This window comes from Halomonas huangheensis, from assembly GCF_001431725.1.
In the GTDB taxonomy this organism is placed as follows: domain Bacteria; phylum Pseudomonadota; class Gammaproteobacteria; order Pseudomonadales; family Halomonadaceae; genus Halomonas; species Halomonas huangheensis.
Window position 1 is genome coordinate 1 of sequence record NZ_CP013106.1, and the last position, 228,896, is coordinate 228,896.

213 protein-coding genes, 1 other RNA gene and 2 pseudogenes (1 of these 216 running past the window's edge) are annotated in these 228,896 nt (G+C 58.9%); 103 read left to right on the forward strand and 113 right to left on the reverse strand.

Features of this window, described 5'->3' with window-relative positions; translation table 11 throughout:
• The first annotated feature begins 228 nt into the window (after positions 1-228).
• The 4 genes from dnaA to gyrB all read left to right on the forward strand — a co-directional run bounded on the left by dnaA (position 229) and on the right by gyrB (position 6,529).
• Entirely contained in the window at positions 229-1,701 is a 1,473-nt protein-coding gene (dnaA, locus tag AR456_RS00005) for a chromosomal replication initiator protein DnaA (protein ID WP_021819523.1), read from the forward strand.
• 74 nt (positions 1,702-1,775) lie between these two features.
• Positions 1,776-2,879, forward strand: a complete 1,104-nt coding sequence (gene dnaN / locus AR456_RS00010; RefSeq protein WP_021819524.1) for a DNA polymerase III subunit beta — start codon at positions 1,776-1,778, stop codon at positions 2,877-2,879.
• Positions 2,880-2,981: 102 nt separating this feature from the next.
• Positions 2,982-4,097 (forward strand): DNA replication/repair protein RecF, encoded by a 1,116-nt coding sequence (gene recF, locus AR456_RS00015; protein WP_021819525.1) that lies wholly within the window; start codon positions 2,982-2,984, stop codon positions 4,095-4,097.
• An 11-nt stretch (positions 4,098-4,108) separates the two neighbouring features.
• The gene (gene gyrB, locus AR456_RS00020; protein ID WP_021819526.1) at positions 4,109-6,529 is read left to right on the forward strand and encodes a DNA topoisomerase (ATP-hydrolyzing) subunit B; all 2,421 of its coding nucleotides are present in this window, start codon (positions 4,109-4,111) and stop codon (positions 6,527-6,529) included.
• Between the two features lie 247 nt (positions 6,530-6,776).
• On the opposite strand, the gene gmhB is transcribed toward gyrB, so the two are convergent.
• Together gmhB and AR456_RS21195 are read right to left on the reverse strand one after the other, a co-directional pair.
• A complete protein-coding gene (gene gmhB / locus AR456_RS00025; protein ID WP_021819527.1) occupies positions 6,777-7,382 on the reverse strand; it encodes a D-glycero-beta-D-manno-heptose 1,7-bisphosphate 7-phosphatase in 606 nt (201 codons plus the stop codon).
• Between the two features lie 198 nt (positions 7,383-7,580).
• Positions 7,581-8,483: a LysR family transcriptional regulator gene (locus AR456_RS21195; protein WP_021819528.1), complete on the reverse strand. Its 903-nt coding sequence runs from the start codon at positions 8,481-8,483 to the stop codon at positions 7,581-7,583.
• Between the two features lie 149 nt (positions 8,484-8,632).
• Here AR456_RS21195 and AR456_RS00035 point away from each other — a divergent pair, with 149 nt between their 5' ends.
• Positions 8,633-9,709, forward strand: coding sequence for a zinc-dependent alcohol dehydrogenase family protein (locus tag AR456_RS00035; RefSeq protein ID WP_021819529.1), 1,077 nt, complete (start codon positions 8,633-8,635; stop codon positions 9,707-9,709).
• Positions 9,710-9,861: 152 nt separating this feature from the next.
• Here AR456_RS00035 and glyS read toward each other — a convergent pair whose 3' ends face one another.
• Positions 9,862-11,922, reverse strand: a complete 2,061-nt coding sequence (gene glyS, locus AR456_RS00040; RefSeq protein ID WP_021819530.1) for a glycine--tRNA ligase subunit beta — start codon at positions 11,920-11,922, stop codon at positions 9,862-9,864.
• Between the two features lie 2 nt (positions 11,923-11,924).
• The gene (gene glyQ / locus AR456_RS00045; RefSeq protein WP_021819531.1) at positions 11,925-12,914 is read right to left on the reverse strand and encodes a glycine--tRNA ligase subunit alpha; all 990 of its coding nucleotides are present in this window, start codon (positions 12,912-12,914) and stop codon (positions 11,925-11,927) included.
• Between the two features lie 249 nt (positions 12,915-13,163).
• Between glyQ and rfaD the strand changes: the two genes are divergently transcribed.
• The 4 genes from rfaD to AR456_RS00065 all read left to right on the forward strand — a co-directional run bounded on the left by rfaD (position 13,164) and on the right by AR456_RS00065 (position 16,653).
• Positions 13,164-14,135, forward strand: coding sequence for an ADP-glyceromanno-heptose 6-epimerase (rfaD, locus tag AR456_RS00050; RefSeq protein ID WP_031208192.1), 972 nt, complete (start codon positions 13,164-13,166; stop codon positions 14,133-14,135).
• Positions 14,128-15,174, forward strand: coding sequence for a lipopolysaccharide heptosyltransferase II (waaF, locus tag AR456_RS00055; RefSeq protein WP_021819533.1), 1,047 nt, complete (start codon positions 14,128-14,130; stop codon positions 15,172-15,174). Before rfaD ends, waaF begins: the two co-directional genes overlap by 8 nt.
• A 67-nt stretch (positions 15,175-15,241) precedes the next feature.
• Positions 15,242-15,931 (forward strand): helix-turn-helix transcriptional regulator, encoded by a 690-nt coding sequence (locus AR456_RS00060; protein ID WP_021819534.1) that lies wholly within the window; start codon positions 15,242-15,244, stop codon positions 15,929-15,931.
• 89 nt (positions 15,932-16,020) lie between these two features.
• Positions 16,021-16,653, forward strand: a complete 633-nt coding sequence (locus AR456_RS00065; protein ID WP_021819535.1) for a glutathione S-transferase family protein — start codon at positions 16,021-16,023, stop codon at positions 16,651-16,653.
• 85 nt (positions 16,654-16,738) lie between these two features.
• Here the strand turns inward: AR456_RS00065 and AR456_RS00070 are convergent, their stop codons facing one another.
• From AR456_RS00070 to AR456_RS00085, 4 genes are all read right to left on the reverse strand, one after another.
• On the reverse strand, positions 16,739-19,762 hold the full coding sequence (locus AR456_RS00070; RefSeq protein ID WP_081694673.1) for an autotransporter outer membrane beta-barrel domain-containing protein: 3,024 nt from the start codon (positions 19,760-19,762) through the stop codon (positions 16,739-16,741).
• A gap of 420 nt (positions 19,763-20,182) precedes the next feature.
• Positions 20,183-21,841 (reverse strand): sulfatase-like hydrolase/transferase, encoded by a 1,659-nt coding sequence (locus AR456_RS00075; protein ID WP_021819537.1) that lies wholly within the window; start codon positions 21,839-21,841, stop codon positions 20,183-20,185.
• A 102-nt stretch (positions 21,842-21,943) separates the two neighbouring features.
• Entirely contained in the window at positions 21,944-22,720 is a 777-nt protein-coding gene (locus AR456_RS00080; protein WP_021819538.1) for a glycosyltransferase family 2 protein, read from the reverse strand.
• Positions 22,717-23,820, reverse strand: a complete 1,104-nt coding sequence (locus AR456_RS00085; protein WP_031208202.1) for a glycosyltransferase family 9 protein — start codon at positions 23,818-23,820, stop codon at positions 22,717-22,719. The genes AR456_RS00080 and AR456_RS00085 overlap by 4 nt, the downstream gene beginning before the upstream one ends.
• A gap of 74 nt (positions 23,821-23,894) precedes the next feature.
• Between AR456_RS00085 and AR456_RS00090 the strand changes: the two genes are divergently transcribed.
• Positions 23,895-25,046 (forward strand): glycosyltransferase family 4 protein, encoded by a 1,152-nt coding sequence (locus AR456_RS00090; protein ID WP_021819540.1) that lies wholly within the window; start codon positions 23,895-23,897, stop codon positions 25,044-25,046.
• 24 nt (positions 25,047-25,070) lie between these two features.
• Here the strand turns inward: AR456_RS00090 and AR456_RS00095 are convergent, their stop codons facing one another.
• Positions 25,071-25,817, reverse strand: coding sequence for a 3-deoxy-D-manno-octulosonic acid kinase (locus tag AR456_RS00095; protein ID WP_021819541.1), 747 nt, complete (start codon positions 25,815-25,817; stop codon positions 25,071-25,073).
• Between AR456_RS00095 and AR456_RS00100 the strand changes: the two genes are divergently transcribed.
• From AR456_RS00100 to waaA, 3 genes are read left to right on the forward strand one after another with little or no spacing between them, the layout of a single operon-like run.
• Positions 25,816-26,919 carry a glycosyltransferase family 9 protein gene (locus AR456_RS00100; protein ID WP_021819542.1) on the forward strand — a complete coding sequence of 368 codons (1,104 nt, stop codon included), beginning with the start codon at positions 25,816-25,818 and terminating at the stop codon, positions 26,917-26,919. The genes AR456_RS00095 and AR456_RS00100 overlap by 2 nt on opposite strands.
• Positions 26,909-28,339 carry a bifunctional D-glycero-beta-D-manno-heptose-7-phosphate kinase/D-glycero-beta-D-manno-heptose 1-phosphate adenylyltransferase HldE gene (gene hldE / locus AR456_RS00105; protein ID WP_021819543.1) on the forward strand — a complete coding sequence of 477 codons (1,431 nt, stop codon included), beginning with the start codon at positions 26,909-26,911 and terminating at the stop codon, positions 28,337-28,339. The genes AR456_RS00100 and hldE overlap by 11 nt, the downstream gene beginning before the upstream one ends.
• Positions 28,339-29,664: a lipid IV(A) 3-deoxy-D-manno-octulosonic acid transferase gene (gene waaA, locus AR456_RS00110; RefSeq protein WP_021819544.1), complete on the forward strand. Its 1,326-nt coding sequence runs from the start codon at positions 28,339-28,341 to the stop codon at positions 29,662-29,664. Before hldE ends, waaA begins: the two co-directional genes overlap by 1 nt.
• 56 nt (positions 29,665-29,720) lie before the next feature.
• Here waaA and rpiA read toward each other — a convergent pair whose 3' ends face one another.
• On the reverse strand, positions 29,721-30,395 hold the full coding sequence (gene rpiA / locus AR456_RS00115; protein ID WP_021819545.1) for a ribose-5-phosphate isomerase RpiA: 675 nt from the start codon (positions 30,393-30,395) through the stop codon (positions 29,721-29,723).
• Between the two features lie 229 nt (positions 30,396-30,624).
• On the opposite strand from rpiA, the gene ilvA reads away from it, so the two are divergent.
• Positions 30,625-32,139, forward strand: a complete 1,515-nt coding sequence (gene ilvA, locus AR456_RS00120; protein WP_021819546.1) for a threonine ammonia-lyase, biosynthetic — start codon at positions 30,625-30,627, stop codon at positions 32,137-32,139.
• A 720-nt stretch (positions 32,140-32,859) separates the two neighbouring features.
• On the opposite strand, the gene AR456_RS00125 is transcribed toward ilvA, so the two are convergent.
• From AR456_RS00125 to AR456_RS00130, 3 genes are all read right to left on the reverse strand, one after another.
• A complete protein-coding gene (locus AR456_RS00125; RefSeq protein WP_021819548.1) occupies positions 32,860-33,588 on the reverse strand; it encodes a 5-formyltetrahydrofolate cyclo-ligase in 729 nt (242 codons plus the stop codon).
• A 5-nt stretch (positions 33,589-33,593) separates the two neighbouring features.
• Positions 33,594-33,779, reverse strand: a non-coding RNA gene (ssrS, locus tag AR456_RS20750) — 6S RNA.
• A gap of 82 nt (positions 33,780-33,861) precedes the next feature.
• Positions 33,862-34,164 carry a cell division protein ZapA gene (locus tag AR456_RS00130; RefSeq protein WP_021819549.1) on the reverse strand — a complete coding sequence of 101 codons (303 nt, stop codon included), beginning with the start codon at positions 34,162-34,164 and terminating at the stop codon, positions 33,862-33,864.
• A gap of 243 nt (positions 34,165-34,407) precedes the next feature.
• On the opposite strand from AR456_RS00130, the gene AR456_RS00135 reads away from it, so the two are divergent.
• The 4 genes from AR456_RS00135 (at position 34,408) to AR456_RS00150 (ending at position 38,049) form a co-directional block, all read left to right on the forward strand.
• Entirely contained in the window at positions 34,408-34,992 is a 585-nt protein-coding gene (locus AR456_RS00135) for a UPF0149 family protein (RefSeq protein ID WP_021819550.1), read from the forward strand.
• Between the two features lie 127 nt (positions 34,993-35,119).
• A complete protein-coding gene (gene ubiH / locus AR456_RS00140) occupies positions 35,120-36,418 on the forward strand; it encodes a 2-octaprenyl-6-methoxyphenyl hydroxylase (protein WP_021819551.1) in 1,299 nt (432 codons plus the stop codon).
• A gap of 64 nt (positions 36,419-36,482) precedes the next feature.
• The gene (locus tag AR456_RS00145) at positions 36,483-36,770 is read left to right on the forward strand and encodes a YciI family protein (protein ID WP_021819552.1); all 288 of its coding nucleotides are present in this window, start codon (positions 36,483-36,485) and stop codon (positions 36,768-36,770) included.
• A gap of 13 nt (positions 36,771-36,783) precedes the next feature.
• On the forward strand, positions 36,784-38,049 hold the full coding sequence (locus tag AR456_RS00150; RefSeq protein ID WP_021819553.1) for a UbiH/UbiF/VisC/COQ6 family ubiquinone biosynthesis hydroxylase: 1,266 nt from the start codon (positions 36,784-36,786) through the stop codon (positions 38,047-38,049).
• An 86-nt stretch (positions 38,050-38,135) separates the two neighbouring features.
• Here the strand turns inward: AR456_RS00150 and AR456_RS00155 are convergent, their stop codons facing one another.
• The 3 genes from AR456_RS00155 to gpmI all read right to left on the reverse strand — a co-directional run bounded on the left by AR456_RS00155 (position 38,136) and on the right by gpmI (position 42,403).
• On the reverse strand, positions 38,136-39,365 hold the full coding sequence (locus AR456_RS00155; RefSeq protein ID WP_155829297.1) for a S41 family peptidase: 1,230 nt from the start codon (positions 39,363-39,365) through the stop codon (positions 38,136-38,138).
• 216 nt (positions 39,366-39,581) lie between these two features.
• Entirely contained in the window at positions 39,582-40,835 is a 1,254-nt protein-coding gene (locus tag AR456_RS00160) for a murein hydrolase activator EnvC family protein (RefSeq protein WP_236995526.1), read from the reverse strand.
• Entirely contained in the window at positions 40,832-42,403 is a 1,572-nt protein-coding gene (gpmI, locus tag AR456_RS00165; protein WP_021819556.1) for a 2,3-bisphosphoglycerate-independent phosphoglycerate mutase, read from the reverse strand. Before gpmI ends, AR456_RS00160 begins: the two co-directional genes overlap by 4 nt.
• A 388-nt stretch (positions 42,404-42,791) precedes the next feature.
• Here gpmI and AR456_RS00170 point away from each other — a divergent pair, with 388 nt between their 5' ends.
• From AR456_RS00170 to AR456_RS00180, 3 genes are all read left to right on the forward strand, one after another.
• Positions 42,792-43,214 (forward strand): rhodanese-like domain-containing protein, encoded by a 423-nt coding sequence (locus AR456_RS00170; protein ID WP_031208215.1) that lies wholly within the window; start codon positions 42,792-42,794, stop codon positions 43,212-43,214.
• Between the two features lie 156 nt (positions 43,215-43,370).
• Positions 43,371-43,883 (forward strand): protein-export chaperone SecB, encoded by a 513-nt coding sequence (gene secB, locus AR456_RS00175; protein ID WP_021819558.1) that lies wholly within the window; start codon positions 43,371-43,373, stop codon positions 43,881-43,883.
• Positions 43,883-44,626, forward strand: a complete 744-nt coding sequence (locus AR456_RS00180; protein ID WP_021819559.1) for a 16S rRNA (uracil(1498)-N(3))-methyltransferase — start codon at positions 43,883-43,885, stop codon at positions 44,624-44,626. Before secB ends, AR456_RS00180 begins: the two co-directional genes overlap by 1 nt.
• Positions 44,627-44,670: 44 nt before the next feature.
• Here AR456_RS00180 and ehuA read toward each other — a convergent pair whose 3' ends face one another.
• The 6 genes from ehuA to AR456_RS00210 form a co-directional block, all read right to left on the reverse strand.
• Positions 44,671-45,447: an ectoine/hydroxyectoine ABC transporter ATP-binding protein EhuA gene (gene ehuA, locus AR456_RS00185; RefSeq protein WP_021819560.1), complete on the reverse strand. Its 777-nt coding sequence runs from the start codon at positions 45,445-45,447 to the stop codon at positions 44,671-44,673.
• Positions 45,448-45,518: 71 nt separating this feature from the next.
• Positions 45,519-46,214 carry a GntR family transcriptional regulator gene (locus tag AR456_RS00190; protein ID WP_021819561.1) on the reverse strand — a complete coding sequence of 232 codons (696 nt, stop codon included), beginning with the start codon at positions 46,212-46,214 and terminating at the stop codon, positions 45,519-45,521.
• A gap of 65 nt (positions 46,215-46,279) precedes the next feature.
• A complete protein-coding gene (ehuD, locus tag AR456_RS00195) occupies positions 46,280-46,960 on the reverse strand; it encodes an ectoine/hydroxyectoine ABC transporter permease subunit EhuD (RefSeq protein ID WP_021819562.1) in 681 nt (226 codons plus the stop codon).
• Positions 46,961-46,964: 4 nt separating this feature from the next.
• Positions 46,965-47,708, reverse strand: coding sequence for an ectoine/hydroxyectoine ABC transporter permease subunit EhuC (gene ehuC, locus AR456_RS00200; RefSeq protein WP_021819563.1), 744 nt, complete (start codon positions 47,706-47,708; stop codon positions 46,965-46,967).
• A gap of 32 nt (positions 47,709-47,740) precedes the next feature.
• Positions 47,741-48,613, reverse strand: coding sequence for an ectoine/hydroxyectoine ABC transporter substrate-binding protein EhuB (ehuB, locus tag AR456_RS00205; RefSeq protein ID WP_021819564.1), 873 nt, complete (start codon positions 48,611-48,613; stop codon positions 47,741-47,743).
• Positions 48,614-48,698: 85 nt separating this feature from the next.
• Entirely contained in the window at positions 48,699-50,303 is a 1,605-nt protein-coding gene (locus AR456_RS00210) for a sulfatase family protein (protein WP_021819565.1), read from the reverse strand.
• A 559-nt stretch (positions 50,304-50,862) separates the two neighbouring features.
• Between AR456_RS00210 and AR456_RS00215 the strand changes: the two genes are divergently transcribed.
• Entirely contained in the window at positions 50,863-51,228 is a 366-nt protein-coding gene (locus AR456_RS00215; RefSeq protein WP_021819567.1) for a hypothetical protein, read from the forward strand.
• Between the two features lie 11 nt (positions 51,229-51,239).
• The gene (locus tag AR456_RS00220) at positions 51,240-53,294 is read left to right on the forward strand and encodes a pyrroloquinoline quinone-dependent dehydrogenase (RefSeq protein ID WP_021819568.1); all 2,055 of its coding nucleotides are present in this window, start codon (positions 51,240-51,242) and stop codon (positions 53,292-53,294) included.
• Between the two features lie 154 nt (positions 53,295-53,448).
• Here AR456_RS00220 and AR456_RS00225 read toward each other — a convergent pair whose 3' ends face one another.
• Positions 53,449-54,180 (reverse strand): FadR/GntR family transcriptional regulator, encoded by a 732-nt coding sequence (locus tag AR456_RS00225; RefSeq protein WP_021819569.1) that lies wholly within the window; start codon positions 54,178-54,180, stop codon positions 53,449-53,451.
• A 300-nt stretch (positions 54,181-54,480) separates the two neighbouring features.
• On the opposite strand from AR456_RS00225, the gene AR456_RS00230 reads away from it, so the two are divergent.
• From AR456_RS00230 to ruvX, 19 genes are all read left to right on the forward strand, one after another.
• Positions 54,481-55,458, forward strand: coding sequence for a TRAP transporter substrate-binding protein (locus tag AR456_RS00230; RefSeq protein WP_021819570.1), 978 nt, complete (start codon positions 54,481-54,483; stop codon positions 55,456-55,458).
• A gap of 89 nt (positions 55,459-55,547) precedes the next feature.
• Positions 55,548-56,114: a TRAP transporter small permease gene (locus tag AR456_RS00235; RefSeq protein WP_021819571.1), complete on the forward strand. Its 567-nt coding sequence runs from the start codon at positions 55,548-55,550 to the stop codon at positions 56,112-56,114.
• Positions 56,111-57,394 carry a TRAP transporter large permease gene (locus AR456_RS00240; RefSeq protein ID WP_021819572.1) on the forward strand — a complete coding sequence of 428 codons (1,284 nt, stop codon included), beginning with the start codon at positions 56,111-56,113 and terminating at the stop codon, positions 57,392-57,394. The genes AR456_RS00235 and AR456_RS00240 overlap by 4 nt, the downstream gene beginning before the upstream one ends.
• Positions 57,395-57,509: 115 nt before the next feature.
• Entirely contained in the window at positions 57,510-58,505 is a 996-nt protein-coding gene (locus tag AR456_RS00245) for a 4-hydroxythreonine-4-phosphate dehydrogenase PdxA (RefSeq protein WP_021819573.1), read from the forward strand.
• A 35-nt stretch (positions 58,506-58,540) separates the two neighbouring features.
• Positions 58,541-59,713: an L-rhamnonate dehydratase gene (locus tag AR456_RS00250; protein WP_021819574.1), complete on the forward strand. Its 1,173-nt coding sequence runs from the start codon at positions 58,541-58,543 to the stop codon at positions 59,711-59,713.
• A gap of 7 nt (positions 59,714-59,720) precedes the next feature.
• On the forward strand, positions 59,721-60,719 hold the full coding sequence (gene araD1, locus AR456_RS00255; protein WP_031208225.1) for an AraD1 family protein: 999 nt from the start codon (positions 59,721-59,723) through the stop codon (positions 60,717-60,719).
• A gap of 110 nt (positions 60,720-60,829) precedes the next feature.
• Entirely contained in the window at positions 60,830-61,849 is a 1,020-nt protein-coding gene (locus tag AR456_RS00260; RefSeq protein WP_202903950.1) for a TRAP transporter substrate-binding protein, read from the forward strand.
• A 7-nt stretch (positions 61,850-61,856) separates the two neighbouring features.
• A complete protein-coding gene (locus AR456_RS00265) occupies positions 61,857-62,855 on the forward strand; it encodes an amidohydrolase family protein (protein WP_021819577.1) in 999 nt (332 codons plus the stop codon).
• 103 nt (positions 62,856-62,958) lie between these two features.
• A complete protein-coding gene (locus AR456_RS00270) occupies positions 62,959-63,954 on the forward strand; it encodes a TRAP transporter substrate-binding protein (protein WP_021819578.1) in 996 nt (331 codons plus the stop codon).
• A gap of 26 nt (positions 63,955-63,980) precedes the next feature.
• Complete coding sequence (locus tag AR456_RS21530; RefSeq protein WP_021819579.1) at positions 63,981-64,532, forward strand: TRAP transporter small permease; 552 nt, start codon at positions 63,981-63,983, stop codon at positions 64,530-64,532.
• Positions 64,529-65,809 carry a TRAP transporter large permease subunit gene (locus tag AR456_RS00280; RefSeq protein ID WP_021819580.1) on the forward strand — a complete coding sequence of 427 codons (1,281 nt, stop codon included), beginning with the start codon at positions 64,529-64,531 and terminating at the stop codon, positions 65,807-65,809. Before AR456_RS21530 ends, AR456_RS00280 begins: the two co-directional genes overlap by 4 nt.
• Positions 65,810-65,819: 10 nt before the next feature.
• Positions 65,820-66,743, forward strand: a complete 924-nt coding sequence (locus AR456_RS00285) for an amidohydrolase family protein (protein WP_021819581.1) — start codon at positions 65,820-65,822, stop codon at positions 66,741-66,743.
• 47 nt (positions 66,744-66,790) lie between these two features.
• On the forward strand, positions 66,791-68,368 hold the full coding sequence (locus AR456_RS00290) for an aldehyde dehydrogenase (NADP(+)) (RefSeq protein ID WP_056932984.1): 1,578 nt from the start codon (positions 66,791-66,793) through the stop codon (positions 68,366-68,368).
• Between the two features lie 102 nt (positions 68,369-68,470).
• On the forward strand, positions 68,471-69,226 hold the full coding sequence (locus AR456_RS00295) for a GNAT family N-acetyltransferase (protein ID WP_021816959.1): 756 nt from the start codon (positions 68,471-68,473) through the stop codon (positions 69,224-69,226).
• 78 nt (positions 69,227-69,304) lie between these two features.
• Positions 69,305-69,634, forward strand: a complete 330-nt coding sequence (locus tag AR456_RS00300) for a gamma-glutamylcyclotransferase family protein (RefSeq protein ID WP_021816960.1) — start codon at positions 69,305-69,307, stop codon at positions 69,632-69,634.
• A gap of 265 nt (positions 69,635-69,899) precedes the next feature.
• Positions 69,900-70,664, forward strand: a complete 765-nt coding sequence (locus AR456_RS00305; protein WP_021816961.1) for a CvfB family protein — start codon at positions 69,900-69,902, stop codon at positions 70,662-70,664.
• A 153-nt stretch (positions 70,665-70,817) separates the two neighbouring features.
• The gene (gshB, locus tag AR456_RS00310; protein ID WP_031206796.1) at positions 70,818-71,780 is read left to right on the forward strand and encodes a glutathione synthase; all 963 of its coding nucleotides are present in this window, start codon (positions 70,818-70,820) and stop codon (positions 71,778-71,780) included.
• A 101-nt stretch (positions 71,781-71,881) separates the two neighbouring features.
• Positions 71,882-72,439, forward strand: a complete 558-nt coding sequence (locus AR456_RS00315; protein ID WP_031206797.1) for a YqgE/AlgH family protein — start codon at positions 71,882-71,884, stop codon at positions 72,437-72,439.
• A 2-nt stretch (positions 72,440-72,441) separates the two neighbouring features.
• Entirely contained in the window at positions 72,442-72,888 is a 447-nt protein-coding gene (gene ruvX, locus AR456_RS00320) for a Holliday junction resolvase RuvX (RefSeq protein ID WP_021816964.1), read from the forward strand.
• 91 nt (positions 72,889-72,979) lie between these two features.
• Here ruvX and AR456_RS00325 read toward each other — a convergent pair whose 3' ends face one another.
• Both AR456_RS00325 and AR456_RS00330 read right to left on the reverse strand, forming a co-directional pair.
• Positions 72,980-74,302 carry an APC family permease gene (locus tag AR456_RS00325; protein ID WP_021816965.1) on the reverse strand — a complete coding sequence of 441 codons (1,323 nt, stop codon included), beginning with the start codon at positions 74,300-74,302 and terminating at the stop codon, positions 72,980-72,982.
• Positions 74,303-74,416: 114 nt separating this feature from the next.
• Positions 74,417-75,241 (reverse strand): carbon-nitrogen hydrolase family protein, encoded by an 825-nt coding sequence (locus AR456_RS00330; RefSeq protein WP_021816966.1) that lies wholly within the window; start codon positions 75,239-75,241, stop codon positions 74,417-74,419.
• Between the two features lie 126 nt (positions 75,242-75,367).
• Here AR456_RS00330 and AR456_RS00335 point away from each other — a divergent pair, with 126 nt between their 5' ends.
• A complete protein-coding gene (locus AR456_RS00335) occupies positions 75,368-76,174 on the forward strand; it encodes a helix-turn-helix transcriptional regulator (protein ID WP_021816967.1) in 807 nt (268 codons plus the stop codon).
• Positions 76,175-76,340: 166 nt separating this feature from the next.
• Here AR456_RS00335 and AR456_RS00340 read toward each other — a convergent pair whose 3' ends face one another.
• From AR456_RS00340 to AR456_RS00350, 3 genes are all read right to left on the reverse strand, one after another.
• Positions 76,341-77,672: a TRAP transporter large permease gene (locus AR456_RS00340; protein ID WP_021816968.1), complete on the reverse strand. Its 1,332-nt coding sequence runs from the start codon at positions 77,670-77,672 to the stop codon at positions 76,341-76,343.
• Entirely contained in the window at positions 77,669-78,145 is a 477-nt protein-coding gene (locus AR456_RS00345; protein ID WP_021816969.1) for a TRAP transporter small permease, read from the reverse strand. The genes AR456_RS00340 and AR456_RS00345 overlap by 4 nt, the downstream gene beginning before the upstream one ends.
• Before the next feature lie 91 nt (positions 78,146-78,236).
• Positions 78,237-79,238, reverse strand: a complete 1,002-nt coding sequence (locus tag AR456_RS00350; RefSeq protein WP_021816970.1) for a DctP family TRAP transporter solute-binding subunit — start codon at positions 79,236-79,238, stop codon at positions 78,237-78,239.
• Between the two features lie 410 nt (positions 79,239-79,648).
• On the opposite strand from AR456_RS00350, the gene AR456_RS00355 reads away from it, so the two are divergent.
• Complete coding sequence (locus AR456_RS00355) at positions 79,649-80,656, forward strand: DctP family TRAP transporter solute-binding subunit (protein WP_021816971.1); 1,008 nt, start codon at positions 79,649-79,651, stop codon at positions 80,654-80,656.
• A gap of 106 nt (positions 80,657-80,762) precedes the next feature.
• Positions 80,763-81,566 carry an SDR family NAD(P)-dependent oxidoreductase gene (locus AR456_RS00360; protein ID WP_021816972.1) on the forward strand — a complete coding sequence of 268 codons (804 nt, stop codon included), beginning with the start codon at positions 80,763-80,765 and terminating at the stop codon, positions 81,564-81,566.
• A gap of 27 nt (positions 81,567-81,593) precedes the next feature.
• Here the strand turns inward: AR456_RS00360 and AR456_RS00365 are convergent, their stop codons facing one another.
• Entirely contained in the window at positions 81,594-82,373 is a 780-nt protein-coding gene (locus AR456_RS00365) for an IclR family transcriptional regulator (RefSeq protein WP_021816973.1), read from the reverse strand.
• Between the two features lie 142 nt (positions 82,374-82,515).
• Between AR456_RS00365 and AR456_RS00370 the strand changes: the two genes are divergently transcribed.
• Genes AR456_RS00370 through AR456_RS00390 form a run of 5 tightly spaced genes read left to right on the forward strand, consistent with a single transcriptional unit; the run spans position 82,516 to position 87,022 of the window.
• Positions 82,516-83,685, forward strand: a complete 1,170-nt coding sequence (locus AR456_RS00370; protein WP_021816974.1) for an acetyl-CoA acetyltransferase — start codon at positions 82,516-82,518, stop codon at positions 83,683-83,685.
• Complete coding sequence (locus tag AR456_RS00375) at positions 83,682-85,295, forward strand: acyl-CoA synthetase (RefSeq protein ID WP_021816975.1); 1,614 nt, start codon at positions 83,682-83,684, stop codon at positions 85,293-85,295. Before AR456_RS00370 ends, AR456_RS00375 begins: the two co-directional genes overlap by 4 nt.
• Positions 85,292-85,837 carry a PPC domain-containing DNA-binding protein gene (locus AR456_RS00380; RefSeq protein WP_021816976.1) on the forward strand — a complete coding sequence of 182 codons (546 nt, stop codon included), beginning with the start codon at positions 85,292-85,294 and terminating at the stop codon, positions 85,835-85,837. The genes AR456_RS00375 and AR456_RS00380 overlap by 4 nt, the downstream gene beginning before the upstream one ends.
• 1 nt (position 85,838) lies before the next feature.
• Positions 85,839-86,270, forward strand: a complete 432-nt coding sequence (locus AR456_RS00385; protein WP_021816977.1) for a PCC domain-containing protein — start codon at positions 85,839-85,841, stop codon at positions 86,268-86,270.
• A gap of 2 nt (positions 86,271-86,272) precedes the next feature.
• On the forward strand, positions 86,273-87,022 hold the full coding sequence (locus tag AR456_RS00390) for an SDR family NAD(P)-dependent oxidoreductase (RefSeq protein WP_021816978.1): 750 nt from the start codon (positions 86,273-86,275) through the stop codon (positions 87,020-87,022).
• A 125-nt stretch (positions 87,023-87,147) separates the two neighbouring features.
• On the opposite strand, the gene pyrB is transcribed toward AR456_RS00390, so the two are convergent.
• On the reverse strand, positions 87,148-88,176 hold the full coding sequence (gene pyrB, locus AR456_RS00395; protein WP_155829101.1) for an aspartate carbamoyltransferase: 1,029 nt from the start codon (positions 88,174-88,176) through the stop codon (positions 87,148-87,150).
• Between the two features lie 98 nt (positions 88,177-88,274).
• Positions 88,275-89,732, reverse strand: coding sequence for an aminotransferase-like domain-containing protein (locus AR456_RS00400; RefSeq protein ID WP_021816980.1), 1,458 nt, complete (start codon positions 89,730-89,732; stop codon positions 88,275-88,277).
• Between the two features lie 276 nt (positions 89,733-90,008).
• Between AR456_RS00400 and AR456_RS21765 the strand changes: the two genes are divergently transcribed.
• The 4 genes from AR456_RS21765 (at position 90,009) to AR456_RS00420 (ending at position 92,324) form a co-directional block, all read left to right on the forward strand.
• Positions 90,009-90,236 (forward strand): DUF1127 domain-containing protein, encoded by a 228-nt coding sequence (locus AR456_RS21765; RefSeq protein WP_056932985.1) that lies wholly within the window; start codon positions 90,009-90,011, stop codon positions 90,234-90,236.
• An 82-nt stretch (positions 90,237-90,318) separates the two neighbouring features.
• Complete coding sequence (locus tag AR456_RS00410) at positions 90,319-91,206, forward strand: PhzF family phenazine biosynthesis protein (protein WP_021816981.1); 888 nt, start codon at positions 90,319-90,321, stop codon at positions 91,204-91,206.
• A gap of 7 nt (positions 91,207-91,213) precedes the next feature.
• A complete protein-coding gene (locus AR456_RS00415; protein ID WP_021816982.1) occupies positions 91,214-91,633 on the forward strand; it encodes a hypothetical protein in 420 nt (139 codons plus the stop codon).
• A 106-nt stretch (positions 91,634-91,739) separates the two neighbouring features.
• Complete coding sequence (locus AR456_RS00420) at positions 91,740-92,324, forward strand: DUF6151 family protein (RefSeq protein WP_021816983.1); 585 nt, start codon at positions 91,740-91,742, stop codon at positions 92,322-92,324.
• Positions 92,325-92,362: 38 nt separating this feature from the next.
• On the opposite strand, the gene AR456_RS00425 is transcribed toward AR456_RS00420, so the two are convergent.
• The 4 genes from AR456_RS00425 to hmgA form a co-directional block, all read right to left on the reverse strand.
• On the reverse strand, positions 92,363-93,574 hold the full coding sequence (locus tag AR456_RS00425; protein WP_021816984.1) for a multidrug effflux MFS transporter: 1,212 nt from the start codon (positions 93,572-93,574) through the stop codon (positions 92,363-92,365).
• A gap of 108 nt (positions 93,575-93,682) precedes the next feature.
• On the reverse strand, positions 93,683-94,321 hold the full coding sequence (maiA, locus tag AR456_RS00430; RefSeq protein WP_021816985.1) for a maleylacetoacetate isomerase: 639 nt from the start codon (positions 94,319-94,321) through the stop codon (positions 93,683-93,685).
• A gap of 16 nt (positions 94,322-94,337) precedes the next feature.
• Positions 94,338-95,405 (reverse strand): fumarylacetoacetate hydrolase family protein, encoded by a 1,068-nt coding sequence (locus tag AR456_RS00435; protein ID WP_021816986.1) that lies wholly within the window; start codon positions 95,403-95,405, stop codon positions 94,338-94,340.
• 51 nt (positions 95,406-95,456) lie between these two features.
• Positions 95,457-96,764: a homogentisate 1,2-dioxygenase gene (gene hmgA, locus AR456_RS00440; RefSeq protein ID WP_021816987.1), complete on the reverse strand. Its 1,308-nt coding sequence runs from the start codon at positions 96,762-96,764 to the stop codon at positions 95,457-95,459.
• Positions 96,765-97,230: 466 nt separating this feature from the next.
• Between hmgA and AR456_RS00445 the strand changes: the two genes are divergently transcribed.
• On the forward strand, positions 97,231-97,767 hold the full coding sequence (locus AR456_RS00445) for a MarR family winged helix-turn-helix transcriptional regulator (RefSeq protein WP_021816988.1): 537 nt from the start codon (positions 97,231-97,233) through the stop codon (positions 97,765-97,767).
• 8 nt (positions 97,768-97,775) lie between these two features.
• Here the strand turns inward: AR456_RS00445 and AR456_RS00450 are convergent, their stop codons facing one another.
• The 7 genes from AR456_RS00450 to serA all read right to left on the reverse strand — a co-directional run bounded on the left by AR456_RS00450 (position 97,776) and on the right by serA (position 105,937).
• Positions 97,776-98,150, reverse strand: a complete 375-nt coding sequence (locus tag AR456_RS00450) for a Rieske (2Fe-2S) protein (protein WP_021816989.1) — start codon at positions 98,148-98,150, stop codon at positions 97,776-97,778.
• A gap of 15 nt (positions 98,151-98,165) precedes the next feature.
• On the reverse strand, positions 98,166-99,002 hold the full coding sequence (locus AR456_RS00455; RefSeq protein WP_021816990.1) for an IclR family transcriptional regulator: 837 nt from the start codon (positions 99,000-99,002) through the stop codon (positions 98,166-98,168).
• Between the two features lie 201 nt (positions 99,003-99,203).
• A complete protein-coding gene (locus AR456_RS00460; RefSeq protein WP_021816991.1) occupies positions 99,204-100,016 on the reverse strand; it encodes an enoyl-CoA hydratase in 813 nt (270 codons plus the stop codon).
• 159 nt (positions 100,017-100,175) lie between these two features.
• Positions 100,176-101,525 (reverse strand): uracil-xanthine permease family protein, encoded by a 1,350-nt coding sequence (locus tag AR456_RS00465; protein WP_021816992.1) that lies wholly within the window; start codon positions 101,523-101,525, stop codon positions 100,176-100,178.
• A 163-nt stretch (positions 101,526-101,688) separates the two neighbouring features.
• On the reverse strand, positions 101,689-103,062 hold the full coding sequence (locus AR456_RS00470; protein ID WP_021816993.1) for an 8-oxoguanine deaminase: 1,374 nt from the start codon (positions 103,060-103,062) through the stop codon (positions 101,689-101,691).
• A gap of 417 nt (positions 103,063-103,479) precedes the next feature.
• A complete protein-coding gene (locus AR456_RS00480; protein ID WP_021816995.1) occupies positions 103,480-104,406 on the reverse strand; it encodes a DMT family transporter in 927 nt (308 codons plus the stop codon).
• Positions 104,407-104,686: 280 nt separating this feature from the next.
• Positions 104,687-105,937 carry a phosphoglycerate dehydrogenase gene (gene serA / locus AR456_RS00485; RefSeq protein WP_021816996.1) on the reverse strand — a complete coding sequence of 417 codons (1,251 nt, stop codon included), beginning with the start codon at positions 105,935-105,937 and terminating at the stop codon, positions 104,687-104,689.
• Positions 105,938-106,444: 507 nt separating this feature from the next.
• Between serA and AR456_RS00490 the strand changes: the two genes are divergently transcribed.
• Genes AR456_RS00490 through dxs form a run of 3 tightly spaced genes read left to right on the forward strand, consistent with a single transcriptional unit; the run spans position 106,445 to position 109,517 of the window.
• Positions 106,445-106,726 carry an exodeoxyribonuclease VII small subunit gene (locus tag AR456_RS00490; RefSeq protein ID WP_031206809.1) on the forward strand — a complete coding sequence of 94 codons (282 nt, stop codon included), beginning with the start codon at positions 106,445-106,447 and terminating at the stop codon, positions 106,724-106,726.
• The gene (ispA, locus tag AR456_RS00495; protein ID WP_021816998.1) at positions 106,713-107,600 is read left to right on the forward strand and encodes a (2E,6E)-farnesyl diphosphate synthase; all 888 of its coding nucleotides are present in this window, start codon (positions 106,713-106,715) and stop codon (positions 107,598-107,600) included. Before AR456_RS00490 ends, ispA begins: the two co-directional genes overlap by 14 nt.
• Positions 107,601-107,615: 15 nt before the next feature.
• A complete protein-coding gene (dxs, locus tag AR456_RS00500; protein WP_021816999.1) occupies positions 107,616-109,517 on the forward strand; it encodes a 1-deoxy-D-xylulose-5-phosphate synthase in 1,902 nt (633 codons plus the stop codon).
• Positions 109,518-109,618: 101 nt separating this feature from the next.
• On the opposite strand, the gene AR456_RS00505 is transcribed toward dxs, so the two are convergent.
• Positions 109,619-111,814, reverse strand: a complete 2,196-nt coding sequence (locus AR456_RS00505; RefSeq protein WP_021817000.1) for an esterase-like activity of phytase family protein — start codon at positions 111,812-111,814, stop codon at positions 109,619-109,621.
• Positions 111,815-112,013: 199 nt separating this feature from the next.
• Here AR456_RS00505 and djlA point away from each other — a divergent pair, with 199 nt between their 5' ends.
• Positions 112,014-112,784, forward strand: coding sequence for a co-chaperone DjlA (djlA, locus tag AR456_RS00510; protein ID WP_021817001.1), 771 nt, complete (start codon positions 112,014-112,016; stop codon positions 112,782-112,784).
• 6 nt (positions 112,785-112,790) lie between these two features.
• Here djlA and AR456_RS00515 read toward each other — a convergent pair whose 3' ends face one another.
• Positions 112,791-113,768, reverse strand: a complete 978-nt coding sequence (locus AR456_RS00515; RefSeq protein WP_021817002.1) for a LysR family transcriptional regulator — start codon at positions 113,766-113,768, stop codon at positions 112,791-112,793.
• 138 nt (positions 113,769-113,906) lie between these two features.
• Between AR456_RS00515 and AR456_RS00520 the strand changes: the two genes are divergently transcribed.
• Both AR456_RS00520 and AR456_RS00525 read left to right on the forward strand, forming a co-directional pair.
• Entirely contained in the window at positions 113,907-114,938 is a 1,032-nt protein-coding gene (locus AR456_RS00520) for an aldo/keto reductase (RefSeq protein ID WP_021817003.1), read from the forward strand.
• Positions 114,939-115,244: 306 nt separating this feature from the next.
• Positions 115,245-116,792, forward strand: a complete 1,548-nt coding sequence (locus AR456_RS00525) for a Na+/H+ antiporter NhaC family protein (RefSeq protein WP_021817004.1) — start codon at positions 115,245-115,247, stop codon at positions 116,790-116,792.
• A gap of 129 nt (positions 116,793-116,921) precedes the next feature.
• On the opposite strand, the gene ribA is transcribed toward AR456_RS00525, so the two are convergent.
• On the reverse strand, positions 116,922-117,557 hold the full coding sequence (ribA, locus tag AR456_RS00530) for a GTP cyclohydrolase II (protein ID WP_021817005.1): 636 nt from the start codon (positions 117,555-117,557) through the stop codon (positions 116,922-116,924).
• A gap of 131 nt (positions 117,558-117,688) precedes the next feature.
• Between ribA and hemE the strand changes: the two genes are divergently transcribed.
• Together hemE and AR456_RS00540 are read left to right on the forward strand one after the other, a co-directional pair.
• Complete coding sequence (gene hemE / locus AR456_RS00535) at positions 117,689-118,765, forward strand: uroporphyrinogen decarboxylase (protein WP_021817006.1); 1,077 nt, start codon at positions 117,689-117,691, stop codon at positions 118,763-118,765.
• Between the two features lie 11 nt (positions 118,766-118,776).
• The gene (locus tag AR456_RS00540) at positions 118,777-119,151 is read left to right on the forward strand and encodes a VanZ family protein (RefSeq protein WP_035587633.1); all 375 of its coding nucleotides are present in this window, start codon (positions 118,777-118,779) and stop codon (positions 119,149-119,151) included.
• 62 nt (positions 119,152-119,213) lie between these two features.
• On the opposite strand, the gene AR456_RS00545 is transcribed toward AR456_RS00540, so the two are convergent.
• Positions 119,214-119,723, reverse strand: coding sequence for a hypothetical protein (locus tag AR456_RS00545; protein WP_021817008.1), 510 nt, complete (start codon positions 119,721-119,723; stop codon positions 119,214-119,216).
• A 260-nt stretch (positions 119,724-119,983) separates the two neighbouring features.
• Between AR456_RS00545 and AR456_RS00550 the strand changes: the two genes are divergently transcribed.
• Positions 119,984-120,409 carry a host attachment protein gene (locus AR456_RS00550; protein WP_021817009.1) on the forward strand — a complete coding sequence of 142 codons (426 nt, stop codon included), beginning with the start codon at positions 119,984-119,986 and terminating at the stop codon, positions 120,407-120,409.
• Between the two features lie 95 nt (positions 120,410-120,504).
• On the opposite strand, the gene AR456_RS00555 is transcribed toward AR456_RS00550, so the two are convergent.
• Positions 120,505-121,431, reverse strand: coding sequence for a LysR family transcriptional regulator (locus AR456_RS00555; protein WP_021817010.1), 927 nt, complete (start codon positions 121,429-121,431; stop codon positions 120,505-120,507).
• Positions 121,432-121,605: 174 nt separating this feature from the next.
• On the opposite strand from AR456_RS00555, the gene AR456_RS00560 reads away from it, so the two are divergent.
• The gene (locus AR456_RS00560) at positions 121,606-122,382 is read left to right on the forward strand and encodes a ferredoxin--NADP reductase (protein ID WP_021817011.1); all 777 of its coding nucleotides are present in this window, start codon (positions 121,606-121,608) and stop codon (positions 122,380-122,382) included.
• A gap of 131 nt (positions 122,383-122,513) precedes the next feature.
• Here AR456_RS00560 and AR456_RS00565 read toward each other — a convergent pair whose 3' ends face one another.
• A complete protein-coding gene (locus AR456_RS00565; RefSeq protein ID WP_021817012.1) occupies positions 122,514-122,918 on the reverse strand; it encodes a VOC family protein in 405 nt (134 codons plus the stop codon).
• A gap of 102 nt (positions 122,919-123,020) precedes the next feature.
• Between AR456_RS00565 and AR456_RS00570 the strand changes: the two genes are divergently transcribed.
• Entirely contained in the window at positions 123,021-123,326 is a 306-nt protein-coding gene (locus AR456_RS00570) for a putative quinol monooxygenase (RefSeq protein WP_021817013.1), read from the forward strand.
• A gap of 93 nt (positions 123,327-123,419) precedes the next feature.
• Positions 123,420-123,632, forward strand: a complete 213-nt coding sequence (locus AR456_RS00575) for a DUF3820 family protein (RefSeq protein ID WP_021817014.1) — start codon at positions 123,420-123,422, stop codon at positions 123,630-123,632.
• Between the two features lie 95 nt (positions 123,633-123,727).
• On the opposite strand, the gene glnK is transcribed toward AR456_RS00575, so the two are convergent.
• On the reverse strand, positions 123,728-124,066 hold the full coding sequence (glnK, locus tag AR456_RS00580; protein ID WP_021817015.1) for a P-II family nitrogen regulator: 339 nt from the start codon (positions 124,064-124,066) through the stop codon (positions 123,728-123,730).
• 172 nt (positions 124,067-124,238) lie between these two features.
• On the opposite strand from glnK, the gene AR456_RS21665 reads away from it, so the two are divergent.
• Positions 124,239-124,364: a hypothetical protein gene (locus tag AR456_RS21665; RefSeq protein WP_021817016.1), complete on the forward strand. Its 126-nt coding sequence runs from the start codon at positions 124,239-124,241 to the stop codon at positions 124,362-124,364.
• 119 nt (positions 124,365-124,483) lie between these two features.
• Here the strand turns inward: AR456_RS21665 and AR456_RS00585 are convergent, their stop codons facing one another.
• Positions 124,484-125,734: an ammonium transporter gene (locus tag AR456_RS00585; RefSeq protein WP_021817017.1), complete on the reverse strand. Its 1,251-nt coding sequence runs from the start codon at positions 125,732-125,734 to the stop codon at positions 124,484-124,486.
• An 80-nt stretch (positions 125,735-125,814) separates the two neighbouring features.
• Positions 125,815-126,153, reverse strand: coding sequence for a P-II family nitrogen regulator (locus AR456_RS00590; RefSeq protein ID WP_021817018.1), 339 nt, complete (start codon positions 126,151-126,153; stop codon positions 125,815-125,817).
• A gap of 320 nt (positions 126,154-126,473) precedes the next feature.
• Here AR456_RS00590 and AR456_RS00595 point away from each other — a divergent pair, with 320 nt between their 5' ends.
• Entirely contained in the window at positions 126,474-126,815 is a 342-nt protein-coding gene (locus tag AR456_RS00595; protein WP_021817019.1) for an accessory factor UbiK family protein, read from the forward strand.
• Positions 126,816-126,923: 108 nt separating this feature from the next.
• Positions 126,924-128,429, forward strand: coding sequence for a YifB family Mg chelatase-like AAA ATPase (locus tag AR456_RS00600; RefSeq protein ID WP_056932986.1), 1,506 nt, complete (start codon positions 126,924-126,926; stop codon positions 128,427-128,429).
• 252 nt (positions 128,430-128,681) lie between these two features.
• On the opposite strand, the pseudogene AR456_RS20755 reads toward AR456_RS00600, so the two are convergent.
• Positions 128,682-129,711: pseudogene (locus AR456_RS20755) on the reverse strand (IS630 family transposase).
• A gap of 626 nt (positions 129,712-130,337) precedes the next feature.
• Here AR456_RS20755 and AR456_RS00620 point away from each other — a divergent pair.
• From AR456_RS00620 to AR456_RS00660, 9 genes are all read left to right on the forward strand, one after another.
• Complete coding sequence (locus AR456_RS00620; RefSeq protein ID WP_021821115.1) at positions 130,338-130,733, forward strand: allophanate hydrolase-related protein; 396 nt, start codon at positions 130,338-130,340, stop codon at positions 130,731-130,733.
• Positions 130,734-130,862: 129 nt separating this feature from the next.
• Positions 130,863-132,293, forward strand: coding sequence for a dihydropyrimidinase (hydA, locus tag AR456_RS00625; RefSeq protein ID WP_021821114.1), 1,431 nt, complete (start codon positions 130,863-130,865; stop codon positions 132,291-132,293).
• Between the two features lie 292 nt (positions 132,294-132,585).
• Complete coding sequence (locus AR456_RS00630; RefSeq protein ID WP_021821113.1) at positions 132,586-133,557, forward strand: TRAP transporter substrate-binding protein; 972 nt, start codon at positions 132,586-132,588, stop codon at positions 133,555-133,557.
• Between the two features lie 77 nt (positions 133,558-133,634).
• Positions 133,635-134,159 (forward strand): TRAP transporter small permease, encoded by a 525-nt coding sequence (locus AR456_RS00635; RefSeq protein ID WP_021821112.1) that lies wholly within the window; start codon positions 133,635-133,637, stop codon positions 134,157-134,159.
• The gene (locus AR456_RS00640) at positions 134,156-135,436 is read left to right on the forward strand and encodes a TRAP transporter large permease (protein ID WP_021821111.1); all 1,281 of its coding nucleotides are present in this window, start codon (positions 134,156-134,158) and stop codon (positions 135,434-135,436) included. The genes AR456_RS00635 and AR456_RS00640 overlap by 4 nt, the downstream gene beginning before the upstream one ends.
• Before the next feature lie 14 nt (positions 135,437-135,450).
• Positions 135,451-136,329: a 4-hydroxy-tetrahydrodipicolinate synthase gene (gene dapA, locus AR456_RS00645; RefSeq protein ID WP_021821110.1), complete on the forward strand. Its 879-nt coding sequence runs from the start codon at positions 135,451-135,453 to the stop codon at positions 136,327-136,329.
• A 49-nt stretch (positions 136,330-136,378) separates the two neighbouring features.
• Positions 136,379-139,333, forward strand: a complete 2,955-nt coding sequence (locus tag AR456_RS00650; RefSeq protein WP_236995558.1) for an FAD-dependent oxidoreductase — start codon at positions 136,379-136,381, stop codon at positions 139,331-139,333.
• Entirely contained in the window at positions 139,326-140,240 is a 915-nt protein-coding gene (locus AR456_RS00655) for a DMT family transporter (protein WP_051995813.1), read from the forward strand. Before AR456_RS00650 ends, AR456_RS00655 begins: the two co-directional genes overlap by 8 nt.
• A 75-nt stretch (positions 140,241-140,315) precedes the next feature.
• Positions 140,316-140,984, forward strand: a complete 669-nt coding sequence (locus AR456_RS00660; RefSeq protein WP_021821107.1) for a GntR family transcriptional regulator — start codon at positions 140,316-140,318, stop codon at positions 140,982-140,984.
• Positions 140,985-141,358: 374 nt separating this feature from the next.
• Here AR456_RS00660 and AR456_RS00665 read toward each other — a convergent pair whose 3' ends face one another.
• The 12 genes from AR456_RS00665 to AR456_RS00720 form a co-directional block, all read right to left on the reverse strand.
• On the reverse strand, positions 141,359-141,829 hold the full coding sequence (locus AR456_RS00665; RefSeq protein ID WP_021821106.1) for a MaoC family dehydratase: 471 nt from the start codon (positions 141,827-141,829) through the stop codon (positions 141,359-141,361).
• Positions 141,826-142,674, reverse strand: a complete 849-nt coding sequence (locus tag AR456_RS00670) for an HpcH/HpaI aldolase/citrate lyase family protein (protein ID WP_021821105.1) — start codon at positions 142,672-142,674, stop codon at positions 141,826-141,828. The genes AR456_RS00665 and AR456_RS00670 overlap by 4 nt, the downstream gene beginning before the upstream one ends.
• Positions 142,674-143,141, reverse strand: a complete 468-nt coding sequence (locus AR456_RS00675) for a MaoC family dehydratase (RefSeq protein ID WP_021821104.1) — start codon at positions 143,139-143,141, stop codon at positions 142,674-142,676. The genes AR456_RS00670 and AR456_RS00675 overlap by 1 nt, the downstream gene beginning before the upstream one ends.
• 1 nt (position 143,142) lies before the next feature.
• Entirely contained in the window at positions 143,143-144,444 is a 1,302-nt protein-coding gene (locus tag AR456_RS00680; protein ID WP_056932987.1) for a CaiB/BaiF CoA transferase family protein, read from the reverse strand.
• Positions 144,407-145,441 (reverse strand): TRAP transporter substrate-binding protein, encoded by a 1,035-nt coding sequence (locus AR456_RS00685; RefSeq protein WP_021821102.1) that lies wholly within the window; start codon positions 145,439-145,441, stop codon positions 144,407-144,409. The genes AR456_RS00680 and AR456_RS00685 overlap by 38 nt, the downstream gene beginning before the upstream one ends.
• Before the next feature lie 42 nt (positions 145,442-145,483).
• The gene (locus AR456_RS00690; RefSeq protein WP_021821101.1) at positions 145,484-145,882 is read right to left on the reverse strand and encodes a cupin domain-containing protein; all 399 of its coding nucleotides are present in this window, start codon (positions 145,880-145,882) and stop codon (positions 145,484-145,486) included.
• 15 nt (positions 145,883-145,897) lie between these two features.
• Positions 145,898-147,187, reverse strand: coding sequence for a TRAP transporter large permease (locus AR456_RS00695; protein ID WP_021821100.1), 1,290 nt, complete (start codon positions 147,185-147,187; stop codon positions 145,898-145,900).
• Positions 147,184-147,720, reverse strand: a complete 537-nt coding sequence (locus tag AR456_RS00700; protein ID WP_021821099.1) for a TRAP transporter small permease subunit — start codon at positions 147,718-147,720, stop codon at positions 147,184-147,186. Before AR456_RS00700 ends, AR456_RS00695 begins: the two co-directional genes overlap by 4 nt.
• Positions 147,717-148,472, reverse strand: a complete 756-nt coding sequence (locus AR456_RS00705) for an IclR family transcriptional regulator (RefSeq protein WP_021821098.1) — start codon at positions 148,470-148,472, stop codon at positions 147,717-147,719. The genes AR456_RS00700 and AR456_RS00705 overlap by 4 nt, the downstream gene beginning before the upstream one ends.
• Positions 148,473-148,860: 388 nt before the next feature.
• The gene (locus AR456_RS00710) at positions 148,861-150,198 is read right to left on the reverse strand and encodes a Na+/H+ antiporter family protein (RefSeq protein WP_031207952.1); all 1,338 of its coding nucleotides are present in this window, start codon (positions 150,196-150,198) and stop codon (positions 148,861-148,863) included.
• A gap of 279 nt (positions 150,199-150,477) precedes the next feature.
• The gene (locus AR456_RS00715; protein WP_021819199.1) at positions 150,478-151,626 is read right to left on the reverse strand and encodes a winged helix-turn-helix domain-containing protein; all 1,149 of its coding nucleotides are present in this window, start codon (positions 151,624-151,626) and stop codon (positions 150,478-150,480) included.
• A gap of 220 nt (positions 151,627-151,846) precedes the next feature.
• Positions 151,847-153,049 (reverse strand): ROK family protein, encoded by a 1,203-nt coding sequence (locus AR456_RS00720; protein WP_021819198.1) that lies wholly within the window; start codon positions 153,047-153,049, stop codon positions 151,847-151,849.
• 270 nt (positions 153,050-153,319) lie between these two features.
• Between AR456_RS00720 and AR456_RS00725 the strand changes: the two genes are divergently transcribed.
• The gene (locus AR456_RS00725) at positions 153,320-154,090 is read left to right on the forward strand and encodes an SDR family NAD(P)-dependent oxidoreductase (RefSeq protein WP_021819197.1); all 771 of its coding nucleotides are present in this window, start codon (positions 153,320-153,322) and stop codon (positions 154,088-154,090) included.
• Positions 154,091-154,325: 235 nt separating this feature from the next.
• Positions 154,326-155,732: a sugar porter family MFS transporter gene (locus tag AR456_RS00730; RefSeq protein WP_021819196.1), complete on the forward strand. Its 1,407-nt coding sequence runs from the start codon at positions 154,326-154,328 to the stop codon at positions 155,730-155,732.
• 48 nt (positions 155,733-155,780) lie between these two features.
• On the opposite strand, the gene AR456_RS00735 is transcribed toward AR456_RS00730, so the two are convergent.
• From AR456_RS00735 to AR456_RS00760, 6 genes are all read right to left on the reverse strand, one after another.
• Positions 155,781-156,740: a D-ribose ABC transporter substrate-binding protein gene (locus tag AR456_RS00735; protein ID WP_021819195.1), complete on the reverse strand. Its 960-nt coding sequence runs from the start codon at positions 156,738-156,740 to the stop codon at positions 155,781-155,783.
• Between the two features lie 71 nt (positions 156,741-156,811).
• Positions 156,812-157,957: an ABC transporter permease gene (locus AR456_RS00740; protein WP_021819194.1), complete on the reverse strand. Its 1,146-nt coding sequence runs from the start codon at positions 157,955-157,957 to the stop codon at positions 156,812-156,814.
• Between the two features lie 64 nt (positions 157,958-158,021).
• Positions 158,022-159,608, reverse strand: a complete 1,587-nt coding sequence (locus AR456_RS00745) for a sugar ABC transporter ATP-binding protein (RefSeq protein WP_021819193.1) — start codon at positions 159,606-159,608, stop codon at positions 158,022-158,024.
• Positions 159,609-159,691: 83 nt separating this feature from the next.
• Entirely contained in the window at positions 159,692-160,351 is a 660-nt protein-coding gene (locus tag AR456_RS00750; RefSeq protein ID WP_021819192.1) for a DUF2291 family protein, read from the reverse strand.
• 429 nt (positions 160,352-160,780) lie between these two features.
• The gene (locus AR456_RS00755; protein ID WP_021819191.1) at positions 160,781-161,239 is read right to left on the reverse strand and encodes a hypothetical protein; all 459 of its coding nucleotides are present in this window, start codon (positions 161,237-161,239) and stop codon (positions 160,781-160,783) included.
• Between the two features lie 56 nt (positions 161,240-161,295).
• On the reverse strand, positions 161,296-162,309 hold the full coding sequence (locus tag AR456_RS00760; RefSeq protein WP_021819190.1) for an alpha/beta hydrolase: 1,014 nt from the start codon (positions 162,307-162,309) through the stop codon (positions 161,296-161,298).
• Positions 162,310-162,537: 228 nt separating this feature from the next.
• Between AR456_RS00760 and AR456_RS00765 the strand changes: the two genes are divergently transcribed.
• Both AR456_RS00765 and AR456_RS00770 read left to right on the forward strand, forming a co-directional pair.
• Complete coding sequence (locus AR456_RS00765; protein ID WP_021819189.1) at positions 162,538-164,730, forward strand: malate synthase G; 2,193 nt, start codon at positions 162,538-162,540, stop codon at positions 164,728-164,730.
• A gap of 152 nt (positions 164,731-164,882) precedes the next feature.
• Positions 164,883-165,296 carry a PaaI family thioesterase gene (locus AR456_RS00770; protein WP_021819188.1) on the forward strand — a complete coding sequence of 138 codons (414 nt, stop codon included), beginning with the start codon at positions 164,883-164,885 and terminating at the stop codon, positions 165,294-165,296.
• Between the two features lie 16 nt (positions 165,297-165,312).
• Here the strand turns inward: AR456_RS00770 and AR456_RS00775 are convergent, their stop codons facing one another.
• Entirely contained in the window at positions 165,313-165,702 is a 390-nt protein-coding gene (locus AR456_RS00775; RefSeq protein ID WP_021819187.1) for a DUF423 domain-containing protein, read from the reverse strand.
• A gap of 105 nt (positions 165,703-165,807) precedes the next feature.
• Here AR456_RS00775 and thiS point away from each other — a divergent pair, with 105 nt between their 5' ends.
• The 3 genes from thiS (at position 165,808) to trmB (ending at position 167,820) form a co-directional block, all read left to right on the forward strand.
• Positions 165,808-166,008: a sulfur carrier protein ThiS gene (gene thiS, locus AR456_RS00780; RefSeq protein WP_021819186.1), complete on the forward strand. Its 201-nt coding sequence runs from the start codon at positions 165,808-165,810 to the stop codon at positions 166,006-166,008.
• Between the two features lie 139 nt (positions 166,009-166,147).
• Positions 166,148-166,945, forward strand: a complete 798-nt coding sequence (locus AR456_RS00785) for a thiazole synthase (RefSeq protein ID WP_021819185.1) — start codon at positions 166,148-166,150, stop codon at positions 166,943-166,945.
• 116 nt (positions 166,946-167,061) lie between these two features.
• Entirely contained in the window at positions 167,062-167,820 is a 759-nt protein-coding gene (trmB, locus tag AR456_RS21535) for a tRNA (guanosine(46)-N7)-methyltransferase TrmB (RefSeq protein WP_021819184.1), read from the forward strand.
• Between the two features lie 628 nt (positions 167,821-168,448).
• Here the strand turns inward: trmB and AR456_RS21850 are convergent.
• Positions 168,449-168,916, reverse strand: a pseudogene (locus AR456_RS21850) (EamA family transporter); the annotation flags it as partial.
• Between the two features lie 120 nt (positions 168,917-169,036).
• On the opposite strand from AR456_RS21850, the gene AR456_RS00795 reads away from it, so the two are divergent.
• A complete protein-coding gene (locus AR456_RS00795; RefSeq protein ID WP_021819182.1) occupies positions 169,037-169,960 on the forward strand; it encodes a LysR family transcriptional regulator in 924 nt (307 codons plus the stop codon).
• Positions 169,961-170,521: 561 nt separating this feature from the next.
• On the opposite strand, the gene AR456_RS00800 is transcribed toward AR456_RS00795, so the two are convergent.
• Positions 170,522-171,436, reverse strand: a complete 915-nt coding sequence (locus tag AR456_RS00800; protein WP_021819181.1) for an AEC family transporter — start codon at positions 171,434-171,436, stop codon at positions 170,522-170,524.
• Positions 171,437-171,607: 171 nt separating this feature from the next.
• Between AR456_RS00800 and AR456_RS00805 the strand changes: the two genes are divergently transcribed.
• Together AR456_RS00805 and AR456_RS00810 are read left to right on the forward strand one after the other, a co-directional pair.
• Positions 171,608-172,126, forward strand: a complete 519-nt coding sequence (locus AR456_RS00805; RefSeq protein ID WP_021819180.1) for a hypothetical protein — start codon at positions 171,608-171,610, stop codon at positions 172,124-172,126.
• Complete coding sequence (locus AR456_RS00810) at positions 172,123-172,710, forward strand: SCO family protein (RefSeq protein WP_021819179.1); 588 nt, start codon at positions 172,123-172,125, stop codon at positions 172,708-172,710. The genes AR456_RS00805 and AR456_RS00810 overlap by 4 nt, the downstream gene beginning before the upstream one ends.
• A gap of 33 nt (positions 172,711-172,743) precedes the next feature.
• Here AR456_RS00810 and AR456_RS00815 read toward each other — a convergent pair whose 3' ends face one another.
• From AR456_RS00815 to AR456_RS00845, 7 genes are all read right to left on the reverse strand, one after another.
• Positions 172,744-173,772 carry an alpha/beta hydrolase-fold protein gene (locus tag AR456_RS00815; protein ID WP_417935332.1) on the reverse strand — a complete coding sequence of 343 codons (1,029 nt, stop codon included), beginning with the start codon at positions 173,770-173,772 and terminating at the stop codon, positions 172,744-172,746.
• Positions 173,773-173,821: 49 nt separating this feature from the next.
• A complete protein-coding gene (locus AR456_RS00820) occupies positions 173,822-174,601 on the reverse strand; it encodes an FKBP-type peptidyl-prolyl cis-trans isomerase (protein ID WP_021819177.1) in 780 nt (259 codons plus the stop codon).
• A gap of 250 nt (positions 174,602-174,851) precedes the next feature.
• Positions 174,852-175,295, reverse strand: coding sequence for a universal stress protein (locus tag AR456_RS00825; protein ID WP_021819176.1), 444 nt, complete (start codon positions 175,293-175,295; stop codon positions 174,852-174,854).
• A 30-nt stretch (positions 175,296-175,325) separates the two neighbouring features.
• Positions 175,326-176,609 carry a TRAP transporter large permease gene (locus AR456_RS00830; protein WP_031207935.1) on the reverse strand — a complete coding sequence of 428 codons (1,284 nt, stop codon included), beginning with the start codon at positions 176,607-176,609 and terminating at the stop codon, positions 175,326-175,328.
• A gap of 32 nt (positions 176,610-176,641) precedes the next feature.
• A complete protein-coding gene (locus tag AR456_RS00835) occupies positions 176,642-177,220 on the reverse strand; it encodes a TRAP transporter small permease (protein WP_021819174.1) in 579 nt (192 codons plus the stop codon).
• Between the two features lie 247 nt (positions 177,221-177,467).
• Entirely contained in the window at positions 177,468-178,484 is a 1,017-nt protein-coding gene (locus AR456_RS00840; protein WP_021819172.1) for a TRAP transporter substrate-binding protein, read from the reverse strand.
• Between the two features lie 151 nt (positions 178,485-178,635).
• Positions 178,636-179,151: a TIGR02444 family protein gene (locus AR456_RS00845; RefSeq protein WP_021819171.1), complete on the reverse strand. Its 516-nt coding sequence runs from the start codon at positions 179,149-179,151 to the stop codon at positions 178,636-178,638.
• 106 nt (positions 179,152-179,257) lie between these two features.
• Between AR456_RS00845 and AR456_RS00850 the strand changes: the two genes are divergently transcribed.
• Complete coding sequence (locus tag AR456_RS00850; RefSeq protein WP_021819170.1) at positions 179,258-181,213, forward strand: ATP-binding cassette domain-containing protein; 1,956 nt, start codon at positions 179,258-179,260, stop codon at positions 181,211-181,213.
• On the opposite strand, the gene AR456_RS00855 is transcribed toward AR456_RS00850, so the two are convergent.
• From AR456_RS00855 to thiD, 4 genes are all read right to left on the reverse strand, one after another.
• Entirely contained in the window at positions 181,202-182,599 is a 1,398-nt protein-coding gene (locus AR456_RS00855) for a uracil-xanthine permease family protein (RefSeq protein ID WP_021819169.1), read from the reverse strand. The two genes, AR456_RS00850 and AR456_RS00855, sit on opposite strands and share 12 nt — an antisense overlap.
• A gap of 127 nt (positions 182,600-182,726) precedes the next feature.
• The gene (gene dtd / locus AR456_RS00860) at positions 182,727-183,164 is read right to left on the reverse strand and encodes a D-aminoacyl-tRNA deacylase (protein ID WP_021819168.1); all 438 of its coding nucleotides are present in this window, start codon (positions 183,162-183,164) and stop codon (positions 182,727-182,729) included.
• 126 nt (positions 183,165-183,290) lie between these two features.
• Positions 183,291-184,136 carry a universal stress protein gene (locus AR456_RS00865; RefSeq protein WP_021819167.1) on the reverse strand — a complete coding sequence of 282 codons (846 nt, stop codon included), beginning with the start codon at positions 184,134-184,136 and terminating at the stop codon, positions 183,291-183,293.
• A gap of 160 nt (positions 184,137-184,296) precedes the next feature.
• Entirely contained in the window at positions 184,297-185,127 is an 831-nt protein-coding gene (gene thiD / locus AR456_RS00870; protein ID WP_021819166.1) for a bifunctional hydroxymethylpyrimidine kinase/phosphomethylpyrimidine kinase, read from the reverse strand.
• 68 nt (positions 185,128-185,195) lie between these two features.
• Between thiD and AR456_RS00875 the strand changes: the two genes are divergently transcribed.
• A complete protein-coding gene (locus AR456_RS00875; RefSeq protein WP_031207931.1) occupies positions 185,196-185,630 on the forward strand; it encodes a YqaA family protein in 435 nt (144 codons plus the stop codon).
• A gap of 54 nt (positions 185,631-185,684) precedes the next feature.
• Here the strand turns inward: AR456_RS00875 and AR456_RS00880 are convergent, their stop codons facing one another.
• The 6 genes from AR456_RS00880 to AR456_RS00905 form a co-directional block, all read right to left on the reverse strand.
• Positions 185,685-186,797, reverse strand: coding sequence for a TRAP transporter substrate-binding protein (locus AR456_RS00880; protein WP_021819164.1), 1,113 nt, complete (start codon positions 186,795-186,797; stop codon positions 185,685-185,687).
• Positions 186,798-187,186: 389 nt separating this feature from the next.
• Positions 187,187-188,590: a TRAP transporter large permease gene (locus AR456_RS00885; RefSeq protein WP_021819163.1), complete on the reverse strand. Its 1,404-nt coding sequence runs from the start codon at positions 188,588-188,590 to the stop codon at positions 187,187-187,189.
• Positions 188,590-189,150, reverse strand: coding sequence for a TRAP transporter small permease subunit (locus tag AR456_RS00890; protein WP_021819162.1), 561 nt, complete (start codon positions 189,148-189,150; stop codon positions 188,590-188,592). Before AR456_RS00890 ends, AR456_RS00885 begins: the two co-directional genes overlap by 1 nt.
• A 283-nt stretch (positions 189,151-189,433) precedes the next feature.
• Positions 189,434-190,246 (reverse strand): endonuclease/exonuclease/phosphatase family protein, encoded by an 813-nt coding sequence (locus AR456_RS00895; protein WP_021819161.1) that lies wholly within the window; start codon positions 190,244-190,246, stop codon positions 189,434-189,436.
• Between the two features lie 2 nt (positions 190,247-190,248).
• Complete coding sequence (locus AR456_RS00900) at positions 190,249-190,896, reverse strand: thiol:disulfide interchange protein DsbA/DsbL (protein ID WP_021819160.1); 648 nt, start codon at positions 190,894-190,896, stop codon at positions 190,249-190,251.
• Between the two features lie 231 nt (positions 190,897-191,127).
• Positions 191,128-191,748 (reverse strand): c-type cytochrome, encoded by a 621-nt coding sequence (locus AR456_RS00905; protein ID WP_021819159.1) that lies wholly within the window; start codon positions 191,746-191,748, stop codon positions 191,128-191,130.
• Between the two features lie 319 nt (positions 191,749-192,067).
• Here AR456_RS00905 and yihA point away from each other — a divergent pair, with 319 nt between their 5' ends.
• The gene (gene yihA / locus AR456_RS00910) at positions 192,068-192,682 is read left to right on the forward strand and encodes a ribosome biogenesis GTP-binding protein YihA/YsxC (RefSeq protein ID WP_021819158.1); all 615 of its coding nucleotides are present in this window, start codon (positions 192,068-192,070) and stop codon (positions 192,680-192,682) included.
• Positions 192,683-192,691: 9 nt separating this feature from the next.
• Here yihA and AR456_RS00915 read toward each other — a convergent pair whose 3' ends face one another.
• From AR456_RS00915 to argH, 7 genes are read right to left on the reverse strand one after another with little or no spacing between them, the layout of a single operon-like run.
• Positions 192,692-193,438: an HAD family hydrolase gene (locus AR456_RS00915; protein WP_021819157.1), complete on the reverse strand. Its 747-nt coding sequence runs from the start codon at positions 193,436-193,438 to the stop codon at positions 192,692-192,694.
• A 15-nt stretch (positions 193,439-193,453) separates the two neighbouring features.
• Complete coding sequence (locus AR456_RS00920) at positions 193,454-194,386, reverse strand: tyrosine recombinase XerC (protein ID WP_021819156.1); 933 nt, start codon at positions 194,384-194,386, stop codon at positions 193,454-193,456.
• Positions 194,379-195,098, reverse strand: a complete 720-nt coding sequence (locus AR456_RS00925; protein ID WP_021819155.1) for a DUF484 family protein — start codon at positions 195,096-195,098, stop codon at positions 194,379-194,381. Before AR456_RS00925 ends, AR456_RS00920 begins: the two co-directional genes overlap by 8 nt.
• A 34-nt stretch (positions 195,099-195,132) precedes the next feature.
• The gene (gene dapF / locus AR456_RS00930; protein ID WP_021819154.1) at positions 195,133-195,966 is read right to left on the reverse strand and encodes a diaminopimelate epimerase; all 834 of its coding nucleotides are present in this window, start codon (positions 195,964-195,966) and stop codon (positions 195,133-195,135) included.
• Positions 195,966-197,234 carry a diaminopimelate decarboxylase gene (gene lysA, locus AR456_RS00935; RefSeq protein ID WP_021819153.1) on the reverse strand — a complete coding sequence of 423 codons (1,269 nt, stop codon included), beginning with the start codon at positions 197,232-197,234 and terminating at the stop codon, positions 195,966-195,968. The genes dapF and lysA overlap by 1 nt, the downstream gene beginning before the upstream one ends.
• Positions 197,235-197,236: 2 nt before the next feature.
• Positions 197,237-197,452, reverse strand: coding sequence for an LPS translocon maturation chaperone LptM (lptM, locus tag AR456_RS00940; RefSeq protein ID WP_021819152.1), 216 nt, complete (start codon positions 197,450-197,452; stop codon positions 197,237-197,239).
• Positions 197,452-198,858, reverse strand: a complete 1,407-nt coding sequence (argH, locus tag AR456_RS00945; RefSeq protein WP_021819151.1) for an argininosuccinate lyase — start codon at positions 198,856-198,858, stop codon at positions 197,452-197,454. Before argH ends, lptM begins: the two co-directional genes overlap by 1 nt.
• Before the next feature lie 320 nt (positions 198,859-199,178).
• On the opposite strand from argH, the gene hemC reads away from it, so the two are divergent.
• The 4 genes from hemC to AR456_RS00970 are packed head-to-tail and all read left to right on the forward strand — an operon-like array spanning position 199,179 to position 203,800.
• The gene (gene hemC, locus AR456_RS00950; RefSeq protein WP_031207921.1) at positions 199,179-200,111 is read left to right on the forward strand and encodes a hydroxymethylbilane synthase; all 933 of its coding nucleotides are present in this window, start codon (positions 199,179-199,181) and stop codon (positions 200,109-200,111) included.
• Between the two features lie 50 nt (positions 200,112-200,161).
• On the forward strand, positions 200,162-200,947 hold the full coding sequence (locus AR456_RS00955) for a uroporphyrinogen-III synthase (RefSeq protein ID WP_021819149.1): 786 nt from the start codon (positions 200,162-200,164) through the stop codon (positions 200,945-200,947).
• 25 nt (positions 200,948-200,972) lie between these two features.
• Positions 200,973-202,577 (forward strand): uroporphyrinogen-III C-methyltransferase, encoded by a 1,605-nt coding sequence (locus tag AR456_RS20765; protein WP_031207919.1) that lies wholly within the window; start codon positions 200,973-200,975, stop codon positions 202,575-202,577.
• Positions 202,574-203,800: a heme biosynthesis HemY N-terminal domain-containing protein gene (locus AR456_RS00970; protein ID WP_021819146.1), complete on the forward strand. Its 1,227-nt coding sequence runs from the start codon at positions 202,574-202,576 to the stop codon at positions 203,798-203,800. The genes AR456_RS20765 and AR456_RS00970 overlap by 4 nt, the downstream gene beginning before the upstream one ends.
• A 263-nt stretch (positions 203,801-204,063) precedes the next feature.
• Here the strand turns inward: AR456_RS00970 and AR456_RS00975 are convergent, their stop codons facing one another.
• Positions 204,064-206,442 (reverse strand): mechanosensitive ion channel domain-containing protein, encoded by a 2,379-nt coding sequence (locus AR456_RS00975; RefSeq protein WP_417935322.1) that lies wholly within the window; start codon positions 206,440-206,442, stop codon positions 204,064-204,066.
• Between the two features lie 297 nt (positions 206,443-206,739).
• On the opposite strand from AR456_RS00975, the gene AR456_RS00980 reads away from it, so the two are divergent.
• Entirely contained in the window at positions 206,740-207,108 is a 369-nt protein-coding gene (locus AR456_RS00980) for a fluoride efflux transporter FluC (RefSeq protein ID WP_021819144.1), read from the forward strand.
• A complete protein-coding gene (locus AR456_RS00985) occupies positions 207,105-207,503 on the forward strand; it encodes a fluoride efflux transporter FluC (protein WP_021819143.1) in 399 nt (132 codons plus the stop codon). The genes AR456_RS00980 and AR456_RS00985 overlap by 4 nt, the downstream gene beginning before the upstream one ends.
• A 57-nt stretch (positions 207,504-207,560) precedes the next feature.
• Here the strand turns inward: AR456_RS00985 and pgi are convergent, their stop codons facing one another.
• Both pgi and AR456_RS00995 read right to left on the reverse strand, forming a co-directional pair.
• A complete protein-coding gene (gene pgi, locus AR456_RS00990) occupies positions 207,561-209,204 on the reverse strand; it encodes a glucose-6-phosphate isomerase (RefSeq protein WP_031207914.1) in 1,644 nt (547 codons plus the stop codon).
• A gap of 29 nt (positions 209,205-209,233) precedes the next feature.
• On the reverse strand, positions 209,234-209,710 hold the full coding sequence (locus tag AR456_RS00995) for a methylglyoxal synthase (protein WP_021819141.1): 477 nt from the start codon (positions 209,708-209,710) through the stop codon (positions 209,234-209,236).
• 369 nt (positions 209,711-210,079) lie between these two features.
• On the opposite strand from AR456_RS00995, the gene gap reads away from it, so the two are divergent.
• Together gap and AR456_RS01005 are read left to right on the forward strand one after the other, a co-directional pair.
• The gene (gap, locus tag AR456_RS01000) at positions 210,080-211,081 is read left to right on the forward strand and encodes a type I glyceraldehyde-3-phosphate dehydrogenase (protein ID WP_021819140.1); all 1,002 of its coding nucleotides are present in this window, start codon (positions 210,080-210,082) and stop codon (positions 211,079-211,081) included.
• Positions 211,082-211,203: 122 nt separating this feature from the next.
• Complete coding sequence (locus AR456_RS01005) at positions 211,204-211,947, forward strand: sulfite exporter TauE/SafE family protein (RefSeq protein WP_021819139.1); 744 nt, start codon at positions 211,204-211,206, stop codon at positions 211,945-211,947.
• Between the two features lie 104 nt (positions 211,948-212,051).
• Here the strand turns inward: AR456_RS01005 and AR456_RS01010 are convergent, their stop codons facing one another.
• Both AR456_RS01010 and AR456_RS01015 read right to left on the reverse strand, forming a co-directional pair.
• The gene (locus AR456_RS01010; RefSeq protein ID WP_021819138.1) at positions 212,052-212,528 is read right to left on the reverse strand and encodes a VOC family protein; all 477 of its coding nucleotides are present in this window, start codon (positions 212,526-212,528) and stop codon (positions 212,052-212,054) included.
• Positions 212,529-212,676: 148 nt separating this feature from the next.
• On the reverse strand, positions 212,677-213,354 hold the full coding sequence (locus AR456_RS01015) for an FMN-dependent NADH-azoreductase (RefSeq protein ID WP_031207912.1): 678 nt from the start codon (positions 213,352-213,354) through the stop codon (positions 212,677-212,679).
• A gap of 295 nt (positions 213,355-213,649) precedes the next feature.
• Here AR456_RS01015 and AR456_RS01020 point away from each other — a divergent pair, with 295 nt between their 5' ends.
• The 3 genes from AR456_RS01020 to AR456_RS01030 all read left to right on the forward strand — a co-directional run bounded on the left by AR456_RS01020 (position 213,650) and on the right by AR456_RS01030 (position 218,386).
• Positions 213,650-215,260 (forward strand): arylsulfatase, encoded by a 1,611-nt coding sequence (locus AR456_RS01020; RefSeq protein WP_021819136.1) that lies wholly within the window; start codon positions 213,650-213,652, stop codon positions 215,258-215,260.
• A 234-nt stretch (positions 215,261-215,494) separates the two neighbouring features.
• A complete protein-coding gene (locus AR456_RS01025; protein WP_021819135.1) occupies positions 215,495-216,460 on the forward strand; it encodes a TAXI family TRAP transporter solute-binding subunit in 966 nt (321 codons plus the stop codon).
• A gap of 87 nt (positions 216,461-216,547) precedes the next feature.
• Positions 216,548-218,386: a TRAP transporter permease gene (locus AR456_RS01030; protein ID WP_031207911.1), complete on the forward strand. Its 1,839-nt coding sequence runs from the start codon at positions 216,548-216,550 to the stop codon at positions 218,384-218,386.
• Positions 218,387-218,407: 21 nt separating this feature from the next.
• Here AR456_RS01030 and AR456_RS01035 read toward each other — a convergent pair whose 3' ends face one another.
• The 11 genes from AR456_RS01035 to AR456_RS01085 form a co-directional block, all read right to left on the reverse strand.
• Positions 218,408-219,025, reverse strand: a complete 618-nt coding sequence (locus AR456_RS01035) for a hypothetical protein (protein WP_021819133.1) — start codon at positions 219,023-219,025, stop codon at positions 218,408-218,410.
• Between the two features lie 2 nt (positions 219,026-219,027).
• Positions 219,028-219,828, reverse strand: coding sequence for a M15 family metallopeptidase (locus tag AR456_RS01040; RefSeq protein WP_021819132.1), 801 nt, complete (start codon positions 219,826-219,828; stop codon positions 219,028-219,030).
• A gap of 5 nt (positions 219,829-219,833) precedes the next feature.
• Positions 219,834-221,111 (reverse strand): TRAP transporter large permease, encoded by a 1,278-nt coding sequence (locus AR456_RS01045; protein ID WP_021819131.1) that lies wholly within the window; start codon positions 221,109-221,111, stop codon positions 219,834-219,836.
• On the reverse strand, positions 221,108-221,665 hold the full coding sequence (locus tag AR456_RS01050) for a TRAP transporter small permease (RefSeq protein WP_021819130.1): 558 nt from the start codon (positions 221,663-221,665) through the stop codon (positions 221,108-221,110). Before AR456_RS01050 ends, AR456_RS01045 begins: the two co-directional genes overlap by 4 nt.
• Before the next feature lie 65 nt (positions 221,666-221,730).
• Positions 221,731-222,768 (reverse strand): TRAP transporter substrate-binding protein, encoded by a 1,038-nt coding sequence (locus AR456_RS01055; protein ID WP_021819129.1) that lies wholly within the window; start codon positions 222,766-222,768, stop codon positions 221,731-221,733.
• Positions 222,769-223,128: 360 nt separating this feature from the next.
• Entirely contained in the window at positions 223,129-224,268 is a 1,140-nt protein-coding gene (locus AR456_RS01060) for a metal ABC transporter permease (protein WP_021819128.1), read from the reverse strand.
• Complete coding sequence (locus tag AR456_RS01065; RefSeq protein ID WP_021819127.1) at positions 224,265-225,443, reverse strand: metal ABC transporter permease; 1,179 nt, start codon at positions 225,441-225,443, stop codon at positions 224,265-224,267. The genes AR456_RS01060 and AR456_RS01065 overlap by 4 nt, the downstream gene beginning before the upstream one ends.
• A complete protein-coding gene (locus AR456_RS01070; RefSeq protein WP_021819126.1) occupies positions 225,440-226,246 on the reverse strand; it encodes a metal ABC transporter ATP-binding protein in 807 nt (268 codons plus the stop codon). The genes AR456_RS01065 and AR456_RS01070 overlap by 4 nt, the downstream gene beginning before the upstream one ends.
• 78 nt (positions 226,247-226,324) lie before the next feature.
• Positions 226,325-227,329: a metal ABC transporter solute-binding protein, Zn/Mn family gene (locus AR456_RS01075; RefSeq protein ID WP_021819125.1), complete on the reverse strand. Its 1,005-nt coding sequence runs from the start codon at positions 227,327-227,329 to the stop codon at positions 226,325-226,327.
• Between the two features lie 176 nt (positions 227,330-227,505).
• A complete protein-coding gene (mntR, locus tag AR456_RS01080) occupies positions 227,506-227,958 on the reverse strand; it encodes a manganese-binding transcriptional regulator MntR (protein WP_021819124.1) in 453 nt (150 codons plus the stop codon).
• A 377-nt stretch (positions 227,959-228,335) separates the two neighbouring features.
• A protein-coding gene (locus tag AR456_RS01085) for a hypothetical protein (RefSeq protein ID WP_021819123.1) crosses the window boundary here: on the reverse strand, positions 228,336-228,896 show its 3' portion. The gene runs 240 nt beyond the window's last position; only the last 561 of its 801 coding nucleotides appear in the window; the start codon falls outside the window, past its right edge — the gene reads right to left on this strand; the stop codon is at positions 228,336-228,338.

Genomic DNA, 228,896 nt, shown 5'->3' on the forward strand with positions numbered 1-228,896 from the left:
CATAAAAGTGTGGGAAAAACGTTGAACACAGGTGGGAGGACGGTTGATGAGCTGTGCGGAAAGCGCATCATTATCCACAGGCCTGAAATCATCCTTGGTTTGTCCCCAGTCGTTGTGGGTAGTTTCCGACTGGTTTTCCACAGTACTCAGACAGCCCTTCTGTCGTGTGGATAACTCGTCTCTGGGGCGATACAATATGCGGTCGCTCTTCCAATCAAGGTAGCTCGTGTGTCGCTCGCTCTTTGGCAACAATGTCTGGAAACCCTTCAGGATGAACTGAGTTCGCAACAGTTCAACACCTGGATCCGACCGCTTCAGGCGGAAGAGGAGGCCAATCAGCTGCGGCTGTTGGCGCCAAACCGGTTTGTGCGTGACTGGGTCAACGACAAGTACGCCAAGCGTATCAGTGAGCTGATGCGTGAGCTTGCGCCTGCCAAACCGCCCAAGGTTCTGCTGGTGGTAGGCAGTCGGCGTGCTGCGGCCCCAGCCCCTCAGACTCGTGATCTCGGAAACCCCGTGTCGGCTGCACCGACGCGGGCTCCTGCTGTGCGCACGCCTCCCCGAGGGGATGTGGCGGATGAGCGCGAGATTGATCGCCTGCGTGAGGAAGGAGAAGGCCCTGTACCCACTCGTCCGCCCAGTGGCGAGCGTCAGGTGCAGGTGGAGGGCAGTCTCAAGCACTCCAGTGGTCTCAATCCCAATTTTACCTTCGAAACTTTCGTCGAAGGTAAGTCAAACCAGTTGGCACGTGCTGCATCTCGCCAGGTGTCGGAAAACCCCGGTGGAGCCTACAATCCTCTGTTCCTCTATGGTGGTGTGGGCCTCGGTAAGACCCACCTGATGCATGCTGTGGGTAATGCGTTGGCCGGGCGCCGAGAGAACGCGAGGGTGGTGTATCTGCACTCCGAGCGTTTTGTAGCCGATATGGTCAAGGCGTTACAGCTCAATGCCATCAATGACTTCAAGCGCTTCTACCGTAGTGTTGATGCGCTTTTGATCGATGACATTCAGTTCTTTGCTGGCAAGGAGCGCTCCCAGGAGGAGTTCTTCCACACCTTCAATGCCTTGCTTGAAGGGGGCCAGCAGATGATTCTGACCTCGGATCGTTACCCTAAGGAAATCAGTGGTGTCGAGGAGCGTCTCAAGTCGCGCTTCGGTTGGGGACTGACAGTTGCCATTGAGCCTCCCGAGCTGGAGACACGTGTCGCGATCCTTATGAAGAAGGCCGACCAGGCCAGGGTCGACCTGCCGCATGATGCAGCTTTCTTCATCGCCCAGAAGATTCGCTCCAATGTGCGTGAATTGGAAGGTGCCCTGAAAAAGGTGATTGCTGACTCGCACTTCATGGGCAAGCCGATCACACAGGACTTCATCCGCGAGTCACTCAAGGACCTGTTGGCCTTGCAGGATAAGCAGGTGGGGGTGGATAACATTCAGCGTACCGTGGCGGAGTACTACAAGATCAAGTTGGCGGATCTGCTTTCCAAGCGCCGCTCTCGCTCTGTAGCACGTCCCCGTCAGGTCGCCATGGCGTTGGCCAAGGAACTGACCAATCACAGTCTTCCGGAGATCGGTGATGCCTTCGGTGGGCGTGACCATACCACCGTGCTGCATGCTTGCCGCAAGGTTCAGTCATTGCAGGAAGAAAGTGCCGATATTCGTGAAGACTACAAGAATCTGTTGCGGCTGTTGACCAGCTGATCAGGATCCCAAACGATACACCACAGTTGGGGTCATTAGTTTCAACCCCTTCCAGGACAAGAAGTGGAGCCGTCATGAAATTTTCCATCTCCAGAGAAGCACTGCTGCGCCCACTTACGCTGGTCGCTGGCGTCGTGGAGCGCCGCCAGACCTTGCCGGTGCTCTCCAATGTTTTGATCAAGGTCGAGCAGGACGAGGTCGCGCTGACCGGTACTGATCTGGAGGTCGAGCTCGTTGGCAGGACTGTGGCCAGCGACGTCGAGGAGACAGGAGCCATCACCGTCCCGGCGCGCAAGTTGATGGATATCTGCAAATCGCTGCCGGATCAGTCGGAGATTCAGCTGTCATTGGAAGAGGGGCGAGCTGTGCTGCGCAGTGGACGCTCGCGCTTCACGCTGTCGACCTTACCGGTCGCCGAGTTCCCCAATATCGAGGATGGTCAGAAGAGCGTCGAGCTGGCTTTGCCGCGTGGTACGCTCAAGCACCTTATCGATGCTACTTCCTTTGCCATGGCCCAGCAGGACGTGCGCTACTACCTCAACGGTTTGCTGTTGGAGTTTGCCCCCAACCTGGTGCGTTCGGTGGCTACCGATGGCCACCGCCTCGCGGTGTGCTCACGTCCGGTCGAGATTCAGGTAGAGGCATCGCAGAAGCTGATCGTGCCGCGCAAGGGGGTGTTGGAACTGGTGCGCCTGCTGGATGATTCCGAGGAACCTGTCAGCCTGACACTGGGTTCGACGCACCTGCGTGCTCATACCGGTGACTTTACCTTTACCTCCAAGCTGGTCGACGGAAAGTTCCCCGACTATGAGCGCGTAGTGCCGCGTGGCGGTGACAAGGTTTTCCTTGCTGAGCGTTCCGAGCTGCGTCAGGTCCTGTCGCGTACCGCCATCCTCTCCAATGAGAAGTATCGTGGTGTGCGCCTGCACCTCGAGGAAGGCAACCTCAAGGTCATGGCCAACAACCCTGAGCAGGAGGAAGCGGAGGAGAATATTGCCATCGAATACAGCGGTGCCGCGATGGAAATCGGCTTCAACGTCGGCTACCTGATCGATGTACTCAACGCGGTGGACGAGGATCGAGTGCAGATGACCCTTGGCGATCCCAACAGCAGTGCGCTGATGGAAGAGCCGGGTGGTGGTGATGCGCTCTATGTTGTCATGCCGATGCGCCTGTAACATGACAGCCAATTTTCCTCGCTGCGATTGAGGTTTGGGTTATTGGGGCAGGGATATCGGGGCCAGAGTTATCGGAGCCAAGGTTATCAAGACGAAAACTATATGCCGATCGAGCGCCTAGTATTCCAGGGCCTGCGTAATTTGCAGGCCCTTGATGTTTCTCCAGGGCCACGAATCAATTTGATCTCTGGTGCCAACGGCAGCGGCAAGACCAGTCTGCTTGAGGGTATCCATATCCTCGGCATGGGGCGTTCCTTTCGGGCCCGGCGCTTGCCCCAGGTGATTACTCACGATGCTGATGCAGTGACGCTCCACGGTCGTCTATCGACGGACCCTCCCACCACTATTGGTATCCGTCGTCAGCGGGATCACAGCGACCTGCTGATGAAGGTCTCCGGTGAAAAGGTGGAGCGGATTGCGGACCTTGTAGAGACGCTACCAATGCAGCTGATCAATCCCGATGCCTTTCGTCTGCTTGAAGGGCCGCCGGCGGGTCGTCGTGAGTTTCTCGATTGGGGTGTGTTTCACGTGAAACATGACTTCATTGGCGCCTGGCAGCGTTTCAGGCGTGCGCTGAAACATCGGAATGCATTGCTCAGACATGGTAGAATGGACGATGCCTCATTGAACGTCTGGGAGCATGAATTGGCTCAATGGGGTAATCGGCTCGACGAGCTGAGGGCTGAGTGGGTGGAAGCCTTTCTGCCGGTATTTGAGGAAACTCTGGAGGGATTGATCTCCATGCCGGGGTTGCGGTTGCGTTACTCGCGAGGCTGGGACCGCCAACGTGAGCTGGCAGACGTTTTGCATCAGGCGCGTGATACGGATCGTCAGATGGGATTCACCCAACAGGGCCCACAAAGGGCGGATCTAGGCATTCGCTTGAACAAACGGCCAGCAGTGGAAGTGCTTTCACGAGGACAGCAGAAGCTCGTCGTGAGCGCATTGAAGCTGGCACAGGGACGATTGCTGGAACGCACCACGGGGCGAACCTGCCTCTACCTGATCGATGACCTTCCAGCGGAGTTGGACCGCACACATCGCGCGGTATTCTGCCAATGGCTGGAAAGGATGCAGTGCCAGGCCTTTATCACCAGCGTGGATCACGAAGTGCTGGCCAACCTGTGGCAAGACACGACTCCGGTGGCAATGTTTCACGTGAAACATGATGCCGAAGGAGCAGGACAGCTGCAGGCAATAGACAGACAGACGTCATGACGGAGCGGTCAATGAGCGAACAGGCTTACGACTCAACGAGCATCAAGGTACTGAAAGGCCTGGATGCCGTACGCAAGCGGCCCGGGATGTATATCGGCGACACCGATGACGGTACTGGCCTGCATCATATGGTCTTCGAACTGGTGGATAACTCCATCGACGAAGCCCTGGCCGGACACTGCAGCGAGATCAAGGTGATCATTCACCCTGATGAGTCGATTACCGTCAGTGATAACGGTCGTGGCATTCCCACCGATATTCATGAAGAAGAGGGTGTTTCGGCAGCCGAAGTTATCATGACGGTGCTGCACGCCGGGGGTAAGTTCGATGACAACTCCTACAAGGTATCAGGTGGCCTGCACGGCGTAGGTGTTTCGGTGGTCAACGCGCTGTCTGAGGAGCTCAAGCTGACCATCTGGCGTGCTGGCCAGGTGCACGAGCAGATCTATCGTCATGGTGAGCCCCAGGCTCCGTTGTCTGTGGTTGGTCAAACCGAACAGACCGGGTCTCGAGTCCATTTCCGTCCTTCGACGGAGACTTTTGCCAACATCGAGTTTCACTACGACATTCTCGCCAAGCGTCTACGCGAGCTGTCGTTCCTCAACTCAGGTGTGGCCATTCGTCTTTTCGATGAGCGAAGTGGCAAGGAAGAACTGTTCCACTATGACGGCGGTTTGAAGGCCTTCGTCGACCATTTGAACACCAACAAGACGGTGCTCAACCCGGTTTTTCACTTCAACGCTGAGCGTGAAGACGGTGTGGCGGTGGAAGTCGCCATGCAGTGGAACGATACCTTCTCCGAGAACATCTTCTGCTACACCAACAACATCCCCCAGCGTGACGGTGGTACACACCTGGCGGGCTTCCGTGCTGCGCTGACGCGTACTCTCAATAATTACATTGAGACAGAAGGATTGTTGAAGAAGACCAAGGTTGCCACCTCGGGTGATGACGCCCGTGAAGGTTTGACGGCGATCATCTCGGTCAAGGTACCTGATCCCAAGTTCTCCTCGCAGACCAAGGACAAGCTTGTTTCCTCAGAGGTAAAAACCGCTGTAGAACAGGAGCTTGGCAGGCTTTTTGCCGAGTATCTGGTCGAGAAGCCCAATGAGGCGAAGTCGATCGTCAACAAGATGCTCGATGCTGCACGTGCCCGTGAAGCGGCGCGCAAGGCGCGTGATATGACGCGTCGTAAAGGTGCCCTCGACATCGCCGGCCTGCCGGGTAAATTGGCGGACTGCCAGGAGAAGGATCCCAGCCTTTCCGAACTCTACCTGGTGGAGGGTGATTCGGCCGGTGGTAGTGCCAAGCAGGGCCGTGATCGTCGCACCCAGGCGATTCTGCCGCTCAAGGGCAAGATTCTCAACGTCGAGAAGGCGCGCTTCGACAAGATGCTGTCTTCTGCAGAGGTTGGTACGCTGATTACCGCACTAGGCTGTGGTATCGGTCGCGAGGAGTTCAATCCTGACAAGTTGCGTTACCACTCGATCATCATCATGACTGATGCCGATGTTGACGGTTCGCATATTCGTACGCTGTTGTTGACCTTCTTCTTCCGTCAGATGTCGGTACTGATCGAGCGTGGTCATGTGTTCATTGCTCAGCCTCCGCTGTACAAGATCAAGCGTGGTAAGCAGGAAAGCTATCTCAAGGATGAGCAGGCAATGACCGACTATTTGACCACTACCGCGCTGGATGGTGCGCGTTTGTGTGTCAATGCTGATGCTCCGGGGATCAGTGGTGCGCAGCTCGAAAGTCTCGTCAAGCAGTACCGTGATGTAGAGAGGCGCATTGATCGTCTGTCGCGCGTTTATCCGAACGAAGTGCTGCGTAAAATCGTGCATGCTGCTGGGCTTGATGGTGAAGCAAGCCTCAAGGACCGTGGCACCATGCAGCAATGGATTGAATACCTGCAGAAGGCAATGGACGATCTGGTCGCCTACGAGGGCGGTCCGCGCTACACCTTCTCGCTGCAGGAAGATAGCGAGCGGGGTTTCTTCCTGCCCGCTGTCACCCTGATAGCTCACGGTGTCACTACTGATTACGTCTGGGGTCTGGATTTCTTCACCAGCGCCGATTATCGGGCGATGGCAGCGCTCGGTGAAACGCTGGAAGGGCTGCTGGAAGAGGGCGCGTATATCGCGCGTGGCGAACGTCAGAAGCCGATCAGCACCTTCTATGAAGCCTTGGATTGGCTAATGACCGAAGCGCAGCGTGGTTTGTCGATCCAGCGCTACAAGGGGCTGGGCGAGATGAATCCGGACCAGTTGTGGGAAACCACCATGGACCCTAATACACGCCGCATGCTGCGTGTCACCATCGAAGATGCGGTGGCTGCCGATATGATGTTCAACACCTTGATGGGTGATGAAGTCGAGCCGCGCCGTGACTTTATCGAGCGTAATGCTCTGGTGGCCAACCTCGACGTGTAATGCGTGATTCAGAGAGGATGTTTCACGTGGAACATTTCTCCTGACGGCAAAAAATCCCGATCAGTGCATATGATGCTGGTCGGGATTTTTTTTGGTTGGTGGCTCGTTTGAGAAGTTCCACGCGCCCGGTTGTTGTGCTTTCTGTCTGTATGGCTGTGTTTTGCTGTGCTGCTACATTCATGTCGGGGCGTGCGTGCCAATGATGATGTTCCACGTGAAACATCGGCGCGCTTTTGTGTGACTGTTGTCAGGCCCCACTGTCCTTGTCACTGCCCTCGTCAGCTATCGACATGCCTGTCTTCAGCAGCCAATCGACAAAGGCGATTAGGTCATCGAAAACACGGGTAGGGTTATCGTCGGCATTCAGTTCAGGATATTCAGCAAGCGTTCTTTCGCCCTTTCCGGTGCGAACCAGCGCGAGGTGGCAGCCCACGGCATCACCTGCCTGCAGGTCGCGAAGGCTATCGCCGACCATCCAGCTTCCTGCCAGACTCGGCATACCCAGCGCCTCACCGACCTGTTTCAGCAATCCCGGCAATGGCTTGCGGCAATCGCAGTTGTCCTCTGATACATGCGGGCACCAGGCAATATGATCGATATGACCACCGGCAGCTTCGACTAGACTCGACATGCGCTCATGCATAGCAGCTAGAGTGGCTTCGTCATAGAATCCACGGCCGATACCGGATTGGTTGGTGGCCACGGCGACCTTCCATCCGGCTTGACTCAGTCGAGCCATGGCCGTAATCGAAGCAGGGTAGGGAATCCATTCCTGCAGAGACTTTACGTACTCATCGGAGTCCTGATTGATCACGCCATCGCGATCAAGAATAACGAGTTTGATTGGGGGCATGATGACATCGTGGTTGGTGGATGATGACCGCAGTCTGATGTTCCAAAGTGCTATGGCTCTTATGGATATATCTCACTCGGTTTGGAATACCAGGTTTCGGGGCGCACGGAAAGTTTAGGGTGATGTTCCACGTGAAACAATCCTGCCACATGTCGAAGCAGCTGTTGGACCCAGCTGCGTTTGATCGTGAGCACGCCTTCAGGCATCAGGGAGTCGCTCCGCGAGGAAGTCGATCAGCGCCTTGACGCGGGCCGGCACCTCCCGAGAGGGCGTTACGGCATGCACGCCGATATCCGGTAGCGACCAGTCACACAACACCTCACAGAGTCGGCCGTCGGCGAGAGCGTCATGAATGATCGAGCGTGCTGTCTGCACAATCCCCAAGCCACCTTCCGCTGCCATGGTCAACGCCAGACCATAGTCGGCTCGTAGGTTGCCATCGACAGCAATCGACAGGCGTTCGCCATTGCGCTGCAGGTGCCAACGTTGAGGACCGCGAAAGTGAGTGTAATGCAGGCAGTTGTGATGCAGCAGATCCGTGGGATGGACCGGCGTGCCATGCTTGTCCAGATAATTTGCGGACGCCACGAGTACACGACTATCGGTGGCGATGCGTCGAGCGACCAGGCGTGAGTCTTCCAACTGACCTATGCGCACCGCGAGGTCGAGCCCTTCGCCGGGAATGTCATTGAAGTTGTCGTCGAAAATAGCTTCCAGACGAACCTGCGGATGACGCAGCAGAAACTCGGCCAGGTGGGGCGCAATATATAAACGACCATAGTTGACCGGGAATACTGCGCGGATGTTTCCGCGTATCTGCTGGTTACCTTCGCCTAGTCGATCTCCCGCCATCGCTATGGCATCGAGAGCTGGCAGTATCTCGCTGAGGTACTGGCTGCCTTCAGTCGTCAGCGCGACAAGACGAGTCGAGCGATGTAGCAACCGTACGCCAAGGCGTTGCTCTAGATTGTCGATGCGTCGGCTGACGGCTCCGGTCGAGAGGTGCAACTGACGCGCAGCCTGACTGAGAGATCGTAATCGCGCCACTTCCGCGAGCGTGACCATGTCGTCGAGGGTAATGCCATGGACGGGGTAGCGCATAACAGCTCCGACAAGTCGGGGAGTGATGCATTGTTGCGCCTGACACAACACTGTGTCGAGGGACTTTCGATAGTGGTACGCCGGCGCTAGCGAGATCATGTCTCCAGAAACTCCGCGGATAACCACTCTTCTGGAGGAGAAGCAAACCCATGAACGAGCAACGTACCTGGGCCTATGAGTCTCGCACATCGGGCCTTGATGGAATACGTCGGGTGATGAGGCCGCGTCGCGCGCTGGCGGCCGACGAAGTTCGCGTCAAGGTCGCGGCGGCAGCCATCAACTATCGTGACTATGCGCTGGCCATCGGGGACTATCTGCCACAGATGCCTCGCCCCTATGTGCCACTATCGGAGGGAGCAGGAGTGGTCACGGAGGTTGGTAGGGACACATCTCGACTTAAGCTCGGTGACCGAGTACTGGGGCATTACACCAGCGCCTGGTTGGATGGTGCCTTCGAGCCATCCTTCCATGACAGCAAGGTTGGTGGTCCGCTGGATGGTTGGTTGGCGGAAGAGGTCATCATGCCGGCCAACGCACTGCTGCCGGTGCCGGAGGGCTGGAGCTTTGAGCAGGCGGCCAGCCTGGCGATTTCCGGGGTGACGGCGTGGCATGCTTTGGGTGACATTTCCGCCCTTCAGGACAGGTTCGTGCTGATCGAAGGCAGCGGCAATGTATCGTTGATGGCACTGCAGCTGGCGGCTCAGGCCGGTGCTCGGCCCATTGTGCTGACGTCGCGACAGCACTTGGCGTCCGAGCTGCAGCAATGTGGAGCTGAAGCCGTGATCGGGCCAGGTGATACCGCTACGCGGCTGGAAAGGATCATGTGGTTTACCGGGGGAAGGGGCGTCGATCTGGCGGTGGAGGTCGCCGGAGGCGATACCCTGATGTCATTGGTGTTGCCGGCGATGGCCACAGGTGGTCGGGTCGCGGTTGTTGGCTTCCTCGATGACAGCCATGTGCATGGTGATCTGGTTGGTCCCTTGTTGAAGGGACTGTTGCGTCTGGAAGGTATCAGCGTGGGGAGCCGACGTCATTTCGAGGAGCTGCTGGCATTTATGCGAGCTCACCAGATGCGGCCGAGCATTGCTGAGTCCTTTGCTCCCGAGGATATCCAGCAGGCGCTGGTGCATCGTCCACAGGCGTTGGGCAAGGTCGTGGTGGTGATGGATGAGCAAGGTGAGGCGCGAAGGTTTCACGTGAAACATCAGCCGGACATTCATCGCTGATGCCAGCTTGTCAGCAAGTAGGAACGACAAGGGCCGATCCAATGGATCGGCCCTTGTCTCTCTTGCGCGAAGCACTGAGCGCGTCTACGTACTGGCTGCTGCTCAGTTCCCTATTGCAGCCATGCACGCAGCCACGCGACTGCCGCACACCCTTACAGCTCGGCAATATCCGCGACTTCGAGGAACAATGCCTGCAGGCTGGCCAGTAGCGCCAGACGATTGTTGCGCACGGCGGCATCATCGGCCATGACCATTACCTGATCAAAGAAAGCATCTACGGGAGTACGCAGGCTGGCGAGAACGTCCAGAGCGTCGCTGTAACGCACGTTGTCGAATAATGGCGCCACCTGTTGCTGGCAGTCCATTACCGCACTGTACAGCGCCTTCTCGGCGTCCTCTGACAGCAAACCAGCATCCACCTGGGTGCTGCCGTCATGCTCCTGCTTGGCGAGGATATTGGAGACACGCTTGTTGGCGGCGGCCAGTGCGGCGGCTTCTTCACGGTTGCTGAAGGTGTGTACGGCGCGTAGTCGACGAGCGAAGTCCAGCGGTTTGGTGACCGGGCGTGTACGTACTGCCAGATACACCTCGGCGCTGATCCCTTCATCCTGAGCCCAGGCACGGAAGCGGTCCAACATGTAGTTGAGCACTTCCTCGACCAGACCTTCCGTCTTGGGGAGGTTGGAATGCTGAGCGATGGCCAGCTCCAGCAGCTCACGTAGATCGAGATCCAGCTCGCCCTTGATCAGGATATTCAGCACGCCGATGGAGGCGCGACGCAGGGCGAAGGGATCACGGGTACCACTGGGACGTTGGCCGATACCGAAGATACCGGTCAGGGTATCGAGGCGGTCGGCGAGGGCCAGTGCCTGGCCGGTGGCGGTCGCGGGAATCGCATCGCCGGCGAAGCGGGGCAGATACTGCTCCTCCAGCGCCAGGGCAACCTCGGGGTCTTCGCCATCATGCTCGGCGTAGTAACGGCCCATGATGCCCTGCAGCTCGGGGAATTCGAGGACCATTTCGGTGACCAGGTCGCACTTGGCCAGTGACACGGCACGGCGCGCCCGGCTCTCGTCGCTGCCGTTCTGCTGGGCGATATGCGCGGCGATGGCAGCACTGCGCGTGGCCTTGTCGGCAAGCGTGCCCAACTGCTTCTGGAACACTACGTTACCGAGGCCATCAATGCGATCAGCGAGTTTGTGCTTGCGGTCGGTCTCGTAGAAGAAGGCCGCATCGGCGAGGCGTGGACGAATCACCTTCTCGTTACCGGCGATGACCTGCTCCGGCTCGCGGCTGTCGATATTGGAGATGGTGATGAAGGCCGGCTTGAGCTTGCCGTGCCCGTCCAGCAGGTGGAAGTACTTCTGGTTGGCCTTCATCGACGACACCAGACACTCCGCCGGGACTTCGAGGAAGCGCTCATCGAAGCTGCCGGTCAGTGCCACCGGCCATTCGACCAGGCCGCTGACTTCCTTGAGCAGGTCTTCGTCGATCACCGCTTCGGCTTCCATCAGTTCGGCTTCGGCCAGCACCTGCTCACGGATACGCTCGCGACGCTTGTCTCGATCGGCGATAACCCAGGCGTCTTCCAGTGCGGCGAGATAGTCGTCGGCATGGGCCAGATTGATGGCTGCGGGGGCGTGGAAGCGGTGGCCGCGTGTTTCACGGCCGGCCTGCAGGCCCAGCAGTTCCGTCGCCACGACCTGATCGCCGTACAGCACCACCAGCCAGTGAACCGGGCGCGAGAACTCGATGCGCGACGCACCCCAGCGCATGTTCTTCGGCACCGGCAGCGCGGCGACGGAGCGCTTGATGATCTCGGGCAGCAGCGCGGCGCTGGCTTCACCCTGTTGCTGTTCGCGGTAGCCGAGCCAGGTGCCCTTGTCGGTTTCCAGGTGGATCAGCTGATCGACGCTGACACCACAGGAACGCGCAAAGCCCTCGGCGGCTTTGGTCGGCTGGCCATCCTTGAAGGCTGCCGCCAGGGCCGGGCCGCGCTTCTCGACTTCGCGATCCGGCTGCTTGTCGGCCAGCGCCTCGACACGTACCGCCAGGCGGCGGGGAGAGGCGTAGGCGATGATATTGCCGAAGTCGACGCCAGTGTCGTTCAGGCCGCGGCGTATACCGTCAGCAAAGGCATCGGACAGGGCATCGAGGGCGCTCGGCGGAAGTTCTTCGACGCCGAGTTCGACCAGTAGCGTGTTGACTGCCATGCTTATGCGTCTCCCTGTTCTGCAATGGATCGGTCGGCAACGGCTTCATCGGCCAGAAGTTCCTGGCGCAGGGCTTCGGGGGCCAGCGGGAAGCCGGCAGCCTTGCGCGAATCGTAATAGGCGTGGGCCACGTCTCGGGCCATGGTGCGTACGCGCAGGATGTAGCGCTGGCGTTCGGTCACCGAAATGGCGTGACGGGCATCGAGCAGGTTGAAGGTGTGAGACGCCTTGAGCACCTGTTCATAGGCGGGCAACGGCAGCCTGGCTTCCAGCAGCTTGATGCACTCACTTTCCTGGTGGTCGAAGTTGCGGAACAGTGCCTCGACATCGGCATACTCGAAGTTGTAGGTCGACTGTTCGCGCTCGTTCTGTAGATAGACATCACCGTAGGTCACGCGCGTGCCATCCGGGGCGATGGTCCATACCAGATCATAGACGCTGTCGACGTCCTGCAGGTACATGGCGATACGCTCGAGACCATAGGTCAGCTCGCCGGTCACCGGGAAGCACTCGATACCACCTGCCTGCTGGAAATAGGTGAACTGCGTCACCTCCATGCCATTGAGCCAGACTTCCCAACCCAATCCCCAGGCGCCGAGGGTAGGGGACTCCCAGTTGTCCTCGACGAAGCGGATATCATGCACCAGCGGATCGATACCGAGACGCTCCAGAGAGCCCAGATACAGTTCCTGCAGATTGGCAGGGGATGGCTTCATTACCACCTGGAACTGGTAGTAATGCTGCAGGCGGTTGGGGTTCTCACCGTAGCGGCCATCGGTGGGGCGGCGAGAGGGCTGCACGTAGGCAGAGTTCCAGGATTCCGGTCCGATGGAACGCAGGAAAGTCGCCGGATGAAAGGTACCGGCACCGACTTCCATATCCAGCGGCTGCATGATGACGCAGCCATGTTCGGCCCAGTACTGTTGCAGGGCGAGGATCAGCCCTTGAAAGGTTGTCACGCCTGGTGTCGACGGGTTTGCTGACTGAGTCATGTGGAGAAGCACCGTTGGCCATGAATTCACGAGCCGTCAAGTATACAATCACAGGCAATTCGGTTATAGGCGCACGGTGATGATCACCGCGGATTGAGTGAATTGTCACTCGATTGGCCGGTCATACCCGATGTACGCAATATGAGGACATGCTCCTGCCGCAAGCGCTTTGCTGGCTCCAACTGACTGATGCAGCGAGTCGAGGAGCTGATATCCGTGGCGGAGGTGTCTCATGATCAGGGGGTTTCCATGATTGTAGTAACAGGCGGTGCCGGCTTCATCGGCTCGAATCTGGTCAAGGCACTCAACGAGCGTGGCCGCACGGACGTGTTGGTGGTCGACGACATGACGGACGGTACCAAGTTCGTCAATCTCGCCGACCTGACCCTGGGTGATTACATGGACAAGGACGAGTTCCTTGCCCGCGTGAAGGCTCACATGCGTGGTGAACTGAACCAGCTGCCCCCCATCGAGGCGATCTTCCACGAAGGCGCCTGCTCGGATACCACCGAGTGGGATGGCAAGTTCATGCTCGAGAACAACTTCAGCTACTCGAAGGAACTGCTGCACTTCTGCGAGCAACAGGGAATTCCGTTCCTGTATGCGTCTTCGGCCGCGACCTATGGCGGCAGCGAAGTGTTTGTCGAGTCCCCGGAGCACGAGAAGCCGCTCAATGTGTATGGCTACTCCAAGCTGTTGTTCGACCAGTATGTGCGTTCGCGTCAGGACAGCTTCGAGATTCAGGTGGCGGGGTTCCGCTACTTCAATGTCTATGGGCCGCGAGAGCAGCACAAGGGCAAGATGGCCAGTGTCGCCTACCACAACCACACCCAGGTCGGTGCCGGTGAGAACCTGCGTCTGTTCGGTGCCTGGGATGGCTACGAGGCGGGCATGCAGAGCCGTGATTTCGTCTATGTCGGCGACGTCGTCAACGTCAACCTGTGGTTCCTCGATAACCCCGAGGCCAGCGGTATCTTCAACCTTGGCACCGGCCGCGCCGAGCCGTTCAAGACCATCGGCGAAACGGTAATTGATTATTACGCGGCTCATCGTGGAGTACAGGGCCGCATCGACTACATCGATTTTCCCGATGAGCTCAAGGGCCGTTACCAGAGCTACACCCGTGCCGATATCTCGCATCTGCGTGAGGTCGGCTACGACAAGGAATTCCGTACGGTCTCCGAGGGTGTACGCGAGTATCTGGAGTGGCTGAATGGCTGAGGCCACTGCCCCCGCCGCAGATGCGCTCCTCTATACCGGACAACGCCTGTTGGTGGTTGGCCCGAGCTGGGTGGGTGACATGGTCATGGCCCAGAGCCTGTTCAAGGCACTCAAGCGGGGTGGTGCGGTCAGTATCGCGGTGGTGGCACCTGCCTGGTCGCGGCCGATCATCGAGCGCATGGAAGAGGTTGATGAGGTCATTGAGCTGGCGACCGGTCATGGCGAGTTTGGTATGGCCGCGCGTCGCCGGTTGGGCCGTTCGCTGAATGGCCGCTACGATCACGCCATCATCCTGCCACGCTCCTGGAAGTCGGCGTTGGTGCCGTTCTTCGCTGGAGTACCCAGGCGGGTCGGTTTTACTGGCGAGCAGCGCTATGTGCTGCTCACCGAGCGTCGCAGGCTGGATCGCTCGGTGCTCGATCAGACTGTCAAACGCTTCGTGTCGCTGGGGGCTTCCCGGACGGAAGCCGAGTCAGGCGAGTTCGAGATTCCGCGCCCCGAGCTGCGCCGGGATCCTGACAATCTGGCGCGCTTGCTCGAGACTCACTCGCTTGGAGCGCGCCCGGCGATTGGCATGATGCCGGGAGCCGAATACGGTCCAGCCAAGCAGTGGCCATTGCCCTATTTCCATCGGCTGGCGGCAATGTTGATTGAGCAGGGCTTTGAGGTTCGTGTGTTCGGTGGACCCAAGGATCACTCGGCGGGGGAGGAAATCGTCACTGGTCTGTCGCATGCCTATAACCTCTGTGGTGAGACGCGGCTCGAGGATGCCGTGGATCTGCTTGGTGATTGTCAGCAGGTAGTGAGCAACGACTCGGGGTTGATGCATGTCGCTGCCGCCGTGGGTACCCGGATCCAGGCCATTTACGGTTCCTCCAGCCCGTCCTACACGCCGCCGCTGACCGACAACGCCCAGATACACTATCTGGCGCTGGTCTGTTCTCCCTGTTTCGAGCGCACTTGCCCACTGGGGCATACCAACTGCCTCAAGTTGATTTCTCCCGAAAACATACTCGCGGCGATTGTCGATAGTCGCTGATTTTCCTCTCCAGTCTCTGGTTCCCACCTGCCGAGCATACGATCAGACGTTCAGAGGGCTATCGGTCATGTCTCGTACCACGCGGCTGTTTATCCTGATGCAGACCCTTCGCCGTCATCGCTTTCCTGTCAGTGGACAGGCGCTGGCGGCTGAGCTGGGCATCTCGCTACGTACCTTGTATCGCGATATTGCTGAGCTCAAGGCACTGGGGGCGGATATCGACGGTGAGACCGGGGTTGGCTATATCCTCAAGCCGGGCTTGCTGCTGCCACCGCTGATGTTCTCCGAGAGCGAACTCGATGCCCTGGCGCTGGGGCTTAAGTGGGTCGAGCAGCGGGCCGATGGTGAGTTGGCAGGCTCGGCCAGCGATGTGCTGGCCAAGGTGGCTGCCGTGGTACCGGGCGAGTTGCGTCTGCGCATGGATGACTCGGCGCTGCTGGTGGGGGCGGGGGCCAGTCTGCCCGTCACGGTTGATCTGAGTCTGCTGCACCGGGCGGTGCGCGAGGAGCGCAAGCTGCGTATCGAGTACCAGGATGTCGGGGGCAACGCCACAAGCAGAACCCTGTGGCCCTGTGTGATCGCCTTCTTCGAATCGGTGTGTGTGGTCGCGGCCTGGTGCGAGCTGCGCGAAGACTTCCGCCACTTCAGAGTCGACCGTATCGTCTCTGCCGAGATACTCGATGAGCACTACCCGCAGCGTCGCCATACGTTGCACAAGGCGTGGCGTCATACGCTGAGTCAGCGCCGCGACTGCTGACAGAAACTGACAGCAGGTCGCACTATCCTGATTGGGTAGCTGGGCATGTCGTCCAGCCAAGCGCCCCTACCCAAGCCAGGAGAAGTCAGATGGAAAAGCCGCTGGTGTTCTATACCAACCCCCTGTCACGCGGCGGTATCGTGCATTGGATGCTGGAAGAACTGGGTGTCGCCTATACCACCGAAATCATCGCCTATGGGGATGAGATGAAGTCGGCGGACTATCTGGCCATCAACCCCATGGGCAAGGTACCGGCCATTCGTCACGGTGACGTGGTGGTCACCGAAGCCGCTGCAATCTGCGCGTACCTGGCCGACGCCTTTCCCGAAGCGGGATTGGCTCCGCCGTTGGCCGAGCGCGGTGACTATTATCGCTGGCTGTTCTTTGCAGCAGGGCCGGTAGAGCTGGCCATCGCCTTGCGCAATATCGACTATCAACCGACCCGGGAACAGCAGGTCTCTTTCGGGCACGGCTCCTGGGAGCATGTGATTGAAGCACTGGTCAGCGCAGTGAAGGATAAGTCGTATATTGCCGGTCAGCGCTTCTCTGCGGCGGATGTCTATGTCGGATCGCACCTGCGCTGGGGCATGAGCTTCGGAACCCTGGAGAAACGTCCAGAGTTTGAAGCCTATTGCAAAGGGCTGGAGCAGCGCCCGGCACTGCAGAAGGTCATGGCTCTGACGCAGAAGGCCATGGAGGAGAGCGGCTGGTCCGCCGACTGAGACTGGCGAAACGAAACCCCGGACCGGTTCTGGTCCGGGGATGTTTCACGTGGAACATTGCTGTCGCTCAGCAGCGCAGGCCGAATCAGAACCGCCACTCGAGGTTGGCTGTAACGCTGTTGTCGGCGTAGTTGTCTGACCACAGGCCGCCATAGTCGAGAGACAGTGTCGTCGCCTTGTTGACGGCGACATCGGTGCCCAACTTGATGACCGCGGCATCGCGCGAGCCGGGAACGCTATCGACCATGAACACCGTGCCGCCGGTGGAGAAGTTCAGGTCGGCGTGGCGTTCGAGGCTGTCGTATTGGTGTTGCCAACCCAGCTCACCGCGCAAGGCCACAGAAGTGGTTTCACCGGCTTGCCAGCGGGTCGCCGCACGCAGACCCAGCGTCGAGAGCGTGGCGTCATTGTCGCTATCGCCCTCGAGTGCCGCCGCTCCGCCATTCTCATGGATCTCATCGCTGTGGTAATCGATCCAGGCCAGGTTGGCGAAAGGTTCAAGTTCCAGAGCTCCGGCATCGACAGCATAGCCCGCTTCGGCGAAGAGTTGGGTGGTATTGGCATCGTACTTGTCGTGTGCTTTGTCATGCTGAGCGCCGTAGTTGATCGAACGCGAGGTTTCGATACGGTGCCAGCTGTAGCCTGCGCCCGCGCGCAGCGCGAGGGCATTCAGTTGTTGGCTGGCATACAAGCCGAGATGGTAGTTGTCACTTTCGGCACTGGCTGCGCGGTCGGAATCGAGATCGGTGCTGGTATAACCAGCGACGACACCCAAGTGGGCGTGCTGACCAATGATCCCATCCCAACCCAGCAGGAAACCCTGGCTGTCGCTATCGAAGCCAGCAGCGTTGCCATCAGCTGAAGCATCCTGCCAGATGCCCAATACCTGGCCCCAGGCGTTGCCGCGAGTCTTGATGGCTGTTGCCGTACCGAAGCCCTGGGCCTGCCGTAGGCGGCCGTTCATGGCATCACGCAGATAACGGCTGTCGTTGATCAGTGCTGAGGCGGTATCGGCATGAATCTGACCGGATAGCGCGTCGAAGGCCTGGCGGGCCTGTTGAGGGGAACTTGAGGCGAGAAGACTTTCATGGATCGCGTTACCCGCGCCGAGAGACTCGGCGGCGGCAGCCACAGATGCCTGGTTGTCGGTCTCGGCGATGTCGGCAAAGGCCGTATCGCTGCGACCCACGCTCAGGGTGACACTATTCGGTGTGTAGCCCAGCTGAGTACCATAGAACAGATAGTTGGGCTGCACGTTGTCGAACTCACCGCTGACACCCTGGCTGGCGCTGAGAATGGTGTAGTGCTGGCCCAGCAGACTCTCGACTTCCTGCTCGGTCAGCAGGTTGCTGCGGTTCTCCAGCGAGACCTGAACCTCGCCGCCATCGAGTGTTGCAGCCCCACTGGCGTCGATCAGATCGCTGCGACCGTCGGTAGCCACTTCCACGGCATAGACCGCGCCGGGAGCAAAGTGGACATCACCGTCGACCTGGGTGGTGCCGATGGAGTTGCCGGGCGCGATGGTAGCGCCGGAGTTGGCACGTAAGCCACCGATAGTACCTGACCCAGCGAGCATCGCGCCGTCTTCGACACTCACTGCCGAGTTGCCGTGGAAGCCATTGATGACCAGCGTGCCTCCGGCAATGCGGGTATCGCCCGCGAAGCTGTTGTTGCCGGTCAGCTCGAGTATGCCGCTGCCATCCTTGGCGAAGCGACCGTTGCCGCTGATGTCATTGCCCCAGCTGTCGAAGGCATTGAAGCCGCCCTGTGAGGCATCCATGGTGACCGTGACGTCGTCATCGAAGGCGCCATAGCCATCCGCCGCCGCATACAGATTAAGACGTGCCCAGCCGCTACCGTTGTCCAACGCATGACCGGATTTGATCTCGGTGGTTGCCAGCACCTCGCGTCGCTGCTCGGCATCGAGATAAGGGAAGCGGGTTGCCAATAGTACCTCGGCGCCTTCCGGGACCACCGGGGCCAGGTCCGTCGGCCCGATGGGGGCGAGGCCATAGGTCAGGCTGTACTCATAGGCGGCCTTGAGACGCGTGGCTTCCTCGTCACTCGGTGCATCGCCGGCAGCGCATTCGGCGATGCTGGTGCCGCAGCCTGCTTCGAGCAGCTCACGCAGGTCACCCTGAGCATCGGTAAACAGCGCCTGGAAGTCTTCGCTGGTGGTAATGGGGGTACCGAATAGGCTGGTCGTTGGTTGGCCCAGATAGGCCGGATTATTGTTGAGGATCTGCGCCAGAGTATAGGTGCTCATGATCCGTGCACCGATCACATCCAGCGGGTGGTGAACGCCGAGCGTGACGCGGCTATTGCCGTATTCCGCGCCGCGTAGCAGAAACTCCTGAAAGCGCTCAGGCACCATCTGCGCGAACAGCGAGGTGGCGGTATAGCCGAAAGCGGTATGACCGCTGGGAAAGGCGGCGTTGTCTTTTACCGTGGGCAGAATGTCCGTGGCGCTATCGGTTTCAATGCCGAAGAAGTCCGGTGCGGTAAAGGACTGGATTCTGTCCGGAGCTACTTGCACCGGACGTGAATTACCGACACTGTTGCGATTCTCTTCGCTGGGTTGAAACACCAGGTCGTAGATATTGAACTCACCGTCCTCCGGCAGCGTGATGCCTGTGGCCTGTTCGGAGGGGTCGCCGTGGACACTACCATTGGCAAAGAAATTCTTGGCGAAGCCGGATTCGTGCATGGTGATGGCATTGGCCTGACTGAACAGCTCCTCGAAGCGCGGCGAGAAGGTCGTCGCGGTATAGGTTGTCGGGTCAATACTGTTGTTGGCGGTATAGATATCGTTCATCCGCGTACCGAGAGCATTGGAGACCAACAGCCCATTGCTGATCGAGCCCACCAGGCCGGCAATGGTGTTGTCCTTGATCGCGCGTTCGCGTTGTGTAGCGGAGGCGTTGTTGTTGATGCCGATGCCGGTTTCCAGCTCATCGATCAGCAGTTGGCGTCCTGCTTCACTGTTATTGAGCTGGCTGAATCCCAGCAGCAGCTGTGTGGCATCGATAGTGGTTGCTTGCTGGGCGCTGACCGCTCCAGAAGATGATAACGCGGCAATAATCATTGCCGTTCTTGTTGATGCTTTCATGACAATTATTGGCCTCGACCAGGCGTTACGGGGCGAGAATTTCAGCAGATACCCTTGCGATGAATTCCGTCCCTTTTTTTCTAGATTATTCGTAATGCCTTGTTGTTAGGGTTTTTGTGGAGGCCTATCCTAGCTGTTTCAGTATGACAGTCTGATTTCAATGACCATGAAAATGGCATTCTTTGTGCTTTTAGCTACATAGATATGGCTGCCATCATCTTTTGATATGGGTGTGTGTAACGGCTCTATCTTCTGAAGAATCATGCCGAATAATTGTGTAGCGATTCGGACAGCAGTGATCTGGGAAGGCGAGGCACAGAAAGACTGAAAGAGGAGGCGGTGGAAGGGATAGGGGAAGATACTGAGCTCAAGCGAGCTGCGTGCGCACGGCTTCCGGGGTAGCCGGAAACCGTGGTCGGATCAAGGTTGTTCCGGTGCCGTAGGAACCGCGGGGGGCTCCGCGGGTTGGCCGTCGTTGTGGATCTGCGGGGCCAGACCTTGCCACAGGCGTTCCTGGAGAGCGGTTTCCTCGCGCATGTAGCGGTTGACCTCTTCCATTCCGTGGCGCTGCAACAGAGTCGGTTCCCCAGACAGCAGCGATACGCCCAGTCCGGCACGGTGCCAGTCGATGGTGAAACCCATGGCCTCGAGCAGAGTCGGTAGGGTGTCCATGGTGGTGGCAGAGCGGTGGATTCGTCGTGGCGTCAGCCCATTACCCATCATCATCAGTGTGTTGGTGCGTTCACTGGCGTTCAGAGCATCCCACTCGGACACGCGCATGGTCAGGTGATCGCTGGCAATCACCACCAGGGTATTCTCCAGAAGCCCCTTGCGCTCGAGGCGCTCGATCAGATTGCGAGTCAACCAGGCCGAGCACCTCACCGAATAGAGGATGTCGACACCATCGTATTCGCCGAAGTGATCGAGACAGGATTGTGATGGATAGCCCACCGGAGCGTGAGCCGAGAGGTTGAGAGCGACCATCGCCCAGGGGCCGGGTTTGCTGTCGAGCTTCTGTACTTCCGTGGCAACCATGCGATACAGGCTGTCGTCGTAGAGTCCCCAGCTATTGAGATAGTCCGGGTCTTCAAGGCGTGGTGAGAGTTCTTCCCGACCAAGCGCACGGTCGAAACCATGGTCACGATAGAACAGGCCCTTGCCGGCAAACTGGGTACTGGCACCACCCATGAAGGTCAGGCGATAGCCTTCGTCATTGAGCAGGTCTCCGAGGCAACGTACACCAGGCACGACATGATGCAGCGGTTCGAACTGACGGTCGTGCAGTAACCCTGCGGGCATCAGCGGGGTACCACACTGGCTGGCAATCATACCGGCCGTGGTCCAGCCGGTATTGTCGATCTGACGAACATTGTCGAATACCACGGCGCGAGGTTCGAGAGCGGCGATATCACCATAGGCATCACCGAAACGCTGCGTATCTCCATAGGTCCGCTCGAGACTTTCCAGGTATAGGACCAGCAGGTTGGGGGGGCGTCTTGGCGCTTCGAGAATGACGGGCTCCACATAGCGGCGTTCCAGCCACGCGCCGGGGTCTGCCACGACTGCTGCGCCACGTTGGCCCATGCTGTAGAACATCGGGTTGCAGGCCAGCAACAGCACTGCGAGATATCGGTCCCAGCGATGCCAGCGCCCGTCACGACGTACCAGCCAGCTATAGGCGAGCAGCACCAGGCCTGTCCCCAGCGTATGAAAGACGGCGGCAACCGTTCTCTCGGTACCGCCATGTTGGGAGATGCCGGCCTGCAGATGGAAGAATACTGCCCCCATGTCGACCTTGCCGAAACTGTTGGCCAGATAGTCGAAGATGCCCCAGAACATCAAGGGGACCAGTGCCCAGGGAATGGCTTTCGAGTGACGGACTCCCGGGTGGTCAACTGACGTCGCTGGTGCACCCCAGCGCCAATACCAGGCGAACAGTAGCCATAGCAGGAGGAGCGGTGGCTGGGTCCAGACGGTCAGACGAGTCGCCATGACCAGACTTTGACCAATAGCCAGTCCGAGGAGAGTAAGCACCGCCCAGCGTAGCCAGGCATGAGGTATCAATTCCAACAATCGCATGGTTGTCTTGCCTGCTGAGCCGCGGACAGTAATCCACGGTCTCCCTCCCTGGAAGCCGAAGCGTGGGGTGGTGGTTTCTGGGTCATTCGCCGACGTTGTCGGTCAGCGATGAGTGTCCGCGTCACGTCCAGCTTGCTCGTTTTCGTACAGTTCGTTCAGCTTTGCATACTTCATGTAAGCATGAAACGCCGTTGTCATGGCCACTGTCATACCGTCCTGTCCCTGCAGCAATCCACCCTTGAGGATCAGCTTGCGGATCAGGGCTGTCAGTGCATGGATTGCTGGCTGCCAGGCGGAAGCGGCCACACCACGTTCTTTCATTGCCCAGGCGTCGCGGGTGGACAGTTGATCGATGCGGGTTATCCAGTGGGACAGATCGCGATAGGTGAAGTGGCTGAGATGTGCCTCTAGATCGACCACTTCCGGGGCCTCGACGGAAGAATGCGCCTTCTTGGGTAGATATCCGGAAGTGGTGCGATTGTAGAGGCGCGTGACAGCATCGGGGTAGAAACCGGCGGCGCGAATCCAGTGGCGACCAGCGAAGTTGCGTCGCCGGAAGCGATAGGCCTTGCGTGGATCATCGAGGGACAGGTCGCGAATGGCGCTGACCGCGTCCTGGTCGAGGCGCTCGTCGGCATCCAGTGCAAGGATCCAGTCATTGCGCGCCTGGGGGACGGCAAATGCCTTCTGTGGGCCGTCGCCGAGATAGGGTTGATGAATGACCCTGGCACCGGCGGCTTCGGCAAGGGCCACGGTATTGTCCGTGCTGCCCGAGTCGACGACGATGATTTCTTCACACACCGGCTGGAGAGAGGCAATTGCCTCCTCGACGTTGTCCTGCTCGTTGAGCGTGATGATGATTCCGGTAATTGCGGTCATGAAGCCTCGCCAGAGCAATCGGGATGGCTGGAAGTCTCGATCATGGTGAGCCGTTCGGCAATCTCGGTTGCCGCAGCGTCAAGGTCGATCGTGGACATGTCGGTTTCTCCAGCCTCAGGCGGAGGATGAAAGGCCAGACGACGGCCTTCGCCATTACAGGTCTGCCAGCGTAAGGGGGTTGCCGAGCGACGTGCGGGATAGAAACCGGCCGTCACCAGGTCGAGACAACCGGCGACATGCAACGGGCCGGTCGAGCCAGCAATGAATATATCGGCGGCGGCCAGGCTGAGCGCAAAGGCGGCCAGCCCCTGTTGTGGTGGTTGACGGAAAGCGCTGGCGCCTTGGTTGACCAGAGTATCGACCAGTGAATCGGCATTCTGTTCCTCACCGGGACCAGCGGTAATTATCCACTGTGGTCGTTGTTGTCCGTGAGCAAGCATGCGGTGATCGATCTCGTCGACCAGTCTGGCATAGGCGCTCAGGCTGAGATTCACCGCAGAGCCACCACTGCCGGGGTGCAGAAAACACCAATGGCGATTCGTTGTCAGAGGTAACTGTTCGGCCAGGCGCTGGCGTTGGGCAGGGCGCTGGGCGGCGCCATCCGGCCAGTATGGCGGCGCCACTGGAGCGGGAGTGAGTCCGAGCTTGTCGATCAGTGTTCCGGCCAGCTCCTGATTGTAGCGATATTCAGGTTTTGCCGAGTGCGAGCGGCGCTGGGCGATACGTTGGTTGTAGAATATCTGGGCCCATTTGGTGGCCGGTGCCATGCGCATTCGGATACCGGCACGCCAACCCAGCCAGCCGATACGCGGGGTAGAAAACAATGTCAGCAGCGCATCGAAACGCTGTTCTCGGAGTCTTCCCAGCAGTTCGCACTGAGCCCGCCGGGGAGCGGCGTCACCAGGATCGACAATCACCGCGTCGACCCAGGGGCAGGCTTCAGCCATCGGCGCGGTATAGCCAGGTACCAGCACGCTGATGTGTGGCTGGGGGGAGGCTGCCTTGAGCATCGCCAGAGCTGGCCAGGCGAGCATGAAGTCGCCTAGCTTGTCATTGCGTACCACTAGAACATGTGGCGCAGAAGAAGTGACTGAAGTCATGGGCAAACATCGTCCGAGCGGCCAGAGCCCCGCATCGTAAAGCACCCGTATCGTAAAACAAGGAGGAGACCCGCTTGAGTCATGGTGTCACGAAACCCAAGGTCATGCAGATCTGCCTGTCGGATGGCTGGGGCGGACTGGAAATGTATCCGTCTCGGATTATACCGGAGCTGACGGCTCAGGGGTGGCAAGTGTACGGACTTGCGCTGGACGGTTCGCGGGTCGCCAGCAGTATGCAGGACGCCGGTATCGAGCCGCTGACCATACGTTCGCGCAGCGCAGCACTGTGGCAGCTGCGGCGGATACTCGGCTTCCTGCGCAAGCACGACATCCGCCTGCTGCATTGCCACAAGTCGAGCGACTTGCGCCTTGCTGCTCTTCTGGCAACGCTGAACTCCAGAATCAAGGTGATCTTTACCGACCATATGGGCGTCACCCGACCCAAGAAGGATCTCTATCATCGCTGGGCCTATGGGCATGTCAGCCGATTGCTGTCGATCAGTGAGGCGACCCGCAAGCGTAATCTCAAGGCCTTTCCGCTGCCTCCCGAGCGTATCCAGCGCCTTTATCTCGGCATCGATCCCCTGGGTCAGGCGCCGCGTCTCGATGCTGGTGAGCGTCGCGCGTTGCGCACCAGTCTCGGCGTTCCACTGGATAGCCTGACCCTGGGGGTTGCAGGACGTTTGACGCCAGGCAAGGGCCAGCGAATATTTCTGCAAGCCTTTGCCGATCTGTTGCGCGAGCACCCCGAACTCAAGGTGCACGCCGTACTAATCGGTGGGTTATCGGCGGCGGAGGGCAGTCGCGAGGAGTATGTTACCGAGTTGCAGCAGTTGGTTGCACAACAGGGCATTGCTGAGCATGTCACCTTTACCGGCTTCCGGCGCGACCTGGCGCGTTTGTTCGAGATTCTCGATGTCGTCTGCGTACCATCTCGCAATGAGGCTTTCGGGCTGACAGTGGTCGAGGCCATGGCCGCCGGCAAGGCCGTGATCGGCTCTGCCAGTGGGGCGATTCCCGAGCTGCTGGATATCCATAGTGGTCGGCTGGCCGATCCCGAGGCGCCTGTGGAGTGGAGCAACGCCATGGCTGAACTGACGGGTGACGCTTCGCTGCGCATCTCTCTGGGCGAGAATGCGCGTGAGCGAGTGTTCACATACTTCCAGATGTCGACGCATATTGCAGCGCTGGTAGATGTCTACCAGGAGGTGCTCGACGTGGGCTGAATGGTGCTGTTATTCAGGGCTGGCTCAGGATGTAAGTGAATGCTTACTATCATTGTGTTCGTTGTCATATCCATGCTTCACGGCTTTCATAGCCGCTGATGCCTGCTCAGGACAGAAGCGCTGGAAGGAGCGTTGCAGACGCTCCAGATTGGATTGACGCCAACGCCCAGGAGAACGCAGTCGGCAACGGTCGAGGTCGATCAGCCATACCGCCTGCTGGTCGTCGATCAGCAGGTTGCGGGCATTGAGATCGACGTGGTCGAGGCCATGATCGTGAAAGCGACGAATCACGCGGCCGACCTCTTCGAGAAGAGGGACATCGAGAGGGGAATGGGTCAAGTGCTCAGCCAGCGCGATGGTTTGTGGTAGGCGCTGAGTGATCAAGGCGGCACGGTAGCTCAGTCCGTTGCGCTCGACACCGGCGAGAATCGGGCGTGGCACGGGAAGTCCGGCGTCATGCAGCGTGGCAGTCAAACGCATCTCGCGGAATGCGCGAGTGCGTTGTAGTCCGGTCCAGGTGTACCGGTCACTGGAAAGGCGCGCGATCAGGCCTCCTCGCCGATAGGGGCGGAGCACCCACTGTTGTTCGCCTACATTGAGAAACAGACTCTGTCCGCGACCGGGGGCCTGGCCCACCACCAGCTCCTGGCGTTGCCAGTATTCAGGGTCGAGCAGGTCCGCGCCGATTTGTGGCACCTGCTCGGCGTCACATAAACTGGTGGCATCGTATAGAATGCCTACCTTTCCGGATTGATACGTTGCCAAACGCATGAAGCATCCTCTGCCCGCTCGTCCCACTCACATTGGTGTGCTGCGGCTATCCGCCCTGGGCGATGTCTGCAATCTGGTGCCCACTGTGCGCGCTTTACAGCGCCAGTGGCCCGATGCCCGTATTACCTGGATCATCGGCAAGGGCGAACACAGTCTACTGGCCGGTCTGTCAGGGGTCGAGTTCGTCGTCTACGACAAGTCCACAGGGCTGGCCGGTATGCGCCAACTATGGCGGCAGCTGGCCGATCAGCGCTTTGATGTTCTGCTGCACATGCAGCAGGCATTGCGTGCCAGCGTATTGTCGCTGGGGCTCAAGGCCGATGTGCGTGTCGGATTCGATCGTCAGCGCGCCAAGGACCGTCAATACTGGTTCACCCAGCGTCAGATCGAACCGCGCCCGCGAGCCCATGTGTTGGAGACGTTCATGGATTTCGCGCGTCTGCTTGGCGTCGAGGACTGTACGCTGGACTGGCAACTGCCGATTCCCGATGCGGCTCGCGATGAAGCCCAGCGGCTGACGCAGGGCGCCGGTTATGTGTTGATCAGTCCCTGTGCCAATCCGCGGTTGCGCAACTTCCGCAACTGGTCGGCTGAGGGCTATGCCGCCGTGGTGGAACATGTCTGGTGCCAATACGGTCTCAAGACGGTGATGACTGGCGGCGGTAGTACCCAGGAACGTGAAATGGGGCAGCGTATTCGTAATCTGTGCCAGAGCGTTGCGGTCATCGATGCGATTGGTGGCACCTCGCTCAAGGGATTGCTGGCGCTGATCGATGGTGCACAGGCGGTAATCGCGCCCGACTCGGGGCCTGTGCACATGGCCAACGCACTGAACACACCGGTGGTTGGCCTGTATGCCACGACCAATCCGGATCGTGCCGCGCCGTATCTATGGCGCGAGCATGTGGTCAATCGTTACCCTGATGCGGTGCGTGAGTATCTGAACGAGGATCCCAGCGATGTTGGTTGGGGGCGACGTGTCCGTCACCCTGACGCCATGTCACTGATCCATGCCGAGGATGTCATCGATATGCTCGATCGCCTGTTGGAGCCCGCCGCCAATCCTTCCGACCTCGAAAGGGAGTCACCCGATGAAGCTTGATCTCACGGCGCTGGAGCGCTCGCGCGTGCTGACAGTGGGCGATGTAATGCTCGACCGCTATTGGCACGGTGGTACCTCGCGTATCTCTCCTGAGGCTCCAGTTCCGGTCGTGCGGGTCGAGGAGTGTGAGGATCGCCCCGGTGGTGCGGCCAACGTCGCGCTGAACATCGCCTCACTCGGCGCTCATGCAGCGCTGGCTGGTCTGGTGGGTGATGACGACAATGCCGACCGCCTCGAACAGCGCCTCGATGAGGTGGGTGTGAGCACTTACTTTCATCGCACGCCCGGTATTCCGACGATCACCAAACTTCGGGTGATGAGTCGCAACCAGCAACTCATTCGTCTCGACTTCGAGGATGGGTTGGACAAGGTCGACACACGCGGTCTCGCACCGCAGTTGGCTGATGCCGTCAGTCAGGCGGACCTTGTGATCCTCTCGGATTACGGCAAGGGTACCCTGGCCAATATCGAATGGGTCATTTCACATATCCGCAGCACCGGCAAGCGTGTGCTGGTCGACCCCAAGGGCTCAGACTTCAGCCGTTACCGCGGTGCCAGCATGATTACGCCGAACCTGGCGGAGTTCGAGACCGTAGTGGGGCCCTGTGGCAGTGATGAAGAGCTGGCGCGTAAGGGTGAAGCGCTACGTGCCGATCTGGAGCTTGAGGCATTGCTCATCACGCGCAGTGAAAAGGGCATGACACTGATCCGTGAAGGCCATGATCCGCTGCATCTGCCGACCCGTGCTCGTGAGGTCTATGATGTGACGGGTGCTGGAGATACCGTGATTGCCGTGTTGGGACTGGCGCTGGCTGCGGGACACGGCTTTGCAGAAGCGATGACGCTGTCCAACCTCGCGGCAGGGCTGGTGGTTGCCAAGCCGGGTACCGCCACACTGTCGATCGCCGAGCTGTATACGGCATTGCATGGCGACAAGCTGGCCGAGTTCGGCATCATCGATGAGTCGCCACTCGCGCTGGCGGTGCGTGCTGCACAGGCGCGAGGCGAGAAAGTGGTGATGACCAACGGTTGTTTTGACATCCTGCACGCCGGACATGTGGCCTATCTGGAGCAAGCGCGCAAACTGGGTGATCGATTGATCGTGGCGGTCAATGATGATGCTTCGATCAGTCGCCTCAAGGGGCCTACACGGCCGATCAACCCGGTACAGCGCCGTATGCAGGTTTTGGCCGGGCTTGGCGCTGTCGACTGGGTCGTGCCCTTCAGCGAGGACACACCGGCACGATTGATCGAGTCGGTGTTGCCTGACGTGCTGGTCAAGGGGGGAGATTATCGCCCTGACGAAATTGCCGGAGGAGAGGCAGTGATCCGTGCTGGAGGTGAGGTGAAGGTATTGGGCTTCGAGGATGGTGTATCCACGACGGCGATGATTTCCACCATTCTTGATCGCGAGAGCTGATGACTGGTCGCCATGCATGGACACGGCATGCCTATTCGGCGGCGCTGACCCTGCTGTCGCCGCTGATCTGGCAGCGAGTGTGGCGTGAGCAGGTGCCGGGCCGCCCACGGGCCGAGCGTCTGGGTTGCCTTGATCTGCCGGAAGATAACAGGCCACGCCTGTGGCTGCATTGTGCCTCGGTTGGCGAGGTGCTGGCGGCACGTCCACTGATTCGCGAATTGCGCCTCAAGTATTCCGATCATGCACTGGTGGTTTCGACCATGACCGCAACAGGCGCGGAGCGAGTGGCTGCATTGATGGACGATGTGCCTGAAGTGGAAGCCGCCGCCCCGCTGAGTCATGTATTTCTGGCGTTGGATTTCCCCGGTGCCGCACGGCGCTTCATCGAGCGCCTGTCGCCGCAGATGGCGATCTTCTTCGAGACCGAGCTGTGGCCCAATCTGCTGCATGCTTGTGCCCGTCGCCGGATTCCGATAGCGGTGGTCAATGGTCGACTGTCGCCACGTGCCTTTCAGGGCTATCGGCGCCTCAATTGGTTGATGCAACAGAGCCTGTCCTGTGTCGATTGGCTCGCCGCCAAATCCGAGCCTGATGCAGCGCGTTTTCGGGAATTGGGCATGAGCTCGGCACACACCAGCGTAGTGGGCTCGATGAAGTTCGATATTTCCGTCGATGATGGGTCACGGCGCATGGGGCGTGAGTTGCATGCGGCGATTGGACACCGCCCGGTATGGGTGGCGGGCTCCACCCATGCAGGCGAAGACCAGCAGGTACTGCAGGCGCACAGGCGCGTTCGTGAGCGCTTTGCCGATGCGCTGCTGGTATTGGTGCCACGCCACCCTCAGCGTTTCGATGAGGTCGCCAGGCTGTGTCAGGACTCAGGGCTGGTAACAGTGCGCCGTTCTCTGGGGCGCACCCCCAGTGCCAGTGCGGAAGTCTATCTCGGCGATACCATTGGCGAGTTACAGATGCTCTATGGCGCTGCGGATGTGGCTTTTGTCGGTGGCAGCCTGGTGCCGATCGGCGGCCATAACCTGCTGGAGCCCGCAGTGATGGGCGTACCGGTGGTGACAGGAGCGGCTCTGGACAACTTCCTGGATGTCGCTGAGGTATTACGCGATGCGGGAGCGCTGGTCGAGGTTGCGGATGGTGATGAACTTGCCGAGAGAGTGACGGCTCTGCTGGAGGATGTGGAGCAGCGCCAGCGTCTGAGCGAGGCAGCTCTGGCCGTTATCGAGACTCATCGTGGGGCGTTGGCGGCGACGCTCGAAGGGTTGCAAGTGCTGTATCCTCCTCATAGTGATGCCGCTCGCTCGAGTGGATAACACTGCCGCGACTGCGGCTGCCTGTGCAGACAACCGCAGTCGCGGCAACAGGCGTATCAGGTCGCCAGGTGGCGGCTGACCCCATCTTCGGCACCCAACAGCAGTACATCGGCGGGACGCGCGGCGAACAGACCGTTGGTGACAACTCCGACGATAGCGTTGAGACGTGCTTCCATGGCCACTGGGTCATCAATCATGAACTCGTAGCAGTCCAGAATCTGGTTGCCGTTGTCGGTCACCACTCCCTGACGGTAGACCGGGTCTGCGCCCAGCTTGACCAGCTCACGGGCGACGTAGGAGCGTGCCATGGGAATGACTTCAATCGGCAGCGGAAAGTCGCCCAGCTGCTCAACCCGCTTCGAGGCGTCGGCAATGCAGATGAAGGTCTTGCAGCAGGCGGCAACGATCTTCTCGCGAGTCAGCGCGGCGCCCCCGCCTTTGATCATGTGTAAGTGAGCGTTCACTTCGTCTGCGCCATCGATATAGACAGGCATAGTGCCGACCTCATTGAGCTCGAAGACATCGATGCCATGGCCCTTGAGGCGCTGTGCACTGGCTTCGCTACTGGCGACTGCACCGCGGAAGTCGCTACGCAGTTCCGCCAGCCGATCGATGAAGAAGTTGGCGGTTGATCCGGTGCCGATACCGATCACGATGTCCTTGCCCAGCATCGGGCGGACCTCTTTGATGGCTGCAGCAGCAACGGCGTCCTTGAGTTCGTCCTGAGTCATGATGAGCTCGCAGTGGAATGGGGGCAGTGGAATAAATCTTCAAACAGCGAACCGCTGTCGCGGTCGCCCATTATAGAGGAAGCAGAGCGGTGTCTTGTAGGAGTCCGCATTTCAGTGCATCGGGCGCATCACGCCGACGTGTCGCTGGACGGCTGGGGCATCTGAATGCTAACAATAGGGGCTTTTGTCGCTTTCCCTTACCTCGTTCCTACCTCGCTGGACGCCTCGAATGCTAGAAGCTACCGTCAAGAAGATTCTCCAGGCCCGGGTCTATGATGCCGCCCGGGAAACGCCGATCTCTCCGGCGCTCATGCTGTCACGCCGCTTCAACAATCAGATTCTGATCAAGCGTGAGGATCTTCAGCCGGTTCACTCCTTCAAGATTCGTGGTGCCTACAACAAGATGGCGCAGCTCAACGACGAACAGAAGAGTCGTGGTGTGATCGCCGCCTCGGCGGGCAATCATGCCCAGGGGTTGGCCATGGCGGCGAGACAGATGGGCGTCAAGGCGATCATCGTCATGCCGCGCATCACGCCTGAGATCAAGGTTGCTGCGGTGCGTGGCTGGGGAGCGAAGGTAGTGCTCAAGGGCGATGCCTTTGCTGCTGCCGCCGAGCATGCCGCCGAGCTGGTCAAGGAGCACGGCTATACCTATATCCCACCGTTTGACGATATCGACGTGGTGGCGGGTCAGGGCACCGTGGCGATGGAGATTCTACGCCAGCACAGTGGCCCGATTGATGCGGTGTTCGTGCCGGTCGGTGGGGGCGGGCTTATTGCCGGCATGGCGGCCTATATCAAGTACTTGCGTCCGGATATCAAGGTAATCGGTGTCGAGTCCGAGGACAGTGCTTGCCTCAAGGCGGCACTGAACGCGGGTAAGCGCGTGACGCTGGATCAGGTTGGAGTGTTTGCTGAAGGGGTGGCGGTAGCTCAGATCGGCAAGGTTCCATTCGATCTGTGTCGAGACCTGATCGATGATGTCATCACCGTCAATACCGACGAGATGTGTGCGGCGGTCAAGGATATCTTCGATGACACCCGTGCGGTGTCGGAAACCTCCGGTGCTCTGTCACTGGCCGGGCTCAAGAAGTATATCCAGCAGACCGGCGTCGAAAACCAGACGCTCATCTGCGTCAATTCCGGTGCCAATACCAACTTCGACCGTCTGCAGCATATCGCCGAGCGCACCGAACTGGGCGAACAGCGCGAGGCGATACTCGCCGTGACCATTCCGGAGCGTCCGGGCAGTTTCAAGAAATTCTGTCGCACCATCGGCAAGCGTATGGTCACCGAGTTCAATTACCGCTACGCCGACGCCGAGAGTGCCCACATCTTTGTCGGTATTCAGGTCAAGCCAGGCGGTGAAGACCGCCAGGCAGTGATCGACAAACTGGTCGAGGCGGGATATCCGGTCGAGGACCTTACCGATAACGAGTTGGCCAAGCTGCACATTCGCCACCTTGGCGGGGGGCGACCTCAGTCACACTTCGAGGAAGAGGTCTATCGCTTCGAATTCCCCGAGCGCCCCGGGGCACTGATGAATTTCCTCACTCACTTGCCGCAGGACTGGAATATCTCACTGTTCCATTACCGCAACCATGGTGCTGCCTATGGCCGTGTGTTGGTCGGCATGCAGTTGCCCAATGGAGATCGCAATCACGTCGAGGAGCACTTCGACGAGATTGGTTACCGGTACTGGAAGGAAAGCGATAATCCCGCTTATCGCTTGTTCATGGCCTAGCGCCAGTTGCTGGTATAGAGCCCAGCTTATCTCGGGATCAGCTCGCCCGCGTTGCCGACGTGTGCGAGCTGCGGGGAAGTAAGCACTCTGTAACGGTGTTGCGCCGTCTTTGCGTGGCGTAAAGTCGTCCTCATCTGAAAGAACTTGCCGACAAAGGCCAGGGAATTTTGCTGAACGTGTTACAAGCTGTAGCATCTTGCCAGTAACGGGCGTATCCTTCGCGTGCGAGTGCTGACTTACTTGGGAACACTTGAGCTAAAGCGGTTCTACGCCGTTTCAGCCTGTCTGCATGTGATGTTTGTCATATAGCAAGTGTGGGCCTATAGTCTGAATCAGTTGTTGCAATGTCATGATATAAATCGACAACCTGAATAGTAAATGTGTGGCCATTAATGGCCATGTAAGGGAGCAAGTAATGAAACGCAAGCCTGATCTTGTTGCGGCACTGGTACTGGTGTTTGGTATCGGCGTTGTGGCGACCGGCTACGCACAAGCTCTGGTGGGCGGCTAGGCTCACCCAGCTTCCTGCAGTGTTGGGAACCGATATGATGCCAGGTGGCATCAGGGGGCTTTGACACTGTGTGGATATCGCTAAATCGATAATAAATGTATTAGCGACAATTTACGAACAGCGTTCTCTAAATCAGCTATTTTATCCGGCCGTCCTATGTGACGGCCGGATTGCGTTTGACTCTCAATATATGATGTCTTGATGCCGCTTCATGATTTGCGGCGCTGGGGTCTTATAACTTGAGTATCACTGACAATGGCATCAAGAGGCACGTCCCAGCTGGCTACCGGGAGTGAATCGACGTGCTGAACCTCATGGGCCAGTCCGATCAGTTTGGGACGTGGCCCACCAGCGTCCCGCTGCGGATGCGTGAAGGCCAGGGTGCGGTCGTAGAATCCGCCTCCCATGCCAATGCGCTGGCCCTGGTCGTCGAAACCCACCAGTGGTAGCAGGATCACATCCAGTGCCCAGGCAGGCCGACGGCGCGCACGGTGAGCACCGAAGCGAGTCGCTGGTTCGGCAATGCCGAAACGGTTGCGAATCATCGGTGTTCGCGCGTCATAGCGTACAAACCACAGGGCGTTATCCGCGAGAGGCCGAAGCACTGGAAGATAGGCGCGGGCATTGCGCTGGCTCAGCCAGGAAAGTAGTGGCACGGGATCGATTTCTCCGTCATTGGGCAGGTAAAGTGCCACATGACGGGCTGAAAGCATCTCGGGGAGGCAGCGTAGCTGTCGACACAACTGCTGACTGGCATGGCGCTGTTCGGCCGAACTGAGCTGGCGTCGACGCTGGCGAAGAAGACGACGCAGCTGTGCGCGAGTCAGGGTGCTATGTTCGGTATCGCTGCACCTGGTGGAACAGGATTGGGTTGCGGTGTGTTCGGATGCCGTATTGACGGTTGTTCCGAGATTGTCTGTTACGCGGATACTGCTCATGACAGGAGTTCCCCAGAATGCCGCTGTCGTTCTGGCCCTTGAACCCAGCGGTTCAAGGTGGGTGGCCGCAGCCAGACCGTCAGGCTTTCCGTCGCACGGACATGCACACGGGCCTGGCTAGCATATGGCCCCCTGGGTACTGCTCATAGGCTCGAGGGACGATAAACGACTGGCGCGCACCCCAGGGAACACCAACATTCTATCAGACCGGAAGGCGGGCCCAAAGACAAACTCACGTGCTTACGTGAAAACCAGGACCTGGGCGCAATTGGCTCAGCTGCGCTGAGGTGCGTCGACCAGGGCCTTCTCCAGACGTTCGCTCAATTCGTTGACACTCTGTTCTCCAGCCAGCTTCTCGTCACGCAGCTCGAGTAGCTCGTTGGCCAGGTTGAGCGCGGCCATGATAGTCACTTTCTCACGGTCGATGATCTTGCCTTGAGAGTGAATGCCTTGCAGCGCACGATCCAGATAGCGTCCTGCGCGCTCCAGCTTGTCCTTCTCCTCTGCCGAGCAGGCAAAGGTATAAGTGCGCTCGAGAAGAGATATTTCTGTCTTGTGACGAGAGGAATCGGTCATGGCTGGCTCCGGGGGACTGCGGAAATATCAATCAACAACGTTGATCAACTTTCCGACGGAAGAGCAGGAACGCAGCGCGAGCGGTTGGCAATGCGTTACCATTCTATACATGAGGAGGCTGACAAACGGTCAGCGCAGCGGTTTGTCATCAACCTCAACGAATGCCAGTCACTATAAGAGAGCCCCGAGCAGGTGGTCAATGTCATTCCCGCCCGCCGTGCTGGGGTTCCAGCGAGATATATCATGTCACTGATCAGCGAACGCCAGGATTTTTCTACCCTTGCCGACGTCTTTCTGCTGCATGGCAGCATGCAATCCCCGGCCTTTCTCGATGGTCGTCTGTGCGCCGGATTGGCGTTGCGTGACCTGAGTGCTGAAGCATGGCTGGGCGAAATCTGCATCAGCCTTGGTGTCGAACAGCCTCGCGATGAAGCGAGTGCCGAGCGCCTTCTGGGCTGGCGCCGTCAGACTCTGGATGCACTGTCCAGCAGCGAGCTGAATTTCGAACCGTTGTTGCCGGATGAGATGTTCTCGCTTGCTGAGCGTGCTCAGGGCCTCAAGGAGTGGACGCTGGGCTTTCTCGAAGTGGTCGAGGATGCGGGAGAGGAGCCGCGCAAGGCCTGGTCATCGGCGTTGCGAGAAGCGGTCGAGGACCTGGCTGGCCTTGCCGCAATGGAAACCGATATTGACGATAGCAGCGAGAACGAGAATGACCTCTTCGCTCTGACGGAACATGCACGGATGGCCGCCATGTTGCTGTATACCGAGCAGCATCCGGGGCGTCCCCAGGTTGAAGAGGTCGATGAGAATCCTGGCCCGGTTCATTGACGTCGGGCTTGTCGAAGCCGAGTGGGTCAGGGCCAGGTGGCAGCTATTGGTAGGGCAGTGTATGCAGAATAACCAATTAGCAAGCTAATTAAATATCGATTACGTAATGGTTTTACAGGATACGATAATGGCTCAGCAGAATGGTGCGACGCCATCGGCAGCAACACCTGAAGCAGCACCGCTAGAAAACGGTGAGGCCACCAATGGTGCGGCTTTTAGCGGAGAGGCCCGTCGCGTAGATGTCGCTATCATTGGCGGTGGGTTGGTGGGTGCCAGTCTCGGTGTGGCCCTGGCTGGAGTGGTCGACACCCATGGCCTGAGTGTAGCCGTTATCGAAGCGGCCGCACTGGGCAAGCACGGCTCACCGGAGAGCTGGCAGCCGAGCTTCGATGCGCGCGCCAGTGCGATTGCCACGGGTTCTGCTGCGCACTTCGAGACACTGGGTGTGTGGTCGGACATGGAGCGTGAGGCCAGTCCGATTTCGTTGATTCATGTCAGCGAGCGCGGGCGCCTTGGGGCGACTCGCCTACGCGCAGAAGAGTTGAGTGTGCCTGCGTTGGGCTACGTAATTCCCAACGCCTGGATGGGGCTGGTGCTGCACCGACATCTGGCGGATCTGCCGCTGGAATGGCACTGCCCAGCAAGCGTCGAACAGATCGTACCGATTGCCGGTGGCCACCGGCTGACCCTCTCCAGCGGTGAGGTGCTCGAAGCGGGGTTGACGGTGCTTGCTGATGGAGGGCGTTCGGGCCTCAAGGAGGCGCTGGGTATCACCAGCGAAGCGACGCCATACGATCAGGTTGCGTTGATCGCCAATATCGCAGTAAGTCGCCCGCATCGGGGCGTCGCTTATGAGCGTTTTACAGCGGAAGGGCCCATGGCACTGTTGCCGCTACCCGGACAGGCCATGGAGTTGGTGTGGACGCATCCAGCAGGTACTGAGCAGCGGCGTCTCGAGTTGTCCGACAAGGCATTTCTCGACGAACTGCAGAGCAGCTTCGGTGATCGTGCAGGAGGCTTTCTCAAGGTGGGCAGCCGTCATGCCTATCCTCTGTCACTGGTGCAGGCGCATGAGACCGTTCGGCCAGGACTGGCTGTGCTCGGCAATGCGGCGCATGCTCTCCACCCGGTCGCTGGTCAGGGCTTCAATCTTGCCCTGCGCAGCGTCATGGACCTGGTAGAGGCGATCGAAAACGGGCTCGATGCTGGGGAGGTGCCAGGCAGCCCTGCGACGATGCACGATTTCGAGACACGTCGTGACCGTGATCGGCGTAACGTGATTCGTTTCAGTGACGGCTTGATCCGGCTGTTCGGGATCGACCAGCCCTGGTTGTCTCATGCCCGCGCGGCTGGGCTGATCGGCCTCAATCTTGCCGGTCCGCTGCGTCGTGCACTGGCCAGGCGCGCCATGGGCAGCGAGCGTTGACCGGGGTACTGTTCGATAAACCTCTTCTGCTCAATAACCCACTTCTGCAAGGCAGGATTTCGTCATGTTTATCATTTCATTGACCTATACGCGGGAACTCAGCGAGGTAGAGGCGCAGATGGCGGCGCATATCGAGTACCTCGATCACTATTATGCCGCTGGTGTCTTTGTTGCATCGGGACGTAAGGTACCTCGTACAGGAGGAGTGATTCTTGCGGTGGCCGAGAGTCTTGAGGCAGTGGAGCAGATCGTGGCCCAGGACCCGTTCTGTATTCACCAGCTGGCCGAGGCCGAGATCATCGAGTTTACTGCCTCGCGGACCTCGCCGGAGTTGACGGCGTTGCTGCCCTGAGCAGGGAGTTCGGATGACCGTGGAGACAGAGCATATGCAGCAGGACGTACTGGGCCATCAGCAGCATGATGTGGTGGTGGTTGGTATCGGTATGGTGGGTGCGACGCTGGCTGTTCTGCTGGGACGTGAAGGCCTGTCGGTAGCGATGGTTGATCCGCGTCCCGATGCGTTGGCGTTGGAGAGTGTCGGCGAAGGTCTACCATCGCCGAGAGTCAGCGCCCTGACCCCGGTTTCCCAGCGCCTGCTTGAAGGCCTGGGTGTCTGGCCCCTGATCAGCGCACGGCGCGCCACACCGTATACGGCTATGCAGGTATGGGATGGCGAAGGCTCGGGCGATATCCGCTTTCGTGCAGACCAGGCGGGAGTGCCGGTGCTCGGGCATATCGTCGAGAACGACGTGGTGCTGGCCGCGCTGGAATCACGATTGGCGCAGATGCCCAATGTCACAAGGTTGTATGGGCAGCGTGTCGCCTCGCTGGGTGATGACCCCGAGTCACCACAGGTAGCGCTCGAGAGTGGTGCACGGCTGAACGCCTCGCTGATTGTTGCCGCCGATGGTGCACGTTCACCATTGCGCGACATGGCCGGTATTGCGATCAGCGAGCGTGATACCGGCCATCATGCACTGGTTACTACGGTCCGCACTGCGCATCCTCATGCCGCTACAGCGCGTCAGGCTTTTCTGGCGACTGGCCCGCTGGCGTTCCTGCCGTTGACGGTAGAGGGCGATAGCCACTACTGCTCGATCGTGTGGTCGACATCGCCGCAGCACGCCGCGCGGCTGACAACACTGGCCCGGGAAGCTGTGGCTGAGGAATTGGCGCAGGCCTTCGACCATCGGCTGGGTAAGGTGGAAGTGCTGGATGACGTCCACGGCTTCCCGCTGAGTCAGCGGCATGCCGAACGCTATTATCTGCCTGGACTGGTGCTGATTGGTGACGCAGCCCATAGCATCCACCCCTTGGCAGGTCAGGGTGTAAATCTTGGCTTGATGGATGCGGCGGTACTTGCCGAAGAACTGCTGCAGGCCCGCCAACGAGGCTGTGAGCCAGGTGAGGAATGGCAATTGGCACGCTACCAACGGAGGCGACGCGGCGACAACGCCTCGATGCTGGCACTGATGGACGGATTTCGTCTGTTGTTCGGCGCACGCCATCCAGCGCTGACATTGGCACGTAACCTCGGTCTTTCCGGCGTCAACCGCCTCAGCCCGCTAAAGCGTCTGATCATGCAGCAGGCAACTGGGCAGCGGGGGCACCTACCTCACTCCTGCCGGTGAGTTGCTGGCTGGCTCTGACCACCAAAGCAAACGGCCCGAGTCCTGTGACTCGGGCCGTTCATGTTGCTGGGTAGGTCGGGACGGGTCTAGCGTTGTCCGATAACGTTCAGTGCCTTGAGCAGATTAAGCGCTTCACCCAATTGATAGTCATCGGTGAGGCGTTCGCTGCGAGAATCTGCTGCATCCTCGATGTTGTTGCCGAGGTGACCGGAAAGATCGGATTCGCGAACGCGCAGGTTGCTCTGTTCTGCCACTTGCAGGCGTCCTCGGACCACTTCGACATCCGGTTCGATACCTTGAGCCTGGATCGAGCGGCCATTGGGCGTGTAGTAGAGCGCGGTGGTGAGCTTGAGGCCCTCGCCATTGCCCAGCGGCATGATCTGCTGGACGGAGCCCTTGCCAAAGCTCTCGGTACCCATGATCACTGCACGACGCTGGTCCTGGAGCGCGCCGGCAACGATCTCCGCGGCTGAAGCGCTACCACCATTGATCAGCACGACCAGCGGCACATTGGGCTCGGCGGTGCGTGGTGTCGCCGAGAAACTCATCTGGCTATCCGGCAGACGGCCCTCGGTATAAACGATAAGTCCTTGACTGACAAAGGCATCGACTGCATCGACAGCTGCCTGTAGTACGCCGCCGGGGTTATTGCGCAGATCGAGCACCAGGCCGGAAAGTGGTCCATCCTCACGCAACTCGTCCAGTGCATCCACGACCTGGCTGCCGGTACGTGACTGGAACTGGCTGATGCGCAGATAGCCGTAGCCGGGCTCGAGTATTTCGCTCTTGACGCTCTCGGTGCGAATGATTTCTCGTGTCACGGAAATAGTCCGCGGTGAACCCCCTCCGGCGCTGACGACCGTAATCTGAATACTGGTACCGGGTTCGCCGCGCATCAGGTCCACCGCATCCTGCAGATTCATGCGATCCGTCGGGGTATCGTCGATGCGTAGAATGGTATCGCGAGCCTGCAGACCCGCGCGTTCCGCAGGGGTGTCATCAATGGGAGTGATGACCACCAACTGGCCATTCTCCATGCCGACCTCGATGCCGATGCCACCAAATTCGCCCTCGGTGGTCTCACGGAGGTTCTCGTAGGCGTCGCGATCAAGATAGGCGGAGTGTGGGTCGAGCTCGCTGAGCATGCCGCGCATGGCATTCTTGAGCAGCGTGGCGTCATCGACATCCTCGACGTAGCCGCGCTTGATGCGCTCGAAGACCTCGGAGAATGCCTGGATCTCCGCTACGGGTAGATTATCGTCAGCGGTGCTCTGAGCCATGGCTTGACCGGGCAGCGCCATGACAAGGGCAAGCATCAGCACGATAGCTGGGCGTAGCCCGAAGTCACGAGACCGGAGTCTCAAGGGCGACAGCTTTACAGACAACAGGTTGAGACGCAGGAAGCCTGGAATAGCGGCGAAAGGGTGGGTCATGCTGTCTCCGCGGCGCATTGGACAAGACCCACAGCATAGCCCGCAGTTGTGGGCGATGAAAATGGCCGATAGCAGATTGGCTGAATCCAGAGGGTTGCTTCAGCGCCGCGCAATCCAGCTCTGGGGGTTGATGGGTTCTCCACCGCGGCGAACCTCGAAGTAAAGCCCCGGACTCGAGCGGCCACCGCTATCGCCGACGCGGCCTAGTGTCTGGCCGGTCTCGATACGACTGCCGACTCCGGCATCAAATTGCTGCAGATGCGCGTACAGCGTCATCACGTGGTCGCCGTGATCGACGATCAGCAGGTTACCGAAGCCGCGCATCCAGTCGGCGAACACGACTCGTCCGGTGTGTACTGCCTTGACCGCGGTACCTGCAGGGGCCTGAATCAGGATGCCATTGCGATGTACTCCGCGTCCCTGATGAAAGCGCGACAGCATGTTGCCTTGCACTGGCCAGGGGAGATCACCGCGGGTGCGTTCGATATTGGTTGAGGGCAGCGGCTGGTCGAGGTTGGCTATTGCTTCCTGAACCTCTCGCAACACCCGTTCGGCATGGGCGCGGTCCTGGCTGAGCGCCTCGATACGTGAGGCCTCGGTGTCATAGCGTTGGTTCAGGTCTGAGAGTAGCGCCTGACGCTCTTGAGTCTGCTCGGCGAGCTGCTGGCTACGGCCCTGCAGTTCCGAGGCCAGTTCATCGAGGCGTTGTTGGCGGCTATCCAGTTGGCGTCGGTTCTCGGCCAGTTGCCGATCCAGTTCCGCCAGCGTTTCGATACGGGTGTTGCGGGCCTGGGACAGATGATTGAGGTAGGACTGCAGGCGATCCAGGCGTGCTGGATCATCCTGGTTCAACAGTAGTTTGAGCTGCGGTGTGCGACCGAGGCGATAGAGCGCATTGAGCTGGCGGGCCAGCGCGGCCTGTTGGGCTTCGCGTTCTGTCTCCATGGCACTACGGCGCTGTTCAAGCTCAGCAATGTCCTGGCTCAGCTGACGGCGTTCGGTCTGAATCTGATCCAGTTGACGATTGGTGTCGGCCAATTGGCTTTCGACGGCTTTCAGTTCGTCGCTGGCCTCATCGCGAGCATCGTCAGTTGCGGTCAGCGCCTGGTTGGCTCGTTGGATGCGTTTGCCGATCGCATCGAGCTGAGCCCGGGCTTCGCTCTCGCTGGGAGTCGCCTGGGCCTGGTTGATCACCAGCGGAGTCGACACAGATGCCGGCAGGGGGGCTCCTCCCAGCCATAGGCCAAGGCCTAGACTGGCGATCAGCAGGTGGCGAGATACGACGCAGCACCGGCGAGAGGCCGGTGCTGCGAGGCGCAGATCTGATGATGATGTTTGGCTGCAGCGGCTCACGACAGAGTGATCAACACCTCGCCAGTCATATCCTCTGGCACGTCCTGCTGCATCATGGTCAGTAGCGTCGGTGCCAGGTCGCACAGACGACCGTCATCGCGTAGCTGGGCGTCTTGAGCGCCGACATAGATCAGCGGCACCGGGAAGGTGGTATGCGCTGTCTGAGGGTTGCCCGTCACCGGGTGCACCATCTGCTCTGCGTTGCCGTGGTCAGCCGTCACCAGGCAGGAACCGCCAGCGCGTTCGATGGCCTCGACCACCCGGCCGACGCACTTGTCGACGGCTTCGATAGCGGCCTTCGCGGCATTGAAGTCGCCGGTATGCCCGACCATGTCGCCGTTGGCATAGTTGCAGATAATCAGGTCGAAGCTGCCGGCATCGATGGCATCTACCAGCTTGTCGGTCAGCTCGTAGGCGCTCATCTCAGGCTTTTCGTCGTAGGTCTTGACGTCCTGCGGAGAGGGCACCAGTACCCGAGTCTCACCGTCGAATTCCTGTTCTCTGCCACCGGAGAAGAAGAAGGTGACGTGAGCGTATTTCTCGGTTTCGGCGATGCGCAGCTGAGTCAAGCCGCGCTTTTCCATGATCTCACCCAGGGTGTTGGTCAGCTCGACCGGCGGGAAAGCCGAAGGCGCAGGGATATCCGCCGCGTATTGGGTCAGCATCACCATGCCATCGGCGGCAAGTGTCGGGTGGGCCGTGCGCTGGAAACCGTCGAAGTCCTCGAGCACGATGGCACGTGCCAGTTCGCGTGCGCGGTCGGCGCGGAAGTTGAGGAACAGCACAGCATCGCCGTCCTCAACAGTGGTTCCATTGCCGGAGGGGCGTACGCTGGTAGCGGCGACAAATTCATCGCTCTCGCCACGCTCGTAAGCAGCATCGAGGCCCGCTTCGGCAGAGCTGGCGGTATGTTCGCCATGGCCCTCGGTGATCAGGCGGTAGGCCTTCTCCACACGGTCCCAGCGGTTATCACGATCCATGGCGAAGTAACGGCCGATGATCGAGGCGACGTAGCCGTTTTCGGCACCGACCAGCTCGGACAGCTTGGCATTGACTCGCTCGATGGAAGGGCGAGCACTCTTCGGAGCGGTATCGCGGCCGTCGAGAAAGCCGTGCAGATAGATGCGCCTGGCACCGCGACGCGCAGCCATTTCGGCGACCGCCAGCAGGTGGTCCTCATGGCTATGCACGCCACCCGGCGACAGCAGGCCCAGCAGATGTACGGCCTTGCCGGCAGCGACTGCCGCATCGATAGGTGCAGTCAGTACCGCATTGGTATCCAGCTCACCATCCTTGATGGCCTTGGTGATGCGCGTGAAGTCCTGATAGACGATACGGCCAGCGCCGAGATTCATGTGGCCGACTTCTGAATTACCCATCTGGCCGTCGGGCAGGCCAACGTAGCCGCCGTCGGTATGAATCAGAGTATGCGGGCGCTCCAGCCACAGGCGGTCCATGTTCGGGGTATCGGCGGCAGCGATGGCGTTGGCGGTGGAATCCTCGTTGTGGCCATAGCCGTCGAGAATGATCAGCGCCACCGGGCGCGGTGCAGTCGCGGTGTCCGTCATGCGGAATTGCCTCTAGTCGTGGAATGACGCCCGGCACCCTTCTTGCGCTGCCAGGATCTGCCTCGATGTGGCAGTGGTGCTGGTGGCGTGGGATGTTTTCCGGAGGCCATGGGTTAACGCTGGTGCCATGCGCAACGAGCCGCCACCTCCTGTTCAGGATACTGGTTCAGGACACTGGACCAGGGCAGGGGTCGCGAGTCGCTTTTCCTTACGGCATCATATCCCAGGGTGGCGTCAGACGTCATGCCCACACTGTTGTGGAATCGCCACCTTCCTCGACCGACTCCGTTACACGAGACAGGGCGAGGCTCGTGTATACTGGGCGCCCACCGAGTCAGCGATGTTGACCGAGCCCAATTTCAGCACCCGACAAGAGTTAGCCGACCCCATGATCGATCAGCTGTTCGAATTTGTGCAGAATCACCCATTGCTGGTAGCGGCCTTCGCCGCCGTACTGACCGCATGGCTCATCTATGAGCTGCGCAACGCCAATGCCGGAGGAGTGACAACCAGTGAGGCCACTCAACTGGTCAACCGCGAAGAAGCGGTTATCCTCGATATCCGCGACAAGAATGACTTCAAGGCGGGACATATCGCCGGTGCGCGCAATATTCCTCAGAGCAGCCTTGATTCCCGGATGGCGGAGCTCGACAAGTTCAAGTCGGTACCTGTCATCGTTGTGTGCAAGCACGGCCAGAGTTCAGGCGCCGTTCAGGCCAAGCTGAAGAAGGCGGGTTTCGAGCGCACGCTCAAGATGCGTGGCGGCATGACCCAGTGGCAATCTGATAGTCTGCCTATCGTCAAGAAGTGAGGCCAGGCTCGTAGACAAGGTGAGAGCAGACAGGCGAGGGCTGAAAGCGCATGGCGCGTCCTTGATCATGCATGAGCATCATCACTGTAATGCTCTGGCCGTATTTATGCAGTGCTCACGGCAACAAAAATTCACGGGAATACAAGGAATTCTCTCATGGCAGAAGACAACAAAGGCAACGCTGACGCACAGGCGGCAGGTCAGCAGGAAAAGCCGCAGCTGCAGTTCGCTGTGCAGCGCATCTACGTCAAGGATATTTCCTTCGAGGCGCCGAATTCTCCGGCCGTTTTTGCCCAGCAATTCAAGCCCAAGGTCGGCCTCGACATTGATACCAACAGCAGCAAGGTGGCAGACGATCTGTATGAGGTCGTGATCAAGGTCACTGCCCAGGTCACGCATGCTGAAAGCGGCACAACCTGCTTTCTCGCCGAAGTACAGCAGGCTGGCCTGTTCCGTATTTCCGGTATCGAAGGCGACCAGTTGGATCACACTCTGGGTGCGTTCTGCCCCAATGTGTTGTTCCCTTACGCACGCGAGTGCGTCGACAACCTCGTCAACCGGGGTGGTTTCCCGCCGCTGATGCTGGCGCCGGTCAATTTCGAGGCCCTGTACCTGCAGAAGAAGCGCAAGGATGCAGAGTCTGCTGAACAGGCACCGACCGCACACTGATGATGGACGCTGAATTTCAAGGCCCCCGCATCCACGTCGCCGCCGCGCTTGTCGCCGGCGGCGACGTCGTTCTGCCTGAGGGTCCAGCGCGCCATGTGGGCCGCGTGCTGCGTCTCGGACCTGGCGCACCGCTGGTGCTGTTCGATGGTGCCGGGCGAGAGGCTGCCGCTGTGCTCAGCGAGGTCGAGCGCAAGCGGGTCACTGCGAAGATTGTCACCGTGCGTGCTGGTCGCGGTGAATCACCGCTGGCCGTGCATCTGGGTCAGGCGATCTCCAAGGGCGACCGCATGGATTACGCCATCCAGAAGGCGGTCGAGCTCGGAGTATCGACGATAACGCCGCTGTATACCGAGCATGGCGATGTGCGCCTCAAGGGTGATCGTGAAGAGAAGAAGCTCGCCCATTGGCAGGCCGTTGCCGTCAGCGCCTGTGAGCAATGTGGCCGCGCCACGGTTCCCGAGGTTCAAGCACCGCAATCGCTGGATGTTTGGCTCGCCGCACGTGATGAGCCGCTGCGTCTGGTGTTGCACCCCGGCACCCCCGGCGCGCTCGAAAGAGCCGAGTCAGTATCCTCGGCCTGTGTGCTGATCGGCCCCGAAGGTGGGCTGTCGGCGCGTGAAGTGGCGGCTGCCGAGCAATCCGATTTCGCCGCCCTGACCCTCGGACCGCGCATTCTGCGCACCGAAACCGCCCCTGTGGTGGTACTGAGCCTGTTGCAGGCGCGCTTCGGCGACCTGGGCTGAAAGCCGGGTTTTTTGCAACTGTCACCACTATCTCAAATACAGTCTCAACCCGCTTCAAGCACGGCGTGCAGAAACTGTTGAGTGCGTTCCTGTTGTGGTGAGTCGAGCAATTGCCTGGGCGGACCTTGTTCGCAGATTCTACCGCCGTAGAAGAAGCACACCCGATCCGAGAACTCCCTGGCAAAGCCCATCTGGTGAGTCACCATCAGCATCGTTAGATCGTGTTCCCGGCCGATATTACGGATCACCTCCAGTACCTCGCCCACCAGTTCAGGATCGAGCGCCGAGGTGACTTCGTCGAACAGCATGATCTTCGGGCGCATGGCCAGTGCACGAGCGATGGCAACGCGCTGTTGTTGCCCGCCCGACAGGTGGGCCGGGTAGTGGCCTTTCTTCTCCGACAGACCAACCATATCCAGCAACTCAGCAGCGCGAGTCTCGGCTTCAGCGCGCGACATGCCCAATGCGCCGATGGGCGCTTCGATGCAGTTCTGCATGGCGGTCATATGCGGGAAGAGATTGAACGACTGGAAGACCATACCTATGTTGCTGCGAACCTCGCGGATATGGGCGGGCGAGGCGGGCACCAGGCTATCTCCTTGATGCATATGGGTCAGCGGTTCGCCGCCGACCCAGATAACGCCATCGTCAATGTCCTCCAATGTCATCAACATGCGCAGCACGGTGGTCTTGCCGGATCCTGACGGGCCGATGATCGATACCTTCTCGCCCTGGGCGATATCGAGATCGAGAGAATCCAGCACGATATTGTCGCCGTAGCGCTTGGACACCTTGTCGAAACGAATCATGGGGTGGTTCATGTCGCTCTCCCTATCGGTTGCGGCTGATCTTGCATGGCGCTGTGTAGTGCGCTGCATGAAAGGCGCAGTGCTTATTGTTGGTTGGCCTGCTGCTCGGAGGCATGCATATAACGATTCATGGTTCGTTTGATGTTGAGTTGGGCGATAACCCCTACCGATTGCATATCGTCCGCTTCGATGGCCTGCAGGATCATGGCGATCTCTTCTCGGGTGGCTTGTACCACTTCGTTCCAGTCGAGATTAGGCACTTTCATCAGCCAGATTCGAGTGGTCAGGAAGAACAGTCGCTCTAGCGTCTCCTTGAGTGCACGGTTACCGACCAGGGTGGTCATCTCGAGGTAATAATCGATATTCAACTGGGCGAGTCTGCGCAGGTCGGGCTTGTCCATGAGCGCATCGATACTGGCTAACGTCTCGCGTAGCCGCTGGGTGTTTTCCGCTGTCGGTTGTCTGGGTTGCAGGCGGCCGATCAGGGGCGATAGCTCAATGCGTAGTTCATAGACTTCTGCGAGAAAATCAGATGGCAGAGTGGTAACGAAGGTCCCGTTGCCGTGCTGTGTCTCGATCAAGCCTTCAGTCTCCAGTCGAGTCAGAGCCCGACGCACGGGGGTGCGGCTGACGCCGAACTCCTGCGCCAACTCGGCTTCGTTGATACGTGAGCCGGGAGGGAAGTCGAGCATACAGATGCGGCTGCGTATCTCGAGATAGATAAACTCGAGCCGTTCTTCCTTGATCGAGCGCTTTCTGTGGTTGGCTGCTGTATTCATGGCCGTTTGTCGATGCTCATGGTGTTGGGGCATTGCTGCATGGGCGCCGCAGTGCGAAGGCATGGTTATATGGCGCGCTGCTGGAGGGGGCGGTCCTGTATCGACATCCGCCGTTCCAGACTGCGTACCAGTGTTGCCGATATCACGCTACAGACAAGAAAGAACAGTCCGACAATGGTGATCGGCTCGATATAGCGGAAGGTATCTGAGCCGATGAACAGTGATTGCTGCATGATCTCGACGACTGCAACGCTCGACAGCAAAGGTGTTTCCTTGAACAGGGAAATCAAGTAGTTCCCGAACGACGGAATCACCGGTGGGATGGCTTGAGGCAGGATGATCCGCCGGTACATCTGAATGCGTGACATCTGTAAGGCGGTGGCGGCCTCCCATTGCCCACGGGGAACTGAGTTGATCCCCGCGCGGAAGGCTTCTGCACAGTAGGTGCTGTAGTGCATGCCCAGTCCGATGACCCCGGTCATCAAGGCCGGCATGGTAATACCGTACTTGGGCAGGATCAGAAACAGCACGAACAGTTGCACCAGCAATGGTGTGCCGCGAATGACCTCGATGAACCAGGTAGCAGGAACTCTCAGTAGTGCGAAGGGCGACATCTTCGCCAGGGCGAGGATCAGCCCCAACACCATGGCCAGCACGAAGCTGATAAGCGTCGCCTGGAGGGTAATGACGGCCCCCTCGGCGAGCATTGGTAGTGTCGATAGTGCGAAACCCCAATCGAAGACCATGATATCAACCTCCCACTTTTTTCATGCTGATCATGAAAGTACGCTCCAGCCACCGAAACAGAATGCTGATCAACATGGCTAGACCGAAATAGGCAGCCAGCACCATGGAGAAGATGGTTACTGTCTCACCGGTGACCTGGTCAAGCTGGTAGGCCTCGAAGGTCAGATCGGAGATGGTGATGAAGGACACCAGTGAGGTGCCCTTCAATAGCTGAACCATCAGTGTTGCGTAGGGTGGAATCATGACCACCACGGCCTGGGGCATGATCACGCGACGAAAGGCACGGAAGTTCGACAGATTCAGCGCCGTACTGGCTTCCCACTGCCCCTTGGGTACGGCCTTGATGGCGCCGCGCACGATCTCACTGCCATAGGCACCGTAGTTCAGCGAGATGCCGAGAATTCCCACGGTCAGTGGGTCGAGATAGATACCGAAATGGGGAAGCACATAGAACAGCCAGAACAGCTGAACCAGCAGCGAGCTGCCACGGAAGAACTCCGAATAGGTGATGGCGACGCCTTTCAGCAGTGCTGAGCGGGAGGATTTGGCAACACCTGCCATGACGGCAATGATGATCGAGATGATCGCAGAGGCCATGGCAATCAGAACGGTAGTGAAGAAGCCGTCCATCAGTTTGGGAAAGAAGATCGCGAACTGGTCATGTACTGCCAGGGCGGCACCCGCGATACACCCGGCAAACCCCACGGCGAATACGGCTTCGGACCTTCGAGTCAGACGCTCATCCATTGCAGCCTCCACAGAAAAGACTTAGCGAGCTATCAAGGCGCATCCGCACATAGCTGCTCAGTAGTCATCATCGGCGCTTCTTCTTCAGTGAAGCCGAATGGGCGCACCAGCTCGCGGTGCTCGGGCGTACCGATGAATTCCTTGAGAGCGGTATTGAAGGCATCACGGAACTCGCCGTCATCACGATGGAAGGCGAAGGCGCCATGGCCTCGGGTATCGGTGCTGGAGGCCTCGAAAGGTTCCGCCCGTTCCACCTTGGCATCGCCAGCGGAGTCGAGGAGACGCTGGATAGCGAGGCTGGTCATGGCCCAGGCATTGATGCGTCCTGCTTCCACAGCGGCTCTGCCGCTGGGCCCATCAGCAAAAACCGATATCTGGTCATCGCTGATACCGATTTCACGCGCGTACTTGTGGGCCTGGCCGCCACCTACGACACCCAGCTTGAGGCTGGAGTTTTCGACGAAGTCGCTATAGCCATGGATATCCTGCGGGTTATCGGACTTGACGATCATTGCCTGGCCCACCGAGAAGGTTGGCTCACTGAACAACACCTGCTCACAACGGGCAGGGGTGACAAACATGCCTGCGGCAATCATGTCGAAGCGTCGTGCCTGGAGGGCCGGAACCAGGCTGCGAAATGGCATCAGTACCGCTTCGACATTGTCTATGCCCATCCTGGCAAGCACGACCTTGGCAACCTCGGGAGCCTCTCCGGTCAGTTCGCCCTGGGGAGTGGCATAACCGAATGGCGACTCATTGGCAAAGCCGATTCTGACCACGCCAGATTCACGGACCTCATCGAGTGTTGAAGCGGCCCAGCCAGTGCCTGGCAACAGCAGCAGCGTCGCCAGGGCTGTGGCAGCCAAAGTACGAGTCTGGCGGATAATGGATCGAGTGTTATGCATTGTTATTCCTCTATCTCGTATTGCCCTGTCTTGTTATTGCCCCAGTCCGTATATGACGGATGGGTTGATGTCGGGACGTTGTGGATCACGCGCGCATGGTCGGAAATGGCGATCTGTCGCTCATGTTCAGCATCTTGCGTGCCAGCTTTTCCAGCATCAGTGACTTGTGTTGCGCGTAGTCAGGGTGATGCCAAAGGTTCTTCATTTCCCACGGGTCATTTTTCAGGTCGTAGAGCTCCCCCCAACCATCGTTGTTGTAGATGGAGACCCTGAACGACTCATCAACCAGCGTTCTGGCCCTGGGAGGATATTGCTCGCCGAATAGATTGCGCTGGTTCTCTTCTTCAATCAGCACGGATTCATGTATTGCCTGCTGGTTACCCGAGATGGCTCCGAGCAGGCTCTTGCCCTGTATACCGTTGAAGGGTTGCAGTCCGGCCCGCTCCAGCACGGTGGGGACGAAATCCACTGACGATGACACTTTGTCGTAGACGCTCCCCTCGGGTGTCAGTGTGGGGTCCGACCAGATGAATGGGACTTGAGTGACGCCGCGATAGTGCAGTGGCCCTTTGAGCAGCAGGCGGTGATCGCCCATGAAGTCGCCATGGTCACTGGTGTAGATGATGATGGTGTTGTCATCCATGCCCAGCTCTTTCAGGGTGGCGAGTATTCGACCAACACTGTCGTCGATCAGCGCGATCATGCCGTAGGTCAGCGCGATGGCCTGCCGAGCCTCGGCCTCGTTGACGGCGAAGGCGAAGCCGATATCGATGTCGCGCTTGCCCGCATCCAGTAACTCCCTGACATGTCGCACCTGGGGAATCGCATCATCGAGTGGCTGATGAAAGGAGGGGGGAAGCTCGACATCCTCGGGACGATACAGGTCGAAATACTCGCCGGGAGGAGTGAAGGGGTGATGAGGGTCCGGGAATGAACACTGCAGAAAGAACGGCTTGTCGTCATTGCTGGCCGCCAACTGCTTGAGATGATCGATGGTGCGGTCGGCCACATAGGTGCTGCTGTACAGCTCGACCGGCATGCGGGTACGCCAGGCCTCCGGTGCGATGATATCCGCTGGCAGGGCATTTTCCGGCCCGCGTAATGATGTGGGATCCGGGTGTTGCTCCTTCAGCCAGCGACCATAGTGGCCATGGGCGAGGTCGCCATGGTTGATGCACAGGTCGACATGCTCGAAGCCGTAGTAGGGCAGCTTGATCTCATGGGCGGGAATGCTCTCCCAGCGGACCTCCAGTTCCTGATCGTAAGGGCCTTCTGCCGCATGTGGCTTGAAGGCTTCCTCGAGGAACTCGGGCGGTGGAGCAAGATGTGGATTGCGTGGCTCACGCTGCTCGATGGCGGCTTCACTCATCATGCTCTGTAGATGGCATTTGCCGATCAGCGCGGTGCGGTAGCCCGACTCCTTGAGCAACTCGGTCACGGTGGTGGCATCGGTGGACAATGGCATGCCATTACCACGCAGCCGGTGGGAGGATGGCATCCGTCCGGTCATCAGCGTGGCGCGTGCGGGCATGCACAGCGGGCTGGCGGCATGAAAATGCGAAAAACGAGTGCCGCGTGCGGCAATACTATCGATGTGTGGAGTCTTGAGCACTGGGTTGCCCGCGCAGCCCAGATGATCGGCACGCTGTTGGTCGGTGATGATGAAAAGGAAGTTAGGTCGTTTGTTCATTGTTATCCCCATGCTGATGCAGGTGCCTGTCAGGCAGGCCACATGCTTTATGAAGCTAGTACAGGAGTTACCAATTTTCCAGAGAGATATACACATCTATCGTATTGTTGTTGTATTTATGGGAATTTTTTTGCGTAAAAACAATGAGTGTTCTTATTGTCAGGAAGTAGATGAATATAACTTGTGATGTTTTGTCTGCGGCATGACCGATGAAAATCGATGAACTGTTCGGCACCAGTGGGTGTTTTCTCAAAGATGGAAATATGCTTGCAGAGCATGAGTCTCGCCCTCGTTGATAGCGACGATGGGGAAGGGGCGCTGCTGCCATGTCGGGAGGCGTTCTGGACTGATCCGGCTGGAGTTCAATGGATGTCCTGACTACGTTGGGTGTGAGTGGACTGAGACTGTTGCGGGATAGATGCCAGTGTCGCCGGGTACCACGGAAGGCTGATAAACGCTGCGCGACATACTATAATAATCATTAGCGCGCTATCAGACCTGAGTCTAATCAGGTGTGGATGATTCTCACCCCCCGCCTCTCAAGGAGTTCTATATCGTCATGTCGCAACGTCAATCGAATCGGTTGGGCGCTTTGCTGCTCACCATCGCATCGCTTGTGGGGCTGGCTATTGCGTTGTATGCCTGGTTCACACCGCTGACAGGTGTCAACGGCACCTTGGGAGCACTGGTTGCGATTCTCGCCTGCCTTGCTCTTGCCATCATGGCCTTCATCCTGCCGCGCCTGCAGGGCGGCGTGGTACGCAATCTGCTGCGTATTGTGATCCTGCTGGGGCTCATCGGCACCGGCTTTGCCGGTCTGTTGCTCCATCAGTGTTGGATCAGTGCCGCCATGCTGGTTGGTCTGGTAGGGCTGATTCTCGATATCGCTTGCTCTAATCGCACTTCACTTCACGCCCACTCATGAGGAGCCGACTCATGCCAACTCGCCGCCCTATGGCGCAATGCCTCGGCGCGTTCTCTGCGCTTGTGCTGTCCATCTCGTCCGCTCCCTTGCTGGCTCAGGAGTCATCGGCAGCGCAGGATCAGCAGTCTACTCAATCGTCTTCTGAGGAGCAGGCGGCTCAAGGTCAGGAATCATCCGCACAGAACAGCACTCGGTCGCCGATTCCGCTGGTGCCGGAATCGCCGAGCTGGGACAGCTTCCACGGCCAGCTCAATGCCCAGAAGTACAGCTCTCTCGATCAAATCACTGCCGATAACGTCGAGCAGTTGGAAAAGGTCTGGGAAGTGCATACCGGTGACGTCTCGGATGGCTCTGGCGACGTGCCGCCAACTGTCTGGTCTGCGACGCCCATTTTTGCCAACGATACGTTGTACATCGGCACGCCCTTCTATCGTGTGCTGGCGCTCGACCCCGCCACGGGTGAGGAGAAATGGAGCTTCGATACTGACTCGACGCTTGAAGCCTTGACGCAGCCGGCGCTGAAGAGTCGCGGTGTCTCCTATTGGCAGGCCGATGAGCCGGTCGCAGGTGAGTCCTGCCAGAAGATCGTTTACATGGGCACCATGGACGCCCAGCTGTTCGCGCTGGACGCGGATAGCGGCGAGCTGTGCGAAGGCTTTGCCGATGGTGGGGTACTCGATGTCAATCAATGGAACACCACCAATGACCGTTGGCCGCTATCGTTGCTGCAGCCGCCTACGGTGGTCGGTGACCACCTGATTCTCGGCTGGGCTGGCAAGGATTGGGCCTCCGAGCAGGCGCCTCCCGGCACCGTGTTCTCGCTCGATGCGCGCACCGGCGAGCTGGAGTGGACCTTCGATACTCTGCCCGAGTCGCTGCGTCAGAAGAGTGGCACCGCCAACGTCTGGACCCATATGTCGGCGGATGAGGAGCGTGGCCTGGTCTATCTGCCGGTCTCGTCGCCATCACCCAACTATTGGGGTGGCAACCGTACCGAGGAAGCCCCCTACGCGACCTCGACCACGGCACTGGATATCGAGACCGGCGAAGTGGTCTGGTCGCGCCAGTGGGTACATCACGATGTCTGGGACTACGATATCAACGCCGCACCGACGCTGATGGATATCACCGTGGATGGCAAACAGGTTCCGGCACTGATCCAGGCGACCAAGATGGGCTTCCTGTTCGTGGTCAATCGCGAGACCGGGGAAGACGTGTGGCCGATCGAGGAGCGTCCGGTGCCCGGCGGTGACGGAAGTGTCGAGGGTGAAGTCTATGCGCCTACCCAACCATTCCCGACCAGTCCGGCACCATTGCTCGACCAGGCTGAAAAGCCCGAGGTATGGTGGCTGGCCGATGCGGTGAGTTTCGGTCAATGCTCCAGGCTGTGGGATGATCTCGCCTATGAGGGCATGTACACGCCACCATCCACTCAGGGTGCGGGAACGCTGACCTATCCTGATAGCGCGGGCGGTGTGCAATGGGGCGGGGTAGCGTTTGATCCTGTCAGCCAGACGGCGATCGTCAACACCTCGCATATCGTGCAGTACGTGAAGCTCTATAACCGTGAAGACTACGACAAGGCTGATAGTGGCTCGGGTAACGAGAGTGGCTTCTCTCCTCAGGAAGGCGCGCCTTACGGCATGCAGCTGGAAGCGGCGCTCAACTCACTGGGTATGCCCTGCTGGGAGCCGCCTTTTGGTGAAATCGTCGCCCTCGATATGCACACAGGGGACGTGAAGTGGCGTCGTCCGGTGGGTGCCTCACAGCAGTACGGTTTTTTCATGCCCGAGAGCTGGGGATCGCCCACTATTGGTGGCCCTGCAGTAACCGCGGGTGGCGTGGTATTCATTGGTGCTTCGATGGATGCCAAGCTGCGTGCCTACTCGCTGGAAACCGGTGAGCAGCTGTGGTCGGATCAGGCCGAAGCTCCCGCGGTAGCCAACCCGGCGGTGTACGAATACAACGGCCGTCAGTACGTGGCCTTTATCGCCGGTGGTAATTCGATCCTCAAGGAGCAGGTTGGTGATCAGGTTGTGGTCTATGCGCTGCCCGAGTCTGAATGAAGCCTGGATTGAGTGAACCCAGGATTGAGTGAACCCAGGATTGAGTGAACCCTGGATTGATTGAAGCTTTGAAAAAGTGGGCCCGAGTGGCCCACTTTTCTTGCCAGCACGATTTTCGCTTGTACGACCAGCTCTTGCCGTCAGCCTGCGATTTTCAGGGCTGGCCAAGCTTGGCTCTTGTGGTGCGATAGACGCTATCCAGATGGGATAGCATGGCGCGTTCAGCGGCATCCGGATCGCGTCGCCTGAGCGCTTCAACGATATGGCAGTGCTCACGGTAACTACGTTCGATAGCGCCGGGCTCCTGCATGACCTGACGACGAATCTTGAGCCCGAAGTCATAGAGCTCTTCGCAATAGCCCGCGAGGATCTCGTTGTTGGCGTATTCCGAGATCACACGATGGAAACTCTGATCCGAGAGCTGGAAGTGGACCGGGGCATCAAACATGTCAGCCTGAGCCTCGAGTAATTTCTCCAGTTGCTCGATGCCCTTGTCATCGATTTTCATCGCCGCGCGCCGCGCAATCGCGGCCTCGACCACGATGCGACTCTCGAAGACCGAATCGATATCGAAGCGATTGACCTCATGGTTGTCATCCGCGGCATGCAGATGGCGGAAATGATCCAGCGCTTCATCATCGGCGCAGATGCGTGTCTTGGAGCCGTGAGATACGTTGATCAGTCCGTAGCCGCTGACCAGTGAGATCGCTCCCCTGACGGTTTCACGACTGACTCCAAACAGTTGCGCAAGGTCACGCTCACTGGGTAACACATCACCATCGCGAAGCAGTCCATTGGTCACCATATTGACCAGCCTGTCGGCCAGGACGTCCTTCTTCGTCTTGTTCTGCAGGGTCTTTTCGAAGGCAAAGGCCGTAGTATCCATGGGCTGAGGCTTCCTCTACGTAGTGGTCTAAACACTAGACCATTCTGTGATTAACTCCTAGCGTTTAATCATTTTTACTAGACAAAAGTCGCGATTATAACGTTTTTCGTTGACGAGGTCTGTCTTTGGTTCCTAAATTGCAGCATAACTGGTCTGGTTAACCGACCACTAGACCAGTTTGGTATCCAAATGACTCAGTCACAACGATTCAGCAATCTGAGTCAGTCCAGCGAATCAGTGACAACCAGACAACAACGCAACAAACACGCAACAACACAACAAAGCAACGGGAGACACCCGATGAAACGTCACACGCTTGCTCTATCCGCCCTTGCCATGAGCCTTGCAGCCGGCGCAGTTCAGGCCGATGAGATCGTGTTTGCCATTGGCGGACCCCCAAGCAGCTTACAGGGGCAGACTTCTCAACACTTTGCCGATGCGCTGCAGGAACGCTTGGGTGATGCGCATACGGTGGAGTATTACCACAGTGGTCAGATCGGTGATGAGCGCCAATTGCTGCAGAAACTGCGTCTGGGCACCGTACATCTCGCTGGCATTTCCTCGATCATGTCTTCCGTAGCTCCCAGCTTCGCGCTGTTTGACCTGCCGTTCCTGGTCAAGGATCGCGACCACCTGCTGCGTATCGACGAGCAGATCGTCAAGACCGATCTTGCCGAGGTGGCTGAGACTCAAGGTCTGCATCTGGTCTCGACCTGGGAAAACGGCTTCCGTCAGATCACCAACAGCAAGCGCGCCATCAATGTTCCCGAGGATCTCGATGGTCTCAAGATCCGCACACCGCAGAGTGAATGGCGCACCCTGATGTTCAGTACCTGGGGTGCCAACCCTACTCCAATGGCCTTCTCCGAGGTCTTCGTTGGTCTACAGACTGGGGTTATCGATGGTCAGGAGAACCCGCTCTCCAATATCGATGGCGCCAAGTTCCAGGAAGTTCAGGATTACCTCTCGATTTCCAATCACGTCTATTCGCCGATCTGGCTGACCGCCAGCGCTTCTGGCTGGGAGTCACTGCCCGAGGATGTGCAGATCGCCATCGCGGAAGTGGCCGCCGAGACTCAAACGTGGGCATTGGCCAAAGGCAATGAGCTCGACAATGAGTTGGTCACCAGCCTCGAAGAAGAAGGCGGTATGAACGTCAATCACGTCGATCGTGATGCTTTTGTCGCCGCCAGTCAGCCGGTCTATGAAGCCTATGCCGAAGAGGTTGATGGTGGTCAGGAGCTGATCGATCGCGCCATGTCTCTGGCTGAAGAATAAACCGCTGCCTGAACAAGCAGTGACGGGTACACAAGATGGGCGCCACGCGGGTGGCGCCCCCTGTTACGGCCGCAAGTGAGGGTGATCGGATGACGGCTGTTGATCGAACTGTCTATCAAACAAGGCGAGTGGTTGAGCGCCTGCTGGAATTTTTCACTGTTGGTCTGCTGTTGGCGCTGACGGTAATCGTGCTGGTCGCGGTAGGGCTGCGCACCTTCGGTGGCTCGCTGGCGTGGTATGACGAAGTGGCTTCCATCAATCTGGCCTGGTTGAGCTTCTACGGTGCCTGCCTGGCGGCGCTGAAGCGTTCGCACATGGGTTTTCCCGGCATCGTCGCCAAGGCGCCACCGGCCATTCGGACTGCACTGTTCGCATTCTCGGAAGTCATCGTGGTGGGCTTCTTCATCGTCGTCGCCTGGTATGGCTACAAGGTGTTGGATGTCCTCGCATGGGACAACCTGATTGCCTTGCCGTCGATCGGACTCAATGTCACCCAGTCGGTGATTCCGATCAGTGCGGTGTTGTTCATCATCTGTGAACTGCTGAGCCTGCCAATGGCCTGGCAGAAGATGCGCTCCGGCGTCGATAGCGAGGAAGAAGCTATCGAAGAGGCCATTCGCATCGCCGAACAGGATCTCAAGGAGCATCGCTCATGACATTGCTGGTCATTATTGCCGTGTTGTTTGCCCTGGTGCTGATCAATGTACCGATTGCCGTGGCCATCGGTACCGTAGGGGTGGCGGGTGCCTACTTCTATATGGGCGCCGATGCGCTGGTCAATGTGCCACTGACGCTGTTCAACGGCGCGACCAAGTTTCCGCTGATTGCCATCCCCTTGTTCATCTTCGCCGGTGCGCTGATGAATACCTCGGGTATCTCGATTCGTCTGATCAACCTGGTCTCGGCCATGGTCGGCTTTGTTCGCGGTGGCCTGGCGATGGTCAACGTCGGCGTCTCGATGTTTTTCGCCGAGATTTCCGGCTCGGCGGTGGCCGATGTCGCGGCCACCGGTTCAGTGCTGATCCCGGAGATGAAGCGCCGCAACTATGATCCACGCTTTTCTGCGGCGATCACTTCATCTTCGGCATCGCTGGCAATCATCATCCCACCGTCGCTGTCGATGATCCTGTATGGCGCGATTGCCGACACCTCGATCGTCAAGCTGTTCGTCGCCGGTATCATCCCCGGCATTCTCGGCGGCATCGGTCTGGCGATGGCCTGCTACTACTATGCGGTGAAGTACAACCTGCCGCGCGAGGAAGCCTTCTCGCTGAAGCGTCTCGGCAAGGCATTCCGTGAGGCGATGTGGGCGTTGCTGCTGCCGGTGATCATCCTCGGAGGCATCTTCGGAGGCTTCGTCACCGCCACCGAAGGGGCAGGCATCGCAGTGCTCGCGGCGTTAGTCATCGGTGGACTGGTCTACCGTGAGCTGAACGTCAAGATTCTCTACCGCGCCGTCATTGAGGGTGTGATTCAGACCGCCGTAGTGATGCTGTTGGTGGCAACTTCCGCCGTGCTGGGCCTGTTCCTCACCGAGATGCAGCTGCCGCAGCAGTTGGCGCGTGAGATCACTGCCATCACCAGTGACCCGGTCGCGGTACTGGCACTACTCAATATCCTGCTGCTGTTGCTGGGCATGTTCCTGCATGGTGCAGCGGCGATCATTCTGGTGGTACCGATTGTCATGCCGCTGGTCACTCAGATCGGCATCGATCCGATCCACTTCGGCCTGATTCTTACCCTCAACCTGGCGATTGGCCAGCAGACCCCGCCGGTGGCCTCGGTGCTGGCGACCGCCTGCTCGATTGCCAGGACCGATATGTGGGAAGTCACCAAGGTCAACCTGCCGATGATCTTCGTGCTGTTCGTGGTGCTGATGCTGGTGACCTATGTGCCGGCGATCCCGATGAGCATGGTCAATCTGTTTTACGGATAAACGCATAACTCTATCGATAAACGCATAACAGCAGAGAGCCGATGGCGGCTCTCTGTTGAGGCCCGACTGGCCAGACAAAACCCTTACGTAATAGCTGGATATCGAGGAATACAAGATGAGTAACAACAAGCCTGTTATCGCGGTGACCCTGGGCGATCCCGGTGGTATCGGTCCGGAATTGATCGCCAAGCTGTTCGCCGAGAACGAAGTCTTTGCCGACACCCACACCGTACTGATCGGTGATCGCTGGCTGTGGGAGGAAGGCCAGCGTGTGGTCGGCGTCAAGATCGACCTGCCCGAGGTCAACAGCTTCGCCGAAGTGCGTGAGCACGACACCCCAGTGTTCCTCGAGATGGACACCGTGGATCGTGCGAATACTGGCTATGCACTGGCCAACGAGCACGGTGGAGCCTCGGTACTGGCGGTGTTGGCGCGTTGCATCGAGGCCCACAAGGCCGGTGAGGTCGATGGCATCTGCTTCGGTCCGCTCAACAAGTACGCCATGAAGCTCGGCGGCCTCGGTCATGAGGATGAGCTGCATTGGTTCGTCGAGAAGTTGGGCGTGACCACTTTCTTCAGTGAGTTCAATACCCTGGGGACGTTGTGGACCTCGCGCATTTCCTCGCACGTGCCGCTCAAGGAAGCCCATGAGTACGTCACCGAGGAGCGCATCATCTCGGCGGCGACACTGCTTCACGACACCCTGAAGAAGGCTGGCTTCGACGAGCCGCGCGTTGCGGTGGCCGGTTTCAACCCGCATGCCGGTGAGGGTGGTACTTGTGGTCGTGAGGAAATCGACGTCATTGCTCCGGCGGTGGAAAAGTGTCAGGCGCAGGGCTACCCGATCGTCGGGCCATTCCCGGCGGACACGGTGTTCCTCAAGGCCCGCGACGGCGAGTTGGATGCGGTGGTCACCATGTTCCACGACCAGGGCCAGATCGCCATCAAGATGCTTGGTTTCGACCGTGGCGTGACCATCCTCGGCGGCCTGCCGTTGCCGGTCGGTTCCCCTGCCCACGGGACCGCCTTCGACATTGCCGGTGAGAACAAGGCCAACCTGACCCCGACTCGCAATGCTTTCAACCTGGTCAAGGCCATGTGCGCTCACTGAGCCACGGTCGTCGGCAATAGCACAGGAACAATGCAATGAAGATTACCAACGTTCGTACCCGCGTCTTCGAGTGGAAGGGCCATACCGTGGCGCCCCAGGCGCATTTCTGCTCCAACGCCATGGATGAGTTGTGGGACAAGGGCGACTCCATGGGTACCTTCCGTTTTCACGGCTGGACCACGGTGGAAGTCGAGACCGACAGTGGCATCGTTGGGCTGGGCAACGTGGCGCTGGCGCCGCGCATTGCCAAGGCGATCATCGACCAGTACCTGGCACCGCTGGTGATCGGTCACGATCCATTCGACTACGAATACCTGTGGCAGCGCATGTACCGCTCGACTCATGCCTGGGGTCGCAAGGGCATCGGCATGGCGGCGATCTCCGGTGTCGATATCGCCATCTGGGACCTGATGGGCAAGGCGCTGGGCAAACCGGTGTTCAAGCTGCTGGGCGGTCGTACCAAGGAGAAGATTCCCTGCTACGCCTCCAAACTCTACCGCAACGACCTCGACGAGATGCAACGTGAGGCGCAGTCCTATCTGGATCAGGGCTTCAAGGCGATGAAGATGCGCTTTGGCTATGGCCCCAAGGATGGCCCCGCGGGGGTACGCGAGAACCTCAACAGCGTTGCCGCGGTACGCGAGGTCATCGGTGAGGATATCGACCTGATGCTCGAGTGCTACATGGGCTGGAACCTGGAATATGCCAAGCGCATCCTGCCCAAACTGGAGCAGTTCCAGCCGCGTTGGCTGGAGGAACCGGTGCTGGCCGATGACATCGACGGTTACGTCGAGCTCAACAAGCTGACCAGCATCCCGATCTCCGGCGGCGAGCACGAGTTCACCCACTACGGCTTCCGTCAGTTGCTCGAACAGCGTGCCGTCTCGGTAGTGCAGTACGACACCAACCGTGTTGGTGGCATCACTGCAGCGCGCAAGATCAACGCCATAGCCGAATCGTTCAGCGTGCCGGTGATCCCGCATGCCGGACAGATGCACAACTACCATCTGACCATGGCGTCGATGGCCTCGCCGATGTCCGAGTTCTTCCCGGTGCATGACGTCGAGATCGGCAATGAGCTGTTCTACTACCTGTTCAAGGGCGATCCCGAGCCGGTCAATGGCTTCCTCGAGCTCGACGATGATCTGCCGGGGCTGGGACTTGAGCTCAACGAAGACTACTTCGACCAGTTCACGATCATCGAGTGAGGCAATGATGCGACTGATTCAGTATCTGGAAAACGGGCAGCTGTGTGCTGCCCTGGTCGAGAGTGACGACGCGGTGCGCCCGATTCGCATCGATGGCGGTGTCTACGCGCTGGCGAGAATTGCCATCGACAGTGGCCAGACGCTGTCGGCGGTGGTCGAGGTGCGCCTCGATGACGAACTGATCGATTATCAGCCGCTGATCGACGAAGGGCGCTTGCTACCGCCGCTAACTCATCCTGATCCGGCGCACTGCCTGATTACCGGCACCGGCCTGACCCACCTCGGCAGCGCCGATACTCGTTCGGCGATGCATGCCAAGGCCAGCCAGACAGAGGAGTCTGAGCTGACCGACTCGATGCGCATGTTCAAGATGGGCGTCGAAGGCGGTCGTCCCGCCGAAGGTGAGGTGGGCGTGCAGCCCGAATGGTTCTACAAGGGTGATGGCAACTGGGTGGTACCGCCCGAGGCGGCGCTGACGATGCCGGCTTTCGCCGAGGATGGTGGTGAGGAGCCGGAACTGGTTGGCGTGTATCTGGTGGGCGCCGATGGTCGGCCATGGCGTGTCGGTTATGCCGTGGGCAACGAGTTCTCCGACCATGTGGTCGAGCGCCAGAATTACCTATGGCTGGCACACTCCAAGCTGCGCCAGTGCAGCTATGGCCCGGAGCTGTTGATCGGTGAACTGCCCGCGCATCTTGAAGGCACCAGCCGCATCACGCGCAATGGCGAGACTCGCTGGGAAAAACCGTTCCTGACTGGCGAAGACAACATGTCGCACAGCATCGCCAACCTGGAATACCACCACTTCAAATATGCAGGCTTCCGTCGTCCCGGTGATGTGCATGTGCACTTCTTCGGCACCGCGACGCTGAGCTTTGCCGACCACATCCGCGTCGAGCCGGGCGATCGCTTCGAGATCGAACTGCCCGCACTGGGTCGCGCATTACGTAATCCCCTGATCAAGAAGGAAGAGGCAAGCACAGGCGTGGATATCCTCGCGCTCTAGCAGAACCGTGGCGGGCCGCCATGCTCCTGATGGCCGGCAGCTCGCCACATCGGCTCCGCAACTGGATGGTGGCGGAGTTCAGCAGTTTCCCGACATTCGAGGTGACAATAATGACAGCAGCCCTTGATGTAATGCGTTTCTCCCCCCGTTCCCTGTTGTGGGTGACGGCCACCGTGATGGCCTTGAGCAGTCTGCCCCTGACGGCCATGGCAGCCACCACCCTCAACTTCGCTCATACCCACCCGGTGGAAGATGCCCAGCACCTTGCCGCCGAGCACTTCGCCGAGCTGGTCGAGGAGCGCAGCGACGGCGAGTTGAAGATTCGTGTCTTTCCCAGCGGCCAGTTGGGCAGCGACAGCGCCCTGGTAAGCAATGCACGTGGTGGTCAGGTCGATATCGTCCTGACCGGCAACCCCTATTACACCGGTCTGGTCGGTGAGCTCAATGTGCTTGATCTTCCGTTTCTGTTCGATAGTTACGAGCACGCTTATGCGGTGCTCGATGGCGAGGTCGGACAGTCGCTGTTGGACCTACTCGGCGAGCAGGACCTCAAGGGTCTGGCGTTCTGGGAGATCGGCTTTCGCAACCTGACCAACTCGCGGCATACCGTCGAGAGCGCTGCGGATATCGAAGGTCTCAAGTTGCGCACTACGCCCAACCCTGCGCATATCGCGGCTTTCGAGGTGCTGGGTGCCAACCCGATCCCGATGCCGTTCACCGAACTGTTCACGGCCATGGAAACCCGCACCGTGGATGGCCAGGAGAACCCGGTCAGCCTGATTCGCTCGGCCAACTTCTATGAAGTTCAGGATCACTTGTCGCTGACCGCGCATGCCTATACAGCAGCTCCGCTGGTGATGAACAAGGCGAAGTTCGACGGTCTCAGCGCTGAGCAGCAGCAACTCCTGGTGCAGGCCGCCCTCGATGCTGCCCAATTCGAGCGTGAGGAACTGGCCGAGCGTCTGACCGGTGATCTGGCGTTCCTCAAGGAGCAGGGCATGCAGATCGTTGAGGAGCCGGACCGGGCCTCGATGCGCGAGGTCGTCGCCGGGCCGGTACAGGCCAGCTTCACCGAGAAGTACGGCAGCGAGCTGATCAATGCCATCGACGCCGCGCGTCCGGCCGAGTGAGGCAGCTATGCCGATGACCTTCGATGAGATGACCCTCGACCGGCAGCGTCAGCGCTTTCTCGCCAGCGGCGATGATCGTGAGCTGCCGATCATCGATGCCCATCTGCATTTCTGGAATCCAGCCGAGAACGGCCAGCCCTGGTTGTGCGAGGAGCCGATGATCGCCTTTCGCTATGGCGATTACAACGCCATACGTCGCCCCTTCCTGCCGCCGGAATATCGGCGGCTGTGCGGCTCCCACCAGGTGGTGGGCTGCGTATATATGGAAGCGGAATGGGCGCATGGAGAAGCACTGGGCGAGACGTGCTGGATACAGGATCTCAATGAGGGCGAGGGCTGGCCCAACGCCATGATCGCTCAGGCGTGGTTGGATCGTGACGATATCGAACAGCAGCTTGATGCCCTGAGCTGCTGGCCTCTGGTGCGTGGTGTGCGTCACAAGCCCGCCAGCCTGCCGCTGGACCAGTATCACGCCGACCATGCGTTGCCCGGCTCGCTGCGCTGCCCGCATTACCGGCGTGGCTATGCTGCGCTGGCGCGTCACGGGCTGATCTTCGAGCTGCAGGTGCCCTGGTGGCATCTGCACGAACTGGTGCCGTTGCTGGAGCGTTATCCCGAGGTGGCGGTAGTGATCAACCACGCCGGCGTGCCGGGGGACCGGGAGCCACAGACGCTGAAGGGATGGGAAAACAATCTGCGCCAGGTAGCGGCCTTCCCGCAGGTGATGCTCAAGCTGTCCGGTATCGGTCTAGAGGGCCAGCCCTGGCGTATCGAGGACAATCGCCGTGTGGTCCACACCGCCTTCGAGGTGATGGGGCCGGAGCGTTGCATGTTCGCCAGCAACTTCCCGGTCGATAGCCTGGTGACCACCCTCGATGATCTGTTCACCGCCTTCAAACAGCTCAGTGCCGAGCTGACACCCCGGCAACGGCTGGCGGTGTTCTGTGATAACGCCATTCGCTGTTATCGGCTGAGTCCACCACGCAACCACCCCGCAGGACCATAACAACGAGCAGGATCATTACAAGCAGCAAGACCACTAATTACAACAAGACCACTAATTACAAGCAGCAAGACCACTACGTAGAAGAATAAAGGAGTCATGCCCCATGAACGTATTTCGAGTTATTCCAGCCTCTTTGCTCGCCCTGAGCCTTGCCGTGGTCAGTGCCGACACCATGGCGGCGATCACCGCACGTATCGCCACCAGCCTGCCGGACAACCACCCGCAGACGATGGGTGCGGCGAAGTTCGCCGAGCTGCTGACCGAGCGCAGCAATGGCGAAATCAAGGTGCAGTTGTTCGGTAATGGCGTGCTTGGCAATGACGTCAATCTGGCGTCGATGCTGCAAGCCGGCAATCTGGAGTTCAATGTACCGTCCACCGCCACCCTGGCCAGTCTCAACCCGGACTTCAGCGTCATCAGTCTGCCGTTCCAGTTCGAGGACACCGCTCAGGTCGATGCGGTACTCGATGGCCCGGCGGGGCGAACGCTACTCAATAGTCTCAGCGACAAGGGTATTGTCGCCCTGGAATATTGGGATAACGGCTTCCGGCATATCACCAACAGTCGCCGTGCGGTGGAGTCCGCCGATGATGTTGAAGGGCTGAAGATCCGCACCATGCAGAACGAGCTGTATATCGACATGTTCAATGGGCTGGGCGCCAACGCCATTCCGATGCCAGTCAATGAGCTGTTCACTGCACTGGAGACACGCACCGTCGATGGCCAGGAAAATCCGTTCTCGGTGATCGAAAGCAAGCGCTTCTTCGAGGTGCAGTCCTATCTGTCCCAGACCGCGCATGCCTATGACGCTCAGGTGTTGATCGCCTCGAAGCGTTTCCTCGACAGCCTCAGTGAAGAACAGCGCCAACTGGTTGGTGATGTGGCGCGTGAGGCCACGCTGTATCAGCGTGAGCTGAGCCGTGACTTGAACGAAACGCTGCTGGCGCAGTTGGAAGACCAGATGAGCGTCAATGAAGTGTCGCTGGACGAGCGCCAGGTCATGCGCGAGCGGTTGATGCCGGTGATCGAGAAGCATCGCAGCGAGATCAGTGAAGCCACGCTGAATGCCTTCGATGCGGCACTGGCCGAGCGCCACTGAACTCCGTTGCCTGAAGGAGATATTGCATGTCCAGAACACCGCATAGTGCGGCCGAGCTGCAGCAGGGATTGCTGCAGCTGGCGCTGGAACGTCTGTCTCGATTCACCGAGCAGTTGCTGAACCTGCTCATGGTACTGGCACTGGTAGCGATGATCGCGCTGGTATTCACCAATGTGGTGCTGCGCTATGGCTTCAATAGTGGTATTTCGGTCAGCGTTGAGCTGTCGCGCTTCCTGTTTGTCTGGGTCACCTTCATCGGTGCCGTGACCGGTTTGATGCGCCATGAGCACCTTGCAGTATCGACTTTCGCCGACCGCATGCCGAGAGCGGTGCACAAGGTGGTGCAGCGCCTGGTGACTCTGGCGATGCTGGGTTGCTGTCTGATGCTGGTCAAGGGCAGCTATGCTCAGACGCTGCTCAACTGGAGCAACCTGTCGCCGATCAGTGGTATTCCGGTGGGCGTCTTCTATCTTGCCGGGCTGATTGCCGGGGTCCTGATGTCACTGATTCTGCTGTTCCGTCTGCTGACGCCCTCCCACCTGCAGAGAGCGCCTGTCTCCGAGGAGTTGCCGTCATGACCATCGGGCTTTTCCTGACCTCATTGCTGGCCTCCATCGGTCTGAGCCTGCCCATCGCCTTCGCCCTGCTGGTCAGTGCCGTGGTACTGATGCTGCACTTGGGTTTGTTCGATTCGCAGATCCTCGCCCAGAACCTGGTCAACGGTGCCGACAGTTATACGCTACTGGCGATTCCGTTCTTCCTCGTCGCCGGTGAGGTGATGGCGCGCGGTGGTCTGTCGAAGCGCATCGTGATGCTGGCGATGAGCATGGTCGGTCATCGCAAGGGTGGGCTGGGCTTCGTGGCGATCTTTGCTGCCATCGTCATGGCCAGCCTGTCTGGCTCGGCGGTAGCCGATACCGCCGCGCTGGGTTCGATGCTACTGCCGATGATGCGCCAGGCTGGTTATCCTCCGGGGCGCAGTGCCGGTCTGATGGCGGCCGGAGGCATTATCGCGCCGATCATTCCGCCATCGATCCCGCTGATCATCATTGGCGTGGCGGGTAGCATCTCGATCAGCAAACTGTTCCTCGCCGGTATCGTACCGGGACTGATCATGGGTATCACCCTGGTGCTGATGTGGCTGTTCATCACCCGCAAGGAAGATTTGGTGGTGGAGAAGAAGGCCACCGGAGCCGAGCGCCTGACCGCGCTGCGACGCAGCTTCTGGGCCATGTTGCTGCCGGTGATCATTATTGGTGGCATCAAGACCGGGGTGTTCACCCCCACTGAGGCCGGTGTGGTGGCGGCGGTGTACGCCATCGTGATCTCGACGCTGATCTATCGCGAGTTGGACTTGTCTGGGCTGTACGAAGTGCTGGTGCAGGCCGCGCGCAATACGGCGGTGGTGATGTTCCTCGTCGCCGCAGCCAGTGTCGCCTCCTGGTTGATCAGCATTGCCCAGTTGCCGTTGCTGGTCGCAGATATGTTGTCACCGCTGGCGGACAATCCGCGGCTGCTGATGCTGGCGATCATGGCCATCGTGCTGATCGTGGGCATGGTCATGGACCTGACTCCGACCATCCTCGTGCTGACCCCGATTCTAATGCCGATCGTCAAACTCGCCGGTATCGATCCGGTCTACTTCGGCATCATGTTCGTGCTCAACTGCGCGATTGGTCTGATCACACCGCCGGTAGGCAATGTACTCAATGTCATCACCAGTGTCGGCAAACTCAAGTTCGAGAAGGCGGTGGCAGGGGTGATGCCCTTTGTGCTGGCCTACCTGGTGCTGTTGCTGCTGTTCGTGGCTTTCCCGCAGATCATTACTGCGCCGCTGTACTGGCTGGCCAGTTGAGGAATAACACATGAGTGAACCCCAGACGCTGATCGACAGCCACCATCATTTCTGGGCGCTGGATGGCAGCGTGCATTACCCCTGGCTCGAGGACGAGGTGGATGACCATTTCTTCCTCGGCGACTACCAACGCATACGCCAGCCATTTCTGCCGGCAGATATCCGCGCACAGGTACCTGAGGGGTACCGGCTGGCTGGAACCGTGCACTGTGAGGCCGAGTCAGCACGCAGCGCCCCCGAGGTGGAAACTGCATGGCTGGCGCAACTGGCCGAGCAACAGGGACTGCCGATAGCACTGGTCGGCTGGGCGGCATTTGCCGATGTGGCCTGTGAGGTGCAACTCGATCAGCAGATGCGCTCGCCACTGTTTCGTGGTGTGCGCGCCAAGCCGATTACTGCTGGGCGCCCAGATCAGTACTGCAGTACTCTGGGCGTTCGCGGCTCACTGCAGGACCGCAACTGGACCCGTGGCCTGGGCATGCTGGAAGAGCGAGACCTGAGTTGGGACCTGCGGGTGCCGGCCTGGCATCTGGCCGATGCCGCCCGGTTGCTCGAAGGCTATCCGGCGCTGCGTGTGATCCTCAATCACACCGGCTTGCCCTGGGACCGCAGCGACGCTGGGCTGGCTGAGTGGCGCAAGGGCATGCAGGCGCTGGCTGACAACCCGCGCGTGGCGGTCAAGCTTTCGGAACTGGGCAGCCCCATGGCTGCCTGGGACGAGCAGCAGAACATTGCCTTGCTGGCCGAGGCCATCACCATTTTCGGTCCTGAACGCTGCATTTTTGCCAGTAACTTCCCGGTCACCGGACTCAATGCCAGCTATGCCCATTGGCTGGCGATGGTCGAACAGGCCATTGCCGATGCCGCGTCCGAAGCGCGCCAGGCGATTCTGCACGACAACGCCGTTCGTCTTTATCGGCTGGCAACCGGCTGATTGATCATCCACAACCTGCTATTCCACAAAGACAGCGGAGAGATAGCGTGCAACTTGAAGGCAAGCAACTGATTGGCGCCGACGCCGTACTGGCAACCGGCCGCCCCATCCATGCCATCAACCCGGCCACCGGTGAGCAGATGGAGCCGGCGTACCCCGGTGGTTCCAACGCCGAGGTCGAGCGTGCCTGTGAGCTGGCCTGGCAGGCATTCGATGTCTACCGCGAAACTGGCCTCGAACAGCGTGCGGCATTCCTCGAAAGCGTCGCCGATGAGATCGAGGCCATCGGTGATGCACTGATCGAGCGTGCCATGGCCGAATCCGGCCTGCCGCGTGCCCGTCTCGAAGGTGAGCGTGGCCGTACTTGTGGTCAGCTGCGCCTGTTCGCTCGCGTAGTGCGTGATGGCGAATGGCTCGATGTGCGCATCGATCCGGCACTGCCGGAGCGTCAGCCGATGCCACGTGTCGAACTGCGTCAGCGTCATATCGGCCTCGGTCCGGTCGCCGTGTTCGGAGCCAGCAACTTCCCGTTGGCCTTCTCGGTAGCCGGTGGTGATACCGCCTCGGCGCTGGCTGCAGGTTGCCCGGTGGTGATCAAGGCGCATTCCGCCCACCCCGGCACCTCGGAGTTGGTCGGTCGCGCCGTACAGCGCGCGGTGCAAAAGCATGAGCTGCCGGAAGGTGTGTTCTCACTGCTGTTCGGTTCCGGCCGTGAAGTCGGCCAGGCGCTGGTCGCTGATCCGCGCATCAAGGCGGTGGGCTTCACCGGCTCGCGTGCCGGTGGCACTGCATTGATGAAGACGGCCCAGAATCGCCCCGAGCCGATCCCGGTCTATGCCGAGATGAGTTCGATCAACCCGGTGTTCCTGTTGCCCGAGGCGCTCAAGGCACGTGGCGCGGCGTTGGGTGAAGCCTTTATCGGCTCCCTGACCATGGGCGCAGGCCAGTTCTGCACCAATCCTGGCCTGGTGATCGCCATCGAAGGTCCGGAACTGGATGTCTTCGTGGCGGCGGCCGGTGAGACCGTCAAGGGCGCGGCGGCGCAGACCATGCTCACGCCGGGCATCTTCGAGGCCTATGAAAGTGGCGTCAGCGGTTTCAGCGCCAGCGACAAGGCCACTGAGGTGGCCCGTGGCCAGCGTGGCGAAGGCCCCAACCAGTGCCAGGCGGGCCTGTTCACGGCCCGGGCCGCTGACTTCCTCGCTGACGAGGCCCTGCAGGCCGAGATCTTTGGTTCCACCTCGCTGGTGGTGAAGTGCGCCGACCTCGACGAGGTCAAGCGCGTCGCCGAACATCTCGAAGGTCAGCTGACCGCCACGTTGCACATGGACGATGCCGACGTTGATGTCGCTCGCCAACTGCTGCCGATCCTCGAGCGTCGTGCCGGACGCGTGATGGCCAACGGCTGGCCGACCGGTGTCGAGGTGTGCGATGCCATGGTTCATGGTGGCCCGTACCCGGCGACCTCGGATTCCCGTACCACGTCTGTCGGCACCGCCGCGATCCATCGCTTCCTGCGTCCGGTGTGCTACCAGAGCCTGCCTCAGGCGCTGCTGCCGGAAGCCCTGCGCGACGGCAACCCGGCCAGGGTCAGTCGCCTGGTGGATGGCAAACGCGAAGGTTAAGCCCGCGCCGATCGCCTTGCTATAAGGTGTGGCCCCCTTGGGATAAGCTCCAAAGGGGGCTTTTACGTTGTCGTTATCCTTATCATGGGCAGGAAAGGAACAGTGACGGAACACGAAAGCAGGACTCGAGCAGTACTGGACGCAGACCTTGCTGCAGCCTTCGAAGCCACATGGCCAGCAGCCGAATATGCCGATGCCGGAGGCTTTCGCGTGGGCCGTGGCTTGGGCGCGGGTGGTCGTGTCAGCTCGGCACGCGTCGCCGAGGCTTGGCAGGACAGTGATATCGATGCCGCGATTGCGCTGCACGAGCATTGGGAGCAACGTCCGGTGTTTCGAGTGCTGGACAGTGATCGACAACTGATTGCTGTACTCGAGGCGCGTGGTTTCCGGTGTGAGAACCCCACCTTGATCATGGCGATTACTCCTGCGGAACTGCTTGATCGTACCTTGCCGCTGACAGAAACAGAGAGCCGGTCGATCTGGCCGCCATTGGTGGCTCAGCGAGAGATCTGGACGGCGGGTAATATCGGCCCGACGCGCCAGGCGGTAATGGAGCGGGTAGCAGAGCCTCGCACTTCGATTCTCGGCCAACTGGATGACAAGGTGGTGGGGACGGCGTTTGCTGCTATCGATCAGGAAGTGGCCATGGTGCACTGTGTCGAGGTACGGCCTGACTGGCAGCGGCTAGGGCTCGCCAGTGCGATGATGCGGCAGGCGGCGCTCTGGGCTGACGAGCACGGCGCTACACGGTTGGCGCTGGCCGTTAGCCGTGCCAATGACGGAGCCGTGGCAATGTACTGTCGCCTCGGCTTTCGTGATGTCGTGGGATACGGCTACTACGCGCTGCCGGACTGCTGAGTGCAACGTATCCGGATCTTATACTGGCTGGAGAATTGGTTCAGAATGCCGTTTTGACCGTCAGGTTGGAGTCACAGCATGCAACGCCTCTTTATCTATGGAACCCTGGGGCCGGGCCGTCCCAATGAACATGTCATGCAGAAGATCGGTGGCAGTTGGAAAGCGGCAACCCTCAAGGGCCGACTTCTCAAGTCCGGCTGGGGAGCGGCAATGGGTTTTCCCGGGCTGGTGATCGATGAGGACGGCGAAGAGATCCAGGGCCACGTATTCTCCTCTGAAAACCTTTCGAACAACTGGCAGAGCCTCGACAATTTCGAAGGCGCCGAGTACCAACGCGTTCTGACTACGGTAACCCTCGCCAGTGGCGAGCACGTTGATGCCTATGTCTATGCGCTGAGCAACGAATAGCCACCCTGACGTGCAAGTCTTCGCCATCGGGCTCTTGAGCTGGTGGCTGCCTATGCGGCAGTGGACCTGCAGCTATCCAGGCTTCGATAACTGGCGATTTTCCATATTGGCATAAATCGTTGTTTTTATATTTAACTCTGCCTCTTGATCAAGAGGGGGGAGCTGACCAAAGTGACTGCGGCTTATGAGCCTCCAGCTCTCGTCCTGGTTTCCTGCTGGGAGGCTGTCGGTTCATAATGTCCACCTACTCTGTCTGGTGATTCTCATGTCTGATTCCTCCCGTCGTGGCGCACCGCCGTCTCGTGACCGTCGTAACTCAAACGACCGTCGTGCTGGTGGTTCGCGCCCTTCCAATCCCGGCCGTCATGCTGCGCCGAAAGCCAATGTTGGCGAGGTGGCGGATCTGAGTGTGGTTCAGGTGACGGAGATCGGGGCTTTTCTCGATTGGGGTCATCCACGTGATTTGCTGCTGCCGTTGAATGAGCAGCGCCTCAGGCCGGTGGTGGGGCGGCGTGCGCTGGTGATGATCAGCACCGATTACGAAGGGCGCCCGGTGGCATCTCAGCGTCTGGAGCGCTACCTATCGGATACCAGCGATCAACATCGTGCCGGCGATGAGGTGGTGCTGGTGATCAGTGAGACCACCGACCTCGGCGTCAAGGCGGTGGTTGATCATCACTGCTGGGGGCTGCTCTATCATGATGAGTTGAGTCGCCCGGTTCGCCGAGGGCAGCGTTTGACCGGTTACGTGAAGCGCGTGCGTGAGGATGGCCGTCTGGACCTGTCGCTGTTGCCACCGGGTGAAGCGAAACTCGACGTCGTTGGTGAGCAGGTGATGAAGGCACTGCGCGAGGCGGGTGGTTATCTGGCACTCTCGGACAAGAGTCCGGCCCCCGAGATCAAGAGGCGGCTGGGTGTCAGCAAGAATGCCTTCAAGCAGGCGATTGGCCGCCTCTACAAGCGACGCTTGATCGTGATCGAGGATGCGGGGGTTCGTCTCGCACCCAGCAAGGACAGTACAGGCGGATAGCGTTGTGACTGGGGTCGTTTCTGGCTCGTTGGCGCCATGCGGCGTGAATGATTGAATGGCCAGTGTTGAGCCATGCATCGCCTGTTTCCTTGGTGGTGAGGCTGGCCTCGGGCATACTGCTGCACATCCATTATGACTGCGGACGACATTCCGATGAGCAACCGCCCCCTGCGTGTTGGCGTGGTGATGGACTCCATCACCGAGCTGACCTACAAGAAAGATACTAGCCTTGCCATGCTGTGGTCCGCCCAGGATCGCGGCTGGGAACTTACCTATATGGAACAGGAAGACCTGTTCCTCAAGGATGGCCGCGCTTATGCTCGCCAGCGGCCGCTCAAGGTGCATCGCAATCCCGAGCATTGGTTCGACCTTGGTGATGAGCAAAGCCGCCCGCTGGCCGAGCTGGATGTGGTCCTGATGCGCAAGGATCCGCCAGTGGATGGCCACTTTCTCAATGCCGTTCACCTGCTGGCGTTTGCCGAGCGTGAAGGCGTGTTGGTGGTCAACCCGACCCGGGCGCTGTTTGAGTGCAACGAGAAACTGTTCGCTCAGCAGTTCCCGCAGTGCTGCGCACCGACCTTGGTGTCATGCCGCGATGCCGAGATTCGTGCCTTCCAGGCTGAGCATGGCGACGTCATTCTCAAGCCACTGGACGGTATGGGCGGTAGTGGCATCTTCCATATCGGCCCCGAGGGCCGCAATCTGGGCGCGGTGATCGAGACCCTGACCGAACGTGGCCAGCGTCAGATCATGGCCCAGCGCTATCTGCCCGAGATCAAGGACGGTGATACCCGCATCCTGCTGGTCGATGGTGAGCCGGTGCCCTATGGTCTGGCGCGGATCCCCTCCGCGGGTGAAACTCGTGGCAATCTTGCTGCCGGTGGCCGTGGCGTCAGCCGCGAGCTGACGGATCGCGATTACTGGTTGGTCGAGCAGGTGCAGCCGATGATTCGTGACAAGGGCCTGATGTTTGTTGGCCTTGATGTGATCGGTGACTATATCACCGAGATCAATGTCACCAGCCCGACCTGTGTCCGCGAAATCGATGATCAACGTGGCACCGATATCGCTGGTCAGTTGATGGATTCCATCGAGCGACGCCTTGCCAGCCGCTGAGGGTATCGACTGGTGATGGTACAATGTAGGTAATACGCTGGGGCCGTTGACTGGTTCCAGCCATGAACCATTACTGCGTGCCAACACCGCCCGGGAGTCACATGCAAAGTTTGAGAAATCACTTCTTGATGGCGATGCCGCACCTCGAGGACCCGAATTTCGCCGGCACCCTGAGTTATCTGTGTGACCATGATGCCAAGGGCACCATGGGCGTCATCGTCAACAAGCCTACCGATCTGACCCTCGAGGCATTATTCGAGCAACTCGAGATCGAGGCCGTTGACGGTCCCAATCGCCTGGCACCGGTATATTTCGGCGGCCCGGTGCACAAGGACCGCGGCTTTATCCTGCATTACGGGCAAGCCGATGAGTGGGATTCCAGCCTGCAGGTGACGGAAGAGCTGGCGCTGACCACCTCGATGGACATGATGCAGGCACTGGCCCGTGGTGAGGGGCCTGAGCAGTTCATCGTCTGCCTCGGCTGCGCCGGCTGGGAGTCCGGTCAGTTGGAGAATGAACTGATGGACAATGCCTGGCTGACGGTCGAGGGCCGCCCCGCAGTGCTGTTCGATACTCCGCCCGAGCAACGTCTGACTGCCAGTGCCGGTCTGCTGGGGGTGGATCTGAACCTGATGACGCGTGAAGCTGGTCACGGTTGAGTATGAACAGGCAGGGTGAAAGGCTGATTCTGGCCTTCGACTTCGGTACTCGACGTATCGGCGTCTCGGTTGGCAACGAGTTGCTGCGTAGTGCCCGCGAGTTGCCGCCGTTTCCTGCGCGTGATGGCATCCCCGACTGGGATGCCATTACCGCGCTGGTCGACGAGTGGCAGCCGGATCTGTTTATCGTCGGACTGCCCCTCAATATGGACGATAGTGAAAGCGAGATGAGTACCCGCGCGCGCAAGTTCGGCAAGCGGCTGTATGGTCGTTATGGCAAACCCTGCGAGATGTTCGACGAGCGCGGCACTACCCGTGAGGCCAAGAACATTGCCCGCGACCAGGGCCATGGCGGCAACTACCGCAAGGAAAGCGTCGATGGCATTGCCGCGGTGTTGATTCTCGAAGGCTGGTTCGCGCAGCAGGAAGGGCTGTCGGCACGACTGTAGCCTTGTTCCTGTTGACAACAAATCGCCCGGGCATCTGCCCGGGCGATTGCGTATGGAATATCTGTCAGGTGCGAGGCTTGACCTTACAGATTCAGCTTTCCAGGCTTAATTCTGGAGTCGGACGTTGGAAGCCGCGGGTCAGCCACAGAAGCCATAGCAGTCCGCAGGCCAGCCAGATGCTACCCAGTGTGATGGCTCGGGCATCGAGGCTGGCCAGCAGCCACAGGATCGCGGCGAGTCCCAGCAGCGGGGCGATCAGGAAGCGCAGGGTATCGCCGACGCCGCGACGCTGGCCGCGCACATAGTAGTGAGCAATCACTGCAACATTGACCATGGCGAAGGCGAGAAAGGCGCCGAAGTTGATGAAGGAGGCTGCGGACAGTACGTCGAGCTTAAGTGCCAGCAGCGCGACGACGGCACTCAGCAGCAACCCACCTACTGGCGTACCATAGCGCCCCAGACGGCCCAGCAGGCGCTTGGGCAGCACACCATCGCGGCCCATGGCATACAGCAGTCGTGCGCCACTCGCCTGAGCGGCGATGCCCGAGGCGAACTGGCCTACCACCAGACCGATCAGGAAGATCGAGACGAAGATATCACCGCCGATGTTGCGCGCAATTTCGTAGGCGGCGGCATCGGGGTTGGCGAAGTCATATCCTGGTGAGGCCAGTTGCACGAAGTACGATACGATCACGAAGATCAGCCCGCCCAGCAGGGTAATCAACAGGATGGCACGGGGCATGGTGCGTTGCGGGTTGCGGGTCTCCTCGGTCAGGGTTGTCACCGCATCGAAGCCGAGAAACGAATAGCAGGCCACAGCGGCACCGGCCATCAGCAGGGGCAGCGAGCTGGACGCCTGATTGCCGATGAAAGGTGTCAGACTCCACAGCGGCTGGCTGGCATCGCCCAGTACATAGTGCGCGGCCAGCGCCACGAAGGCTGCAATCACCAGTACCTGAACCAACATCATCACGCTGTTGATGGTGCTGGCCAGTCTCAGACCGATGATGTTGATCAGCGTGGTCAAGCCGATGAAGGCGAACAGCCAGGCCCAGACTGGAATCTCCGGGAAGGCCGAATTGAGATAGGCGGCGCCGATCAGCCAGATCACCATTGGCAGGAATAGGTAATCGAGCAGAATGGCCCAGCCGGCAATGAAGCCCAGGCGGTCGTCGATGGCATGACGGACATAGGCGTAGGCCGAGCCTGCGACCGGCAGGGCACTGGCCATGCGTCCATAGCTGTGGGCGGTGAACAGCATGGCGACCAGCGCCGCGAGATAGGCGCCGGATACCGCACCTTCGGTGACTACCGCCAGCACACCGAAGGTGCCGAGAACGATGATCGGGGTCATGTAGGCCAGGCCGAACAGCACAACCTGGCCAAGCGAAAGCATTGGCTTGGGATGGGACATGATATGCCTCGTGATTATTGTTGGTTACCGAGGGCCGGACACCCGTGCACAGGCACCGGGCAGGGCCTCCGGTTCAGGGGAATGGCAGGCTGTGCTGCCGCGATGGCGCCGGGCTCAGGGCGCGTCGTCGGGGAATACCCAGCGTCGTCCGTGGTCGGTGTCGACCGCACGTCCATGCAGGCGCAGCCGCTGATCGGCCAGGTAGTCGTAATCGCGTCGTGCCTGCGGCAGCAGGGTGGGGTCGAGTTCGACGATATGCACGCCATGCTTGCGGTCGGCACGGAACAGGGTATCGCCCGAGGGAGAGAACAGGGCGCTCTCACCGGCAAACTGGAAGCCGACTCCATCACCACAACGGTTGGTCATGGCCAGAAAGGCCTGATTGTCCTGGGCGCGCACCTGGGCGGCACGAGCATGCACCGGACCATAGGGGTCCATATTGCCGTTGGTGACGACCATCAGGTCGACCCCCAGCAGCCCGAGGGCACGTGAGGTTTCGGGGAACTCGATGTCGTAGCAGATCATCAGGCCGATATTGAGACCGCGCCATGGGATAGCACCCATCGACATACCGGGCTTGACCAGGTCCCGTTCGTCCGGCCACAGGTGGGTCTTGCTGTAGCGCAGAGCGAGTCCCTGTTCTGGGGTGATCAGCGCGGTGGTATTGAAGACGCCTTCGCTGGTCTGTTCGAGAAAGCCGATGGCCAGGGCGCAGTCATGCTGACGGCTGGCTTCGATCAAGCGGTGAATCTCTTCGCCATCGGCGTGCAGTGCACGATCCTCGACATGGCCGGGCTCGGCGAAACCAGTCAGGTGGGTTTCAGGAAAGATGATCAGCTCGACCTTGTCACCGTGGGTGGCAATGGTCTCCAGCGTGATCGCCAGGTTGGTGTCGATGTCACCCTCGACGCAGGGCAATTGGGCGAGTGCGATATGCATATGGGCTCCGCAGTCTTCCTGATTATCGATATTGATGGGAAGCTGTATGGTCAGTATCCGTTATTCTGAACGCCTGCCAATTCCATGACAGGGTTACCCCGATAGGGGGCTGGGAGAGTCGAGGTTATGAGCGAAGCATCGCCTCTGGGCGAGACGCAATGGCTGGATATCATGGCCTGGCATCGAGATATGGCCGGTCTTCTGGCGCGTCTGGAGGGGGACGATTTCTGGCTGGCGATGTCGCGTCTGTTGGCCCGACATGTGGCATTCAATACCTGGGTGGTGTTGATCTTCCATCATGATCAGCCACCGACCATTCTCGCCGAGAGCGATGAGGATGATGGCGCCGACGAGTCGCTGTTCCAGGATTATCAGCAGGGGCTCTATCTTCTTGACCCCTTCTATGTGGCGGCGCGCGACAAGGCTTACACAGGGTTGGTGACACTGGATGACGTGGCGCCACAGTGCTTCACCCAGACTGAGTACTATCAGCGCTACTTCAAGCGCAACATCGTGGCCGATGAGGTACAGCTCAACCAGCCGCTCGATGGGCAGCGGACGCTGTGTCTGTCACTGGGCGCTGTCACATCCTTCGATCAGACCGCACTCGGCGTGCTGCAGCTGATTCAGCCGTGGATATGTGAACTGCTGCGGGTGCGCATGCACTTCGAACAACCGGAAGCCGCTCCCGGTGCACATCCCTGGCATCCGCGCAGCGGAGAGGTGCAGGATACGGCCTCCCAGTTCGGTTTGACCGATCGGGAGCGGGAAGTCAGCCAACTGATGCTCGGCGGCAGCTCGACCAAGGAAATTGCCCGCCGCCTGGATATCTCGGTGGAGACCGTGCGGGCCCACAAGAAACACCTGTACGCCAAGCTGAGCATCAACAGCCAGGCCGAGCTGTTCGCCCGCTTCTGGCAGGACAGGGTCTAGCGGGAACCGTCGCTCGGTGCTGCTGTTCAACCCACCAACGGGTGCTGGAGACCATCCACCCACAGCTGACTGGGCCGTACACTGCCCCGGCGCAGGCCGCCGACATCGATCAGTGTCTTGCGTGTCCAGTCGGCGACCGTGTCGCTGTGCTCCGGGGCTACCTGGTCTACAGCATGAACAGCGAAATCGCAGGTACGTAGGTAACCAGCAACAGGCCGAGTAGCGATACGATCAGGAACGGCAGCACACCGAGGGCAATTCTGCCGAGTGGCAGTTGCGTGATATTTGCTGCCACGAACAGATTGATGCCCACCGGTGGCGTGATCAGGCCGATCGACAGGGCCGTCATCAGCGCAACCCCGAACCAGGTGAGATCCAGTCCCAGGCCGGTGACAACCGGCAGAAAGATCGGCAGCGTGATGAACATGATGGTAATCGCATCCATGAACATGCCGGCCAGCAGTAGAATCAGCATGATCACCAGAATGATGACCCAACTGCTGTCGCTTATGCTCAGCAGCACATCGGAGTAACTGCTGACGAGGCCATCCACCACCACGACCCAGCCGAACAGGCTGGCGAAAGCGACCACCAGCATGACCACTGCCGATGCGCTGGCTGACTCGACCACACAGCGGAACAGTGACGTGAGCGTCAGCGTTCGATACACAAGAAAGCCGACCCCCATGGCATAGACGGTGGCGACAATGGCGGCCTCCGTTGGCGTGAACAGCCCGCCATAGATACCGCCCAGAATCACAACGGGCGTCAGCAGTCCCCAGAAGGCCTCCTTGAAGGCATGCTGCAGGCGTTGAACGTAGGGCCGCGAGTAGTCAATGCCGGCGATTGTCTCGAAGCTTGTTTCATCTGCATTGACGGCATTGCTGTCCTTGTCGCTTTGCGGGAAGAACCTGGCGAAAGGCAATGCGCACAGCATGAAGCAGCCAAGAATCAGGCCCGGGACAATCGCCGCAAGAAACAGGTCGGAAATCGATGTTTCAGCAAGGATGCCGTAGATCACCAGGCCGATGGAGGGTGGAATAATCAGCGATAGCGCCGCCCCGGTACAGACCAGGCCCGCAGCAAAGGGGCGCGGATAGCCATCGGCCACCATGCCGCGAATGATAAGTGGACCGATGGCTGCGACCGAAGCCGGACCGGAGCCGCTGACTGCTCCCCAGAATAGGCACACCACTGTCCCCACGAGTCCCATACCACCGGGCAGTGCGCCAACCAGAGTGCGAAAGAAGTGGATCATCTTGCTGGCGATACCCGTGATGCCCATGATATTGCCGGCCAGAATGAAGAACGGAATCGCCAACAGTGAATACTTGGCAATGCCCGATACAATCAGGTCTCCGGCAAGGTCGAGGCCGAAGCCCATCTGGTACATGGCTGCCATCGCCGAGAGTGCCAGGCTGAATGCGACCGGCACTCGCAGGAGCACCAGCCCAAAGAAGATCAGGATCATCAGGGTACCGGAGGAGAGGTCGATCATGATGGCTCTCCGGATTGGCGCAGTTCCATGACGGCGAGTTCCACTTGCCGCACGAGCAGCATGATGAAGCCGACCGGCACGACCAGGGTGTAGATCCACTGCGGTACCTGCAAGGCACTGGATACCACGCCGCTCTGGTACTGATTGACCAGCAGGTTATATGTGAGCCAGGTGCACAGCGCCAGGCTGATGACAATCAGCGCTGTCGAGAGCACCACCATGCCGCGTTTCACCGCGGCTGGCATGCATTCATAAAGTGCGGTGACGGCGAGGTGTTGTCCCTTGCGTGCGGCGATGGCTGCGCCAAATACTGTCAACAACACCATACCGTTGATCACCAGTTCCTGGCTGGAGGCGAGGGAGAACGTAGTGAGATTGCGGACGACAACGTTGATGAATCCCAGCAGCGTCATGCACAGGAATATGACGCCGCAGATGACCTCCTCGAAATGACGCCAGATGTACTTGGTCATGTATCTGTCCTCATGCCAGCTCACTGGCGTAGGTGGGTTCAGTCGATAGGCGCGCGAAGCGAGAGCACTTTTTCAGCAGATGGTGGCTCGATCAATTGGCTAAGCTGTTGGCGCTGTCTTCGAAAGCCTTCACCAGATCTTCGCCGACCTTGCTGGCCCAGCTGTCGTATACGGACTGAGTGGCTTCGCGGAATGCCTGCAATTGCGCATCATCGAGAGTCGAGATCTGCATGCCATTCTCGGCGAGGGTCTCAATGCCGTTTTCAGTCGCCTCGCGAGCGACATCCCTCTGATACTGCATCGCCTGATCGGCCGCGCTCTGGACCATTGACTGGGTGGTGTCGTCCCACGAATCCCAGAGTTGCTTGCTGACGCCGACGAAGATCGGGTCATAGGAGTAATGCCACTCAGTGAGGTAATCCTGAACCTCATAGATACGTTGCGGCACGATGATCGAACCGATGGGGTTTTCCTGGCCATCCACAACGCCCTGCTGCAGCGACGAGAACGTCTCGGTCCACTGGATCTGCTGAGGATTGGCGCCGAGTGCATTGAACACGTCGATGTACATCGGGCCGGCGACACGAACCTTCATGCCCGCCAGATCGTCGGGAGCTTCAACGGGTCTGGCGCTGTTGGTCAGTTCGCGAAACCCGTTCTCCCCCCACGCCAATATCTTGATGCCATGCTCTTCAGCAATCTCCTTCATGCGCTCGCCAGGCGCTCCCTGTATCGCCGTATCAACCTGCTCATAGTTGCTGAACAGGTAAGGCAGCGAGAAGACGGCCATCTCTGGAATCAGTGGTGTGACATTGATGGCGGACGTGATGACGAAGTCGATATTGCCTCGCCCGACCATCTCCGACTGCTTCATCTGGTCGCCGCCGGCGAGCACCGCGTTGGGAAAGATCTTGATCGAGAGTTCGCCATCCGACTGTTCGTCGAGGAGGTCACGAAACCGCTCGGCACCCTGCTGCCAGCTGGTGGTATCCGATGTGTTGTGTGTCAGTCGGTAGGTGTCGGCATAGGCGGCGGTTGATATGGATGTTGCAACGGCCAGAGCAATGGTAGGGATCACTTTCCTGTAGTTCATGGAATTTCTCTTGTTGGTTTGGGAATGCCATGAGTTCCACTAAGTGGAATATTGTTTTCTATTTTTCTGGATTGAGAATGACGTAGCTGATTTCTTCAGACCATAAGACAAAGGTTGTAGTCGGTGGGTTCACTCTGTTCAAAAAAGAGATTTTGGGTTTTATTTAATAAAAAAATTAATAAAATCAATTAATTGATATTAAGATGTTATGTCGAGAGATAATTGATCCATGAGTGTCCCTGTGCCTGGTCGCGCGGCTTTTGGTCCTGAGAAGAGAGCTGGTTTTCGTATTATTATATGGAACGTTTGTCTTTAGTTGTATTGATGGATTACCTCCGGCGCGCCCACACTCGCCCTCGACCCTGGTGCAGGGCCGGGGGTTTCCTCTCCTTTCAGTGATCGAGGTGTATATGAACAACAACAAGCGGGTAGCAGTGGTATTGAGTGTGTTGGCGATGGCCTTCTCTGGCGTGGCGGCGGCAGGCAATTATCGGCTGTCCAGTGAAACCAGCGAGGCCACCAGCCGCACGGTGGGGGCGCAGAAGTTTGCCGAGTTGGTTGAAGAGGCCACGGATGGCGAGGTTTCCGTACGTGTCTTTGCCAATGCCGTGCTGGCGGGTGGTGACCAGCTCAAGCAGGCAGAGATGGTGGGGCGTGGCGACATTGATTTCATCGTCACCTCGGCCATTACTGTATCGCCGCTTGTCCCGGAAATGTCTGTATTTTCGTTGCCTTATCTCTACAGCGGCTATGACGAAGTCGATGCAACTCTGGCTGGTGAGCCGGCCGAACAGGTCGAGGAGATCATGGCCAGTCATGGATTGGTTGTGCTCGGTTGGGGGGAGAGCGGTTTTCGTGAGCTGACCAATAGTGTCAAACCAATAATGTCTCCGGCTGACTTGCGCGGCATGAAGATTCGCGTAGCCGGTCCCATGTTCATCGACATCATGGCAGCGCTTGGCGCCAATCCTCAGCAGATCCAGTGGACCGAGACGTTCTCGTCGCTGCAGCAGGGCGTTGTGGATGGCCAGGAAAATCCCATCGGTTCGATCATCGTGCCGCAGCGCATCTATGAGGTTCAGGATTACCTCACTGCGTGGCACTACTCCTACGATCCCGCATTCCTCGCGGTGAGTCGTCAGCTCTGGGAGTCGTGGGATGCACAGACTCAGAATGAGGTCAGTCGAGCGGCGCAGGAAGCCATGGATTATCAGAAGGAATTGACTCGCCAGCAGACCGCAGATGGCGAAGCCCTGCTGGAAGAAAAGGGCATGCAGATCACCACGCTGAGCGACGAGCAGTTGCAGGCCTTCCGTGATGCCACGCGGGAGCCGTTCGAGAGCTGGGCTCAGAAGGTCGGCATGCCGCTGGTGGAAACCTTTCAGGCGGCCATCGAACAGGTGCGCCAGCAGCCATAGGTCCGCATGACAACGCTGGCAGGTTAGCGGTGAGCTAGCCTGCCGAATTGGTTCTGGACGCAGTCACCCGCCCTACCAGGGTGGATGGATGACAATGAGGTCGACGATGAAACCCTTGATGGAAGGCAAGCGCGTAGTGGTGGTGGGGGCAGGTTCCTGTGGCGAAGGCTGGGGTAATGGCAAGGCAGCCGCAGTGCTGTATGCCCGAGAGGGCGCACAGGTGATTGCCGTGGATCGCGATCTAGAGGCCGCAGAAGAAACCCGACGTTTGATCGTTGAGGAAGGTGGCGCCTGTGAAGTGGTGCAGGCCGATATCACGTGTCGTGCAGATGTCGAGCAGCTGGTTGATGCCGCCATGGATCATTATCGTGGTATCGATGTGCTGCACAACAATGTCGGGATCTCGATTACCGGTGGGCCGGAGGAAACCAGTGAAGAGGATTGGGAGCGTCTGATGCGGGTCAACCTGACAGGGGTATATCTGACCTGCAAACAGGTGCTACCGATAATGCGCGTGCAGGGCGGTGGCAGTATCGTCAATATCTCGTCGGTGGCCGCGGTGCGTTGGATCGGCTTTGGCTACTCGGCCTATACCGCATCCAAGGCAGCCTTGCAGGGGTTTACGGAAAACCTTGCTGCGCAGTACGCGCCACATGGCATTCGTGCCAACTGCATCTTACCGGGTTTGATGGATACGCCGATGATCTATTCGCCATTGACGGCGGCCTATGGGGGCGATGTCGAGCAGATGCGCGAACGCCGCCGTCGGCAGTGTCCGATGGGCTTCATGGGTGATGCCTGGGATATTGCCAATGCGGCGCTCTATCTTGCCTCTGATATGTCGCGCTATGTGACGGGAACCAACCTGATTGTCGATGGCGGCCTGTCGCTGGGTTCCTCGCCAGCATGATGGCGAGGAAGCGAGTCTTGTTGACGATTAACGTAGCTGCTGTGCTGCCCTGATTCGCTTTTCCAGTGCGCGGGCCTCGGCGACCAGTTCTGGTCCCAGTTCCTGCTGCCGCTCCGGCTGCATGCGGTCCTCGATGGCGGCAATGGTCAGGGCGCCGAGTAGGCGGCCCTCGCTGTCGCGTACGGCGGCGCCGATTCCCCATGACCCCTTGATGACCGAGCCACGGTTGATGCCGTAGCCGAGGCTGCGGCATTCCTCGACGCGTGCCCGAAGATTGTCGGGCAGGTCGTTGGGGAAGTGCTGTGCGCACTCGTCTGCATTGGCGGCAATGCACTGTTCCACTTCGTCATCGTCAAGTGCTGCCAGCATGGCGATGCCGCCGCCGCCAATGCCGATCGGTAGGCGCTTACCGGGTTGCAGGACATGGGTCTTGAGGGGGTAGTCGCCATCCTCGCGAACCAGGCAGATGCTGTGCTGCCCACTGCGAATCGAAAAGAAGGCGCTGTCACCGCACTCTCTGGCGATACGCGCCACCGGCTCGGCAACGATGGTGCGCAGACCGTAACGGTGATCGGCGATAACTCCCAGTGCATAGCACTCCGGCCCGAGAAAGTAGCCGTCATTTTCCGATCTGTCGACCATGCCCTCGGCGACCAGGGCCTGTAGCAGGCGATGTGTGGTCGGCTTCGTCAGTCCGGTGTGTTTGGTGATCTGTGCCAGCGTGACGCCTCGGCCCGTGCCGTTGGCGATGGCGCGCAGTACCTGAATGGTGCGCGACACGGACTGGGCTCCCGCAACAGTTGTCATGATGTGGTTTCTCCGTGTTCCATAATATGGCCTACACAATTGGTCTGGGTTGTCAGTTTTAACATTGATAGCGCCATATGCTGCCAATAGAGTGATAATCGTGATAGACAGTTAATTCCATAATATGGAATAAGGAAGATATATGTCAACTCGGAGTCGTATCGTCGGATGGTCTCATCTGGCCTTTGGTAAACGCGAAGAAGCGGGTACTGAGGAGATGATAGGTAAGGTCACCAGTGATGTATTGGCGCATGCCGGTATTGCCGCCAGGGATATCGACGGCATTTACCTGGGAGTCATGAACAATGGCTTCTCGAATCAGGATTTCCAGGCCAGCCTTGTGGCGTTGGCCCAGCCCGAACTGGCGCACACTCCAGCGACGCGCGTGGAAAATGCCTGCGCAACGGGGTCGGCGGCATTGCATGCGGCGATGGATTTCATCGACTCCGGACGAGGCCGTATCGCACTGGTGATCGGTGCGGAAAAGATGACGGCGCTGCCCACCTCCGAGGTGGGTGAGGTGCTGCTGGGGGCCAGCTATCGTCGTGAAGAATCGTCGGACAGCGGCTTTCCCGGCGTGTTTGGCCGGATTGCCGAGCAGTATTTTGAGCGTTATGGCGACTGTCGCGAGGCGCTGGCGATGATTGCCGCCAGAAATCACCGCAATGGCGTCGATAATCCCCTGGCTCATGTGCGCAAGGATCTCGGTATTGATTTCTGCAATACCGTGAGTGAGCGCAACCCGCTGGTTGCCGGTCCACTACGACGTACCGATTGCTCAATGGTGTCTGACGGCGCTGCTGCGCTGTTGCTTGCTGACGCAGAGACAGCGAAAAGCATGGCGAGATCGATAGGCTTTCGGGCGCGCACTCATGTCAACGATATCCTGCCGCTGAGTCGTCGCGATCCACTGGAATTCGCCGGTGCGACGCGTGCCTGGCAGCAGGCTCTCAAGGTGGCGGGGGTCGGTCTGGACGACCTGTCTCTGGTCGAAACACATGATTGTTTCACTATCGCAGAGTTGATCGAGTACGAGGCCATGGGCCTGGCGGCGCGTGGCGAAGGCGCGCGTGTCGTTCGTGAAGGGTGGGGTAACAAGGATGGGCGGTTACCGATCAACCCTTCCGGTGGACTCAAGGCCAAGGGGCATCCGGTGGGAGCCACCGGCGTATCCATGCATGTGATGGCATGCATGCAATTGATGGGAGAGGCCGGGGGAATGCAGGTACCCGGTGCAGAGCTTGCCAGTGTCTTCAATATGGGCGGCGCCGCCGTTGCCAACTACGTCAGCATTCTGGAGCGTAGCCGATGAGCCGGGACATCGAGGCACCAGTGGGAGGTGTCGCACCTGTCAGCCGCAGAGTCATGAACCTTGCGTACTGGCTGACCCAGGCCGCCCGACGTTACAGCGAGCAGCCTGCGCTGGTGATGGGCGATGAGGTTCGTAGCTGGAGCGAGCTGGATCAGCGAGTCAGCGCATTGGCCTATGCCTTGCGTCAGTTGGGGGTCACCAGGGGCGATCGTATCCTGGTGCACTCACGCAATGGCTTCGAGATGGTCGAGACGCAGCTGGCGGCTTTCCGGCTGGGGGCGGTGTGGGCTCCGGTCAATTATCGAATTTCACAGGATGAGGGTGGCTGGCTGTCGGAGCTGACCGGGGCGAGGGTGCTGATTCATTCCGCCGAGTTTTCCGCGCATGCTGCGGCGATGCGTCAGGCCAGCAGATCGCTGTGTCATACCATCAGCATCGGCCCCTGTGACGGTGCGGATGAGGAATACCAGGAGCTGGTCAGCAGGCACCTTGGCCAGACGTGCCGCAATGTCGATGTCGAGCATGATGACCCCTGCTGGTTCTTCTTCACCTCGGGAACCACTGGTAGGCCAAAGGCCGCGGTATTGACCCACGGTCAGATGGGCTTCGTGGTGACCAATCATCTGTGTGACTTGATGCCGGCAACAGATCAGTCCAGCGATGCCAGCCTGGTGATTGCACCACTTTCGCATGGCTCGGGGATTCATTATCTCACCCAGCTGGCGCGTGGCGTCACCACGGTACTCCCGGTTGGCAGCGGGCTGGATGTTGAGGAAGTCTGGGGGCTGGTCGAGCGGTATCGGATTACCAATCTGTTCACTGTTCCGACCATCGTCAAGATGCTGATCGAACATCCTGCGCTGGAGACGGTGGATCATTCGTCGCTGCGTTACATCATCTATGCCGGCGCACCGATGTATCGAACTGACCAGCAGGCAGCCCTCAAGCAATTGGGCAACGTGCTTGTGCAGTACTACGGGCTGGGCGAAGTCACCGGCAATATCACGGTATTGCCACCTGCCATGCACAGCGTTGATGACGAAGCAATGAAGGTCGGCTCCTGCGGCCATGAACGTACCGCAATGCAGGTCTCGATTCAGGATGAGGATGGCCATGAGGTCATGCCGGGCGAAAGCGGCGAGATCTGTGTCTGTGGCCCCGCTGTATTTGCCGGGTACTACGCCAATCCCGAGGCCAACAGCAAGTCATTTCGCAATGGGTGGTTTCGTACCGGGGATCTCGGACATATCGATCCACAGGGGTTTGTTTACCTCACGGGACGTGCTTCGGACATGTTCATTTCCGGTGGCTCCAACGTCTATCCGCGAGAAATCGAGGAAAAGATGCTGACCCATCCTGATATCGAGGAAGTGGCGATTGTCGGCATGCCGGATGAGCGCTGGGGAGAAGTCGGTGTTGCTGCGGTGGTGCTGGCACCTGGGCAGGTATGGGATCTGGAGAACATGCGTGACTGGATGCGCGCGCGGATGACGAGCTACAAGGTGCCGCAACGCTTTCATTGTTTTGATGCGCTGCCACGCTCCAGCTACGGCAAGATCACCAAGAAGATTGTCCGTGAGGCGATCGAGGAGCGGGAGCGTGCAGGATGAAACGAACGTTCGCCAACCCCTGGCCCCGCCCGAGAATGTTGCGCCATGCAGGCCATTTCAACCCATTGCGTATCCACAGCATGCATTACCAGGGCGGACGTCATATCCGCTTGTTGCTGACGCCGGGAAAGAGTCTGTTCGATGCGCTGGTCGAGCCGTTGCGTGAAGCCGGAGTGACCAGTGCCTCAATGACCATTCTCGGTGGCAGGTTTGCCCATCTGGAGTACTGCGTTGCGCCACCCGATCCTTCCGGGCAGGCAGCGATTGCCTATTCCCGCCCGATTGATGCGGGAGAGGCCTTCATGGTTTTCGGCAACGCTACCCTCGGCAAGGACATGCAGCAGCGCCCACTGGTGCACTGCCATGCCACGCTGCGTACCTGTTCCAACGAAGTGAAGGGCGGCCACATCGTGCCGCAGGCTTCGATCATCGGCGAGCAGCCGATCCCTGTATTGGTTACCGCCATTGAAGGGTTCGAGTTGCGTCAGGCATTCGACGATGAAACCAACATTGCTCTGCTCAAGCCTTACAAGGAGTCTTGACATGACATTCAAGGAATCTGCGGCTGCCCCTGTTACCGAAGGGGTTGTTATCGAATCCGGTCGTATGGGGCGCGTGGCCTACGCGCGTATCGCCCCCAATGAAGACCTGGTGCAAGGCGTCGAGAAGATGTGCCTGGCAGAAGGATTTCGCCATGCCTTTGTTCGTGGTGGTCTGGGCAGCTTGATCGATGCCCGGGTCGGCACCCTGGATGGTGGCTTCCAGCAGATTTCTGGACCTGCCGTGGAGATCGTGAGTATCGCCGGAGAGGTTCGCTCGGGGGATGACGGAGTGCCTATGGCCTCTCTGGCAGGGATCGTCGCGGACCCTGATGGCAATGTTTATGGAGGTCCCTTCCTCGCCGGGTGGAATCCCATCTGCATGACCTTCGAGGTCACGCTTGAAGAGTGGCTACCCGACGAGGGAGAGCAGTGAATATGGCAACCGCAGCAGGAGTGATCATTACCGGAGGAGCTTCGGGAATCGGTCTGGCCATTGCTCGGTCGTTGGTCGCAGGCGATATCCCGGTGATGTTGCTGGATGTGTCGACGACCAACCTTGCTCTGGCATGCCGAGAACTGGGGATTGCCGAGCACTATGGCCGTGCTTGCGACATCACTGATGAGCAGGCTGTTGAGCGAGTGATGGCTGAGGTACTGGAGCGCATGGCGATCACTGGGCTGGTCAATTGTGCGGGCATTGGCGAAGACAAACCGGCGGTCGACAGCGATGTGGAGGCCTTGCGGCGCATTCTCGATGTCAATGTGGTCGGTACCTTCATCTGCTCACGTAGCCTCGCACGTCATTGGCAACGCGAGGAGCTGGGCGGCAGCATCATCAATATTTCTTCGGTCTCCGGCCTGTGCGGCAACAAGGGGCGCAGTGCCTACGGTGCTTCCAAGGCGGGGCAGAATGCTCTCACCTATGTCATGGCCAATGAGCTGGGGCCGACGGGAATTCGTGTCAATGCGGTGGCTCCCGGGCCCATCGACACACCGCTGGCCGAGGCCATGCATACACCTGATGTGCGTCGACAATGGCAGGCCAGGGTGCCATTGAAGCGTTATGGTACCCCTGCCGAAGTAGCATCAGCCGTGGTCTTTCTGCTGTCGGAAGAAGCCAGCTTCATCAATGGCCAGGTGCTGGCGGTGGATGGCGGTTTTGTCACGGCGGGGCTGATGGCTTGAAGGAGGTTTTGATGGGGGCGTGGATTGATGGGATGTGGCTTGATGAGTCATAGCCTGATGGGGGCGTAGACGCGGCAGCGAATACCCGGGCCATGCCCGGGTATCGTGAGGCTCACCAGAGAGGGTCAGAACCTGGCGTCATCGACACCCACGGTTTCCGGAACAAACCACTTCACGTCACGCAGGTCCTTGTCGATCTGGTCCTCGACCTTGAGCAGGGTGGCGAAGATCGCCATGCGTACCGGGATGCCGTTGTCGGTCTGACGGAAGATCGCCAGGCGCGGATCACCGTTGAGGTCGACATCGAGATCATTGGCATCCGGGCGACTGTCGCGGGGCAGCGGGTGCATGACGATGGTCGAGTCATTGCAATGCTCGTTGAGGAAGGCGCGGTGCACGGTGAAGTCGCGTGACAGGTTGAAGCCTTCTTCCATCTCGGCGGTAAAACGCTCCTTCTGGATGCGGGTGGTATAGACCACATCGACATCCGAGAAATTTCCGGCGAGATTCTCGCGCACCTCCACGTCCAGCCCCTGCTGGCTGACCCTTTCGATCAACTCGCTGGGCATTTCCAGTCCTGGTGGTGCCACCAGCGTGACGCGCAGGGGCGCGTACAGTGCCAGCAGTTTGATCAACGAGTGCACGGTACGCCCGAACTTGAGGTCGCCGGTCATCAGCACATGAGCGCCCTTGAGCGACTTGCCCTGACGCGCGAATTCCTTGTCGATGGTATAGAAGTCGAGCAGTGCCTGACTGGGGTGCTCTCCGGGTCCATCACCGGCGTTGATTACCGGTACATGAGTGGCGCGGGCAAACTCGGCCACCGAGCCCTTGTCGGGGTGACGCATGACAATGGCGTCGCAATAACCGGCCATGACGCGGCTGGTGTCATACAGCGACTCGCCCTTGGCCATCGATGAGAAGGTGAAACCGGTGGTATCGCAAACGCTGCCGCCAAGACGCGAGAAGGCAGTGTGGAAGCTGACGCGGGTGCGGGTACTGGCTTCGAAAAACAGGTTGCCGAGTACTGCGCCTTCCAGAACCCGGGTTATCTTGCGCCGTTGGGCGATGGGCTCCATCTTCGCGGCGACTCGCATCAGGTGGTCGATATCATCGCGAGACAATGAGTCGATGGAAAGCAGGTGAGACATCACAGCGCCCTCGGCAGAGATAGACGGGCGCTAGTGTACCGCTGTGGTTGCTTTAGATCAGCCCCGATATGCCGGAACCTTCATATCGGTTGTGTCGCGTATCACACAACGGCATCCTCCGGCTGGACCAACTGAGCTTTGGCGCACTCACCAATGGTGGCGATGGCAGCATGTGTGCTGTCGTTCAACAGACTGGCATAGTTCAGCCTCAGGCAGTGGCGGTACTTGCCGCTGGCCGAGAACAGTGGACCGGGTGCGATGCCCAGTTGATGCTCGGCGAGACGTTGGTTGAGCGCAATGCTGTCGAATCCGTCGGGCAACTCCAGCCATAGCATGAAGCCGCCGGATGGCACGCTGACCCTGGTACCCTCGGGAAAGTACTGCTGTATCCAGCCGCGCATCTGGTCGCGTTGCAGACGGTACTGGCGGCGCATGGCGGTAAGGTGGCGAGCATGGTGGCCCCTGGCCATGAACTCGGCGACTGCACTCTGGGCGAGGGTAGAACTGGAGCCAGTGGAAACATACTTCTCGTGCAGGGCCCGGTCTCGGTAGCGGCCGGGAGCCAGCCAGCCCAGGCGTAGCCCCGGTAATAGCGTCTTGGACATGCTGCTGCATAACAGTACGCGCCCCTCGCCATCGAACGCAGCGATACTGTGTGGCCGTGGCGCGGTATAGGCAAGGTCGCCATACACGTCATCCTCGATGATCGCGACGTCGTAACGGCTGGCCATCTCGACGAGCGCCTGTTTGCGTTCGTTGCTCATCGAATAGCCGAGGGGATTGTTGCAGGTCGGCGTGACCATGATCGCCTTTACCGGCCACTGTTCCAGTGCCAATTCGAGAGCACCCAGACTGATGCCGTGCTCGGCATCGGTGGGGATTTCCAGTGCCTTGAGGCCGCGTGCCTCAAGCATCTGCATGGCGCCATAGAAGGCCGGTGAATCCACTGCAACCACATCGCCAGGCTCGGTCAGCAGCCGTAGCGCAATGGCCAACGCTTCCTGGCAGCCGGTGGTGATGATCACGTCATCGACATGGCGCATACATCCGGAGTGGCTCATCAGCAGGGTGATCTGTCGCCGCAGCTCCTCATCCCCGGCGAGGTTGTCGTAGGCAAAGTGACTCATGGAAGCGTCACGCTGCGATTGGCCAAGCAGTCGCTGTAGCGGCAGCAATGTCGCGGCACGCAGGTCCGGCATGCCATTGGCCAATGCATGACGTGACTGATGGGGCGCGGAGCCCATCACCAGTGTCTGGACCTGTTTCCAGCGTGATACATGCACCGGGCGTTGTTCCGGCTGCGATCGTTGCGGCAGAGGTGTGGCGTGCAGAGAGGTATGGGCCGGCGCGGTGACGAAGTACCCGGAACGGGGCCGGGCTTCGATCAGGCCTTCGGCTTCGAGGGCCGCGAAGCACGCCTGGGCGGTGGTCATGCTTACCCCCTGTTCCTGACACCATTGGCGCACCGAAGGTAGCCGATCACCGCAGCGGTAGATGCCCTGGTCGATGCGCTCGACCAGCAGGTCCCGTAACTGCTCGTAGCGTTTGACGCGGGGCACGGCGATGACTCCTCAAAGTGGCATAGCTCTTCAAAGTGGGACAGCTCTTCAAAGTGAGACAGCTCGTCAAAGTAGAACAGCTCGCCGCTGCACAAGCGGTACAGAGGCGTTGTCTGTATCACTGTACCGCATAATTTTTAAGCTTGTGAATCTGTATCGATAAATGATCCAGAGAGATGCTATGCAGAGCGTCCGGTAAGCGAATGAAGCGTCAACATACCCCCGGCGCCACAGTGGAAAGCCAAGCCATTGAATTGCAGTGCGAGGAGGTTAGCCATGCTCTTCCCGAGAAGTCTGCGTAGATACCTGTCGTGGCGCGCCTGGCGCCGGAGCCATTGCTATCGCCGGCAATGGGACCACCTGATGGAGCTGGATGATCATCTGCTACGCGACCTGGGCTTCAATCGACAACAGCTCCAGGCCGGCTGGCGGGTACTGGAGCTCCCCCAGTGCGACGAACGGACTTTGCCTAACAGGACACGCCGCTGTAGCACTGTGGCGTAGAACCGTCATCTCTCTCTATGCTGGAAAGCAGCGCAGCGCAAGATAATTTCAACTGATCGTGTTCAATCACCAGGAGCCCTCCATGCCGTTTGCCCTCTCTCGTTACTATCTGCTCGATGTGTTCGCCGCCAGACCTTTCGCGGGTAACCAGTTGGCGGTGTTTCTCGATGCTGACAGAATTGAGGTCGAGCGGATGCAGGCCATTGCCGCAGAACTGAATCTTGCCGAGACGGTATTCATCGGGCGCAGCAAGGGCGAGAACCGTTTCCCGATGCGTATCTTCACCGCTTCGCGTGAGCTGCCTTTTGCTGGACATCCGACAGTGGGGGCAGCCCATCTGCTGGTGGCTCAGGGGCTGGTGGACAGCAAGACTATCACTGCCGATACACCGCTGGTGCTGGAGGTAGCGGCAGGTCCTCTGGAAATCACCTTTGAGGGTGAGCTGGCGCGCTTTCGAGTCAAGCGACCGGCTGAAGTCGGCACCAGCTCACTGGGTAGAGCCGCCGCTGCAGAGCTTGCGGGACTGGTCGCGGAAGAGATCGCCGGAGACCCAGTGCAGGCATCCTGCGGGCTTCCGTTTCATCTGGTGCCACTGGCCTCGAAAGAGGCGTTATCCCGCGTGACCTTGAATATGTCACAGTGGATGGAGCATATCTCGCCGAGCGGAGTCGAGCAGGTGTACTTCCATGTCGAGGAGCGTGATGCCCTGCATACGCGGATGTTCGCGCGCCATGGTGGTAGTTTTCTGGAGGACTCCGCGACCGGCAGTGCCGCGGCCGCACTGGCCGGTTTCCTCGGTAGTGAGGCGAAGTCACCGCGCAATGAGTGGAGCATTTACCAGGGACAGGACATGGAGCGCCCCAGCGAGATTCATGCGCGTGCTAGCCGCGATGATGCAGGAGCGGTGACGGTGGAAATTGCCGGGCAGGCGGTATTGATCGGCGAGGGCCTGTTTTATCCACAGGAGTGAAGGGGCCATGAATCGATATCTATTGGGTTTCAGCGCGGGTTTTCTTGCTGTGCTCTGTTTCCACCAGCCGGTCGTGGGGCTGCTGCATGCCTATGGGGTGATTCCCTTCGCTCCCTATTCGACACAGTCGGTAGCGCCGCTGGCAGTTCCGGCCTGGTTCTCGGCCAGTTTCTGGGGTGGACTCTGGGGTATGGTCATGATCGCCATCTGTGCCGTACGCAAGGTGGATGTGCTGAGCTGGTGGCAGTCGGGGCTGTTCGGTGGCATTGCGCTGACGCTGGTTGCGATGTTGGTGGTCTTCCCGCTCAAGGGCGGCGGCATCAACCTGGCGATCTTCCCCATCGGCTTGCTGGTCAATGGTGCCTGGGGGCTGGGGATGTGGGTGTTGCTACGTGCCTGGCAGCCGGTCGGTACTCAGGTGACCTGAAGTGACTATCTTCGAGTTCCGGTAACTGTCCTATGAGCTCTGTCGTCTGCTCTATACTGCCGAGCAGGGCTCGCTACCGAGTTCTCGTCATGGAGCGATCGCTGTGATGCATCCTGTTCAGTGCCGATGTGGAACCTTCCGAGCGCGACTCGAAGGCCATGGCCCACATAATCGAGTTATCTGTTATTGCGCCAACTGTCAGGCCTTTGCACGTGCTCTCGACAAGGCTTGCGAGACCCTGGATGCCCAGGGCGGTTCCGAGATCGTGCAGGTCGCGCAATCGCGCTTGCGCTTCGAGCAGGGCGAGGAGCAGCTGGCGGTACTGCGGCTCAGTGAGAGCGGGATGTTGCGCTGGTATGCATCCTGTTGCTCCACTCCGATCGGCAACACCATGCTCAACCCCAGAATGCCGTTCATTGGCCTGGTACATACCTGTCTGGATCCGGCACGCATGGACACGGATTTCGGCACGAAAGTAGCGGTGGTAAACGTGGGGTCGGCATTGGGTGAACCAAAGCCTCGAGCGCGAGGGTTTCTCGGGGTATGTCTGAGGCTGGTACGAATGTTGGCCGGTAGTCTCTTCAGGGGAAGCTGGCGTGGATCACCGCTGTTCGATGAGTCAGGGAAACCGCGGATAACACCGCGGGTTCTGAGCGCAGAAGAATTGGCGAATGCCAAACGTCACCCATAACTCTCATCTTTCGGTTCTTTTTGCTGGTTCCTCTTTTCCTATGCCGTTTCCACCGGGCCTTCGCCCTGCGGTGAAGGACGCCTGACGATCAGGTGAAAACAGGCCAGCGACAGAATACCTGCCAGACCGATGGCGATAGCCATGCTGTGCGAGGTCCCATCGTGGAAGGTGCCGACCAGCCCGCCAGCAATGGCGGCAATGCTCATCTGCACGAAACCGAACAACGCTGAGGCCGAGCCTGCGCACTGCGGGTTGGGCGCCAGCGCGCCGCCCATGGTCTGCGGCATGATGATGCCAAAGCCGACCATGAACAGCATATGCGGAGCGATGACTGCCCACACGGTATGAATTCCGGCGAGTGAGAATGTTGCCATCAAGCTGCCACCGATGGCGGATAGCAAGGTGGCAGTGACCAGCAGGCTGTGTCGAGACAGGCGGCGGCTGAGTCGGGCACTGGCAATGGAGCCGACGAAGAAGCCGCCGACGATCATCGCGAACAGGGCACCGTACTGATTGGGCGTTACGCCGAGGAAGTCGATAAGTACGAAGGACGAGCCTGAAAGGAAGGCGAACAGGCCACAGAAGGCGAAGGAGTTGGTCAGGGTGTAGCCGACGAAGTCACGTTGCCCGATCAACATGCGGCAGGTGCCGAGCAGTGCCGCAGGGTGAATCGACTGGCGCTGATCGCGGGGCAAGGGTTCAGGCAGGATACTGAGCAGTACCAACATCGCAGCGGCGTAGACCGCAAGGCTGACGAATATTGAATACCAGCCGAACCACAGTAGCAGGGCGGCGCCGAACAGCGGTGCCAATGCTGGCGCCAGCGCCATGACACTGGCCATATATGACAGGATACGGCTGGCCTCGAAAGGGCCGTAGATATCGCGTACCGCCGCGCGACCCAGGACCGGCCCCGCCGCACCGCCCAGCGCTTGCAGGAAACGCCCGGCCAACAGCACTTCGACGTTCGGAGCGAAGGCACAGATCATACTGGCGACCAGAAACAGCAGCATGCCGCCCAGCAGTATCGGCTTGCGTCCGTAGCGGTCCGACAGTGGACCGCACAGCAACTGAGCCACGGCGAAGCCGATGAGATACAGCGATAGCGTCAACTGGATCTCATCAGCACCTGTGGCCAGCGATTCGCGCATGGCCGGCATCGCCGGCAGATACATGTCGGTAGCCAGTGGGCCAAGCGCCGTCAGCGCCGCCAGTAACGCCACGGTGGCGCGGGAGGTGGGGTTGAGCATCTACTGTCCTGGAATAGGGGCAAGGAGCAAAGGCTTCCCCAAGGGTGTCGCCTCGTGATCAGGGAAGCCTTTATTTAGCCCGCTTATGATACTGCAGAGAGTGGTACCTCAAACAGCATCGGCTTGTTCACCAGGAGCTGCGCTGGCAAAGGCCTGCAGTGCTCGTGCTCGTTCAGTGATGGCCTGAATGCGTGGATAGTCGCTCAGGTCGCAGTCAAAACGTTGAGCATTGAATACCTGAGGCACCAGGCAGGCATCGGCCAGCGTCGGGGTGTCGCCGTGGCAGAATTTGCCGCTGTAGCCATCGTTGAGCATGACTTCCAGCGAATCGAAACCACTGGCGACCCAATGTCGATACCAGGCCAGCCTGGCGTCGTCAGAGAGTCCCATCTCACCGGTCAGGTGCTTGAGCACCCGCAGGTTGTTGAGTGGGTGCATCTCGCAGGCGATGAGTTGAGCCAGAGCGCGCACGCGGGCGCGCCCTACCGCATCCGAAGGCAGGATCGCCGGGGTCGGATAGCACTCTTCCAGATACTCGCAGATCGCCAGCGATTGGGTGAGCTGGTGACCATCATCGGTTACCAGCGTTGGTACCAATCCTTGCGGATTGCGGGCCAGGTAGGTGTCGCTGCGCTGTTCGCCCTTGACCAGGTTGACCGCTAGCTGATCCAGATCGATTCCCTTGAGATTGGCGACGATGCGCACTCGGTAAGCCGCCGATGAGCGGAAATAGCCGTGTAATTGCATGCAACAGCTCCCGTCCTCACGCCTTGTATTCGACGACCTGCTGATCGATGGCGCCGAAGATGCTGTTGCCGTCGCGGTCGAACATCTCGATGCGCACGCGGTCGCCGAAGCGCATGAACGGTGTCTTGCTGTCACCATGCAGGATCTTCTCGACCATACGTACCTCAGCGAGGCAGCTGTAACCGACACCACCATCGGCGACGGGTTTTCCAGGGCCACCGTTGGCATCAGGGTTGGAGACCGTGCCGGAGCCGATCACCGCACCGGCGCCGAGATAACGGGTGCGAGCCGCATGAGCGACCAACTGCGGGAAGTTGAAGATCATGTCTGGGCCGGATTCCGGCTCGCCGAACTTCTCGCCATTGAGGTGTACGGTCAGCGGTAGATGAACGCGACCATCCTGCCAGGCATCACCCAGCTCATCCGGGGTGATACAGATCGGTGAGAAGCTCGACGCAGGCTTGGCCTGAAAGAAGCCGAAGCCCTTGGCCAGCTCGCCGGGGATCAAACCACGCAGACTGACATCATTGACCAGCATGATCAGCTTGATATGGCCGCTGGCCTGCTCGGGAGAGACTGCCATGGGAACGTCATCGGTGATGACCGCGATCTCGCCCTCGAAATCGATACCGTGCTCCTCGCTGACAGCCTCGATGTCGTCGTAGGGGCCGATGAAACTGTCACCGCCGCCCTGGTACATCAGCGGGTCAGTCCAGAAGGTCTCCGGCATCTCGGCATTACGCGCCTGGCGCACCAACTGCACATGATTGAGATAGGCGGAGCCATCGGCCCAGTGGTAGGTGCGTGGCAGCGGTGAGTGCAGGGCCTGCATGTCGAGGTTGAAGGCATCTTCGAGCTGGCCGTTGTTCAACGCCTGGTAAACCTCATCGAGACGCGGGGCCAACGCGCTCCAGTCTTCTACCACATGTTGCAGGGTGGCGGCGATGTGCGGCACGCGTACCGCGCGAGTGAGGTCGCGAGAGACGACAATCAGCTCTCCGTCACGAGCGTTTTTCGCTGTGGCAACTGTTTCAAGTGAGGCACCTTGTTCAGGGGAGGTGCCTTTCAAGGTAGCAAGCTTCATGAGTGGTCCTTGTCAGGTGGAGTCGTTATGGCTTTTGCAATGAGTGATACTTCACCGCTTATCGGGGCTGAAGTGGGATTTGAGGCCCTGCCAGACATCGACATAGTCTCGCTGACGGAAGTCTGCTGACAGTGCTGTCTCGGTAGGCTGGAAGGCATAGCGGCTCTCGAACATGAAAGCGAGAGTGGCAGCCTGGTATTGGGGCTCCAGTTCAGCTTCGCTGGCCTTTTCGAAGGTATTGGCATCCGGGCCATGCGGTGACATGCAGTTGTGCAGGCTGGCTCCACCGGGCAGAAAGCCCTCTGCCTTGGCGTCGTATTCACCGTGGATCAGGCCCATGAACTCACTCATCAGATTGCGATGGAAGTAGGGCGGGCGGAACGTCTTCTCGGCCACCATCCAGCGCGGCGGGAAGATCACGAAGTCGATATTGGCCATGCCCTCGGTGTCTGACGCAGAGGTCAACACGGTGAAGATCGAGGGGTCAGGATGATCGAAGCTCACGGTGTTGATGGTGTTGAAGTTGGCCAGGTTGTACTTGTAGGGGGCGTAATTACCGTGCCACGCCACCACATCCAGCGGCGAGTGGTCGAGTTGAGTGACCCACAGGCGGCCGGAGAATTTGGCCACCAGTGCAAAGTCACCGGAGATATCCTCGTAGGTGGCCACTGGAGTCTGGAAGTCACGCGGGTTGGCCAGGCCGTTGGCGCCAATCGGGCCGAGGCCCGGCAGTTCAAAGGGGCTGCCGTAGTTTTCGCAGATATAACCACGGGCGGTGTCATGTCCCTCGGCCAGGCGCACCTGGAACTTGATGCCGCGCGGGATCACTGCGATCTCACCGTTTCCAGCTTCGATCTCACCGAACTCGGTGCGCAGGCGCAGGCTGCCGAGCTGCGGCACGATCAGCATCTCGCCGTCGGCGTTGTAGAAGAAGCGCTCGGTCATGTTCTGGTTGAAGGCATAGACGTGCACACCGCAGCCGGTCTGAGTGCCGGCGTCGCCATTGACGGCGACGGTCAGCAGGCCATCAATGAAGTCGGTCGGAGCATCCGGCAGTGGTCGCGGGTCCCAGCGCATCTGGTTAGGGTCGGCGGCAGGCTTGCTCAGCGGGGCTGTAGCAGTGGAGCCCTCGCCTAGAGGAAGGTAGGCACTCTGTGCCACCGAGGGACGGATGCGATATAGCCAGCTACGCAGGTTGTGGCTGCGCGGTGCGGTAAAGGCCGAGCCAGTCAACTGTTCCGCGTACAGGCCATAAGCCACTTGCTGTGGAGAGTTCTGCCCCTCGGGCAATGCTCCGGGCAATGCCTCGGTAGTGAAGTGATTGCGAAAACCGGATTGGTAATCAAGCGATTGCGGCATGGTGAGTCCTCAGGATCGAGTAGCAGTCGGCAACGCTCTGGCAGCTTGAGGCTGCGCCGATAGCTCGTTTCCATGATTGAGAGATAGTGATTGAATAATAGTTTCAAATGAAACTATATGTCCATGAGTCTCTCGCTCTCGGCATCGCCTGGTAAAAGATTTTTACATTTTTATATTTAATAACAATGATTTGTCTTGTTGTTGGACATTGGTAGGAGGGGTGTGGCTTTCTGTTATGTTTCAATTGAATCAAAATGGCGAAAGGCGCATTCGCTGGTTCGATCCTGACCATCAAGGGCTGTAACCATTGGGGGCGACATGGCACCGTCAGTTCACCGTACCGCCGGAGGCAGCGGAGATGCGGCGAGGCGAGAGAAGTAGCCGTGGACGTTGTCGCTGTCAGGGGCACCCGGTATCGTGCTGCCTCTGTCGCTATCACCGCATTCATTGAAGGAGCCTGGCTGAGATGTCTCGGACCGAGCGTGATGTATCGCCTTCCTCCGCCAAGCCGGAGCTGGATCTTCAACAGTTTCTGCCCTATCGGCTCAACTCTCTGGCGGATCGTATCAGTCAGGCGTTGGCGCAGCTCTATGCCGAGCGCTATCAGATCAATATCGCCGAGTGGCGGGTACTTGCCTGGTTGTCACATCTGGACCAGCTATCTGCCAGACAGATCTGCCTGGCCACGCGCATGGATAAGGCACGAGTTTCCCGCGCGGTACAGGCACTGGAAGAGCGGGGACTGATTCAGAGAACGCCATCTGTTCGAGATCAGCGAGTTCATGACCTCTGTCTGACCCCCGATGGGCAGGTGTTGCTGGAGTCGTTGATCCCGGAGGCTCGCCAGTGGGAGGCCGATCTGCTGGCGACGCTCAGCGTCAACGAGTATCGAGATATGATGAACATCATCGGCAAGCTGGAGCGGCAGCTTGATCGCCTCGAACAGGGTGCTGGGCTGGACTCCGGAACAGATATGGACTCACCTCGAACTGAGCGAGGCTGAGCTCAGGCTCAGCCGACTACCAGCCAGCCGCCGTCGTCTTCCTGCACTGGCACAGGGTCGAGTGCTTCGCCCTGGGCCGGGCCGGAAATGCCTTCGCCGTTATCGACGCGGAAGGTGGCCTGATGGCTGGTGCAGATCAGCAGTCCGCCATCTCGGCTGAGGATATTCTCGCCACGTCCATCGAGTGGCAGATACTGGTGAGGGCAGGCGTTGACGTAAGCATGCAACACCCCCTCACCGTCGCGCACCATGACCAGCGGGAAACGCCCATTGGCACTCTCCACACTGACACAGCGGCTCTCGCCACGCCCGATATCAGCGGCTTTCAGAATGCGTGTTCCGGCCGGAGGAGCCGAGCGGTAGCTACGCCATACTTCGCTCATGCAGACAGCTTGACCTCAGGAACGATAATCATCGACGGAGGGGATGCGTCCACCCAACTGGGCGGTAATCGCGTGGGCGGTATCGCGTACCAGCTCGCCCAGTGAGGCAAGTCGGCTGTCCGGGATGCGTGCGACAGGGCCAGAGACCGAGATGGCCGCCAGAGGTGTTCCCAGTTCATTGTGAATGCAGGCCGCAACGCAATGCAGGCCGATGGCGTGCTCCTCACGGTCGCAGGCATAGCCACTGTAGCGAATCTCGGCCATGGCACGGCGCACTTCCGTGGGATTGGTCATGGTGTTGACGGTGACGCCGTCGAGGCCGCGCTCGGCCAGTACCCAGTCAAGTTCGTCCTCGGGCAGCCAGGCAAGCAGTGCCTTGCCGACGCCGGAGGCATGCAGCGGTGCGCGTGAACCCAGACGGGTGATCATACGCATCATCTGTGCTGACTCGCTCTGGGCGAGAAAGACGGCGGTGGCACCATCGCGAACGCCGAGGTTGGCGGTTTCGCCGGTTTCACGAGTCAGGCGGCGCAGGTAGGGGCGGCTGGTGCCCACGAAGTCGCGGGCTTCGAGGAAGCTGTTGCCGATGCGGAAGGTCTTGACGTCGATACGCCATACACCGAGGCTTTCGTCCTGGGTAATGAAGCCTTGGCTCTGCAGCGCTTGCAGCAGACGGTGGGTGGTCGACGGAGCAAGGTCGGACTGTTCGGCAATATCGGATAGCGCGAGGCCGCCAGGGTGGGCGGAAAGGCGCTCGAGAAGATTGAGTCCACGCACCAGTGATTGACTGTGGCCACCACTGGCCTTGCCCGATGCGGGGCGTCCCGCCGTCCTGCGTTTGCCTTCGGTCACCTTTATCTTCTCCCTTGCGTGCACCCTGTGCTCGAATTACTGGGACCCCATCGCTGTTGGCTTGTGGCTGACAGCAGGGATTCACTTTTCAATTTCAATAGCATACCGCTTGAGCGAAAGGCTGTCTCGTTTACGGAAAACGATTCCACATGAACCTGTCAAACAGGTTCTGATCCGATGTTCTGTGGCCTTGCGGTGTGCTCAACGATGCTGCCAGTTCGGCGCTCGCTTGTTGATGAAAGCATCGATTCCTTCGCTGACATCCTCGGCCATCATATTGCTGGCCATGACTTCGCCGGCGAAGGCGTAGGCCTGCCCCAGAGGCAGGGTGCGTTGGCGACTGAGCAATGCCTTGCCGGTGGTCAAGGCAACACGACTCTTGGCGCGCAGGCTATCCAGCAGCGTGGAGAGCTCCTCGTCGAGGCTATTGTCTTCGGCAACGCGGTTGATCAGTCCCCAGTCGAGCGCGGTATTGGCATCGATGAACTCCCCGGTATATAGCATCTCTGCTGCACGCTTTGGTGATACGCTGCGGGTCAGCGCCACGGCGGGAGTCGAGCAGAACAGTCCGACATTGATCCCGGAGACGGCGAAACGTGACGATCGGGCGGCGACGGCCATATCGCAACTGGCGACCAACTGGCAGCCGGCTGCCGTTGCCACACCCTGGACGCGGGCGATGACCGGCACAGGGCACTCCTGAATCTGCTGCATGACACGACTGCAGTGCGCAAACAGCTGTCGGTAGTCGTCCTCATTGCCCAGCTCGCGCATTTCATGCAGGTCGTGCCCAGCGCAGAAGGCCCGGCCTTCGGCGGCGATGACCACTGCATGCAGGTCATGCTCGTCCTGTAGTGATGCCAGCGCATCCTCGAGCGCAGTCAACATCTCGGCGGACAGGGCGTTGTAGTTATCTGGCCGATTGAGGGTCAGTGTCGTAACCCCTCGCTCGTCGTGACGCAGCACCTGGGCAGACGGGGTAGCGTCGCAGGTCGCCAGTTGATGTTGGCTCATATTGGTGAGTCTCCGGCATCTCGATCGTCGCCAGACTAGCTTGCCCCGAGCCATTTGCGGGCACTTGTGCGACCAAAGGGGAATATGTCAGTCGCATATCCAGCCCTGTCATCGTTCGGAAAATGCAACAGCCCGCTCATCGAGCGGGCTGCAATACGTTTAGATATCGTCGCGGAAACTGCGGTCCCGACGAGGCAATACCAGGTTGAGGATGATGGCGAATAGCGCGCCCGGAATCAGGCCCGAATGGATGATCGCCTGAATGTTTTCATTGAGGTTGGCATACAGACCTTCCTGAGCCGGCAGGCCGATGGCCGCAGACAGCGAAACGCCGATGATCACCATATTGCGCTTGTTGAAGTCGATGCTTGCCAGCATCTTGATGCCTGCGCTGGCGATCATGCCGAACATGATCAGCACGGCTCCACCGAGCACCGAGTTGGGAATGCTGTTGATGATGGCCCCCAGCTTGGGCACCAGACCAGCCATGAGCAGGAAGGCGCCGCCGATGGCCACCACGTAACGACTGACGACACCGGTCAACGCCACCATGCCGACGTTCTGGCTGAAGCTGATCTGCGGGAAGGCGTTGAAGATGGCGGCAAAGACACTGGCCAGGCCATCGGCCATCACGCCTCCTGACAGCTCCTTCGCGGTGGGTTCACGGTTCATACCACCGGCGGTGGTGCCGACGATATCGCCGATGGACTCGGCGCAGGTAACGACGGCCAGCAATACTACGGGAATGATTGCCGCGGCGTGGAACTCAAGGCCGATGTGTAGCGGAACCGGCAGCGAGATCCAGCCGGCGGAGGTAATGTTGCCGAAATCGATGTAGCCGAAGCCCATGGCGGTGAAGTAACCCGCGACCAGTCCCAGCAAGGGCGCCATTTCCGACCAGATACCACGGCCGTACTGGTGCAGTGCCAGAGTCACCACGAACACCAGTGCGCCCAGCGCGATATGGTGAGGGGCACCGAAGTCCGAGGCACCGCCACCACCACCGAGGTAGAGAAAGCCGACCGGCATCAGCAGGGTGCCGAGCATGACCACGAAGGTGCCGGTGACCACTGGCGGGAAGAGGAAGCGGAAGATCGGCAGGAACAGCCCGACAATCGCCATGGCGATGCCGCCACAGAGTGCGGCCCCCAGGGCAGCAGGGAGGCCCATGCCGACCGCGATCGGGATCAGCACCGGCACGAAGCCGAAGCTGGTACCCATGACAATCGGTAGACGCGCACCGATGGGCCCCAGGCCCAGCGATTGCACCAGGGTGGCGATGCCGGCCACAAACATCGCCGCCTGAATCATGAAAGCCGTCTGGTCGGCTGGAAGGTCGGCGGCTCCTGCGATGATGATGGGAACGGTCACGTTGCCGACGAACATTGCCAGCACGTGCTGCAGTCCGAGCGGAATCGCTCGACTGAGCGGTGGCATGGCATTTACGTCATGGGTACTGCGTACCCGGCGCGCTTCCTGTTCTTCTGCGGTCGACTCGTTGGTCGGCATGGTAGGGTTCTCCTGTTGTCATTGTCGTTGAACCTGTTGAAACCCCGGAGATCATGCTGAGTGCCGCTTCGGGCATTCCGGAAGCGGCTGCTGCAGACACGATCACCGATTGTATGAGTGTGTAGTGAGTGCTTCTCCCTTCGTCCCGTGAGCGCCGTTGCGGTTAGACAGCCTGGCGTAGCTGACGCGCTGCCGCATCATGGCGCGCCAGTAGTGCCTCAAGGTCGACGCCCAGTGGCTGGCCATCGGCAACACGCCATTGACCGGCAACCATCACGCGATCGGCCCGATGAGCACCGCATAGCAGCAGTGCTGCCAGCGGGTTCTCGGCACCCGAGAAACGCGCTTCGTCGAGACGGAACATCGCCAGATCTGCCTGCTGACCAACCTTGAGCCCACCGATGTCACTGCGACCCAGGCAGCCTGCCGACCCTTGTGTGGCCCAGCGGATCACATCCTGGTGGCGCACCTGGCTTGGTGAGTAGCGCAGTCGTCCAATCAGCATCGCCTGACGCATCTCCTCGGCAAGGTTGGAATGATCGGCGGATGCCGAGCCGTCCACTGCCAGCCCGACGGGACAACCAGCGGCCTCCAACTCGAGGGTGCGACACATGCCCGAGCCCAACACCATGTTGGATGAGGGGCAGTGGGCGATGCCTGTTCCAGCCTGGCCGAGGCGCTTGACCTCATCGTCATTGAAGTGGATGCCATGGGCCAGCCAGGTGCGGTCCGATAGCCAGCCGGTGGCTTCGAGATAGTCCAGCGGTCGCATGCCAAATAGCTTCTGGCAGTAGTTGGTCTCGTCTTCAGTCTCTGCCAGGTGCGTGTGCAGGCGCACATCGCGCTGCTCCGCCAGACGTGCGCTGTCCTGCATCAGTTCGCGGCTGACCGAGAACGGTGAGCAGGGCGCCAGCGCCAGGGTGATCATCGCTCCTTCACCACGTTCGTGATAGGCATCGATCAGGCGCGTGCTCTCGTCGAGAATGGTGGCTTCGTCCTGAACCACGGACTGCGGAGGGAGGCCTCCGTCATCGCGCCCAACACTCATCGAGCCGCGTGTCAGTGCGGCCCGAACCTGGAGTCGCCGCGCAGTCTCTACCTGGATATCGATGGCATGCTGCAGTGCGCCCGAAAAGACGTAATGGTGATCTGCCACCGTGGTGCAGCCGCTCATCAGCAGCTCCACCATGGCCAGCTCACTGGCCAGCGCGAGCTGATCCTCGGTCAGGTTGGCCCAGACGTCATACAGGGTGGTCAGCCAGGGGAACAGTTCCTTGTTGAGCGCCGGTGAGTAGGCGCGAGTCAGGGTCTGATAGAAATGATGGTGAGTGTTCACTAGACCGGGTAGCAGTACATGCTGTGAGGCATCGAAGGTCTGGTCGATGGGCGTTTCCGGAGTAGCGCCACGGGCGACAACCTCGACGATGCGCCCGTCGCGAACGACAATTCCGCCGACGGCGGCGTCATCGCTGACCGCCAGCGGTTGGCGGATCCACAGGCTCTGCTGGTTGTCCGCAGGTGTCTCGGAATGGGTCATGCTGTCCTCCTGGGTGACTTCGCTAGGCGAAGGGTTACCCAAGCATCGCAAGTGCCATGAGGATTGAGCCTCGATGGGATACCTGGTTCAGGTGCCTTCGATCATGGCTGCACATGGCGCGAGATGCGCCATTCTGGTGCCTTGCATGCATCTATGCGCCAATTTGATGCACAATTGTTTGTGTTTATTGTGTACAAAATGGAATTTTCTGAGGGGCAATGTCAAGCGTTTCCGTGCAACAAGACTGATGTTGCGAGGGGGCCGCTGAAAATTATCTGTGCTACCAGTGACTTCCTGACGAAGCTTCGGCTTCTAGTCATATCTGACAGCCGGCAGAAGAACACAACAGCAATGCGGGCCCGCCATCAGACGGTCCCGCGGTCAGTACTGCTGTGTTTTGTGGCGGCACAGTACTGATCAGGTAGGTGGCTCTGTGACGTCTTCTTCTGCCATGGCCATGCGGCGTGCCTTGCGCCGTGTGAGACGATCGCCGAACAGGTAGCATCCCAGCGCGACCAGGATCAGCACGGCACCGATCATCATGGAGGATGATGGCGACTCCTGGTTGAGAAACATGCCCAACGACATTGCCAGCACCGGGGTGATCAGGGTGACCAGCGCTACGGTGGCGGCATGCAGGCGTGACAGGATCAGGTAGTAGCAGAGGAAGCCGATCACCGAACCGAACAATGCCAGATAGACCACGGCCCATAGACCGCGGTGGGTCAGCGGAATCGACAGTGGCTCGCCGCTGGTCAGCCATAGTACGAGGAAGCAGGGCATCGAGAGCGCCAGAGCACCAACGGTCTGGGTCAAGGGGTCAAGACCTGCGGCCACCCGTTGTACGGCGATACCACTGGCGCTGAACAACGTTACCGCCATCAGCATCATCGCCAGAGCAAGTTGCTGTTGGCTGCCCTGGACCCCGAGGCTGTCGAGAAACACCACGCCAAGACCGGCGACGCCCAGTGCGCAACCAAACCAATGCCAGCGCCGAAGACGGGTTGCTCCGGGTAGCGCCTGCAGAATCAAGCCAGAGATCAGTGGTGCCATGCCGAACATTACCGAGAGCATGCCGGACGGTAGGAACTGCGATGCATAGTAGCTGAGTGCCATGGCACCGAAGACACCAGGAACGGCGGCCGCATAGCTGAGCAGAGCACGCCGGTCGAGACGTGGCGTGCGACGCAGCAATAACAGCAGGAAGCCACCTATGATCAGGGCTCCGCCCATGCGTAGCATAACGCTACCGACAGGGGCGCCGCCTTCCGCACTCCATTTGATGGCGAGAGGCGTTGAGGCCCAGACCAGAACAACAATCAGATAGGCCAGTCCGGTTGGCATACCACAGAATCCTTTTCATCTAGAGCCATGGGTAGGCGCCGCACTGTGGAGGCGCCGCAAACAAGTGACGGAACATGCAAGTGACTGGGCATGCAAGTGATTGAGCATGCAAGTGATTGAGCATAGTTGTGCACGAGGTATTTCGATACCCCACAAACCATTGGCCAGAAACGACCACCGCCGCCCCTGACGAGGCGGCGGCAGTATCATGCGGCATGGGCGGGCAGCGGAGCGCAGTCGGTGAACCGATCTGGTTCGTGCGGTCCGTGCCATATCCCGGTCAGTCTGCGTAGTTGGTCTCTGAGTACAGCACTCGTGTACGCAACGTATGGTTGACCTCGCGCAGCGCTTCGAGCGCCTGCGGGCCATAGGCCTTGTCGACATCGATCACCACGTAGCCGACCTTGTTGTTGGTCTGCAGGTACTGGCCGGAGATGTTGATGTCGTTTTCCGACAGTACGCGGTTGATCTCGGACAGCACGCCGGGCACGTTCTCGTGGATATGCAGCAGGCGATGCTTGTCCGGGTGTGCCGGCAAGGCGACTTCCGGGAAGTTGACTGAGGTGACGGTAGAACCGTTGTCGGAAAACGTGACCAGTTTTTCGGACACCTCGACGCCGATGTTCTCCTGAGCCTCGAGCGTCGAGCCACCGACGTGCGGTGTCAGGATCACATTCTCGAGACCACGCAGCGGGCTGACGAATTCTTCAGCATTACCCTTGGGCTCGACCGGGAACACGTCGATGGCGGCGCCGTTCAAACGACCTTCCTTGATGGCCTCGGCAAGCGCTTCGATGACCACCACGCTGCCACGTGCGGCGTTGATCAGAATTGCACCAGGCTTCATCAGCGCAATCTTTTCCTCGTCGATCATCCAACGTGTCGACGGCAGGTCAGGGACGTGCAGGCTGACCACGTCGGAGCGTGCCAACAGTTCCTCCATGCTCGCCACCTGACGGGCGTTACCCATGCCAAGCTTGGTGATCACGTCGTAGTAGATGACGTCGAAGCCAAGTGCCTCGGACAACACCGACAGCTGTGAGCCGATGCTGCCGTAGCCAACGATGCCCAGTGTCTTGCCACGTGCTTCATGGCTGTTCTTCGCGCTCTTCAACCAGCCGCCCTGGTGGGCTCGGGCGTTCTTCTCGGGAATGCCGCGCAGCAGCATGATGGCTTCCGCCAGCACCAGCTCGGCGACCGAGCGAGTGTTGGAATAGGGCGCGTTGAATACCGGGATACCACGCACCAGTGCCGAGGTGAGGTCGACCTGGTTGGTGCCGATGCAGAAACAACCCACGGCAACCAGCTTCTCGGCCGCTTCGAACACGCGCTCAGTGAGCTGAGTACGGGAGCGGATACCGATGAAGTGCACATCGCGAATCTTCTCGACCAGTGACGCTTCGTCAAGGGAGGTCGTTTGATGCTCGATGTTGGTGTAACCGGCATTGAGAAAGTTGTCCACTGCACTCTGGTGGACGCCCTCGAGCAGCAGGATCTTGATCTTGCTCTTGTCCAGGGACGTTTTGGCCATGGTTGAGTCAACCCCTATAGGTAGTAAGCATCAGGCGGTGTCTGAAAAGTGTCTGCGCTCGATCATTGCGGCGTTGAAAACAGACTCCAGGTGCTCAGTTACTGACGTGTCAGCCGCGCGCTGTGATTCTGTTCCTGCCTTGATGGATCATCGCTCGCCGACTTTTCGGGCAGCCTCTGGCTCGGTAGCACATGGTGGCGAAAAGGCGCGAAATCAGGGCACATAGCGTACCACATGTGGCTAAAACCACGTTGAAAATACCTGGTGCTGGACATGAACCGCATGCATGTACGCAGGTCAGGAGCGTCGGCTGACGAAATAGGGCCTCGGTGCGTGTATACTATCGCCCCTTGAAACCGCAGAATGGCAAGCAAAAGCTGCGGTAATGCCAGCGTATCGAGTCCTTGGGCATAGCTGTCTCTAGAGACCCGTCGCGGCATGGATTTTTTGACCAGCTGTTTTCGTGACTGTCTCAGCCATCTCAACGCAGTGCTGAGTGGGGGATGCATGGCAACTCAGGATACCCGTCAGCAGGAAAGTGCCGGCGAGCCTCAGGACTTCGGCTCGACCATGCAACGCCTCGAGACCCTCGTCGAACAGATGGAGTCCGGCGAACTGTCGCTGGAGGACTCCCTGAAGGCCTTCGAGCAGGGAGTCGCCCTCGCGCGCGATGCGCAACGGCGTCTCGATGACGCGGAGCTCAAGGTTCGCCAACTCACCGAGAATGAAGATGGTGGAATGGAACTGACGTCTTTTGGTGCTGCTGCGGAGAATCATGGTGAACGCTGATTTGCTGTTGGCCAGGATGGCGGCAGATCGCGCACGAGTCGATCGCTGCCTCGCTGAGCTGTTCGAGCAACGTAACGTGGCGGACCTACGCCTGGAACAGGCGATGCGTCACGGCCTGCTGGTCGGTGGCAAGCGCCTGCGTCCGGTGCTGGTCTACGCGGCGGGGCGGGCACTGGGAGCTGAAGATGACGCGCTGGACATTCCGGCAGCGGCCATCGAGCTGATCCATGCCTATTCGTTGGTGCATGACGACCTGCCGGCGATGGACGATGACGATCTGCGTCGTGGCCAACCCACGGTGCACAAGGCATTCGATGAGGCCACGGCGATTCTGGCCGGCGACGCTCTGCAGACGTTGGCCTTCGAGGTGCTGGCCAATTCCCGCTCTCCCCGCCTGGCGGCGCTGGTTCGCTGTCTGGCCTGCGCTTCTGGTCGAGATGGCATGGCGGCCGGACAGGCGCTGGATCTAGCAGCGGTAGGGCATGCGCCCTCGCTCGAGGCCCTCGAAACCATGCATCGCCACAAGACAGGAGCGCTGATTCGCGCCGCTGTGCGCCTCGGTGGGTTGGTGGCGGTAGCCGAGGATGATCCACGCCTGGCGGCACTGGACCACTATGCGGCGGCGATGGGGCTGGCCTTCCAGGTGCATGACGATGTGCTTGATGTCACAGGCGATACCGCGATTCTTGGCAAGGCTTCGGGAGCGGATGCCGCTCGCGACAAGCCGACCTATCCTGCTCTGCTGGGCCTGGATGCGGCTCGAGAGCGAGCCAGCTCGTTGATTGACGAAGCGCTGGATGCTCTGTCACCCATTGGTGAGGCTGCCGCTCCTCTGGCTGAGCTTGCCCGCTACATGATCGCACGCGATCACTGACTCCACAGGGCTATCATGAAGTTGTTCGATACTATTCCAACCGAGCGTCCATTCACGCCTCTGCTCGACACACTGGACTCTCCAGCGGCCCTGCATGCCATGTCAACGGAGCAGCTCAAGCGAATTGCAGATGAGTTGCGTGCTTACCTGCTGTACAGCGTCGGTGTCTCCGGTGGCCATTTCGGCGCGGGGCTGGGAGTGGTCGAACTGACCGTGGCGCTGCATCATGCGTTCAACACTCCGTACGATCGGCTGGTGTGGGATGTGGGCCACCAGGCCTATCCGCACAAGATTCTTACCGGGCGTCGCGAGCAGATGACCAGCATTCGTCGCTACGGCGGCCTGGCAGCCTTTCCGCGTCGTACCGAGTCGGAATACGATACCTTCGGTGTCGGCCACTCGAGCACCTCGATCTCAGCGGCGCTGGGCATGGCTCTGGCTGCACGTAGCCAGGGAGAGGAGCGTCGGGTCTGCGCGATTATTGGTGATGGAGCGCTGACCGCCGGGATGGCTTTTGAGGCGCTGGCGCATGCCGGTCACGTCAACGCCAATCTCTTGGTGGTGCTCAACGACAACGAGATGTCGATCTCCGAGAACGTCGGTGGCATGGCCAGCTATCTGGCGCGCATCCTGGTCAGCAAGCCTTATCAGAGCATGCGCGAGAACAGCAAGAAGGTGCTCTCGCACCTGCCGGGTGCATTGGAGCTGGCGCGGCGTACCGAGGAGCACGTCAAGGGCATGGTCAGCCCGGCGACCCTGTTCGAGGAGATGGGCTTCAACTATGTCGGTCCCATCGATGGTCACGACCTTGAGACGCTGAGTCAGGCCCTGCGTAGCATGCGTGATCTGGACGGGCCCCAGTTCCTGCATATCAAGACCTGTAAAGGACGCGGCTTTCTGCCCGCGGAGTCTGACCCGATTGGCTACCATGCCATCACCAAGCTGGAAAAACCCAGCGATCCCGAGACTGCCTCGCAGGGAGCCAAAAAGGCTGCTGCGGTGCCGGGCAAGAAATACTGCAGCGTGTTCGGTGACTGGATCTGCGATATGGCCGCCGTCGATGAGCGCCTGATCGGCATCACTCCGGCGATGCGTGAAGGCTCCGACATGGTGCGCTTTTCCCAGCAGTACGCCGAGCGCTACTACGATGTGGCGATTGCCGAGCAGCACGCGGTAACGCTGGCGGCGGGCATGGCCTGTGAAGAAATGAAGCCGATAGTAGCGATCTATTCGACCTTCCTGCAGCGTGGCTATGATCAATTGATTCATGATGTCGCCGTGCAGGACCTCGATGTGACCTTTGCCATCGACCGTGCGGGATTGGTGGGTGAGGACGGCCCGACCCACCATGGTGCTCTGGATCTGAGCTATCTGCGTTGCGTGCCCGGAATGGTGGTGCTGGCGCCGGCGGACGAGGCTGAGTGCCGGGCGATGCTGAGTGCGGCCTATCATCATCCGGGGCCTGCTGCGGTGCGTTATCCACGTGGTACCGGGCCGGGCGCGGAGATTCCCTCGCACCTCGAAGCATTGCCCATCGGCAAGGCGGAATCGCGTCGCAGCGGCAAGGGGATTGCACTGTTGGCCTTCGGCAGTCTCAATGGCCCCGCCGCTGAGGTGGCTGAACGCCTCGATGCCAGCCATATCAACATGCGCAGTGTAAAACCGTTGGACCGTGATGCCATTCTCGCAGCCGCGCGCGATCACCAGTTGCTGGTAACGCTGGAAGAGAATGTTGTCGCTGGCGGCGCTGGCAGCGGCGTCAATGAGTTGCTCGCCGCGGAAGGTGTGCAGGTGGCGATACTCAACCTTGGATTGCCGGATGTATTCGCCGAACACGGCAAGCCCGTAGAGTTGCTGCGCGACTGCGGGCTGGATGCCGATAGTCTCGAGAGCGCGATTCGTCAGCGTCTTGGCTGAGTGTTACCCGGCTCCATGGCGGGAGCCGGGCAATCATGGCCCTGTTCTCAGGCCCTGTTTTCAGGCCCGGTACTCAGGGCCCGGTACTGGGGACTAGCCGCTCAGGCTTCCGGCAGGGGTATCCGCAACACACGCGTTCTGGCGATGCTGTCGTCAACTCCATCATTGTCGGTAATCACCACCAGCGTATCACCGTCCACCGACATGGCCTCCGGCTTGTCGACGATCACACCTTGGCTTTCGGCCATTGCGGGCAGCAGATCCACCAGTTCTCTGGTCTCCAGCAGCGGAGGGGTACTCTCGGGACCTACGGGCGTGGCGTCCTCGAGTGAAATCGTGACGACACGCTTGAGTGCCGCGCGCTCACCAACCTGATTGTCTCGCTCCAGCAGTGCCAGGCGTCCATCGGGCAGTGGCGTAATTTCGGAGAAGCCGACCCAGCCACCGACCGGGGACAACGGGTCGCTCAGGGCGACACTCAAGAACTGCCAGTCGCCGCTGGTCGGGTCGAGCAGACCTAAGCGTGCACGACCTTCCTCGCCTTCCAGCGCGCGCTGGAAGATAACCGCCAGGCGTTCACCGCCCTGATCCGTCCCCGGTAGCGCGGCAATGCCCTCGAAGCCGAAACGTGTCATGCGCTCGGCGACCACCTCGGGCAGCGTGAAACGCTCGGTGATGTTGCCGTCGGCATCGACACCCAGCACCTGATTGGCCCGCCCCTGCTCGGGATTGCCCTCGCTGACCAGCCAGGCGCCACCGGCGGCTGGGGCAATGCCCTCAAGGTCCAGGTCCCGGGCAGGGCCGTCTGCGTCGCTTACCGGGGTAACGTCGCGAATCCGTGCAGGCATGCTGCTTAGTTCGAGCTGGTACAGACGAGCCTCGGGATAGACGCTGTCGCTGACCAGCAGGGCCTGGCCATTGCTGTCGACCGAGAGGCCAGACAGCGCGCCGAAACCAATCTCCTCGCCGTTATCGTCAGCGCCGATGATCTCTGCCGCTGGTGGGGTTTGCTGCCACTGATAGATATTGACCGTGGAGCGCAGGCCAGCTTCCGGATCATCTTCTTCCGCGGCGACCACGAACAGGTCACGCTGAGGAATGGCCAGCAGCCCCTCCGGGCCGACGCCGGTGCTCAACCATTGCATGAACTGGGGTGCCTGGTTGGTACCCATATCACGGTATACGGCAACCGAGGCCGCACGTTCGAGGCCAACCAGAATAAGCTCGCGCTCCTTCCAGATCTCGATGCCTTCAGGCTCTGCGCCCTTCTTGCCAGCGCGCCCAGCGGGGTAGGCACCATACTCCAGAGCGAACTGTTCCAGAGTGTTGCCGCTGTCCCAGATGACACTGCCATCCGTCGAGAAGATGGTAAAACCGCGTGAACCGCCCTGGTAGTCGCCTTCGTTGGCGGTGACCAGGCGTTGGTTGTCGAGCCAGCCGACGGCATCCGGCTCGCGGGCCAGGCCGTTCAGTTGACCATTGGCTGTGAGGCTGCCTTTCTCGGTCGGAACTTGTTCGAGATCGACGCTACCCGCGGAGAAATGATCGGTGATATCACCGCTGGTGCCGTCGACAATGACGATATGGTTGTTTTCCTGCAGGGTAACGGCGACCTGTCCGGCATCGTTGATATCGACGAATTCTGGTTCTGGATCATCGCCGGCTACTTCCGCCAGCCCGGTCAGATCGATATGACGAGGGGCTTCGCAGTTGGTCGGAGTGCCATCTGCGGCGAGGTCGAACATTACCAGATCGCCTGCTGGGAGCTGTGGAAGCTCTCCATCGTTGTGATCCTCATCGCGCTCATTCTCGATGGCGACGGCCAATAGACTGCCATCGGGGCTGATGGCCACCGAGTCGGGTTGTCCACCCAGGTCACACTGCGCGTTCAGCTGCCGAGAGCTCAGATCAACGACACCGAGAAAGCCGGAAGGCGAGGTATAGCTGCTGCTGGTGTTGACGCCGACCAGCGCGGTGTCGGCGCTGACACTCACCGAGGTCGGTTCCCCTTCCAGCGCCAGAGAGCCGCCAGCGGTTGGCGCAGCAGGGTCGGTGATATCGATGAAGCCCAGGCGTTCTGCCGGGCTATCGGTGTAGATCAGTAGCGTGCCATCGGCACTGGCGGTGATGATTTCTGCCGCTGTTACCGTGGTCTCCGGGTCCAGTTCCGCAGTCAGGTTGTGATGAACCTCAAAGGTGGCTATCTGGCTGAGGCCTTCGGCGTGGCTGGCCAGGCTCAGGCTCAAGCCAGCGGTGGCTATGCCGGTACAGAGCAGGGAGCGATGAAGTCGAGGCATGGAGCAGGTTCCTTGTTGTTACATGCAGGATCACTTTTTTTCGCCCAAGTCTGGGCGACACTGATGACCATTGTGTGAACCCGCATCGCCTCGATAGGTAACGCAGTGCTATCCTGCCGGTTTTCCAGCACCCTGCGTCTGCTTGTGGAACGTGTGCGACCAGGAAACGTGTTTGACCAGGAAATACGGAGAAGTTTGCATGCTGATCATCATTATTGGAGCAGTATTGGGGCTACTGGTGGGCGGTCCGTTGGGAATGTTGATCGGCGGCGGTCTGGGTTGGTGGCTGGCACGTCGCCTGCGGGGAGGTCTTCTGATTGGACGTGGCATCGCCGAGGCGCAGCGTCAGTTCCTCGACTCCACCTTTGCTGTCATGGGGGCTATCTGTCAGGCCGATGGCCAGGTCAGCGGACATGAGCGTCAGGTGCTGGAGCAGTTGCTGGTTCGTTTGCGTCTGTCGGAGAGTGCCAAGGCCAGTGCCCGCGAGTCCTTTGAGCGTGGTCGAGCCAGCGATTTCAATCTAGACGGCGAACTGGCCAGGGTCTCGCACCTGGCCCGAGGGCAGGCTGCGCTGCGACAGGTTTTCCTGCAGGTGCAGTTATCGGCCATTGCCGCCGATGGTGTCCTGCATCCCGCTGAGCACGAGATGATCATGCGCGTCGCCCGTGGGTTGGGTTGCTCACCGGCAGAAATCGAGCAGATTGAAGCCATGCTGCGAGGGGCCTCGCAGGGAGCGGGTACTCAGGAAAGCCGCAGTTCGGTAGATGATGCCTACAAGGTGTTGGGCGTTTCCGCCGAGGTCACCGATGCCGAGCTCAAGCGTGCCTACCGCAAGCTGATGAGCGAGAACCATCCCGACAAGCTGGCCAGTCGTGGCTTGCCGGAGAGCATGCGTGAAGTCGCCGAGCAGCGTACGGTTGAGATCGGCAACGCCTATCAGCGCATCCGCGAAGCGCGTGGACTGGCATGACCTGAGCTACGAGCTACGAGCTACGAGCCGTCTGGCCAGGCGATACGCTTCGTGGTCGTCGCGGCGCCAGGCCAGGCAGATGTCGGTCCCCAGCGCCTGCCAGCGTTCGCTCAGGGGCCGCACATCAACGCCATCGCGGCTGGTGCCGAGGTAACTGGCCGGCATCAGCGCGACGCCTTCTCCCGCAGCAACGGCGGCCAATAGATGATGGTGATCCTCCGGTTCCTCGCTGCGTGGCGGGTGGTAACCGCCTTCGCGAAAGACGCGCTCGCAGTGGTCGAAATAGACAGGATTATCACGTCGGGGAAACCACAGTAGCGTCGTGCTGTTCAGGACTCGGAGGTCTATGACTTCCAGCGCGGCCTGTGGGTGTCCTGAAGGTAGGGCGACCCATAGCGGTTCATGGCCGATACGCGTGGTTTCGATAGCGTCGGGGACTTCGCTCGGCATACCGATGAAGGCCAGCTTCGGGCATGTTTCGCCCTGGCGATCCAGCAGACGGCTCATCAATTCACGCGAAGAGGCTCGAATCAGTTGTATCTCCGCCTGCCGTGGGTGTTCGGCAGACGGGTTTTCGACAGATGGATGTTCGATAGGTTGGTGTTCGAGAAGTTGGTGCTCGAGAAGCCGGCGCTCGAGTTGCTGGCGTGTGGGAAAGGCGCTGGGGTCGAGAGCCGATGTCATGCCGATGGTCAGCCTGCCCGTGGGATTGTCACTGGCTTGACGCGCTTCCTCACAGGCAGCCTCTATTTCAGCGAAGCAAGGGCGCAGCCGATTGGCGAGGCGTCTTCCTGCATCGGTCAAGGTGACCCGCCGAGTAGTGCGTTCGAACAGTGCCACACCGAGTTCGGCTTCCAGAGCCTGGATGCGCCGGGTCAATGGCGGCTGGGAGATATGGAGGCGCGCTGCGGCCTGACGAAAGTTCCCGGTATCGGCAACGCTGAGAAAGCTCTCCAGTCGATCGATACGCAGTCGGTAGCTCATGGTGCTTTCCTGACGATGGGTGAATCCCGGCATTGATACCCTGGGAGTATCAAATTATCGACAATTCTCCAGCAGACGGCCAGCGTTCAACATGGGCTGCGGTTGTTTTCATTCCCCATTCTGCTGGAGTTCCTGCTTATGAGTTCCCTACCTTCACCCACTCAGGTATTCGATCAGCGCCGTATTGGCGAGGCCTTACGCGTGTCGCCGCTGGGGCTGGGCTGCATGGGCATGTCCGAGTTCTATGGTCCCAGTGATGATGCGGAATCCATGCAGCTCATTCAGCAGGCCGTTGATGCTGGAATGACGTTGTTCGATAGCGCCGACACCTATGGTCAGGGCCATAACGAGCAGTTGCTGGGCCGAGCCCTGGCAGGCCGTCGTGAGCAGGCCGTGATTGCCACCAAGTTCGGTATTGTGCGCGATCCCGGTGCCTATGCACGCTCGCTTGATACCCGGCCCGAATATGTACGACAGGCTTGTGACGCTTCCCTCAAGCGGCTTGGAGTCGACTGCATTGATCTCTATTACGCACACCGCCTCAATCCGGATATAGCGGTGGAAGAGACGGTCGGTGCCATGGCCGAGCTGGTCAGAGAAGGCAAGGTGCGCGCGCTGGGACTGTGCGAAGTCTCGGCGACAACGCTTGAGCGTGCCTGTCATGTGCATCCCATTGCCGCGCTGCAAAGTGAGTACTCGCTATGGTCGCGTGGCGTTGAAGACGCGGTATTGCCGGCCTGCCGCCGCCTGGGAGTCACGCTGGTAGCGTACTCCCCGCTGGGACGTGGCTTTCTCAGTGGTGCACTGCAGACTCGCGACGATCTTGATGAACGTGATTTTCGGCGTCAGGCGCCGCGCTTCAGCGAGCAGAACCTGGCCGCCAATCGCGAGTTGATCACGCGCCTGGAAACCATGGCGAAACAGCGCGAGGCAACGCCGGCGCAGTTGGCACTGGCATGGTTACTGGCTCAGGGTGATGACATCGTGCCGATTCCGGGGACTCGACGACTGACTCGCCTCAATGAGAACCTGGCGGCGATTTCGCTTGAGTTGAGTGCCGAGGACCTTGCCCAGCTGTCTGGCTGGTTCCCGCCGGGAGTCGCTCAAGGCGAGCGTTATACCGAGGAAGGTATGAAGGGCATCGAGGTCGAGACGCGTCTGCCGAGCTGATTGGTCATCGGCAGCAGGTGGTGCGCAGAAAGCGCACGACGCCAGGGGATTCTTCCACTAGCCTGGAGATACGAGCGGGTGCGTGGAAAGGCAGTATTTTCGTTGGTTGGCAACCATCGGCGGGGCAAATTGCGCTATTGAGACATTGCAGTTGCCGATTGTGTTGCCAACAAATAGGATGCTGGCCTTTCCATGCGGTGATCGTAGGCATCTCGCGGAGCATTCGACACACGCCTGGTGAGGCTTGTCGGTCCCGAGGGTTACAGCCTGCCGCATGAATACCGACAAGAACCCAGGAGTATCCCGATGTCATTCGGAGTCTTATCCCTGTTGCCACCGTTACTGGCGATTCTGCTGGCACTGGCAACGCGCAACGTTATACCGGCGCTGTTCTGTGGTGTCTGGCTCGGCGCGACCATGCTGGCCGGCTACAATCCGGCGGCAGGTTTCTACAACAGCTTTTCCGACTTCATCGTGCCCAGCATCGGCGATGAGTGGAATGCCACGGTCCTGATCTACTGTGGCCTGTTCGGGGTACTGATCAGCATTCTGCAACGTACTGGCGGGGCACATGCCATCGCTCGGGCGATTTCGCGCAAGGTAGCATCGGCGCGTGGCGCACAGGGCGCGACGCTGGGGCTGGGCATGCTGATCTTCTTCGAGGATTACTTCAACGCCTTGACCGTGGGTAGTGTGATGCGGCCGATCACCGACCGCATGCAGGTCTCGCGGGAAAAGCTCGCCTATATTGTCGATTCCACCTCGGCTCCCATGTGTCTGTTGGGGCCGGTATCGACCTGGGTGGTGTTCGTGATGGGACTGATCGGTACCCAACTGACCACCATGGGGGCCTCGGGCTCGGAATATCTGCTCTATCTGTCGACCATTCCGCTGAACTTCTATGCCTGGCTGGCGCTGGGCATGATCTTCTTCATTGTCATCACCCAGTGGGACTTCGGGCCCATGGCGCGTGCCGAGCGTCGTGCTCGCGAGACCGGCAAACTGATGGAAGATGGTGCCAAGCCGCCGTCAGATACCGAAGCCATGGCGTTGGCTGCGCCTACCGACACCGCGAAGAAGCGCAACATGCTGGTGCCGATCGCGGTGCTGTTGGTGATGATTCCACCGCTGTTCCTGTGGACCGGCGACTATCCCAACAATGATCTGGTGACAGCGGTAGGGAATGCGGATGGTGGCAAGTCGATCCTGATCGCTACCATGGTGGCGGTGATCGTTGGCCTGAGCATGGGGATCGGGCAGCGCCTGTTCGACTTCCGCGAAGCCATGGATATCGTGGTCGAAGGCATCAAGAGCATGACTCTGGTCTACATCATTCTGGCGTTGGCATGGTCAATCGGTAGCGTAACCTCTGAACTGGGAACCGCCGACTACCTGGTGACGCTGACTCAGGCGAATATTCCGGTCAGCCTGGTGCCTGTTCTGCTGTTCCTGATTGCCGCCGTGGTGGCCTTTACCACTGGCACTTCCTACGGCACCTTCGCGATCATGATTCCGATTGCCATGCCGGTAGCCGCGGCGATGGATATGCCGATGGCGCTGGCGATTGCCTCGGTATTGAGTGGTGGCATCTTCGGTGACCACTGCTCGCCGATTTCGGATACCACCATCCTGTCGTCGGCCGGCTCCAGTTGTGATCATATCGACCATGTGCGGACACAGTTGCCCTATGCGCTGACTGCCGGGATTGCGGGGATCGTAGCGTTCTTCGTGGCGGGTATAACGGCAACGGTCTGGGTGGGTGCGCTCAGTGGTGTGGCGACCATGCTGATCATTGCTCTGATCTTGCGCCGGGTCTGGCAACCGGTATCAAAACAGCAGGCTCAGACGAGCTGAGTGCTGAAGTGTCGAAAAGAAAGAATACACTGCAACGAATGTGCTGAAACCATCAGGCCCCGCTTTCGAGCGGGGCCTGATGGTTGGTAAGCAGCGTTCATGAACGCGGTCATGTTCCTGTCTGCTGACTCACGGTTTACGCTCGATATCGATGTCGTCAGCCGGCACGAAGTCAGCCAGTGCAATCATGTGGCCGAGCTTGCCGGCCTTGGTGGCCAGGTAGTGTTCGTTATGCGGATTGAGTCCGGTGGTCAGAGAGACGCGCTCAACAATATCGACACCGGCCTCGCTCAGTGCGTCGACCTTGCGCGGATTGTTGGTCATCAGTCGCAGCCCCTTGACGCCAAGATGATCGAGCATCGGAATGCACAGATCATAGCGGCGCAGGTCGGCGGCAAAGCCAAGGCGCTCGTTGGCTTCGACGGTGTCTGCACCCTGATCCTGGAGATGATAGGCACGGATCTTGTTGAGCAGGCCAATGCCGCGTCCTTCCTGGCGAAGGTACAGAATCACACCGCGGCCTTCCTCGGCAACGCGCTTCATGGCTTCCTGAAGCTGGTAGCCACAGTCACAGCGCATCGAGAACAGGGCGTCTCCGGTGAGACATTCGGAATGCACCCGGCCGAGTACGGGCTGTCCATCGGCGATATCGCCGAGAGTCAGGGCAATATGATCCTTGCCGGTGGCTTCATCTTCGAAGCCATGCATGGTGAAGGTAGCCCAGGGAGTGGGCAAGCGGGAGGCGGCGATGAAACGAATCGTCACGGGGTACCTCAGTGTCAGGACCACGGCAAAGCCGATGGGAGGGCGCTTATTCTACCAGCATACGCTGCTCGCCTCACGACCGTGTGAGGTGAGGTACAATACACTGAGAATTTCGCGAGGATGATGTCCGAATGGAACTGAAAAACGACCGTTTCCTGCGTGCCCTTGCGCGTCAGCCTGTCGACCGCACTCCAGTCTGGATGATGCGTCAGGCTGGCCGCTACCTGCCTGAGTATCGAGAAGTGCGAGGTCAGGCGGGGGATTTCATGAGTCTGTGCCGTGACACTGATCGTGCCTGCGAGGTTACCTTGCAGCCACTGGAGCGTTACGCACTGGATGCTGCGATCCTGTTCTCGGACATTCTGACTATCCCTGATGCCATGGGGCTTGGGCTGTACTTCGAGACTGGAGAAGGCCCGAAGTTTCGCAAGACCGTACGCACCGAAGCGGATGTTGTGGCCTTGAAGGAGCCCGAGGCCGAACGTGACCTGGACTATGTGATGCGTGCCGTGTCGACCATTCGCCGTGAACTGAATGGCCGCGTGCCTCTGATCGGTTTCTCCGGCAGTCCCTGGACGCTGGCTACCTATATGGTGGAAGGTGGTTCGAGCAAGGACTTTCGGCATGTGAAGTCGATGCTTTACGGTGCCCCGGACACCATGCACCAGTTGCTCGACAAGCTGGCCCATTCGGTCACCGATTATCTCAATGCGCAGATTCGTGCCGGAGCACAAGCGGTACAGATCTTCGATACCTGGGGAGGGACGCTCTCGACTCCCGCGTATCGTGAGTTCTCGCTCAGCTATATGGAGCAGATTGTTGCCGGCTTGATTCGTGAACACGATGGGCGTCGCGTGCCGGTGATCCTGTTCACCAAGAACGGTGGGCAGTGGCTCGAGGATATTGCCGAGACTGGTGCCGATGCGGTTGGATTGGACTGGACGACCGAAATGTCCAATGCTCGTGCCCGAGTCGGCCACAAGGTTGCGTTGCAGGGCAACCTCGATCCCAATGTATTGTTTGCCAGCCCGGCGGCGATTCGCGCCGAGGTGGGGCGGATTCTCGATAGCTATGGTGAGGGGCCAGGCCACATCTTCAACCTCGGTCACGGCATCAGTCAGTTCACTGACCCGCGTAGTGTCGATGCGTTTGTCGATGCTCTGCATGAACTGAGCCCGGCGTATCACAGCCAGATCGCGACAGCCTGATGCCGAAGGGCATGACGACAGGAATCCGTACATTACTTGATCGACGGCGAATGTGGAGGTGGTTGGCGATACTGGCGGCACTGATCATCGCCGTTGGCAGTTTGATGCCGGGTTCTGAGCTGCCCGATAGTCTGCCTTCTGACAAGATCAACCATCTGCTGGGCTATGCGGGCCTGGCAGCGCTGATTGCGTTGTCGGGTCGGCGTTATGGGTGGGCGGCTGTGCTGGCGGTAGGATTCGGCGTGGTGATTGAATGGGCGCAGCTTCATGTGCCGGGCCGCAGTGGTGCCGATCTGCCGGATATCGCTGCCAACTCGGTAGGGGCGCTGCTGGGAGTGGGAAGTGTGGCCTGGCTTGCTCGGCGCTGTCGTTCTGATCAGGCTTGAGCTGAGGTGCAGTACAAGGACGGGGCGCATTGCGCCCCGTTTTCGTTGCAGCTCACGACAGGTTACAGGCTGGGTTCGCGGCGCCCCGGGTCGTTGTCGTTGCCGTTGCCGGTGTTGGTGGCATCGACGTTCAGCCCCGGCTCACGTTGACGACGCTGGGCCAGGGTCTCGGCACGACGTTTTACCCGGGCGGTGCCCACCGCCGAATCGTCGTCACTCAGAACCTGCCCCTGAGAAGTCCAGGCTTGCTCATTGTCGTGTACGGCGGGGCGACGCTCAAAGGAGCGTGTGACCACTGCTGATGCGGAGAAGCCGGCACGCTGGTTAGCCAGGTGATGGGGCAGCAGCCACAGCTCAGCGACCAACCGCAGAGCGACCATCACCAGCAACATGATGCCCAGGCCAATGACCAACGGTGGCCAGGCGTCAGCCCAGCTGGTAGCTGTCATCCACGGCGTGCGTGGTATCAGCCACCAAAGTCCCGCAACCATAACGCCCAACTGCAGTACCGCATGGCAGAACAACAGGGTGCCTCGGGAAAGAGGGGCGCTGGGGTAGAAAAACTGGCGCATGGGTAAATGTCCTCCAGGGGTTGGCTGTGCGTGCGCCAACCAATTGCGACTATCCTTGCTGCGCTGACGTTTCCCGTCTTGTGGGAAGCATCTGCGCTTGAGCAGAGTTGCGAATGCTACCGCAAAGGAGGTCGTGATCGTCACTGTCCGTAATGGGCGACGCTATTGTCGCCGGCAACGATCAGTTGACGCCCCGTTGGAGCGTTGCCATGGTGGAGGGGTAGTGCTTCCCGCCATTTCACCTGCTGCGAGGATTGCCGATGACGACCTATATCGTGGTGGCCGACGCGGCCCGCGCTCGTATTTTCACGAGACTGGGACACAAGCTTAGTGAACAGGAAGACCTGGTGCACGCCGAGGGGCGTTTACACGAAGGCGACCTGGTAACCGACAACGGAGGGGATTCGAGCGTTCATTCGTCAGCGTCTCGTTCATCAGGGGGTGACTCGGTAGCCACCGTGCACCATGAGGAGATATTTGCTCGCGAGGTTGCCGGACGTCTGTATCGCGCACGCGTCGATAATCACCTGAAAAAGTTGATTCTGGTCGCGCCACCGGGCTTTCTCGGTCAGTTACGTGACAAGCTTGATGCGCCTACCACCAAACTGGTCATCCACTCATTACCCAAGGATCTCACCAAAGCCAGCAATGAAGAGATCGCTGAAGCTGTTGATGATCTGCGCTGAGAGTCACCGCTGAGCAATGTGATCCGAGCCGGTACTGACTAGTGATGCCGGCTCACTTGTTCTGGTATGTCTTCTTCCCTCATTTTTCCCTGGTGTCAGGGAATATGCGGCAGGTCAATTTCGTCACTGCGCTTGATGCCTTCGGTCATCCTGCGGCATTGGCGGAGAAATTCCCGCATGCCCGCTGCCAGATACTTGTGACGGTGCCAGATGAAGGTGAACTGTCGGCTGAGGTCGAGTTCGGGGGTGGGGATCGGCGTCAGGCTACCGCGTCGGAAGGCATCACGCAGGGCCAGTCGCGACACACAGCCGATACCGAGCCCCGACTCCACCGCACGCTTGATGCCTTCGGTATGCTCCAACTCCAGTAAGGTATTGAAACGGCCTCGTCGGTGGCGAGCGGCTTGCTCCAGCGTCAGCCGTGTCCCGGAACCTTCCTCACGCATGATCCAGGCTTCGCGCAACAGTCGGTCGAGTTCCACCGGCCCCTGATTGGCCAGCGGATGGCGCGGCGAGCAGAACACCACCAGGTCATCCTCGACCCAGGGCTGGGTAATCACTTCCTCTTCCTCGCACTGTCCCTCGATCAAGCCAAGGTCGAGCTCGTGATGGCGGATGCTGTCGATGATCGTACGAGTATTGCGAACCTTCAGACGCACGCGGCTACCGGGATGGCGCTGCATGAAGTCGCTGATCAACAGCGTGGCGAGATAATTGCCGATCGTCAGCGTGGCGCCGACATCCAGGTGCCCGATGCCCTGCTGGCCGCGCAGTAGTTCCTCGACTTCTTCGGCGCGGTCGAGCAATGCCACGGCCTTGGGCAATAACTGGAACCCCAGTGCATTGAGCTTGAGGCGCTTGCCGATGCGGTCAAGCAGCTGGCAATCAAACTGGCGCTCGAGTTCGGCCAGAGCGGTGCTGGCTGCGGACTGTGACAGGGATAGCGAGCGGGCTGCGCGTGACACACTCTCGTGTTGGGCTACAGCCACGAAGACTTCGAGCTGGCGCAGGGTGTAGCGCATGACAGGACTCCCAATGACAGAGGTCCTTGTCAGTCTATATCTATGTTATGGATAAGTCATATCCACACAATTCATTTAACAGATAAATAGCCGGAGCTTAGAATTCTCTGCAAGTCATCATTGTCTTGTTTATTCCTTATGGGAATATGCAGCGCATCTTTTCGAGGAGTCGGCATGAGCAAATTTGCCCTGGAAGAAGTTCTCAGTGTCCACCACTGGAACGATAGCCTGTTCACCTTCCGCACTACCCGCGAGCGTAGCCTGCGGTTCAAGAATGGTCAGTTCGTCATGATCGGTCTGGAAGTGGCCGGCAAGCCGCTGATGCGCGCCTATTCCGTAGCGAGCCCCAACTATGAAGACCATCTCGAGTTCTTCTCGATCAAGGTGCCTGATGGTCCACTGACCTCGCGTCTGCAGCACCTCAAGGTCGGCGACCAGATCATGGTCAGTCGCAAGCCGACCGGTACGCTGGTGTGTGACGACCTGCTGCCGGGTCGTAACCTCTACATGCTGTCTACGGGCACAGGCCTGGCGCCGTTCATGAGCCTGATCCAGGATCCGGAAGTCTACGAGCGCTACGAGAAGGTGGTATTGGTGCATGGCGTGCGTAACGTCAATGAACTGGCCTATGCCGATTTCATCACCAAGGATCTGCCGGCGCACGAGTATCTGGGTGAAGAGATCGCCGAGAAGCTGGTCTACTACCCGACCGTGACCCGTGAAGAATTCCACACCATGGGCCGCCTGACCGACCATATCCGTAGCGGAAAGTTGACGGAAGACAAGGGCCTGCCGCCCATCGATCCCAAGCAGGATCGTGCCATGATCTGCGGCAGCCCGGCGATGCTCGATGATACCAGCGCACTGCTGGACGAGCTGGGCTTCAACATTTCGCCACGCATGGGCGAGCCCGGCGACTATGTCATCGAGCGTGCCTTCGTCGAGAAGTAAGCCGCGCTTGACCAGGCCCTGCCACTGCCGGTAAGGCCGTTGAAACTCACAGCCCCGGGAGCATTACTGCTCCCGGGGCTGTTTCGTTGTCGGCCTGTGCTGAATAGGGGCTGTGCTGAATAAGGGCTGCGTCAGGAAAGGCGCTGTCCCGAGACACTGGGATGGTAGAGCGGCTGTACGCTGTTGCCGTCCGGGTCGAGGCAGTAGAAGCTGCGTCCCCCATCCGCATGATCGTGAGGCTCACGGGTGATGCGAGCACCGGACTCACTCAGCCAGGCATACCATGCATCGACATCCTCGCGCTGATCGACAACAAAACCGAAATGGTCGAGCCGCTGTGGGTCCTTGCCTGTGGCCTGACGAGCGCGACTGAGCGACAGGTTGTCATTGCCGAGGGTCAAGTAGACCAGGTCGTCGTGAGCGCGACGCAGGATCTGCATTCCCAGTAGCTCGACATAGAAGCGCTCACAGGCCTCCAGATCCTGAACTTGCAGGGCGATATGGCGCATGCCATTGAGAGGGGCTGGTCGTGACATCTTGCAGGCTCCCGAAGGGTTGGATAGTGTTGTTGGAAATTATTTCCATAATGCGCGGCGTAACGCTGCGAGGCAACCCCTCTACCCACAGGAATGTCAAACATGTACTGCATCATCGTCAGAACACAGCTCAAGCCCGGCAATCGCGAACGCTTTCTCGGCGCCATGCTCGACAATGCCAGGGCCTCGGTTCGTGATGAGCCGGGATGCCTGGTATTCGATGTCATCGAGGATCGTGATACCCCGGACTGCTTCCATCTCTATGAGATCTACCGTGACGAACAGGCGCTGGCCGAGCATAAGCAGACGCCACACTATCGCGCTTCACGGGAAGTGGTAACGCCGTTGATCGCGGAACAGAGCGTGATTCGAGCGGATGTTCTGGCCTGTAATCCCGAGAGTCGCTGAACATCAGTCGTGATCCCGGCCGGGTAGGCTGTGTACACTGTGCGGTCGACGGGTCAGATCCGCGCCCGGCAATATCGATCACGGGGAGAGCCCATGCATCCTGAGGACCTTGAGAAGTTGGTCACCATGACCATGCCGTTTGGCAAATATGTGGGCACGACAATTGCTGACCTACCCGGCCCCTATCTCAACTGGTTCGCGCGTGAGGGGTTTCCACAAGGGGAGATCGGGCGCCTGCTGGCGCTGATGCATGAAATCGACCACAACGGTTTGAGTGACCTTCTGGAACCCCTGCGCAAGCGCTGACTCTCCCCTGTATATGAAGATCCCCACCAGCCCGAGACTGATGGGGATCTTCATGCTGCTCGTCGCTCGTCGCTCGTCGCTCGTCGCTCGTCGCGTTAGACCGCGTCTTTATCGGTCTCGCCGGTACGGATACGAATAACCTGCTCCAGCGGAGTGACGAAGATCTTGCCATCGCCGATCTTGCCGGTGTTGGCGACCTGAGTGATGGCATCGATCACCTGTTCGACCATGCTGTCGTCCACCGCGACCTCGAGTTTGACCTTGGGCAGGAAGTCGACGACGTACTCTGCACCACGGTACAGCTCGGTGTGGCCCTTCTGACGACCAAAGCCCTTGACCTCGGTGACGGTGATGCCCTGCACACCGATTTCCGAAAGCGACTCACGGACGTCGTCGAGCTTGAATGGCTTGATAATCGCGGTCACCAGTTTCATGGCGTAATCCTCTTGCTGTCCGTGGGGAGAAGATTCGGCACGGTCTGGCCGAGATGGGCGCCAGTTGTGCTCACTTCCTGAATACAGTGTGTGACAAGCATACTCCGGGAGAGGCCGATTGAAAAAGTGCCAGTGTGAGAATGCTTCAGCTATGAGCTATGAGCTATGAGCTATGAGCTATGAGTTACGAGCGGCGAGCCAAGGCAAGGGCAAGGGCAAGGACAAGGACAAGGACAAGGAGTATTCCGCTGCGCCTGGGCTGAGCCTCGGAGCTTTTGTCGGTGAGCCATGGAGATGACATTGAGCAACTCGTGGCCCGTGGCGCGAAGCTCGCTGCCTGAGACCAGCCATAAAAAAGACCCCCGAAGGGGCCAGGTGGAGCACGCCAGCTCACTGGTGTCGCGGGTAACCTTGAGGTTACTTCTTGGCGACGTTGAACTCGGGGTAGGCTTCGAGACCACATTCGGCCAGGTCGACGCCTTCATATTCTTCTTCTTCACTGACGCGGATACCCATGATCGCCTTGATGACCAGCCATACCACCAGGCTGGCAGCGAATACCCAGGCGAAGATGCCAGCGATACCCAGAATCTGTGCACCGAAGGTAGCGTCTGCGTTGTTGATGGGTACCGCCATCACGCCCCAGATGCCGGCTACGCCGTGGGCGGAGATCGCGCCGACCGGATCGTCGAGACGCAGCTTGTCGAGCGTAACGATGGCAATCACTACCAGCACACCACCGAAGGCACCAATCAGGGTCGCGTTGAGCGCGCTGGGTGACAGCGGGTCTGCGGTGATCGACACGAGGCCAGCGATCGCGCCGTTGAGCGCCATGGTCAGATCAGCCTTGCGGAACCACACCTTGGCGAGGATCAGCGCGGCCAGTACACCACCTGCGGCAGCAGCGTTGGTGTTGACCAGTACCTGAGCCATGTTGTTGGCCGAGGAAACATCAGAAATCTTCAGTTCGGAGCCGCCGTTGAAACCGAACCAGCCCAACCACAGGATGAAGGTACCGAGGGTCGCCAGCGGCATATTGGCACCGGGGATGGCATAGATCGCACCGTTCTTGCCGTATTTGCCCCGACGCGGCCCGAGTACCAGCACACCGGCCAGAGCTGCTGCCGCACCTGCCATGTGCACGATGCCAGAGCCTGCGTAATCGGAGAAACCTGCGGCAGACAACCAGCCACCGCCCCAGGTCCAGTAGCCGGACACCGGATAGATCACCGCGGTCATGATCACCGCGAAGGCGAGGAAGGCCCACAGTTTCATGCGTTCGGCGACGGCACCGGAGACGATGGACATCGCGGTGGCAACGAACACGACCTGGAAGAAGAAGTCGGCACGTGCGGAGTAGTAGGGGGCATCTTCGCCACCTGCGAGCACGGCATCTACGCTGTTCTCGCTACCCAGCAGGAAACCGATGCTCGGCAGGAAACCGCCTTCACCCGAGGAGTACATGATGTGGTAGCCGATCAACAGGTACATGGTGCAGGCAACGGCGAACAGCACGATGTTCTTGGTCAGGATCTCGGCGGTGTTCTTGGCACGCACCAGACCTGCTTCGAGCATGGCGAAGCCTGCTGCCATCCACATGACAAGGGCGCCGCAGATCAGAAAGTAGAAAGTGTCGAGCGCGTAACTCAGTTCACTGATATCGACCATGGATTTTCTCTCTTGTATCGAGTCGTGTGTCGGAGCGAAAGGCCTGCGTAGGTAACATGCGTAGGGACTATAAGAGTGCTTCAGACGGCGTCAGCACCGCGCTCTCCGGTGCGGATACGGATGACGTCTTCCAGCGGTGTGACAAAGACCTTGCCATCACCAATCTTGCCGCTGTTGGCAGCGTTGCAGATGGCCTCGAGCACGGTGTCCAGACGGCCTTCGTCGACGGCGACTTCGACTTTCACCTTGGGCAGGAAGTCGACGACGTATTCCGCGCCGCGATACAACTCGGTGTGACCCTTCTGGCGACCGAAGCCCTTGACCTCAGTCACCGTGATTCCCTGAACGCCGTTGTCGGCGAGTGCCTCGCGAACGTCGTCCAGCTTGAACGGTTTGATGATGGCGGTGATCAGTTTCATACCAGAACTCCCTGCTGGAGAAGTTGCGGCCTGTCGCCGCTTTGTGCATTGATAACTCGTTAGTGCGCAAAGTGTGCCAAACTGGTGTTAGTTACTTTAATTCAACGAGTTATCATGTTTTCGGTGGCGGAAGTTCGCAGTTGCACAAAACCCTGTCACGACAGGTGCACTGTTTTGGTTCACCGTATGGTGGTATATGCGCCAATCAAGGGCGGGCTATGCGCTAGCGAAGCTCGACTAACGCGTTCAGTGCATGCGCTGACCGTCAGGCTTGCGTATCCTGTCGTTAGGCACACACTGGTTTTACAAGGAGAGGCATCATGGTCAGTCAGGACCGTATCAGCCGCCTGGCGCAGCAGATTGGCGAGCGCCTGCAGGGCGCGTCTCAGGCACCGGAAGATATCCAGAAAGGCGTGCAGCAAGTCGTGCGCGGCGCCTTTGACCGTCTGGAACTGGTGTCTCGTGAGGATTTCGACATTCTCATGGACGTTCTGCAGCGCACCCGTGCAAGGGTTGAGGCACTGGAGAAGCAGGTGGCGAGTCTCGAAGCCGCTGTTGAAGGGCGTAATTCTTCCAACAATGCGGATGCCAGCACTACACAGGCCGATGCCAGCACCGAGGCAGACACCGGTTCCGAGCACGGCAAGGCTCAGGATCAGTAATCGCAGGCAGGGCAGTCACGGGCAAGTCCGTCACAAGTAAGACAAGACCCAGCGCCAATAGTCGGGTGGTATCGATGCCGGTGTTTTTCATCAGGCGAAGGAGCGCCCATGACTCTGGCGATTGTCACTACCCGGGCCGGGTTGGGGCTGGAAGCCCCGGAAGTTCATGTTGAAGCCCACCTGGCCAATGGCCTGCCGGGTATGACGCTGGTTGGGCTGCCGGAAGCGGCGGTCAAGGAAAGTCGTGAGCGAGTGCGCAGCGCACTGACCACCTCAGGCTTCGAGTTCCCGCTGCGCCGCATCACCCTCAATCTGGCGCCCGCCGATCTGCCCAAGGAAGGCGGGCGTTTTGATCTTCCTATCGCGCTGGGGTTGCTGATCGCCTCCGGTCAGCTGCCTCCAGAATCCCTTGCCGATATCGAATGCGCCGGAGAGCTGGCACTGGATGGCCATCTACGACCGGTCACCGGCATGCTGCCGTTCGCTCTGGCCACGCGTCGTGCCGGGAGGAAGGTGATCGTGCCCGAGGCCAACGCCGCCGAAGCGGCCCTGGCGGGCGGCCTCGAAGTCTTCCCGGCCCGGCACCTGATGGATGTCGTGGCTCATCTTGCGGGTCAGACCTTGATTGCCCCCTACCAGCCGCAGGAGCCTGCACCACCATCGATCGAGATTGCCGATCTGGCTGACGTTCGTGGCCAGCATCAGGCACGCCATGCGCTGGAGGTGGCAGCAGCGGGCGGGCATAACCTGTTGTTTGCTGGCCCGCCGGGTACCGGTAAGACCCTGCTGGCCAGTCGGCTACCCGGAATCCTGCCGCCGCTGGAAGAGGACGAAATACTTGAGGTCGCGGCGATCCGCTCAGTCAGCGGCATGGCGATTGAGCAGGATTGGGGTCAGCGGCCCTTCCGTGCCCCCCACCATACTGCCAGCGCCGTCGCGCTGGTGGGCGGCGGCAGTCGTCCGCGTCCGGGGGAGATATCTCTGGCCCATCACGGAGTGCTGTTTCTGGATGAGCTACCCGAATTCAACCGCCATGTGCTCGAAGTCATGCGCGAGCCGATGGAGTCTGGCGAGATCCATATTTCACGGGCCAATCACGAGCGCTGCTATCCGGCGCGCTTTCAGTTGGTAGCGGCGATGAATCCCTGTCCCTGTGGGCATCTTGGCGATCCGCGCCAGTCCTGTGTCTGCACCGCCAACCAGATCCAGCGCTATCAGTCACGGGTCTCGGGGCCGCTGTTGGATCGTATTGACCTACAGGTCGAGGTACCCGCGCTGCAGGCGAAGCAATTGACCTCCACCGAGAGTGGAGAGAGCTCCCAGGCCGTGCGTGATCGAGTCATGGCCGCCCGTCAGCGTCAGTCGCAACGTGGCGTCATCAATGCTCGCCTCAGCGGCCGTCGGCTCGATGAAGTCTGCGCGCTCAACGCCCCGGACCGTGCCTGGTTGGCCGATACACTTGACCGATTGAAGCTCTCCGCACGCGCCTATCACCGCATACTGCGCGTAGCCCTGACTCTGGCCGACCTCGTCGGCCTGGAGCGCCCCGGCCGTGAACAACTGATCGAGGCGATTGGCTATCGACAGCTGGATAGGTTGTTCAAGGGGCGGTAGTGCTGGGTGCCCTTGGGCGGGGCGAGGAACTGCTTAAAGCCAACTGAAAGCGCTCGAGAATTGATCAAGCTCTGCTTTAGTGGCTTCACGTAGCATAGCGTTCTGCGGTGCTATCCATGTCCATTTCTGTACCAGTATATTTTGCTGCTGCTTATCGGACTTGATATCGAGTACGGTCACGATCTGGTCACCGATCAGTACTGGCAGTGCGAAACAGCTGAACACTCGGTTGGCTTCGTCGCTGATAAGTGCCTATTCAAAATTAATAACGTGATCAGTTCCATAGTCAGCCAAGAGCCGATGCACCTCATCACAGAGTCGGTCAAACGAAAGATATGCCCTAGCGGCAGCCATGTGTACTTCATCTGTCTCCACAGAATTTCAATCAGATTCAGCTCCGGTGAGTACGCGGATAGGTAGACCAGGTGTACACGGTGTGACATCCACTCCACTCTCTTTCGTCTGAACGCCTTGGAGCGATGCATGCTGGCATTGTCGAGCACCACCATGGCGAAGGTATCGAGGGGTTTCTGGGCCACAAACTGGTCAAACGCCTTGATGACCGTCTCGGTGGTCACGGAGTCAGTCACGGTGTGGTAGACCAACTCCCCGGCGCAGCTGAGAAACCCCAGCACATTCAGCCTGCGGCTGTGTGAGTAGGCGGTGACTTCGCAGGGCTTTCTGACAGGACTCCACGCATAGGGCACAGGTGACGATTGTGAGAACCCTGACTCATCAAAATAGTAGAGTTCATGTTCCCCCAGATCTTCTCGCTGATGAAGTGGCTTGGGAGCCCCTGAGTGTTGCGGAAATCAGCATCATCATGTTGTGCCTTGAGAGAGTGCCGAATGCGTTTGAAACTGAAGTTATTTTTTTCAGCACCCGGCGCAGAGTTATCGTACTGTCCTTCTTGCCGCTCTCTTCCTGGAAGCGAGCCTGCAAGGATCGAATCTGCTGAGGTTGCTCCGCAATCAGTTCCTGCAATCGTTGGTGATCTCTCTCATCCAGGAGTGGCGTGCGGCCGTTGCGGGGCTTGTCGACCAACCCATCGAGGCCTGACATTTCCCCACTGCTTAAGCCAGCGAGATACAGCATCGCGGCGAACCTGTAGTATTTCAGTGATTTGGCGGATCGTGTGGCCCTGATCACTCAGCAGAACGGCATGTGCACGCCTGCGTATGGCACGCTTTTCACCGCGATGATAGGCCGATGTCAGTGTCTGTATTTCAGACTCAGAGAGGGGGAAACAAAACGGCGCCTTGCCATGGTTCGTCCGCGTCAGTGGGCCAGGCTGCAATAATGCACGACAATTCAAGGACAAGAACTTAGTACTAATAGTATTGGAACGACGAATACGAGTCGTTTGTCAAATTTCTTTTCCGCCGCGGAAAATTTCAAATTTTTCTTTTGCTTATGAATCAGGTTCTTGTTTTGCTCCACTTTGGCACTTTAATTCTACTCTCTTCCCCAGGTAAATAGGCCATTTCTTCTTTTCAACGAACGGATAATTTCTGACACTGAACACCCTTGACCTACGGCCAGAGGCGTAGCTTCCTGTTTCCCTCAGGAATGAGGGATCGCCACTGTGTTCTTTGCGATATGCGGCTTTTATGCCTAGTGAGAAATAATCATCGGCTGCCTTGCAGAGAGCGTCGAGCGTCAACATCAGACCGCGATAGGTCTGAATTCCAATATTTCCAATGGGCATGAAGTTCATATAAATCGTTGATTTTAAATAAAATATCATGATTTTTGTTGCTGGCTTGACATTGGTATACCACCGGTATATCTTTTCTTTAGATCTGCTGGCATCAGTTTTTATGCTAGCTCGCGGGTCTTTCAATAAGCTAGATAACTGGGTGAAGATATTTAAATAAAATATGTGGTTAGAGATACAGAGGAATAGGTATGTGTAAACCAGAAGAAACGCTGAAAATGTTTGTCAACGGTCAAGCCATGTCCGGCGGAAGTATCAATTTTGCACTTGAAGGCGCAAAGTATCTGGGCAAGGCCAGCACCGCAAAGAAGTATAGATTTTATTCGGTTCGTGATGAATTTCCTGGCCTATGGCCTGTTTCTGAATGTGGAGAAAAAATTCCAGGCGAGCTGTATGAGGTAACTTATCAACAGCTTAGGGAAGAATTATTACCCAATGAACCCGATGAGCTTGAGTTATCTGTTATTGAGCTTGATGACGGCTCAGGTTCGCTGAGTATGAAAATGCGGCAGGAATCAATCGACCTGCCTGGAGTGACTGATATTACAAACAGTCATGGATGGATCGCATACCTTAAATCCAGATAGATCATCCAGCAGCATAGCCGTTAACGGAAATATCGAGAAAATCATAAAGAATAAATAGAAAAAACAATACCAATTTAAGAAATTCTGTGATTTCAAGAACAACGCTGATGCTATTGATGAGGGACGCAAATGGACAGTTTCGATCTGGTGATTCGAAATGGCACTGTAGTGACCGCCTCAGATACTTTCGTTTGCGATATTGGGGTGATCGATGGCCGTATCGCGGCTCTGGGCGAAAAGCTTGGGGCGGGTCGTGAAGAGATAGATGCGACCGATCGTTTCGTACTCCCCGGAGGTGTCGATGCTCACTGCCACCTCGATCAGCCTATGGGTCCCGGAATTTGCATGGCAGACGATTTTGAGTCTGGCACACGCTCTGCTGCTTGTGGAGGAACCACAACGGTAATCCCGTTCGCCGCTCAGGAAAAAGGCAGCAGCCTGAAAGCAGCCGTAGAGGATTATCATCGCCGAGCAGATGGCAAGGCTTGCATCGATTATGCCTTTCATATGATCGTCAGTGACGCCAGCGGAGACATACTGCAGCATGAGCTGCCGCAATTGATCGACGCTGGCTATACCTCGTTCAAGATATATATGACCTATGACGATCTGAAACTGGACGACCGGCAAATTCTGGAAACGCTTACTGTTGCAAGACGGGAAGGCGCCATGACGATGATCCATGCAGAAAACTCCGATTGTATTGCATGGCTCACCGAAGCACTCGAGGCCATGAATCATACGGCGCCTCTCTATCATGCCGAGGCCCGCCCTTCGATTGTCGAACGCGAAGCGACACATCGTGCAATTTCATTGGCTGAACTCGTCGATACACCTGTATTAATTGTTCATGTATCCGGCAACGAGGCGATAGAGCAGATCCGTTGGGCGCAGGGGCGTGGGTTGAGGGTCTATGCCGAAACCTGTCCGCAATACCTGTTTCTGACCGCTGAGGATCTGGACAAGGACGGCTTTGAGGGTGCGAAGTGTGTCTGCAGCCCGCCTCCAAGAGACAAAGCCAATCAAGAGGGAGTATGGAATGGTCTGGAAAGTGGCGTTTTTCAGGTGTTTTCCTCAGACCATGCGCCCTTTTGTTATGATGATAAGGAAGGCAAGAAAGCAGCCGGAGAATCCGCATCCTTCCAATATATCCCCAATGGCATTCCTGGAATCGAAACACGCCTCCCTCTTCTCTATAGCGAAGGTGTTCTGCGGGGACGGATCGACATTACCCGATTTGTTGCATTAACTTCCACGAACCCTGCCCGGATTTATGGTCTCTACCCACGCAAGGGAACTATAGCCATTGGTTCAGATGCTGATATCGTTATCTGGAATCCGATGGCAGAATGGACCGTCCGTAATACAGGCCTTCATCATGACGTCGATTACACGCCATACGAGGGGATGGTGCTGCATGGTCGTCCACAGACCACTATCTCTCGCGGGAAAATCGTATGGGATAATGGTCAATTCCTTGGGGCAGCCGGGCGCGGCATGTTTCTGCGTTGTGAACGCCCCCAACCAGCACGTCCTCGAGGTGAGAATCGAGGATTCTGAAAAGTCACTACAACCATTTTATCGCATGTGGCGAGAATTTGGCACAAGTGATCGAAACAGTAAGTCTCGAGAAGTTTGATGATTGAGCAATCTTAGGCATCAATCACTCATGCCTAAACCCGGGAGTCATGAGCCTCTTTCTCTCTACCCGCTCCCTCTCGATATAGATAAACAGAAACTCATGAAAACAAACTAGATGAAGAAGACTTATGGATTGATGTTGGTATGCCAATGGACTACCACTTTCAGTTGAAATCAACAACAACTAAATCCACTGATGGAGATATCCAATATGAAATCACTACCCATAATTGTCCTCGCAGTTACAGCATCCCTGACATTCTCGGCGGCTTCAGCAAACACAATTACACTTCGCGTAGGTCATTCTGCCAACGCTTCGGAGCCCTATCATCTGGGCCTTCAGCGCTTCGCGGAAATCGTGAGTGAAGAAACCAACGGCGAAGTAGAAGTGGAAATTTTCCCTAACAGCCAATTAGGCAGTGAACGGGAAATGATTGAAGGTTTATATTTGGGAACGATCGACATTACTGTTCCTACAAATGGCGTAGTCACCAATTTTGTTGGCGATCTATCAATTTTTGATCTTCCCTTTCTTTTTGATGATCGTGAGCACATGTACCGTGCGATAGATGGCGAAGTAGGAGAACAGCTTTCCCTAGCTATGCAGGAAAAGGGCATCCGTCTCTTGGGATTCTATGAAGCCGGAATACGCCACATCGTAACGGACTATCCGGTGAATAGTATCGATGATATCCAGGGAAAAAGCATTCGAACGATGAAGATTCCTGCGCATGTTGCATCGTTCAATGCATTTGGTGCAAACGCCACCCCTCTCGCCTACAACGAACTCTACTCCGCTCTTGAAGCAGGTGTAGTAGATGGCGCAGAGGCTGCCTATACCAACTACGAATCTCAGCGCTTTTACGAAGTTGCACCTTACCTTGCCGATGTAAGCTGGACAGCATTGGTGGCGGATCTAATCATGTCTGAAGAGCAGTTTCAGAGCTTTCCCAAGCACATTCAGGACGCTCTTCTGAAAGCGGGTTATGAATCTGCGCAATATGAACGCCAACTCTATGCCGAGAGTGATGCACAGCTCAAGCAGAAAGTCATTGAGCAAGGTGCAACCATCACTGAGCCGGATGTCGACCCTTTCCGGGAGGCTGCGCAGAGTGTCTATGAAGAATTCGCGGATACCGAAGAAGAGCAACATCTTCTGCAGCTGATAAACCAGGCCCGTTGATCTTGTCTCTGTGTGCCATCCGTGGCTCTCGGGTGGCACGAATCTACGTCTCTTTGTCGCTTCAGTGAGGTGCACTGATGAGCTCAGCAACGGTATTTTTTTCCAAACTTCTGCAGGCTATTCGGCTACTGGTCGGGGCCATCGTTATTCTACTGTTCATCTATATGTCCGTTGCCGTACTTGCTCAGGTTGTTGGGCGTTATTTGTTCAGCTATTCGTTTTCCGGTTCTTCGGAGACCGCAACTTTCGCCCAGATATGGATGGTATTCCTTGGAGCCGGTCTGGCCATGAAGCAGAAACTACATGTCGGCGTGGACTTGCTTTACACAGTGGTTCCTCGCCCTTTAAAGCGTTTCATCGCGTTCGTCATTATGGTGGGGGGCGTCTGGTTCCTCTGGACAGCAATTGCGGGTAGTGAGCGCTTGCTCCAGCTCGGACAATTCCAGACTTCTTCTGCTTTAGGCATTCCAATGTGGATCCCCTACATGTCTATACCGGTTGGGATTGGTTACTTCTTGTTCGAATTTCTAGTGGCTTACGTCGGAAAAATCATCCGTCCAGAAGACGTATCCAGCGCTGAGAAAGAGGAGTCGGTATCATGACTATTTTTATTACGCTGTTCTTTCTCATGATTATCCTTGGCGCTCCGATTGTGTTTGCAATGGGCGTCTCCGGGGTGGCCTACATTACGATGGAGGGCATTCCGATCAGCATTGTTTCTCAACGTCTGTTCTCCGGCCTTGACAGCTTTACCATCATGGCAATTCCCTTTTTTGTCTTTGCCGGGTTAATCATGGAGCGTGGTGGAATTGCCCGTCGAATGATTGATTTTGCTACCGCTCTGGTCGGTTGGGTTCGTGGTTCTCTGCTCCATGTGTCTGTTGTAGCAGGTACAGGCCTCGCTGCAATTTCAGGCTCAGGCTCCGCTGACACGGCCGCTACGGCATCTCTGATGCTGCCTGAAATGCGTAACCGACGTTACGACATCGACTTTGCTGCAGGACTGATGGCCGCCGCCGGTTCGCTGGGGCCTGTCATTCCTCCCTCCATCATGATGATTGTCCTCGCCGCAGTAGGCGGGCTGTCTGTGGGAGACGTTTTCATCGCTGGAGTTGTGCCTGGATTGCTGATGGCGATGGGCTTGCTGATTGCAGCTTATATACACGCTAGGGTCCATGGCGGGACCTATTCTCAGGTAAGTCGATTTTCATTTAAACAGCTTGCCCTTACAGCATTTCGCGCAATACCCGCATTTTTAATGCCTATCATTATCGTCGGTGGGATAATTGGAGGCGTATTTACTCCCACAGAAGCAGCTTCAGTAGCGGTAGCAGTTGGCTTAATTGTCGGTTTATTTGTCTACCGGGAACTGAAGTGGAAGGAGCTTCCAACTCTTGTGCTTCGTGCAGCGGCTATCTCAGCCTCTGTGATGATGATTATCGCCGCTTCCAGCATATTCTCATGGTTGATTGCTCGTGAGAATATTCCACAGCAACTTGTAGTATTTCTGCAATCTATCACAGATAACCCGCTGATATTCTTGGCCTTGATCAATGCCACCCTACTGGTAGTCGGAATGTTTCTGGAGAGCATTGCCGCTATTCTCATCTTGGTGCCAGTGCTGATGCCCGTCGTCGAAAGCTATGGACTTGACCCTCTTCATGTAGGTGTAATCATAATAATTAACCTGTCTGTCGGTATGGTTACTCCTCCATATGGCATCACACTTTTTGTAGCCAGTAGCATTGCCGAGAGACCCGTCATAAAAGTGGCATCCAAAGCCATGTTGCCGCTGGCTTTCATGATTGCCGTCCTGCTTATTGCCACCTATGTCCCTTCTCTAGTTACAACACTTCCAGAGCTCGTTAGAAATCAGTAATAAAGGAATAGAATATGTCAAAATTTGAAGGAACTTATACGGTCATGGTCACTCCTTTCCAAGAGGATATGGCTGTCGATGAAATGCGGCTTCGTCAACTGGTTGACACCCAGATTGAGCAAGGAATTCATGGCCTTATTCCACTGGGAAGTACAGGAGAATTTCTATCTTTAACGGATGAGGAACGCCATCAAGTCGCCAAGATCGTGACCGAGAAAGTAGATGGACGTGTACCGGTACTTATTGGTACTACAGCAGAGAGTACGCTGGATGCAATCCGCTATGCCAAGGATGCAGAGGCACTTGGGGCGGATGGCGTCATGATTCTTCCACCGTTCTACAGCAACCCCACTGAAGATGAGATTTTCCACCATTACAGAACCATCGGGGATGCGATTGGACTTCCCATCATGGTTTACAACAATCCGAATGCATCGAATGTCGATATGCTGCCGACAACTATCGCAAGGCTGGCAGAGATCGATAATGTCCAATATGTCAAGGAATCTACGCTGGAAGTCAGCCGCGTGCGAGACATCCTCAGACTGGCCGGGGATCGCATCACCGTTTTCGGTGGCGTTTTGGGTTTTGAATCCTATGTCATGGGAGCAAAAGGCTGGGTTGCTGTCGGATCCAATGTCATGCCAGCTGAGTTTGCCGGCATTTATAATGCTGTCGTTCGGGACAAGAATATTGACAAGGCTCAGGAACTTTATCGACGTATTCTGCCTGTCATTGATCTCGTTTTCGGCCATCGCTACGTATCCGGCACAAAGGCGCTTTTTGATGCAATGGGACAGAGTGTGGGTATACCGCGGCCACCCCGCCTACCCTCGCCACAGGAAGATATTGCGTGGGCCAACAGAGTCGTACGTGAACTTGGCCTGAAATGAGGATAATGCTGTGCCTATGCCAGACCCTACCGTCAAAATTGTTGAGCCGATGATTTCCTTTTCCTTTGAAGGAGAAATTGTCCAGGCCCGATCTGGCCAGTCAATTGCGGCCGCACTCGTGGCAGCAGGGCATCTGGCTCACCGTCACGGCAGGCAGGGGGAAGCACATGGGCACTTCTGTGGCATGGGTGCCTGCCATGAATGCCTTGTATCGGTGAATGGCACTGATGGCTTGCGTGCCTGCATGACACCGGTATCCGAAGGTATGTCGGTTCGTCAGCAGGCTTACCTCGTGAGCCCGCCGCAGAATGCTGCGCCGGTGAGTGACGCAAGCTTGCTGTCTGAAGAAAGAACCTCACTGCCAGAAGAAGCCGTTGATGTGCTGGTGGTCGGAGCTGGGCCCGGAGGACTGTGCGCCGCCCTGACAGCCGCACAGAATGGTGCATCGGTTCTGCTGATCGATGAGCGCCACCATGCCGGTGGTCAATACTTCAAGCAACGGGTCACCATAGATACCACATCACCGGTAGACAGGCAGATGCAGCGGGGTGCCGCTCTGGTGGAGCGCGTACTTGCGGCGGGCGTTGAGTGCCGGGAAAGTACGCAGGTCTGGGGGGCATTTCGTGAATCAGACCAGGGCATCACGATCGGTGCTGAATCGGACGGCGAAGCTTATTTGATACGACCCAGTGCCCTGGTTATTGCGACGGGTGCCACCGAAAAGCCTACCCCTGTACCAGGCTGGACACTGCCGGGGGTCATGACCACCGGCGGTCTACAGACTCTGCTGCGCTCGTATCAGGCCCACCCCCCAGGCCCCATTGTCATCGGCGGCAACGGCCCACTGAATTTTCAGGTCGCCGCTGAACTGATAAAAGCAGGTGCTGAAGTCAGTGCAGTGATCGAGAGCGCGCAACCCACGTCGCTGGAAGGACTGCGTTCGACGTTGGCAGCTTCCATTTCAGCGCCGGAATTGATTGCTCAGGGCCTAGGTTACCTCTGGACGTTACGCAAGGCCCGCGTGCCGGTCTATTACGGCTACCGGATTACCTCTGTGAATGGAAAACACGGCCCGGAATCAGTGACTATCCGCAATCTGCACCCTGCCGCCGGAAAGGAATCCACTACGGTTGAAATCCCCGCCAAGGCGGTTGGCCTGGGTGATGGTTTTCAACCCCAGGCGGAAATCAGTCGATTACTGGGGGTGGAGTACGATGGCGCCAAAGGGCAAACGCCTTGGCTGACTGCCCGACGCAATGACGATGGCAGCAACAATGTTCCCGGCGTATTTGTGGTCGGGGAAGCGGGGGGCTTCGGCGGAGCCCACATTGCAATGGCTCAGGGACATCTGGCCGGGCACTCGGCCGCCCGACATTGCGGCCACAGCTTGTCAGGCCAATCCGGAGACCCACGCGCGAAAAAGACGCTCCAGCGCGCACAAGAAAATCTGGCTCGGCACCGCCGTTTCCAGAACGCCATGTGGCAGGCATTTACCGCCCCCCGCCAGCCTGTGTCAGACATCACGCCCGACACCATTGTGTGCCGCTGCGAATCCGTCACGGCTGGTGAAATCCAGAACCGCTGTAATCCGAGCCTGGATTTCGGGGCCATCAAACGCCAGACGCGAGCCGGGATGGGCCGTTGTCAGGGGCGCTATTGCGCAGCAACCGTACATGCCCTCAAGACATCGGGAAAACAGATAGCCAGTGAATTCGAGATCGCAACTCCACAGAATCCTGTGAAGCCGATTCCAGGGTCCATTATTGCCATTGAACAAGGTGAATGGGGTGGTCACAAGGCGATTGACGTCAGTGAACGGCGCGCTCCGCGTGTTTCCCGCACCAGGAAGAATAGCCAGCGAATTCCTGAGCGCGAAATCGATGTCCTGGTCATTGGCGCTGGCGTGGCAGGTTGTTCCAATGCCTTGTTTCTGGCCTGGAATGGCAAAAGCGTCGCGGTAGTGGATCGAGGCTCCCCAAACGGGGAAGCCTCCGGTGGCAATGCAGGCAGTCTGCATGTGCAACTGTTGTCGTTTGACTATGGCACCAAAGCCGAAGGCGGTGGTGGACCTGCAGCGAAAACCCTTCCGCTGCAGCAAGCCAGCGCCAACCTTTGGGAGGAACTGAGCTCGAGCTTGGGCGACATTGAGTTCAAACGCACGGGTGGCCTGATGGTGGCTGAATCCGAGGCGCAAATGCGTTTTCTGGATGAAAAGGCAGCTCTCGAACGGTCACTCGGCATAGACACGCAGATCATCGATCAGAGCGACGCCAGAGCCCTGGTTCCTGACTTGGCAGACTCTGTGATTGGCGGTGCGTGGTGTGGGGAGGAAGGAAAAATCAGCCCCTTGCTAGGTACTCCTGCATTGGTTGCTGCAGCCGAGAGCGCAGGTGCCCAGTTTTACACTGGCGAGGCCGTGGTGGCCATCCAGAAAGAGTCGGTCGGTTGGAGAGTGTTCACTGACAAAGGGGATTTCCGGTGTGAATCCATTGTCAATGCGGCAGGCGCCTGGGCGAGAGAAGTGGGGCAGTTGGCAGGGATTCCAGTGCCGGTCAAAGGCACCCCACTGCAGATGATTGTCACCGAAGCAGCCAGGCCCATGGTCAATGTACTCCTGGCTCACGCTGATCGGCACCTGACGTTGAAGCAGGCCAACAATGGGAACCTTATCATCGGCGGCGGATGGCCCGCAGGCCTCAGTGAACCCCACCGCTACCAGCGGCCTTTGCTCAATAGCCTCCAGGGGAATCTCTGGGTAGCCCAGAAAGTGCTGCCTCCAGCCGGTGCCTTACGTGTCATTCGGAGTTGGGCGGCGATCAACGTCAACATCGATGGCGCTCCGATACTCGGTGAAGTGCCGGGCCATACTGGCTTCTTCAATGCAGTGACTTCCAATGGCTATACCCTCGGCCCGCTGGTGGGAAAAATCACTACTGACCTGATTTGCCGCGGAAAAACAGACTGGGATATTACACCGTTCTCGTTGGAACGTTTTCATGGGTAGCGCCAGGGACCGGTGTCCTCCCCACAAGGAAGCACCATTACTGGGTATTGCCTGCATGCTAGTCGCGGCTGCCACCTTCGTAGCGATGGACTCCATGGCAAAACAACTCGGCCAGTCCTACTCGCCGGTACAACTGGTCTGGGCGCGATATGGAGTTCACCTGATCGTGATGGTGGTAGGTCTTCTTGCGCTACGTCGATTCGACAGAAGCATTCTGATCAGTCAAGCCCCCTTGGGACAGTTCTTCCGTGGTGTTCTATTGCTGGGTGCAACGATTTTTTCGTACCTCGCTGTGCGAGAGCTGCCGCTCGCGCAGGTCTACGTCATAAATTTCAGTTCACCCGTCATCGTCACCTTGTTGGCTATTCCCCTTTTGGGCGAACCCGTCAATGGCATTCGTATTGCGGCAGTGCTGGCAGGATTTTCTGGTGTCTTTGTTGCCATGCAGCCGGATCTGGTCGCCATGAACCCAGCCATGGCTTTCCCTGTTGGCATGGCATTCTGTTTCGCCATGTACCAATTGGCTACTCGGTATTTCTCTCACCAGGACTCCCCGATCACCTCTCTTCTGTATACAGCTGTCGCCGGGGGCCTACTCTGTTCTCTGGTCGTGCCCTTTTCCTGGACACCCATTCAGGTCAGCGATATGTTGCCGTTTGTTGCCATTGGTACTCTTGGTGCGGTGGGCCATCTTGCCTTGATTCTAGCGATGCGATTTGCCTCGGCGTCTCTGGTATCGCCATTCCTGTACAGTCAGTTACTTTGGGCAACGCTATCAGGGTTTCTTTTTTTCAATGAGCTGCCAACGCTCAACACCTTGGCCGGTGCATTCATGGTGATTGGCTCAGGGATGATTCTGTTATTTTGGGGAAGACAAGATCGAGTGAAGCACGGCAATGGTGAATGATTGCCGCACAATGGTTCGTTTTACCCCTGCTAGCCACTCGCTATCATAGGCGGGAAGAATGAAAGGAGAGTCCATTTGAGCAAGCAATTTGACGTGAGCGATAGTGCTATTCGGGCGCCTGATCAGGGCAGCCTGGCCAAGGTGGCTTATGACGGCATTATGCAGATGGTGCTCTCAAGGCAGCTTCGCGCAGGCGAAATTGTTCAAGAACGTCCATTATCGGCTTATCTTGATATGTCTCGTACCCCTGTTCGCGAAGCGTTGAGGCGCTTGGAGGCTGAAGGATGGATAGTCAGGTTGAATGCTCGCACTATTGCGGTAAAGCGAGTCAGCATTGAAGAGTATGTCTCCGCTCTTCAGATTCGTGAGATTCTGGAACCGGAAACTGCAGCGTTGGCTGCCCGACATGCGGATACTGCTGCGGTCCGTCGTTGGCGTCAGCAGTTGGAACAGCTTACGCAAGAAGATAGCCTGCTAACTAAGTTGCAGTGGGAGTTCGACGAATCGCTACACATCGGCATTGCTCTAGCTTCTCGGAACACGGAGTTGCCACGGATCATCGCCGACCTGCGTAAAACTACTCAGATGTTTGAAAATCAGACGTTGCCAGCAATGCCTTTCCCCGGTTATGAAGATCACATAGCGATCATTGACGCCATAGAAAACCAGGATGAGGTGCTGGCAAGGGAACGCATGAAAAGCCATTTGCAGAAAGTCAAGCAGAATGTGATGAACCAACTATAACCGGTCTTTAAGCATGTTATGCTTGGCAATTTTCTGCTGGATCTGGATGTCAACCAACAATCGCAGCAGTGTGTCAGGTCAACGAAATTCTGCGCAGGTCACCAGCCCATTGTCCCAAGCAGAGCTCAATCCTGCTTCAGGTAATAATCGAGCTTCTCTGCTGGGTGTTGCCAATTGCTCCCTTCACTACTTTAACGCTTTTCAGCATGGTGATGGGCCGAAGTTAACATCTACTGTTTAGCTCCAGGGAGGGCAATGAAGCGTGCCATGCCATGAGTTCATCCGTGTCCGTGAGCTAAATACCGGTAGTACCCGAAAACTTCAGATGGGACATTCAAAGTATCTTTCTGGCTTGAGGAGGCAGTAACTCTTCATTACGGCCTACCCATCATCAGGCGGAGCGGTTCGTAGACCATGACCTTCTGGTTGTGCTGATTGCGCACAGTGTTCCGCGTTCGGACCAAGCCTCGACAGCCGTTGCTCTCCTGCCGTACATCGAGGACCTCGATCTCGACCTCTATCGTGTCGCCAGCCTGCACAGGTCCCTTGATATCGAGTGACGACAGCCCGAGGAACGCGAGTCCCGTCTCCTGCGCAGTGGCGTTAAGCGACAGTGCCTCAGCTACCGAAAAGACCAGTGCACCGGGAGATGGCTCGCCCTTGATGGCGCTGTCGCTCCGCCGGTATTCTGCGTTTGTGAACAGGATCTCGATCATGCCGGCCAAGCCCACGAAGGTGCTGATGTCGGCCGAGCTGATCGTACGTCCGTAAGTCAAGTATCGGGTCCCGGCCGTCAGCTCCTGCCAATAGAAGCCGCATCCCCGGCGTTTCGGTGTATTGCTCATTTCGCCCCTCCGTATTGCTTCGCCAGTTCCAGAATGCGGGCGGCCCGCTTCAGATGTGGCATATCAATCATCTGGCCATCAATGCTGATCGCGCCGACATTGGGATTTTTTTCCAGCTCGGCGGTAATCCGCTCGGCCAAGGCGATCTCCTTTGCTGTCGGCAGGAACGAGCGGTTGATGATTGGCACTTGGTTGGGATGGATCGCCATTTTGCCCGTGAAACCATCGCGGTGGGCGGCATTGCACTCGGCCTTCAGCCCCTCCAAGTCATGTGTCGCCGTCCACACCGTGTCGATCGGCTGGCATCCTGCTCGTGCAGCACCGGCCAGCATCAGGTTTCGGGCCAATGCAAAGGGGCCTGTCAGCGCGCCAGCCTCGTTGCGGGTTGCCGTGCTTCCCAGGTCGGCAGACAGGTCCTCGGCTCCCCAGGCCATGCCGTAAAGGGTTTCTTCGAGTCCGCTGTAGTCCCCGAGCCCGAAGATCGAACCTGCGGTCTCGGTGGCGATCGCCAGGATCGGTGGGCAGCCGTTTCCGGCCATTCGTACCAGTTGCCGAACCGTATCCCCATTTTCAGATTTTGGCAGGACCAGACCATCTGCGCCGCCCGCCAGCGCAACGTCGACGTCATCCTCGCAATGATCGCTGGTTACTGGATTCACGCGCACCCAGACCCTGGATTCACGGTGGAGGGTTGTCAGTGCGTCTGCAACAGCCTTACGTGCCTCCACTTTCTTCTTCGGAGATACGGAGTCCTCAAGGTCCAGGATGATGGCATCGGCTCCGGCGAAGGCGGCCTTCTCCATCATCTCGGGACGATTGCCGGGAACGAAGAGCCAAGAGCGCATCAGGTGGTGGCCTCCGCTTCGGGCCGAGCCCGCAAGAGCGCCGCGCGACGACATGAGGCGACGAGCGTATCATCCTGTTTGTAGGCTCGATGCTCGAACTCGACAATCCCTTGCCCCGGGCGGGACCTGGATGCGCGCGCCGAGACGATCTCTGTCTCTACTCGTAGGCTGTCGCCGTGAAAGACCGGGGCGGGGAACTTCACGTCGGTCATGCCGAGGTTACCGATTGTGGTACCCAGCGTTGTTTCATGGACCGAAATTCCTATCATGATGCCCAAAGTCAGAAGCGAATTGACCAGAGGCTCCCCCCATTCGGTGCCAGCCGCAAAGTGGCGATCAATGTGCAACGGCTGTGGGTTCATCGTCTGCGCGGAAAATAGCATGTTGTCGGCTTCGGTCACTGTTCGCGTGATCGCGTGATGGATGACCTGTCCTTCGTCGAATTCCTCAAGCCATAGCCCAGCCATCTCATGCCTCCTTTAACTTGATGGAACTGCGGACCACACCGCGGGCAACCAAAGCCTGTGTTTCGTGATCCTGGTAGCCCAGCTCCCTCAGAAGCTGCAGGGTGTTCTCGCCCAGCAGGGGGGCCCGTTGATCCAGGGCCATATCGGAGCCGCCAACTCGCACCGGCTGCGGCACGGACCGCACTCGGCCAAGAGTATCGTCCGTCGCATCGAAGAACCCTATCGCCTGAAGGTGCGGGTCGCTGAGTAGATCTTCCAGCGAACTTACCCGTGAATGGGGCACATCAAGTCTTTTGAAGGTCGTCACCCAATCCTCGGTTGTGCGCTCCGGCATCGACTCGGCAAGGATCTCATACATGTCGCCAACGCGGCTGGAGCGCGTGGAGTCATTCTGGAACCACTCCTGCACGAGAACATCTTCACGACTGATTTCAGTGAATGTTCGGCGCCAGTGTGCCTCGGTATAGGGCAGTACGGCGATCCAGCCGTCGGCGCTTCGGAATGGGCGGCGATGCCGGTTGAGCAGTCTCTGATAACCGGGCTTGGCCTCCTCGTCGAAAGAGGCTGCTGCCAAGTGTTCGGTCATCACGAAGGAGCTCATGACCTCGAACATCGGGACCTCGAGTTCGGCGCCGCGGCCGGTTTGAACCTTCCGGTAGAGCGCAGCCGCAATCGCGTTGGCGGCATAGAGCGCGGCGATCTTGTCGGCGATCACGCCGGGCACGTAGGCTGGGTCGGAGCCGGTATAGGTCGGCAAATGTGCAATACCCGAGGCCGCTTGGATTACGTCGTCATAGGCCGGTCGGTCGGCATAGGGGCCATCACTGCCGAAACCGATGGCGGAGCAGTAGATGAGGCCCTGATTGATCTTGTGAAGTGTCTTGGCATCGAGGCCCAAGCGCTCGATCGCCTTCATTCGCATGTTGTGTACAAAGACGTCCGTCTCACCGATCAGGCGGCGCATGATTTCACGGCCTTCATCCGTTTTCAGGTTTACGGCCATGCTCTGCTTGTTGCGGTTACAGTTCACGAACATCGTACTTTCGCCCGTCGCCGAACGGGGCTCTACCTGACGCGCCAGGTCTCCGTTCGGTGCCTCGACCTTGATGACCTCGGCACCAAAGTCGGCCAGCATCTGCCCAGCCATTGGCCCCAGCACGATGGTGGTGAGTTCGACGACGCGAACGCCTTTCAAAAGATCCAGCACACCGACCTCCTTCCCTTGGTAGATAGCGGCACTGTCGCCGCCATCGTTGTTGTTGTGATCAAGTACCTTCTGCGCGCAGGCTCTCGACTTGCTCACGGAAGGCTGACAGGGCTTCGCTACCTTTTTTGCCACGGTTGTCGAGCGTCTCAGCCCAGTCCTGCGCGACGCTTTCGAAGGATGCGTTCAACTCCGCGGATTCCTCCTCGGAGAGGTCGAAGACGGCCGCTCCTTTTTCAGCCAACTCCACCGACAGTGTTTTTTCGGCTTCGTCGAATGCGGAGCAAGCGCTTTCTGTGACGTCTCTTCCGACACGGGTCAGCACTTCCTGGATGTCCTCGGGAAGGTTGTTCCACTTATTCTCGGAAATGGCGTAGGTGATGCCTACGCTGCCGAAGTTAGCGTTCTGAGTGGCCGAGCGAACGACCTGGTCGAGGCCGTAGGAGAAGACCGAAGTGAACGGCAAAAGCGCGCCATCGATTGTTCCCTTGGTCATCGCATCGAAGATCTCTGGCGGGGACATTCGTACAGGGGCGGCACCCACGGATTGCAGCGAGAGTTCCATGGCTCCCGGGTTCGAGCGTATCTTCATTCCGCCGAAGTCCTTGAGCGACGCCACGTCTGCACGCTTGGAAAAAACCGCTTGGTAAGGTGATAGCGCAACGTTGTAGAGAACGCGGACCCCATTGGGCTGGAATTCCAACTCGTCGAGCATGCCACCGGGTTGCACCAGGTTGCGGAAAGCCAATGTGCCTTCACAGGACGAGCGGATCTCACCCGGCAATTCAACGACACCGCCCAACGGCATCTTCTCGGAGACATAGGACGGCACGACGTAGCCGATATCGGCGATGCCCGCTTGGGTGATGGATAGAATGTCCTTGGCTTTGGCCAACTGCTGCGCTGGGTAGTGTTCAAAGGCCACGCGGTCGCCGAGCTCATCCTCCACGCGCGCGATGAATACGTCGGTGGTGTTCTGCGTGATGATATGGTCGGCGGGTAAGCTGTCTGCAATCTTCAGTGTGACTTCCTGGGCCATCGACGGTACGGCCACGACAGCCGCCAAGAGTGCGATAGTAGTAGGGCTGATTTTCATGGTTGCCTCCTCTTGGAATTATTCTTGGAACGGTTGGGTCTTTCAGCACTCGATGCGGGCCCTTTCTCCATAGGGCGGTGCATAACAGATCAAGACGCACACAGGCTTGTCACCGGTGGCAGTGAATGTATGGGCCATATCGGCCGCGAAGAAGCAGCTCTCGCCGGGCCCGATCTCCTGCTCGTAGTCACCTATCGTCACGCGAGCCCGACCCTCCAGCATCCAGCAGAACTGGTCGATGCCAGGATGAAAGTGCGGCGTCGCCCCTTGTCCCGGCTCGATGCGGCCAATAAGGACTTCCATCTGTGTGGCCCCTGTCTCCGGAGAGACGAGCCGGCGGTTCACGGTTCCGGTATGACCACTCGGGCAATAGGGCTCTGCCTTTTCCTCAGTCGGGAAGAAGACTGATGGGTCGAGTGCGGTAGCCTTGGTACGGGTCATGGTGTATCCCCCCCCTCAGTTATTGATGGTTCCGGGCAGCCAAAGCACCAGTTGTGGGAAGGCCACCAGAAGCGCGATGATGATGATATGGGTGAGTACATGGGGTGCGACGCCACGAAAGATTTCGGAAAGTGGCCGTTCCGCGTAACGCGCTACCACGAAGATGTTCATCCCTAACGGCGGCGTTATCATCCCCACTTCCGCCGAGACTACGACGAGCACACCGAACCACACCGGATCAAACCCCAAACTGACGATCGCGGGGGCCATGACCGGCACGGTGAGTATCAAGATGGCAAGCTGGTCCATGAAGCAGCCCAGCACCAGGTAAAACAGAATGATTCCAGTCATCACCACGTAGGGCGAGACTTCCAGTGTGGTGATCCAGTCGACGAACTGTGGCGTTATCTGGCCCAATGTCAGGACGTACCCGAATATGTGGGCCCCGATGATGATCAGGAAAATCATGCAGGTAGCCCGGACCGAGCGAGAGAAGGCACCCCAGGTGCTTGCCCAGGTAAGCTTCCGGAAGACCGCAGCTATCACGAAGGCGCCGAAGGCTCCCAGGCCTGCTGCTTCGGTGGGCGTGGCGATACCCAGGTAGATCGATCCAGTAACGCATGCCAGCAGTACCAGCATCGGGCCAATTTCCCGCAGAGCATAGAGTTTGTCGCGTATTGCCCAAGGCTTCGCCGTCGGAGCAATGGAAGGGTCTCGCGCCATCAGTACGTAGATCGTCGCGATGATGCCTATTGTTACGAGGATGCCTGGGATGACACCACCGATCAGCAGCGAGGCGATATTCACCTCCATGATGATTCCATACAGCACCAAGGCAATCGAAGGCGGTATCAGCATCGCAAGAGTGCCTGATACCGCTACAACGCCCGAGGAGAACTTGGCCTCGTAGCCGGCCTGGCGCATAGCCGGGATCGAAGTGGAGGAAAGAGCCGCTGCGGACGCGGTCGAGGAGCCGGAAATTGCCCCGAAGCCGGCGCCCGCCAGCGCCGTTGCAACCGCGAGACCGCCGGGCAGCCTGCCGACCCATATGGTAATCGCCTTGAACATGCGATCGGCGATGCCACTGACGATGACAAACTCTGCCATCAGGATGAATAGGGGAACAGCAATCAATTCGTAGCTGTTGGTGGTCGAAAGCGGCGTGGTCGCCAGTACCGACAAGGCACTGCTGAAGCCGACCATGCCAACCAAGCCAATCATGCCCGTGAAGGCCAGCGCCAGTCCGACGGGAACACCAATGATCAGCAAGACCAGAAGACCAAGAACAACGACCAGGGATATCATGCGGTGTCTTCCCCATCTTTGGAGTGTTCGGGCTTGGATGGATGTCGCCCCGTGATAGCTGCTTGGATGGCAAGCATGAGGCGGGCGATACAAACCAACACCATGGCTAGCGAGCCGATCGGCACCAGCATATAGCTGAGCCACGCGGGCCAAGGTACGATGCTGGCAATCCGTTCGTCGTTGCTGAAACTTGCCCACGCGCGGTCCCAGGAAACCCAGACCAGTAGCACGAAAATGAACACACCGATCATTGCGCCTACGAGATCAGTCAGGGCACGTGATCGGATAGGTAATTTCAGAACAAGAAGGTCGACCGCCAGGTGCTCGTCGCGCCAATAGGTAGGACCAACACCAAAGAAGAACAACGCGGGGGTCAGATAGAGAGCCACGACATCGTGCGCAAAGAAGAGCGGTTCGCCGAGCCCATAGCGCAGGGAGACATCGGCCACCACCAGCAGCATCAGCGACGCGATCGCCACGACGGCCACCGCTGTAAAAGCCGCATCAATTTTCTGCATGAACGCACGGATCATCTTGAACCTCCGCGTTCGTCGACCTGAGCTCGTATTGCATCAATCGTCCGGCCGAGTGCGGCGGCGATCTCCTCGTGCCGGCCTTCCATGCGATAGTTTGGCCCAGCCACCGACAGTCCGATCTTCTGTCCAGCTACCTCTAACAACATACCGACGCCGGACACCTCGGGTGTGAACTCAGTGGCGTTCAGGAACCAGCCGCGTCGGCGACTTTCCGTAATTGTGCGAAACAGCTCGTCGGGATCGGTGATGGAGTTACTGGCGGCCTTGGAATAGTCCATTGCCTCCAGCTCGGCTTTTAAATCGTTATCCGACAGGGCGGATAGGATCGCCTTTCCCGAGGAAATGGCGTAAACCGGCCGACGCTCACCGGCTTGTGCTGAGTAGCGGACCCCTTTCGTGGATACCTGCGTATCGAGATAAATGACCTCATTACCGTCACGCCTGGCTAACAGCACGGTCTCGCCAGTTTCGGATCGAAGGTCGGCCATATGGTCGCGGACCATGTTCAGAACCGGATCACCATCCATGATGCGCTGGCTGACATCGAACATGCGGCGTGTCGGGTAGAATCCACCGCGTCGCCGGATCTCATACAAGTACCCGTGCTCGCGTAGCGTACTGACCAGATTACTGGTACTCGACATCGGCAGCGATAATGCGGACGACAGCTGGGTCAGTGTTGCCGGGGTCTGCTCTGCCGAGAAGAACTCGAAGAACCGGAGCATGTTTTCTACCTGTCTTACCGACATGCCTACTCCTTCCTTTATTTCCGCGGCCACCCTTCTCAGAGGTAGTGCGAAAGTTCAGCATATTGAATAATTCTTCCTGTACAAGAAATACTCTCCCGTGAGGGAGCTGTCAAGTGTGTGAACCTTGTGAACGAGTCGTGTCCAGCGCTATGAATGAATCCCGGAATTGCTCAGAACTTTCGTCGTACGCGGCCGTTCCGTTAATCAGGCATTGCAACGCCGACAGCATAGGAAACGATATGCCGAGACGAGGATGGCCTGGAGCGCCCCGGCCGTGAACAACTGATCGAGGCGATTGGCTATCGACAGCTGGATAGGTTGTTCAAGGGGCGGTAGTGCTGGGGGGAGGCGAGGGCTGGTGCACGCAAGGCCACCAGCCCGCCTGGCATTACAGCAGCATCGCCGCTGCCCATGCGAACAGCAACATACCGAAGTTGGCATGGGAGAACGTGGGAATCACGCTGTCTCGAATGTGATCGTGTTGATCATCAGCGTTGAGCCCAGCGGTGGCGCCGAGGGTAATCGTGGATGCCGGCGATCCCGCATCGCCAAGCGCGGCCGCGGCGCCCAATAGCGCGATGGTGGCCATCGGCGAAAAACCGAGGCTGAGCGCAAGAGGTACATAGATCGGTGCCAGGATAGGCACGCTGGCAAAGGAGTCACCGAAGCCGATGGTGATGAACAGCCCTATGATCAACATCAGGGCGGCGCCGAGCGCCATGTTGTCACCGATAAGATCGGCGGTGGCGGAGACCAGCGGAGCAATCTCGTCGGTGGCATTGAGTACACCTGAGAATCCCGAAGCGATGGTAATGATCACCGCGATCTGCGCCATCATACGCACCCCCTCGGTGAATACGTCATCCTGCTCGCTCCAGCGAAAGACGCCACTACAGGCGAGAATCATGAAGCCCACCATCGCTCCCACCAGCAATGAGTCGAACGCAAGCTGACAGGCCAGGGCCACAGCCAGTGCGGCCAGTGTCGTCAGCAGCTGGCCGAACTTGAGCTGGTGTGGTGGCTGATCCACGTGCAGGTCTGTCAGCGCCACGGTCTGATAGTCGCGGGGCTTACGGTAGCTGATGAAGACAGCAACCAACATACCCACAAGGATGCCCAGCACCGGCAACAACATGGCTTTTGGCACCATCCCTGCAGTCACTGTCAGAGCGTGGGCTTGACCGACGGCGTTGACATTGGCGAGCAGAATCTCATTCAGGTAGATGGCGCCGAAGCCGGTTGGCAACAGAAGATAACTGGCGCTGATTGAGCAGGCGAGAATACAGGCCACCGCGCGTCGATCGATTCTGAGGCGATTCATCACACCCAGCAGCGGCGGGACAAGAATGGGGATGAAGGCAATATGCACCGGCACCAGATTCTGCGACATCACAGAGGCAGTGATCAGTGTCAGGAACAGCAGCCACTTGATGCCCTTGTTGGTGGCGCCCTCACTGAGGTCGAGACGAGAAGCTATCCGGTGGGCGAGTAGGTCTATCAGGCCGCTGCGAGCGATTGCCACGGCGAAGGCACCTATCATCACGTAGGTGATGCCCACCTGGGCACCGATCAGCAGATTGTCGTTCAAGGCAGAGATGGCATCGTTCATGGGGAGCCCGCTGTGCAGGGCTCCCAGTAGGGCTGAGGCGATGAGGGCGATAGCGACAGGGACTTTCAGCAGACACAGTGTCACCATCAGCACAATGGACAGCACCACTGAATTGATGTGGTAGCCAAAGGCCTGCGTTGCTAGATAAATGGCGATGAACATCCCCATGACCGGGAGCGTGTAACGGCGGATGAAAGGATCGCGGAATGGTGTCGATGCGATGGGGCTGGCGGATGCCATGGATGATCTTTCCTTGTTCTCGTTGCGGGAGCTGTTGTATTTGATACTGCGCCGAGGGCGGGATCAATGCGGTTGTTCTGCATTCGACAGGCGAACCGCAACACCAGCGTTGCTCGAGTGCAAGGTCACGGGGTGTCTCGAATGACGGTCTTCCCTTCAGGCCAGTTGGAAGCGCTCGAAACGTTCCAGTTCCGCTTCGATGGCAGCACGTAGCTCAGCGCTCTGCGGTGCTATCCATGTCCATTTCTGCACCAGTATCTTCTGCTGCTGCCGATCGGTCTTGAGGTCGAGCACGGCCGCGATCTGGTCGCCGATCAGTACCGGCAGGGCGAAGTAGCCAAATACCCGGTTGACGGGAGGTACATAGGCTTCAAAACGGTGCTCGTAGTCGAAGAACAGTTTCAGTCGCTTGCGCTGGATGACCAGCGGATCGAAGGGCGACAGGATATGCACCAGAGGAGCGCCGTCGAGCTGCGTGGGTTGGTCCAGAGTCTCCGGCTCGGCCCAGTGCTGGAATTTGGTATGGGAGCTGGTATGTGAGTCGATATGCACCGGGCGAAGCCGCTTCTGGCGCACTTCGGTATCGATCAGCCTGGCGACCAGCGGTTTCATCGCGGCATGGCCATAACAGATCGAGTCCAGGCTCACGACTCCCTGAGCGCGCAGCGCCCGAGATAGGTAATAGTGGGCCAACTGTCGTTCGGTTGCCGGTCGAGGCAGCTGTTGCCATTCGAAGTGGCGCTTTGTCAGTTCGTAACTCTTGAGCATTCCCTGACGCTCGCTGATCGCCAGGTCTCCTGAGTAGAAACCGTACTTGAGCAGCTTCCGGGAAGGCTTGGTGCTACCCCACAAGTGGTCCTTCTCCACCTTTGGCTCATCAATATCACGAATCGACAGTGCGCCATTGTGGCGAATGCGCTTGAGCAGCGCCGAATATTCATCGCGCTTGACCGTCGCGAAGTGCCGTGAGGGCTGTTTGCGGTGCTGCGTCATCGCCGGCATGAAGTAGCGATAATCGGCAGTGGGCACGTATGACAGCGCATGGGTCCAGTATTCGAAAACGCTTTTGTCGGTGGACTGAGCGTGTTCCAGATCATTGCGACGGTACTCGGGAATGCGGGTATACAAGATGTGATGATGGCTACGCTCGATGACATAAATGGTATCGATCTGCACATAGCCGAGCTGTTCGATTGCGGCGAGTGTCGCGGAGGGGCCGTTGCCGAACGGCGCACGACGGTCGAGGCGTTGCGCGCGCAGCCAGATGGCGCGGGCCTGTTCGGGGGAAATCGCTGATGATGGCATGCTGCAACCAGACTCCTTGGTTGGCCAACACAGGCAGGGTGCTGCCCGTCAGTGGCTTCCGGCGCTCCAACGGGTGCCCTGTAGTGCGCCAGGTGAAGATCGCTTCAGCAGGACAGGGTGGTCCGCCAGCCATGGTAGCGTGAATCGCCGAGTCTGCCATCGCCATTTATGTTTAGAGTCCTTACTTACGATGCCATAACGGCGCAAGCAGCGGCCTTGCTTACAGTAGGTCATTGGCGCCGTGGATGACGCGGGCGAGCACTTGAGCGGCGGCGCCGCGCGCGGCAATGAAGGTGGCATCGTCAATGACGCGCAGGGGCACGTGCCGGGAACCGTCGAGAAGGCGGGTCTGGTTGGCTTTGAAGTAAGCCAGAGCGGGCTCGAGAAACGGGGTGCCGAGGCGCACCAGTGAACCGCCGAGCACGATTTCGGAGGGGTTCTGGGTATGGTGCAGATTGAGCATCAAGATGCCCAGAGCCTCACCAGCACGACGCAGGACGTGTTGAACCTCTGGTTCATGCAGTCGAGGCTGCACTGCGTCGATCAAGTCTTCTTCCTCGGAAATACCGAGAGCGGCGCGAATCGACCAGCCACTGACCAGGGTTTCGGCACAGCCGCGGTTACCGCAGTGACAGTAAAGGCCAGCGGGCTGCAGAATGGTGTGGCCGATCTCGCCGGCGAGCCCGTGGAGTCCTCGTGAGAGCAGTGGCAGGTGGTTGCCTTCGACCATGCCACTGCCGATACCAGTGCCGGCACTGATATATACCAGCGATGCGGGGATGCTGCCGGTGCGGAAGTAGAGCTCACCGAAGGCGGCCGACTTGGCTTCATTTTCCATCACCCATATGCCTTGCTGGCCGGGTAGGTAATCACGAAGCAGGTCGAGGAACCGTACCTCCCGCCAGCCCAGGTTCGGGGCCATGAGCAGTGTGGCATCTTCAGGTGCCACCGGACCGGGCAGGGCGATACCGATTCCCAGCAGTCGGTATGCGCTGAGGACCGGTGACTGCATCAATGACTGCAGGTGTATTGCCAACAGCTCCGCGGTGACCTCGGGAGAGCTGGGTGGCAGTCGCTCATGATGGGATATGAGCACCTGCCCGGAAGGTGTGCAGGCGACCAGGCGCAGGCCGTGGACGCCGACCTCGGCACCAAGCATGGCAAAGCGCTGCTCATTGAGGTGCAGTGCGCGGCCCGGACGCCCACCACTGCTCTTCTGTAACTCACCCTCGCATAACCAGCCCTTCTTCAGTAGTGAATGCACTCCTGCGCCGACCGTCGCCTTGGTCAACTGGGCCTGGGTGGCAATATCCGCGCGCGTCAAACCGGGGGTACGACGAATCAGCTCGAGGATGGTGCTGCGGTTGAGGCGTTTCAGGAAGTGCAGGTCGCCTGATCGGTGCGGCTGATGACTGGTGGACATGGATGATGTGTCGCCCTTCTGTTGTCGGCCGGTGTGTTTCCAGTCGGCGCTAACGCCGGGTCTTCGTACAGCAGGATGTTGGTAATCAAGATGAACAAATAGCCTGGTGGTCTGACAGAACGTGTGCCTGGCACCGGGTCATGTGTCTGGAGTCGATCATACCGGGTTCCGCCGGGCGTTGCTGTACGTATACCAATGTCTCATTGAGAGCTGTCGTTCGGAAGACCAGTCTTCTTGGTTAGTAAATAGAAAAAACTAAGTGAGTAAAGAATGATCAACGACGTGGTGCGTTACCCCAGTCTGGAGCATCGAGTGATCTTCATCACCGGTGGTGGCAGCGGGATCGGTGCGGGACTGACTCGAGCCTTTCATCGCCAGGGGGCCCGGGTGGCTTTTGTCGATATTGACGATGCCGCCAGCCAGGCACTGGTCGACGAATTGAGCGCCGAAAGCGGGAGAGCGCCACATTACTTCCACTGCGACATTCGCGACGTGGCGGCTCTACAGGCAGTAATCGCCGAAGTGGGGAAGTCGCTGGGACCGATACAGACACTGGTCAACAACGCGGCCAACGATGATCGTCACAGTTGGCGAGATATTGATGTCGACTATTGGGATGAGCGCATGTCGCTCAATCTGAGGCCGATGTTCTTCGCGGCACAGGCGGCTGCCCACCAGATGATCGAGGCCGGTGGTGGCTCGATCATCAACTTCGGCTCGGTCAGTGTGCGGATGGCGATCGGCGACCTGTCTGCCTATGTCACGGCCAAGGCCGCAGTGCATGGTCTGACGCGCAGCCTGGCGCGGGATCTGGGGACGCACAATATCCGCGTCAATACTCTGGTGCCGGGGTCGGTGATGACCGAGCGACAGCTCGAGAAGTGGATCAGTCCCGAGGATGAGGCATCGATCCAGCAGCATCAGTGCCTGAAATTGCGGCTGGAAGCGCATCACGTGGCGCCAGTCGCGCTGTTTCTTGCCAGTGCCGACAGCCAGGCGATTTCCGGACAGGAGCTCGCCGTCGACGGCGGCTGGGGCTGAGCGCGTCTCGTCTACATGTTTCAGCTCATTACTCCAATAACACAACAAGAGAGGACGTCATGATCGTATCCAATAGTCCGGCAAGGACTCACTGTTGCCGAGAGCTTGTCCACACTCGCTCGGAGGTCTCTCGTCAGGTTGGTAGAGCGGTGTCAGGTAAGGAGCAGGCTGCTTCGTCAGCGAAGGAAGAGACGTTGGTGGCCAACTGCGAAAACCCTGTTTCAGGAGCCTGGACATGATCGATCGCAATCCGCTCGGCCGCTCCACCTATATCCTTGTCATCTGCTGTATCGCCGCCATTGGAGGCTTCCTGTTCGGTTTTGACAGTGGGGTAATCAACGGCACGGTGGATGGACTGCAGGCTTCATTCGGCTCCGATAGTGTGGGCACGGGCTTCAACGTCGCTTCCATGTTGTTGGGCTGCGCCGTTGGCGCCTTCTTTGCTGGTCGTTTGGCTGACCGCTTTGGCCGGCGCACGCTACTGATCGTGGCGGCGATATTCTTCCTGGTCAGTGCCTGGGGCTCGGGAGTCGCCGGAGGTTCGCTGGAATTCGTCATCTATCGCGTGCTTGGGGGCATGGCGGTAGGCGCCGCCAGTGTAATGACGCCGGCCTATATCAGTGAAGTCGCCCCCTCTGCGTATCGCGGACGCCTGGCGACCATTCAGCAGGTGGCGATCATCGGTGGGTTGTTCATGGCATTCCTGAGCAACTATCTGTTGGCCTATGTCTCCAGCTCGACGGTTGCCGAGCTGTGGTTCGGATTCGCCACCTGGCGTTGGATGTTCTGGATGGAGCTGCTGCCGGCGGCGATATTTCTGCTGGCGCTGCTGTTCATTCCCGAGAGCCCGCGTTATCTGATCAGCAGTGGCCGTGAGGAACAAGCCCGGCGTGTGCTGGGGCTGGTAATGCCGGAGAACGAGGTCGAGGGCAAGCTTGCGGAAATCAATGGCACTCTGACACGCGACCACAAGCCGCGGCTCAGCGATGTAGTCAACGCGGCCACCGGCAAGGTGCACAGCATTGTCTGGGTGGGTATCGGTCTGGCGGTGTTCCAGCAGTTGGTGGGCATCAATGTGGTGTTCTATTACGGGGCGGTGCTGTGGCAGTCGGTCGGCTTCTCGGAAGGTGATGCGCTGCTGATCAATGTAATTTCCGGCGCGGTGAGTATTGGTGCTTGTCTACTGGCCATCGCGCTGATCGACAGAATTGGACGCAAACCCCTACTGTGGGCCGGCTCGGTGGGCATGGCCGTCACTCTGGCGTGTCTGGTGTATGCCTTCTCAACGGCAACACTGGTCGATGGTAGTCTGCGTCTCAGCGATGATATGGGGGGATTCGCGCTGCTGGCCGCCAATGCCTATGTGCTCTGCTTCAATGTCTCCTGGGGGCCAGTAATGTGGGTCATGCTCGGCGAGATGTTCCCCAACCAGATGCGTGGCTCGGGGCTGGCCATCGCAGGGCTGTTCCAGTGGCTGGCCAACTTCGCCATTACCATGACCTTCCCGATCATGCTGGCGTCCATCGGTCTGGCGGGAGCCTACGGTTTCTATGCCATCTGCGCCGTCCTGTCGGCATTCTTCGTGCTGCGTTGTGTCAACGAGACGCGGGGCAAGGAGCTCGAGGAAATGTCCTACGAGTAGATGCAACGACGCAGCCCCGTGATGGGGCTGCGTACCTGCAACCTTCGCTTACTGCTCCAATACAAACGGAGAGGTGTACTGATCGACGTTGTCCTCGGTGATCAGCATGCAGTCGAACAGCTGCTTCTCACTGTCGAGGCCGGTCTCACCGCTCTGGATGTGCTGGTCGGCCAGTTCCACGGCACGTCGTGAGAAGATCGCCACCGGCTGCAGCACGGTATAGGCCATTTCACCGGCCTTGACCGCATCCACCGCGTCCGGCGAGCCATCGAAACCGCCGACCACTACATCGTCGAGGCGTCCCGCTTCCTTGAGTGCGGCAATCGCGCCGAGTGCCATTTCATCATTACCGCTGATGACGCCCGAGATATCCGGGTTGGCCTGCAGCATGCTCTGCATCTTGTTGTAGCCCTGGGTGCGATCCCAGTTGGCGACCTCGGATGCAACGCGGGTCAGGTTGGGGTATTGGCTGAGCACGGTCTCATAACCATTGGAACGAGTGGCCGCGTTGTTGTCGGAAGGTGCACCGAACAGCTCGACGTATTTGACGTCACCGTCGAAGTACTGTGCCCATTGCTGTGCACCCAGTGCTGCGCCTTGAGCATTATTGGAGACCAGTTGCGCTTCGGCGAGTCCCTGCTGGTTGATTTCGGCATTGATGATGAACACCGGGATGCCGGCGTCCACTGCCTTGCGTACCGCGCCGATGGAGCCGTCGGCGTTGGCCGGATCGAGGATGATCGCTTCGGCCTGGTTGGTGATTGCGGTATCGATCTGGTTGCTCTCGGTATTGGTGTCACCATTGTGCGAGGTGACATTGGCTTCGTAGCCCAGTTCCTCGGCGGTTTCGCGTGCCACCTTGCCCTCGGTGAACCAGTAAGGGTTGGAGGTATCGTTGACGATGATCGAGATCAGGCCCTTGTCCTGTGCAGCGGCGCTGCCGGCCAGCAGCGGAAAACTGAGGGCGAGTGCGGCGATAAGCAGGCGTTTTCCCTTGTGGAACATCATGAGTCACCTCGTTGTTATAGGGATGGTTGTCGATGTAGGGCTGTGTCTATGCATGTTGTAATTCATGCTTGTCAGACCGTTTTGGCGGTGGTGGTGCCCAGTGCAGAGCTGTCCTTGTTTGACTCACCCTGTCCTGGAGACATGCGCTCTGGAGGCATGTGTTGTGTAGTCGGAGTGGAGTCCGACGAAGCTCGCTTGCGAGCCCGGTATTGAATGCTGTTGAGCATCACGGCGAGCACGATCACGGTGCCGGTGAACACGGTCTGCCAATAGGCGGAGACGCCGATGATCACCAGACCGTCGGAAAGAAAGCCGATCACGAACGCGCCCAGCAGCGTGCCGCGCACGTTGCCGCGTCCACCGGCCAACGCTGCCCCGCCGATAACGACCCCGGCGATTGCAGTTAATTCGTAGGTGGTGCCGGCGGTGGGGCCCGCCGAAGTGAGCTGTGAGGACAGCACCAGTCCGGCAATTGCCGCACACACACCCGAGAGGACGTAGACGGTGACCTGCACGCGTTTCACCGGGACGCCAGACAGCTCCGCCGCACGTGCGTTGCCGCCGGTAGAGTAGATCCAGCGGCCGAACGGAGTCCGGTTGAGCAGCAGCATGCATAGAATGCCCACCGCGGCGAGAATCAGGACTCCGACCGGGATGCCGAGCAGGCGGTTGAAGCCGAGCCAGTCGAAGCCGGTATTGCCCAGTTCCGCACTGCCGCTGAGGTTATTGAAGGTCAGGCCGTCGGTCAGCAGCAATGCGGCACCGCGGGCGACGTACAGCAGACCAAGGGTGGCCACAAAGGCCGGGACCTTGAAGTACGCAATCAGCACGCCATTGATCAGGCCGACCAGCGCCCCCAGGGCGCAGGTCAGGATCACCACCACCCACACCGGCGGATAGACGATGACACCGGCGGAATCAATCGGCACGCCTTGCATCAATAGGCCAGCGAAGACCCCGGTGAGTCCAAGGGTCGAGCCCACCGACAGATCGATGCCGCCGGTGAGAATCACCAGCAGCATACCGATCGACAGCAGGCCGAAGATCGCCACGTGCGATGACATGGTCAGGAAGTTGCTGGTCGAGAAGTAGACCGGTGACAGCAGCGAGAAGATCACGATGATCGCAATCAGCGCGAAGAACGCGCGTCCTTCGAGCAGTAACCGGGCGATATCGAATCCGCGCCGGGAGGATGTGTCAGGTGTTGGGGTAGACATTATTGTTGCTCCCGAAATGGTTGCTCCCGAAAGAGAGACTGGCTCACAGATACGTCACGGTTCCTCAGGCAGCGGCAGACTCTCCGGAGGCGGCCATGATCTGCTCCTTGGTGACGTTGCTGTCGAATTCGGCGCTGATGCGTCCGCGGCTCATGACAATCACGCGATGCGCGATGCTCAGGCACTCCCCGACCTCGGAGGTGGTGTAGAGTACGGCGAGCCCCTTGCTGGCACCCTCCGCGAGCAGTTTGAAGACTTCGGCCTTGGCGCCGATATCGATGCCACGGCTGGGTTCGTCGAGTAGTACGGCCCGGGGTTGAGTGGCCAGCATCTTGCCGATCACCACCTTCTGTTGATTGCCCCCGGACAGCGAGTCGATGCCGGCGTGACCGCCGTCGGTCTTGATGTGTACGTTGCCGATGGAGTGATCAATCACCTGTTGTTCGCGCTGCCGAGAAGTGAACAGCCCGCGGGTGAAGGTGCCGATGCTGGCCAATGACAGGTTCTGGCCTACTGACATCGTCTGCACCAGACCGTCGCGCTGACGATCCTCGGGCACCAGTACCAGGCCTTGCTCGATGCGTTGAGCGATGGTGGTGCCGACGATCTCTCTGCCCTCGAGCAGGATGCGTCCAGAGCTGATGGGCAGACGGCCGGCAATGGCTTCGAGCAGTTCGGTGCGGCCAGCGCCCATCAGGCCGTAGATACAGACGATTTCACCTGCCTTGATGTCCAGTGACAGCGAGTCGACAGCGATGCGCTCTTGATTGGCTGGGTCAGGGATTACCACCCGGTCCAGTGACAGGGCCACTTCGCCCATCTCATGGCCTTGTGGCGGTGAGCCGAGATCGAAGCCTTCGCCGACCATATGCCGGACGATCCATTGCAGGTCGATGTCCTTGCGCTCGGCGACCGCCGTCATGCTGCCGTCACGCAGCACCACGGCGTGGTCGGTGATCTGCAGCGCCTCTTCGAGATGGTGAGAGATGTAGACGATAGCGACGCCGCGGTTCTTGAGGTCTGCGATGACCCTGAACAGCACCTCAACCTCCGAGGCGCTCAGTGCTGAGGTTGGTTCGTCCATGATCAGGATGCGTGAGCGGGCCGAGAGCGCGCGGGCGATCTCGACGATCTGCTGTTGGCCGAGGCGCAGCTCCTCGACAGGCGTCAGCGGGTCGATCGGCTCGTCGAGCTCTTCCATCAAGGCACGGGTCTGGCGCTCTTCCTCGGCATAGTCGATGCCACCGGGCCCCGCGATCTCGCGACCCATGAAGATGTTGTCGCGCACACTGAGATTGGGCGCGAGGCTCAATTCCTGATGGATGATCGATATTCCCTGGCGCTGGGCGTCGGAGGTCGAGGCGAAACTGACTGCTGTGTCGTCGAGCAGAATTTCACCGGATGAAGGCTGAATGACCCCCGACAGGATCTTCATCAGCGTCGATTTTCCGGCGCCATTCTCGCCAAACAGTGTGGTGACCTGACCGCAGTGGATATCGAAATTGACGCCCTTGAGGGCATGCACATTACCGAATGATTTGGCGACATTGCGCGCCGACAGCACGATATCGCCAACAGTATGATGTACGGCTTGAACACCGAGGTCGAAAGTGTCGGGGCCGGTGCTATCGAGAGAGGTGTTGTTGTTCATGGCCTGCTGCATCCAATTGAAGGGGCGGGCTGTATATAAGCGCTCGACGTTGTTTATAAGAACTCAGTGCTGTGTATATACGCTCAAGGTTGCTGTACGCTGAAACGAACCGGGGTGACCAGCCAGTTGCTCGGGTTGATCAGCTTGAAGACCCCGGTAACCTCGACCTGCTTGCCGCTCAGGTTGGCGGTATCGATATCGGCCAATACCTGCTGTTTCATGGTGTTATTGAGTGCCGCCCCGGCATTCTGATATTCGATCTGGTTGGTGAACTGACCAAACTCGATCTCGCCGGTGGCATCACGCAGATCGGTGCCATTGATCGCCGGACCGGTCTGCATACGCAGGGTCAGTGTCTCGGGTAGCCCCGGCACCCGGACGTCGTAGATGCCCGCCTTGCCTTCGCCGACAGTGCCGCTGAAGGTGACCGGCAGTACTGGCCCGATACCGGCTTCCACACCATGACGCTCGATCGCTGCGGTCTTGTCAGCATTGAGTGCTGCTGCCAGTTCGCTGGCTTCCACGGCATGTTCGATCACATAGCTCTGGACCGCCGGGAACTGTTCCGCGCCGTACTGCTGAGGCGAGAAACCAGCCTGGCGCTGGTCGGCCTCGGAACCGATCTTGATGACTCGGGTGTCGAACACCATGGCGGCGACCAGTACCGCCAGAAAGCCACAGGTGATGATCAGACGGCGGCGTGGTCGTGCATGGGACCGGGAAGCACTGACGGTTGTCGTCATCTTGCGAAGCCTCTTGTTATTGATGGTGCCTGGCGTGAGTGGTCTCTGATGCCCCTGATGGAGGCCTTCATGACCTTTTTCAAACAATTTTTCACGTCACGCAAAAATGTTCAGATGTGCTCCAGTGTAGCTTTCTCATGGCTGATGTCATGTGGTTGAGCGTTAGACTTTAGGCGAGGTGAGGTGAGGGCACAGTCGAGAGCTGGCAACGCGAGAGCACTATCGAGTCGTGTGACACTGAGCTGGAGATGAGTAGTGATGGAAGGACGTGGTGAAAGAAGGTGACTGCGATGTAGCGACTGGAGGAGCGTCCAGCAGGAGATGGCAGTCTGGGGAGAGGGCCGGTGAGCACCGGCCGTTGGTATTCGGGGGCTGGAGTGTGCTGGGGTAGCTGGAGTGCTCTGGGGTAGCTGGAGTGCTCTGGGGTAGCTAGAGTGCGTCGGCGTCAAAGGCGCCATTGATCACCGTTGACCATTGCGCTGCACCATCGCCAGGGCGGCGCAGGCGTAACTCAAGACGGTAGGGCAATAGTTCGCGGTCGGACAATCGCAGGCGTGGCCCATCCGCGATCAGGCGGCTATCGATCAGCCACTGACCCGAATGCTCGGAGGGGGTGTCGCCGGGCTGCCAATCGAGCACCTGGGGGCCGTCCTCGGTGCCCAGCAGACCTCGGGTCAGGCTTTCCTGCAGTTGCGGTTGGTCAATGGTAAAGCTGCCATCGACGGAAGGCGGCGAAAGCAGCAGTACCTGATCACGCAGTGATGTAGCTTCGAGAGGGGGGGATTTGATCACCTCTTCGGCAGCACTCTGACCAAGAGCCAGTAGGGCCTGACGTACAGTCTGTGGCTGCTCGGGACCTATAGCACAGCCCGTTATGGCCAATATCATCAGCAAAGTTGCGGCACGCACCAGCGGCCAGCGGCCTGACCATCTCGATCTGGTATCTAGCGTTGCGATGCTCGGGAATGGGAGCATATTGGTTGTGACCTCGCGTCCACTGCGGCGGTAACCAGTAGCGGGTTGATGAACTGCCGGATCTGTTCGAACAGTTCACGGCGTATTGGCTCGATTTCATTGACCAGATGATGCCGTGCTTCGGAGTGCCGGTGAATAGTGGCGCGGGGAAATTTTCCTTCAAGCACAGCCAGATTCCAGGGACCATCCACGGTCAGGTCTTCATCGCCCTGCAGAATCAGGGTAGGCAATAAGCTGGGTGGCAGCTCCATCAATTGTGGCATCCAGCGGCGCATGGCGGTGACCCAGCCGGTCGGTAAGCGTAGAGGCTGAAGTGGATCCCGCTCGCGCAGGAAGGTGGTGAAGTCAGCATCGTTGGAATTGGGGCGGAAGCGGCGCGGCACACTGGAGACAAAGGGGCCGACGATACTATGAACCCAGGCCGAACGAGCCCAGTTCCAGGGACGAACCAACGGAGCAAGCAGTACCAATCCGCACCAGTGGCCGTCATCGGCGTGGCTCAAGGCATCGGTGGCCAGAATCGAGGCCCCGGTGCTCTGACCAACTCCCAGCCAGGGGCCTTTGGCGAGACCGTCATCACAGAGCCGCTGCTGCAACTGGCGCAGGCATTGGCCGTACTCGGCAAAGTCTTTGATATCGGCACGCTCACCGCTGGATAAGCCGTGTCCGGGCAGATCCCACATGACAACCTGCAGGTTCTCCTCGAGCAATAGTTCCAGCAGGTGCCGATAGAGTCCCATGTGGTCGTAGTAGCCATGAACTATGATGGCTGTACCACGTGGTTGTGGGGGGCTCCATACCTGCGCCCACAGCCGATAAGGCTCCACCTCGATATTTCCGACGTGCAGGGTTGTCTTGTCCTTCAGCAATACCCTGAGGCGATAGTGATCGAGATAGCCGGCCAGCGGAGTGCGGTCGCTGAGCTCTTCGAGCTGAACCAGCGTCATCCCTTCCATCGCCTCAAGGGGAGTGAAATCTGTCATCGCGCTCTCCACCTTGAGTGCCCATGCTAGCGGCACTAAGGATTTGGCACCACTGTTTCGTAATGGTTCGGTCACTAATCATTTGGTCTAGCTCATTAAGATTGTCGACATTCTCGGGTTTACATATGGAATTGTTTTCCACAAAATTGATCGTGAGCAGTCAAACTTCCCCAGTCCGGCCTGCTGATGCCAAGGGGGGCACGGTTGGCCACACGAGGAGTCTCACCCATGACGCAACGTATTACCCGCCATCGCCTACAAGTGGCCGCAGAGCTGGACAAGTTCATCAACGAACAGGCTCTGCCTGGTACTGGGGTCGATGCAGACGCCTTCTGGAAGGGTGTCGACGAGATCTTTCATGAACTGGCACCCGTCAATCGTGAACTGCTGGCAACCCGTGATGCTCTGCAGCTGAAGCTGGATGCCTGGCACAGCGAACATCCGGGGCCGGTGCAGGACATGGCCGCCTATCAAGCTTTCCTCAAGGAAATTGGTTACCTGGTGGACCCGCCGGCCAGTGTTGAGGTCACGACACAGAACGTCGATCGCGAGATCGCGGCACAGGCCGGCCCGCAGTTGGTGGTACCGGTCAACAACCCGCGTTACGCGCTGAACGCTGCCAACGCTCGTTGGGGCAGTCTCTACGACGCACTCTACGGCACAGATGTCATCTCCGAAGAAGATGGCTGCGAGAAGGGTTCCAGCTTCAACCCGAAGCGTGGCGAGAAGGTCATCGCTTACGCGCGCAATGTGCTCGATCAGGCAGTGCCGCTGGCCACCGGTTCGCATCGCGAAGCCGTCAAATACGTGTTGCGCGATGGCCGTCTTGTGGTTTCGCTGGAAGGTGGCCGCGAGACCGGCCTCAAGGAGCCGGGCAAGTTGGTTGGCTATCACGGCGAAGCCTCGGCACCGAGCTCGATCCTGATGTCGCACAACGGCTTGCATCTGGACCTGCAGATTGATGCCAGCCATCCGATCGGCAAGACCGACCCGGCTGGCGTCAAGGACCTGGTGGTCGAAGCCGCGCTTACTTCGATCATGGACTGCGAGGATTCTGTTGCCGCAGTGGATGCCGAGGACAAGGTCGGTGTCTATTCCTGTTGGCTGGGCCTGATGAAAGGCGACCTGAGCAGCGACGTGAGCAAGGGGGGCAAGACCTTCACCCGTCGCCTCAACGATGATCAGCGCTGGACCGCGCCGGATGGTGGTGAAGTGACCCAGCCGGGACGCTCGCTGCTGTTCGTGCGTAACGTCGGCCACCTGATGACCACTCCGGCGGTGCTGGATGCCGATGGCAATGAGCTTCCCGAGGGTATCCTCGATGGCATCGTGACGTCGCTGGTTGCCATGCATGACCTGAAAAAAGGTGCTGATCAGCCGCGTAACTCGCGTACCGGCTCTGTATATATCGTCAAACCGAAGATGCATGGCCCGGAAGAGGTGGCATTCGCCAACACCCTGTTCGGGCGTATCGAAGACCTGCTGGGCCTCGAGCGTGACACCCTGAAAATGGGCATCATGGATGAGGAGCGCCGTACTTCGGTCAACCTCAAGGCCTGCATCAATGAAGCGACTTCTCGTGTGGTGTTCATCAACACCGGCTTCCTCGACCGCACCGGTGACGAGATGCATACCGTCATGCAGGCGGGTGCGATGATCCGCAAGGGCGATATGAAGGGCTCCGCCTGGATTCAGTCCTATGAGAGCAGCAATGTGCTGGTCGGTCTGGCCTGCGGCCTGCGTGGTCGTGCGCAGATTGGTAAGGGCATGTGGGCGATGCCGGACCTGATGGCTGAGATGATCAAGCAGAAGATCGGCCATCCCAAGGCTGGTGCCAACACGGCGTGGGTACCCTCTCCTACCGCTGCGGCGTTGCATGCTCTGCACTACCATCAGATAGATGTTGCGGCAGTCCAGCGTGAGCTGGAGGACCAGGACGAGAGTGCTCTGCGAGGAGAGTTGCTCAAGGGACTGCTGACAGTCCCGGTGGCCGAGTCCATCAACTGGAGTGCAGACGAGCTTCAGCAGGAGTTGGACAACAACTGCCAGGGCATCCTCGGTTATGTCGTACGCTGGGTTGAACAGGGTATCGGTTGTTCCAAGGTGCCGGATATCCACGATGTTGGACTGATGGAAGATCGTGCCACGTTGCGTATCTCCAGCCAGCACATTGCCAACTGGCTGCATCACGGCGTCGTCGATGAAGCCCGCGTACGTGAGACGCTGGAGCGCATGGCGAAGGTGGTGGATGGTCAGAACGAAGGCGATCCCAGCTATACACCGATGAGTGCAGACCTGGCGGGTTCGAGTGCCTTCCAGGCCGCCAGCGACCTGATCTTCAAGGGACGCGAGCAGCCGGCGGGTTACACCGAGCCGCTGCTGCACCACTGGCGCCAGGTACACAAGGCAAGAACTGCCTGAACCACGCTTGTTCGTCGGAAACGAACGTCGTGAGCTCGAAACGCCCCCTCGGCCATCGGCCGAGGGGGCGTTGTTGTGTTCATTGTCCGGTACCTTCGCTATTCTCGACCATCATTCCCATCCACCTGGCACCATATCGCAGAGAGAGCCTTATGACTGTAATGACCCCCGCCGCTATCGAGGATTTTCTCGATGAGGTCTTTCCGCACCGTGCCGGTACCATCGAAGGGGTGGGAGAGATGCGCGCGACCATGAGCCTTGCCGTAGAGGATGAGCATCTGCGTCCGGGGGCCTGTGTGTCGGGGCCGACCATGATGGGGTTGGCGGATGTGTGTCTGTATGTGGCGATTCTCGCCCAGGTGGGGCCTGAGGCGATGGCCGTCACCACCGATCTCAACTGCCACTTTCTGCGACGCGCACGTGGTGACCGGGACCTGATCGCCAACGCGCGAATCATCAAGTTGGGACGGCGCATGGTGGTAGGCGAGGTGCAGCTGTTTTCCGATGGCGATGAAGCGCCGGTGGCGCACGTTACGGCGACCTATGTGATCCCTGACAGCGACTGAACCGCAACAGCAGTGTTCAACGCTGGCGGAAGATACCCCAGGCGAGGCGTAACCAGCCGGCGATCAGGATGGCGCCACCAATCGGTGTAACAATGCCGAAGGCACCGAGGCTGGTATTTGCCAACGCCGCCAGTGCCAACAGGTAGAGAGAACCACTGAACAACAGGGTGCCGAAGCACCATAGCATCAGCGTCTGATGTTGAAAGGGCCTGGCATGTTGTGCTCGCCAGGCGAGCAATGCCATGGCGGCGAAGGTGTGCCAGGCCTGATAGCGTACCCCGGTGATAAAGGCGTTCTCGAAGCGTGGCTCGAGCAGACCCTTCAGCGCATGGGCGGCAAGAGCCCCCAGAATGACTACCAGCGCGCCGGACAGCGCCATCGTCAGCCACCAGCGGCGATCCTGCATGCATCTAACCTCACTGTGAGTGTGGAAAACGCTCCCAACCGTACCCTGTGCGCTGCCAAACCGCTACAATGGAACTCCGCGAAATTCACGATCAACGAGGTGGTCATGCAGATACAGCTCAATGGTGAGTCCCATGCAATTGATCGTGAGCAGAGTGTCGCCGAGCTGGTCGAGTCTCTGGGGCTCGGCGGGCGAAGAATTGCTGTGGAACTCAACGAGGATATTGTGCCTCGCAGTCTGCATGCCGATACCCTGCTCAGCGATGGCGACAGCGTCGAGATCGTTCATGCCATTGGTGGTGGCTAAGCCCCGACATTGTTGAGAAACAACATTGTCTTGAGCGCCATCGACAGACGACGACAAGCGGCTCATCTCCTTTGCGACCGTTTCACTTGAGCCCGTTTCATATGTGACAAGCCAGATTTTCGACAAGCCAGGACAGCCCATGACCGATATCTTCCAGGATAGTCCCTTGCGCGTTGCAGGGCATTCGTTCAATTCCCGTCTGCTGGTTGGTACCGGCAAGTATCGTGACTTCGATGAAACCGGGGAGGCGATCGCTGCCAGCGGTACCGAAGTCGTGACCTTTGCCGTGCGCCGCACCAACCTCGGTCAGGATGCCGGTGCGCCCAATCTACTGGATGTGGTCCCTCCCGATCGTTACACCCTGTTGCCGAATACGGCTGGGTGCTACAACGCGAAGGATGCCGTGCGCACCTGTCGTCTGGCTCGTGAGCTGCTGGATGGTCACAAGTTAGTCAAACTGGAAGTGCTGGGTGATGACAATACGCTCTATCCCAATGTGGTCGAGACGCTCAAGGCGGCCGAGACCCTGGTAGCGGATGGTTTCGATGTCATGGTCTATACCAGCGATGACCCCATCGTGGCGCGAGAGCTGGAAGCCATTGGCTGCTGCGCAGTGATGCCGTTGGGTTCGTTGATCGGCTCAGGGCTGGGTATCCAGAACCCCTGGAACGTGAAACTGATTATCGAACAGGCCCGGGTGCCGGTATTGGTCGACGCTGGCATTGGTACGGCCTCCGAAGCGGCTCTGGCCATGGAACTTGGCTGTGATGGTGTGCTGATGAACTCGGCCATCGCCCATGCTCGTGAGCCGGTACTGATGGCACAGGCCATGAAGTGTGCCGTTGAAGCTGGGCGCCAGGCTTTTCTGGCCGGACGCATGCCTCGACGCGAGCGTGCCGAGGCATCATCGCCTTCCGCTGGACGCATCAACGCCTGATACATGCCAAACATGATGGCCCTGCACCGAGCCGGTGCTTCATGGACACCTGGAGCTGGTTCTTCATGGATATCCACAGCCAGTTCTTCATCATCATTCAGAGATAGTATTGCCGCATGACGGAACCCCAACAGCAGGACGACCCTTCCAACGACTCGCGGGCGACTGGCCCGGAGTCTTCCGACGCGCCTCTTCATCGGCGTGGCATCAAAAGCTATGTCCTGCGCGCTGGGCGTATGACCGTGGCGCAGACTCGCGGCCTCGAGGAAGTCTGGCCGCGCCTGGGGCTGACTCTTGCCGATGGCCGCCAGGACCTGGATGCGTTGTTCGGGCGTTCGGCACCACGTGTCGTCGAGATTGGCTTCGGCATGGGCGCATCGTTGGTCGAGCAGGCCGAAACTCACCCGGATACTGACTTCATTGGTATCGAGGTACATGCGCCGGGCGTCGGCAAACTACTGGACGAGGTCGACAAGCGTGGCCTGAGCAATATTCGTGTCTACCGTGAGGACGCGCTGGCGGTACTGGAGCAATGTTTGCCACCGGCCAGTCTCACCACCTTGCAGCTGTTCTTTCCCGACCCCTGGCCGAAGAAGAAACACCACAAGCGACGTATTGTTCAGCCGGCGTTTGTTGAACTGGTGCGTACTCGTCTCATGGAAGGCGGCAGTTTGCATATGGCCACCGACTGGGAGGCATATGCCGAGTGGATGGCCGAGGTCATGGACGCTGCGCCAGGCTACATCAATGCCGCGGCGGCCGAGACTGCACCCTACGTCCCACGCCCGGACTTTCGTCCGTTGACCAAGTTTGAGGCTCGGGGCGAGCGGCTTGGTCATGGTGTCTGGGACCTGATCTACCGCCGTGCCGATTGAGGCTGTTGCTGATGTGATTCGAGCTGGTGCCGTCTGCATTGGTGTAGCTCGACCCGGTGTAGCTCGACCTGGTGTAGCTCGACCTGGTGTAGCTCGAACTAGCATAGTGCGGTAGCCCCGCACTACGTTGCACCTTCACGCCGGCATACAAGGCCCATAGTGCCCCGGCCAGCGATAGCGTCATGCCTCCCAGTTCGGCGAGACCAGGCTGGTCGGCATACATGACCACGCCCAATGCCAGAGTCACTGCAGGCGTCAGAGTGATCAGCGCAGAAGTGCAGGTGACGCCCAGCCGTGTCAGGCAGGCGACCAGAAATCCATAGCCGCCGTAGGCCGACAGCACCACCAGCCAGACCAGTGCCAGCCCGCTGTCGAGCCGCATCGGTGGCAAGGCTGGCAGCCCCGGTTCGAACATCACCGCAGCCAACCCGAACAGCAATGTCGCGGCACTCAGCTGCAGAGCCAGCCGAGTGACCAGCGACAGAGGCGCAGGATGATGCCTGCTGGTTGCTGCTGGTGGCGTCAGGATACTGCCGACCGATACGGCGACCACCGCGACAACCGGCAAGGCATAGGCCCACCAGCGTGCCGCCCCGGCAGCTTGCATATCACCCATGACCATCGTCATTGCGCCCAGTGTGGCTACCGCCATACCCCACCATTGGGCTCTGCAGCTGCGCTCACGTAGTACCTGTCGAGCCAGTAGGGCTGCAGCCAGCGGTTGAAGTGCCCCGATCAGCGCCGCCAGGTTGGCGCTGACGCCTTCCGCGACAGCCAGCAGCATCGCCAGCAGATATACACCCACTGTCAGGCTGCCGCAGGTCATCTCATGGCGGGCTTGTTGCCAGGTTGGCCGTGCTCCTGGCCTTGTCCAACGCATCGCGACCACCAGCCAGGCGATCGCTGCTGCCAGTGCGAATCTCCAGCTGTAGAAGCCGAGTAGCGGTGTGTTGAGGTCAAGGCTCATGCGGCTACCGATAAAGCCACTGCTCCAGCACACCACCAGACCACAGGCAATGGTCAGGGTCGTGATTCTGCCCAACAGGCGCTGGCGAGTTTCTGCGAGCGGAAGGTGGATGCGCAGTAGTGACAGCATGACGGACTCCGGCAAACAAAGTGCATGAGACTGGAACTGGAGTCTGAACTACTGCTAGCCTTTCGAGAATCGCAACGTTCTGCAGTTAGACTTCAAGAAAATTGAAGGGTGGCATAGCCAATGAGTGAGCGTACTGGAGTGGCGTTGGACCTTGAAGCGTTACGCAGCTTTATGGTGGTGGCGCAATTGGGCAGCTTCGCAGCGGCGGCTGAACACCGTCACCGCACGGTGAGCGCCCTGAGCATGCAGATCAAACGCCTTGAGGAACGCCTGGATTCGAGACTGCTGGTCCGTGGGTCGCGGGGAGTGACGCCGTCACCTGCTGGTGAGTTGTTGCTGGGAGAAGCTCGTGAGCTGTTGCGTCAGCATGATGGCCTGGTGGCACGCTTGACCGGAAAGGGGCTCAGTGGCCGCGTGCGCTTTGGCATGCCCGAAGGTTATGCTCCTCATTTGGTCGAGCAGGTATTGCCGGACTTTGTCGCTGCGCACCCCAATGTGCTGCTTGAGGCGGTGACTGCCCCCAGTGGCGAGTTGGCCAATCGCCTCGAGCGCGGTGAATTATCATTGGCAGTGGCGCTGGATCGGCCTCATAGTCTCGCCGGCGGTACTCCTTTATGGCAGAGCGCGCCTGTCTGGGCAGCCTCACGCGAATTTGTGATTGACCCGATAGCGCCATTACCTCTGGCACTGCATCCCCTGCACTGTCCCTTTCGCTCGCTGGGCATCGAGGCTCTGGAGGAGATGGGACGTGAATGGTCGGCGGTATTCACCAGCACCAGCATTCATACGTTGGAAAAGGCCGTCGAGGTGGGGTTGGCAATCAGTATCCTTGACCGCCAGAGGCTGACACCAGCGATGCGCATGTTGACGCCGGAGGATGGCTTGCCGGCATTGGCCGGAAGTGAGGCGCGGCTGTATTTCAGTCGACGCGTAGGGGCGGCGTCCTGGCCAGCCGTCGAGGCACTGGCGGAGCTATTGAGACAGCGTCTGGAAGGCGTTGGTCCCTGGCCAGCACGTCGCTCTGGTGCAGTCTATCCCCGCTGAATCGAGGAAAGGGTGGGCCTGAAAAGGAAAAAACCGCCCCGAGAGGGGCGGTGTAAGGACCGTGACTAGCAATGAGGAGGAGAAACCAGATCAGTGACTGGCAGCGTCTCTGGTCTGGTACCGACGCCTCATCAACGTCGATGGAGTAACTGTAAATCGTTCTCATTATCTCTGTCAATGCAAACGAGAAACTTTTTTAATTGGATGCGAGCTACGAGCTACGAGCTACGAGCTACGAGCTACGAGCCGCTTGTGACTTCTATTTAACGCCAACATAAAAAGGCCGCCTCTGGTAACAGAGGCGGCGCAAGGACCGTGACTAGCAATGAGGAGGAGAAACCAGATCAGCGACTGGCATTGCCTCTGAAGCTGGCACCGGCGACTCATCAACGCCGATGAACTCAACATAAATCATTCTCATTTACCTCGTCAATGCAAACGAGAAACTTTTTTAATTGAAGGCGACAGGCCTCGAGCCACGAGCGCGCTACGTTCGAGCCTTGATCACCTGAATCCCGGCTTTTGTCCGTGCGCCGAAAAGCGTGCAGCTCATGACAGAGGCTATGCCACCAAACGCATCCATAAAGGCAGGGTGGCCATGGCGACGAGTGTCTGGGCGGTAATCAGGCCGGCCATCAGCTCGGCGTCGCCGCCCAGTTGGCGTGCGAGAATATAGGCGGAAGTCGCTGTTGGCAGTGCGGCGAACAGCAAGGCGACATCGCGGCTGACGGGATCCAACCTCAGTAGCCAGGCGAGTGCAATGACCAGCGCCGGCATCAACGCCAGCTTGATCAGTGATGACACCCATAGCCCGAGGTCGCGACGCAGCAACGCCTGGGGACGCAAGGCGACGCCGACTGCCACCAGACCCAGCGGCAAGGCCGCGCGCCCCAGTAGTTCCAGAGTGCCGGCGCTCCAGCTCGGCAGGCCGATACCCGACAGGTTCAGGCCGATGCCGATCAGGCAGGCGAGGATCAGTGGATTCTGGGCAAGGGCGGTGATCGAACGCCACAGGCCCGAGCGGCCCAGGGTGCCGGCGGCGATGAAGGTAATCACGCAGAGCACATTGACCACCGGGATCATCAACGCCAGTGCAACAGCGGCGGTGGTCGCGCCGAGACTACCATGCAGGGCGGCAGCGCCCGCGACGCCGACGTAGGTGTTGAAGCGAACGGCACCCTGAAACACTGAAGTGAAAGACGCTGCATCAAGGCCAATATGCGGCTTGAGCCACCACAGCAGGGCACTGAAGATCAGCATGGCACCAAGCAGCACGATCGCCACTCGTGCTACCGGTACCTCGGACATGTTTGACTGCGCCAGAGTGGCGATCAGCATCGCTGGAAACAGCAGAAAGTAGATCAGCCGTTCCATGCGTACCCAGAAATCGCCGCCCGGAATACGGCTCATGCCCAGCACTGCTCCGAGCAGGATCAGCAGAAATAGTGGGCCCAATGCCGCAGCAATTCCCTGCATGGTCTCTCCCTATAGATCGCTAGCTGATGTTGACGCGGTTGTCGTTGTTTCGTGAATACGAGTACTCAGCGTTGAATTCGCCACTGACTGCGACAACCGCGCGCAGGGGGGCAGCGCCAATAGCTGATAAGCTTGAGTTATGTCCATTTTCCATGGAGGCCGCTTGTTGTCATGCTATTGCGACGGCCCTTCGGGTCGCGCTCGACGCGTCGGCCTCGTCTTCATCTGTTGATCGTTGTCACGCTGATTACTCTGGTGGTCGCGCTGTGGTATCTGCTGCGCTACCAGTTCAGCGATGAGCACGATGTACGCTGGTATCCGCCGTCCTCCAATATAACCTGTAATCTGCATGAAATGCCGTGCAGTGTGGAGCTCGGTGAACTTGGCCGCATGCAGTTGGCCATTCCGGTCGAAGGGCCGATCAAACCTCTGGTGCCGTTGCCGGTTGAAGTTCGCTTGGATGGCATCGAAGCCGACAAGGTGATGGTGTCCTTTGAAGGAGCTGATATGGATATGGGCACTTATCGATTTCCGCTAGGAGCGGAGTCCGCGCAGCATTTTGTCGGTGAGGGTCAGTTGAGTATCTGTACTCGGGAGTCCATGGATTGGCGTATACGCGTTGTGCTGGATACCGACCAGGGGAAAGTGGGAAGTTGGTTTGATCTCAGTGTGGAACGGAGCCTGCCATGATGACGCGCAAACTCACCATGTCGCTGGCGGTGATCAGTATCCTGGCGATTGCCGTGCTGTTGAGCTGGAAACCATGGCAGGTCTCCGGTGATGTCCCTCAGGTTGGTGGTCCCATCGAACTGTCATCCACCAATGGCAATTTCTCACTGTCCGATCTCGAGGATGACCAGCTGGCTATCGTGTTCTTCGGTTACACCTGGTGTCCGGATGTCTGTCCGATGGCGTTGTCGGTAGTACGTCAGGCGCGTCAGGCGTTGCCGGAAGGTCAGCAGCAACGTGTGGTTCCGGTGTTGATCTCCGTCGACCCCGAGCGCGATACCATTGCTCGACTCAGAGAATATCTGGGGTTTTTCGGTGATGACTTCATTGGTGCTACCGGCAGTCAGGCGCAGCTCGAGGAAATCGGCCAGCGCTATGATGCCATGTGGCGCAAGGTGGACGCAGAGGAGTCGGAATCAGGTTACACCGTGGATCACAGCGCTTCGCTGTATCTGGTCAATTCCGAGGGTGAGGTAATCCAGCGTGTACTGCATTCACCCACTTCCGGGCCGCTCAAGGCGGCACTGGACCAGGCACTGAACTAGATATTGATCCGGGGCTGTCCCGATGTCTGTGTTTCAAGGTGCCGATTGGAGGCGGTCAACCATGGCCATTAGTGCCTGGAGCTGGCGACCGTCACGACTGTCCTGCTGAGGGTCGATTTGCCAGCGGCTTTCACTGAAGCCCCACCAGTCCCAGCAACCCTTCGGGTTGGCCAGACTGGATGCTGCCTGAGGGTAGAGCACCACAAGCTGTTGGGCCTCTGCCTGCTGGTTGAACCCGTTGAGCCGAACGAAGTCGGGTACGGTGCCGGAATCGCTGGCTGGCCCCATCTCGCAGCCATGCAGGACCACCACCAGAGAACAGTCCCCCGTCTCACAGCTTTCAGGCACATACAGATAGCCGGTAGTGGCGAGCCCTCGTGCATCGAACTCGTGCTGATCAAAGCTGATCAACTGGCCACGCTCGGCATCGGCATTCTTCACAGCGGCAGCAGCACTCGGGTACCACCAGTCCAGTGCTTCGCGGGCCAGATTTCGATCACAGGCCAGTAGCCAGGGAGCACCCCCTTCGGTGCAATTGGTGAGTGACTCATCGGCAGTTGCGGCGGCAACCGGCCAGCCGTGTTCAGCGACGTTCTCTACGCTCTTCAATTGTTGCTGGGGGCTATCCAGCCAGTAGTGCCACTGACGGAATTGGGCATCACTGACATCGGAAGAGATGATGCTGTCCTCTGTACCATGCCAGATAAATACGCGTAGCTTGCCACGGTCAGTGGCATTACCAACAAGATCATGTGCGCGATAGGCTTGCCAGCGCTCGTCGAGAGCCTCGAGATCAGGTGCTCCCAAGCGGGTAGACATGCATTGCGTCAGTGCCAGAATCAGCTCTCCACGAGCACAACCCCAAGGGCCACTGGCTACCAGCCCGAGGCTATTGAAGCGTGACGGCCAGGCCACAGCCATCTGGTTGGCCATATAGCCGCCCGACGATATGCCGATAACGGAGGCGTGCTCAGCATCGAGCCCCAGGGCCGGGAGTCTTGAGACATCAGCAGCTTGTGCCATATCTGGAAGTGAAGCTGCAAACGAAACCGCCAGCCCCACAAGGAGGCTGGCGGTTCTGAACGGTAACGCTGACAACGTCAGAGCGTCCTTATTTGTCTTCGTCGGCGGTTTCTTCTGTCGCTTCGGCAGAGGCTTCGTCTGTAGCCTCATCAGCGGCTTCAGCCGCCGGAGTTACGCCCAGCAGTTCAACCTTGAAGACCAGAGTCTCGTTGGGGCCGATCGGGCCCTGACCATAGGTACCGTAGGCCAGCTCCGGCGGAATCACGACTTCCCAGGTATCACCGACGTTCATCATCTTCAGTGCTTCCTGCCAGCCGTCGATCACCTGACCGACTTCAAAGCTGACCGGCTCGCCGCGCTCGTAGGAACTGTCGAATACCGTACCGTCAATCAGCTTACCTTCGTAGTTGACCTCTACGGTGTCACCGGCTGCCGGAGTCTCGCCGTCACCTTCCTCGACCTCACGGTACTGGAGACCGGAATCGGTGGTGGTCACGCCATCCTTCTCGGCGTTTTCGCTGCGGAATTCCTCACCAGTGGTCTTGTTTTCCTCAGCCTTCTGCTGCATTTCTTCCTGGCGCTGCTGCTGTTCTTCCTGACGCTTGGCCATGGCTTCCTGCTGGAACCTGGTCAGGACCTCGGCAATTTCTTCATCGGTCATGTCCATTTCACCGCCGGCGAACACATCTTGAACGGCATCGGTGAACGCGTCGGTGTCCAGATCTTCAACGTCTTGCTGGATACTCTGTCCCAGTGTGACGCCAAGGCTATAGCTCAGCTTGGCCTGGTCGGTTTCCGGTGCAGAGAACGCTAGCGGTGCCGCCCCCAGAAGGGCGATCAAGGAGGCGGATGTCAGCAGTGTCTTCATGGAAATCCTTAACGTTGGCAGAAGTTGCCGTGTTTGAGTGTCGTTGCTATGACTCTATCAGGCTGTGAATGGTTCCGCATCCACCGGAAGGGTAGATGATCTGGGGCAGAAACAGGTGACGAGCCGCTCGAGCCGTTGTTTGTAAGCTACAAGCTGTAAGTGACCCCGCAGCGGTAAGCTTCGAGCCTTGACCCGAAGCCTGGGTTTCTATCCGTGAACTTGCAGGGCGATACTGATCTGCTCGTAGCTTTTAAACCACCAGCGTCGGGCACTCCGCCGAGCCCGCCACTCGCTGAGCGACGCTGCCCAGTAGTAGCCCACCGTCCCCGTTGGTGCCCTGTGCGCCGATCACGATCAGATCACATTCACGTTTGCGGGCGAACCGCACAATGGTGCGCGAGGGACGCCCACCCTTGACGAAGGCCCTGACCTTTTCCGGCGCCATCCCCCACGCAATGGCTTCTGACTTGGCGTGTACCGCGATTTCCGATGCGTACTCCTTGAGCGCGTCGTCAGGCAGGTCCAGTTGTGTTGGCCTTACCATGGATAGTGACGCTTCAAGCAGGCTGTGGTGCTTGAAGACACAGAGGATATAGAGCTCAGCCCCGGTCAGAAGATGCAGGCCTACGGCCTTCTGCAGTGCCTTCAGAGCGCCCTTCGATCCATCTACAGCAACCAGTATTCTATTGAACATGCTAGTGGCCTCCCATGATCCACCTGGCCTTTACCTGAAGGCGATGTCGCGCAGGAACAACGCAATCTGAGGGAACATGATCAGCAGTGCTGCTGCCAGGATCAGCAGCAACACGAAGGGCGGAGTGCCCTTGATCACATCCAGGTAGGGGCGCTTGAAAATAGCGATAGCCGTGAAGATGTCGCAGCCGAAGGGTGGTGTAGCCGAGCCAATGGCAACCTGTAGGGTGATCAGGATACCCACCAGTACTGGATCCAGCCCCGTGGCTTCAATGGCCGGAGCGAAAATCGGAGTCAGAACCAGGATGACCACGATCGGGTCGACGAACATGCAAGCCACAAAGAAGGCCACGCAGATGGCGATCAATACGCCTGTCGGTCCCGCGTCGTTGATCCCGGCGGCTTCCAGCAGTGCCTGAGGAATCTGCGCGAAGGAAATGATCCACGAGAAGCCGTTGCCAACGGCAACCAGAATGAAAACGACGGCGGTAATCAGGCCTGTGGATTTGGCGATGGCATAGATGTCGCTCATCTTCAGTGAGCGGAAGATCATGAACTCGAGCAGGATGGCATACATCACACAAGCTGCAGCGGCTTCCGTAGGGCTGAAGATGCCACCGTAGATGCCACCGACAATGATCACCGGGAAGCCTAGCGGCCACAGCGCCATGCGTACGGCCGAGAAGCGCTCTCCCCAGCTGGCCTTGGGTTCAGTCGGCACGTTGCGCACGGTGGCATAGATCACACAGTAGATGGAGAACATCACCAGTATCATCAGGCCCGGTCCGATACCGGCAATGAACAGCTCTCCGATGGATGTACCGGAGATGACCCCGTAGATGATCATGCCAATGCTTGGCGGAATCAGGAAGGCGATGTCACTGGCATTGATGATCAACGCCAGTGTGAAGGAGTCCGAGTAGCCGGATTTGAGCATCCGAGGGCGCAGTGGCGAGCCAACGGCGACCACCGTGGCTTGAGTGGAGCCCGATACCGCACCGAACAGGGTACAGGATGCTGCGGTGGAGACGGCGAGGCCGCCTTTCACGTGGCCGATGAAGGCCATGACCATATTGATCAATCGCTCTGCCGACTGACCACGGGTCATGATGTCGGCAGCGAGTATAAACATGGGCACAGCGATCAATGACGCGGGACGGATGCCAGCCATCATCTGCTGGATCAGGGTATCCATGTTCCCCATACCGCCGAACATCATGTAGAAGCCAATCACTGCAGCAGAGATCAGCGGGACCATCATCGGAAAGCCCAGCAGAAGCAGGGCGATCATGGTGCATACCATTATTGTTGTCATGGGTGTGTTCCTCCAGGGGCCGTGACAGCGACTCAGACTTCGGACTCAGTGTCCTTGTAGCCGTCTACTACACCCGTAGACAGATAGACGTCATGGGAAGTGAAGTTCTTGACTGCCGTCAGCAGGTATTGAATGCCAGTGATCAAGAAGCCGAGCGGAGCCCAGATGTAGATGATGAAGATCGGGAATCCCAAGGCAGGCAGAACACGCCCCTTGTCGTAGAGATCAAGAATATAGATGACAGAGAAATACAGCAGGAAGAACATCACTGCTGACGTAAACAGCGAGATGATGATCATCAATACCTTGCGTCCTCCCACCGGTAACGCATCGTAGACGGCCGACATGCGGATATGGCGGCCGTGACGGGCGGCATAGCCGATACCGGCGAAGGTGATCATGATGATCAGGATGCGATTGATCTCCCCGGAAAAGAAGATGCTCTCACCAAGCACGAAGCGTCCTATGACATTGGCGATGGTATTGAATGCCATCAGCAGCACACCGAGCGCCAGAATGATTGCTTCTACGCGACTGATGAAGGTGTCGATGCTGCCCAGTGGGCCGGGTAGGCTCGATCGGTAATTCTTTTCGGTTTCTTCTTCGGTCATTTTGGCGCCCTCGTCTTCTGGACAGATTGCCGGGGGACTTGCGCTCCCCAATTGTTGCCCAACATCTTGTTGCAGCGTAACGCCTGAGCGCCGAACATCCGGAATCCTGCATCAACGATGGGTGTACGCTTGAGCTTTCGGGCCTGGCTGCAGTGCTATGCCGGAAGCCGCTATACCCTGGAAACAAGAGGGGGGCAGCGTGGCTGCCCCCCTGGCGTGGCGTTACGTTGGATATGTCGCGGTGAGGTTATTCGCCTTGTACTGCTTCCAGGTCAGCCTTGAACTGGTCAAGCAGTTCCTGACCGGTCTCGCCAGTCATTTCGACGAACTTCTCTTCCACCTGAGGCGCACGTTCCTTGAACGCTTCGATCTGCTCTTCATCCAGACGTGTCACGGTGACGTCATCGGAAGCTTCCTGGATCTTGGCCAGAGATTCCTCGGACAGACCCTTGATATGCTCGATGGTAGTGTCGTAGGCCGCGTCAGTAGCGTCCTGCACTAGTTGCTTGTCCTCGTCGGACAGGCCTTCATAGAAGTCACTGTTGGCCATCATGGCCGTGGTGAACCAGCCGTGACCTGTGAAGGTCAGGTTGGGAGAGACTTCATAGAGACCACCAGACTCGATCCAGAAGATCGGGTTTTCCTGGCCATCGATGATGCCAGTCTGCAGGCCACCATAGACCTCACCCCAGGCCATCGGCGTCGGAGTCGCACCAAAGGCACGATAGGTTTCTGCCAACAGCGGATTGGTCATGGTGCGGATCTTCTTGTTGTCGAAGTCCGCTGGTGAGGTAATCGGTTCGTCGGCCGTTACCACCATTTCGCCTTCCGGATACATCTGCAGCAGTTCCAGACCGTGTTCAGCGTAGAGCTCGGGGAACATCTCATTGATGGCCTTGCTCTCGTCGAAGAACTCGAGCACCGTTTCTTCGTCGGTCGGCAGCAGATAGGGGATGAAGAATATCTGAGCGGAGGGGATCAGTGCGCCGGTGAAACCGGGAGATTGATTGACGAACTGCAGAATTCCATTCTGAGTCTGTTCCATGATGTCATCCGACTCACCCAGCTCACCGAAGCGGTAAACCTGTACGGAGTGGTCAGAGTTATCCTCGACATACTGCTTGAACGCCTGGGCGAATACGTCCTGTACATCGCCTTCGTATTCTTCATGTGCATAGCGCCAGGTGTCAGCCAGGGCGATCGATGACATGCCGAGCATAAGGGCGCCAATACTGGCGGTGGTCAACAGTTTAGTTGCCTTCATTATAAGGGTTCCTCTGCAGTTCTTGTATTGGCGAAATAGGCGAGAATTCTGCACGCATTCCAGCGTTGTTCTTCGCGCGTATCCAATGCCATTGTGCGTAAGCAAAGGGCACAGAGTTTCTCTTGCGCTGTATTTCAGGCTAGCGCGACGCTTACATAGGGTCAAGCTGGCTTTCTATATGTCTAAGTGCGCTAACTTGTGATTTTTTCTGAATTTGGCCCGTTGAATGTAGCACTTTTTCCAGGCGAGGGAGGGGGCGGGGAAGTGGGCTCAGTAACATACTCTTCAGGCTAATTTTCATGAGGATGTGCAGCGTTTCGCGTTCGGCATATAACTCCGCCTGACTGACCTGCGAGCGAACATTGGCGACTCCCTCGGAGGACTGCGCTGCTGGCTTCAGTTGTCGTCTCAAGTCTCTAAGCGGACGAGTCACTGCATGTTGCCATTGCGCGACCTCGGCAGGCAGCGGCCCTGCTTGTGCGGCGTGTTGATATAGCCAGCAGCGCCACAGTAACTCACAGACATCCCAGCCATGCTCGTCCTGCAGGACGAGGCAGTGTTGTTCTACGCCCGGGCGAGAATAGAGACCCACAGCGAACTCCCAGAGCGGGTCGGCCTGCAACTGGTGGCGCAGCAGCGAGATGAATTCGGTAGAATCGGCGTTCAAAACCAGCGTACCCCTAGTCGCACGAAAGAATTGTGCGCCTGAACCGTACGCACGGATATATGTTTCCCAACGACCTCAAGCAAGGTTGAAGCACTATGGAGCCTCGATGATTGCACTGCGCCAGGTGACCCTGCAACGTGGGGCCGAGCCACTGTTTGAAGACGCTGATGTGACGCTACATGCCGGCCACAAGGCAGGTATCGTCGGTCCCAATGGGGCCGGGAAGTCCAGCCTGTTCGGCCTGATCCTTGGCGAGATAGGTGCCGACAAGGGTAGCATCGAGATGAGCGGAGGCCAGCGCATTGCCCATATGGAGCAGGAAGTGGACGCGTTGGAACGCCCCATCATCGATTACGTTCTCGATGGCGATAGTGAGCTGAGACGCACCGAAGCGGCGTTGGCCGAGGCACAGGCAAACCAGGACCACCACCGCGAAGCGGAGCTGCACGGGACCATCGAGGCGCTGGACGGATACAGTGCGCCGGCTCGGGCCGCGCAACTATTGGTCGGACTGGGCTTTGCTCAACAGGACCTCGACAAGCCGCTGTCGGCGTTCTCTGGTGGTTGGCGCATGCGTACCAACCTCGCGCGCACCCTGTTCATGCCCTCGGATGTGCTGCTGCTCGATGAGCCAACCAACCACCTCGATCTCGACGCTCTGTTGTGGCTCGAACAGTGGCTGGTGCGCTACCCGGGCACGTTACTGTTGATCTCCCACGACCGCGACTTCCTCGATGCTGTCTGTGACCATATCGTGCACTTCGATCGCCAGCGTCTGGTGGTGTATCGCGGAAACTACACGACCTTTGAGCGCACCCGTGCCGAGAAACTGGCTCTTCAGCAGGCCCAGGCGGCCAAGCAACAAGCTCGTCGCGAGGAAATCGAGAACTTCGTGGCGCGCTTCCGATACAAGGCCACCAAGGCACGTCAGGCACAGAGTCGCCTGAAGATGCTCGAACGCATGGGCACCATTGCCGTGGCGCATGTCGATTCACCGTTTCACTTTACTCTACCGGCTGCAGACAAGACCTCACATCCGTTGCTGGTCATGGATGAGGCCACTCTGGGATATCACCACGCCGAGAAGGGCGAGCTCGTTCAACTGGAACAAGTGCGCCTGACCATTCTGCCGGGGCAGCGCATCGGTCTACTGGGCCCCAATGGCGCGGGCAAGTCGACACTGATCAAGTCGTTGACTGGCGAGTTACCGTTGCTGGGTGGCAAGCGTGTGGCCGGTGAGCATCTTGCGGTGGGCTATTTTGCCCAGCACCAACTGGAAGGTCTTGATCTGTCATCGACACCTTTCCAGCATGTGCAGCGCCTCTCACCGACTGCTGCCGACAGCGATATACGTCGCTTCCTCGGTGGTTTCGGTTTCCCGGGGGATGATGTCTTCGCTCAGGTCGAACATTTCTCGGGGGGAGAGAAGGCACGCCTGGCGCTGTCACTGGTGGCGTGGCAGAAGCCCAATCTGCTGCTGCTCGATGAGCCGACCAACCACCTGGATCTGGAGATGCGTGAGGCGTTGACCGAGGCATTGGCAGCCTTCGAGGGCACCGTGATCGTGGTATCTCATGATCGCCACCTGCTCAAGGCGACGGTCGACGAGTTCTGGCGTGTTGCTGACCATCGTGTTGAACCTTTCGATGGCGACCTGGAAGACTATCGTGATTGGCTCAAGAGCCGTCTGGAAGCCGAGCGGCGCAACGCGCGTCAGTCGAAGGGCGAACAGTCGAAGAGCGAGCAGACAGAAGCCGTAGCTCCGCGGGAAGACCGCAAGGCCTCAAGGCGTGCCGCTGCGGAGCAGCGCGAGAAGTTGCGCCCGTTGAAGCGTGAACGCGACAAGGCTGAGCAGGCTATGGAGAAGGTGCAGCATCAACTGGCAGGGCTGGAAGAACAGTTGGCCGATGCCGAGCTGTATACCGACTCGGCCCGCAAGCAGGAACTGACCGACTGCCTGGCCCGCCAGGGCGAACTCAATGCGCAATTGGCGGACCTTGAACAGCAGTGGCTGACGGCAGAGGAAGCGCTTGAAGAGTTGACCCAGCAGCTATCGAGCTGACCCAGCAGCCGGTTTGGCCGAGCGCTGTGCATTCTTGCGCTCCATGTGCTCGGCGAGCTGTTCACGCTCACGCTGCTCGTCGGCGAGCCCACGTTTCGGCAACACCAGATTCAGCACCAGTGACGTAATGGCTGCCACCACTACGGGGGAGCCGCCGATTGCCAGTTGGAACATCGGTGGCAGTACCTCGATGGCCTCCGGCGCGGCATAGATGCCAAGGCTCATTGCCAGCGCCAGACTGGCAATGGTCATGTTGCGACCCGACAGTTCGTCGCGTGTCAGTAGCTGGATGCCTGTCATGGTGATCATGCCGAAGACGGTGATGGTAGCGCCGCCGAGTACCGGATAGGGAATAGTGGTCATCAGCGCACCAAACTTGGGTATCAATCCCGCCAGCAGCATGAATACCGCCGCCAGCCCCAGCACGATACGACTGACCACCCGAGTCATGGCGACAATGCCAACATTCTGACTGTAGGAGGATGTTGGCAGGGCACCGAATAGCGCACCCACCAGGGTACAGAGACCGTTACCCAACAGCCCACCGGATAACTCCTTTTCCCCCAGTTCGCGGTTCATACCGCCAATCGTCGTTGCCGATAGGTCGCCGATGGTCTGGACTGAATTGACGATACAGATCACCACCATCGAGACCACCGCGGCTGCCGGAAAGCTCAGTTCAAATGGCATCAGCTTCGGCGAACTGAACCAGGCGGCCTCAGCAACGGGCGTGAAGTCGACCATACCCAGTGCCAGTGACAGCACATAGCCGACCAGAATGCCGCAGACGATCGCCGAGAGTTTCATGAAGCCGCGGGCAAACTGTGAAATCACCAACACCACGCCGAGGGTCGCCAGCGATACCGCCCACTGCAGTGGCTGGCCGAAGTCGGGGTTGTTGACGCCACCGGCCATGTAGCGGATGGCGATGTCATACAGTGACAGACCAATCACCAGCACTACGGTGCCGGCGACGATGGGGGGGAATAAATGACGCAACGGACGTATACCGAGCCCCACCAGTAACATGGCGAGGCCGCCGACCAGCTGTGCGCCGAGAATTCCGCTCAGGCCGTATTGCGCGCCAACCGCGGTAAGTGTTGGCACGTAGGCGAAGCCCACACCAAAGATGGTCGGCAGGCGGGCACCGAAGCGGCCCACACCATATAGCTGGATCAGCGTCGAGATACCGGATGCCAGCAGCGAGATCTGTATCAGCAGCAGAGTCTCGGCTGGTGAGGCGCCCACGGTACCGGCGACAATGATCGGCACCGTTACCGTGCCCATGATCATGGCAAGGATGTGCTGCAGGGATAGCGGAACTGCCTGACGCAGGGGCGGTTGCCCATGGAACTCGAAGACCGAGGTACTGATGGCTGCTTTCATGGATACGATTACCGCTTGTTTTTGTATACATTAGCGATTCTGGTAATAATTTCCACAAACTGCAAGGCAAAGGCATGCAACTTGCCGCAAAATGCGACCAAGGGATAAGAAGAGGCATCAAGGCCGATCAGCTCTCGAGCAGGAAAGTCACCGGGCCATCGTTGATCAATGAAACCTGCATATTGGCACCGAACTCACCACTGGCGACGTTTGACCATTGTTGCTGCGCCTGGTCGAGAAGGTAGTGAAACAGACGCTCGCCATCGGCTGGCGGAGCGGCGCTGGAGAAACTCGGGCGCAAGCCCTTGTGTGTATCGGCAGCGAGAGTGAATTGAGAGACCAGCAGCAGCCCACCTCCAGCCTGCTGTAGATTGAGGTTCATCTTGCCGTCGTCATCACTGAAGACACGGTAATGCAGCAACTTGTGCAACAGGCGTTGAGCTGCTGCTTCATCATCACCCTTCTCGACACCCACCAAGGCCAGCAGTCCGTTATCAATGGCGCCCACGCTACGCTCGTCGACGTCAACACTGGCACGGCGAACACGTTGGATCAGGGCTTTCATCGGTAGGTCCTCAGCGGCGAAAGCGAGCAGGTTAGCACGCGTGAGGACTCGGGTCAGTGCGACCCGACCTGGTCGAGTGAAGGCCTCTCGAATGAATAGAGTGCTGCGTAGACTGCCGTTCGCAAGCTACCAGGCGCGGCAAAGCATGATGTCACAATGCAGCTCGGCCAGCAGGTGACTGGTGATCTGGCTGTGTCGACCGGACTGACTGCGATTACCCAGTGCGAGCAGATCCGGCGGCTGACGGCGCAGATGGGCCATCAATACTTCCAGAGGTTCGCCCTGTTCCAGTACCAGCTCCAGCTCGGGGACCTGATTGAATTCAGCCATCAACTGATCGATATCCTTCTGCAGCTGATGGCGAAGATGTGAAACCTGGTGATCTCTCCAGTTGGCAAAGTCGCTGTCCGATCCCAGTTCACGCTCGCCGGGGATTGACCAGGCGTGCAGCAGTTCGAGGCGTGACTCGGGGAAGCGACTCAGCGCTTCGCGCAATGTACGTCGGCAGGCCAGCGAGAAATCCAGCGGCAGCAGGATGTCGTTCCATTCACTGGAAGGTGGCTGGCAAACGGTCAGCACCGGACAGGGAGCACTGCGTAGTACCCGTGCCAGGGTGGTACCACTTACCAGGTCTGGATGCCCGCGCTTGCGATGGGTGCCGAGGATGATCATGTCCGCTTCGCGTTCGTGGGATTCGCGAATGATTTCGGCGTAGGCAGCCCCCGTCACGACCTGGATCAAATGTGGAGGTTCCGGGAAGGCATAGTCCTCACGCAGGTCTGTCATCATCGTCTGGATATCGGCGACGACTGCCGTCTCGAGGTCGCGCAGCGCACGGCGTGGCAGGTAGGGGTCGAGAACATGCAGAATATCCAGACGTGCGCCTTGCTCGTTGGCCAGGCGAATGGCACGTCCGAAGGCCGCGCGATTCTCGGCGGAAAGATCACAGGCAAACAGCAGGGTGCGCGTCATGGCCCTGTCCTCACATCACCAGCGAATGGACCTTCAGCATGGGTGGCAGTCGCCGATATCGCAAGGACAATGCGGTGGGTGCTATGCCGCAGTGAGGGCAATGGAGCAGGAACCGATCCATACGAGAGCGATGTCATTCACGAACGATACCGCTCTTCGATTACCACCAGGCATGGAAGTGGTGGACTGGGCCACGCCCCTGACCAACTTGCAGACGCTGACTGGCATCCAGCGCGTCATGTAGCCAGCGCTTGGCACTGCTGATGGCTTGTACGATGTCTTCGTGACCGGCCCCGGGGGGTAGGTGGGCCAGTTGTGCAGTAATCGCCGATGACAGCGCGCAACCTGTGCCGTGTAGATTGTCGGTATCGATGCGTGGCGCCGGCAGCCAGTGGTCGCCCTCGGGAGTGGCCAGCAGGTCTGGACACTTGTCGCCCGCCAGATGGCCACCCTTGAGCAGAACATAGGACGCTGATAGGTCTTTGAGCGCTGGCAGCATGGCCTCCATGGCATCCGGTGTCGTCGGGGCTTCCCTGTCGAGCAGTACTGCGGCTTCGGGCAGGTTGGGGGTAATAACGTCCGCGAGAGGAACCAGCACATCACGCACTGCGCTGATACCAGCGGCATCGACCAGAATATCGCCGCTCTTGGCGACCATGACAGGGTCCAGCACGATCCAGCGCGGACGGCGAGCTTCCAGGGCGTCACGCAGCGTTTCGGCCACTTCGCGACTGGATACCATACCAATCTTCACCGCGTCGATACGGACATCGTCCAACAGATTATCGAGCTGTAGCCGAATCGTCGCCGCCGATACCGGATGCACCTCGCGTACCCCACAGGTGTTCTGGGCGATGACGGCGGTGATCACGTTGGTGGCGTAGGTGCCGAGTGCAGAGAGGGTCTTGATATCACCCTGTAGACCCGCTCCCCCTGAAGGGTCAGAGCCGGCGATGGTCAAGGTATGAGGCATGGAGGCGGATGCAGACATGAAGCGGGTCCGGAAAATGAATGAGACAATCAGGCGATATCGATAGCCACAGCATACAGGAGCTCGGCTTGTTGAGCCTATTCATCGTCGCCATGCTCAGCGCGACATTATTGCCGGGAGGCTCCGAAGCATGGCTGGCCACACTCTGGTGTCAGGGTGAACCACTGATCATGTTGTGGGTCGTCGCCACCGCCGGTAATACACTGGGAAGTTTGATAAATGTTGCGTTGGGGCGTTTTGCCCGACAATGGGTCGGACGGCGTTGGTTTCCTGCGACTGAGCGTGGCTTGCAACGTGCCGAACGTTGGTATCAGCGTGGCGGAGAAGCCACTCTGCTGCTGGCCTGGGTGCCGATACTGGGTGATCCGCTGACAGTGTTGGCAGGAATTGCGCGTCTACCCTGGTGGCGGGCCGCGGGTTGGATTGTACTCAGCAAGGGAGGTCGCTATGGCGTACTGCTGTGGGCCGCGGAACGCTGGTTGAGCCCGCACTGCCTTGGCTGAGCGGGCACATTGCTCGGTGGAAAACGGGGCCGCAAGCGGCCCCGCTGTTTTGCGTTACTCAGCGTTGGCGTTATCGAAGCTGACCTCGCCGTCCGGGTTGCGGGCGTTGTAGTATGCCTGCTCGGAAATCGCATGGTAGTTGGTGACTTTCTGCTGGAAGTCGCTGTAGGACTCGTAGATGCGCCCTGCCAACTCGCTGGAATCTGCCAGTTCCTGCACAACATCCGCCGAGATACGCTTGGCTTCGGCGAGGACATCATCCGGTAGTTTACGCAGTTGTACATCATGTTCGTTGATCAGTGTGGCCAGCGCATCATTGTTGCGGGCGGTGTACTCATCGAGCACGTCCTGGTTGACGTCACGTATGGCGCTGCGAAGAATCGCCTGCAGGTCAGCGGGTAGCTCGTTCCAGGCCTCATCGTTGACCATGGCTTCGAACATCACCGTTGGTTCGTGCCAGCCGGGGTAATAGTAATACTCCGCTGCCTGATGCAGGCCGAAGGCCAGGTCATTGTAGGGGCCGATCCATTCGGTGGCGTCGATCGCTCCTGATTGCAGGGACGTAAAGATTTCGCCGCCAGGCATGTTGACGATGGCGACGCCCATCTGACTCATCACCTCACCGCCGAGCCCCGGCATACGCATCTTCAGGCCCTGAAGGTCATCCACCGAGTTGATCTCGCGGTTGTACCAGCCGCCCATCTGCACGCCGGATGCCCCTGCGGCCATGACTTCCACACCAAATTCATCGTACAACTCGTTCCACAGCTCCAGGCCGCCACCATAGTGCAGCCAGGCATTCATTTCCTGAGCATTCATGCCGAAGGGAACGGCGGCAAAGAACTGAGCTGCTGGCGCCTTACCTTTCCAGTAGTAGGAAGCCGAATGGCCAATCTGGGCGGTTCCTTCCGAAACCGCATCGAATACCTCGAAACCTGGTACCAGCTGTCCGGCACCGAACACTTCGATGGTCAGGCGGCCATCGGACATTTCCTCGACCAGTTGCGCGAGGCGTTCCGGCCCCTGGCCAACCCCGGGAAAGTTCTTCGGCCAGGACGTTACCAGCTTCCATTCGTAGGTTTGCTGGGCCTGAGCCTGTGTTGCTACCAGCAGGGCTGCGGTGGTAGCCGTCAGCGCGACAACACGAATGAGTGACGTGTGATGCATTTGTATCCCCTTGGTATTTTTGAACGGTTATTCTTGAACGGTTATTGTTGAACCGCTGTTGTGGAGTGTTGTTGTGGGTCGTTCATGTGAGCTGCTTGAGAGAGTTCCTTGCACGAAGGGCGTACTGGCAGTGTCTTCACTCTGCGATGCTGGCTCGTGTCGGGTTGACGGAACGCCGCTCTGGACACTATAGACGCCCGCGCGTGAGTGTCGATGCCAGGCTCTCCACGCTGATACCAACGGCAGCATCAGTATGTGATCTGAGGCGAAGCATGCAGAAAAGTGGGGCTGAGGCTGGGGCTGGGGCTGGGGCTGGGGCTGGGGCAGGGAAAGGGGGAGAATGGAACTACGGAAGGGCCAGCGGGCAGTGCGCCCGCTGGCATGCAGTGTCAGAACTGGGATGGCAGCCAGGTGGCCAATTGCGGGAAGAAGGCCAGTGCCAGCAGCATACAGAGCTGCAATACAATAAAGGGAATGACGCCGCGATAGATCGCTGAAGTCGGCACGGAGTCCGGCGCCACACCGCGTAGATAGAAGAGCGCGAAGCCGAAGGGCGGTGTCAGGAAGGAAGTCTGCAGGTTGATGGCAATCATGATACCCAGCCAGATCGGATCGAGTCCCATGGCCAGCAGAATCGGGCCGACAATCGGCACCACCACAAAGGTGATCTCGATAAAGTCGAGAATGAAGCCAAGTAGAAAGATCACCAGCATGACAATGATGGTCGCGCCGATCACGCCACCTGGCATGCTATCGAACAAATGAGTGACCAGTTCCTCACCGCCGTAGGCACGGAACACCAGCGAGAACAACGCCGCACCGATCAGGATCAGGAACACCATGGTGGTGACATTGGTGGTCGAGCGAAGTACTTCCTTGAGCGTCGCCATGTCCAGCCGACGGTAGGCTAGAGCCAGCACCAGCGCACCGAAAGCACCGACAGCGGAAGCCTCGGTGGGAGTGGCGAATCCGCCGAGGATCGAGCCCAGTACGGCGACGATCAACACAATGGGGGGTACCAGGCCCTTGAGCAGCAATAGACCCAGGCCGCTATTGTGGCCCATCTCAGCCATCAGCTCATCGCGGTCAACTGCAGGGGCGGCGCTGGGCTTGAACATCGCCACCAGGCCGACATAGAGGATATAGACGGCGACCAGCAGCAGGCCGGGCACCAACGCGCCCATGAACAGATCGCCAACCGAGACCGTCTTGGGGCTGAAGATTCCCATCTCGAGCTGTGCCTGCTGGTAGGCAGATGACAGCACATCACCGAGCAGCACCAGCGCGATCGATGGAGGAATGATCTGTCCCAGGGTACCGGTGGCACAGATGGTGCCGGTAGCCAGCGATGGGCTATAGCCACGCTTGAGCATGGTCGGTAGCGACATGAGGCCCATGGTGACCACCGTGGCGCCGACAATACCAGTGGAAGCGGCGAGCATCATGCCGACCAGCGTCACCGAGATCCCCAGACCGCCACGTAACGAACCGAACAGCAGAGCCATGGCATCAAGCAGGGTCTCGGCAACTCGCGACTTCTCCAACAGAACCCCCATCAACACGAACAGGGGTACCGCCAATAAGGTGGTGTTGCTCATGATGCCGTAGAGGCGATTGGGGAAGGCGTTGAGGTAGCTACCGTCAAAGTTGGCGTCGATACCGATCGACTCCAGTCCATAGCCAAGGCCGGCGAAGGCCAGAGCGGTGCCGGCCAGCGACAGCGCCACCGGGTAGCCGAACATCAATACCGCACAGATGACACCGAACAGCACCAGAGGCATGTACTCAAGCATTACAGGTGCTCCTCGTTGGCGTCGTCAGGCTGCGCATCAGGATCGAGTCTGCCGGTGAGGATCAGGCCCTTGCGATAGATTTCCACTAGCCCCTGCACAATCATCAACAGGGCAAACAGCGGGATCAGAGTCTTGAGTAGAAACACGCCAGGGATGCCTCCGGCATCCGGCGAGCCTTCGAGAATCCGCCAGGACTTGCCAACGTAGCCGAGGCTGGTCGCGATCACGAAGATCATGACCGGCAGCAGCAGGAACAGGGTACCGAGCAGATCAACCAGTGCCTTGCCGCGTGCCGACATGCCGCGGTAGAAGATATCCACACGCACATGGCCGTCGTGGCGCAGTGTATAAGCGGCAGCCAGCATGAAGACAGCAGCATGCATGTACATCACCGATTCCTGCATTGCGATGCTGTTGACGCTGAAGGCATAGCGCAGCACCACAATCAGAAACTGAATCACCATCATTGCCAGGATCAGCCAGGCAAGTGATTTACCGAGATATTCGGAGCAGCGGTCAAGGGCGGCTATGGGGGGCGGTAGGCCATGGGAGTTGGGCATGGGAGGGCTTCCAGTCTAGCTCTGGTTATTGTCGAGCGTCTTCACCGAGGGAAACACACATCGCCTCATGAGCATTTCAGGCGCATTTCCCCGAGGCGTGGGGGTGAAGGCTTGTGCTGACTATACGTGAAGCCCGATACAACTGTCATTGTACTGCCACCAACGGGCGAGCGAAGTAGACCGTCTCGCAGGTCTTGTATGTCTCTGAGCCATCAGGTGTCCTTGGGCAAGCGTTTCGGCACTCCAGCGCGCCGATATCATGCCAACTGGAGCAACCTTTCTGTCAGGCGGCGGCTACGGCCATCGCCTGGCGGCAGGCATTTGGCAGTTGGATATCGATAGCCACCGGCAGATGGTCGGAGAACAGGTGGTCAAGGACTTCGACTTCGTCGGCGTGCAATGACGATGACAGCAGAATATGGTCCAGTGCCCGTCGTGGTCGCCAGGAGGGGTAACTGGGCACGGGGGCTACGGGGTGCAGCGGCAGGGCATCACAGAAGCGCCCGTGTGACTGGAGGCGATCAGGCGTGCAGTTGAGGTCACCCATCACCACGACGTGACGTAGAGGCGAGACCAGTTCGCTGAGGTAATCCAACTGGCGTCGCTGGGTGCGTTGTCCCAATGACAGGTGTGCCACTATCAGATGCAGTGCATCCGGGCCATTGCCGAAGCGGGCATGAATGGCACCGCGACCAGGTAACGTGCCGGGGAGGCTATGCTCTTCAATCTGGCAGGGGCGTAATCGCGACAACAGTCCATTGCTGTGCTGTCCGAGGCGTCCCAGGTTACGGTTGAGCTGCTGATAGTGATGAGGAAAGCCGCCGGCTTCCGCCAGGTAATGCACTTGATTGACCTGACTGGAGCGAAAACTACCGCCATCGACTTCCTGCAGGCCCACTACGTCAAAGCGTGACAGAACCTCGGCGATCAAGCCGAGGCGTTGTTGCCGCTCAGGAGTTGGCAGAAAATGTTGCCAGCTGCGCGTCACATAGTGGTGGTAGGCCGATGTCTGGATTCCCACCTGCAGGTTGAAGGTCAAGAGCTTCAGATGCTCTCGACCGGGGGCCGGGAAACGTGCATCGGCCAGAGAAGACATGTCTACTCAGCCTCTGCCTGGCCTGCTCGTTCCTCGCGGACCTTTTCGACCAGGCGCGAGGCGACCTTTGGCATGTTCTCGAGGCTGCCGGCCGAGCTCGGCGAGACGATATAGCGTCCATCAACGACCAGTGCCGGCACGCCCATCAGCTGCAGGTTACGAGTAGTAGCTTGAGAGCGATTGATCTGTGATTTGACGCCAAAGCTGTTCAGCGCGCTCAGTGCATCTTCCTCACTGACGTCGTAATCGGAGAAGAAGTCCGCGATATCGGCCAGGTCGCTGAAGCGACGACCGTCTTGATGCATGGCATCGAAGAAGTCCTCATGCGTCTTGTCGATGATGCCCAGCTCTTCGGCGGCGAAGTAGGCCTGGGCATGAGAACGCCAGCTGTCACCCATGATGGCCGGAAGACGCTCGAACTCCACGTCCTCGGGAAGGTCGGCAACCCAATTGTTGAGCGGATCTTCCAGGGCATAGCAGTGCGGACATCCGTACCAGAAGACCTCGGTCACATTGATCTTGCTGTCATCCGAGCCCAGGTGCACCTCGTTGGGGGCCAGGGTGTAGCCTTCTTCCTCGGCAGCAGTGGCGGTGATTGCGGCTGTGGACAGGCTAAGCCCCACCAATCCAACCATCAATGACTTCAGCATGCTTTGCTATCTCCTTGAGACTGTTTTCCGCGGAGGTCCGTTGGACACCCGCCAGTGCGAACGCTGTTTTGAGTCTATAACGCGTAAGGGGTTCCCTGCAGTATCTGTCGCGCTGATCGTGAATTCCTTGCTTGCGCGTATATAGAGTTGCTGGCTGTGTATATAGCGAGGCAGCCAGAGGGCCGCCTCACAGGCTATGAATGACTGGGTTGGCACAGTCGCTTGTCAGGCTTAATGCAGCCCCTGCACATAATTACCCACTGCTTCCATGTCCTCGTCACTCATCCGCGAGGCAATATCGGACATCATGCCATTGAGATCATTGCTGCGATCTCCCGCAGCGAAAGCCTGCAGGGATGTGACGATATATTCAGCATGTTGTCCGGAAAGTGCCGGATAGCCTGCCGAGCCGATACCGCCGCCATTCGGTGAGTGGCAAGCCGAACAGGCAGGAACACCCTTGGCCAGGTCGCCGGCGCGGTAGAGCTCCTTTCCGCGCTCGAGCAACTGCTGGTCGGGATCTGCCTGGCCGACAACGGGTTCCTGACTGGCGAACCAGGCCGCGACATTCCAGGCGTCCTGGTCCGTATAGTCGTCCAGTTGCCCGACCATTTGTGGTACTGCTCGATCACCATCACGAATATCGATGATCTGTCTGGCCAGGTAAGGGGCATGTTGGCCGGCGAGGTTGGGGAAAATGGGGCCGATGCCAACGCCGGTCGGGCCATGACAGGCGGCGCAGGCCTGCGCCTTCTCCTTGCCTGCAGCGGCATCTGCGTCACTCTGCATGTCAGCGTGCACGGTACCGACGGCACCGAGGGTAATTGCCAGGCTTGCCAGTAACTGTCTCATCGCTAGATCACTTATGCCGTTATGTTGTTCAGGATGGGCCCCGGTCGGTTTGCGGCACTATGGTCGCCGGGCTCTGGCAGGCCATTTTCAGGCCTGTCGCTGGTGGCATCGGCACGGTGTTATGATAGAGATGAGGAAACGCCGATCAGCTGTAATGCGTGAGGGGTCTGCCATGAACCTTTCGCAAGGAACCCTTTCGCAAGAGCAGCACTCCTCAATCCAGATGCCACACAGCTCTAACTATAACCAATCACCCCCAGGGCGGAAATGTCGCTCTGACTCCCTTACCATTGTTCACTGTCAGGAACCGCACCGCCTCATGCCGCTAAAGTACGCTTCGGCCCGTTTTCTTACCAGCGCTCCCACCTTGGCCAGCTGCCCTGCCGACAGCGGTGCCGAGGTTGCTTTTGCCGGTCGTTCCAACGCCGGGAAGTCCAGCGCAATCAATGTCATCACTCAGCAGAAGGCGCTGGCGCGCACGTCTCGTACACCGGGGCGCACTCAACTGATCAACTTCTTTTCGGTTGGCGACGATAGCCAGTGCCGGCTGGTGGATCTGCCCGGTTACGGCTATGCCAAGGTGCCGGAAAAGGTCAAATTGGAGTGGCAGCGCCACCTCGCCGAGTACCTACAGCAGCGTGCTTCGATCAAGGGGCTGGTGCTGGTGATGGATGTCCGCCACCCGTTGACCGAGTTTGATCTGACGCTGCTGGATGTCGCTGATGAGCGTAGCCTTCCGGTGCATATCCTGCTCACCAAGGCCGACAAGCTGAAGAATGGGCCAGCAAGAAACGCGCTCAACCAGGTCCGCACGCGCCTACGTGAATGGGAAGACCTGGTGACGATCCAACTGTTCTCTGCGCTCAAGCGCCAGGGGGTCGAAGATGCCCATCGACGCCTGGACGAGTGGTTGGATCAGCCCGACGAGGCATGATGTTCTCGTTCACTGTGGCTTGGTGCGGCTTGGTGCGGCCTGGTGCGACAGGAACGACTCCAGCTCCCGTACATTGGTCAGTCGCGTGACGCCGCTCGGCAAGTTGCCGGTTTGTGCCTCGGGAGGGGCGATCCACACGGCTCGCATGCCCAGGCGTAACGCTGGCAGAACATCTTCCTGCCATGAGTCGCCAATATGCAGAGCCTCGGACGGACTGGCACCGAAGCGTGCCAGCATGGCAAGAAACGCCCGTGGATCAGGCTTGGGTGCGAATATCTCGCCCGCGGCGATACTGTGTTCGAAAAGACGTGACAGCGGCAGTTGGTGGAAAGCCACATTGCCATTGGTGATGGTGCCGAGGCGGTAGCGCTGGCCGAGCCGCTCCAGCATCGCGTCGACTCCCTCGAAAGGGGTGAGCTGGATGCGTAGGGTGTGGAAGTGTGCCATGGCCAGCGCTGCCCAAAGTTGTGCAGCTGCGTGATTGACGCCACTTTCCTTGAGTAGAGCAATCAGAGTACGTTCACGCAGCCAACTGAAGTCACCGCGTCGGGCCCATTGCTGGAGGCCCAGCGCGATACGGCGTTGACGGTACTCGTCGAGCTGAATGGCGGGGGTTGGTGTCTCGCCACGCGAGCGTTGCCATTCAGCGAGGGTTGCCACCAACCAGTCGAAGTGACCGTGTTCGGTACGTTCCATCACCCCGGCGTTATCCCACAGGGTGTCGTCAAGATCGAAGGTCAACACCCTCAATGTCATGGTATCTGTCCTGGATCAAGAGGTTGATTCCGGCTCCGTATCGGCGGTATCTCCGCGTCCTGTACGTCGCCGGGCTCGTGGATGAGCCTGGTCATAACTCTGTGCCAGCTGCTGCCAGTCGAGGCGGGTGTAGACCTGAGTCGTCGATAGATTGGCATGGCCGAGCAGCTCCTGCACGGCACGCAAGTCCTGGCTGGACTCCAGCAGGTGGCTGGCAAAGGAATGACGTAGACGGTGAGGATGCAGATGTTCAGGAAGGCCGCGTCGGCGCGCCTGGGTAACAAGGCGTTGCTGGATGGCTCGATGACCGAGACGCCGTCCTTGTTGGCTGACAAACAGCGCCTTTTCATCATCTGCAACGAAAGTACTGCGGATGCCCAGCCAGCACTTGAGTGCTTCGCGAGCGCGTTTTCCTACAGGTACCTGGCGAGGCCTGGAGCCTTTACCGATGACTCGCACACGCTGTTCCTGCAAATCGCCGAGATCCAATGACGCCAGCTCAGCAAGACGCAAACCACTGGAGTAAAGCAGTTCAAGCATGGCCTGATCGCGCACCGATAGTGGTGATCCGTCATGGGGAGTGTCGAGAAACTGCGCCAGCTGGTCGACATCCAGTGGTTTGGGCAGATCTTTCGGTGTCTTCGGTCCTCGGTTGAGCGTCACTGGGTTATGAGTGAGGAGGCCTCGTTCCACCAGAAATTCACTGAACCGTGACAGCGCGGCACGCCTGCGTTGCAGGCTACGCGAGGCAAGGCCTCTGGCGCGTTCAGCACCGAGAAAGTTGCGGATGGCTTTGCTGTCGAGGCCTTCCACCTGATCGGCACCACGGGATTGCTGGTGCTCGATCAGTGACGTCAGGTCGCGGCGATAGGCGTCGAGCGTTGCCGGGCTGGCAGTCTGGCCCAGCTCGGTGAGGAAGCCCTCGACTTCGCTGACCAGCTTAGTCATGGCCCCGTTCGCCGAGTCGTAACGACAGGCGTACCAGGATATCGGCCAGATACTCGGTAAATAGTGTGTCCATGCTGGCGCGGAAGTAATCCGGGTCCTGGCTGGCGAGAATCAGATAGCCTTGAGGTTCGCCGAGCGTCAGGCGGGCAATGGTGCAGGAGCCGGATTTTGCTGGTGCCTTGATATGCGGAATCAGGCGCTTCCAGTCGGTGGGCGTCAGTTTGGTACAGCGGCTGGCGCGGCCATCGAGTAGTGCAGCGAGGCGCTGCCCGGTGTGTTCGTCGAGTACATGGCGAGGCGCCTGGGGCGGTTGCAGGTCGCGATCGGTCAGGCTGGAAGGGCACCATAATGCGACCGCCGGGGTCTGGAAGCGTTCACTCAATTGAGTGGCCAATGCTTGCCCAAGCGCATCGTTGTCCTCGGCCTCGAGCAGGGCCAGCACCAGTTCTCGAGTACGTCGGTACTGGGCTTCATTATGGCGTGCCGACTCGAGCAATTGTTCCAGTCGCCATTCTGCACCCTCGGCTCTGCGTCGCAGGTCATGGACCAGACGCTCGAGCAGGGATGTTGCCCCCTGGGTGTCGGGATGGGGAACCTTCAGTTGTTGCAACAGCCCCTCTCGACCCACGAAGAAGTCCGGGTGGCGGGCGAGCCATTCGGCGACGCGGTCTGGATCCAGTGTCTTGCGAGGTTCATGGGCAGGTTGCGACATGCGCGTCTCCCTTGCGTACTTTTATATTATCGATCTAGCGCAACGCTATGCGTCCATCATAGACACGCTCTGCTGGCCCAGTCATGATCAGGTGGCTCTCGCCTCCCGCCCAGTCAATCTGCAGACTACCGCCAGGTAGGTGCACCTTGACCGGGCTGCTCAGCAGGCCGCGGCGAATACCACATGCCACCGCTGCACAGGCACCAGTACCACAAGCCAGCGTCTCTCCGGTGCCCCGCTCGTAGACGCGCAGATGGATTTCCCCGGAGGAGACCAGCTGCATGAAGCCGACATTCACCCGCCTGGGAAAGCGCGGATGGGCCTCTATAGCTGGGCCAAGATGCTCTACTGGCGCGTCATCGGTATTGTCGACGATCAGTACCGCATGAGGGTTACCCATGGAAGCGACACTGATCTCGACACTTTTGCCATCCACATCCAGCCGGTGCGTCAGCAGGTCCTCATCTGCGTCGAAAGGTAATGCCTGCGGTGCAAAGCGTGGCGCACCCATATCGACACTGACCTGATTATCGTCCTGCACGTCCAGGACCAGCGGACCTCCCGCCGTCTCGACCCTGATCTGACGCTTGTGGGTCAGCCGCTTATCGAGCACGAAGCGGGCAAAGCAGCGTGCCCCATTACCGCAGTTTTCCACCTCGCTACCATCAGCATTATAGATGCGGTAGCGGAAGTCCATGTCCGGATCTCGCGGCGGTTCCACGACCAGCAACTGGTCAAACCCGATGCCGAAGCGGCGATCCGCCAGACGGCGGATCTCCTCGTTCTCCAGGCGTGCACGCTGAGTGACCAGATCAACGACCATGAAGTCGTTGCCGAGCCCGTGCATCTTGGTGAAATGCAACAGCATTACTGCGGCTCCCCCAGCAGGGTTTCGCCGGCCCAGAGGTCACTGATCTGCTCACGGTGACGCACAACCTGGAAGCGTTCACCATCGACCATGACTTCGGCCGGTCGTGGGCGACTGTTGTAGTTGGAAGCCATCACGAAGCCATAGGCTCCCGCCGAGCGTACCGCCAGCAGATCGCCCGGCGCGATGGCCAGTTCGCGATCCTTGCCGAGGAAGTCGCCGGTTTCGCATACCGGGCCGACCACGTCATAGACAGCGGGCTCGCGCGAGGCCTGGGTATCCACGCGAATGATCGCCTGCCAGGCCTGGTAGAGGGCCGGGCGGATCAGGTCGTTCATCGCCGCATCGACGATCGCGAAGTTCTTTGTCTCGCCGGGCTTGAGAAACTCGACACGGGTTAACATCACGCCGGCATTGGCGGCAATCGAGCGCCCCGGCTCGAACAATAGTGTCAGCTTGTCGCCACCGGGCCACTGTGCCAGGCGTTCGAGCAACTTCGACGCGTAGACGAACGGTGCCGGAGGAGTCTCGTCACGATAGGGCACGCCAAGACCACCACCGAGATCAAGGTGCTCGATCTCGATACCCCTGTCACGCAGGCGGTCAAGCAGCAGCAGCAGCCGCTCCAGAGCATCGAGGAAGGGAGCTACTTCAGTCAGTTGCGAACCGATATGGCAATCGAGGCCGGAAATCTTGAGGTGGGGCAACGCCGCGGCTTGCTGGTAGACCTCGAAAGCATCATCGACTGGAATGCCGAACTTGTTGTCCTTGAGCCCGGTGGAAATGTACGGGTGAGTTCCGGCGTCGACGTCCGGGTTGACGCGTAGCGATACCGGAGCCACCACACCGAGACGTTCGGCTACCGCATTGAGGCGCTCCAGCTCAGGCCGAGATTCGACGTTGAAGCACTTGATACCCAGCTCCAGGGCACGGGCCATCTCGTGTTCCTGCTTGGCCACGCCTGAAAACACCACGCGTGACGGATCACCGCCGGCGGCCATCACGCGCTCGAGCTCGCCGATTGAAACGATATCGAAGCCGGCACCCAGGCGAGCCAATACGTTGAGTACCGCCAGGTTGCTGTTGGCCTTGACCGCATAGCAGATCAGGTGGGGGTGGTTCTCCAGTGCCTGCTCATAGGCATTGAAGTGGCGCTCCAGAGTGGCTCGTGAGTAGACGTAGCATGGCGTGCCGACCTGTTCGGCAATATCCGTTAGTGCGGCCTGCTCGGCATAGAGCTGGCCATCGCGATATTCAAAATGATCCATGCTCAGTTCTCGTCTGCCGGTATAGTGCTGTCCGCTGACGCATCACTGGACTCGTCCTCGGGCTGCTGCTCTTCATCCTGCTGGGCTTCCTCCCGCGGGCCATAGCGCTCAGCGGCCTCTTCATCGCTGGGTAGGTACAGCGGGCCTTTCTGGCCGCATCCAGCCACAACGAAGCTCAACAGCAGCAACATCACGCTGCTCGTCAGTGTCCGGATCATCACTGGCCTCCTGCCTGCAGAGCCTTGAGTGCATCGCGAGCGCGCTGTGCGGCAGCTCGTACCTGGTCTGGTGCGGTGCCACCGATGTGATTGCGCGCCGCAACAGAACCTTCGAGTGTCAGCACCTCGAAGACGTCTTCGTCGATGATGTCGGAGAATTGCTGGAGCTCGGCCAGCGTCATGTCGGACAGGTCCTTGTGCTGCTCGATGCCGAAGGCCACTGACTGGCCGACGATCTCGTGAGCATCGCGGAACGCCACGCCCTTGCGCACCAGGTAATCGGCGAGGTCGGTCGCGGTGGAGAAGCCACCCCGAGCGGCTTCACGCATGGACTCGGTTTTTGATTCGATGGCCGGCACCATATCGGCGAAGGCACGTAGACAGCCCATCACTGTGTCGAAGGTGTCGAACAGCGGTTCCTTGTCTTCCTGGTTGTCCTTGTTGTAGGCCAGCGGCTGCGACTTCATCAGCGTCAGCAGGCCGATCAGGTGACCATAGACACGGCCGCTCTTGCCGCGCACCAGCTCGGGAACATCGGGGTTCTTCTTCTGCGGCATGATCGAGGAACCGGTGCAGAAGCGGTCCGGAAGATTGATGAAGTTGAACTGTGTGCTGGTCCACAGCACCAGTTCTTCGCTCATGCGTGACAAGTGCATAAGCAGCAAGCTGGCAAAGGCGGTGAATTCGATGCTGAAGTCACGGTCGCTGACCGCATCGAGGCTGTTCTCCGCCGGGCGATCGAAACCAAGCAGCTGTGCGGTCAGGTGGCGGTCGATGGGGTAGGTGGTACCTGCCAGAGCAGCAGCGCCCAGCGGCAGTACATTGGCGCGCTTGCGGCAGTCGAGCAGACGCTCATGGTCACGGGCGAGCATTTCGTGCCATGCCAGCAGGTGATGACCGAAGGTTACCGGCTGTGCAGTCTGCAGGTGTGTGAAGCCGGGCATGATGGTATCGGCCTCGCGTTCGGCCAGCTCGATCAGGCCGCTGCGCAGACGAGCCAGTTCCTCGGCGACGAGATCGATGGCCTCGCGCATGTAGAGGCGAATATCGGTGGCGACCTGATCATTGCGCGAACGACCGGTATGCAGCTTCTTACCGGTAATGCCGATCTTGGCGGTGAGGCGTGCCTCGATATTCATGTGCACGTCTTCCAGTTCAACCGACCACTCGAACTCGCCAGCGGCGATTTCCTGCTCGATTTCCGTCAGCCCGTTGATGATCGCGTCACGTTCCTCGTCACTGAGCACGCCAACCTGTGCCAGCATGGTGGCATGTGCAATCGAGCCCTGGATGTCGTGGCGGGCCATTCGCTGGTCGAAATCCACGGAAGCGGTAAAGCGGGCGACAAAAGCGTCGGTGGGCTCGCTGAAGCGGCCGCCCCAGGACTGATTGGTACTGTGACTCATTGGACTGGGTTCCTGCATGACGAAAGTGAGCGATGCGCCGATCTTGTCGGTGCTGTGAATCACCGCTATGGCGGTGTCGTGCAGCCGAGTTGTGATTGGCGCCGGACCATGTCCGAAGTGTACCAGAGTCGACACGTCAGGCGAGGACTACCGGCTCTGGTCGGGACGATGTGATGACCTTGTCGGAAGTGCGTGACAACGACTGTGGCGCTTCGTCCAATTTTCCTTACCCGGGCGGTGCTTTATGATGATGGTATCCACTCATGTTATCGATGGCTGCCGTAACGGGACTGTCGATCAGGGAGAAAGTTGTGCCACAGATGTCCACCCTGCGAATCGCCACCCGCAAAAGCCAGCTGGCCATGTGGCAGGCGGAATATGTTCGCGACCGCCTGCTGGAGATACATCCCGATCTTGAGGTCGAACTGGTGCCGATGTCGACGCGCGGCGACCGCATCCTCGACACTCCACTGGCCAAGGTTGGTGGCAAGGGCTTGTTCGTCAAGGAACTTGAGGAAGCCATGCTTGATGGCCGTGCGGATATCGCAGTGCACTCGATGAAGGACGTGCCGATGCAGTTCCCCGAAAGCCTCGGCTTATCGGTGATTCTTGCTGGTGCCGAACCTACCGATGCGCTGGTGTCCAATCGCTGGTCTTGCCTGGATGAATTGCCCGAAGGTGCGCGCGTCGGGACATCCAGCCTGCGTCGTGGTCTGCAGATGCGCGAGGCACGCCCGGATTTCGAGGTCATCAGCCTGCGGGGCAACGTCCAGACGCGCCTGGCCAAGCTTGATGCCGACGAATTCGATGCCATTCTGCTTGCCACGTCAGGGCTCAAACGTCTGGGGTTGGGAGAGCGCATTCGCCAGGAACTGCCGCCGGAAGTCTGCCTGCCGGCCTGTGGCCAGGGGGCGCTCGGCATCGAGTGCCGGATGCATGACGCTGAATTGGTGTCGTTGCTGACCCCGCTGGATGATCTACAGACTGCGACGAGAGTTCGCGCCGAACGAGCCATGAATACCCGTCTGGAAGGCGGTTGTCAGGTACCGATTGGTGGCCACGCGGTGTTCGAGGATGAGGGCCGCACCCTTTGGTTACGCGCGTTGGTGGGAACGCCGGACGGCACCCGAGTGCTGCGTGCAGAAGGCCGCGGCTCGGTGGATGAGCCGGAGCTGCTTGGTCTGAGAGTCGCCGAGGACTTGCTGGAGCAGGGAGCGGGGGAGATTCTTGCTGAAGTCTATGGGCCGCGTTGAAGGCAGATATGCCACGCTGAAGGTAGGAGCACCATGATGATGCTGGCGGTATGACACGAGCTTTCGCACTGACCGGGGCACCAGTGGTGATCACCAGGCCCGGCAAGCGCGCCGGGGCACTGGCCGAGGCCATTGAAGCCAGAGGTCTGCCGGTGTCCCACCTGGAGCTTATGGCTCACCAGCATGTGCCTGAAACGGCACAAATGCGAGCCACCTGGCTTGATATCGACCATTTTCATAAGGTGGTCGTGATCAGTCCCGCGGCGGCAGAGCGTCTGATCGCCGCATTGGACCGTTATTGGCCTCAGTTACCGCAAGGCCTGATGCTGTATGCGGTTGGCAAGGCAACAGCGGCGTTGTTGCATGAGGCGCTGGGTCTACGAGTGCGGGTGCCGTCGCCGACGATGGGAGAGGAAACCAGTGAGGCTCTGCTGCAACTGGGCTCGCTGCGAGACCTCGAGCATCAGCGGGTATTGCTGGTGGCAGGTGAAGGTGGCCGCCCAGTGCTGGCAGACTGTCTGGCACAACGCGGTGCAGCGGTAACGCGGATTGAGGTATATCGGCGTCAACTGCTGACGCCTTCCAGCGAGGCAAAAGCCATGCTGGATCAAGCACATTATCGAGCACTGGTGGTCAGTAGCGGAGAAATCCTGGAACATCTGGCAAGATGGTGTTCACAGACCGCCTTTGAGCAACCGCTTGTAGTATCCAGCCAGCGGTTGGCTAGACTGGCGGAGGAGCTGGGGTTTTGTGTCCCGGTCGTGGCGTCTGGCGCATCGCCCGCGGCGCTGGCGGCTGCGGTGGCAAGGACCTGCGACCCGAAGGATGCCGAATGAAGATCTCGAAAAGGGCTAGCGACAGATGAGCAACCAACAGCACGATCAGGACGAACAGAAGACCCCGTCCGGGACTGCCTCGAAGGAGGCAGGAGCCGCGTCCGGGGGCAAGGAAGCCTCAAAGAGTGCTGCCGGCCGAGGCAGTACGCGGCGCTCACGTCGGCACAACAAGGCCGGTGGGGCCCAGGCTTCGTCCTCCTCCGCTGCTTCATCTTCTGCCTCGAATGCTGATACCGGCAAAACTGCATCTGCCGACAGTACCGATTCAACGCAGAAGTCGAGCGATTCAACGCAGAGCCAGCCTGCGGCAACGACCGCCAGCCAGACCAGCTCTCCCGCGTCATCTGAAAGCAAGGCCTCCCCCGAAGCTGGCAAGTCCTCCTCGACTGGCAAAGCCTCCGACAGCAGCAAGGCGTCAAGCAGTGATAAGGCGTCAGGTGACGGTAAGTCATCCAGCAGTGGCAAGAGCGCGGCCAGCAAGCCGACTTCCAACAGTGCTTCTTCCTCTACCGCCTCCAGAGCGGGTGGCGGCAGTGGCGGTGGTTCTGCCTCGACCAGTGGAGATAACACAGGCGGTGGCAAATCCAGCGGCAGCAAGGCGGGCGTGATCGCGCTGGTGCTCGTGTTGCTGGTTATCATCGGGCTGGGCTTCATCGGCTGGAAGGGCTGGCAGATGCAACAGGCCATGAGTGATCGCCTGGATCAGCTCAAGGAAAACGCTGCGAGCGTCGAACAGGTACAGAACCTGACCGGGCGACTGGAAACGGGGCTCTCAGGGCTCAATGAGCGCAAGGAGGCGATGACCCAGAGCATCGACGGTATCCAGACGAACTTTTCCGATTACAAGGCCGAGGTCAATCAGACGCTCGACCGTGTGCTGGCCGACTTGTCCAGAGAGCAGGATGCCGATAGCCGTGACTGGCTGCATGCTGAGGCCGCTTACCTACTGCGTCTGGCCAACCAGCGCCTGCAATTGGAGCGTGACGTAGAAGGCGCTGCTGCATTGCTGCGCACTGCGGACAACCGGTTGCGTGAAGCCGATAACCCGGCACTGGTTCCGGTGCGTCGAGCGATCGCTGAAGAATTGGCAGCACTGCAAGGCGTGCCGCGCGTCGACCGTACTGGCCTGTACCTGGCATTGAATGCCGAGCAGGAGCAGATCGCGGCGTTGCCGCTGGCGCAGGACATCAAGGAGTTTACTGCCGACACCACCATTGCCGAGGCGCCCAGCGGCCCCTGGCAGGAACAGTTGTCGAAGATTGGCAGCGAGCTCAAGGATCTGGTTGTGGTCCGTCATCACGACCAGCCTTTGGAAGCGTTGATCTCGCCTGAGCAGGAGACCTATCTGCGTCAGAGTCTGCGTCTGGTGATCGAGCAGTCTCAGGTCGCGTTGCTGAAGGAAGAGCAAGGGCTCTACGATGCCAGCCTCGACAAGGCCATCAAGTTGCTCGAGGGCTACTACGATATGGATGATGAGGCCGTGCAGGCAGTCGTTGCACGTCTCACCGAGCTCAAAGGGGAGTCGATTCACCCTGAGCTGCCGGATATCAGTGCGTCACAGCAGGCGCTGGCTCGCTTCATCGAACAGCGCTTCGAGGCTCGCACTGAGGGCCAGGGAGGTAACTCATGAGAAAGCTGATCCTGTTGATCGTCCTGGGCCTTGCGCTCGGGGCCGTTCTCGGTCAGTTGATGGAGTCGGCTCCCGGCTATTGGCTGGTACGGGTCGGTGACACCTCGGTGCAGACCAACTTCTGGTTTGGTCTAGTGGCTCTGTTGGCGATTTTTATCGTGCTGCATTTCCTGCTCCGTGTGGTGGTGCGTATGAGCCGCCCGGTCAGCCGCTACAAGGTGTGGAACTCCCGAGCTCGCAACCGTACCGCCATGAAGCGTACCGTGCGTGGCCTGGTGGCGCTGGCAGAAGGCCGTTGGAAGCGTGCCGAGAAGGCGTTGGTCAAGGCGGCGGACGACTCCAGTACCCCGCTGGTCAACTATATGTCGGCCGCTCTCGCGGCCCACTATCAGGGGCGTTATGAGCAGGCCGATACGCTGCTCAAGCGTGCTCATTTGAGTACTGACGGTGCTGATCCCGCAGTCGGCATGATGCAGGCGCAGCTGATGCTGGATCGTCAGCAGTATGAGGAAGCGTTGGCGATTCTGACGCGGCTGGATCGTCATTTGCCCCGTCACCCACAAGTCCTCAAGCAGCTCAAGCAGGCCTACATCAGCGTCAGTGACTGGGATGGTCTGCGTCGCCTGCTGCCGCGCCTGGCTGACCAGCAACTGATTGCCCGCGAGGAGCGTGAGGCGCTGGAATTTCAGGCTTACCGCGAGTTGATCATCAAGGAAACGCGCAATCCCGAGGATATCGAGCGTGTGCGTAACCTCTGGGCGGACATGCCGGAGCATCTGCGTTCCAATGTCGAATTGATCGCGCTCTACACCGAGGCCCTGGTGCAGGGCGATCAGCCGGTGATCGCCGAGCGTCTGCTGCGTCATTCGCTCAAGGATCACTGGGACAGTCGTCTGGTGTTGCGTTATGGCTTGTTGGGGGTGGACGCCTCGCGTCAACTGGTCACGGCGGAGAAATGGCTGCAGGAACGCCCCAACGACCCCGATCTGTTGCTGACATTGGGTCGCCTGGCTCTGCGCAATGCCTATTGGGGCAAGGCCCGTGAATACTTCGAAGCCAGTCAGCGTCAGCGTTCCAGCGGTGTAGTCTGCGCGGAATTGGCACGGCTCTATGCCAACCTTGGCGAGCACAACAAGAGCCAGCTCTACTATCGGCAGAGCGTCGAACTACTCGACAAGTCCCTGCCGTCGCTACCGCAACCGAGCGATGCCAAGCAGGCGTGATCGGTCAGGGTTGATGGAACGGCAAGCAACAGAAACGCCCCGAGGACTTCAATCCTCGGGGCGTTTCTGTAATGTGCTACGAGCTACGAGCTACGAGCTACGAGCTACGATCGAATAGAGCTCCCGAACCCTCCGGGATCTGAATACCTTGCTTCTCGTATGCTCGCTGCTTGCCAGTTTGGTTGTGAAGCAGTTTCAATCTGGCATGGAAACACAAAGGGGCAGCTTCAAGCTGCCCCTTTGTGTTCATCTGTTGCTTTGCCTTAATCCCCGGCAGGGAAGTCTGTATCGACTCTGGCCTTCTCCGGAGCATCGTGGGTATTGGGTGATTCGATGCTGCCATCTTCGCCAGGCTCCGGAACTTCATCATGTCGCCTGGCATCCGGGAGAATACGCAGGTTGGCAGCTGGGGCGTGTCCCTGCTTGTCCTGGCCGAAGTAGACCGTGGTGTGTGGGTACGGAATCTCGATACCGGCTTCGTCGAGGTGCAGCTTGACCAGGCGGTTGTAGGCACGGCCCACGGCCCATTGGTTGCCGGGAGTGGTCATGATCCGCACGCGGATATTGACGGCGCTGTGGTCCAGTGACACGACACCGGCCACTTCCAGCTGATCGAGGACTTCCTTGCCGAGGTCCTGGTCCGTGGTCAGTTCCTCGAAGGCATTGCGCAGGGAAATGATCGCATCATCAATGTTCTCGCGATAGGCAATGCCGTACTCGCCGACGTGGTAGGCGAAATCACGCATGTAGTTGGAGACCAGGTCGACGCTGGAGAAGGGCACTAGATGGTAGGTGCCGTTGAGGTCGCGGATACCTACCGAGCGAATGCTGAGCTTCTCGGCTGTACCGGTAATGCCGCCTACCGTGACGACGTCGCCGGTATTCATGGCGTTCTCGATCTGGATGAAAATGCCGGTAATGATGTCCTGCACCAGCTTCTGAGCGCCGAAACCGATGGCGAGGCCCAGTACCCCTGCACCGGCAATCAATGGCCCGATATTGATACCGATCTCGGCCAGCACAATCATCAGGGTCATGGCGACAATGGCGATGGCCAGCGCATTGCGGAACAGCGACAACAGAGTATGAGCGCGTGCCGAGGGCAGCCCCTTGCCGGTATTGGGGTTGAGGCGGTGCTCAATAGCGCTGGCCAGGGCTATCCATAGTGCGATGGCAACCACCACTATCAGCGCAACGTTGGAAACACGGCTGACAATGGTCCGCCCCGATTCAGAGGCATACCAGCCGGGAAGGTCGAAGACTCCCCAGGCGCCGAACAGCATCATCGCTGCCACGAGCAGGATCACCACGTTGACCACGCGCAGTATGAGTGGAATATAGGAGTTCAGTCGCGGTTCCAGCAGTGGCAGGCGCTGACGCAATTCATCCGATAGCGTGATACGGCGCCCAATGGTCTGCACCAGCAGGCGTGACAGCAGCATGGCGGCGATGATCACGCCGAGGGTCTTGAGGGTGGCGATCAGCACATAGGGCAGTGCGTCCTCGGGGCGGGTCAGCGTCAATACCAGCACGGTGGTGAAATAGGCGATGGCGATCAGATGCCAGACGCGAGCCAGCAGGCGTAGTGTGACACGGGTAGCTGAGAGGTTTGACTGACGTGCGCGGTCGAGCAGTGCATCGCGCAGTTTGCTGCGATTGATCAAGACTACGGTAATGGCATAGATCCAGGCTCCGACCATGACCATGGTACCGATACCGGTGCCTAGAGGCTTGGATAAGTAGATGCTGACCAGTGGCACCACTACCATCAGTCCGTAGCCGGCAAGGCCGATCAGGCGCGCGATCCAGCGGTTCCAGTAGGAAGCATCACCTGCCTGGATGGGCAGTAGACGCAGTCCTTCATAGCGCGAGGCAAACAGCATCCGTACCGCGGCCTTGAGTAGCTCGATGACCAGGAAGGCATTCAGGAACAGTGAGGCCCGGGTCGACAGACTGCCGGTGTCTCCCACGGCAAAGGTTGCAACGAGGTTGCCACCGATATAGGCCAGACCGACCACCAGCGCATCAACCGCAGCGGCCAGTGCCACTGCAACGACCAGCCGCACGGTAGGATTGAGGTGGTGGCCATTCAGCGACCATCCACTCAGACGCGTGAATAGGGGACGCACCAGGCGTCGCGCCACAATGAAAAATGCGAAGGTCGCAACGATGATGATGCCGAGGTTGATTGCGGCCTGAGCAAAGAACTGAAGGTCCAGGGGAGTAGAGGCCATGGAGCCATTGAATAGCGCGATGATGGCGTCAGCAGCCACCCGAGCATGGGTGCCGAAATCGCTGACTATCGAAGACGTCCAATGAGCCAGTTGGCCGGGTAGCGAGGTCGGCTCGTTGACGGCGGGCGTCTGCTCGGTCAGAGAGGGTGTCTCGGTACCCGGCCCCGCAGTTTCGGGCGATGCCTCAGCCAGTTGGCGCAGTTGTTCGATCAGTTGCGTACGTGCCTGGTCATTTTCCAGCATGTCCGCCAGCGTTGAGTAGGCAGGCGCCTCGGTGCCCTCGGCAGGAGCCTCGGACTGCTGGGCAAGCACGGGAGAGATCATCATCATGCCGACCAACCACAGCAGACTGAGCAGCATGAAACGCATCATGAAGCCCCGTATCATGAAGTATTGTCTTGAGTGCATCCGAGGTCTCCTTTTTCGGTCGCCATTTCTATCGTGCAATTCGCGAAGGCTAACACGCATTGCTGATCCATGTATGGCATTGATATATGGTATGGCATTGGTATATGTACGGCATTCCGGGCGTGAATCGGACGGCATTGACGACGATAAGGCGAAGTCTGGCCGGTAGATTCATGCGCGATGCTTGAGAAGCTGACAAGCTGTTGTTTCGAACGGTTCCCTGGAAATCTGCCCATTCAGCTTCAAGGGCCATGCCACTATCATATCCAGGCTATCGAGCAGGATGAGGAGCTCTCCATGGAGGTTGGTGTTGCGGGCGTGCTTTGGGTCGCGCTGGGAAGCGCTCTGGGAGGGATGGGGCGGTTGTGTGTCAGCCGTTGGTCGGCAGCTCACCTCGGCACGGCATTCCCCTGGGGAACCCTGTTCGTCAATCTCGCTGGCGCCTTTGCCATCGGTTGGCTGGCCGCGACGCTATCTGCGGGAACAGGGTTGGCGCTATGGCTGATGACGGGGGTGCTGGGTGGTTTCACCACAGTGTCGTCTTTCAGCTTGCAGACGCTGGACCTGATGCGTGAGCAGCGCTGGCTGGCTGTCGGTGTCAATGTCGGCCTGACGCTGGTGTTGGGCATTGGCGCTGCTGCGTTGGGTGTGAGGCTGGCGACATGAGCCGCTGGGCGTCCTATCTTCAGGTTGGCCTCGGTAGTGCTCTTGGCGGTACCTGCCGAATGTTGGCCGGTGTCGTGGTCAATGCGTCGATTGCCTCGCCCTTCCCCTGGGCGACATTGATCGTCAATGTTCTAGGTAGTTGGTTGATCGCGCGCCTTGCCACCCATGCGGTGCTGAATAGCTCTGGTCGCATCGCGAGGGCGCACGGCTTGCTGATTGCCGGCTTCTGTGGCGGTTTTACCACCTTTTCCTTGTTCAGTCTCGAAACGGTTCAGTTGGCCGTGGATGGCCAGTACGGTCTTGCGGCGCTCTATGTCGGCGTCAGTGTACCGTTATGGCTGGGAGCAGCCTGGTGGGGAGATAGGGCGGCACGACGGTCACAGGCCCGGTCGTGATCGGTCGCTGGCACGGCAGGGTCGACACCTGCCGTGCAGTTGCAGACGTGTTCCTGCTCAGTGGTTGGCTTTACTGCCCTTTCTGGCTGTCGTCTTGCCGGCCGACTTGTCGTCTGTCTTGAAATGCCCCCGTACCAGTCCCAGTAGCCCCTGGGTTGATGCATCAAAGTCCTGGCTGCGCTCGTCGATACGCTCACTGATCTCACCGGCGATGCGCTTGCCCAGTTGCACACCCCACTGGTCGAAGGAGTTGATGTTCCAGATCACGCCCTGGACGAACACCTTGTGCTCGTAGAGGGCAATCAGCGCACCGAGGTTGCGCGGCGTCAGCTCATCAAGCAGCAGTACGCTGGACGGACGATTGCCCGGGCAACTATAGGGATCGAGATCGCCGCCCTGCTGGCTGCCTTCCATGAAGGCATTGGCCTGGGCGAGCATGTTGGTCAATAACGCGAAGTGGTGATCCTCGACGCCTGGCTCGGGCTTGAGTGAGGCGATGAAGTCGATCGGCACGTAGCGAGTGCCCTGGTGCAACAGCTGGAAAAATGCATGCTGGCCATTGGAACCGGTCTGTCCCCAGACGATGGGGCCGGTCTTGTAGTCCACCGGACGGCCGAAGATATCCACCGACTTGCCGTTGGACTCCATGTCGAGCTGTTGCAGGAAGGACGGCAACTGATGCAGGGCCTGATCGTAGGGCACGATGGCCTGGGTCTCGGCACCTACGAAGTTGATGTACCAGATACCGATCAAGGCCATCAGTACTGGCATGTTTTCCTCGAGAGGCGCATGCAGGAAGTGCTGGTCCATTTCCCAGGCACCTTGCAGCATCTCGATGAAACCTTCGAATCCTATCGCCAGCGCGATGGGCAGGCCGATGGATGACCACATCGAGTAGCGGCCACCGACCCAGGCCCAGAACTCGAAGACGTTCTCTTCACGGATTCCGAACTCCATGGCTGCCTTGCGGTTGGTCGAGGCTGCGACGAAGTGCGCTCCTACATCGGCGTCATCACCGGCCTGTTCGACGAACCAACGGCGAGCAGTGCGCGCGTTGAGCAGGGTCTCCTGAGTCGAGAAGGTCTTGGTCGAGACGATGAACAGTGTGGTGGCCGGGTTGAGGCCGCGCAGAACCTTCTGGATATGCGCACCGTCGACGTTGGAGACGAAATGGAAATTGAGCTCGGGGTGGCGGTGCTTGAGCAGTGCCCGGCAGGCCATGTTGGGGCCGAGGTCTGAACCGCCGATACCGATATTGACCACGTCACGAATGCGCTCACCACTGTAGCCCTTCCACTCGCCGCTGCGCACGGCTTCGGAGAAGCGCTTGATCTGTTCGCGGGTGGCGTGGATTTCCGGCATCACATCCTTGCCATCGACGATGACTGGCTGGTCGCCCAGGTTACGCAGGGCGGTGTGTAGAACAGGACGGTTCTCGGTGACATTGATGATATCGCCGGAGAACATCTGTGCCCGGCGCTGCACCAGAGCCGAGTGGTGGGCCAGCTCCAGCAGTTTCTCCAGCACCGCATCAGAAAGCTGGTGCTTGGAATAGTCGAGGAACAGGCCGCCGACCCGCAGGCTCATCTTGTCGAAACGCTGGGGGTCTTGAGCAAAATAGTCTCGAATACGGTCATTGGCCGTCTGCTCACGCAGTTTCAGCAGTGATTGCCAGGTCACACTACGGGTCAGTTGGAACACTTCAGTGTCCTCCTCGATAACAAGATTCATCAGTTGCTGCGCGACGAGATCCAGGCGCCAGCATCAGGAATATCCATCTCATAGGGCTGGGACAGCCAGGGCGAACTCAACATGAAGTCCGCGCTTGCCGGGTTGCAGGCCACTGGCAGGTTCCACAGTGCAGCCAGGCGCAGCAGTGCCTTGACGTCTGGGTCATGAGGCTGTGGGGAAAAGGGGTCCCAGAAGAAAATCAGTAGATCAAGCCGCTGCTCGGTAATGCGTGCGCCAATCTGTTGGTCGCCACCCAATGGGCCACTCATCAGTCCCTCGACCTCCAGTCCCAGCTCCTTGCTCAGTCGAGCTGCGGTGGTACCGGTTCCGATCAAGTAGTGTTGTTGCAGCTCCTTGCGCCAGCGATTGGCCCACTCCATAAGAGCAGCCTTCATGCCGTCGTGAGCGACCAGCGCGATACGTTTGCGAGCCGGGATGGAGCGACGGACCTGAGAGGCGGGCTTGGATGCGGTCATGGATTGTCTCCAGGGCGACAGGGTGAATGGATTCACCTTGGTGGTCACACCTTAGTGTTTTGAAGGTAATATTACTACGGCATTCGCTATCGACTAAGGTATGAAAGTCGGGATTGTGCGACACATTAAGCCTTTAAGTCGCAGATTTAAGGGCATAATTAGCAATGCCTAACCTATGGCCAGCTTCATTATGTTGTAAGTTTACCAAAATAGTACTTGAGTCCAGCGCCTGTCTGTACCACATTGGGAGCCACTCGCGACGCCCGTGAGAGTGATGGTCCTGTGCTCACTTCTCACCTTCCGTCGACATCCGTTATTCATCGAACGTTATTCATCGAGCATTATTCATCGAACAAGGGGATCCCGGACATGACTCTCAAGGTTGCCATCAATGGATTCGGTCGTATCGGACGTAACGTGCTGCGCGCACTATTCGAGAACGGCTATCGCGATCGTATCGAGGTTGTGGCCATCAACGACCTGGGTGATCCGTCACTCAATGCCCATCTGCTGCGCCATGACACCGTGCACGGCCATTTCCCCTTCAAGGTAGAACACGACGAAGAAAGCCTCAGTGTCGATGGCCAGCGTATCGCGATACTCTCCGAACGTGATCCGGCTAACCTGCCCTGGGCTTCGCTGGGTGTTGATCTGGTCATGGAATGTACCGGTCTGTTCACCAAGCGTGAAGCGGCGGGCAAGCATATTGCTGCAGGCGCCGGTAAGGTGCTGATTTCTGCACCGAGTCCGGACTGCGACGCCACCGTGGTGTTCGGCGTTAATGAACAAGTACTCACGGCTGAACACAAGGTGGTCTCCAATGCTTCCTGCACCACCAACTGTCTAGCCCCGGTGGCCAAGGCTCTCAACGATGCCGTGGGTATCGAGAACGGCCTGATGACCACCGTGCATGCCTATACCAATGACCAGAATCTGTCGGACGTCTATCACTCCGATCCTTACCGTGCGCGTAGCGCCACCCATTCCATGATCCCGACCAAAACTGGTGCGGCTGCCGCAGTGGGTAAGGTCTTGCCTGAGCTGGAAGGCAAGTTCGATGGTCTGGCGGTACGTGTGCCGGTGATCAACGTATCGCTGGTCGACCTGGTGTTCACTGCGTCACGCGATACCACGAAAGAAGAAATCAATGCGATTGTGGCCAAGGCTGCTGAAGCATCGCCAGTGCTGGCGGTCAACGCCCAGCCGCTGGTGTCGATCGATTTCAACCATGACGCCCATTCCTCGACCTTCGACGCCAACCACACCCGTGTGAATGGCCGCCTGGTCAAGGTGATGGCATGGTATGACAACGAGTGGGGCTTCTCCAACCGTATGCTCGACACCGCACTGGCGATGCAGAAGGCTGGTTGATGGCCGGTTGGGGGAATGGTCGGGTAGATGCATTCTGCCTGTACCATTTCGCCAGGTAGTATGGTGATATAAAGACGCTCGGCCTTTGGCCGAGCGTTTTCGTGTGTGCCGAGGGAGCGGTTATGTTGCCCGATTATTCTGTGCTGGCGTGGAGCTTGATCATCATCTCCACCTACCTCACCGGTGTCTCCAAGGGAGGCTTTGCCGGAGGTTTCGGCACACTATCGGTACCGCTGATGGCATTGGCCATCGACCCGATTGCCGCTGCCGGGCTGCTGTTGCCACTGTTGCTGGTGATGGATGTGATGGCGGTCAAGGCCTGGTGGGGGCATCAGGATATGGCGGAGGTCAAGCGCTTGATACCTGGCATGGCGATTGGCGTGATTGCGGCAACCCTGGTGGCCGACTCCATGGACGAGAATCATATTCGCCTGTTGCTCGGGGTAATTTCGCTGTTGTTCGTCGCTTATATGATCTTCAAGCCATCGGCCTCACGCCCGATCTCGACACGCTGGGCCTGGCCATCGGGCATTGCCGTAGGCATCACCAGTTTCGTTGCCCATGCCGGCGCGCCACCGCTGAACCTGTATCTGGTGCCCCGACGGCTCGACAAGACCACCTTCATTGCCACCGTTACGCTGTGCTTCGCCGCCGTCAACCTGATGAAGGTGCCGCCTTACCTGTGGCTGGGCGAGATCAACGTCACCAGCATCTGGGCATCGCTGGCGCTGGTGCCCGTCGCCTGGGCGGGCATTCGCAGCGGTCTGTGGTTACAGAGCCGCGTCAACGAACGCCTGTTCTTCCGTCTAGTGATGCTCGCCATGGCCATCGTCGGCGTGCAGTTGATCGTCAAGGCGTTGGGGTAGTGATAGCTCGGAGCCCCCAGCTATGAGGCAAGTCGCTACCAGGCTCCGGCGGCTCTGGTAATGACCCGGCGGCTCCCAACTGAGAGGGGCTGCATGACGCTGCTTCATGACGCGTTGTAGGCTTTCCACAGCTCAGCAATATCCAGTTTCTTCATCTGCATATGGGCCTGAATCATGCGCTGTCTGCTCGCGCCATCCCTGCTCTGCATCATTTCCTCCATCGCCGTCGGTACGATCTGCCAGGACAGACCGTATTTGTCCTTGAGCCAGCCGCATTGTTCGGCCTCGGGGACAGCTGATAGCGCTGCCCAGTAGTGATCGATTTGCTGTTGGTTATCGCAGAGCACCATGAAGGAGATGGCTTCATTGAACTGGAACAGTGGGCCGGCGCTGATCGCCATGAAGGGCTGCCCGAACAACGAGAAGGAAACAACATCGCAGTCCCCCGAGGGCGTGTCATGAACGGTGGTGACACTGGCGATGCTTGAATCTGGAAAGATCGAGCAATAGAACTCGGCGGCCTCCCTGGCCTCCTTGTCGAACCACAGGTGTGAAACGATCCGCTGCTGAATACTCGCCATGGTGGTACTCCTTTCTGCTGGGGTTGTGCAGAGTAGACGCAGCAACAGAAAGGATTTCGACATCGCCGAATGGCTCTGTAGGAAAAGTGGCCCAGTCAACCTGGCATTTTCTGCACCACAGCGAGCATCATGCATGGCGTCCCGGCCGCTATATCGGGCGGTTTACCAGAGTCGTTACCAACTCGTCCACAGCGGCTTCTGCATCACCTATCGAGTCGCGCAACCGATGATCCGCAAATTCGTCATACTCAATGGCTGCTTCGTGGACATCGGTAATGCCGATATATGCGAAGGCTGTGCGAATCGATGATTCGACGTGGTTGCGGTCGCCGATACGACCGCCAGGCTGATAGCCGTAGTCACCACGTGAGGAGAGGATCACCAGTTGTTTGCCGGAGTTGGCCAGCAGTGGCCAGTAAGGCTCAGCTCCGCGGCTGCGGTCGAACCCGAACGTGCGCCCCACGCGCACGATATTATCGATATAGGCCTTGAACTGTGCTGGAGGGCCGAAGTTGTACATCGGCACTCCGGCGACAATGATATCGGCGCGCAGCAGCTCATCGATCAGCGTGTTGCTGACACTCAACTCCTCATGCATCCAGGCTTTTCGTGAATTCTCCGGCGTAAACGCTGCATGTATCCATTCACCGGTGACAGGGGGCGGCGGGTTCTGACCCACGTCACGGTAGATCACCTGTGTTTCAGGGCTTCGCGCTTTCCACTGCTGGACGAAACGAGCGCTCAAGCGACGAGTGTGTGATCCATGCGCTGTCGTGTCTGAACCACCGGGGCGTGCGCTGGAGTCGATATGCAATAGCGTAGTCATGTAGGTCTAGCTCCATATGAGTGAAACCGAATCATATGTGGCAAGTCTCTACGCGCTATACGAAGGCGACAAACGACAAGTTCTCAGCTGATGGATGATATTGAATCACCTGTTGATGGTCGTTCGGCATATGGGCATGCCCAGGAGATGTCCCGGTTTCCAAAGCACCAGGTAGGGCCTGGGTATTTTGCTGGTTTTGGGGCACTGAGTTACGGGTGCGGTTGGGAAAGTTGGGCTATGCTCGATGTTGCAAAGCCGTCTAAAAACCGCAGATATAACCGCAGGAGCTTCCACAATGGACCTGGTAAGAAGTGTGCTGGTAGTCGCTGCATTGGCGGCGGCCTCATCCAGCTATGCACAGGAGCAAGAGTCGGCCGATGATTCTTCGGGGGACTCGTCTGGGCCGCCGAATATTCTCTTTATCTACGGGGATGATATCGGTGTTCACAACCTGAGTGCTTACAACCACGGCATCATGGGCTATGAGACACCCAATCTCGACCGGCTCGCCAACGAGGGCGCTTTGTTCACCGATGCCTACGCTCAGCAGTCATGTACCGCTGGACGGGCCGCTTTCATTCTCGGGCAGCACCCATTCCGTACCGGTCTGCTGACGATAGGGATGCCGGGTGATGATCATGGTATTCCTGACTGGTCGCCGACCATTGCTGATCTGGCCAAGGAACATGGCTACATGACAGGGCAGTTCGGCAAGAACCATCTGGGCGATCAGGACCAGCACCTGCCCACCAATCATGGCTTCGATGAGTTCTTCGGCAACCTTTATCACCTCAATGCAGAAGAGGAGCCGGAGGGTTATTACTATCCCAAGGACCCTGCCTTCCGCGAGAAATATGGCCCTCGTGGTGTCATTCACTCAACGGCTGATGGCGAGATCGAGGATACCGGCCCGCTGACTCGTGAGCGCATGGAAACCGTGGATGAGGAATTCCTCAGCGCCACCATGGACTTCATGGATCGTGCCCATGAGCAGGATAAACCCTTCTTTGTATGGTTCAACTCAACTCGAATGCACGTCTGGACTCACCTGAGGGATGAGTCGGAGGGCACTACGGGTGTTGGCCTCTACCCGGACGGTATGGTCGAACTCGACAACTATATCGGTGAGTTGCTCGATAAACTGGACGAGATGGGGGTTGCCGACAACACCGTTGTCGTCTTCTCGTCGGATAACGGCGCCGAGAAGATCACCTGGCCCGATGGTGGTACGACACCGTTCCATGGCGAGAAGGGGACTACCTGGGAGGGCGGCTTCCGTGTACCGCTGGTGGTACGCTGGCCGGGAGTGATTGAACCTGGCACCAAGTTCAATGACATCATCAGCCAGGAGGATTGGTTCCCGACGTTTGCTGCCGCGATGGGCGATGACAACATTGTGGAAGAACTGGCCGGTGAAGGCGGAACCAGCCTCAATGGAACCGACTGGCGTGTTCACCTGGACGGCTACAATATGCTGCCGTGGTTCTCGGGCGAGGTTGAGGAAAGTCCGCGCAACGAGATCTTCTATTTTGATCAGGGCGGTAATCTGAATGCCGTGCGCGTTGGTCCATGGAAAGCACACTTCGCTACCCTGGATGGAGCGATCAATACGGCAACTCGGTCGACCCCTGCCTGGCCTCTGGTCATCAATCTCAGGGCGGACCCCTATGAAACGGCGTGGAAGGAATCCGGAATGTACGTTCGTTGGTACGCCGAGAACACCATGTGGACCTTCGTGCCTATCCAGCAGGAGATCCGTGAGTTCTTTGCCACCATTCCCGACTATCCCTACCAGTCTGGTTCTTCGCTGAGTGCTTCCAACCTGGGTTACCAGACGCTGCGTAATGAGGACTTGCTGAAGAGACTGCAGGATGTTGAGTCAGTGATGCCTGGCGCACGCCAGTAATCCTTTCCTGCTGATGCGAGTAGACAGGGCGTGCCTTTCGGCGCGCCCTGTCTGTTGATGGTAGAGCCTCATCCGTGGCATTGCGGGAGCCTCTGGCATATGCTGGGCACGGATGTATCCTGGTGCGCCCCCTGCGCTGCCGAGGACTTCCCTGAAAAATCTCACATGACAAGAATTCGGCACCTTCCGTTGTGCCTTCTCGCTCGTTGTGCCTGCTATGGCTGTGGAGACACCATGTTGCAATTTTTGCGTCTGATGACTGTATCCGGTTTCCTGTTGGGGGCCCTGTCCCTTTCGCTCAATGCCCATGCCGATACTCGCTTGACCTACAAGTCGGCATCGGCCGGTACTGCCTACTACCAGATGGGAGTCGAGCTGTCCGAGGCCATCAAGACGGGCACGGAAGGCGACATGACGCTAACGCTGGAAGAAAGTCAGGGGTCGGTTCAGAACGTCATGGAGGTCATGGCAAGGCAGGGCAACTACGTGTTCACGGCGCCGCCGGGATTGGTCACCAGGGCGCGCGAGGGATCCGGGCCGTTCGAGAACCGCCAGAATCCTCGCTTTCAGGAAATCCGTGCACTGTTCCCGATTCCATCTCTAACCATGCATTTCGTAGTGGCCGGTGATCAGGATGTACTGGCGCTGGATGACCTTACCGGAAAACACCTGTTGATTGGTAAGGGCTCTTTCGGTGCCAGGGAAGCCCAGCGTTATCTGGATCTGTTTGGGCTGACGGATGGTGTCGAGGTGGATGATGCCGATGTCGGTAGTGCACCGGATGCGCTCAAGAATGGCCAGATCGATGCCTTTGCCACTGCCAGCTCGTTCCCGGCGCCCAATGTGATTGAAACTGCAGCCAGCCATGATGTGGGCCTGGTGTCTCTGAGCGACGAACAGGTGGCCGAGACCGGCGCGACGCCTCAGGTGATTCCCGCTGGTACCTACTCCAGTATTGATGAGGACGTATTGACCACGTCGTTGCCGGTAGTGGCTTACTCGACTACCGCGATGGATGATGATACCGCCTATACCCTGACGAAGACTTTCTGGGAGCGTCGTGAAGCGATGGCCGAGAACTCTGGCTGGTGGGGCAGTATCAGCCCTGAAATGCTTGCCAATCTCCAGGGCAAGCTGCATCCGGGAGCACTACGCTACTACGATGAAGCCGGTATCGAAGTACCTGATTCCTTGCGCTGAGCCTTGGCTGATGGGCATGGCTGTTAGTACTTTGCTGTTAAGCGCGCTGAATAGCGTGATTCCCCCGATTCTGCTGTGTAATCTTCAATGAGTATATCGTCAACGAAACCTTCGTCCTCTGCATCTACACCGGCAGAGGGCGCGGCCGGTGCTATATCGCTGCGCTGGCCTTGGGTATTGCTGGGGGCAACCTCGGTCATCTTTCATCTCGGGCTGATCTTCCATGGCCTGACACCGGCTTTGGTCAGTCGTCCACTGCATATGGCGCTGATCCTGCCCTGGGTGCTGGTGTTCGCTGCACGTACGCGCTGGCAGCGTATCAGCGGTGCGCTACTCACTGTGTTGGGCGTTGCTGCCTGTCTGTGGATTGCCTTTCACGAGGGGTCGCTGTCCGACCAGTATGGCTTTATCGATACGCCGCTGCAGATGGCGATGGGTGTGCTGTTGATCGTGGCCGCGCTGGAAGCGGCGCGGCGTGCCATTGGCTGGCCGCTGCCGCTGGTTACGCTGGTGGCGTTGGCCTATGGTGTGTTCGGTCAATATGTACCCGGTGAGTTTGGCCACCCGGGGTTGCCGATGGCAAGTTTTGTCGGTTCGCTGACCATTGCCGAAGGTGGTCTATGGGGTGAACTGACTGCTGTCAGCGTGGGGGTGGTGGCGATCTTCGTGATCTTTGGCGCCGTGCTCAACGCTGGTGAGGCCGGAAAGGGCTTCATGAATCTGGCTGGTGCCATGGCCGGACGCTTGACTGGTGGTGGCGCCAAGGTATCGGTGATCTCGTCGGCCTTGATGGGCTCGATCTCCGGCTCAGCCTCGGCCAATGTCGCGTCCACTGGCGCGATTACCATTCCGTCGATGGCTCGGTTGGGATATCCGCGTTCGCTGGCGGCGGCGGTGGAAGCCGTGGCTTCCTCTGGCGGGCAGATCATGCCACCACTGATGGGGGCCGGTGCCTTTGTCATGGTTGAGCTGACCGGCACACCCTATACCGAGATCATGGCGGCGGCCCTGTTACCGGCGTTTCTCTACTTCGCCGCGGTCTGGGTCGGCATCAATGCCTTCGCGACACGACATGACCTGCGGCCCGTGGCGGTGGAGGATCGTCCACCGATGCGTGAGGTGGTAATGACGGCGCTGTTCTTCGCCGTCCCCTTTGCGGTGCTGTTGGAACGTATCTTTCATGCGGGCAATACGCCGCAGTATGCCGCCAGTGTGGCGATCTTCGCCGGTGTGGCGCTGCTGTTGCTCAATGCTCGACTGGAAGTCTCGGGGCGAGAGTTCCTGTCACGGCTGATGGAAGCGATGGTCACCGCCGGGCGTCAGATTGCCACCATTGGGGCGATTATTCTGTGTGCCTCACTGGTTATCGGCGTACTGGCGCTGACCGGATTGGGTGTCAAGGTCACCTCGGGGATCCTGGCGTTGTCCGGCGGTGCCTTGTGGCCGGCACTATTGCTTACCGCTCTGGCCTGCTTGATCCTCGGCATGGAAGTGCCGACCACTGCCGCTTATGTGATCTGTGTCTCGGTGGCCGGCCCGGCGCTGACAGAGCTGGGCTTGCCGCTGCTCAGTGCACACCTGTTTGTTTTCTGGTTTGCGTTGCTGTCGACCATTACTCCGCCTGTGTGTGGGGCGGTGTTTATCGCTGCGGGCATGGCCGATGTGAATTGGTTGAAGGTAGCGGCACGGGCCATGGCATTGGGTGTTGGCCTGTACGTGATTCCATTGGCGATGGTCGCGCATCCGGAGTTGCTGGCCCTGGGCGAGCAGCCATTGCAGGCGGTCGTCACCGGTATCGTGATACTCGGGGGGCTGACGGCGCTGTCCTTCGGCTTGATTGCGCGTATCCATGCAGTGGTGCGGCTGGCGCTGGTGGCACTTGGGCTGGCGGTGATCCTTGGGCCCTGGCAGGGGGTGATTGGCTGACCATCGTCATTTTCCACCCGACTACTTATCCTGACCGCGGCTGATTGCAAAATGCCGGGTCAGGGTGGTGCTGTAATTCAATATCAATGGGTTGCTGGGTTGTCGCGGTGAGCTGCCATCGGTCAGCGGTCGTGACGCGTACAGTACCCAGACATCCAGCGCCGGGCCAAGCTGCTGTAGACAGGTCAGCTCGTCGGCGTGTGTGCTCAGGGCATCTGCCGCGACGATGGCAGCGTCGGCCTCGCCGGCACGCAGCCGGGTCAGCGCTTCGACAATGGTCGCGGCGTCGATTTCCTGCCAATCACTCAGATCGGTGTAAAAGCGGGTCGCCGGTTGACGCAACACGCTGCGTGGCGATGTGACGTCACATCTAGCGACGAGGGCCAGTGGACGGCTGGGGGCAATGAAGGTATCCACCGGCCAGGCACGGTGCATGAACTGCCCGACACAGTCCGCGTGGCTGAAATGCGCACTGACCTGGAGTAGGTAGTCGTAATGTCCCGCGACCAGGGCGGAAAACGCACTCGGAAAGTCATCGATCAAGCTGACATGGCTGTCCGTGAGGTCACGTGCCTCCAGGTAGCGTGACAGCACCAGCGCGTGATTGCTGTCTGCGGGGCCGAGGGTAGCAAAGTGCATCGTCAGACTCCGTAACGCTCGTCGGTGGGGGAATCGGCCCGTCCGAACTGACGCTTCCAGCGGTTGGCGACAGTATCCGGCTCGGCCGGACCATAGAGAGCACTTTCCCGCCCACTATACCAGGCCCAGAGCTGGTCGCCGAAATCGAAGTGCCACCACTCGCTGGGCAGGTTGGTGAACCCCTGCGCCAGCATGCTGTGGTAGAGCAGGCGCCTGTTGTCGCGGGCGATGATCTGCTCGGCGCTGAGGTTGAGGCGCTCTTCAAAAGTGGCTGTGTGGGATATCTGACTGGCTTCATCGAATGTCGACCCCATATCCAGTGGCAGGCCATCAGCATCACATAGGGTGACATCCACGGCACCGCCGGTCAGATGGGGGCTCGGGGCGTCGGCTGCGGTGCTGGGGAGCGAAACGAACTCTCGTGTGCGTTCGAGCAATTCAGCTTCGCTGATGCCTGGCTCTGCTTCGCTGATCGTCGTCGACAGCGTCTCGAACAGGTATTGCTGTACTCGCCATGGACGCCAGCCATCCAGCACCAGCAGCGTCAGCCCTGAAGGTAAGGCGCGTGCAACTGCCAACAGTCGTCGGTAGACCTCTTCACGTACATAACACTCATGAACGGCGCCGGGGACTTCCATGCGGGCGTAGGCTGGATACACGCGCACCGGCATGGGCGCGAGACTCATTGGCACCAGAGGTTGCGGGAGTGCTGCGATGGCGATCAGTCCAAGCTGTGTCCAGTCTGGTTCAGGAAGTTTGGGGATGGCCTGCTGGCGCAGATCAGTGGTGGAGGTTTGGGGCATGGCGGTCATCCCAGCAGGTTGGGCAGCCACAGCGTCAGTTGCGGCATCAGAATCAGCGCGACCAACACCAGTAGTGCGGTCACTACAAAAGGCCAGATGGTGCGGAACAGTGCAGTGATCTCCAGACGGCTGATGGCTGCGGCGACGAACACGCAGGCACCCATCGGTGGAGTGATCAAGGCGATGGTTATGTTGAGTGTAATGATGATACCCAGGTGGACCGGGTCAATGCCCGCCATCGTTGCCACCGGGATGAAGATCGGTGTCAGTAGCATCAACGCTGACACTTCCTCCATGAACATTCCAGTGACAAAGGTGATGGCGCTGAGCAGCAACAGTACCACGATAGGTTGATCGACCCATGGTGACAGCAGTGCCACGAACTGGCTGGGTACCTGAGCATAGGACAGCAACCAACTGACCGTACTCGACGCAGCCATGATCACGAAGATGGCAGCAGTCAGTCGTGTGGTGTCGATAATGGCTCGCCACACTCCAGCACCGCGCAATGAGCCTATGGCGATACCATAGAGCGCGACGTACAGCGTGGTCAGCGCGCCGGATTCGGTCGGTGTCACCATCCCCATGACGATACCGGCGACGATAATGAAAGGTGCCACCAGCGCGGGAAGTGCCTGCCAACTGGCGGTGGCAAGTTGTCTGGCATTGGGCAGCCCGCCACTGCGAGGTAACCGGTGGCGTCTGGCGTAGATCGCGTTCATGGCCATGAACGCCAGGCCGAGTAGCAGGCCGGGAATCACGCCCGCCAGGAAAAGATCACCGACCGAGGTGTTGGTCAGGGAAGCATAGAGAATCATGAAGATGCTGGGGGGGATGATTGGGCCGATCAATGAACTTCCGGCGGTCAGCCCGGCAGAGAAGGCGGTGGAATAGCCCTCCTTGCGCATCGCGGGAATCAGCAGCGAGCCCAGCGCGGAGGTGTCTGCCACCGCTGACCCGTTGACCCCGGCAAAGAACACGCTTGATACCACATTGACGTGGCCCATACCCCCACGCAGTTGGCCGACCAGCAATCGGGCGAGTGCCATCAGACGGTCGGTCAGTTGGCTGGCGTTCATCAGGTTGCCGGCGAGGATGAACAGCGGGATCGCCATCAACGAATAGGCATCGATACCGCCGAAGAACTGTTGCGGCATCATGCGTGGAATCATGCTCGAATCGACGAACAGGAACCCGACCACAGCGGTGGCCAGCAGCACGATGAACAGCGGCAACCCCAGCAGGACATGGATCATGAACACGGCAAGCATGGCCAGGGTCATGGACGGTCATCCTCAGCGACATTCCTGTCGGTCGAGCCGGTATTTGCCTCGACAGCGCTTTCCTCGAGCGTTGGTAGGGCGCGCGGCCCATGACAGATGACCATCAGTGCCAGCAGCGAAAAGCCGATCGGAACCGACATGACGGGGATCGAGCGGCTGATTCCCAGGCCTTGACTGGTGAACATGGCGACCGACTGAGCATAGTGGTAACTGAACCAGGCGCCGCCTACCGCCAGCACCAGCGTCAATAACCATTGATACCACAGCAGTAGAGTCAGCAATGACTGAGGGAGCAGCCGCTCGATCAGTGCGACGCGCATGTGTCGACCTTCGACCCACACTGTTCCCATGGCCAGCATGACGCAGCCGATGATCAGAAAGCGTGCCAGTTCGTCCGTCCAGATCGGGGCACCCCCGGCAATATAGCGCATGAATACGCCATACAGCATCGCCGTCAGGTCGATAGCCAACAGAGCACCCGCCAGCCCAATACTGAGCCGGCGAATGTGATGTATCAGACCAGTGGGTATCAGGTGAGAGGGTATCAGCGGCATCCAGGCGCTCGCGGCTACGGCAGTAATGACGATGAGTGAGGCTGAGCCTCACTCCAGGTCAGTCATCAATCGATGGTGCTTTTGCTGTGTTGCACCTCATAACCGGCATCCTCGAGCGCCATATCGATGAATTGCTGCTCGATGTTCTGATCGACCAGCCAGTCAAGATAGGCGGGCTGTGCCTGCAGGCGGAAGGCTTCCAGCTGTTCCGGTGTCGGACGGATAACCTGCATGCCCTGCTGTTCAAGGAAGGTGATGCGCTCATTGACCTTGGCCTCGTTGTATTCACGGGCCATCTGGTTGGCTTCGGCAACGGCATCGAGGACAGCGGCCCGAGTCTGCTCATCCCAGCCATCGATCATCGTCGAGTTGCCGACGAGGAACTGATCCGAGTACTGGATATTGGCCAGTGTCAGGTAGTTCTGCACCTCCTGCAGACTGCCGAGAATGATATACATCGGCGGATTCATCTGGCCGTCGGCGACGCCGGTCTTGAGCGCCATGTAAACTTCGGTCCATGGAATGGGTGTGCCGGAAGCTCCGAAGGCTTCATACAGCGCGACCTGGCTAGGGTCCATGGCGCGGAAACGCAGGCCCTCGAAGTCTTCGGGAGCAGTAATCGGACGCTTGTTGTTGGTGAAGGCGAGGAAGCCGCCTTCCTCGACCACCGCCAGCATATCCAGCCCTGCACGGCCACGTAGTTCTTCGCTTACGGCTGTCCAATATTCGCCTTCATCGAAGAATTGACGAGCTGCCGCAAAGTTCTCGAACATGAAGGGAATGGCACTGACGAAAACCTCCGGCAGGATCGGTGACATACCGGCGAACGAAGCAATGTTCAGGCTCGGGGTTGCCATGGTTTGTTCCATGCGCTCCTGTTCTTCGCCCAGCATGCTGTTGGGATACAGCTTTAGTTCGATCTCTCCGCCGGTCTTCTCGGCAACCAGACGTTGAAGATTGGTGGCAAAGACATGCACTGCATTCTTTTCCGGATCCGGCGCACCGTTATAGCTCAGGTTAATGGTAGTGGCCGCCTGCGCTGCAGAGGCAAGGGCCGTCAGGGCAATGGCAGAAGCCAGAACAAGAGTGCGCAGAACCGTCATCAGTTTCTCCTGAGGAGCATGGTTATCATGAATGGCACTGCCTCAGTTGCCGCGTAGCAGAGGGTTATGTACACAATGTCTACTGCGACTGCCCTGTGGCAGAGCGTGGGTACCGGTTTTATGCAGCATAGTTCATAGAGAACAGGTTCATAGAGAACAGGTTCATGGATAACAAATGTCGTTGCCTGCTACGTCATTCTGGTAAGCGTAGCGGCTGGAGTCGTGATCGACGAATGTAAGACTTACAGGGAATGTAGAGTGAAAACCTTTGATATCCACGAACAGCCAGCCGAAGGCTCCGAAACGGAGACTTCGCATCGTCGTGACGCGGTTCAGGAAAGCTGGAGGCTTGAGTCCGGATCAGGTGTTCTGGTGCTGGCCCGGTTCGAGAATTTCTCGAGCCAGTTGTCGTCCGGCGGGTGTCAGTGTGAGAAGGCTGCCCTGCTGAAGGATCAATTCCTTGTGCCGTGCACGCTCCACGACCTGCTGGGCGCGGCTGTCAGCCCAGCGTAGATGATCACGTAATGCCTGGGTAACGTTCTCCACGGCCTGCTCGGGGCCATCCTCGTGATTGAACAGGTGTACTGCCAGAGTGCGGCTGTCGTTCAGGGCGCGTTGGCGGCGGCGTTGTTGCCACAAGGCGAGCATTCCGTGGCGTGGGCCGAATAGAAATGCCAGCAGCAGGAACACCCCGGTCATTACTGCCATCATGCCGCCGATCGATACATTCCACAGCACCGCCAGTTGATAACCAATAATACTCGAGGCAATCGAGATCAGGGCGCCATAGAGGAACATGCGCTCGAGTCGATCCGTGAGCAGCCAGGCGGCCGATGGCGGGACAATCACGAAGGCCACGAACAGCACGGCCCCTACTGCGTCGAATGCCGCCACAGCGGTGCCACTGGTCAGCAACAGCAGGGCATAGAACAACACGCCGGGTGCGAAGCCGAGTGCCCGGGCCAGCGCGGTATCGAAGGTCGCCAGCTTCAATTCCTTGTAGAAGACGAGAATGAACAGGCCGTTGACCAGCGTCATCCCGCCCATCGACAGCAGTGCTCGGGGCACTTCGGCACCACCAATAGTCAATGTGTCCAGCCATACGAAGCCGATCTCGCCGAGAAGTACCGTGTGAGCGTCGATGTGGACATCACTGGCGTACAGGTTGATCAGCAGGATGCCGAGCGAAAACAGCACCGGGAACACCAGGCCGATAGCGGCATCCTTCTTGACCCGCTGTGTGCTGACCAGTAATTCAGTGAGAAACACCGTCAGTAGCCCGGTCAGCGCTGCACCGAGAATCTGCCATGGTCCACTGGACTGGTGGGTCAGCAGCCAGACCACGACGATGCCGAAAACGATTGAATGGCCGATCGCATCGGACAGCATGCTGCTGCCGCGCAGTACGAGGAAGGTGCCGACCAGGCTTGAGGCAATTCCTACCAGCGCACCCACAAGCATGATCATCAAATCGATGTCGTTGAAGATCGACGCGATCACGACATGGCCTCCTCGGCAGGGTGGCTGAGCAGGCGCTCGGCCTTCGCTATGCCGTTTGCCGTCAAAATCCATTGTGGTGCAGTGGCCGGTTCGTCGGGTGGTGGCGATTGGAGGCTCACCCAGCCGCGTTGTGCCAGGCGCTGCAGAGCGCGGCGAGTGTTGGTACCGTGATAGATATCGAGCATGCCCTGGTCGAAGCGGTAGCCCGGATCCTTATGCTGACTCGCGAGGTGGTAGAGAGTGGTCAACACCTTCTGGTGATGCAGGGCACGGCGATCGCTGCGCATCTTGAAGATTTCCCACACGAAGCCTCGCCCTGGCGCAAACAGCAGTGATATGACCACCACCACTGAAAGGCTGAGGATGATCAATGGACCAGTCGCCAGGCCGCGTCCCATGGCGCTGATGACCGCTCCGCATACGCCGCCGAAGATGCCGAACAGTGCGGCGAGCATTACCATGCGCTCGAGGCGGTGGGTCCATTGCCGCGCGGCTACCGCCGGTGCGATGATCATGGCCGCCATCAACACCACGCCCACCATCTGTAGACCGACGACAACTGCCAGCGCAATCATTACTGTCAGCACGCTTTCCAACACGGCGATCGGCAAGCCGATACAGGCGGCGAACTGAGGGTCGAAGGACACCAGCTTGAACTCCTTCCACAGTGCCGTGACCAGTAGCAGAGCGGTGATGGTGACGGCGGCCATGATCCACAGATCGCTACGTAAAGTCGCTGCTGCCTGTCCGAACAGGAAGGCATCGAGGCCACCCTGAGAGGCATTGTTGCTGCCCTGAATATGCGTCAACAGCACTACACCGACGGCGAAGAACACACTCAGGGTCACGCCCAGTGCGGCATCTGTCTTGAGGCGACTCATGCGTGTCAGCCACAGCATCGCCAGCGCCGCGAGGGCCCCGGTAATCAAGGCACCGGTAAGGAGACTGCCGAGATGACGACCACCAGAGACGATGAAGCCAAGGCAGATGCCGGGCAGGGCGGCGTGAGACAGGGTGTCACCGAGCAGGCTCTGTTTGCGCAGCACCGCGAAACTGCCGAGGACACCGCTGACCAGCCCCAACAGGGCCGCTCCGATGACCACGTTCTGGAGGGTATAGTCGCTCAGCCAGTCAACTAGCGTCATTGCAGAGCTGGTCATTGGAGAGCCGGTCATTGCAGGGACTCCGTCTCCACCGTTGCCGCATCGGAGGTCTGCGTGGAGTCGGTGACATTGTCGAGTAGCGCAATCTGACCACCATAGGCGCGGCGCAGATGGTCAGCGGTATAGACATCCGCGACTCTGCCCTGGGCGATGACTCGCACATTGAGAATCAGCATCCAGTCGAAATAGCTGCGCACTGTCTGTAGATCATGGTGAACGACGATCACCGTCTTGCCCTGGTCGCGCAGGCGACGAAGGATATCGACAATGGCGCGCTCGGTGGTAGCGTCGACGCCCGCCATGGGTTCATCAAGGAAGTAGACATCAGCCTGCTGTACCAGAGCGCGGGCCAGAAAGATGCGTTGTTGCTGTCCACCTGACAACTGACTGATCTGACGCCTGGCGAAGGCCTGCATGCCGACCATTTCCAGCGCCTCGTGCGCCTGCTGACGCTCGTGGCGTCCAGGCCGACGTAGCCAGCCAAGACGTCCATACAACCCCATCATCACCACATCCAATGCGGTGGTTGGGAAGTCCCAGTCAACACTGGAGCGCTGGGGGACATAGCCAACCCGGCGGCGAGCTTTTTGATAGGGTCTACCATGCAGGGTGACATGGCCCGCGACGCTGGGCACCAGCCCCAGGATGCTCTTGATCAGGGTGCTCTTGCCGGCGCCATTGGGGCCGACGATCGCTGCCATGACCCCTGGCGGTACGTCGAGGTCGATGTCCCACAGCACCGGCTTGCCGTGGTAACTGACTGTGAGATCCTCGACATGTAGTGCGAGGTCGGGTTCATGGAGCAGCTCGGTCATGGTGTGACTCCGCAAGTCAGATTTGATCAAGTCAGTGTTCAACAAGCTTGTGCTTATCACATTGATCTTCGGAGGCGATCAGTTGGTGGCCGCGGAAGAAACTGCGGTATCGAGATTCACCTGCCAATTGGCTGCCCAGCTCTGCAGGGCATCGGGCAATGGCACGACGTCACCCCCCAGTGCGGTGACAATATGCTGGGTATTGGCGACCAGCATGCCGATATAGGTACCATCGGCAGTGTCGGCAGCCCCCATGGCATCGGAGTACAGTTCGCCGCCAATGTTCACCCGCTGGCCACGACTGGAGGCTGCATCAATCACTGCCTGTACCGTACGCGGATTGATGGTGCTTTCGACAAACAGTGCCGGAACCCCTCGTTCCACCACCAGATCAACGGTACGACGGATGTCGCCAACGCCGGTCTCGGTGGCCGTGGACATGCCCTGTATACCGGCGACTTCGATGCCGTAGGCCTGGCCGAAGTAGTTGAAGGCATCGTGGGCGGTGACCAGGATCCGCTGGCGCTCGGGAATGGTCACGATGCTGGCCCGAATCCACTCATCCAGCGCCTTGAGCTGGGCCTCGTATGCTGTGGCTCGCGTCTGAATACCATCACCACACTGCGGACGTTCCTCGGCGAGCGTCTCGGCCACGGTTGGCACGAGCTGTGCCCAGAGCCCCACATCCATCCACAGGTGGGGATCAACGCCATAAGCGTCCTCACTGTGGATAAGTTGCGTCTCGTCGATGGCTTGCTCGGATACCGCAACGGCAGGTTTGATCCGCGAGAAGCGATCCAGTACCTCGCCCAGCTGTCCTTCCAGTGAATAGCCGCTGAACAGGATCAATTCAGCCTCATTGAGCTCATGCACATCGCGTGCACTGGCTTGATACAGGTGGGGGTCTACGCCTGGTCCCATCATGGTAGTTGTGGCAACACAGTCTCCGCCGACCTGGCTGACCACATCGCTGAGCATACCTACCGTGACCATGGTCTTGAGCGGAGCGCTATCATCCGCCCAGCCCGAATGACTGAAGGCGAGAGCCATCAGGGTTGTAATCAGGCGTAGGCGAAAGCGCATACCGGTCTCCATGAGCAATGGGCATCAGCCCTGAGCGGAGTGAGTGACGATGAGAAATTCTAGCGTCTTGCTATCATTTATAGACTTTGCTAAGTCTTGCGCCACAATGCTCCCTGGGTCAAGAAGCACAGAGCTATAGAGGTAATTGAATTGAGCTATTTCCGCAGAGTGGTGCGTCAGTTGCCAAGAAAGCGTTCGAAAGCGGCCAGTGTTTCAGCACTGACGTGATGCTCAATGCCTTCGGCATCAACGCGGGCGGTCTCGGCATCGATCCCCAACTTGATCAGGAAGGCTTCGACAATGCGATGACGTTGGCGACTGGCGGCAGCGAGGGCTTCTCCCTGCTTGGTCAGAAAGACGCCGCGGTAAGGGCGCTTGATGATCAAGCCTTCTTCATCGAGACGCTTGAGCATCTTGGCAACGGTGGGTTGAGCAACACCCAGTCGACGGGCAATATCGGTCTGACGAGCCTCCCCAGCATCTGCAATGAGGTCGGATATCAGCTCCACATAATCTTCAATCAGCTCGGTGCGGCGAGCATCGCGTGCCTTGCGGAAGCCTTCGACATGACTTTCCGGAGAAATCAGAGAGGCACGATGTAGTTCATCTGGGTTGGCAGGTTCGGACATGGGCTTGATGTTACCTCATAACAGAACGTCCATCTTGCCAACTGCAGCGCCCAATGCAAGCTCAGCTTGGCGGTAAAGGGCATGGGAGACAATTTTTCGGCATTTTTTCGGTGGTGGATTCGGCAAGGACAAGCAGCTGTTTCAGTGGAAGGGCCGACGCATAAAGAAAACCCTGAAACTGGTGGCAGCCCAGCTCCACCAGGCAATGTTGCTGAGGATGTGTTTCGACTTCTTCCGCGATGACATCCAGTTTGAGATTGATTGACTCGCTTCGCTTGTCCTTTGGGCCAGCCGTCGGCTGTAGCCACCACTGCGTTTCGGCTCAACGCTGCACGGCCTGGCGCAGTGGTGTGTAAACACCCTCTTGGTGAAAGCCGCTACATGAACTGCATATTGAGGCCGAAGAATATCTGCCAATCCGGTTGCCCGGGGCCCTCATCGGCTACCGAGAACTGGGGCTCGACAAATATGTTGTAGACGGTCTTGCCAGAGTGTATGACCTGACCGACCCCCGCCCCCAGCGGCACACTGTAGCTGTCGTTCTCGAGGTTATAGGCCCAGATGGGCGCGCTGCGCAGATATGTGCCGCCACCCAGTTGATAGAAGGTAAAGGGCTGGAATGTGGCGAGCTCAACATCCTCACGATCTTCCTCGCCGTCGAAACTCTTCTGCCACGATGCCAGATATCCGTACTGGAATTTCGGTGACTCGGCATTGAACAACACATTGACCAGACCCGCTGACCACTTCTCAGTCCCTAAAGCGTCCTCGGACGCAGTGGGGGCCGTCAGTTGGGGGCCAATACCGAAGCTGACAGCTGGATTGCCGGTATCGAACAGGTAGGAAGCGAAGAGATTCATATCGCCAAGACCGGTTTCGCTGTGCCCGGAAGGTGCTGTGGGGAAAGTGTTTATGGGTAGTGATGCACGCAACAGCCA

Excerpts from the sequence above, each read along its gene's own strand:
- dnaN (WP_021819524.1), top strand. The coding sequence starts at position 1,776 with ATGAAATTTTCCATCTCCAGAGAAGCACTGCTGCGCCCACTTACGCTG.
- recF (WP_021819525.1), top strand. The coding sequence starts at position 2,982 with ATGCCGATCGAGCGCCTAGTATTCCAGGGCCTGCGTAATTTGCAGGCC.
- gyrB (WP_021819526.1), top strand. The coding sequence starts at position 4,109 with ATGAGCGAACAGGCTTACGACTCAACGAGCATCAAGGTACTGAAAGGC.
- gmhB (WP_021819527.1), bottom strand. The coding sequence starts at position 7,382 with ATGCCCCCAATCAAACTCGTTATTCTTGATCGCGATGGCGTGATCAAT.
- AR456_RS21195 (WP_021819528.1), bottom strand. The coding sequence starts at position 8,483 with ATGCGCTACCCCGTCCATGGCATTACCCTCGACGACATGGTCACGCTC.
- AR456_RS00035 (WP_021819529.1), top strand. The coding sequence starts at position 8,633 with ATGAACGAGCAACGTACCTGGGCCTATGAGTCTCGCACATCGGGCCTT.
- glyS (WP_021819530.1), bottom strand. The coding sequence starts at position 11,922 with ATGGCAGTCAACACGCTACTGGTCGAACTCGGCGTCGAAGAACTTCCG.
- glyQ (WP_021819531.1), bottom strand. The coding sequence starts at position 12,914 with ATGACTCAGTCAGCAAACCCGTCGACACCAGGCGTGACAACCTTTCAA.
- rfaD (WP_031208192.1), top strand. The coding sequence starts at position 13,164 with ATGATTGTAGTAACAGGCGGTGCCGGCTTCATCGGCTCGAATCTGGTC.
- waaF (WP_021819533.1), top strand. The coding sequence starts at position 14,128 with ATGGCTGAGGCCACTGCCCCCGCCGCAGATGCGCTCCTCTATACCGGA.
- AR456_RS00060 (WP_021819534.1), top strand. The coding sequence starts at position 15,242 with ATGTCTCGTACCACGCGGCTGTTTATCCTGATGCAGACCCTTCGCCGT.
- AR456_RS00065 (WP_021819535.1), top strand. The coding sequence starts at position 16,021 with ATGGAAAAGCCGCTGGTGTTCTATACCAACCCCCTGTCACGCGGCGGT.
- AR456_RS00070 (WP_081694673.1), bottom strand. The coding sequence starts at position 19,762 with ATGAAAGCATCAACAAGAACGGCAATGATTATTGCCGCGTTATCATCT.
- AR456_RS00075 (WP_021819537.1), bottom strand. The coding sequence starts at position 21,841 with ATGCGATTGTTGGAATTGATACCTCATGCCTGGCTACGCTGGGCGGTG.
- AR456_RS00080 (WP_021819538.1), bottom strand. The coding sequence starts at position 22,720 with ATGACCGCAATTACCGGAATCATCATCACGCTCAACGAGCAGGACAAC.
- AR456_RS00085 (WP_031208202.1), bottom strand. The coding sequence starts at position 23,820 with ATGACTTCAGTCACTTCTTCTGCGCCACATGTTCTAGTGGTACGCAAT.
- AR456_RS00100 (WP_021819542.1), top strand. The coding sequence starts at position 25,816 with ATGAAGCATCCTCTGCCCGCTCGTCCCACTCACATTGGTGTGCTGCGG.
- AR456_RS00095 (WP_021819541.1), bottom strand. The coding sequence starts at position 25,817 with ATGCGTTTGGCAACGTATCAATCCGGAAAGGTAGGCATTCTATACGAT.
- hldE (WP_021819543.1), top strand. The coding sequence starts at position 26,909 with ATGAAGCTTGATCTCACGGCGCTGGAGCGCTCGCGCGTGCTGACAGTG.
- waaA (WP_021819544.1), top strand. The coding sequence starts at position 28,339 with ATGACTGGTCGCCATGCATGGACACGGCATGCCTATTCGGCGGCGCTG.
- rpiA (WP_021819545.1), bottom strand. The coding sequence starts at position 30,395 with ATGACTCAGGACGAACTCAAGGACGCCGTTGCTGCTGCAGCCATCAAA.
- ilvA (WP_021819546.1), top strand. The coding sequence starts at position 30,625 with ATGCTAGAAGCTACCGTCAAGAAGATTCTCCAGGCCCGGGTCTATGAT.
- AR456_RS00125 (WP_021819548.1), bottom strand. The coding sequence starts at position 33,588 with ATGAGCAGTATCCGCGTAACAGACAATCTCGGAACAACCGTCAATACG.
- AR456_RS00130 (WP_021819549.1), bottom strand. The coding sequence starts at position 34,164 with ATGACCGATTCCTCTCGTCACAAGACAGAAATATCTCTTCTCGAGCGC.
- AR456_RS00135 (WP_021819550.1), top strand. The coding sequence starts at position 34,408 with ATGTCACTGATCAGCGAACGCCAGGATTTTTCTACCCTTGCCGACGTC.
- ubiH (WP_021819551.1), top strand. The coding sequence starts at position 35,120 with ATGGCTCAGCAGAATGGTGCGACGCCATCGGCAGCAACACCTGAAGCA.
- AR456_RS00145 (WP_021819552.1), top strand. The coding sequence starts at position 36,483 with ATGTTTATCATTTCATTGACCTATACGCGGGAACTCAGCGAGGTAGAG.
- AR456_RS00150 (WP_021819553.1), top strand. The coding sequence starts at position 36,784 with ATGACCGTGGAGACAGAGCATATGCAGCAGGACGTACTGGGCCATCAG.
- AR456_RS00155 (WP_155829297.1), bottom strand. The coding sequence starts at position 39,365 with ATGCTTGCCCTTGTCATGGCGCTGCCCGGTCAAGCCATGGCTCAGAGC.
- gpmI (WP_021819556.1), bottom strand. The coding sequence starts at position 42,403 with ATGACGGACACCGCGACTGCACCGCGCCCGGTGGCGCTGATCATTCTC.
- AR456_RS00170 (WP_031208215.1), top strand. The coding sequence starts at position 42,792 with ATGATCGATCAGCTGTTCGAATTTGTGCAGAATCACCCATTGCTGGTA.
- secB (WP_021819558.1), top strand. The coding sequence starts at position 43,371 with ATGGCAGAAGACAACAAAGGCAACGCTGACGCACAGGCGGCAGGTCAG.
- AR456_RS00180 (WP_021819559.1), top strand. The coding sequence starts at position 43,883 with ATGATGGACGCTGAATTTCAAGGCCCCCGCATCCACGTCGCCGCCGCG.
- ehuA (WP_021819560.1), bottom strand. The coding sequence starts at position 45,447 with ATGAACCACCCCATGATTCGTTTCGACAAGGTGTCCAAGCGCTACGGC.
- AR456_RS00190 (WP_021819561.1), bottom strand. The coding sequence starts at position 46,214 with ATGAATACAGCAGCCAACCACAGAAAGCGCTCGATCAAGGAAGAACGG.
- ehuD (WP_021819562.1), bottom strand. The coding sequence starts at position 46,960 with ATGGTCTTCGATTGGGGTTTCGCACTATCGACACTACCAATGCTCGCC.
- ehuC (WP_021819563.1), bottom strand. The coding sequence starts at position 47,708 with ATGGATGAGCGTCTGACTCGAAGGTCCGAAGCCGTATTCGCCGTGGGG.
- ehuB (WP_021819564.1), bottom strand. The coding sequence starts at position 48,613 with ATGCATAACACTCGATCCATTATCCGCCAGACTCGTACTTTGGCTGCC.
- AR456_RS00210 (WP_021819565.1), bottom strand. The coding sequence starts at position 50,303 with ATGAACAAACGACCTAACTTCCTTTTCATCATCACCGACCAACAGCGT.
- AR456_RS00215 (WP_021819567.1), top strand. The coding sequence starts at position 50,863 with ATGTCGCAACGTCAATCGAATCGGTTGGGCGCTTTGCTGCTCACCATC.
- AR456_RS00220 (WP_021819568.1), top strand. The coding sequence starts at position 51,240 with ATGCCAACTCGCCGCCCTATGGCGCAATGCCTCGGCGCGTTCTCTGCG.
- AR456_RS00225 (WP_021819569.1), bottom strand. The coding sequence starts at position 54,180 with ATGGATACTACGGCCTTTGCCTTCGAAAAGACCCTGCAGAACAAGACG.
- AR456_RS00230 (WP_021819570.1), top strand. The coding sequence starts at position 54,481 with ATGAAACGTCACACGCTTGCTCTATCCGCCCTTGCCATGAGCCTTGCA.
- AR456_RS00235 (WP_021819571.1), top strand. The coding sequence starts at position 55,548 with ATGACGGCTGTTGATCGAACTGTCTATCAAACAAGGCGAGTGGTTGAG.
- AR456_RS00240 (WP_021819572.1), top strand. The coding sequence starts at position 56,111 with ATGACATTGCTGGTCATTATTGCCGTGTTGTTTGCCCTGGTGCTGATC.
- AR456_RS00245 (WP_021819573.1), top strand. The coding sequence starts at position 57,510 with ATGAGTAACAACAAGCCTGTTATCGCGGTGACCCTGGGCGATCCCGGT.
- AR456_RS00250 (WP_021819574.1), top strand. The coding sequence starts at position 58,541 with ATGAAGATTACCAACGTTCGTACCCGCGTCTTCGAGTGGAAGGGCCAT.
- araD1 (WP_031208225.1), top strand. The coding sequence starts at position 59,721 with ATGCGACTGATTCAGTATCTGGAAAACGGGCAGCTGTGTGCTGCCCTG.
- AR456_RS00260 (WP_202903950.1), top strand. The coding sequence starts at position 60,830 with ATGACAGCAGCCCTTGATGTAATGCGTTTCTCCCCCCGTTCCCTGTTG.
- AR456_RS00265 (WP_021819577.1), top strand. The coding sequence starts at position 61,857 with ATGCCGATGACCTTCGATGAGATGACCCTCGACCGGCAGCGTCAGCGC.
- AR456_RS00270 (WP_021819578.1), top strand. The coding sequence starts at position 62,959 with ATGAACGTATTTCGAGTTATTCCAGCCTCTTTGCTCGCCCTGAGCCTT.
- AR456_RS21530 (WP_021819579.1), top strand. The coding sequence starts at position 63,981 with ATGTCCAGAACACCGCATAGTGCGGCCGAGCTGCAGCAGGGATTGCTG.
- AR456_RS00280 (WP_021819580.1), top strand. The coding sequence starts at position 64,529 with ATGACCATCGGGCTTTTCCTGACCTCATTGCTGGCCTCCATCGGTCTG.
- AR456_RS00285 (WP_021819581.1), top strand. The coding sequence starts at position 65,820 with ATGAGTGAACCCCAGACGCTGATCGACAGCCACCATCATTTCTGGGCG.
- AR456_RS00300 (WP_021816960.1), top strand. The coding sequence starts at position 69,305 with ATGCAACGCCTCTTTATCTATGGAACCCTGGGGCCGGGCCGTCCCAAT.
- AR456_RS00305 (WP_021816961.1), top strand. The coding sequence starts at position 69,900 with ATGTCTGATTCCTCCCGTCGTGGCGCACCGCCGTCTCGTGACCGTCGT.
- gshB (WP_031206796.1), top strand. The coding sequence starts at position 70,818 with ATGAGCAACCGCCCCCTGCGTGTTGGCGTGGTGATGGACTCCATCACC.
- AR456_RS00315 (WP_031206797.1), top strand. The coding sequence starts at position 71,882 with ATGCAAAGTTTGAGAAATCACTTCTTGATGGCGATGCCGCACCTCGAG.
- ruvX (WP_021816964.1), top strand. The coding sequence starts at position 72,442 with ATGAACAGGCAGGGTGAAAGGCTGATTCTGGCCTTCGACTTCGGTACT.
- AR456_RS00325 (WP_021816965.1), bottom strand. The coding sequence starts at position 74,302 with ATGTCCCATCCCAAGCCAATGCTTTCGCTTGGCCAGGTTGTGCTGTTC.
- AR456_RS00330 (WP_021816966.1), bottom strand. The coding sequence starts at position 75,241 with ATGCATATCGCACTCGCCCAATTGCCCTGCGTCGAGGGTGACATCGAC.
- AR456_RS00335 (WP_021816967.1), top strand. The coding sequence starts at position 75,368 with ATGAGCGAAGCATCGCCTCTGGGCGAGACGCAATGGCTGGATATCATG.
- AR456_RS00340 (WP_021816968.1), bottom strand. The coding sequence starts at position 77,672 with ATGATCGACCTCTCCTCCGGTACCCTGATGATCCTGATCTTCTTTGGG.
- AR456_RS00345 (WP_021816969.1), bottom strand. The coding sequence starts at position 78,145 with ATGACCAAGTACATCTGGCGTCATTTCGAGGAGGTCATCTGCGGCGTC.
- AR456_RS00350 (WP_021816970.1), bottom strand. The coding sequence starts at position 79,238 with ATGAACTACAGGAAAGTGATCCCTACCATTGCTCTGGCCGTTGCAACA.
- AR456_RS00355 (WP_021816971.1), top strand. The coding sequence starts at position 79,649 with ATGAACAACAACAAGCGGGTAGCAGTGGTATTGAGTGTGTTGGCGATG.
- AR456_RS00360 (WP_021816972.1), top strand. The coding sequence starts at position 80,763 with ATGAAACCCTTGATGGAAGGCAAGCGCGTAGTGGTGGTGGGGGCAGGT.
- AR456_RS00365 (WP_021816973.1), bottom strand. The coding sequence starts at position 82,373 with ATGACAACTGTTGCGGGAGCCCAGTCCGTGTCGCGCACCATTCAGGTA.
- AR456_RS00370 (WP_021816974.1), top strand. The coding sequence starts at position 82,516 with ATGTCAACTCGGAGTCGTATCGTCGGATGGTCTCATCTGGCCTTTGGT.
- AR456_RS00375 (WP_021816975.1), top strand. The coding sequence starts at position 83,682 with ATGAGCCGGGACATCGAGGCACCAGTGGGAGGTGTCGCACCTGTCAGC.
- AR456_RS00380 (WP_021816976.1), top strand. The coding sequence starts at position 85,292 with ATGAAACGAACGTTCGCCAACCCCTGGCCCCGCCCGAGAATGTTGCGC.
- AR456_RS00385 (WP_021816977.1), top strand. The coding sequence starts at position 85,839 with ATGACATTCAAGGAATCTGCGGCTGCCCCTGTTACCGAAGGGGTTGTT.
- AR456_RS00390 (WP_021816978.1), top strand. The coding sequence starts at position 86,273 with ATGGCAACCGCAGCAGGAGTGATCATTACCGGAGGAGCTTCGGGAATC.
- AR456_RS21765 (WP_056932985.1), top strand. The coding sequence starts at position 90,009 with ATGCTCTTCCCGAGAAGTCTGCGTAGATACCTGTCGTGGCGCGCCTGG.
- AR456_RS00410 (WP_021816981.1), top strand. The coding sequence starts at position 90,319 with ATGCCGTTTGCCCTCTCTCGTTACTATCTGCTCGATGTGTTCGCCGCC.
- AR456_RS00415 (WP_021816982.1), top strand. The coding sequence starts at position 91,214 with ATGAATCGATATCTATTGGGTTTCAGCGCGGGTTTTCTTGCTGTGCTC.
- AR456_RS00420 (WP_021816983.1), top strand. The coding sequence starts at position 91,740 with ATGCATCCTGTTCAGTGCCGATGTGGAACCTTCCGAGCGCGACTCGAA.
- AR456_RS00425 (WP_021816984.1), bottom strand. The coding sequence starts at position 93,574 with ATGCTCAACCCCACCTCCCGCGCCACCGTGGCGTTACTGGCGGCGCTG.
- maiA (WP_021816985.1), bottom strand. The coding sequence starts at position 94,321 with ATGCAATTACACGGCTATTTCCGCTCATCGGCGGCTTACCGAGTGCGC.
- AR456_RS00435 (WP_021816986.1), bottom strand. The coding sequence starts at position 95,405 with ATGAAGCTTGCTACCTTGAAAGGCACCTCCCCTGAACAAGGTGCCTCA.
- hmgA (WP_021816987.1), bottom strand. The coding sequence starts at position 96,764 with ATGCCGCAATCGCTTGATTACCAATCCGGTTTTCGCAATCACTTCACT.
- AR456_RS00445 (WP_021816988.1), top strand. The coding sequence starts at position 97,231 with ATGTCTCGGACCGAGCGTGATGTATCGCCTTCCTCCGCCAAGCCGGAG.
- AR456_RS00450 (WP_021816989.1), bottom strand. The coding sequence starts at position 98,150 with ATGAGCGAAGTATGGCGTAGCTACCGCTCGGCTCCTCCGGCCGGAACA.
- AR456_RS00460 (WP_021816991.1), bottom strand. The coding sequence starts at position 100,016 with ATGAGCCAACATCAACTGGCGACCTGCGACGCTACCCCGTCTGCCCAG.
- AR456_RS00465 (WP_021816992.1), bottom strand. The coding sequence starts at position 101,525 with ATGCCGACCAACGAGTCGACCGCAGAAGAACAGGAAGCGCGCCGGGTA.
- AR456_RS00470 (WP_021816993.1), bottom strand. The coding sequence starts at position 103,062 with ATGACCCATTCCGAGACACCTGCGGACAACCAGCAGAGCCTGTGGATC.
- AR456_RS00480 (WP_021816995.1), bottom strand. The coding sequence starts at position 104,406 with ATGCCAACCGGACTGGCCTATCTGATTGTTGTTCTGGTCTGGGCCTCA.
- serA (WP_021816996.1), bottom strand. The coding sequence starts at position 105,937 with ATGGCCAAAACGTCCCTGGACAAGAGCAAGATCAAGATCCTGCTGCTC.
- AR456_RS00490 (WP_031206809.1), top strand. The coding sequence starts at position 106,445 with ATGGCAACTCAGGATACCCGTCAGCAGGAAAGTGCCGGCGAGCCTCAG.
- ispA (WP_021816998.1), top strand. The coding sequence starts at position 106,713 with ATGGTGAACGCTGATTTGCTGTTGGCCAGGATGGCGGCAGATCGCGCA.
- dxs (WP_021816999.1), top strand. The coding sequence starts at position 107,616 with ATGAAGTTGTTCGATACTATTCCAACCGAGCGTCCATTCACGCCTCTG.
- AR456_RS00505 (WP_021817000.1), bottom strand. The coding sequence starts at position 111,814 with ATGCCTCGACTTCATCGCTCCCTGCTCTGTACCGGCATAGCCACCGCT.
- djlA (WP_021817001.1), top strand. The coding sequence starts at position 112,014 with ATGCTGATCATCATTATTGGAGCAGTATTGGGGCTACTGGTGGGCGGT.
- AR456_RS00515 (WP_021817002.1), bottom strand. The coding sequence starts at position 113,768 with ATGAGCTACCGACTGCGTATCGATCGACTGGAGAGCTTTCTCAGCGTT.
- AR456_RS00520 (WP_021817003.1), top strand. The coding sequence starts at position 113,907 with ATGAGTTCCCTACCTTCACCCACTCAGGTATTCGATCAGCGCCGTATT.
- AR456_RS00525 (WP_021817004.1), top strand. The coding sequence starts at position 115,245 with ATGTCATTCGGAGTCTTATCCCTGTTGCCACCGTTACTGGCGATTCTG.
- hemE (WP_021817006.1), top strand. The coding sequence starts at position 117,689 with ATGGAACTGAAAAACGACCGTTTCCTGCGTGCCCTTGCGCGTCAGCCT.
- AR456_RS00540 (WP_035587633.1), top strand. The coding sequence starts at position 118,777 with ATGACGACAGGAATCCGTACATTACTTGATCGACGGCGAATGTGGAGG.
- AR456_RS00545 (WP_021817008.1), bottom strand. The coding sequence starts at position 119,723 with ATGCGCCAGTTTTTCTACCCCAGCGCCCCTCTTTCCCGAGGCACCCTG.
- AR456_RS00550 (WP_021817009.1), top strand. The coding sequence starts at position 119,984 with ATGACGACCTATATCGTGGTGGCCGACGCGGCCCGCGCTCGTATTTTC.
- AR456_RS00555 (WP_021817010.1), bottom strand. The coding sequence starts at position 121,431 with ATGCGCTACACCCTGCGCCAGCTCGAAGTCTTCGTGGCTGTAGCCCAA.
- AR456_RS00560 (WP_021817011.1), top strand. The coding sequence starts at position 121,606 with ATGAGCAAATTTGCCCTGGAAGAAGTTCTCAGTGTCCACCACTGGAAC.
- AR456_RS00565 (WP_021817012.1), bottom strand. The coding sequence starts at position 122,918 with ATGTCACGACCAGCCCCTCTCAATGGCATGCGCCATATCGCCCTGCAA.
- AR456_RS00570 (WP_021817013.1), top strand. The coding sequence starts at position 123,021 with ATGTACTGCATCATCGTCAGAACACAGCTCAAGCCCGGCAATCGCGAA.
- AR456_RS00575 (WP_021817014.1), top strand. The coding sequence starts at position 123,420 with ATGCATCCTGAGGACCTTGAGAAGTTGGTCACCATGACCATGCCGTTT.
- glnK (WP_021817015.1), bottom strand. The coding sequence starts at position 124,066 with ATGAAACTGGTGACCGCGATTATCAAGCCATTCAAGCTCGACGACGTC.
- AR456_RS21665 (WP_021817016.1), top strand. The coding sequence starts at position 124,239 with ATGAGCTATGAGTTACGAGCGGCGAGCCAAGGCAAGGGCAAGGGCAAG.
- AR456_RS00585 (WP_021817017.1), bottom strand. The coding sequence starts at position 125,734 with ATGGTCGATATCAGTGAACTGAGTTACGCGCTCGACACTTTCTACTTT.
- AR456_RS00590 (WP_021817018.1), bottom strand. The coding sequence starts at position 126,153 with ATGAAACTGATCACCGCCATCATCAAACCGTTCAAGCTGGACGACGTT.
- AR456_RS00595 (WP_021817019.1), top strand. The coding sequence starts at position 126,474 with ATGGTCAGTCAGGACCGTATCAGCCGCCTGGCGCAGCAGATTGGCGAG.
- AR456_RS00600 (WP_056932986.1), top strand. The coding sequence starts at position 126,924 with ATGACTCTGGCGATTGTCACTACCCGGGCCGGGTTGGGGCTGGAAGCC.
- AR456_RS00620 (WP_021821115.1), top strand. The coding sequence starts at position 130,338 with ATGTGTAAACCAGAAGAAACGCTGAAAATGTTTGTCAACGGTCAAGCC.
- hydA (WP_021821114.1), top strand. The coding sequence starts at position 130,863 with ATGGACAGTTTCGATCTGGTGATTCGAAATGGCACTGTAGTGACCGCC.
- AR456_RS00630 (WP_021821113.1), top strand. The coding sequence starts at position 132,586 with ATGAAATCACTACCCATAATTGTCCTCGCAGTTACAGCATCCCTGACA.
- AR456_RS00635 (WP_021821112.1), top strand. The coding sequence starts at position 133,635 with ATGAGCTCAGCAACGGTATTTTTTTCCAAACTTCTGCAGGCTATTCGG.
- AR456_RS00640 (WP_021821111.1), top strand. The coding sequence starts at position 134,156 with ATGACTATTTTTATTACGCTGTTCTTTCTCATGATTATCCTTGGCGCT.
- dapA (WP_021821110.1), top strand. The coding sequence starts at position 135,451 with ATGTCAAAATTTGAAGGAACTTATACGGTCATGGTCACTCCTTTCCAA.
- AR456_RS00650 (WP_236995558.1), top strand. The coding sequence starts at position 136,379 with ATGATTTCCTTTTCCTTTGAAGGAGAAATTGTCCAGGCCCGATCTGGC.
- AR456_RS00655 (WP_051995813.1), top strand. The coding sequence starts at position 139,326 with ATGGGTAGCGCCAGGGACCGGTGTCCTCCCCACAAGGAAGCACCATTA.
- AR456_RS00665 (WP_021821106.1), bottom strand. The coding sequence starts at position 141,829 with ATGAGCAATACACCGAAACGCCGGGGATGCGGCTTCTATTGGCAGGAG.
- AR456_RS00670 (WP_021821105.1), bottom strand. The coding sequence starts at position 142,674 with ATGCGCTCTTGGCTCTTCGTTCCCGGCAATCGTCCCGAGATGATGGAG.
- AR456_RS00675 (WP_021821104.1), bottom strand. The coding sequence starts at position 143,141 with ATGGCTGGGCTATGGCTTGAGGAATTCGACGAAGGACAGGTCATCCAT.
- AR456_RS00685 (WP_021821102.1), bottom strand. The coding sequence starts at position 145,441 with ATGAAAATCAGCCCTACTACTATCGCACTCTTGGCGGCTGTCGTGGCC.
- AR456_RS00690 (WP_021821101.1), bottom strand. The coding sequence starts at position 145,882 with ATGACCCGTACCAAGGCTACCGCACTCGACCCATCAGTCTTCTTCCCG.
- AR456_RS00695 (WP_021821100.1), bottom strand. The coding sequence starts at position 147,187 with ATGATATCCCTGGTCGTTGTTCTTGGTCTTCTGGTCTTGCTGATCATT.
- AR456_RS00700 (WP_021821099.1), bottom strand. The coding sequence starts at position 147,720 with ATGATCCGTGCGTTCATGCAGAAAATTGATGCGGCTTTTACAGCGGTG.
- AR456_RS00705 (WP_021821098.1), bottom strand. The coding sequence starts at position 148,472 with ATGTCGGTAAGACAGGTAGAAAACATGCTCCGGTTCTTCGAGTTCTTC.
- AR456_RS00715 (WP_021819199.1), bottom strand. The coding sequence starts at position 151,626 with ATGCCATCATCAGCGATTTCCCCCGAACAGGCCCGCGCCATCTGGCTG.
- AR456_RS00720 (WP_021819198.1), bottom strand. The coding sequence starts at position 153,049 with ATGTCCACCAGTCATCAGCCGCACCGATCAGGCGACCTGCACTTCCTG.
- AR456_RS00725 (WP_021819197.1), top strand. The coding sequence starts at position 153,320 with ATGATCAACGACGTGGTGCGTTACCCCAGTCTGGAGCATCGAGTGATC.
- AR456_RS00730 (WP_021819196.1), top strand. The coding sequence starts at position 154,326 with ATGATCGATCGCAATCCGCTCGGCCGCTCCACCTATATCCTTGTCATC.
- AR456_RS00735 (WP_021819195.1), bottom strand. The coding sequence starts at position 156,740 with ATGATGTTCCACAAGGGAAAACGCCTGCTTATCGCCGCACTCGCCCTC.
- AR456_RS00740 (WP_021819194.1), bottom strand. The coding sequence starts at position 157,957 with ATGTCTACCCCAACACCTGACACATCCTCCCGGCGCGGATTCGATATC.
- AR456_RS00745 (WP_021819193.1), bottom strand. The coding sequence starts at position 159,608 with ATGAACAACAACACCTCTCTCGATAGCACCGGCCCCGACACTTTCGAC.
- AR456_RS00750 (WP_021819192.1), bottom strand. The coding sequence starts at position 160,351 with ATGACGACAACCGTCAGTGCTTCCCGGTCCCATGCACGACCACGCCGC.
- AR456_RS00755 (WP_021819191.1), bottom strand. The coding sequence starts at position 161,239 with ATGATATTGGCCATAACGGGCTGTGCTATAGGTCCCGAGCAGCCACAG.
- AR456_RS00760 (WP_021819190.1), bottom strand. The coding sequence starts at position 162,309 with ATGACAGATTTCACTCCCCTTGAGGCGATGGAAGGGATGACGCTGGTT.
- AR456_RS00765 (WP_021819189.1), top strand. The coding sequence starts at position 162,538 with ATGACGCAACGTATTACCCGCCATCGCCTACAAGTGGCCGCAGAGCTG.
- AR456_RS00770 (WP_021819188.1), top strand. The coding sequence starts at position 164,883 with ATGACTGTAATGACCCCCGCCGCTATCGAGGATTTTCTCGATGAGGTC.
- AR456_RS00775 (WP_021819187.1), bottom strand. The coding sequence starts at position 165,702 with ATGCAGGATCGCCGCTGGTGGCTGACGATGGCGCTGTCCGGCGCGCTG.
- thiS (WP_021819186.1), top strand. The coding sequence starts at position 165,808 with ATGCAGATACAGCTCAATGGTGAGTCCCATGCAATTGATCGTGAGCAG.
- AR456_RS00785 (WP_021819185.1), top strand. The coding sequence starts at position 166,148 with ATGACCGATATCTTCCAGGATAGTCCCTTGCGCGTTGCAGGGCATTCG.
- trmB (WP_021819184.1), top strand. The coding sequence starts at position 167,062 with ATGACGGAACCCCAACAGCAGGACGACCCTTCCAACGACTCGCGGGCG.
- AR456_RS00795 (WP_021819182.1), top strand. The coding sequence starts at position 169,037 with ATGAGTGAGCGTACTGGAGTGGCGTTGGACCTTGAAGCGTTACGCAGC.
- AR456_RS00800 (WP_021819181.1), bottom strand. The coding sequence starts at position 171,436 with ATGCAGGGAATTGCTGCGGCATTGGGCCCACTATTTCTGCTGATCCTG.
- AR456_RS00805 (WP_021819180.1), top strand. The coding sequence starts at position 171,608 with ATGCTATTGCGACGGCCCTTCGGGTCGCGCTCGACGCGTCGGCCTCGT.
- AR456_RS00810 (WP_021819179.1), top strand. The coding sequence starts at position 172,123 with ATGATGACGCGCAAACTCACCATGTCGCTGGCGGTGATCAGTATCCTG.
- AR456_RS00820 (WP_021819177.1), bottom strand. The coding sequence starts at position 174,601 with ATGAAGACACTGCTGACATCCGCCTCCTTGATCGCCCTTCTGGGGGCG.
- AR456_RS00825 (WP_021819176.1), bottom strand. The coding sequence starts at position 175,295 with ATGTTCAATAGAATACTGGTTGCTGTAGATGGATCGAAGGGCGCTCTG.
- AR456_RS00830 (WP_031207935.1), bottom strand. The coding sequence starts at position 176,609 with ATGACAACAATAATGGTATGCACCATGATCGCCCTGCTTCTGCTGGGC.
- AR456_RS00835 (WP_021819174.1), bottom strand. The coding sequence starts at position 177,220 with ATGACCGAAGAAGAAACCGAAAAGAATTACCGATCGAGCCTACCCGGC.
- AR456_RS00840 (WP_021819172.1), bottom strand. The coding sequence starts at position 178,484 with ATGAAGGCAACTAAACTGTTGACCACCGCCAGTATTGGCGCCCTTATG.
- AR456_RS00850 (WP_021819170.1), top strand. The coding sequence starts at position 179,258 with ATGATTGCACTGCGCCAGGTGACCCTGCAACGTGGGGCCGAGCCACTG.
- AR456_RS00855 (WP_021819169.1), bottom strand. The coding sequence starts at position 182,599 with ATGAAAGCAGCCATCAGTACCTCGGTCTTCGAGTTCCATGGGCAACCG.
- dtd (WP_021819168.1), bottom strand. The coding sequence starts at position 183,164 with ATGAAAGCCCTGATCCAACGTGTTCGCCGTGCCAGTGTTGACGTCGAC.
- AR456_RS00865 (WP_021819167.1), bottom strand. The coding sequence starts at position 184,136 with ATGACGCGCACCCTGCTGTTTGCCTGTGATCTTTCCGCCGAGAATCGC.
- thiD (WP_021819166.1), bottom strand. The coding sequence starts at position 185,127 with ATGTCTGCATCCGCCTCCATGCCTCATACCTTGACCATCGCCGGCTCT.
- AR456_RS00880 (WP_021819164.1), bottom strand. The coding sequence starts at position 186,797 with ATGCATCACACGTCACTCATTCGTGTTGTCGCGCTGACGGCTACCACC.
- AR456_RS00885 (WP_021819163.1), bottom strand. The coding sequence starts at position 188,590 with ATGCTTGAGTACATGCCTCTGGTGCTGTTCGGTGTCATCTGTGCGGTA.
- AR456_RS00890 (WP_021819162.1), bottom strand. The coding sequence starts at position 189,150 with ATGCCCAACTCCCATGGCCTACCGCCCCCCATAGCCGCCCTTGACCGC.
- AR456_RS00895 (WP_021819161.1), bottom strand. The coding sequence starts at position 190,246 with ATGTCTTCTCTGGCCGATGCACGTTTCCCGGCCCCCGGTCGAGAGCAT.
- AR456_RS00900 (WP_021819160.1), bottom strand. The coding sequence starts at position 190,896 with ATGCTGAAGTCATTGATGGTTGGATTGGTGGGGCTTAGCCTGTCCACA.
- AR456_RS00905 (WP_021819159.1), bottom strand. The coding sequence starts at position 191,748 with ATGAGACAGTTACTGGCAAGCCTGGCAATTACCCTCGGTGCCGTCGGT.
- yihA (WP_021819158.1), top strand. The coding sequence starts at position 192,068 with ATGCCGCTAAAGTACGCTTCGGCCCGTTTTCTTACCAGCGCTCCCACC.
- AR456_RS00915 (WP_021819157.1), bottom strand. The coding sequence starts at position 193,438 with ATGACATTGAGGGTGTTGACCTTCGATCTTGACGACACCCTGTGGGAT.
- AR456_RS00920 (WP_021819156.1), bottom strand. The coding sequence starts at position 194,386 with ATGACTAAGCTGGTCAGCGAAGTCGAGGGCTTCCTCACCGAGCTGGGC.
- AR456_RS00925 (WP_021819155.1), bottom strand. The coding sequence starts at position 195,098 with ATGTCGCAACCTGCCCATGAACCTCGCAAGACACTGGATCCAGACCGC.
- dapF (WP_021819154.1), bottom strand. The coding sequence starts at position 195,966 with ATGCTGTTGCATTTCACCAAGATGCACGGGCTCGGCAACGACTTCATG.
- lysA (WP_021819153.1), bottom strand. The coding sequence starts at position 197,234 with ATGGATCATTTTGAATATCGCGATGGCCAGCTCTATGCCGAGCAGGCC.
- lptM (WP_021819152.1), bottom strand. The coding sequence starts at position 197,452 with ATGATCCGGACACTGACGAGCAGCGTGATGTTGCTGCTGTTGAGCTTC.
- argH (WP_021819151.1), bottom strand. The coding sequence starts at position 198,858 with ATGAGTCACAGTACCAATCAGTCCTGGGGCGGCCGCTTCAGCGAGCCC.
- hemC (WP_031207921.1), top strand. The coding sequence starts at position 199,179 with ATGTCCACCCTGCGAATCGCCACCCGCAAAAGCCAGCTGGCCATGTGG.
- AR456_RS00955 (WP_021819149.1), top strand. The coding sequence starts at position 200,162 with ATGACACGAGCTTTCGCACTGACCGGGGCACCAGTGGTGATCACCAGG.
- AR456_RS20765 (WP_031207919.1), top strand. The coding sequence starts at position 200,973 with ATGAGCAACCAACAGCACGATCAGGACGAACAGAAGACCCCGTCCGGG.
- AR456_RS00970 (WP_021819146.1), top strand. The coding sequence starts at position 202,574 with ATGAGAAAGCTGATCCTGTTGATCGTCCTGGGCCTTGCGCTCGGGGCC.
- AR456_RS00975 (WP_417935322.1), bottom strand. The coding sequence starts at position 206,442 with ATGCACTCAAGACAATACTTCATGATACGGGGCTTCATGATGCGTTTC.
- AR456_RS00980 (WP_021819144.1), top strand. The coding sequence starts at position 206,740 with ATGGAGGTTGGTGTTGCGGGCGTGCTTTGGGTCGCGCTGGGAAGCGCT.
- AR456_RS00985 (WP_021819143.1), top strand. The coding sequence starts at position 207,105 with ATGAGCCGCTGGGCGTCCTATCTTCAGGTTGGCCTCGGTAGTGCTCTT.
- AR456_RS00995 (WP_021819141.1), bottom strand. The coding sequence starts at position 209,710 with ATGACCGCATCCAAGCCCGCCTCTCAGGTCCGTCGCTCCATCCCGGCT.
- gap (WP_021819140.1), top strand. The coding sequence starts at position 210,080 with ATGACTCTCAAGGTTGCCATCAATGGATTCGGTCGTATCGGACGTAAC.
- AR456_RS01005 (WP_021819139.1), top strand. The coding sequence starts at position 211,204 with ATGTTGCCCGATTATTCTGTGCTGGCGTGGAGCTTGATCATCATCTCC.
- AR456_RS01010 (WP_021819138.1), bottom strand. The coding sequence starts at position 212,528 with ATGGCGAGTATTCAGCAGCGGATCGTTTCACACCTGTGGTTCGACAAG.
- AR456_RS01015 (WP_031207912.1), bottom strand. The coding sequence starts at position 213,354 with ATGACTACGCTATTGCATATCGACTCCAGCGCACGCCCCGGTGGTTCA.
- AR456_RS01020 (WP_021819136.1), top strand. The coding sequence starts at position 213,650 with ATGGACCTGGTAAGAAGTGTGCTGGTAGTCGCTGCATTGGCGGCGGCC.
- AR456_RS01025 (WP_021819135.1), top strand. The coding sequence starts at position 215,495 with ATGTTGCAATTTTTGCGTCTGATGACTGTATCCGGTTTCCTGTTGGGG.
- AR456_RS01030 (WP_031207911.1), top strand. The coding sequence starts at position 216,548 with ATGAGTATATCGTCAACGAAACCTTCGTCCTCTGCATCTACACCGGCA.
- AR456_RS01035 (WP_021819133.1), bottom strand. The coding sequence starts at position 219,025 with ATGCACTTTGCTACCCTCGGCCCCGCAGACAGCAATCACGCGCTGGTG.
- AR456_RS01040 (WP_021819132.1), bottom strand. The coding sequence starts at position 219,828 with ATGCCCCAAACCTCCACCACTGATCTGCGCCAGCAGGCCATCCCCAAA.
- AR456_RS01045 (WP_021819131.1), bottom strand. The coding sequence starts at position 221,111 with ATGACCCTGGCCATGCTTGCCGTGTTCATGATCCATGTCCTGCTGGGG.
- AR456_RS01050 (WP_021819130.1), bottom strand. The coding sequence starts at position 221,665 with ATGCCGCTGATACCCTCTCACCTGATACCCACTGGTCTGATACATCAC.
- AR456_RS01055 (WP_021819129.1), bottom strand. The coding sequence starts at position 222,768 with ATGACGGTTCTGCGCACTCTTGTTCTGGCTTCTGCCATTGCCCTGACG.
- AR456_RS01065 (WP_021819127.1), bottom strand. The coding sequence starts at position 225,443 with ATGACCGGCTCTCCAATGACCAGCTCTGCAATGACGCTAGTTGACTGG.
- AR456_RS01070 (WP_021819126.1), bottom strand. The coding sequence starts at position 226,246 with ATGACCGAGCTGCTCCATGAACCCGACCTCGCACTACATGTCGAGGAT.
- AR456_RS01075 (WP_021819125.1), bottom strand. The coding sequence starts at position 227,329 with ATGCGCTTTCGCCTACGCCTGATTACAACCCTGATGGCTCTCGCCTTC.
- mntR (WP_021819124.1), bottom strand. The coding sequence starts at position 227,958 with ATGTCCGAACCTGCCAACCCAGATGAACTACATCGTGCCTCTCTGATT.